General features: G+C 46.6%; 157 protein-coding genes, 2 tRNA genes, 5 pseudogenes and 2 riboswitches. Of the genes and pseudogenes, 67 read left to right on the forward strand and 97 right to left on the reverse strand.

The window, feature by feature from the left end; genetic code table 11:
• The first annotated feature begins 758 nt into the window (after positions 1-758).
• The 5 genes from M2134_RS10270 to glgP all read left to right on the forward strand — a co-directional run bounded on the left by M2134_RS10270 (position 759) and on the right by glgP (position 7289).
• Positions 759-1346: an FKBP-type peptidyl-prolyl cis-trans isomerase gene (locus M2134_RS10270; RefSeq protein ID WP_280750614.1), complete on the forward strand. Its 588-nt coding sequence runs from the start codon at positions 759-761 to the stop codon at positions 1344-1346.
• 23 nt (positions 1347-1369) lie between these two features.
• On the forward strand, positions 1370-2071 hold the full coding sequence (locus M2134_RS10275; RefSeq protein ID WP_280750615.1) for an FKBP-type peptidyl-prolyl cis-trans isomerase: 702 nt from the start codon (positions 1370-1372) through the stop codon (positions 2069-2071).
• A 175-nt stretch (positions 2072-2246) separates the two neighbouring features.
• Positions 2247-2723 carry an Lrp/AsnC ligand binding domain-containing protein gene (locus M2134_RS10280; protein ID WP_280750616.1) on the forward strand — a complete coding sequence of 159 codons (477 nt, stop codon included), beginning with the start codon at positions 2247-2249 and terminating at the stop codon, positions 2721-2723.
• 227 nt (positions 2724-2950) lie between these two features.
• Positions 2951-4606, forward strand: coding sequence for a glycosyltransferase (locus M2134_RS10285; RefSeq protein WP_280750617.1), 1656 nt, complete (start codon positions 2951-2953; stop codon positions 4604-4606).
• A 115-nt stretch (positions 4607-4721) separates the two neighbouring features.
• Complete coding sequence (gene glgP, locus M2134_RS10290) at positions 4722-7289, forward strand: alpha-glucan family phosphorylase (protein ID WP_280750618.1); 2568 nt, start codon at positions 4722-4724, stop codon at positions 7287-7289.
• A gap of 104 nt (positions 7290-7393) precedes the next feature.
• On the opposite strand, the gene M2134_RS10295 is transcribed toward glgP, so the two are convergent.
• On the reverse strand, positions 7394-8722 hold the full coding sequence (locus M2134_RS10295; RefSeq protein WP_280750619.1) for an outer membrane protein transport protein: 1329 nt from the start codon (positions 8720-8722) through the stop codon (positions 7394-7396).
• A gap of 450 nt (positions 8723-9172) precedes the next feature.
• Between M2134_RS10295 and M2134_RS10300 the strand changes: the two genes are divergently transcribed.
• The 5 genes from M2134_RS10300 to M2134_RS10320 all read left to right on the forward strand — a co-directional run bounded on the left by M2134_RS10300 (position 9173) and on the right by M2134_RS10320 (position 14970).
• Positions 9173-9865, forward strand: coding sequence for an ABC transporter ATP-binding protein (locus M2134_RS10300; RefSeq protein WP_280750620.1), 693 nt, complete (start codon positions 9173-9175; stop codon positions 9863-9865).
• Positions 9852-11117 (forward strand): ABC transporter permease, encoded by a 1266-nt coding sequence (locus M2134_RS10305; RefSeq protein WP_280750621.1) that lies wholly within the window; start codon positions 9852-9854, stop codon positions 11115-11117. The genes M2134_RS10300 and M2134_RS10305 overlap by 14 nt, the downstream gene beginning before the upstream one ends.
• 106 nt (positions 11118-11223) lie before the next feature.
• Positions 11224-12483 carry an ABC transporter permease gene (locus M2134_RS10310; RefSeq protein WP_280750622.1) on the forward strand — a complete coding sequence of 420 codons (1260 nt, stop codon included), beginning with the start codon at positions 11224-11226 and terminating at the stop codon, positions 12481-12483.
• Between the two features lie 24 nt (positions 12484-12507).
• Positions 12508-13605: an efflux RND transporter periplasmic adaptor subunit gene (locus M2134_RS10315; protein ID WP_280750623.1), complete on the forward strand. Its 1098-nt coding sequence runs from the start codon at positions 12508-12510 to the stop codon at positions 13603-13605.
• A 12-nt stretch (positions 13606-13617) separates the two neighbouring features.
• Positions 13618-14970 carry a TolC family protein gene (locus tag M2134_RS10320; RefSeq protein WP_280750624.1) on the forward strand — a complete coding sequence of 451 codons (1353 nt, stop codon included), beginning with the start codon at positions 13618-13620 and terminating at the stop codon, positions 14968-14970.
• A gap of 67 nt (positions 14971-15037) precedes the next feature.
• On the opposite strand, the gene M2134_RS10325 is transcribed toward M2134_RS10320, so the two are convergent.
• From M2134_RS10325 to M2134_RS10355, 7 genes and pseudogenes are all read right to left on the reverse strand, one after another.
• Positions 15038-18298: a DUF6250 domain-containing protein gene (locus tag M2134_RS10325; protein ID WP_280758174.1), complete on the reverse strand. Its 3261-nt coding sequence runs from the start codon at positions 18296-18298 to the stop codon at positions 15038-15040.
• A 43-nt stretch (positions 18299-18341) separates the two neighbouring features.
• On the reverse strand, positions 18342-19400 hold the full coding sequence (gene ribD, locus M2134_RS10330; RefSeq protein WP_280758175.1) for a bifunctional diaminohydroxyphosphoribosylaminopyrimidine deaminase/5-amino-6-(5-phosphoribosylamino)uracil reductase RibD: 1059 nt from the start codon (positions 19398-19400) through the stop codon (positions 18342-18344).
• A 25-nt stretch (positions 19401-19425) separates the two neighbouring features.
• Positions 19426-21753 carry a two-component regulator propeller domain-containing protein gene (locus M2134_RS10335; protein ID WP_280758176.1) on the reverse strand — a complete coding sequence of 776 codons (2328 nt, stop codon included), beginning with the start codon at positions 21751-21753 and terminating at the stop codon, positions 19426-19428.
• A 1-nt stretch (position 21754) separates the two neighbouring features.
• Entirely contained in the window at positions 21755-22336 is a 582-nt protein-coding gene (locus tag M2134_RS10340) for a non-canonical purine NTP diphosphatase (protein ID WP_280750628.1), read from the reverse strand.
• Between the two features lie 162 nt (positions 22337-22498).
• The gene (locus M2134_RS10345) at positions 22499-23377 is read right to left on the reverse strand and encodes a YitT family protein (protein ID WP_280750629.1); all 879 of its coding nucleotides are present in this window, start codon (positions 23375-23377) and stop codon (positions 22499-22501) included.
• Between the two features lie 4 nt (positions 23378-23381).
• A complete protein-coding gene (leuS, locus tag M2134_RS10350; RefSeq protein ID WP_280750630.1) occupies positions 23382-26669 on the reverse strand; it encodes a leucine--tRNA ligase in 3288 nt (1095 codons plus the stop codon).
• A 194-nt stretch (positions 26670-26863) separates the two neighbouring features.
• A pseudogene (locus tag M2134_RS10355) lies at positions 26864-27034 on the reverse strand (ORF6N domain-containing protein); the annotation flags it as partial.
• Positions 27035-27831: 797 nt separating this feature from the next.
• Between M2134_RS10355 and M2134_RS10360 the strand changes: the two are divergent.
• Together M2134_RS10360 and rnr are read left to right on the forward strand one after the other, a co-directional pair.
• Positions 27832-28905, forward strand: coding sequence for a DUF1343 domain-containing protein (locus M2134_RS10360; protein WP_280750815.1), 1074 nt, complete (start codon positions 27832-27834; stop codon positions 28903-28905).
• Positions 28906-28926: 21 nt separating this feature from the next.
• On the forward strand, positions 28927-31101 hold the full coding sequence (gene rnr / locus M2134_RS10365) for a ribonuclease R (protein ID WP_280750631.1): 2175 nt from the start codon (positions 28927-28929) through the stop codon (positions 31099-31101).
• On the opposite strand, the gene M2134_RS10370 is transcribed toward rnr, so the two are convergent.
• From M2134_RS10370 to M2134_RS10380, 3 genes are read right to left on the reverse strand one after another with little or no spacing between them, the layout of a single operon-like run.
• Entirely contained in the window at positions 31088-31324 is a 237-nt protein-coding gene (locus M2134_RS10370) for an immunity 17 family protein (RefSeq protein ID WP_280750632.1), read from the reverse strand. The two genes, rnr and M2134_RS10370, sit on opposite strands and share 14 nt — an antisense overlap.
• A gap of 7 nt (positions 31325-31331) precedes the next feature.
• Positions 31332-31751, reverse strand: coding sequence for a tRNA (adenosine(37)-N6)-threonylcarbamoyltransferase complex ATPase subunit type 1 TsaE (tsaE, locus tag M2134_RS10375; protein WP_280750633.1), 420 nt, complete (start codon positions 31749-31751; stop codon positions 31332-31334).
• Between the two features lie 21 nt (positions 31752-31772).
• Positions 31773-33320: a PglZ domain-containing protein gene (locus M2134_RS10380; RefSeq protein WP_280750634.1), complete on the reverse strand. Its 1548-nt coding sequence runs from the start codon at positions 33318-33320 to the stop codon at positions 31773-31775.
• A 206-nt stretch (positions 33321-33526) separates the two neighbouring features.
• On the opposite strand from M2134_RS10380, the gene M2134_RS10385 reads away from it, so the two are divergent.
• The 7 genes from M2134_RS10385 to M2134_RS10415 all read left to right on the forward strand — a co-directional run bounded on the left by M2134_RS10385 (position 33527) and on the right by M2134_RS10415 (position 38538).
• Positions 33527-34075 (forward strand): DUF1599 domain-containing protein, encoded by a 549-nt coding sequence (locus M2134_RS10385; RefSeq protein ID WP_280750635.1) that lies wholly within the window; start codon positions 33527-33529, stop codon positions 34073-34075.
• Between the two features lie 10 nt (positions 34076-34085).
• Positions 34086-35357: a BT_3928 family protein gene (locus tag M2134_RS10390; protein WP_280750636.1), complete on the forward strand. Its 1272-nt coding sequence runs from the start codon at positions 34086-34088 to the stop codon at positions 35355-35357.
• A 34-nt stretch (positions 35358-35391) separates the two neighbouring features.
• On the forward strand, positions 35392-36147 hold the full coding sequence (tpiA, locus tag M2134_RS10395) for a triose-phosphate isomerase (RefSeq protein WP_280750637.1): 756 nt from the start codon (positions 35392-35394) through the stop codon (positions 36145-36147).
• A gap of 13 nt (positions 36148-36160) precedes the next feature.
• Positions 36161-36661: an SPOR domain-containing protein gene (locus M2134_RS10400; RefSeq protein WP_280750638.1), complete on the forward strand. Its 501-nt coding sequence runs from the start codon at positions 36161-36163 to the stop codon at positions 36659-36661.
• Between the two features lie 81 nt (positions 36662-36742).
• A complete protein-coding gene (gene folE, locus M2134_RS10405; RefSeq protein ID WP_280750639.1) occupies positions 36743-37324 on the forward strand; it encodes a GTP cyclohydrolase I FolE in 582 nt (193 codons plus the stop codon).
• Between the two features lie 129 nt (positions 37325-37453).
• Entirely contained in the window at positions 37454-37942 is a 489-nt protein-coding gene (locus M2134_RS10410; protein ID WP_280750640.1) for a sigma-70 family RNA polymerase sigma factor, read from the forward strand.
• A gap of 14 nt (positions 37943-37956) precedes the next feature.
• The gene (locus M2134_RS10415) at positions 37957-38538 is read left to right on the forward strand and encodes a hypothetical protein (protein ID WP_280750641.1); all 582 of its coding nucleotides are present in this window, start codon (positions 37957-37959) and stop codon (positions 38536-38538) included.
• A gap of 75 nt (positions 38539-38613) precedes the next feature.
• Here M2134_RS10415 and M2134_RS10420 read toward each other — a convergent pair whose 3' ends face one another.
• The 11 genes from M2134_RS10420 to M2134_RS10470 all read right to left on the reverse strand — a co-directional run bounded on the left by M2134_RS10420 (position 38614) and on the right by M2134_RS10470 (position 57700).
• Complete coding sequence (locus tag M2134_RS10420; protein ID WP_280750642.1) at positions 38614-39903, reverse strand: S28 family serine protease; 1290 nt, start codon at positions 39901-39903, stop codon at positions 38614-38616.
• A 19-nt stretch (positions 39904-39922) separates the two neighbouring features.
• Positions 39923-40537, reverse strand: coding sequence for a polysaccharide deacetylase family protein (locus M2134_RS10425; RefSeq protein WP_280750643.1), 615 nt, complete (start codon positions 40535-40537; stop codon positions 39923-39925).
• Between the two features lie 3 nt (positions 40538-40540).
• Positions 40541-43804 carry a DUF2723 domain-containing protein gene (locus M2134_RS10430; protein ID WP_280750644.1) on the reverse strand — a complete coding sequence of 1088 codons (3264 nt, stop codon included), beginning with the start codon at positions 43802-43804 and terminating at the stop codon, positions 40541-40543.
• Positions 43805-44026: 222 nt separating this feature from the next.
• Positions 44027-45982, reverse strand: coding sequence for a cytochrome c biogenesis protein CcdA (locus tag M2134_RS10435; RefSeq protein ID WP_280750645.1), 1956 nt, complete (start codon positions 45980-45982; stop codon positions 44027-44029).
• Between the two features lie 34 nt (positions 45983-46016).
• Positions 46017-47195 (reverse strand): TlpA disulfide reductase family protein, encoded by a 1179-nt coding sequence (locus tag M2134_RS10440; protein ID WP_280750646.1) that lies wholly within the window; start codon positions 47193-47195, stop codon positions 46017-46019.
• Positions 47196-47203: 8 nt separating this feature from the next.
• Positions 47204-48790: a PKD-like family lipoprotein gene (locus M2134_RS10445; RefSeq protein ID WP_280750647.1), complete on the reverse strand. Its 1587-nt coding sequence runs from the start codon at positions 48788-48790 to the stop codon at positions 47204-47206.
• Between the two features lie 33 nt (positions 48791-48823).
• Positions 48824-49528 (reverse strand): DUF4843 domain-containing protein, encoded by a 705-nt coding sequence (locus M2134_RS10450; protein WP_280750649.1) that lies wholly within the window; start codon positions 49526-49528, stop codon positions 48824-48826.
• 22 nt (positions 49529-49550) lie between these two features.
• Complete coding sequence (locus tag M2134_RS10455) at positions 49551-50987, reverse strand: RagB/SusD family nutrient uptake outer membrane protein (RefSeq protein WP_280750650.1); 1437 nt, start codon at positions 50985-50987, stop codon at positions 49551-49553.
• Positions 50988-51005: 18 nt separating this feature from the next.
• The gene (locus tag M2134_RS10460; RefSeq protein WP_280750651.1) at positions 51006-54119 is read right to left on the reverse strand and encodes a SusC/RagA family TonB-linked outer membrane protein; all 3114 of its coding nucleotides are present in this window, start codon (positions 54117-54119) and stop codon (positions 51006-51008) included.
• Between the two features lie 139 nt (positions 54120-54258).
• Positions 54259-56013 carry an AraC family transcriptional regulator gene (locus M2134_RS10465; RefSeq protein WP_280750652.1) on the reverse strand — a complete coding sequence of 585 codons (1755 nt, stop codon included), beginning with the start codon at positions 56011-56013 and terminating at the stop codon, positions 54259-54261.
• A gap of 1285 nt (positions 56014-57298) precedes the next feature.
• Positions 57299-57700, reverse strand: a complete 402-nt coding sequence (locus M2134_RS10470; protein ID WP_280750653.1) for a DUF6249 domain-containing protein — start codon at positions 57698-57700, stop codon at positions 57299-57301.
• Between the two features lie 163 nt (positions 57701-57863).
• Between M2134_RS10470 and M2134_RS10475 the strand changes: the two genes are divergently transcribed.
• From M2134_RS10475 to M2134_RS10485, 3 genes are read left to right on the forward strand one after another with little or no spacing between them, the layout of a single operon-like run.
• On the forward strand, positions 57864-58427 hold the full coding sequence (locus tag M2134_RS10475; protein ID WP_280750654.1) for an RNA polymerase sigma factor: 564 nt from the start codon (positions 57864-57866) through the stop codon (positions 58425-58427).
• Positions 58424-58780, forward strand: coding sequence for a hypothetical protein (locus M2134_RS10480; RefSeq protein WP_280750655.1), 357 nt, complete (start codon positions 58424-58426; stop codon positions 58778-58780). Before M2134_RS10475 ends, M2134_RS10480 begins: the two co-directional genes overlap by 4 nt.
• A gap of 21 nt (positions 58781-58801) precedes the next feature.
• The gene (locus tag M2134_RS10485; protein ID WP_280750656.1) at positions 58802-60265 is read left to right on the forward strand and encodes a TlpA disulfide reductase family protein; all 1464 of its coding nucleotides are present in this window, start codon (positions 58802-58804) and stop codon (positions 60263-60265) included.
• 51 nt (positions 60266-60316) lie between these two features.
• On the opposite strand, the gene M2134_RS10490 is transcribed toward M2134_RS10485, so the two are convergent.
• The 6 genes and pseudogenes from M2134_RS10490 to M2134_RS10515 form a co-directional block, all read right to left on the reverse strand.
• Positions 60317-61429 (reverse strand): ABC transporter permease, encoded by a 1113-nt coding sequence (locus tag M2134_RS10490; protein ID WP_280750657.1) that lies wholly within the window; start codon positions 61427-61429, stop codon positions 60317-60319.
• 21 nt (positions 61430-61450) lie between these two features.
• Positions 61451-62554 carry an ABC transporter permease gene (locus M2134_RS10495; RefSeq protein WP_280750658.1) on the reverse strand — a complete coding sequence of 368 codons (1104 nt, stop codon included), beginning with the start codon at positions 62552-62554 and terminating at the stop codon, positions 61451-61453.
• A gap of 2 nt (positions 62555-62556) precedes the next feature.
• A pseudogene (locus tag M2134_RS10500) lies at positions 62557-63300 on the reverse strand (ATP-binding cassette domain-containing protein); the annotation flags it as partial.
• A 264-nt stretch (positions 63301-63564) separates the two neighbouring features.
• Positions 63565-64185, reverse strand: a pseudogene (locus tag M2134_RS10505) (ABC transporter ATP-binding protein); the annotation flags it as partial.
• 58 nt (positions 64186-64243) lie between these two features.
• Positions 64244-65131: an HlyD family efflux transporter periplasmic adaptor subunit gene (locus M2134_RS10510; RefSeq protein WP_280750660.1), complete on the reverse strand. Its 888-nt coding sequence runs from the start codon at positions 65129-65131 to the stop codon at positions 64244-64246.
• A gap of 119 nt (positions 65132-65250) precedes the next feature.
• The gene (locus tag M2134_RS10515) at positions 65251-66528 is read right to left on the reverse strand and encodes a TolC family protein (RefSeq protein ID WP_280750661.1); all 1278 of its coding nucleotides are present in this window, start codon (positions 66526-66528) and stop codon (positions 65251-65253) included.
• Between the two features lie 386 nt (positions 66529-66914).
• Between M2134_RS10515 and M2134_RS10520 the strand changes: the two genes are divergently transcribed.
• Entirely contained in the window at positions 66915-70487 is a 3573-nt protein-coding gene (locus tag M2134_RS10520; protein ID WP_280750662.1) for a family 43 glycosylhydrolase, read from the forward strand.
• Positions 70488-70501: 14 nt separating this feature from the next.
• On the opposite strand, the gene M2134_RS10525 is transcribed toward M2134_RS10520, so the two are convergent.
• Positions 70502-71545, reverse strand: coding sequence for an endonuclease/exonuclease/phosphatase family protein (locus M2134_RS10525; RefSeq protein WP_280750663.1), 1044 nt, complete (start codon positions 71543-71545; stop codon positions 70502-70504).
• A 344-nt stretch (positions 71546-71889) separates the two neighbouring features.
• Between M2134_RS10525 and M2134_RS10530 the strand changes: the two genes are divergently transcribed.
• Positions 71890-72399, forward strand: a complete 510-nt coding sequence (locus M2134_RS10530; RefSeq protein WP_280750664.1) for an RNA polymerase sigma factor — start codon at positions 71890-71892, stop codon at positions 72397-72399.
• A 22-nt stretch (positions 72400-72421) separates the two neighbouring features.
• Here the strand turns inward: M2134_RS10530 and M2134_RS10535 are convergent, their stop codons facing one another.
• The 4 genes from M2134_RS10535 to M2134_RS10550 all read right to left on the reverse strand — a co-directional run bounded on the left by M2134_RS10535 (position 72422) and on the right by M2134_RS10550 (position 77159).
• Positions 72422-73384: a tetratricopeptide repeat protein gene (locus M2134_RS10535; RefSeq protein ID WP_280750665.1), complete on the reverse strand. Its 963-nt coding sequence runs from the start codon at positions 73382-73384 to the stop codon at positions 72422-72424.
• 315 nt (positions 73385-73699) lie between these two features.
• On the reverse strand, positions 73700-74935 hold the full coding sequence (locus tag M2134_RS10540) for a sodium ion-translocating decarboxylase subunit beta (RefSeq protein WP_280750666.1): 1236 nt from the start codon (positions 74933-74935) through the stop codon (positions 73700-73702).
• Positions 74935-76866, reverse strand: a complete 1932-nt coding sequence (locus tag M2134_RS10545) for a biotin/lipoyl-containing protein (protein WP_280750816.1) — start codon at positions 76864-76866, stop codon at positions 74935-74937. The genes M2134_RS10540 and M2134_RS10545 overlap by 1 nt, the downstream gene beginning before the upstream one ends.
• Positions 76867-76886: 20 nt before the next feature.
• The gene (locus tag M2134_RS10550) at positions 76887-77159 is read right to left on the reverse strand and encodes an OadG family protein (RefSeq protein ID WP_280750667.1); all 273 of its coding nucleotides are present in this window, start codon (positions 77157-77159) and stop codon (positions 76887-76889) included.
• Positions 77160-77433: 274 nt separating this feature from the next.
• Here M2134_RS10550 and M2134_RS10555 point away from each other — a divergent pair, with 274 nt between their 5' ends.
• On the forward strand, positions 77434-78144 hold the full coding sequence (locus M2134_RS10555; RefSeq protein ID WP_280750668.1) for an MBL fold metallo-hydrolase: 711 nt from the start codon (positions 77434-77436) through the stop codon (positions 78142-78144).
• Here the strand turns inward: M2134_RS10555 and queF are convergent.
• Positions 78121-78579, reverse strand: coding sequence for a preQ(1) synthase (queF, locus tag M2134_RS10560; RefSeq protein ID WP_280750669.1), 459 nt, complete (start codon positions 78577-78579; stop codon positions 78121-78123). The two genes, M2134_RS10555 and queF, sit on opposite strands and share 24 nt — an antisense overlap.
• 58 nt (positions 78580-78637) lie before the next feature.
• A complete protein-coding gene (gene queC / locus M2134_RS10565) occupies positions 78638-79300 on the reverse strand; it encodes a 7-cyano-7-deazaguanine synthase QueC (RefSeq protein ID WP_280750670.1) in 663 nt (220 codons plus the stop codon).
• A 1072-nt stretch (positions 79301-80372) separates the two neighbouring features.
• On the opposite strand from queC, the gene surE reads away from it, so the two are divergent.
• Positions 80373-81137: a 5'/3'-nucleotidase SurE gene (surE, locus tag M2134_RS10570; protein WP_280750671.1), complete on the forward strand. Its 765-nt coding sequence runs from the start codon at positions 80373-80375 to the stop codon at positions 81135-81137.
• Positions 81138-81168: 31 nt separating this feature from the next.
• Positions 81169-82308, forward strand: coding sequence for a lipid-A-disaccharide synthase (gene lpxB / locus M2134_RS10575; RefSeq protein ID WP_280750672.1), 1140 nt, complete (start codon positions 81169-81171; stop codon positions 82306-82308).
• A gap of 9 nt (positions 82309-82317) precedes the next feature.
• On the opposite strand, the gene M2134_RS10580 is transcribed toward lpxB, so the two are convergent.
• The 3 genes from M2134_RS10580 to M2134_RS10590 are packed head-to-tail and all read right to left on the reverse strand — an operon-like array spanning position 82318 to position 87141.
• A complete protein-coding gene (locus tag M2134_RS10580; RefSeq protein WP_280750673.1) occupies positions 82318-83436 on the reverse strand; it encodes an ABC transporter substrate-binding protein in 1119 nt (372 codons plus the stop codon).
• A gap of 7 nt (positions 83437-83443) precedes the next feature.
• Positions 83444-85105 (reverse strand): DUF5074 domain-containing protein, encoded by a 1662-nt coding sequence (locus M2134_RS10585; protein WP_280750674.1) that lies wholly within the window; start codon positions 85103-85105, stop codon positions 83444-83446.
• Positions 85106-85134: 29 nt separating this feature from the next.
• Positions 85135-87141 (reverse strand): TonB-dependent receptor, encoded by a 2007-nt coding sequence (locus M2134_RS10590; protein ID WP_280750675.1) that lies wholly within the window; start codon positions 87139-87141, stop codon positions 85135-85137.
• 35 nt (positions 87142-87176) lie between these two features.
• Positions 87177-87449: riboswitch (cobalamin riboswitch) on the reverse strand.
• A 104-nt stretch (positions 87450-87553) separates the two neighbouring features.
• Between M2134_RS10590 and cmk the strand changes: the two genes are divergently transcribed.
• The 3 genes from cmk (at position 87554) to pfkA (ending at position 90197) form a co-directional block, all read left to right on the forward strand.
• Positions 87554-88246, forward strand: coding sequence for a (d)CMP kinase (gene cmk, locus M2134_RS10595; protein WP_280750676.1), 693 nt, complete (start codon positions 87554-87556; stop codon positions 88244-88246).
• A 66-nt stretch (positions 88247-88312) separates the two neighbouring features.
• Positions 88313-89185 carry a 4-hydroxy-3-methylbut-2-enyl diphosphate reductase gene (locus M2134_RS10600; protein WP_280750677.1) on the forward strand — a complete coding sequence of 291 codons (873 nt, stop codon included), beginning with the start codon at positions 88313-88315 and terminating at the stop codon, positions 89183-89185.
• A gap of 31 nt (positions 89186-89216) precedes the next feature.
• Positions 89217-90197, forward strand: a complete 981-nt coding sequence (pfkA, locus tag M2134_RS10605; protein ID WP_280750678.1) for a 6-phosphofructokinase — start codon at positions 89217-89219, stop codon at positions 90195-90197.
• A 75-nt stretch (positions 90198-90272) separates the two neighbouring features.
• Here the strand turns inward: pfkA and rsmD are convergent, their stop codons facing one another.
• Genes rsmD through M2134_RS10620 form a run of 3 tightly spaced genes read right to left on the reverse strand, consistent with a single transcriptional unit; the run spans position 90273 to position 92284 of the window.
• Positions 90273-90812, reverse strand: a complete 540-nt coding sequence (gene rsmD, locus M2134_RS10610) for a 16S rRNA (guanine(966)-N(2))-methyltransferase RsmD (protein WP_280750680.1) — start codon at positions 90810-90812, stop codon at positions 90273-90275.
• Positions 90800-91636: a DUF3822 family protein gene (locus tag M2134_RS10615; protein WP_280750681.1), complete on the reverse strand. Its 837-nt coding sequence runs from the start codon at positions 91634-91636 to the stop codon at positions 90800-90802. The genes rsmD and M2134_RS10615 overlap by 13 nt, the downstream gene beginning before the upstream one ends.
• Before the next feature lie 6 nt (positions 91637-91642).
• Positions 91643-92284, reverse strand: a complete 642-nt coding sequence (locus M2134_RS10620; RefSeq protein ID WP_280750682.1) for a hypothetical protein — start codon at positions 92282-92284, stop codon at positions 91643-91645.
• 92 nt (positions 92285-92376) lie between these two features.
• Here M2134_RS10620 and M2134_RS10625 point away from each other — a divergent pair, with 92 nt between their 5' ends.
• Positions 92377-93813 (forward strand): AAA family ATPase, encoded by a 1437-nt coding sequence (locus M2134_RS10625; protein ID WP_280750683.1) that lies wholly within the window; start codon positions 92377-92379, stop codon positions 93811-93813.
• A gap of 10 nt (positions 93814-93823) precedes the next feature.
• On the opposite strand, the gene M2134_RS10630 is transcribed toward M2134_RS10625, so the two are convergent.
• Positions 93824-94561, reverse strand: coding sequence for a lysophospholipid acyltransferase family protein (locus M2134_RS10630; protein ID WP_280750684.1), 738 nt, complete (start codon positions 94559-94561; stop codon positions 93824-93826).
• A 179-nt stretch (positions 94562-94740) separates the two neighbouring features.
• Between M2134_RS10630 and M2134_RS10635 the strand changes: the two genes are divergently transcribed.
• The 4 genes from M2134_RS10635 to M2134_RS10650 all read left to right on the forward strand — a co-directional run bounded on the left by M2134_RS10635 (position 94741) and on the right by M2134_RS10650 (position 98259).
• Positions 94741-94814, forward strand: a tRNA-Ile gene (locus M2134_RS10635).
• 155 nt (positions 94815-94969) lie between these two features.
• Positions 94970-95923 (forward strand): hypothetical protein, encoded by a 954-nt coding sequence (locus M2134_RS10640; protein ID WP_280750685.1) that lies wholly within the window; start codon positions 94970-94972, stop codon positions 95921-95923.
• A 181-nt stretch (positions 95924-96104) separates the two neighbouring features.
• The gene (locus M2134_RS10645; protein ID WP_280750686.1) at positions 96105-97448 is read left to right on the forward strand and encodes a hypothetical protein; all 1344 of its coding nucleotides are present in this window, start codon (positions 96105-96107) and stop codon (positions 97446-97448) included.
• A gap of 61 nt (positions 97449-97509) precedes the next feature.
• Entirely contained in the window at positions 97510-98259 is a 750-nt protein-coding gene (locus M2134_RS10650; protein WP_280750687.1) for a hypothetical protein, read from the forward strand.
• A gap of 127 nt (positions 98260-98386) precedes the next feature.
• On the opposite strand, the gene M2134_RS10655 is transcribed toward M2134_RS10650, so the two are convergent.
• From M2134_RS10655 to M2134_RS10705, 11 genes are all read right to left on the reverse strand, one after another.
• Complete coding sequence (locus tag M2134_RS10655) at positions 98387-98725, reverse strand: hypothetical protein (RefSeq protein ID WP_280750688.1); 339 nt, start codon at positions 98723-98725, stop codon at positions 98387-98389.
• A gap of 92 nt (positions 98726-98817) precedes the next feature.
• Positions 98818-99288, reverse strand: a complete 471-nt coding sequence (locus M2134_RS10660; RefSeq protein ID WP_280750689.1) for a hypothetical protein — start codon at positions 99286-99288, stop codon at positions 98818-98820.
• Positions 99289-99350: 62 nt separating this feature from the next.
• Complete coding sequence (mobV, locus tag M2134_RS10665; protein WP_280750690.1) at positions 99351-100805, reverse strand: MobV family relaxase; 1455 nt, start codon at positions 100803-100805, stop codon at positions 99351-99353.
• Positions 100806-101061: 256 nt separating this feature from the next.
• The gene (locus tag M2134_RS10670; RefSeq protein ID WP_280750691.1) at positions 101062-101943 is read right to left on the reverse strand and encodes a toprim domain-containing protein; all 882 of its coding nucleotides are present in this window, start codon (positions 101941-101943) and stop codon (positions 101062-101064) included.
• A 202-nt stretch (positions 101944-102145) separates the two neighbouring features.
• Positions 102146-103348: a primase-helicase family protein gene (locus M2134_RS10675; protein WP_280750692.1), complete on the reverse strand. Its 1203-nt coding sequence runs from the start codon at positions 103346-103348 to the stop codon at positions 102146-102148.
• Positions 103349-103361: 13 nt separating this feature from the next.
• On the reverse strand, positions 103362-103703 hold the full coding sequence (locus tag M2134_RS10680; protein WP_280750693.1) for a DNA-binding protein: 342 nt from the start codon (positions 103701-103703) through the stop codon (positions 103362-103364).
• 238 nt (positions 103704-103941) lie between these two features.
• A complete protein-coding gene (locus M2134_RS10685) occupies positions 103942-104343 on the reverse strand; it encodes a hypothetical protein (protein WP_280750694.1) in 402 nt (133 codons plus the stop codon).
• Positions 104344-104349: 6 nt separating this feature from the next.
• Complete coding sequence (locus M2134_RS10690; protein WP_280750695.1) at positions 104350-105894, reverse strand: ATP-binding protein; 1545 nt, start codon at positions 105892-105894, stop codon at positions 104350-104352.
• Between the two features lie 10 nt (positions 105895-105904).
• A complete protein-coding gene (locus tag M2134_RS10695; protein WP_280750696.1) occupies positions 105905-107137 on the reverse strand; it encodes a site-specific integrase in 1233 nt (410 codons plus the stop codon).
• 323 nt (positions 107138-107460) lie between these two features.
• A complete protein-coding gene (locus M2134_RS10700; RefSeq protein WP_280750697.1) occupies positions 107461-107826 on the reverse strand; it encodes a helix-turn-helix domain-containing protein in 366 nt (121 codons plus the stop codon).
• A 10-nt stretch (positions 107827-107836) separates the two neighbouring features.
• Entirely contained in the window at positions 107837-108130 is a 294-nt protein-coding gene (locus M2134_RS10705) for a type II toxin-antitoxin system HigB family toxin (RefSeq protein ID WP_280750698.1), read from the reverse strand.
• 273 nt (positions 108131-108403) lie between these two features.
• On the opposite strand from M2134_RS10705, the gene M2134_RS10710 reads away from it, so the two are divergent.
• Positions 108404-110644, forward strand: a complete 2241-nt coding sequence (locus M2134_RS10710; RefSeq protein WP_280750699.1) for an amino acid permease — start codon at positions 108404-108406, stop codon at positions 110642-110644.
• 184 nt (positions 110645-110828) lie between these two features.
• Here M2134_RS10710 and M2134_RS10715 read toward each other — a convergent pair whose 3' ends face one another.
• Both M2134_RS10715 and M2134_RS10720 read right to left on the reverse strand, forming a co-directional pair.
• Complete coding sequence (locus M2134_RS10715) at positions 110829-111809, reverse strand: DUF4249 domain-containing protein (protein ID WP_280750700.1); 981 nt, start codon at positions 111807-111809, stop codon at positions 110829-110831.
• 5 nt (positions 111810-111814) lie between these two features.
• Entirely contained in the window at positions 111815-114214 is a 2400-nt protein-coding gene (locus M2134_RS10720) for a TonB-dependent receptor (RefSeq protein ID WP_280750701.1), read from the reverse strand.
• A gap of 1038 nt (positions 114215-115252) precedes the next feature.
• Here M2134_RS10720 and M2134_RS10725 point away from each other — a divergent pair.
• The 14 genes and pseudogenes from M2134_RS10725 (at position 115253) to M2134_RS10790 (ending at position 129392) form a co-directional block, all read left to right on the forward strand.
• Positions 115253-117694 (forward strand): type I restriction-modification system subunit M, encoded by a 2442-nt coding sequence (locus M2134_RS10725; RefSeq protein ID WP_280750702.1) that lies wholly within the window; start codon positions 115253-115255, stop codon positions 117692-117694.
• Complete coding sequence (locus M2134_RS10730; RefSeq protein ID WP_280750703.1) at positions 117688-118866, forward strand: restriction endonuclease subunit S; 1179 nt, start codon at positions 117688-117690, stop codon at positions 118864-118866. Before M2134_RS10725 ends, M2134_RS10730 begins: the two co-directional genes overlap by 7 nt.
• 60 nt (positions 118867-118926) lie before the next feature.
• Entirely contained in the window at positions 118927-121980 is a 3054-nt protein-coding gene (locus tag M2134_RS10735; protein WP_280750704.1) for an HsdR family type I site-specific deoxyribonuclease, read from the forward strand.
• Position 121981: 1 nt separating this feature from the next.
• Positions 121982-122698: a SprT family zinc-dependent metalloprotease gene (locus tag M2134_RS10740; protein WP_280750705.1), complete on the forward strand. Its 717-nt coding sequence runs from the start codon at positions 121982-121984 to the stop codon at positions 122696-122698.
• A gap of 37 nt (positions 122699-122735) precedes the next feature.
• Positions 122736-122833, forward strand: a riboswitch (SAM-I-IV-variant riboswitch).
• A 58-nt stretch (positions 122834-122891) separates the two neighbouring features.
• Positions 122892-123158 (forward strand): hypothetical protein, encoded by a 267-nt coding sequence (locus tag M2134_RS10745; RefSeq protein ID WP_280750706.1) that lies wholly within the window; start codon positions 122892-122894, stop codon positions 123156-123158.
• 34 nt (positions 123159-123192) lie between these two features.
• Positions 123193-123504, forward strand: a pseudogene (locus M2134_RS10750) (hypothetical protein); the annotation flags it as partial.
• A gap of 406 nt (positions 123505-123910) precedes the next feature.
• Positions 123911-124147: a helix-turn-helix domain-containing protein gene (locus tag M2134_RS10755; RefSeq protein WP_280750707.1), complete on the forward strand. Its 237-nt coding sequence runs from the start codon at positions 123911-123913 to the stop codon at positions 124145-124147.
• A 92-nt stretch (positions 124148-124239) separates the two neighbouring features.
• A complete protein-coding gene (locus tag M2134_RS10760; protein ID WP_280750708.1) occupies positions 124240-124449 on the forward strand; it encodes a hypothetical protein in 210 nt (69 codons plus the stop codon).
• Positions 124446-125498, forward strand: a complete 1053-nt coding sequence (locus M2134_RS10765) for an AAA family ATPase (RefSeq protein WP_280750709.1) — start codon at positions 124446-124448, stop codon at positions 125496-125498. The genes M2134_RS10760 and M2134_RS10765 overlap by 4 nt, the downstream gene beginning before the upstream one ends.
• A 156-nt stretch (positions 125499-125654) precedes the next feature.
• Positions 125655-126569 carry a BT4734/BF3469 family protein gene (locus M2134_RS10770; RefSeq protein WP_280750710.1) on the forward strand — a complete coding sequence of 305 codons (915 nt, stop codon included), beginning with the start codon at positions 125655-125657 and terminating at the stop codon, positions 126567-126569.
• 14 nt (positions 126570-126583) lie between these two features.
• Positions 126584-126871 carry a hypothetical protein gene (locus tag M2134_RS10775; protein WP_280758177.1) on the forward strand — a complete coding sequence of 96 codons (288 nt, stop codon included), beginning with the start codon at positions 126584-126586 and terminating at the stop codon, positions 126869-126871.
• Positions 126872-127002: 131 nt separating this feature from the next.
• Positions 127003-127191 carry a hypothetical protein gene (locus M2134_RS10780; protein ID WP_280750712.1) on the forward strand — a complete coding sequence of 63 codons (189 nt, stop codon included), beginning with the start codon at positions 127003-127005 and terminating at the stop codon, positions 127189-127191.
• A gap of 330 nt (positions 127192-127521) precedes the next feature.
• Positions 127522-129222: a hypothetical protein gene (locus M2134_RS10785; protein WP_280750713.1), complete on the forward strand. Its 1701-nt coding sequence runs from the start codon at positions 127522-127524 to the stop codon at positions 129220-129222.
• A gap of 5 nt (positions 129223-129227) precedes the next feature.
• Complete coding sequence (locus tag M2134_RS10790; RefSeq protein ID WP_280750714.1) at positions 129228-129392, forward strand: hypothetical protein; 165 nt, start codon at positions 129228-129230, stop codon at positions 129390-129392.
• A gap of 95 nt (positions 129393-129487) precedes the next feature.
• On the opposite strand, the gene M2134_RS10795 is transcribed toward M2134_RS10790, so the two are convergent.
• A complete protein-coding gene (locus M2134_RS10795) occupies positions 129488-129736 on the reverse strand; it encodes a helix-turn-helix transcriptional regulator (protein WP_280750715.1) in 249 nt (82 codons plus the stop codon).
• A 163-nt stretch (positions 129737-129899) separates the two neighbouring features.
• Here M2134_RS10795 and M2134_RS10800 point away from each other — a divergent pair, with 163 nt between their 5' ends.
• Together M2134_RS10800 and M2134_RS10805 are read left to right on the forward strand one after the other, a co-directional pair.
• Complete coding sequence (locus tag M2134_RS10800) at positions 129900-130178, forward strand: hypothetical protein (RefSeq protein WP_280750716.1); 279 nt, start codon at positions 129900-129902, stop codon at positions 130176-130178.
• Positions 130179-130224: 46 nt separating this feature from the next.
• Positions 130225-130728 (forward strand): hypothetical protein, encoded by a 504-nt coding sequence (locus M2134_RS10805; protein WP_280750717.1) that lies wholly within the window; start codon positions 130225-130227, stop codon positions 130726-130728.
• A gap of 37 nt (positions 130729-130765) precedes the next feature.
• On the opposite strand, the gene M2134_RS10810 is transcribed toward M2134_RS10805, so the two are convergent.
• The 17 genes from M2134_RS10810 to M2134_RS10890 all read right to left on the reverse strand — a co-directional run bounded on the left by M2134_RS10810 (position 130766) and on the right by M2134_RS10890 (position 145240).
• On the reverse strand, positions 130766-131683 hold the full coding sequence (locus M2134_RS10810; RefSeq protein WP_280750718.1) for a hypothetical protein: 918 nt from the start codon (positions 131681-131683) through the stop codon (positions 130766-130768).
• A gap of 4 nt (positions 131684-131687) precedes the next feature.
• Positions 131688-132200, reverse strand: a complete 513-nt coding sequence (locus M2134_RS10815) for a hypothetical protein (RefSeq protein WP_280750719.1) — start codon at positions 132198-132200, stop codon at positions 131688-131690.
• Positions 132201-132204: 4 nt separating this feature from the next.
• Positions 132205-133353 carry a site-specific integrase gene (locus M2134_RS10820; protein ID WP_280750720.1) on the reverse strand — a complete coding sequence of 383 codons (1149 nt, stop codon included), beginning with the start codon at positions 133351-133353 and terminating at the stop codon, positions 132205-132207.
• Between the two features lie 197 nt (positions 133354-133550).
• A tRNA-Leu gene (locus M2134_RS10825) sits at positions 133551-133634 on the reverse strand.
• Positions 133635-133824: 190 nt separating this feature from the next.
• Positions 133825-135123, reverse strand: a complete 1299-nt coding sequence (tyrS, locus tag M2134_RS10830) for a tyrosine--tRNA ligase (RefSeq protein WP_280750721.1) — start codon at positions 135121-135123, stop codon at positions 133825-133827.
• Between the two features lie 140 nt (positions 135124-135263).
• Positions 135264-136292, reverse strand: coding sequence for a BF3164 family lipoprotein (locus M2134_RS10835; protein WP_280750722.1), 1029 nt, complete (start codon positions 136290-136292; stop codon positions 135264-135266).
• Positions 136293-136565: 273 nt separating this feature from the next.
• On the reverse strand, positions 136566-138017 hold the full coding sequence (locus M2134_RS10840; protein ID WP_280750723.1) for a thioredoxin-like domain-containing protein: 1452 nt from the start codon (positions 138015-138017) through the stop codon (positions 136566-136568).
• Positions 138018-138261: 244 nt separating this feature from the next.
• Positions 138262-138900: a TatD family hydrolase gene (locus M2134_RS10845; RefSeq protein ID WP_280750724.1), complete on the reverse strand. Its 639-nt coding sequence runs from the start codon at positions 138898-138900 to the stop codon at positions 138262-138264.
• A 19-nt stretch (positions 138901-138919) separates the two neighbouring features.
• Entirely contained in the window at positions 138920-139141 is a 222-nt protein-coding gene (gene yidD, locus M2134_RS10850) for a membrane protein insertion efficiency factor YidD (protein WP_280750725.1), read from the reverse strand.
• Positions 139138-139527, reverse strand: coding sequence for a ribonuclease P protein component (gene rnpA, locus M2134_RS10855; protein WP_280750726.1), 390 nt, complete (start codon positions 139525-139527; stop codon positions 139138-139140). Before rnpA ends, yidD begins: the two co-directional genes overlap by 4 nt.
• On the reverse strand, positions 139524-140273 hold the full coding sequence (locus M2134_RS10860; protein ID WP_280750817.1) for a uroporphyrinogen-III synthase: 750 nt from the start codon (positions 140271-140273) through the stop codon (positions 139524-139526). The genes rnpA and M2134_RS10860 overlap by 4 nt, the downstream gene beginning before the upstream one ends.
• On the reverse strand, positions 140270-140998 hold the full coding sequence (locus M2134_RS10865; protein WP_280750727.1) for a DUF4271 domain-containing protein: 729 nt from the start codon (positions 140996-140998) through the stop codon (positions 140270-140272). The genes M2134_RS10860 and M2134_RS10865 overlap by 4 nt, the downstream gene beginning before the upstream one ends.
• Before the next feature lie 14 nt (positions 140999-141012).
• A complete protein-coding gene (locus M2134_RS10870; RefSeq protein WP_280750728.1) occupies positions 141013-141414 on the reverse strand; it encodes a hypothetical protein in 402 nt (133 codons plus the stop codon).
• Complete coding sequence (locus tag M2134_RS10875) at positions 141411-141833, reverse strand: PH domain-containing protein (protein ID WP_280750729.1); 423 nt, start codon at positions 141831-141833, stop codon at positions 141411-141413. The genes M2134_RS10870 and M2134_RS10875 overlap by 4 nt, the downstream gene beginning before the upstream one ends.
• A gap of 74 nt (positions 141834-141907) precedes the next feature.
• Complete coding sequence (locus M2134_RS10880; protein WP_280750730.1) at positions 141908-142750, reverse strand: DUF5119 domain-containing protein; 843 nt, start codon at positions 142748-142750, stop codon at positions 141908-141910.
• Between the two features lie 178 nt (positions 142751-142928).
• A complete protein-coding gene (locus tag M2134_RS10885; RefSeq protein ID WP_280750731.1) occupies positions 142929-143783 on the reverse strand; it encodes an AraC family transcriptional regulator in 855 nt (284 codons plus the stop codon).
• Between the two features lie 11 nt (positions 143784-143794).
• Entirely contained in the window at positions 143795-145240 is a 1446-nt protein-coding gene (locus M2134_RS10890; protein ID WP_280750818.1) for a family 10 glycosylhydrolase, read from the reverse strand.
• A 308-nt stretch (positions 145241-145548) separates the two neighbouring features.
• Between M2134_RS10890 and M2134_RS10895 the strand changes: the two genes are divergently transcribed.
• Positions 145549-146631, forward strand: a complete 1083-nt coding sequence (locus M2134_RS10895) for a mannose-1-phosphate guanylyltransferase (RefSeq protein WP_280750732.1) — start codon at positions 145549-145551, stop codon at positions 146629-146631.
• Positions 146632-146709: 78 nt separating this feature from the next.
• Here the strand turns inward: M2134_RS10895 and M2134_RS10900 are convergent, their stop codons facing one another.
• From M2134_RS10900 to aroQ, 5 genes are all read right to left on the reverse strand, one after another.
• Positions 146710-147921: an FtsX-like permease family protein gene (locus M2134_RS10900; protein WP_280750733.1), complete on the reverse strand. Its 1212-nt coding sequence runs from the start codon at positions 147919-147921 to the stop codon at positions 146710-146712.
• Positions 147922-147927: 6 nt separating this feature from the next.
• Complete coding sequence (gene rbfA / locus M2134_RS10905; RefSeq protein WP_280750734.1) at positions 147928-148263, reverse strand: 30S ribosome-binding factor RbfA; 336 nt, start codon at positions 148261-148263, stop codon at positions 147928-147930.
• Positions 148264-148274: 11 nt separating this feature from the next.
• On the reverse strand, positions 148275-148901 hold the full coding sequence (locus tag M2134_RS10910; RefSeq protein WP_280750735.1) for an O-methyltransferase: 627 nt from the start codon (positions 148899-148901) through the stop codon (positions 148275-148277).
• Positions 148902-150377 (reverse strand): pyruvate kinase, encoded by a 1476-nt coding sequence (gene pyk / locus M2134_RS10915; protein WP_280750819.1) that lies wholly within the window; start codon positions 150375-150377, stop codon positions 148902-148904.
• Positions 150378-150622: 245 nt separating this feature from the next.
• Complete coding sequence (aroQ, locus tag M2134_RS10920) at positions 150623-151045, reverse strand: type II 3-dehydroquinate dehydratase (RefSeq protein ID WP_280750736.1); 423 nt, start codon at positions 151043-151045, stop codon at positions 150623-150625.
• An 87-nt stretch (positions 151046-151132) separates the two neighbouring features.
• On the opposite strand from aroQ, the gene xerD reads away from it, so the two are divergent.
• The 13 genes and pseudogenes from xerD to M2134_RS10985 all read left to right on the forward strand — a co-directional run.
• Entirely contained in the window at positions 151133-152041 is a 909-nt protein-coding gene (gene xerD, locus M2134_RS10925; protein WP_280750737.1) for a site-specific tyrosine recombinase XerD, read from the forward strand.
• A 185-nt stretch (positions 152042-152226) separates the two neighbouring features.
• Positions 152227-153537, forward strand: coding sequence for an acetylxylan esterase (locus M2134_RS10930; protein WP_280750738.1), 1311 nt, complete (start codon positions 152227-152229; stop codon positions 153535-153537).
• A gap of 125 nt (positions 153538-153662) precedes the next feature.
• Positions 153663-153815: a 50S ribosomal protein L34 gene (gene rpmH, locus M2134_RS10935; protein WP_005633099.1), complete on the forward strand. Its 153-nt coding sequence runs from the start codon at positions 153663-153665 to the stop codon at positions 153813-153815.
• 129 nt (positions 153816-153944) lie between these two features.
• A complete protein-coding gene (locus M2134_RS10940) occupies positions 153945-154571 on the forward strand; it encodes a PASTA domain-containing protein (RefSeq protein WP_280750739.1) in 627 nt (208 codons plus the stop codon).
• A gap of 3 nt (positions 154572-154574) precedes the next feature.
• Positions 154575-155663 (forward strand): RluA family pseudouridine synthase, encoded by a 1089-nt coding sequence (locus M2134_RS10945; protein WP_280750740.1) that lies wholly within the window; start codon positions 154575-154577, stop codon positions 155661-155663.
• 15 nt (positions 155664-155678) lie between these two features.
• Positions 155679-156659 (forward strand): D-alanine--D-alanine ligase, encoded by a 981-nt coding sequence (locus M2134_RS10950; RefSeq protein ID WP_280750741.1) that lies wholly within the window; start codon positions 155679-155681, stop codon positions 156657-156659.
• 7 nt (positions 156660-156666) lie between these two features.
• Positions 156667-157836 (forward strand): 1-acyl-sn-glycerol-3-phosphate acyltransferase, encoded by a 1170-nt coding sequence (locus M2134_RS10955; protein WP_280750742.1) that lies wholly within the window; start codon positions 156667-156669, stop codon positions 157834-157836.
• A gap of 650 nt (positions 157837-158486) precedes the next feature.
• A complete protein-coding gene (rocD, locus tag M2134_RS10960; RefSeq protein WP_280750743.1) occupies positions 158487-159695 on the forward strand; it encodes an ornithine--oxo-acid transaminase in 1209 nt (402 codons plus the stop codon).
• A gap of 9 nt (positions 159696-159704) precedes the next feature.
• Entirely contained in the window at positions 159705-160601 is an 897-nt protein-coding gene (rocF, locus tag M2134_RS10965; RefSeq protein ID WP_280750745.1) for an arginase, read from the forward strand.
• Between the two features lie 121 nt (positions 160602-160722).
• Positions 160723-161079: a helix-turn-helix transcriptional regulator gene (locus M2134_RS10970; protein ID WP_280750746.1), complete on the forward strand. Its 357-nt coding sequence runs from the start codon at positions 160723-160725 to the stop codon at positions 161077-161079.
• A gap of 2 nt (positions 161080-161081) precedes the next feature.
• Entirely contained in the window at positions 161082-162383 is a 1302-nt protein-coding gene (locus M2134_RS10975; RefSeq protein WP_280750747.1) for a type II toxin-antitoxin system HipA family toxin, read from the forward strand.
• 93 nt (positions 162384-162476) lie between these two features.
• The gene (locus M2134_RS10980; protein ID WP_280750749.1) at positions 162477-163571 is read left to right on the forward strand and encodes a glycosyltransferase family 4 protein; all 1095 of its coding nucleotides are present in this window, start codon (positions 162477-162479) and stop codon (positions 163569-163571) included.
• 90 nt (positions 163572-163661) lie between these two features.
• Positions 163662-163844: pseudogene (locus M2134_RS10985) on the forward strand (SDR family NAD-dependent epimerase/dehydratase); the annotation flags it as partial.
• Positions 163845-163906: 62 nt separating this feature from the next.
• On the opposite strand, the gene M2134_RS10990 reads toward M2134_RS10985, so the two are convergent.
• Positions 163907-164044, reverse strand: a complete 138-nt coding sequence (locus M2134_RS10990) for a hypothetical protein (RefSeq protein ID WP_280758178.1) — start codon at positions 164042-164044, stop codon at positions 163907-163909.
• Between the two features lie 496 nt (positions 164045-164540).
• Here M2134_RS10990 and M2134_RS10995 point away from each other — a divergent pair, with 496 nt between their 5' ends.
• Entirely contained in the window at positions 164541-164723 is a 183-nt protein-coding gene (locus M2134_RS10995; protein ID WP_280750750.1) for a hypothetical protein, read from the forward strand.
• Positions 164724-164729: 6 nt separating this feature from the next.
• Here M2134_RS10995 and M2134_RS11000 read toward each other — a convergent pair whose 3' ends face one another.
• From M2134_RS11000 to M2134_RS11085, 18 genes are all read right to left on the reverse strand, one after another.
• Positions 164730-165674, reverse strand: a complete 945-nt coding sequence (locus M2134_RS11000; protein WP_280750751.1) for a glycosyltransferase family 10 — start codon at positions 165672-165674, stop codon at positions 164730-164732.
• 22 nt (positions 165675-165696) lie between these two features.
• The gene (locus M2134_RS11005; RefSeq protein ID WP_280750752.1) at positions 165697-166506 is read right to left on the reverse strand and encodes a DUF5672 family protein; all 810 of its coding nucleotides are present in this window, start codon (positions 166504-166506) and stop codon (positions 165697-165699) included.
• Complete coding sequence (locus M2134_RS11010; protein WP_280750753.1) at positions 166499-167494, reverse strand: glycosyltransferase family 2 protein; 996 nt, start codon at positions 167492-167494, stop codon at positions 166499-166501. The genes M2134_RS11005 and M2134_RS11010 overlap by 8 nt, the downstream gene beginning before the upstream one ends.
• A gap of 78 nt (positions 167495-167572) precedes the next feature.
• Positions 167573-169018 (reverse strand): lipopolysaccharide biosynthesis protein, encoded by a 1446-nt coding sequence (locus M2134_RS11015; RefSeq protein ID WP_280750754.1) that lies wholly within the window; start codon positions 169016-169018, stop codon positions 167573-167575.
• Between the two features lie 11 nt (positions 169019-169029).
• Positions 169030-169992 (reverse strand): glycosyltransferase, encoded by a 963-nt coding sequence (locus M2134_RS11020; RefSeq protein WP_280750755.1) that lies wholly within the window; start codon positions 169990-169992, stop codon positions 169030-169032.
• Positions 169993-170704: 712 nt separating this feature from the next.
• A complete protein-coding gene (locus M2134_RS11025) occupies positions 170705-171724 on the reverse strand; it encodes a Gfo/Idh/MocA family oxidoreductase (protein WP_280750756.1) in 1020 nt (339 codons plus the stop codon).
• Positions 171714-172874: a DegT/DnrJ/EryC1/StrS family aminotransferase gene (locus M2134_RS11030; protein ID WP_280750757.1), complete on the reverse strand. Its 1161-nt coding sequence runs from the start codon at positions 172872-172874 to the stop codon at positions 171714-171716. The genes M2134_RS11025 and M2134_RS11030 overlap by 11 nt, the downstream gene beginning before the upstream one ends.
• Before the next feature lie 51 nt (positions 172875-172925).
• Positions 172926-173501 carry a retron system putative HNH endonuclease gene (locus M2134_RS11035; protein ID WP_280750758.1) on the reverse strand — a complete coding sequence of 192 codons (576 nt, stop codon included), beginning with the start codon at positions 173499-173501 and terminating at the stop codon, positions 172926-172928.
• Complete coding sequence (locus M2134_RS11040) at positions 173488-174513, reverse strand: ATP-binding protein (RefSeq protein WP_280750759.1); 1026 nt, start codon at positions 174511-174513, stop codon at positions 173488-173490. Before M2134_RS11040 ends, M2134_RS11035 begins: the two co-directional genes overlap by 14 nt.
• Before the next feature lie 17 nt (positions 174514-174530).
• Positions 174531-176570: a methionine--tRNA ligase gene (metG, locus tag M2134_RS11045; protein WP_280750760.1), complete on the reverse strand. Its 2040-nt coding sequence runs from the start codon at positions 176568-176570 to the stop codon at positions 174531-174533.
• A 247-nt stretch (positions 176571-176817) separates the two neighbouring features.
• Positions 176818-178311, reverse strand: a complete 1494-nt coding sequence (locus tag M2134_RS11050; protein WP_280750761.1) for a beta-glycosidase — start codon at positions 178309-178311, stop codon at positions 176818-176820.
• A gap of 145 nt (positions 178312-178456) precedes the next feature.
• Positions 178457-179122: a DUF3823 domain-containing protein gene (locus M2134_RS11055; protein WP_280750762.1), complete on the reverse strand. Its 666-nt coding sequence runs from the start codon at positions 179120-179122 to the stop codon at positions 178457-178459.
• Between the two features lie 12 nt (positions 179123-179134).
• Entirely contained in the window at positions 179135-180958 is a 1824-nt protein-coding gene (locus tag M2134_RS11060; protein ID WP_280750763.1) for a RagB/SusD family nutrient uptake outer membrane protein, read from the reverse strand.
• An 11-nt stretch (positions 180959-180969) separates the two neighbouring features.
• Entirely contained in the window at positions 180970-184386 is a 3417-nt protein-coding gene (locus M2134_RS11065) for a TonB-dependent receptor (protein WP_280758179.1), read from the reverse strand.
• Between the two features lie 246 nt (positions 184387-184632).
• Positions 184633-185607: a FecR domain-containing protein gene (locus tag M2134_RS11070; RefSeq protein ID WP_280758180.1), complete on the reverse strand. Its 975-nt coding sequence runs from the start codon at positions 185605-185607 to the stop codon at positions 184633-184635.
• Positions 185608-185687: 80 nt separating this feature from the next.
• Positions 185688-186218, reverse strand: a complete 531-nt coding sequence (locus tag M2134_RS11075; protein WP_280758181.1) for an RNA polymerase sigma-70 factor — start codon at positions 186216-186218, stop codon at positions 185688-185690.
• Between the two features lie 294 nt (positions 186219-186512).
• A complete protein-coding gene (locus tag M2134_RS11080) occupies positions 186513-189587 on the reverse strand; it encodes a hypothetical protein (protein WP_280758182.1) in 3075 nt (1024 codons plus the stop codon).
• A gap of 25 nt (positions 189588-189612) precedes the next feature.
• The coding region (locus tag M2134_RS11085; protein ID WP_280758183.1) for a hypothetical protein at positions 189613-190872 on the reverse strand (1260 nt) is incomplete at its 5' end.

Consider the following 190872-nt stretch of genomic DNA (forward strand, 5'->3'; position numbering starts at 1 on the left):
TCAATTTTTGTATACGTTATAATAAATCGTCGCACATTCGGATATTTCCGGATGTGCGATTTGTTTTATGAATACCCCAAAGAAGGTGATAGTTTTACCAAAACAAATGATAGTTTTACCACCTACCCAAAACCCTGTCTACATGAGGGTTCTGGAGAAACAGATGATAGGCGCGCCTATCATTGTGATAGTTTTACCGATCGAATGATAGGATCACAAACCAGGTGATAGCTTTACCGCTTTGCGTGATAGGATTACCGATCGACAGAAACGCCAAAAACGAAGAATACTGATCAATACAGGGTTTTGAATGCATTATGATAGTTTTACCGATGCGGTGATAGTTTTACCAACCCTTAGCTAAAAAAGAAAAGCAACTGCCAGGATCAGGATTAACCGGACAGGCGAGAGGTGCGGGATATATTTAATAGAGAGATAATAGACATCTGCTTAATCTTGCCCATCCTGGCAATCCTGATAATCCTGATTTCGACAAAGGATCTTTTTCGCTTTTCCATCAGCCGACAAAAAAAATCAGGAAAAGCTGATACTCTATCCAATCCAACAAACCCGCTGAGAATCGCGTATTTTTATTTTTCCGGACAATGGTCGGAAATATCCCAAGCATGCGAGCCATATGAACGAAAAGAAAAAGAAAGACATAAAAGAGATAAACAGCCTGTAATCAGAAAGAAAAAAGAAGATACATATCATATATCCAGGAAAAACACTACTTTTGTAGGCTAAATAAAAAGGATATGGACAAAGTAAGTTACGCCTTGGGGCTAAGCATTGGAAACAATTTCCAATCTTCCGGAATTAATCAATTAAACACAGAAGATTTCCTCCAGGGATTAAAAGATGTATTAGAAGAAAAGACACCCGCCATCAGCTACGATGAAGCGAAGCAAGTCATCAACGAATATTTCACGAAACTGCAGGCGGAGAAGTTGGAGAACAACAGAAAAGCCGGCGAAGAGTTTTTGCAGATCAACAGCCACAAAGCAGGTGTAACCGTTCTGCCCAGCGGCTTGCAATATGAAATCATTAAAAAAGGCACAGGCGCTACGCCTACTGCCAGCGACAAGGTGAAATGCCATTACCATGGCACCTTAATAAACGGCGCGGTATTCGACAGCTCCATCGAGCGAGGACAACCGGCTGTCTTTGGTGTGTCGCAAGTGATCCCGGGATGGGTAGAGGCATTGCAACTCATGCCGGCCGGATCTAAATGGCGCTTGTTTATCCCCTCCGACCTGGCCTATGGCGAAAGAGGCGCCGGAGAAGCGATAGAGCCCAACAGCACACTTATTTTTGATGTGGAATTAATAGAGATTGTGAAATAATAGAATTATAAATGTATAGTAAAATGAGAAAAATTAATTTTTTACTGGTTTCAGTATTTGTTGTAGGCAGCATTGCTTTCACTTCTTGCCAGCCAAAAATCGGCAACGCGAAACTTTCTAACGGTGCCGACAGCGCTAGTTATGCGATTGGTATCCTCAATGGGGATGGATTCAGAAAAAGCCTTGAGGGACTGCCAGGTGAGGTAAACGTCGAAGCGCTTATCGCAGGTTTTGTAGAAACGTTGAGAGACGAGAATGCAAAAACTAAGATCTCCATGGAAGAAGCAAACACATTTGTTCAGTCTTACTTCGAACGCGTTGCTAACGAAGAAAAACTGAAAAACAAAGAAGAAGGCGAAAAATTCCTGGAAGAGAACAAAGCTAAATCAGGCGTTATCACAACAGAAAGCGGTCTGCAGTATCAGGTAATCACCGAAGGAACCGGTGAGCGCCCCACAAACACCAGCCGCGTAAAAGTACACTACACCGGTAACCTGCTCGACGGAACAACATTCGACAGCTCTATCGAACGTGGCGAACCGGCTACCTTCCCTGTAAACGGTGTGATCGCCGGATGGACAGAAGGATTGCAAATCATGCCTGTTGGATCAAAATATAAATTCTGGATTCCGTCGGAACTGGCTTATGGCGAAGGCGGAAACTATTCTATTCCGGGCAACAGCGTATTGATCTTCGAAGTAGAATTACTGGAAATTGTAGAATAAGCCCTAAGTGGCATTTTGGCCATACAAAAACGAGTGCAAGTATGCTTTTTAGCATATTGCACTCGTTTTTTGCTTCAAAATATCACTTTTTACTTTCATATTGCTACCTATTTCAAAAATAATACATACTTTTGATACATTAAAACAAGAATATAACAACTAAACCAGAAAAAGGATGGAAAAAATTGACAAACTGGATAGGCAGATACTGCAGATCATATCCAGGAATGCTCGTATCCCGTTCAAGGAGGTAGCAGACGAGTGTAATGTATCCCGAGCAGCTATTCACCAACGGGTACAGCGCATGACAGATACGAACGTAATAACCGGATCAGGCTATCAAATCAATCCCAAAAATTTAGGCTATAACACCTGCACCTATATCGGTGTTGTGTTGGAGCGCGGTTCCATGTACAAAGACGTTGTTCCTGAGTTTGAAAAAATTCCGGAAGTGGTAGAATGCCATTTCACCACCGGTCCCTACACAATGCTCATCAAGCTATATGCAACCGACAACGAGCACCTGATGGAGCTTCTAAACACGAAAATCCAGGAGATCCCGGGCGTTACAGCCACGGAGACACTGATCTCCCTCCGTCAAAGTGTTAAGCGCGAGATTCCCATCTGCAGAGATGATATAGAAGAGGAATAGGCTTTTCTTCACCACAAACCGTAGCTGTTTGCAACTCGTTGCCGTTTAGCCGGTTTGCAAACAATAGATACATCCCGGAATCGTATGTCGATGATTTACCTCATTGGCATAACCGATTCCGGGATTTATATTGTTCTTTTTCTACTGAAAACTGATTTCGTATAAAACTCCCGGCAAAATAATGTATATTTGCAGCCTGAAACCGTTGTTTTAAGAAACTGAACTATATGGATGATATAAAAAAGACGCCCGACTACCTGTTTGAAAGCAGTTGGGAAGTCTGTAACAAAGTGGGGGGAATTTATACTGTACTATCAACAAAAGCGCATACACTGCAGGAAATTTTTCAAGATAAGGTGATCTTTATAGGGCCTGATCTGTGGGGAGAAAAAAAGAATGCGGATTTTATTGAAGACACGAATTTATTCCCTGACTGGCAACTACACGCGAAAGAAATCAATCATTTACAAATCAAAGTGGGTCGATGGAATGTTCCCGGCAAACCGCCTGTTGTATTGGTTGACTTCAAATCGTTCGCCTGCGATCGCGACGAGCTGTTTTATCATATGTGGAGCAACTACCAGGTCGACTCCATGCATGCGTATGGCGACTACGACGAATCCTGCATCTTCGCTTATGCCGTAGGCAAGGTGATCGAAAGCTTTTATCATTTCTATCAACTGAAAACAAAAGAGGTCGTTGCCCTCTTCAACGAGTGGATGCTGGGTATGGGCGCCTTATATATCAAGAACCGCATACCCGAGATCGCTACCATATTCACAACACATGCTACCTCCATCGGGCGCTCGATTGCCGGCAACGACAAAGCGCTTTATGCCTATCTGGACCATTACAATGGCGATCAGATGGCACGCGAACTGAATATGGAAGCAAAACACTCCCTTGAAAAACAAGCGGCTCATCAGGTGGATTGCTTCACCACGGTCAGCGATATCACCGCCCGTGAGTGCTCGCAATTATTAGACAAAACACCCGATATCGTCACCCCGAACGGCTTTGAACGAAATTTTGTTCCCGTAGGAAAAAACTATACAACGAAACGCAAAGAGGCGCGACAAGCCCTGATCAACGTAGCAGAAAAGCTATTGGGATGCGAAATCAGCCCCAATGCGCTCTTGATATCCACCAGCGGACGTTATGAGTACCGCAACAAAGGGATCGATGTGTTTATCGAAGCGATGAACCGCGTCCGCACGTCGGGACAGATCCAGACAGAGGTGGTCGCTTTTATTACCGTGCCGGCCTGGGTACGCGAAGCGAGAGCCGACCTGAAGGAGGTTGTCGACAAAGACATCGCTGTCGAAGGCTGTCTGCAATTCCCGTTTATCACCCATTGGCTGCATCAGATGGAACACGATAAGGTATTGAATTATGTTCAACATGCCGGTTTCACCAACAACTGTCACGAGAAGTTGAAAATAGTGTTTGTCCCTTGTTATTTAGACGGGCAAGACGGGATTTTCAACAAACCCTACTACGACCTATTGATTGGCATGGACGCAACAGTCTACCCCTCTTACTACGAACCCTGGGGATATACCCCGCTGGAGAGCATCGCTTTCGGCATACCGACCATTACAACCAACCTGGCGGGCTTCGGCATGTGGGCAAAGAAAAACGTAACGGGAACAGATATCGACGAAGGCGTGGTGGTGATTGAAAGGACAGACTTCAACTATTTCGAAGTGGCCGAAACCATTGCCCGGCAGGTTATCGCACTCGCTCATAAGTCGACAACAGAAAGAGAAACGATCAAAAAACGTTGCCTGACACTGGCCAGTGAGGCGGAATGGAGCCGATTCATTGCCTACTACGAACAAGCCTTTGCCATAGCCAAAGAAGCTAAAAATCAAAGAATTTGAGGACCAGGTATTCCTGTTTTTCAGATTGTCGCTATCTTTGCACCGGCAAAAAAATAAATAATAAAGACTTACATAAATAAATAATCATTTAGAAACTCATTTAAATATCAATATAATGAAGATCAAAGCTAACAACGTAAACGAACCCGTTTGGAAAGAAGTCTATGCACACGCAAAACTACCAAAACAATTAGAGCCACTGCAAGAGATCGCAGAGAACTTATGGTGGGTGTGGAATCACGAAGGAGCCAAACTTTTTAAGCGTATTGACGAAAAACTTTGGAAATCGACAGAAGGCAATCCAGTTCTTTTGTTGCAACAACTTACATATAATCGGATTGAAGAGCTGGTAAAAGACACTGAATTTATTGCAGAAATGAAAAGCGTCTATGCCAAATTCAAAGCATACATTGATAAGAAACCCGACACCAATAAACCGTCCGTTGCCTATTTCAGCATGGAATACGGTTTAACCAACATCCTGAAGATCTATTCAGGCGGTTTGGGCGTATTGGCCGGCGACTACCTGAAGGAGGCCAGCGATAGCAATATCGACCTCTGCGCCGTTGGATTCCTCTATCGTTATGGCTATTTCACTCAATCACTCTCGATGGATGGCCAACAAATTGCTAATTACGAAGCACAAAACTTCAACGCATTGCCACTGACACAGGTAACCACCTCAAATGGTGAACCTATGGTCTTGGAGGTGCCCTACCCCGGACGCACGGTTTACGCGCATATATGGAAAGTAAGCGTGGGACGTATCCCTCTTTACCTGATGGATACCGATATGCCAGAAAACAGTGAATGGGACCGTTCTATCACCCACCAACTCTATGGTGGCGACTGGGAAAACCGCATGAAACAGGAGTATATGCTGGGGATTGGCGGTATCATGATGCTTAACAAACTGGGCATCAAGAAGCAGGTCTACCATTGTAACGAAGGACATGCCGCATTGATCAATGCTCAGCGCCTTGTCGACTATATCCAGAACGACGGACTCACCTTCAACCAGGCATTGGAAGTGGTGCGTGCCTCTTCTCTTTACACCGTACATACGCCGGTTCCTGCCGGACACGACTACTTCGACGAAGGACTGTTCGGCCGCTACATGGGCGAATTCCCGCAGAAACTGGGCATCAGCTGGCAGGATTTCATCGATATGGGACGTGAGAACCCGGGTACCAACGAGAAATTCTCTATGAGTGTATTCGCCCTGAACACCTGCCAGGAGGCAAACGGTGTAAGCTGGTTGCACGGAAAGGTATCCCAAAAGATGTTTGCTCCGGTATGGAAAGGCTATTTCCCGGATGAGCTTCACGTAAGCTGGGTGACCAATGGCGTGCATATGCCTACCTGGGCTGCTACAGAAATGAAACAGTTCTATACCGAAAAGTTCAAAGAGGGCTTCTTTGAAAACCAATCGGACAAGAAATATTGGGAACAGATCTATAATGTACCCGACGCGGAGCTGTTCAATCTGCGCGAAACATTGAAAAAGAAGCTGATCGACTATATCCGCGAACAATACAGAGGCAACTGGTTGAAGAGCCAGGGCGATCCTTCTAAGGTGGTATCTATCCTTGAAAAGATCAATACAAACGCCCTGTTGATTGGTTTCGGACGTCGTTTTGCTACCTACAAACGCGCGCATTTGTTGTTCACCGACTTAGACCGCTTGGCTAAGATCGTCAACAATGAGAAATACCCTGTTCAGTTCATCTTTACCGGGAAAGCTCACCCCGCCGATGGTGGTGGCCAGGGATTGATCAAACATATTGTAGAGATCTCGCGCCGTCCTGAGTTCTTAGGCAAGATCATCTTCCTCGAAAACTACGATATGCGTCTGGCTCGTCGCCTGATCTCAGGTGTCGACGTATGGCTCAACACCCCTACCCGTCCGCTGGAAGCTTCCGGTACCTCCGGAGAAAAGGCCGAGATGAACGGTGTATTAAACTTCTCCGTACTCGACGGATGGTGGTATGAAGGATATAAAGAGGGAGCCGGTTGGGCATTGACCGACAAGCGTACCTATGAAAACCAGCAATACCAGGATCAACTGGATGCGGCTACGATCTATCATACATTGGAAACAGAGATCATCCCTGCTTTCTTCAACCGCAACGACAAGGGTTATTCTGAGCAATGGGCTGGCTATGTGAAGAATTCCATCGCGCAGATCGCTCCGGATTACACCATGAAGCGTATGCTCGACGACTATATCGAACGCTTCTACAATAAACTGGCTACCCGTTCAGCCCGCTTGAAAGAGCAGCACTTCGCCAAGGCAAAAGAGATTGCCGCCTGGAAAGAAGAGGTTGCCACCAACTGGGACAGCTTCGAAGTGGTATCTATGTCATGCGAACCCGATATTTTCAATGGCAACGGCCCTGTTGTCGGCGACGATTATACGTTTAAGGTAGTGATCGACCGCCACAAGCTGCAAGGCATGTTAGGCGTAGATATGGTGGTTACACGCGACAATTTCGAGACAAAGCAACAAGAGCTGCACGAACTGCATAAGTTCACGCTGAAAAAAGAGGAGGGATCAAAACTCTATTTCGAGTTGGTAGCCAACCCCGATCTGTCAGGCAATCTGAGAATAGCCTTCCGCGTATATCCAGACAACAAAGAACTGCCTCACCGCATGGACTTTGCCTATGTACGTTGGATCTAAGCAAAACAACCGCTAACGGTATATCGAAAAGGGGAATGAACGTCGGTTCATTCCCCTTTTTTCTATGGTCACAATTTGTGACCTTAAAACCATTTTATCCTATTTTAGAAGCTATAGCCTACACCCAGTGACAGCGTAAAAGCGCTTACTTCATAGTGCCCGCTGAAGGTATTATTGGGATCGAGCTTATTAGGCATCGGATAGGAGCCGTCGCGTCCGAAACCGGTCACATAGGCCAAGCCCAGATCGATCGAAAGCGATTGCAACGGACGGAAGCTCATCCCTGCCGTCACCCCTAACTTATCCATACTGGGTGTTTCCGGATTCAGGTAATCATCTTTTACCGGCGACTCATCGTAGTAAGCACCCAAACGAAGATCGAAACGATCGGTAGCCGCATACTGCCCGCCCAGGCGATAAATCCGGGTATTCTGGTAATCCTTCTTCGCATTGATATTATAGCCCTTGATTGCTCCCTGTGTGAATTCCACATTCAATTCGTCATAAGCTTCCCAGCCTACAAACTGCACTTCGCCCGACAGCAACAAACGCGCATTGGGTTTGTAGGTAACACCCACATTCAGATTGGAGGGTAAAGGCAAAGCAGCCTCAAACGTTCCCTGATCCAGGGCAGGAATACCAGCCCCCAGAATCGGTTTCAACTCCGTTTCATTGGCATATTGCACTTGCGCCGTTCCTTCGCCTACCGCCATATCTACTTTCGAGCGATAAGAAACACCGACCGTCCATTGATCCGTAATATCAAACATCGCACCCAGGTTGTATCCTACCTTCACACCCGCGTTGCCACCTAACGTAACAGCTACCGGCGTAATATCTTTGTATTTATCGGCCAGCGGCTGCAATGCCGGATTTTGCATGGCCAGAAGTCCCAGATCACCCGACGTAACCAACGCGCGACTCAATTCGAAATCACCAAACATAATCATCGCACCGGCACCAATGCTCAGGCGATCGGTGATCTTCCACGAAAGGGTCGGCTGGATAGAGTAGGACTTCAGGGCAATATCCTGGATCAGGCCGGCTCCCTGCCAGTTCTTGCCCCAGTTCATCGCGCTTCCGTAAGGAGTGGTCAGGCTAACACCGGCCGACAGGAAGTCATAGATCTTAAAGGCACCATAGAAATAGAGCGGCGTGCTCGGATCATTATCCGCCTCATGCGTATAACTTCCTTGAGTGTATTTCGCACTGGAAAAGACACCGGATACCCCGGCCGAGAGGTCAAGGGTCTTATCCAGGAAACCTAATCCGGCAGGGTTGAAATGCATGCTCTCAGCTCCTAACTTCATAGCGGCTCCCACATGACCCATACCCGATTGTTTCGCGCTAAGCGAATTCACCTGATATCCTTCTGCTGCGGCATACGTAAACGGTAATACACACAGACTTACTAACAGCATAATCTTCTTCATACATCCATTATTAGTTCATTAAATTCTCGTCTACATCACGGTAATATTGGTCTATATCACCACATAAACGGCTGCAAAGGTATATACTTTTGATAGAAACTGCACACTCTACCTATATTTGTGCCAAAAATTAAATAAATTAAACATTTACCAATACAAACAGAACCGGCAAGCAACCATGAAATTGTCACGCCCTTTTGGCAGGGCAAAAAAAATTCTCACCCACGTGAGAAAAAATTCTCATGCGGGTGAGAATAAAAATATAAGCGTTAATTTATCATAATTATTAGTACCTTGCGATACAAGGTATCATACAATAACGATATATTTGTTTCGTAAAAAATCGGATTCCGTGTAACAAATAGGCCTGTCAGGCGTCTAATGGGAAAGAGACCTCGCTTATTTATCGCATAAGAAGAAAAACAAATTGCTACAACAACAAACAACTATATGATCATTCAACTGAAAGACATCAACAAAACGTACTTTAACGGAGCCCCTTTGCATGTATTGAAAGGCATCGACCTGGAAATAGAAAAGGGAGAGATGGTTTCGATCATGGGAGCCTCCGGTTCAGGAAAATCAACCCTGCTCAATATCTTAGGCATATTAGACACCTATGATACGGGCGACTACTACCTGAACAATCAGTTGATTCGCAACCTGTCGGAAACGCGTGCGGCGGAATTGCGCAACCAGATGATCGGCTTCATCTTTCAATCGTTCAACCTGATATCATTCAAAAACGCGATGGAGAATGTAGCCCTGCCGCTTTATTATCAGGGAATGAACCGCCGCAAACGCAATCAGATCGCTTTGGAATACCTGGATATGGTGGGACTGAAAGACTGGGCCGATCACATGCCCAATGAGATGTCGGGCGGACAGAAGCAGCGGGTAGCCATCGCGCGCGCCCTGATTGCCAAGCCTCAGGTGATCCTCGCCGATGAGCCTACCGGAGCCCTGGACTCGGTGACGACGGTCGAAGTCATGGAACTCTTGAAACAGGTAAATCAGGAGGGGATGACAATGATTATTGTGACGCACGAGCAATCGGTGGCAGATGTCACAAAGAAAATCGTCCGCCTCAAAGACGGTCTTATTGAATCCATAGAAGAGGGGGCCGGTCATGTTCGATTTTGATAACTTCCGCGAGATATGGAGCACGATGAAGAAGAACAAACTACGTACCTTCCTCACCGGATTCTCGGTAGCCTGGGGTATCTTCATGCTGATCGTACTCTTAGGAGCCGGCAACGGGATGCGCAACGGGATTGTCTACAACTTCGATAATTTCTCCACAAACATGTTGAATCTCTGGCCCCGGCGAACCTCTATGCCTTACAAAGGGATGCAGAACAACCGGCGGATCGAATTCACCAACAAAGACTATGAAACCCTGGAGAAGCTCAATCCGGAGATCGAATTGAAGTCAGGCATCGTTTATCATAGCGATACCCTGAGCTACGGAGAGGAATACAATACCTACCAACTGCGGGGTGTCCACCCGGATATGGCCCAGATCAATAAGATCAAGATGCCGGTCGGAAGCGGCCGCTTTATCAACGACATTGACATTCGGGAAAACCGCAAGGTCATTGTGATCAGCCCGCGCATGAAAACCGTGCTTTTCCGTTCGGAAGAGGCACTCGGCAAATATATCAAAGCCGGACAAATGGCCTATCAGGTGATCGGAATATATGAAGCGGAAGACAACAACAACGACGCGCCGGCCTATATCCCTTTCAGTACGGCACAAACGCTCTACAAGAAAGGTTACGGAATGGATGAGATCTATCTTACGGTCAATGGCATCCAGACCCAGGCGGAGAACGACGCGTTCGAGCAGAAGCTGCGCGAACAATTTGCCCGCCGCCACCTGTTCGATCCGGCCGATACACGTGCGTTGGGCATATGGAATATGATTGAGGACTTTATGATGTTGAACGGGATGCTGAACGGGATCACCCTCTTTATCTGGATCATCGGGATAGGCACCTTGACCGCCGGGGTGGTCGGGGTGAGCAATATCATGCTTATCACCGTGCGCGAACGTACCAAAGAGTTCGGCATACGCAAAGCCCTGGGAGCAACACCGCTCTCTATCCTGAAACTGGTGATTGTCGAATCGGTATTGATTACGGCAGTGTTCGGCTATATCGGCATGGTATTGGGCATCGGCGTAACAGAGATTATCAATATGATTACGGAAGCGATGCAGGCGGGACAGACCGTATCGCGCGACGATATGACCATCTTCCGCAATCCGACAGTTAATATGAGTATTGCCCTTTTATCCACCGTTTTACTGATGGTCGCCGGTGTGCTTGCCGGCTATTTCCCGGCCCGCAAAGCGGTGAAGATTACGGCAATCGAGGCGATGAGACACGAGTAAATAATTAAAAAATTGATAATTGATAATTGATAATTGATATTCGTCAGTTGTCAATCACGAACCATCCATTATCAATTATCAACTATCAATTATCAATTAGAAAAAAATGTTTGATTTAGACCGCTGGCAAGAGATATGGGTAACCATTACACGGAATAAGGCACGGAGCTTTCTGACGGGGTTCGGGGTGTTCTGGGGAATCCTTATGCTGGTTATATTATTGGGTTCGGGCAATGGTTTCAAGAAGGGAATCTTTAAGAATGTAGAGGGATTCTCGACCAACTCCGCTTTCTTTTTTGCCGAACGCACGGGTGAACCCTACAAAGGATACCGGAAAGGACGCTACTGGCAGATGCGCAACCGGGATATTGAGACTATTCGCAACCGCGTCAAAGGGGTGAAATATCTCTCACCGATGGTGATGTCATGGGGTGGGCAGAACAATGTCGTGAAGGGACAAAAGGCCGGGACATACAATGTGCGCGGTGTCTATTCCGATTATTTTCAGATCGAAACACAACATATCCTGGCCGGACGCCTGCTCAACAACATCGATATGCTTGAACGCCGCAAGGTTTGCCTGATCGGCGATATCGTGCGCGAAGTGCTTTTTGATGAAAAGGAAGACCCGATCGGGCAATACATACGGGTGAACGGCATTTATTACCAGGTCGTAGGGGTGATCAAACCCAAAGCACGCGTCTCGATCGGCGGACGCACGTCGGAAAGTATTATGGTTCCCTATACCACCTTGCAACAGACAGCCAACCTGGGCGATAAGTTCTGGTTCCTCTGCGCCACGGCGGAAGATGGACATTCGGCCGATGAGATGGTGGAGGATATAAAATTTGTCTTGAAATCGCAGAATGAGATCGCACCGACCGACGAACAGGCGATTGCCAGCTTCACGATCGCCAAGCAGTTTGAGACCTTTGATATGCTCTTTCTGGGCATCAATATCCTGGTCTGGCTGGTCGGCATGGGTACCCTGTTGGCCGGGGTGATCGGGGTGAGTAATATTATGATGGTCACCGTGCGCGAACGAACAAACGAGATCGGTGTGCGGCGCGCCTTGGGGGCTAAACCCTTCAATATCATCTCGCAGATCATGAGCGAAAGCCTGCTCTTGACCACCATCGCGGGACTGGCCGGGTTATGCCTGGGTGTCTTCCTATTGGATATGGTCGGACGGCTGATGCCAAGCGGCGATACATCAGGCGACACCTTCTTCGATGTACCGGAAATACATATCGGAACGGCAGTCGTGGCAACGGTGGTCTTGTTGATCAGCGGTTTGTTTGCCGGATTGATACCCGCCTGGCGGGCGATGCAGATCAAGGCAATTGATGCGATAAGGGAAGAGTAACAACAAATTAAATACAAAAAATAGATGAAAAAGATTGGTAAAATTATTCTCTTTGTTCTGATAGGAGCAGCGGTGATAGGAACTTTCTATTTCCTTTGGCAGAAGTCACGTCCGGTGATCACCGAGTATGAGTTGGTATCGCCCGTGGAAGGCTCGGTAGAGACAAAGACAGTGGCTACCGGAAAGGTCGAACCGCGTGATGAGGTGCTTATCAAACCGCAGATGTCAGGCATTATCTCCGAACTCCTGAAAGAGGCCGGGCAGATGATAAAGGAGGGCGAGATCATTGCCCGCATCAAGGTGATTCCGGAAATGGTACAACTCAACAGCGCCGAGTCGCGGGTGCGCGTGGCGGAGATCAACCAGCAACAGGTCACCTCTACCTTTAACCGCGACAAGGAGCTCTTCAACCAGGGGGTGATTGCCCGGGAAGACTATGAATTGTCGGAAGCGAACTATAAGAAAGCCAAAGAAGAGGTAGAGAACGCGCAAGACGCGTTGGAGATTATCCGCGAAGGGATCTCCCGCCGCTCAACGGCAAGCAGTACGACACAGGTACGTTCAACCATCACAGGTATGCTATTGGATATCCCGGTGAAGGTAGGAAATTCGGTGATTCAATCGAACACCTTCAACGACGGAACGACGATTGCTTCTGTTGCTGACATGAATAATATGATCTTCCGGGGGAAAGTCGACGAAACGGAGGTCGGCCGCATCCATGAAGGGATGCCGTTGAAATTGACGGTTGGAGCGATGGAAAGCCGCCAGTTCGATGCGACCCTCGAATATGTTTCTCCCAAAGGGGTAGAGGAAAACGGCGCGGTGATGTTCGAGATCAAAGCGGCGGTCAATATTCCTGAAGATGCCTTTATCCGTGCAGGCTATAGCGCGAATGCGGAGATTGTTCTGAAGCAGGTCGACAATGTATTAACGATACCCGAAAGCACGGTTGAATTTAGTGGCGACTCGGCCTTCGTGCAATTGGTGAAACAGGAAAAACCGGAACAGTTGTTCGAGAGACATGCCGTGAAAGTAGGCCTTTCCGACGGCATCAAGATAGAGGTAGTGGAAGGATTAAGCCAGAACGACAAGATCCGTGGCGCGGTGATCACGAAGTAAAGAAAGGAGGAGATGATGCAACGATTCATAGTATTATTCCTCGCTGGGCTGATCACGGTATCGCTCCAGGCGCAGGACACCCAGAAGTTATGGACATTAGAAGAATGTATCCGGTATGCGGTTGAAAACAATATCGACCTGAAACAGCGGGAACAGACGGAAGAGGCACGTGAGATCGAACTCAATACCAGCAAAAACAGCTGGCTGCCCGACCTGAATGCCGGTATGGGGCAGAACTTCGACTTCGGGCGTTCCCCGTCGAAAACCGGTGTAATTGTCGATCGCAACTCGGCAAACAGCTCAGCTTACCTGCAATTAAATATGCCGCTTTTCACTGGCTTGCGCATTTCGAACGATATAGCATCCAAACGGTTGGAATTATTGGCTGCCACGGAGAACCTGAACAAAGCCAGGGAAGACCTGGCGATCAATGTAGCCTCGTTCTACCTACAGGTGCTTTTCAATAAAGAGATATTGAAAATCGCCCGCATGCAGGTGGAACTGAGCACAGAACAGGTGAAACGGACAACCGCCCTGGTGGAAGCCGGGAAGGTGCCCGAATCACAGCTTTTCGATATGAAAGCACAGGTAGCCCGCGACGAGGTGTCGCTGACCGAAGCGCAGAACAACCTCAACCTGGCGTTGATCGACCTGGCACAAAGCCTCGAACTGGAAAGAAGCGGCGGCGATTTCGACATTGTCAATCCGGTGATTGAAGATGCAATCGGACAATATATGAGCAGCATACGTCACCCGGATCAGATCTTCGACGAAGCGGTGGCCTTCAAGCCGCAGATCAGAGAGCAGAGCTACCTCTTAGAGAGTCAGCGCAAATTGCTCAAGGTGGCTCAGGCGGGTTATTACCCCAAACTGAACCTGAATGCCAGCTACAGCAACGGCTACTACCGCTACTCCGGAGGTGATGGCACGACAGTGAATACCGCCTTTAGCGAGCAATTGAAGCAAAACGAACGGAAAACGATAGGGCTAAGCCTGAGCATTCCGATTTTCAATCGCTTCCAGACGCGCAACAGCGTACGTTCCGCCCGGTTAAACATCCAAAACCGTGAGTTGATGATGGAGAACACGAAGAAGGTATTGTATAAAGAGATCCAGCAAGCCTACTATAATGCCGTAGCCGCCCAGGAATCCTATCTCTCTTCCGGCAAGTCGGTGGATGCCAGCAAAGAGGCTTTCCACTATGCGGAAGAACGCTACAATGCCGGGAAAAGCACTGTTTTTGAATACAGCGAAGCGAAAACCAAATACGCGCAAAGCCTTTCCGAACAGACCCAGGCAAAGTATAATTATATTTTCCGCACCAAGATTCTCGACTTTTACAGCGGGATACCGATCAAACTATAGTGAAACAGCTGATGGGCAGGCGACGTTTATATAGCGCCTGCCCATTTTGCTGAATAAGGGATTGCTTTTATTGGTTTGGAGGGATCACTTCCAGCATATAGATGGCATCCAACGCCCAGGTTGCCGCGTTATTGGTACTCATAAAGCGATTCTCATCTTGTGGGTACAATGTTTCCGGAGGAAGGATTTTCCGGGACTCAAACCGGGGCAGCCGCCCATTCTCTATATCGGGAATGAGCTCTTTCCAGGCACGTTCTTTCAACTTCTTATCCGACCTGATATAGGCCGCGTAAGCCGTGAGTCGCGGAATGTAAAACACGGAGCCTCTAAGCTCTTTGGATTTAGGAGAATAGTATTCGGCATGATCCAACCATACCTTGTTCCAGGCTGGATGATCGATCATCTGCATCATTTCATTGTTGATCTCAAAACCACCCATAATGGTTTTCAGGTGACCGACATTCTGCAGATCCGGATCGCCTTCGTAGGAGATGATGCCGGTGGCCGGATCATAGCCCAAGACATTAGGGCCGGTGAAAATACCGTTGTTCAATTGCGTGATACTGTTCATACCGGCAACGATCTTATCGCGATAGGCGGTATTTTGCGTACGCTCCCACTCGGTCATCCAGTTGCCGGCGTATGCCAACCAGTCGGGACCAATGCGTAGGCGTGCCGGAGCGGTCGATGGATATTGCTCACGCGGTTGTGCCAAACGCATCGGGTCTAAGGCGTAAAGCAGCTGATCGGAGTCGGTTACCTCGCTCATCAAGTCGCCGGTTCGTTCGTCGGTGGTGAGGTAATAATAGAAACGGTTCCAGGCAGCCTGACTGATACGTGCCTCTTTGGCGCCACATCCCCAATGGCTTACATTGTGGCGGGAGCCTAACCCGGCATACTCACCCAAATGATACACATCGACTTCCCCGGTATGGCGTGACATCGCTTCGGCCATGCGCCATATATCTTCTCGTCCACTACGAAGAAAAGAGTACCATAGCCACATATTAGACGCCAGTTCGGTATTGTCCCAAGCAAATCCACCGATGTCATATCGCCAACTATGTCGCTCAGCATCGTATGCATGCATCAAATCGCCATAATTCCATAGGCCATACCACTTGTGCTGTTCGATGGCGTGCTGATAATACTCGATCGTTTCATCGAGTCTGTCTTCTATCTGTGTACGAAACGGAGTAGTCCGATCAGGCAGGCTCCATACACCGAATGCCTGTTGACGGTGCAGATAGGAAGGGGTGCACATCAGTTGTTGTGGAGAGGTCAACTCTTGCGCCAATAGGGAGAGGGCCTTTTTCCCCTGAAAGCCCGATTGAGCGGCAAGGGTAATAACAGAGGTACGGGCAATGCCGTATGGTGTACTTAACCCCTCTTGCACATCTTCATAACTGGCGTTCAAATCATGTGCTACATGGTCGTAATGGCGCAAATCCATCGCTTCTCCTTCAGGGCTCCATAGCCACACCGTCAGTGTGGCATGGGAGGTACGCGCGCCGGTGATTTCTATACTCGAGGGGTAGGACTGCCAGAAATCCTGTAAGCAGACAGCCAATCCACCACTCACATCTCCCGCAAAAGCCAGCCCTTGCGAACGATCACCCGAAAAGGTACCGATCCATGGACGGTCGTCGGCTACGCGTTTGCGTATATTAAAGGCATCAGGGCTCAACTGAGAAAGACGATAGCCATCCCAGGAGGCCCAGTGATGGATCAATGTCTGATTAGCTATGTCAAAGGTGTCATAGTCGGGAATGCGTTCGCCATTGATCTGTTGTTGATAGAGTGTACGATCGCCGTTCAACGTCAAGACACGTCGTCCGGTGAGTGGCTGAACCGGTTCACTCCACACCCCTTCTTCGCTACCGGCAAAGAGTATATGGCGGTTGTAGAGTGCTTCACGCATAGGGATATTGAAAGACAACCCTAACGAATGAATAAAGTCACTATCCTGATCACCATCATACACAAAGGAATGTACCAACCGGACGCGTTCGCTGCCGGCATAAAAATAGAGCCGAAGGGTAAAGGGAAGCCATTCGCGTTGGCCGTCGGAATGCACACCTTCTATCTTAACGGTGGTGCGTATGTCACCGGCACGCTCGATACGCATTTGTTTGATACGACTCTCATAGCGGGTGTGGGTGGTGATGTTGCCCGTTGTTGTTTCTGTTTGGCAAATCAGCTTGGCTTCACCTCCCACTTTGGTTTGATGGTGTACAAGGCTATCTAACACATGCGCACCTTGTCGGGTGAAATAAGCGGATAATACTCCCGTATGAATGACAATCTGTTTGTCCGACTCTTCGATTCTTATCTTGTCATGATCATCTTTGCTCCTCTCCTTTGTGTCGATCTGAAGAAAGAGTGAGTCCGCAGAGGGTGGAATGACGGCTGCAAAGCCTCCCCACTTCACCGAGCCATCAGGCCAGTAGGCCAAGGGCCAGTTATCGGCAGGGATCTCTATTCCGTTGGCTGTGGTGATATTGAATTGCCTACCCGCCTGTATTTTTCCCTTCGGGAATGGAACGCCAAAGGAGACCGGGCTATTGCTTTGCGGTGTTTGCCCAATCCATTGAAGAGGTATCTGATTATCGTCAGGGGTATGGTTTATGTATCGGAAATTGGTCATACGCGCTCGGGCTAACGTGGTTCGGAAACCAAACCAACCGGAACGGTGGGGTTGCGGGTCGCGAAAGTCAACCAATCGTTTCCCATTGATAGAATAGGTCGTTTTGTTGCCGCTCGTTGATATCTGGATACGATACCATTGGTTGGGCTGTAGCAAATGCTCTTGGTCGGTATATTCTTCTATGATTACAGGTCGTTTGTTTTCCTTCTCCACCGCTTCGTAATTACCATCATAACGCCTAAAACGCGTCGTCGTGTTATGGTTTCCTCCATATCCCAAATAGTACATCTGTAAAGAATAATAATGGTTGAAAATGCCTTGCCTCCAGGCTGCGCGTTTCCATAGATCATCCGGAGAAAGCGGATCGGAAGCCATCCAGAAACAGTTTAAGTCACTCAAACGGTCTCCAGGCATTCCTTCGTCCATAATGCAGGCATCATATTCTATGGTGATATCTCCACTCATCTTCTCTTTCCTCCATAGCGTTAGGCCTTGAGGCGCGAGTATCTCTACCGTGTCATTCAGAAAGCGCAGGTTATAATCGGGCGATTCGGATTCTATCTGCCAATATTGATCAAATTCCTGGGCGTTCAGCCCGGAGGGGATGATCGTTTGCGCACCTGCATGGGTAGAAAAAAGTACAATCAAAAGAGTGAGAGAGAGTCTACATAATCTATTCATAACGGAGTATTTATAAGTAAAAGCAGTTTCCCAAAAAATGCGATCAAACTGTCGTGAAACGGCTGATGGTGTTCGTTTCGATCGTCTGCGTCGCTTGTCGGCAATAGGGTAGGGAGGAGGCGCTGATAACCGGTGCTTTCACGCCTTCGCCCAGGCAAAACGGAGCAGTTTCGACGCGTATTTCGTCCCATAATCCGGCTTCGAGGAAAGAGGTCAACAATTGGCTTCCGCCCTCTACCAACAGACTATGCAGGCGACGTTCATACAATGCCTGCAAAAGCTGTGGCAGCACAGGCAAATCGTAGTCAAGAACGATATATTCGGTATTTCGTGTGGCGGCCGCCGTACGAGCTGTAAAGACAAGGGTCGGCACCGAATCATCGAGTAGATGATAGTGGGAAGGGATATTCAAATGACGATCGATCACCACACGCACCGGAGGACGTCCGGTCCAGTGACGCAGCGTGAGCGAAGGGTTATCCAACAGCGCGGTACGCGTCCCAACCAGAATAGCATCGACCTCCGCACGCAGCTGATGCACCAGCCGCCGTGTGGATGGCAGGGAGAATGTAGTAGCCGGCACGCTATAGTCTTCCCGGTTCCGATCCAGAAAACCATCGGCGCTCTCGGCCCATTTCAAGTATATATAGGGGCGTTTCTTTTCCTGAAAAGTGATAAAAGTATGGTTGAGCGCGCGGGATTCGTTCTCCAAAATGCCTGTTTTCACCTCAACGCCGGCCTTCAATAACATACGGACTCCCCTACCCGACACCTCCGGATAAGGATCCAGGCAACCGATCACCACACGGGGTATGCGCTTTTGAATAATCAATTCGGCACAAGGCGGGGTTTTCCCATAATGCGAGCAGGGCTCCAGGTTAACATACAAGGTGGAGTCCTGCAACAATGACTGGTCGCGCACCGAACGGATGGCATTGACCTCCGCATGCGCCTCTCCTACCCGACGATGGTATCCCTCTCCAATAATACGATCCTGATGAACAACAACCGCCCCCACCATCGGATTGGGCGAAGTGAATCCTTTTCCCTTTTGTGCCAGCTCCAGGCAACGCCTCATGTAGAGAGAGTGATTATCTTCCATGTGATTTCTTTACGAAGGAGATTTGTTATTTGACAACCATGATCTTAGTCACCACGCTTTCGCTCCGGTTTGGCTCGGAGGCGATCACCAGATAGATGCCTGTAGAGACGCGTTCGCCGTTGCGTTTGCGGCAGTCCCAGGTAAATTCTCCACCCAGCGACTTGCCCTGCACCAACAGGTTACCGTTTATATCGGTTATCTTCACGTTCGATTCGGCCATAAGTCCGGTAATCGTTACCCGATCCTCATATTCGGGGCGTACCGGATTCGGGTAGGCATAGACGTTGGAATAGTTTTCTCGTCCTTCGGTCGCACCACCCATATAAGAGACAATGCCTTTATCGGTTCCGATAAAGCCTTCGCCCGTGACCGGATTGATCGCAATCGACTCCACCCGGTTCGAAGGCAGCGGTGAGCTCTCAGCCGTGAAATGTTCTACGGTCTCTTTTCCGTCTTCCGACAGAATGAATAATCCATGCCCGTCAGTGCCGATCCATTTGCGGTTTCCTCCGTCGATAACGATGGTCAGTACAGTCACTCCGTCCATATAGAGAGCCGGCATGCCATCGTCGCCTGTGCGTATAAGACGGTTGGCATACAGATTTTCCGGATTGCTCAAGGCGATCTCAGGCAGCGGGATCACGATCGGTCCCAGGTTCGTACCGATCCAGATCTCTCCGTTCTGGTCTTCGGCGATACAATAGTAAGCATTGGCACTAATGACGCCATCATCTGTGTTGCGGGTCTTAAACGTAGGAAAGAAATGATCTGTCTCAGCTACCTCATCAAAGACATACACGCCGACACCCGTTTTCGCCCTTTCCAGGTTCACCCATTTGTGATTATTGGAGCGAACCAATATCTCATCGACGGCGTATCTCTCCGATCCGCTCAGGTCGTTGCCGGAATCGGCATACGAATCCCAAGTCCCGTCCGGCTTTAGTTTATGAATCGGATGCGCCACTTCGCTGTTTGTCATCCAAAGATTATTGTCTTGATCGAACACCAGGCCTTGCACACGAATATAATGGCGGCTTTTGGGATCGACTGATTCCAGGGCACTATTGTCTTTGTCATGCAATTTCACCAACTCCCTGTCCTGAAATTCATACAGCCCTTCGCCCCAGGAAGAGGCAAAAATATGTTCTTTGTCCTGCGGATCGACGGCAACGGAAAGGATATCTTTAAAATCGACGCCCGTCTGCTCCTTGATCTTTTTCCTGTCGAAGGTAAACCAGGCATCTTCCGCAAAATCTTCCTCTGTATCATAGATTGTCAAGGTGCCGTGTGTATTATCCCGGTCAATGCCTCTACCTCCGGCAGCGATATACAAACGTCCTCTGTCGAAGATCATCGAAGCCGCCCGGTTGATCCGCGGTCCTTCGATATAGATGCCGGAAAGGAATTGTTCGAAGTCATTGGCCGTGTCTTTCTGGCGAATACCTTTCAGCATCTCTGTCCCGGCTGCGATCCAATACGTGTTCTCTTTGATGGACGAGATGCCATAGATCGTACCGGTATTAACGGTCTGCGTATTGGTCAGTGAAGAAGAGATATAGGCACGACTGGAAGAATAGGCCAACAGTTTATCGTTCTGGAGCGTCATCCCCTGAATATCTGTGGCATTCAGCAGGGTAGAGACGGTTCCGTCGGCTTTCAGGTAATAGATACCCGCCCCTTTCATCAGAAAGCAGAGCGCATCCTGAAACAAGACAATCTTACGCACGTTTTGTGCATTCCCCTTCGGAAAGCTCACATCGAACGACTCCCATTTAGAGGGGTCGAGCAGGTTCTCATTCATCGAGGCCTGCTTTAATCCGTTAGCCGTAGCCGCGTATATCTTATTATCCCGGATACAGGTAGCATAGACCTGATAGGGCAATTTATAGGTATTGCTGATTTCCCCTTTTCCCATATGGAGCATCATCACCCCGAAAGCCGCCGAGATATAGGCATAGTCGCCCTGGAAATTGATATCAAAGATCTCCTTGTCGGCAATAGAGGTATTGATCATCAAGTGAGGAATATTGGTAAAACCCTTTTCGTCGTATATATCCATATTCCCATTCTGGTAGATCAATAATAGCTTTTTCAGTTCCGGATGATAGGCCATGTGGCGGATATCGATATCGCTCAATTCACTTTTCATCTTCGCATAGGTACGGATACTCTCATCCTCTTTCCCATAGCTATAGAGTGAACCGTCCGCCACGGCAAACACCCGGTTATGTGCTTCGGCCACGATCGTCGTGTTATCGTAAGCCATATACGACTTCCAGGTTCCTATACCCTGCGCCAGGCCGTAGGAATGAACGGATAAGACAAACAGAAAAATAAATAGTATTCGTTTCATATCAGGCGGATAAAGTAGATAAAAAGTCAGCCAGTTTCCGAACAGCCAGCGCCCGGTGGCTTATGGTGTTCTTGGTCTCATTGCCCATTTCGGCAAAGGTCTGATCATAGCCCGAAGGGATAAAGATCGGATCATAGCCAAAGCCGGCGTCTCCTCTTTTCTCATCGATAATAGTCCCATTGATGATCCCTTCAAAACAATACTCTTTGCCATCCAGGAGCAAGGCAATCACCGTACGGAAACGAGCCTGCCGGTTTTCTTTTCCCGCCAGTTCCCGGATCAGCTTTTCCATATTCGCCCGGGCATCGTGCTCGGGACCTGCATAGCGAGCGGAATAGACGCCGGGGGCATTTCCCAAAGCCTCCACTTCCAAGCCTGTATCGTCGGCAAAGCAATCCAGTCCGTAGTGTTCTTTTATATAGTGAGCCTTCTGAAGGGCATTCCCCTCCAGGGTGTCGGCTGTTTCGGGTATATCATCCTGGCAATGGATATCCGCCAGGCTGACCAGTTCGACCGTAGGGGGTAAGATCGCTCTCACCTCTTCCAGCTTATGTTTATTATTGGTTGCAAATACAAGCTTCATATCGTTTTTATCTATTAAAAAAGCATTTTCATACGCTATTTATAACGCAGGAAAATGCTTTTAATTGTATGAATAAGAAGTTAAGAAGTCAAAGAAGTTAAGAAGTTAAAGTAGCCAACTTCTTAACTTCTTTGACTTCTTTGACTTCTTTGACTTCTATTCTTACGTCTTAATCTGATCAAACCCTTCGCCATAGACTCCCCGGACAATGCTCTGGGAGATAAAGGCCTGTGGGTCTATCTCTTTGACAAGGCGGAACACCGTGAGCGATTCCGACTTTTTGGCCAATAACACAATTACCTTGATCGGGCGTTGCGAGTAGCCTCCTTCTCCGTTAAGCAGCGTACATCCCCGCTCCATATCCTGCAGGATACGCTCTACAATCTCGTCATACTTCTGCGAGAATATAAGGAACTGCACCGACTGGCGATTGGAGTTGATGATCCGATCCAATACATAATTGTTTACCCCCATTTCCACAAAGCTGAAAACAATCTTTTCAATATCGTGGAAAATGAAATAAGAGGAACCGATAATCACGAAGTCAAAGAGAAGCAAGCCGGTACCCATCGATACATTTTTGTATTTATTAATGATAGCCGCCAGGATATCCGTACCCCCGGTGCTTCCGTTGGCGGAGAATATCAACCCCAGTCCGGTACCGCAAATGCCCCCTCCGATAAGGATAGACATAAACACCTGATCTTTAATGATAGGCACTCCGCCCAATAGTATCTCGAAAAGCGAGAGACTCAGGGAAAGAGCAAATACACCAAAGATGGTTTTTAAGAGAAATTTGAGACCTAATATCTTGAAGGCAATAGCCAGCAGGATAATATTGATCGCAAAATAGGAGACGGATACCGGTATATTCGTCGCGAAATAGATCAGCGTGGCAACACCGGTAAGTCCTCCTGTTACAATTCCATTGGCCAGGATAAATCCATTAAAGCCAAATCCATAAAGCAGACATCCTATCAGGATGATCACATAGTCTTGGGCGTGGTGGTAGATCCGATGGATCCCTTTTTTTGGTCTCATTTAGTTAGATGACGATGTTTACAATTTTTCCAGGTACGACAATTACCTTTTTAGGCACCTTGCCGTCCATCCACTTAGCGGAATTATCATGGCTAAGCGCTGCCTTTTCAACATCTTCTTTCTTCATATCAGCCGGTAACTCCAGATTAAAACGGGCTTTCCCGTTGAATGAGATGGCGTATGTTACGCTGTTTTCCTTCAGATACTCTTCGTTGTACGCGGGCCATTCGGCATCGCAAATGGTTGTTTCGTGTCCTAAGACATGCCACAACTCTTCCGTGATATGCGGTGCAAAAGGAGCCAACACCACCAACAGCGGTTCGAGGATCGCTTTCTTATTGCATTTCAGGCTGGTCAACTCATTCACACAAATCATAAAGGCACTAATGGATGTGTTGAATGAGAAATGTTCGATATCCCATGCTACCTTCTTGATCAGCTTGTGCAATGCTTTCAGTTCATCAGCCGTAGCAGCCTCGTCGGTCACCAATAAGTTTCCTTCCCGGCTATAGAACAGTCCCCAGGTCTTTTTCAGGAAACGGTGAACACCATCGATACCATTCGTATCCCAAGGCTTGGATTGCTCCAACGGTCCTAAGAACATTTCATACAAACGCAAGGTGTCTGCACCGAACTTATCGACAATCATATCCGGATTCACCACGTTGAACATCGACTTAGACATCTTTTCAATCGCCCATCCACAGATATATTTATCTTCTTCCAGGATAAACTCGGCAGTCTTGTACTCCGGATTCCAGTTACGGAACGCTTCGAGATCCAATATATCATTGCTGACAATATTCACATCAACGTGCAACGGAGTCGTTTCATACTGATCTTTCAGGTTCAGCGATACAAATTTATTGGTTCCATTGATGCGATACACAAAATTGGAACGTCCCTGGATCATACCCTGATTGATCAGTTTCTGGAAAGGTTCTTCGTTCTTGATAATACCCAGGTCGAACAGGAATTTATTCCAGAAGCGGCTATAAATAAGATGGCCTGTCGCATGCTCGGTACCACCCAGATACAGGTCGACATTCTGCCAATAAGCATTCACATCCTTATCAACCAACGCCTTGTCGTTGTGCGGATCTTCATAGCGAATATAATAGGCCGACGATCCGGCAAAGCCCGGCATGGTATTCAATTCCAATGGGAAAATGGTTTTATGATCAATCCGGGCGGTATCCACCACCTCTTCGTTCAGGATATCCCATGCCCAAACCGTTGCATTCCCCAAAGGAGGATCACCGGCCGCTGTAGGCAGGAAACGACTCACTTCCGGCAACTTCAATGGCAACTTATCCAATGGAAGCATCTGTGGCAAACCATCGGCATCGTAATAAACCGGGAACGGTTCGCCCCAATAGCGCTGGCGGCTAAAGATGGCATCGCGCAAACGGAAGTTTACCTTCACCTTACCCAGTCCCTTTTCTTCCACATATTGTTTGGTCTTGGCTATCGCCTCCTGTACCTCCAGGCCATTCAACACCAAACCACCTTCCAGCCCTTTCCCAGGTTGGGGCGAATTGGTCATAATGCCCTCTTTGGCATCAAAACTTTCTTCAGAGATATCACAGCCTTCGATCAATGGAATGATCGGCAGATTGAAATGTTTGGCAAACGCATAGTCGCGGCTGTCGTGTCCCGGCACCGCCATAATGGCGCCCGTTCCGTAGCCGGCCAATACATAGTCGCTGATCCAAACAGGAATATCCTCGCCCGTCAACGGATTGACCGCGTATGATCCGGAGAAAACACCGGTCACCTTCTTTTCAGCGATACGTTCCCGTTCGGTTTTCTTTTTAGTGGCCGCCTTATAGGCCTCAACGGCCTCTTTTTGCTCCGCGGTTGTCAACACATCTACCAATTCACTCTCCGGAGCCAATACCATAAAGGTAACACCAAAGATCGTATCGGCACGGGTGGTGAATACGGTAAAACACCTCTCCCCCGTCCCCTCTCCACAAGAGAGGGGTGTGTTCGGTATACTTTTTTGATCTAAATAGTCTTTTATTTGATTCGCAACGGATTGGGGATTGGCTAGTACTTCGTTGTTTGTGAAACGGATTACTTGGAAGCCTTGATCATTTAGAATCCGAGTACGCAGCTCATCTTTTTCCTTTTGCTCGGAGGTTTGATGTATGCCGCCATCCACTTCAATAATGACAGATTTCTCTAAATTAATAAAGTCTGCAATATATCCATTTACAATATGCTGTCTACGAATTTTATAACCTATTTGCCCTGCCCTCAATGCTTGCCAAAGCGCATCTTCTGCTTCCGTCTGATTAGCCCTGTATTCTTTTGCAATATCAATCAACAAATTCCAATTCCGCGAATCGGTAGTCTCCTTAAAAGACCCTTTAGGGTCTCTTTCTCCCCTCTCTTGTGGAGAGGGGTTGGGGGAGAGGTGAAATACAATCTCCGCCCCTTCGCTTCGTCCGATCCAGTTGCGTTGGGTTTCTTTCAAGGAATCGGTCCAGTCGATGGTGTCCAATCCATCCAACAAACGTTGTGCATAAGCCGACACACGCAAACACCATTGGCGCATTACCTTCTGCTCCACCGGATAGCCACCTCGTTCGGACACCCCGTTGACCACTTCATCATTGGCCAAAACGGTACCCAAGTCGGCACACCAGTTCACCATCGTATCGCCCAGGTAAGCAATCCGGAAATCCAATAATACCTCCTGTTTTTCCTTTTCGCTCATGGCTTTCCACTCGTCGGCGGTGAAGGAATACTTACCTCCGTTGGCCACGTTCAAACCGTCGGTTCCTACCTGTTCGAAAGCGCTGACCAATTCTTCAATCGGACGGGCCTGCTGTTCATCATAGCAATAATAGCTATTGAACATCTTGATAAAAGCCCATTGCGTCCAGTGATAATAATCCGGTTCGGAGGTACGCACCTCACGACTCCAGTCGAAACTAAAACCGATCTTATCCATCTGCTCACGATAGCGCGCGATGTTCTTTTCGGTCGTAATAGCCGGATGTTGCCCGGTTTGTATAGCATATTGTTCCGCCGGCAACCCATAGGCATCGTAACCCATCGGATGCAACACATTGAAACCTTGCAGTCGTTTATATCTGGAATAAATATCAGAAGCAATGTATCCGAGCGGATGGCCTACATGTAGCCCTGCTCCTGATGGGTAAGGAAACATATCCAACACGTAGTATTTGGGTTTACTCGCATCTTCTTTCACTTTGTAAACCGCATGGGCATTCCACCAGGCCTGCCATTTCTTCTCAATTTCTCTGAAATTGTACTCCATTTTACTATTTATTCTATATAAGACAATTAGAGGACACCTCACTCCGCATCCTCTCTCATTTACAGCGCACAAAGTTAGTTAATTATTTCAAAACAGCTTCTTACTTCGCGAAACCTATTTTGGGCATAGGATCATTTCCTTTTTGCTTATTGATTTTTGCCAATTCAGCTAAAGCGATGTATATATCATCGAAATCTGTAACCTCCCCAACTTGAGGTCACAAATTGTGACCTCAAGTTGGTATCTTCCTGATTTGTAAGCTGAAACATAAAATCAGAAGGGAATCTGATTATATTTCGCTTTACCGCCTGATTCAACACTTTCGTCTCAATTCCATACATCTCCGCCAGGTCATAATCCAGCATAACCAAACGAATTTAACAGCCATATGAGGCATCAAAATCAAAAAATCAAAGTGTAAGCAAAAAGGCGATTTTGCTTTACAATATGATACGTTAAAAAGTGTTACTCGCGGGACTAATTTTAAATACCCCTACGTTTTCGGAAAAATACTCGGTCGATTTTGACAAAATGACAAAATACCAAAAGGCGCAAAGCCATTTCAAGGTTCATCTCACGATGGCGTATTTTTTTTACAATATAATAAAATCGGAGGGAATGTGAAGATTTGTGGGAAAGCACGCCGCAGGCGTGAGATTATGCATAACCGTATGCAAGCGTAGCGCAGCTTACGGTAGTAAATCCTCTATATAAAAAGCCCCGCAGGGGGCGGGATTATGGCAGATCTCACACCTGCGGCGCTTGATTGACAGGGAGTCGCTATACCGTAAGCTGCGCTATGCTTGCATACGGTTATGCATAATCTCGCGCTTGCAGCGCAATCCCCACCTTCCCATCTTGGAAGATTTTCTTTATATGCCCTTCAACCATGAATATATATCCCACCTTCATCATTACACTACCTGAATTCAATTACGCATTCACCGGATGAAGCTATTTCAAGATCTTCCGATTCTTCTGCGAAAAAAGGGGGATAGATGAAAAATTGCCTATTTTTTCCGTATGTTTGCATAAGGCTTAGAATAAAGTATTTATGTACGGAATAGATTGTTTAAAGAAAACGACTGTTGTCTTCATTTGTTTGTGTCTGATAAGCTGTCTCAGTGCACAGCAACCCAAATTGCGATTGGGTGCAGAGCGGATGGAGGTGATTCTGCCCCTGTTAGAGGGGAAACGGGTTGGACTGGTGGTGAACCAAACCTCTATTTTAGAGAATGCACAGGTACATGTATTAGACACGCTATTGGCGGAGAAGGTCAACATAATCAAGGTGTTTGCACCCGAACATGGTTTCCGGGGAACGGAAGATGCCGGAGCGGAGATTGTCGACAGCCGTGATCAACGCACGGGCATTCCTATTGTATCGATATACGGACGTAACAGAAAACCAACAGCTGCCCAACTGGCCGATCTGGATGTCGTTGTGTTCGATATTCAAGATGTAGGCACCCGCTTTTATACCTATATCAGCACGATGCACTATGTGATGGAGGCGTGTGCGGAAAACGGAAAAGAGGTGATTGTACTCGACCGCCCGAATCCGAACGACTTCGTGGATGGGCCGATGCGCCGCGACGGGTTCGAGTCGTTTGTCGGTATGCATAAGATTCCATTGTTGCACGGGCTGACAGTGGGCGAACTGGCTCGGATGATTAATGGTGAAAAATGGCTGCAATCGACGCCCGACACCTGCCGGCTCACGGTCGTAGAGATGGAGAACTGGCAGCATGGCGATCCCTATTGGCTGCCGGTGAAGCCCTCTCCTAACCTGCCGAACGACCAGTCGATCCGCCTTTATCCCTCTCTCTGCCTCTTTGAAGGGACAGGAATCAGTGTGGGTCGGGGGACTTATTTCCCGTTCCAGGTGTTGGGGTATCCCGATCCGAGTTATGGCGACTTCCAGTTCACGCCCGTTTCACTCCCGGGATTCGACACCAACCCCATGCATAAAGACAAGGTGTGTTACGGGGTAGACCTGCAGCAAACGCCCTTTGAAGGAGGCTTCACGCTTCGTTTCCTGATCGATTTCCTGGAAAAGGCAGGCGACGACCGGGCGAAGTTCTTCACCCGCCCCGACTGGTTCGACCTATTAGCCGGATCCAAAGAGCTTCGGCAACAACTGACCAATGGCATGACCGAAGAGGAGATACGCGCCTACTGGCAGGCAGACCTGGATGCCTACAAGGAAATGCGACAGATATATTTATTGTATTAAAAAGAAAAAAAACAGCACATTATGACAAGAAATAAAAATAAAAGAAAAGAGAAACCGGAGAAGAAAGAGAAAAAACAGGGCGGTAAACGCCTGAAAAAACAGCAGATGATACCGGCGATTATTGCCGCCTTTCAATCCTCTCCACAGGAACCATTCAATTACAAGCAGATCAGCAAAATGATCGGCGTAGAGAACCAGGTGCAGAAATTGCAGGTGGTAGACATCCTATATGACCTGGCGGCCGATAATTTCATCACGGAGATCGACCGCGGACGGTACAAATTACATAATTTAGGTACACAGGCAGTGGGCACTTTCATGCGCCGCAGCAACGGGAAAAACTCCTTTATGCCGGAAGATGGAAGCGCCGCAGTCTTTGTGGCCGAGCGCAATTCGGCGCATGCCATGGACGGCGATAAGGTGAAGGTACAACTCTTTGCCAAACGCAAAGGAGCCGAACCGGAAGCAGAAGTGCTGGAAGTATTGGAACGCAAAGAGACCACCTACGTCGGGAAACTGCAGGTAGCCAAAGGTTTTGCCTTCTTGGTGACCGAAAACAAGACCCTGGCGAATGATATTTTTATTCCGAAAGAGAAACTGAAGGGCGGGAAAAACGGGGATAAAGCGATTGTGAAAATCGTGGAATGGCCCGACGAACATAAGAATCCGATCGGGCAGGTGATTGATATTCTGGGCGAGGCCGGCGACAACACCACCGAGATGCACGCGATTCTGGCGGAGTTCGGCTTGCCTTATAAATACCCCGAAGCGGTAGAAAAGGCGGCCAACCGCATACCGGAAGAGATTCCACAGGAAGAGATTGCCAAGCGGGAGGATTTCCGTAAGATCACCACCTTCACCATCGACCCGAAGGATGCAAAAGACTTTGACGACGCCCTCTCGATGCGTCGCCTGGAGAATGGCAACTGGGAGATTGGTGTACATATTGCCGATGTAACCTATTATGTCCGACCGGAAAGCATTATTGAAAAAGAAGCGCAGAAGCGTGCCACCTCAGTCTACCTGGTCGATCGCACCATTCCGATGCTGCCCGAACGATTGAGCAACCTGATCTGCTCCCTTCGTCCGGATGAAGAAAAACTTTGCTTCTCGGTTATCTTTGAAATGGATGAGAATGCTGTCGTGAAGAACTCACGGATTGTCCGGACAGTGATCTGCAGCGATCGCCGCTTCACCTACGAAGAGGCGCAGGAGGTGATCGAAACAGGCGAAGGCGACTACAAAGAGGAGATCTTGATGCTCAACCAACTGGCTCAGCGCATACGCGATCGCCGCTTCAAGAATGGCGCGATCAACTTCGACCGTTACGAAGTGAAATTTGAGATCGACGAACAGGGAAAACCGCTTCGTGTCTACTTCAAAGAGGCCAAAGAGGCGAACAAACTGATCGAAGAGTTTATGCTATTGGCCAATCGCACGGTGGCTGAATATGTAGGGTTGCCTCCCAAAGGGAAAACGAAGAAGACATTTGTGTACCGTATCCACAACGCGCCCAATCCCGAGAAAATGGAAAACTTCGCCGCCTTCATCCGACGTTTTGGCTATAAGCTCAAGACCGAAGGCAGCGAAAGCGATATATCCAAAAGCATCAATAAACTACTGGACAGCGCACAAGGGCGTCCGGAAGAGAATCTGATCGAGACTTTGGCCATTCGCGCCATGCAGAAAGCACGTTATTCCACGGAAAACGTGGGGCATTACGGATTGGCTTTCCCGCATTATTCACATTTCACCTCGCCTATCCGCCGCTATCCCGACATGATGGTGCATCGGTTGTTGGAACGCTACCTGGAGGGAGGACGCAGTGTGCCAAAGAATAAGATAGAAGAGCTTTGCGATCATAGCTCCGAAATGGAACAAACCGCTGCCAATGCCGAACGCGCGTCGATCAAATACAAGCAGGTTGAGTTTATGAGCGACAAGCTGGGCATGGTGTTCGATGGTGTGATCTCTGGCGTGACCGAATGGGGACTTTACGTGGAACTCAACGAAAACAAATGCGAAGGGCTGGTACCTATCCGCGATCTCGACGACGACTACTACGAATTCGATGAAAAGAATTACAGCCTGGTCGGACGCCGCCGCGGACGCGAATATCGCTTAGGCGACCCAATCACCATCAAAGTCGTACAAGCCAATCTGGAACGGAAACAATTAGATTTTATGATGGTATAGCGGTGCCTGCCGACCATTGCAAATAGCCCATCACCGAACAGGCGATCAACGCTATACCGAGGCAGAAATAGAAGATACGTGCGCCGGTACGTCCCAGCGTACCGACCACCGTACGGGCTTTCCGGGCTTCAAAAAACCAGTTGAAGTTCAACAGAGAAGCCAGGCAGGTGAAGAGTCCCATCAAGAAAAACAGGGCTAACAGGAGGTATTCGGGGATCGTCATACGCGGTTTATTCAATCGTTACCGTACGGGTGGCGTCCGGATTCTCCGCGATCGTGACATGCACGGTATCGGAAGGCAACAGTTCTTCAATCTTTTCCGGCCATTCGATAAAGCAAAGGGCGCCGCTATAAAAATAGTCTTCCGTACCGATATCCTCCGCTTCGCTCAGTTTGTTGATACGATAAAAATCGAAATGATAGATCAACTCTGCCGTTGTCTCGCTGCGGTATTCGTTGATAATGGCAAAGGTAGGGCTGTTGATCACATCCGTAACGCCCAACTCCTCGCAGATCGCTTTGATCAAGGTAGTCTTTCCGGCGCCCATGGCTCCGTGGAAAGCAAAAACCGTTCGGTCGTCCATTGCCTCGATAAACGCTCGGGCACTCTCGTGAATCGTATCTATATTGGTTATCTGAATTGCATTCATATTTCTTTCGTCTATCTGATTTTATTTGGGTGTCATGGTCACAAAAGGCACCATCATCTCTTCCATCGAGATACCTCCATGCTGGAATGTGTCTTTGTAGTAAGAAACATAGTAATTGTAATTGTTGGGATAAGCAAAAAAGTCATTGTTGAGCGCGAATATATATTTCGTGCTCAGATTGGGCGACGGCAGACCGATCTTTGCCGGATCGCGCACATCGTACACCTCTTTGGGGTTATAGCCAAGGTTTTTCCCCAATTTGTAGCGCAGGTTCGTATTGGTATTCTTATCGCCAATCACCTTGATCGCATTGTCGACCCGGATCGTCCCGTGATCGGTGGTCAGGATCACCTTGTAGCCCTTTTCGCCTATTTTGCGAAACAGCTCCAAGGCGGTGGAATGTTGAAACCAGGATTTGGTCAAGCTGCGGTAGGCCGCCTCGCTTTGTGCCAATTCGCGGATCATCTTACTCTCTGTGCGGGCATGGGAAAGCATATCGACAAAGTTCAACACGATCACATTCAGCGGATGACGCGTCAGGGAAGAGACCTGCTGGATCAGCTTTTCGCCGTAAGCAGAGTCGTATACTTTATGGTAAGAGAAGCTGTAATTCTTACGAAAACGCTCCAGTTGTGTGCGGATCAGAGGCGCTTCGTTCAGGTTTTTTCCCTCTTCGCTCTCCTCATCGATCCATAGTTCAGGAAACATCTTTTCGATCTGTTGCGGCATCAGGCCGGAAAAGATCGCGTTCCGGGCGTATTGCGTAGCCGTCGGCAGGATGCTGTAATAAAGATCTTCTTCAAAAGTATAATAATCAACCAACAGTTCTTTTACTACCCGCCATTGGTCCAACCGGAAATTGTCGATCAGGATAAAAAAGACCTTTTCGTCATTGTCCAGAAGTGGGAACACCTTCTTTTTGAACAAGTCGGGGCTCATCAACGGCCGGCTTTCCGGGCGTTCGATCCATCCTTCGTAGTTTTTCCGGATAAATTTCCCAAACGATTGATTGGCCTCTGTCTTTTGCATGCGCAACAGATCATCCATCTGCGTTTGCCCGCCTTCGAGTTCCAACTCCCAGTAGACAATCTTTTTATAGACCTCGATCCAGTCGTCTGTCGTCAGCGAGTCGTTGATTTGCATGCCGATACGTCCAAACTCCTGTTGGTAGCCGGATGTCTTTGTTTCGCTGATAATATCGTTTTTGTGTACATTCTTTTTGATGGAAAGCAGTAACTGATTCGGATTCACCGGCTTGATCAGGTAATCGGCTATCTTGTTGCCAATAGCCTGGTTCATAATGCTCTCCTCTTCGCTTTTGGTCACCATCACCACAGGGATATTGGGGTTTATCTCTTTGATCACCGCCAGTGTTTCCAATCCGGAGAGCCCGGGCATATTTTCATCCAGAAAGATGATATCGAAACTCTCTTCCCGGATGCAATCGATGGCGTCCTGTCCGCTGATAACCGGCGTGACGTCATACCCTTTATCCTGTAGAAATAAAATATGCGGCTTCAAGAGATCGATCTCATCGTCCGCCCAAAGTATTCTGTCTTTTCTTACCATCCTTTTTGTTATATGTGTGCTACAAAATTACATAAACCCTATTAAACAAACGACAACTCTCGTTTTTTTATATAATCCGCTTGGTTTTTAACATTTGAAAAAAAGCGGCGCGCTTTTCACCGAATCGCCTCATACACAAATTTATCGCGCGGTATGCTCGAAAAGTCCTGCGGGAATGGTATATTTGCATCATAAAGCAAATTATTATGGCTGATACGAATAAGCAATTCGACCAGGTGATCGCCGGATGCCGGGAGTTGTTCGGAAAGAAACTGAAGGACTATGGTCCTTCCTGGCGCATTATGCGTCCACAATCGGTGACCGATCAGATATTTATCAAGGCAAACCGCATACGCAGCCTGGAAATCAAAGGGATAAGCAAAGTAGACGAGGGCATACGCCCGGAGTTTATCGGCATCGTCAACTACGGGGTGATCGGCTTGATCCAGCTCGAACTGGGTTTTGCCGATACGACGGACATCACCGCCGAAGAGGCATTGGCGTTGTATGATAAACATATCACGACCACCAAGGAACTGATGTATGCCAAGAACCATGACTACGACGAGGCATGGCGCAGTATGCGGATCAGCTCCTATACTGACCTCATCCTGATGAAGATCTACCGCACGAAGGAGATCGAAAGTAACCAGGGGCAAACATTGGTGTCGGAAGGGGTCGATGCCAATTATATGGATATGATCAATTACGCCCTTTTCGGGTTGATCAAACTCGATGAAGGCGAAGAACAATAAGAAGCGATAGATGAAATACAAAGAGACAGCTATAAAGGTTTTTGCCGAGTGCAGTCGGCTGCTGCTCGGTGTGGTTTTTATTTTCTCGGGATTTGTCAAGGCAATCGATCCGGTGGGGTTCGCGATTAAGATCGGCGACTACCTCATGGCTTTCGGATTGGAGAAATTGGACTCCTTCTCGATGTTGGTCTCCTTCAACCTGGTGGCTATCGAGTTTATGCTGGGTGTCTGCATGCTGTTGGGTGTCTACCGACGCTACGCTTCGCTATTGACCCTACTTTTCATGGCTTTCATGACTCCGCTGACGCTCTACCTGGCGCTGTTCGATCCGGTATCGGATTGCGGATGCTTTGGTGACGCGTTGATACTGACCAACTGGGAGACGTTCGGAAAGAATGTCGTGCTTCTGGCGGCTGCTATCTTTGCATTTATCTACAACCAGAAGATATTTCAGGTATATACGTTTCGGGTCTATTGGTTTGTGGCGCTTTGGTCGTTCTCGTTCTGTATATTGTTTTCGGTACACAACTACCGCCATCTGCCGATTCTGGATTTCCGCCCCTACAAGGTAGGAGCCAATATTCCGGAACTGATGAGTATACCCGAAGGGGCGGCGGAAGAGGAATACAGCTACTCTTTTGTGTACGAAAAAGAGGGAAAGCAACAAACCTTCTCGCTCGACGATATCCCCGAAGAGGGAAGCGGCTGGACGTTTGTGGAATCGAAAACGACGTTGGTCAAAGAGGGCTATATACCGCCGGTGGAATCCTTTATCCTGTATGATGAGCAGGATGCCGACTGGGCAGATGAGATCCTGTCAGACGAGAGAGGAGTCTTCCTCCTTATCTTCCCGAAGATCGAAAAGGCAAACGACGACTATGTCGATGAGATCAATAGCGTCTACGACTATGCGCTCGACAACGGATTGTCGTTCTATGGCGTGACCGGTTCGGGCGCGGATGCCGTGACCCGCTGGAAAGAGTATATGGGTGCCGACTATTCGTTTTTGTATGCCGACGATATTCTATTGAAAACAATCATCCGTTCCAACCCCGGACTGGTATTGCTCAAAGGGGGCACGGTATTGGGGAAATGGCATTACCGCGATATTCCTGCCGAAGAGGAGGTGAAAGAGGTGATGGATCCCTATTTCGCGCCGGGCAAAATAACACTGAAAGAAGGCAGGTCGTTACCTACCAACCTATTGACTTTTGCCGTACCTTTGTTGCTTGTTTGGGTGTATGATTATTTCCGTAATCGTCGCCGTAAGAAGAAGGACTAATTTTTTTTAATTAAATATTGATATTTATTAGGTTATGAGAAAGAACATTATCGCAGGAAACTGGAAAATGAACACCACCCTGGCTGAAGGGTTGGAACTGGCAAAAGGATTAAACGAAGCCTTGAAAGGCAAAACCTTGAAGTGTGACGTAGTGATTGGTACTCCTTTTACTCACCTGGCAAGCGTAGCGGCCGCGATCGATACCGATAAGATCGGTGTGGCAGCGCAGAACTGTGCCGATCAGGAAAAAGGAGCGTACACCGGAGAGGTATCTGCCGCTATGGTAGCTTCTACCGGAGCTAAATATGTGATCCTGGGACACTCTGAAAGACGTGCTTACTATCACGAAACAGCTGAGATACTGAAAACAAAGGTAAACCTGGCATTGGCGAACGGGCTGACTCCGATCTTCTGCATCGGTGAAGTATTGGAAGAACGCGAAGCCGGAAAACATTTCCAGGTGGTTGACGAACAGGTAGAAGGTTCTTTGTTTGATCTTTCTCCGGAAGATTTCGCTAAGCTCGTGATCGCTTACGAACCGGTTTGGGCTATCGGTACCGGCAAAACAGCTACGGCTGACCAGGCAGAAGAGATCCATGCACACATCCGCGCAACGATCGCGAAGAAATATGGCGAACAGATCGCCGATGATTGTACCATCCTTTACGGAGGAAGCATGAATGGGGCAAACGCAGCCGAACTGGTGGCGAAGCCGAATGTAGATGGTGGCTTGATTGGTGGCGCTTCATTAGGCGTTGACAAATTCATGCCGATTATCGAAGCCTTTTAATTCGACTTATTCTATGAAGCAGTATTCGTTCTTTTGGCTGATCCTTCTGTTTTCCGCTTCTACCTTTGCCTCATTCGCACAGGAAGAAACGGTTGTCAGGGAATCTATCTTCGACTCGCTCGAGAAAGTCGAACCGGGAAAAGGAACCGTGGTGATCCATCAATCGGAGAGTATCCGCCGCTTGGTGGGCGCTCCGCAATATGGTGTGCAGGTGGAGAACAGCCATGGGGAATCGTTCCTGGTGTTCGATGGCTTCCGGGTGCAGGTGTTCTCCGGCAACAACCAGCGGCTCTCGCGGGAAGAGGCTTCTCAAAAGGAAAAAGAGATCAAAGAACTTCTTCCGGAACTCTCTGCCTATATCACGTTCGATGCCCCTTTCTGGAAACTGCGCGTTGGCGACTTCCGCACGCATGAAGAGGCCTACCATTTGTTGAGGGAGCTGACCGCAGCCTTCCCCGCTTATGGGAAAGAGATGTATATTGTGAGTGATAAAGTACGAATACCTATTTATTAAATGGAAAGTTGAAAGTTGAAAGTTGAAAATAAATAGTTCTCAATTTTCAACTTTCAATTTTCAACTTTCAATTAAAAAAAGATGCCAAAAGTAACTGAAAAAGCAATGACAGCCAACGAGGAACTGGTGGCTCACTACAAAGCCGTTATCGGGCTTTTGGGAGAGGATGTCAACCGCGAAGGCTTACTGAAAACGCCCGAACGTGTCGCCAAAGCCATGCAATTCCTGACCAAAGGATATACCGAAGACCCTGAAGCCGTGCTTCGCTCCGCCATGTTCCAGGAGGAGGGCTACAAACAAATGGTGATTGTCAAAGACATCGATTTCTTTTCTATGTGCGAACACCATATGCTCCCTTTCTTTGGGAAGGCACATATCGCCTATATCCCGCGCAATTATATCACCGGCTTGAGCAAGATCCCGCGTATCGTCGATATCTTCGCCCGCCGCTTGCAAATACAGGAACGCCTGACAACACAAATCAAAGACTGTATCCAGAACACCCTCGATCCCCTGGGTGTGATGGTTGTTATCGAAGCCCAGCATATGTGTATGCAGATGCGTGGCGTCGAGAAACAAAACTCCCTCACGACTACTTCCGACTTCACCGGATTCTTCCAGCAAGCTAAGACACGGGAAGAGTTTATCAACCTGATTAGATAATTATGAATTGTGAATTATGAATTATGAGAAGAAATTGTCCCTTTCATAATTCATAATTCACAATTCATAATTTCTTCTTGTAATTTTTTTCTCTCTCCTGCGACTGATTGTGTAGATACGATGAATAAAATGGATGCACAACAACGGGAAAAAGAGTTTATGGCTTTGGTAGAAAGCTATAAGCGGGTAATCTACAAAGTCTGTTATATGTATGCTACCGATGCCGATCATTTGAACGATCTGTATCAGGAGGTAGTGATCAACCTATGGAAAGCCTTTCCTCACTTCCGGGGTGAGAGCAAAGTGTCGACCTGGGTCTACAAAATCGGCTTGAATACCTGTGTCTCTTTTTTCCGCAAATCGAAAGGGCGACCGGAAGTGGTACCGATCACGGTCGACCTGGAGAACCTGGCTTCCGAAGAGAGTAAAACCGCCCAGATCCGGGAATTATACGGGATGACCAACCGATTGAACCCGATGGAACGGGCGCTTATCCTCCTCTGGCTCGAAGAGAAAAGCTATCAGGAGATAGCCGAGATCACCGGTTTCTCCCGGAACAATGTAGCCGTTAAACTCATGCGTATCAAAGAGAAACTAAAAACAATGTCGAATAGTTAATACACTGAGTCGTTATGGATATAGATAAATTAAAAGAAAACTGGGGAAGCCTCAACGAGCGATTGGAACAGAATGAGATCCTGAATAAACGCATCATCCAAGAGATGATAAAGAACCGCGCCAACTCGGCACAAAGCCGGTTGTTTCGCTACGACCTATTGGGCTTGATTGTGATAGGCATTTTCAGCATCCTCCTCCCTTTCATATGGAAGAACACCCTTATGACCTTCCCCTCTTTCCTATTATTGGAAAGCGCTATGGTGCTCTACCTGGGCATGGAGAGTTGGAAGATGTCCTGCCTCTTACGCTTCAATACGGAGACAAAAAACATCTACGAATTAAATCGCCTGATGCTGCGTTACCGATGGATTGTGAAATGGAATTATACCTACGGCATGCTGATTGCCGCCTTAGTGGTCATAGGCTTTTTCCTCTTCCAGGGATCTAACCTATTATTGGACGCCTGGCGCTTATGGACAATGGGAGGTGCTTTCGCGGTAGGGGCTTTATTTGGATTCCTGCAGATTCGTTTCCAAAACAAAACCATCGCCGCCATCGAACAAAGCCTGAAGGAGTTGGAGGAATTTAGGGAATAATTATGAATTGTGAATTATGAATTATGAATTACAGAAAAGCAATCTGTCTCATAATTCATAATTCACAATTCATAATTACTCTTCAATCCATTGAAGAATCTGCGCCTTCACCTGTTCCTGCATATCGGCGGGAAGGGTTTTAATGCGGGCGCGGTGGCTGCCGCGGGGTTCGATGTAGATCTGCAGGTTTTCCTTGCCTTTGAAATCGGGCACGCGGGTAGCACTCCAGGGATCCACCTCGCCATAGATACAGATCATTTTCGGATCGTTCTCTTTCAGGTAGTTGTACACCTTGTCATACATCGCCGCGCGATCGAAGGTGATCGGCTTGGCTGTCTCCGTCAGCATAAGGCGATCCAGGTATCCTTTGCTCGATTTGATAGAGAGCAGTTTCTTAAACGGACGTGTATCGTATCCGTAATAACCCATCTCTTTGGCAGCCTGTACGAAGAACGACGCCATATAGGGATCGGTCGTGAAATAATCCGGTCCGCTAATCTGCAGTAAATGCTTAAAAATCTCTTCCGTAGACACATTGAGCGCGGGAATAACCGCCACCGAAGTGCCCCATTGCCAGAAGGCAAAAGGATATTCCAACACGCAATAATCCAATACCTCATCCAGCCCAACACGGAAGTTCATCTCTTTCTCTTTGACATACGCTTCCAGTAAAGGCATGACTTCCGCGCGACGCTTCAACACCTCTTTTTGGAACCCTTCGATCAGCTTGCGTTCTTTCTTCGTGCCTACCTTGCGCAGGAAAGGCTCATGCCGTCCGTCTTCCACGCCCCAGTTGAGCGGAGCCACGTAAGGCACGGATATATCCACATCGTCCGGGAACCAGGTACGATAGAGCAGGGTGGTTTGTCCGCCCTTGCTGATGCCTGTACTAATCCATTTCTCGGGATAGAGTTGCTTGAATGTCGTGGTCACGTTGTGCAGGTCGTAAGCCGAATTTTCCGTTGTCAGGTAGTCCCAGTTGAGCGGTTCGGGCGTCGATTCCATAAAGTAGCGGTATTCAACATGCACGATATTGGTGTTGAACAGTTCGGACAATTCGTCGCGGTAGCGCGGATTCTGGGCATAAGCACCTCCATATCCTTCGGTTACCAAAACGGTCGGCCGGTCGAAGCCCACATGACATACCACGAGACGTTGCGTAAAGGTGCCTGCTGCCGGATTGTGCGGATCGAGCTGTTGAGTGATACGCACCAGGTATTTCTCCCCGAAATGCTCTGATTCCAGTTGTTCAATACCACTGATCCCCGGCAGGGATTCCAGTTTTTGCTTCAGTTCTGTTTGCGCAGTGGCAAAGAGAGAGATAAAAAGAAGCGAAACGAGTAGTAAATGACGTAAGTGTTGCATAATTGATTTGTGTTTAAGGTTAATCATCAAATAGTTTGAACGTATATCCTTCCTGCCTCAGCCATTCGATGGCGCGAGGCATGGCGTATTTCATATTTTCTTCCGCCTTCAACGAATCGTGGAAGACGATGATGGAGCCGTTGCGGGTATACCGCTTCACCACGTCCAACACCTCTTCCGGCGTCAGGTGGGGGCTGTAGTCACGGGTAACAACATCCCACATAATGATGCGGTATTTATTGCGCAGCGACCATATCTGCGGCATGCGCATATGTCCATGCGGCGGGCGAAACAGGGGGCTGTCGATCAATTCGGCCGCCTTCTCCACATTCGCCAGGTAGTTCTTTGTCCAGAAACGAATGCCCTGGATATGGTTGAAGGTATGATTGCCCACCCGGTGTCCACGCTCAAGCACCATCCGGTAGACATCCGGATATTTGCGCACATTATCACCCACGCAGAAGAAGGTTGCCTTCACATCATACTCGTCCAATACATCCAATACCCAGGGAGTGACCTCGGGGATAGGCCCGTCGTCGAACGTGAGATACACGCATTTTTCGACCGCGGGAAGCCGCCAGACCGTTCCCGGGAACAAAGCCCTGTAAAGCCAAGGGGGTTGTTCTATAAACATCGCTTAGTCGTTCGCTCGTTTACTCGTCGCCCAGGCCATCCGGTAATTATCGAACTCTTCCTGATACTTCTCTACAAACTCAGGGTTAAACTCCTTGCTGACACGCAGTATCTGTTGGATAACCGCCAGGTTATGTTGTATCTCATTCTGCACAGAGGCCAGATGACCCGGTTTCAGGCGATAATACCAGTTCAGGTTGCGGAAGGCATTGTCGATGATACCGTTCATGATCTCTTCCGCCTTTTCCATTTCACCCAGTTCATAGTAGAACTGTCCGAAGTCCAAAGCGGTATAATCCAACGGCACATTTTCGGGAGGCAGCATCTGCATACCCCGATCCAATACGTTCAATGCCTTTTCTTCCTCGCCTTCAGCAAGCAGGGTTGCTGCCAGGTTGGCAAAGATCGACATACGGGCTGTGCGACACATACGCAGGGCGTTCTCATCGAGATACATACCCGGTTTGTCTACCCCACCCCAACGGAATCGGTTCATCACATTATCGTACATCCGTTCCGAATCGGTTTGCATAACCGTACCCTGTGCCGGTATCGGCGTGATCTGGTAGGTAAGCCCCGTCTGACGGAAGTATGGGCGTAGGTTCACCCATTGGTCGGGCGATACGGTGATCGCGTAATACATCGGGCGTTCCCAGTTGTTTGTCTGTAACATATCCAGGATGATCAACTCCTGTTTGCCAAGTATCTCTTTATTGCTTAGGTCGATCACCATCTCGTCGAGAATATAATCCGCCTCTTCCTCCGACACGATGCCATTGCGAAGCACTGCCTCTTTATCAACCGGATAGACCAGTTTCTGCGAAGGGATATAGGTCAGGCTTCTGCCCAGGGCAACCTGCTGTTTGGTTTTCGGATCATCGCTTCGCACAAAGTTCAAAGCTGCTTTCAGGTCGACCGTCTCTATGCCGTTCGTCAGGTAAGCGATATCTCTTGCTCCTCCCTGCACATACTCTTTCGGTTGCCAGGAGATAGGCAGCGGTGCCGATTCATAGGCGCCTTTCTTCATCTGGTTGATATACCAGTCGGTCTGCAGGTAGCTGGTGTTACATACGCGCACATCGGTGCGGATGCCCTCTACCTCCTGCGCATACCAGAGCGGGAAGGTATCGTTGTCACCATTGGTAAACAGAATCGCATTCGGTTCGCAAGACTCCAGGTAATTGCTTCCGAAATCGCGGGCGATCGTACGTGTCGCGCGATTGTGGTCGTCCCAGTTCTGAGAAGCCATCTGAATAGGCACAAACAGCGAAGCCACCGCCGCGATAACCGCTGCTACCATAGGCGAGAGCTTGAGATACTGGCGGAGCAAACGAGCCACAGCTGCCACCCCGAAGCCGATCCAGATAGAGAAGGCATAGAACGAGCCGGCGTAGGCGTAATCGCGTTCGCGCACCTGTAGTGGCGATTGATTGAGGTAGAGCACAATAGCTAACCCCGTCATAAAGAAGAGGAAGAAGGTGATCCAGAAGCCCTGGATGCCTTTCTTGCCGGAATAGGCCTGGAACAACAAGCCCAGGACACCCAACAATAGCGGCAACATATAATATTTATTATGCCCCTTATTATTGACAATATCATAAGGCATATCATCCTGCGGACCAACCAATACCTCATCAATGAATTTGATACCGGTGATCCAGTTTCCGTTCTGTATCTCTCCCTGTCCCTGTATATCGTTCTGGCGGCCGGAGAAGTTCCACATGAAATAGCGCCAGTACATAAAGTTCAACTGATAGGTAAAGAAGAAACGGAGGTTTTCGGCAAAGGTAGGTTTCATCACCGTGCGCGTCTCCCCACACGAATTGATGGTAACCGGCGTGCCTTTGATGTTCGCCCATTCTTTATAGGCTTCGATATGACGCGGATCCTGGCTGTGCATACGCGGGAAAAACATTTTAAACTCGTCCATATATTCATAGACGGTTTCATGGCGAGATACATAGTAGCGATCCTTTTCGTTTTCATTTTCTTTGATCACCTTGCTCCAGGTAGGATTTCCCTCCTTGGAAACGGCTATGCAATTGCGGCCTTCCACCGTGCGCTTCACCTCAGCCACATAGTTGTTTCCGTAGATCAAAGGTGTACTTCCATACTGCTCACGCGCCAGGTAAGAGCGCAGGGTAAAGATATCACTCGGGTTGTTCTGGTTCATCGGGGTATCGGCTGTCGCGCGAATGATGATCAACGCGTATGAAGAATAACCCACAATAATCACCATCAGGCAGACCATAATGGTATTCAACGCCTTCACCGCTACCTTCTTACTCATAAACAGATAAGTCGCGAGGGCAGCAATCAACAGAATACCTAAGATATATCCATCCCCCATAAACGGAATACCCATCAAGGCTATAGAAAGGATAAAAGCGATCTTCATGCGCGTCGCATTGACCGTGGGGCGCATGGTTTCCCAAATAGCCCAGGCGACCACTGCCACCAGGAAGATCAGATAAAAGAAAACACCTGAATTGTAAGGCATACCCAGGGTATTGACAAAGAAAAGTTCGAACCAACCGCATACCTCTACCAGCCCCTGTACGACACCGTACATCATCAGAGCGATGATAGCAAACGAGATACCCAGGGCGATCAGTGTGCCTTTCATCGTCGGGTTTTCATATTTCTTATAATAGTAAACCAGTACGATAGCCGGAATACAGAGCAGGTTCAACAGATGGACACCGATACTCAGCCCCATCAGGTAGGCAATCAATACGATCCAACGATCGGCTTGCGGCTTGTCGGCCACCGCCTCCCATTTCAGGATCAGCCAGAATACCACCGCCGTAAACAGGGAGGAGAAAGCATATACCTCGCCCTCTACCGCACTGAACCAGAAGGTATCACTGAAGGTATACACCAAAGCGCCTACCAGTCCGCTACCCATGATAATGATAAGCTGAGGCAAAGTAGCTTCTTCGCCCTCTTTCAGGACCACCTTACGCGCCAGGTGGGTGATGCTCCAGAAAAGGAACAAGATGGTGAATCCGCTGAAAACGGCCGACATGGAGTTGATCATGACCGGCACCAGTTTCACATCCGACACCAACTGAGTGAAAATATTGGCTGTCAACATAAAGAAAGGAGCACCCGGCGGATGGCCTACCTCCAGTTTATACGCGGAAGATATAAATTCGCCGCAATCCCAGAAGCTGGCCGACGATTCCATGGTCATCAGGTACACAGTGGTAGCGATCAGAAAGGCTACCCATCCCAACACATTGTTGATAAGTTTGTATTTTCTCATATTTGCAAATATAGAATTATCAGAAATAATGTTTGTCTACTCCTCCCGGAGAGATGCCGCAAAGGTAAACATTTACTCTAAATACCTAACGTACGAAGTGATCATAAATTGTACCATTCCTATTTGCAAAAAAAATTCTCACCCGCGTGAGAAAAAATTCTCATGCGGGTGAGAATAAAAAAATCAGGTAGATTTCCTTTCTCCTATTTCCTATCTCCCGATCTATTTCAAACCTTTCGCATAGTTTTGCAGACCGGTTTGCAGGAATTCTACGTAGCGCGATACCTCTTCATCGTAAGCGTATGGGCTGTTCAGCGGCATGCCGTCGTTGTCGATCAACACATAGAAGGGTTGGGCATTGGCGCCGAACTTCGCGCGTTGCAGATAGCTCCATTTATCGCCAATCGTACGCAATGTTCGCTGTTTCCCGTATTCCTCTACCGTGAGAGGCGTCGCAAGGGGCGTTTTGTCGTCGACAAAGAGGGTGATCAACACATAGTCTTCGTTGATCAATCCGCTTACCTGGGTGTCGGTCCATACCGCCAGTTCCATTTTCCGGCAGTTCACACAGCCATAGCCGGTGAAATCTAGCATAACAGGCTTGCCCTGTTTGCGCGCGTATTCCATGCCGGCGTCAAAGTCGTCGAACTGCGCATGCACCTCGCGGGTGTATAGATTGAAATCCTGTGTTTTCATCGGTGGCGAGAAAGCGCTGACCGCCTTCAGCGGTGCTCCCCATAAGCCCGGTATCATATAAACGGCAAAAGCCAGCGAGGCCAGGGCGAGGAAAAAGCGCGGAACGCTCACCTTTGTGTTATCATCGTCGTGCGGAAATTTGATCTTCCCCAACAGATAGGCGCCCAACAAGAAGAAGAGCACGATCCAGAGCGCCAAGAACACCTCCCGGTCGAGGACGCGCCAGCCATAAGCCAGGTCGGCCACCGACAGGAATTTCAAAGCGAATGCCAGTTCCAGAAAGCCCAAGGTGACCTTCACCACATTCATCCATCCGCCCGATTTGGGCATCGATTTGAGCCAGGAGGGGAAGAGGGCGAAAAGGGTGAAAGGAAGCGCCAGGGCAATGGCGAATCCCAACATACCAATGGCGGGTGCGATGATGCTTCCGGTGGAAGAGACCTCTACCAGAAGGAAACCGATGATCGGCCCGGTGCAAGAGAAGGAGACTAATGCGAGCGTGAAAGCCATCAGGAAGATGCTGAGCAGTCCGGTGGTCTGTTCCGCTTTGCTGTCGACAGCCGTTGTCCACTTCGCGGGAAGCGTGATTTCAAAGGCGCCAAAAAAGGAGGCGGCAAACACCAGCAGCATCAGGCAGAAAAGGATATTAAACACCGCATTGGTCGAGAGCGCATTGAGCGCGCTTGCCCCGAATATCAGGGTGATAGCGATACCCAACGTCAGGTAGATCACAACGATAGAGGCGCCATAGGTCCAGGCGTCGCGTATCCCTTTTTTCTTATCCTTCGTGCGTTTGAGGAAGAAGCTGACCGTCATGGGAATGATCGGCCATACGCAGGGGGTGAACAAGGCCAACAGGCCACCGAGTAGTCCGGTCAAAAAGATATAGAGCCAGGAACGATCGGATGCTTCCGCCGTCTGATCGCCGAAACTGTTCAGTTCGGTGATCACCGGTTTCCAGTAGTCGGCATTGCCGAGAGCCGGTGTTTGCCCTCCTTCGGGAGCGATCGCCACAGAAGCGGTGCCGGGCTCTTTGCCAAAGGAAAACTCAACGCTGGTAGGCGGCAGGCAGCGCTCATCGTCGCAGGCGCCATACTCCATATAGCCTCGCAGGTAATAGTCCGCTTCGGTCAGGCGCACCTTTTGCACAAAGGTGGCTTTTTGTTCGAAGTAGCGCAGTTGCATTTCGAAAATCTTGTCATACATTTCCTGCTCGTCGCCGACGGGAGTCAGTTCTCCCACCAGTTCAGCACCTACGATCTGCTCGATATGAAACGTAGCCGAGGTGGGGCCGTCGTCGGGCAGGGCGGTTGAATAGACATGCCAGCCCGGTTCGATCTCTCCGGTGAAAACAATTTCCGCCTCCCCGGGGGCGAGGGTGTTCCACTTGGTGCTGAAAACAACAGGATCCTGTATTTGAGCAAAAGCGGAAACACTCCCCCAGAGGATTAATAAAAAGAGTTGTATTAGTTTTGTGTTCATAGTGAATTCGCGTTGTTAAGAGAGGGAAGGAATTTTAGGGTTGAAACAGGCTCTCCAGTTTGTTAGCCAGCTCTTCGCCCCGAAGGTTCTCGCCGACCATGACCTTTTCGGCATCGATCAGATACATGGTAGGCACGAATTTTATCTTATAGAGCGCGGCGATCTCGCCTTTGTCTAAGAAATTAGGCCATGGGAGCTGTTCCTCTTCGAGCGCTTTTTCCCAGTCTTCTGCTTTTTTGTCGATCGAGATGCTGATAATCTCGAAACCTTTGTCGGCATATTGCGCATACAGGTTCTTCAGGTTCGGAATCTCTTTGCGGCAGGGGTTACACCAGGAGGCCCAAAAGTCCAGGAGGATATACTTCTTACCCTGACAGAGTTCGTCTAAGCTAACCTTTTTACCGGTGGCATCCTCAATCGTGAACGCCTCGACTTCAGACCCTACCTGTCCGGCGGGATAGAGTTCTTCTTTTACCTTTTTTCCGTAATAGCTCTGTTTTACTTCATCAGAGAAGGCCTCATACCAAGACTTTTGTTCTTCACCCAGATACGAGGTGAGGGTGATCATCATCAAAGGACCCCAGAACGTATCTTTATTGTCCATCACAAGCTGCTCATAAGAGGAACTGACGGTCTGGAAGAAGTTTGATTCCGATTCGGCCATCGCCTTGTATTCCTCGGTTTTTGTAAATTCTTCCAACGCAGCCTCGTTTTTCTCCTGACGTAGGGCTGATAGCTTGGCGTGCACCTCCGCATAGGTTTCGTGATGCGCATTGTAAATATCATCCATTTTGCCGCGTATGCTGTATAGCTCCATATACTTCTTGGTGAGAGGAGATCCTGTCACATTCAACCCGGAAAAATCATACTGTGTAGTGCCGTCATAGGCTTTGCTCTCTGTTAGCTTCCCGTTGATAGTGATATCGGCATTCTCCAACATCATCAGTTGGGAGCCGTAGGTATCTTTTACACTCAGTCTTACTGCCCGGGGCTCTTCCATCTGTCCCTTGAGGGTGAATTTACCGTTGACCGCTACTGCTTCGGCTATAGGCATTTCTGAATCATGACTTATGGGAGTGAATTGTATCACAGCCTCCGCTGGCAGTCCTTCGATCTCTCCGTTGATGGTATACGAAGTAGCCTGGCGTGGTGTGCAGCCTGCCACTAATAATAGGCTGCAAAGAGTTGTACTTAGAATTGTTTTCAGATTCATGTTTTTGTTTATTTAGCTGTTATTGACTTTATCTTTCCGAATCCGGTGGTGATCTGCGGGTTGACATGGTCGGGAGCAAACATACCTCCCCACTGCCAACGGGGTGCGCCGCTATAGGGGTCTACCTCGAACTCCACAAGGCTACCCTTCTGGCTGTTTTCGTTCCATACACCGATCCACAACACATTACCTGCCGACGGGAAACCGCCGCCACCCTGTCCGAAAAAGACATGCAGGCAGGTCACTTCATCCGTTCCTTCGCATTCGTAAATGGTGGTAGCCGTGGTCTGTCCGGAGCTGGGCGAGAAGGAATAGACGCCCTTTTCGGTCGCGTAGTAGAAGGCGGAGCCGTGGTAGTTGGCGGTGAAATACTTCGCGTTCCGGATGTCCTGGCAGTCGCTCAGGTCGATGATCGATCCGGCGCCGTTTCCGCTCAGGTCGCCATTGTCGACCACGTTGCTGAACTTAAGGATGTAAAGGTATATCTTCCCTTCCTTTTCGATAAGCGCATAGGTTTTCCCGGCTTCTCCGGCACCGATAAACAGCGGTTCTGCCGGTAGGCGTTTGGCGTCGATAATGGCATCGGCCGAGGTGGTTTTAAACTCGCTGACCTCTGTCGCTGTTGGGAAGTAGGGACGGAAGCCCTGGCTCTTAGTGTCGAATATCACCTGGTCGGCATTGATGGCGCCGGTGACGGCACCCCAGCTCACACGTGTCTCGTCGCTTAGGTAAGTGGCTGCCTGGTAGTTGCCCCCGATGGGTGCGGAGAATTTGCGGTCGTTGGCCTTGCCGGTATAGAGCACATGCAATTTACCGTCGTTGATCAGGAACTCACATTCGTTGATATACTTCATGGTCTGCGGCGCATAGGTCGGCAGGGAGTAGAACATATTGTCGAATGTCTCCATCAATTCCAGGCCGGAAAAGTTGAGGCGATAACCATTCTCTTCGGTGAAGGCGTAGTAGTAGTCTTTTCCGTAGCTGATAAAGGAGGGCTTGCCGGAAAGCGTCTCTCCGCTCAAGCTGCTATAATAGCGGGGAATAAACGAATCGCCTCCGTAGATCAGGCAAAGAGCGCTGGTGTAAAAGTCGATATCGGTCTGCCCGTTATACTCCGAAAGTATGTAGGCACCGCTTTTGGCTCCCGCCTTTAGGATGTTGAAATACATTTCCTGCATCTTCATCGTGCTCCGGAGTCCGCGCACGGTGTCTTCCACCACTAAGTAGGACGCCCACATACCCGGCGCCAGGTTCACCTTCCAATCAATTTCCAACGTGCGACAAAGGGTATCGGGCGCGGGATAGACCATGCTGTTGCCCACCTGCACCTCTTTGTAAGGATAGGGATGTGCGATCCAGGCATAGGTCAGATTCTCCGGATAAGGATAGTTGACGCGTGGACTCATGCGGATGGTGTCACCCGGATAGTAGTTGTAGGTAAAGGCGGTGCGGTTTTCTACGCCCACGGTATCGATCTCTATCACGCCCACCTCGCTTTCGCTGAGGTAGATATAATTGCCGTCGTCCTGATAGCAGCTATAGAGTCCTGCCGTCAGAAGAAGGGCGATAAGTATGTTTTTTATTATTCTCTTCATGATTGATCTGTTTAGAATGATATAATAGATGATTTAGAAGGTCACCAACTGTCCGTTCTCGTCGGTCAGCGGATTGCCCGGATTGGCCTGGTTGTAAGCGGTCAACGCGTTTTTCATGCGGATCTTATAGTTGTTTAGTTCCGCCCAGTTCATGTCTTTGAATTCGCCAATCGCCAGGGTATCGATGATAAAACGATGTTTGGTCTGGCTGTATGCGCCGAAGAACTCTTTCAATTCGGTATCCCAGTTTTGTGGTTTACTCAACACATCGTTCCATTTCAACAGGAAATGATCCTGCTCAATCACGCCGGAGGTGAAGTCGCTTGATGGCTCTATCTCGATATAGAGGCGAACCGTTTCCTGCAATAACTCCTCGGTACGCAACAGGGTAATTGTGAAATTAGCATTATAGGCGTTAGCCGGAATGGTCACTTCGGCGGGCATCTCGTATTGAGAGCTCTTGGCGGTGCTCTTTTCAGAGACAACACGTAGTTTCACTTTCCGCTCAGCAGGCGAGTTGTATCCCATAACAAACAGGCTCATATTCATCTCTTGCCGGGTTATCTCGGAGGGATAAGCGGCAAAGGAGAAGGCCAACGAATCGGTTTCGAGCGCCCATTCCTTCGGGCCTTCCAGACGCACACGCGCTTCGTCCTGATAATAAAAGCCATCGTTCTGGCAGGATGTCCACAACAAGGCGAACAGGGACGATAAGAAGATTATTTTCGTTATTTTCATTGTCTTACATTCTTTTAAATGGTTATTTGCGATTTCCGAATTCGATCTCATTGTCCGGCATCGGCAATACATATACATTGTCACTGGTATTGACCGCAGCTCCTTCGATACGCGGGGCATTCAATCGTTTGTAATAATAGAACATCTGTGCTTCGCCCAGGAATTCTTTCCGGTATTCCTTGCCAATTTCCTCCTGGATCTGCTGGGGTGTCAGATTGCTTTCGAGGGCAAAGTCCTTCAGATTGCGGTAGCTACGCACGATATTCAATAACTCGATAGCACGCGCGGGGTTGCTTTCTTTCAAGGCTTCCGCAGCGATGTAGTAGGATTCCGACTTACGGATCACAGGCATCACATCGTTATACGCGCCGCCTACATACTGGTGGTATTTCCAAAAGTATTTGCCGTCGCCATCGTAAGAGAAACCTTTCAGCATGCGGTAGTCGTTACCATAGCCTTTACTTGTCTTCTCAAAGATCTGATCGGCTTTGTCGTCGGAAGGGGTCAGCGTGTTGTTGCCCGACGATGAGGTGAAATAATATTTCACAATGTTATCCAGATCTTTGATGTTGAGATAGAAAAGCGTTTCGTCTCTGAATATACGGTTGCATTGTTCCTCTTGGGATACTTCAATCGAAGAATAGTGCGTCCAACCGAAATTGCTATTATCCTCTTCGCCCTCTTCAATGATGATATTGGCATATTCCAAGGCTTTGGCCAGATCGCCTTTGTAGAGATAGGCGCGTGCCAGCGTACCGATCACGGCATAATAGTTGAAATAAACCCGGCGGGCATAACGTACCTTGTAGTCTTCATCCAACAGAAAAGGATCTACCTGTAACAAATCGGCCGCTTTCAACAGATCGGCAATGATCAGATCGAGGGTTTCCGTGACGGTTTTCTGCCCGGTAATGCCTTTTCCGTAGCTATCGACGTATGGCACTCCGCTGGCCTGGCCGTTGCTGGCAGGCGAAGGCGAATAGAGACGCAGCATATCGAGGTGCAGGAAGGCGCGCAATCCCAAGGCTTCCCCTTTGTAGAGGTCGTGGTTGTCGTCGCTGAATATATTCGGATCCACTTCGTCGATGTACTGAAGCAGCACATTCAGGTTGGCAATCTGGTTATATGTGCGTGTCCATATCTGGTCGATATAGCCTTTGGTGCTTGTCTCTTCGTAGTTGTATTCGCCGGCATAGCGATACATACTGTTGGGTTTCAGGTCGTAATCCTGTGACAAAACAGAAACCAATCCGAACGACATATCACGTCCGTACATGGTGGTTTGGCTCATGGCGGTATAGACACCGGTGAGCTGGTCTTTGAAACCGTTTTCGCGCTCGAAGTGCAGGTCGGTCGGGATCTCCGATTTAGGACGCACATCCAACCAGTCGTCGCAAGAGGTCAATAGCTGACCGCCGATAAAGAGCGAGATTCCTATAAATAATATATTTCGTTTCATATTGTTTCGTATTAATGGTTAGAATGTAGCCTGTACCGCAAACGAGAAGCTACGGGCAAACGGATAGGTGGTACCACGCTCTGTTTTCACAGAAGAGATGATAAACAAATCGTTCAGATAAGCAGTCACCTTCAGGCGTTCCAGGAAAGAGTTCTTCACAAAGGCGCAGTTCCGGAAGTCATAATAGAGATTGACAGAGGAGAGGTTCAATGTGTTATAGTCTTCCACAAAGCGAGAGGTCGGACGGGTGTACGATTTATCGGTGATCGCTTTATAAAGCGCCACATCGCCCTCTTTCTGCCAGCGGTCGGTGAATACCCGGCGGTCGACATTGTAGTAAGGACTGGCATTCTCCACTTTGTTCACCAAGGTAGAGTTGTAGATCTGTCCGCCTAAGCGATAATTGAAGGTAGCACCGAAACCGAATCCGTTTATTTCGGCATTGAACCCGAAGTTACCGTTGAACTCCGGTTGCGCGTCTCCGCAAACCACCTGGTCGTCCGCATCCCATTCGTAGGTGACGGTTCCGTCCTTTTTCAGGTAGATCTCTTTCCCGTTCTGCGGGTCGATACCCAACGAACGTACAGCCCAGATAGCGCTCAACGATTCACCCTCTTCGTAACGCACGGAGGGAGCGGTGATATTGCTCTTGTTGTCATCGTTTTCTTCTTTGCCTTTATTGGCGTCCTGATCTTCGTTGAATTTACGCAAGCTGTTCGATATCTTGGTGATTTTGTTCCGGTTGCGTGAGATGGAGGAGAACACATTGACATAGCTGCGTGTCTTTTTGTCTTCCCAGAGGCGGGCATTCAGGTAGCCTTCAAAACCTTTGTTTTCCGTTTCGCCCATGTTCTCGCGGTAGGTACTGAATCCGGTCGATTGGGGAACGGTGATGTCTGTCAACATACTCTTGGTCGTAGCCGTGTAGTAGTCGAAGCGTCCGGTGAGTCGTCCTTTCAGGAAGCCGAAGTCGACACCCACACTGTTATCATATTTCTTCTGCCATTGCAGATCAGGGTTTGCCAAGCCTACCAGGTAGGAACCGATCATCCCGTTGTAGGAGTAGTTGCCATAATATTTCACCGTTGCCAACGCCTCGTAGGTACTAAAGCCCTGCGAACCGGTATATCCGGTGGAAAGGCGCAGCTTCAACTGGCTAAGCCATTCACTGTCCTCCAGGAACTTTTCTTTGTGGATGTTCCATCCGGCGCCTAACGACCAGAAAGAACCCCAGCGGTTGTTGGCACCAAACTCGGAAGAACCCGTCAGGCGGTAGTTTCCGTCGAAGAGATAGCGGTCGTCGTAGGAGTAGTTCACCGAAGCAATACCACCCACGCTACGCGAAATACCTTCGTATCCGGTCGGTTTGGTCGTCTCCGTATCGTATTGCACACCGAAGATGATATGGTCCATGTTCTCATTCGGGAAACCTTCCGCCTGCATGGCAGAGGCATTGTAGGTGTAATTGGTGAAATTTACCTGTCCGTTGAAGAACAATAGATGCTTATCCATCTGTATGGAATAGCTGACACCCAGGTCACCATTCATATTGAAATGATCGCCATTCTCCTTGTAGTAGCGCCCTTTTTTGTACATATCTTCCGCGCTGAAGTTGATGAAGTCGGTATGCGAGGCCGGTCTGAAGTTATCCAGCGAGGTGGTTTTCTTCGTCAGTCCCAGGCGTCCCGTCAGCTTCAGATTGGTCAAGATGTTCCATTCTGCGTAGAAATTATTGGTAATATCTGTGTATTTAGAAAGGTTGGTTGTATTGATCGTGGAGTTCCACATCGGATTGGCCGTCTTTGTTCCACCGGGTACATAGCTGTAGCTCTGCATCAACTGGCCTTTTTCGTCGTATAGACGGCTGTAGGGATTCATAGTCGTATAGGTATAGAAGCTGCCCCAGGGCGATTCGTTGGCTTCGTTGTAGGTGATCGAAAGCTTGTTGCGGAACTGGAAGTTCTTCACCCGGTAGGAAAGGGTCACGCCTCCCGCAAAGGTCGAACGGTCTGATCCTTTCATAACCCCCTGTATATTGTTATAAGAGAGGTCGACGCCATAGAGCATATACTGGTCGCCCCCTTCGAGGTAGAGCGCATGCTTCTGTCCTACACCGGTGCGCACCGGTTGCGCTTTCCAGTCGGTATTGACACCGGCCAGTACCTCCCGCAGTTTGGTTTCATATTCTTTCTGATAAGCGATCTGCGTCACTGCGTTGTCGCTGTAATACAATCCCGCCATGCGTTCCAGTTCCAACTTCTCAGCCGCGTTACAGAGATCGTAACTGCTCAGGTCGGGCAGTTCCAGGTTCAGGCTTCCGTTGTAGGTCACCTTCATGCGTCCCGCTTCCGGACGTTTGGTTTCCACTACGATTACCCCGTTGGCTGCCTTCGAACCGTAGATAGCTTTCGCGGTCGCATCCTTGAGCAAAGTGATGCTTTCAACCATATTCATATCGAGGTCCATGATCTTTGTCAGGTTGGTTTCAAAGCCATCCAGGATAAACAGCGGTTGGTTCGGATTAGAAACATATTCCCCTTTCAGGTCATTCAGCCCCGTTTGTCCACGCATCTGGAAGTCAGGCATGGCATTGGGGTTGGATCCGGCACTCAGGTTGTCGATCTGCACAAAGGAAGGATCGAGGTTTGCCAGGCTGGAAAGCAGGTTCTGGTTTCCGATCTTCAACAGTTCTTCGCTTTTGACCGTAGAGACAGCTCCCGTATAGGTGTTAGCTTTACGCGTAAAAGCACCCGTTACGACCACCTCTTCCAACACTTCGGAAGCATCCGACAATTTGATCTGATAGCTCTCTTTGGATGTCAACGTCACCACCTGGGTGGTAAACCCTAAGAAAGAGACTTCGATCTCTTTGGCTGTAGTGGGCAACACTAAATGAAAATGCCCGTTCGCATCTGTCGATACGGCAAACAAACTCTCCGACGCGTTGACTTTTTTCTGCATCACATGCGCACCAGGCAGTGGGTCGCCGCTTTCATCGGTCACAATACCACTGATTGTTCTTGTGTTCTGCGCATAGGTTACGAGGTTACCCAGGGTGAACAGTGCTAAGACAATCAAAAACCAGCGGCATCGTACCTTGTGGCCTGAATAGTAAATAGCATTTCTAATCATATTTCCAAAATTTGTATTGATTTAACGAGTCCAAATAAAAGGAATAAATAACGAAAAGCCGCATGGGAAGGGCTTCCAAAAACGGCAATTGCCTTATATGGAAAATTTTGTAGTCGTCAGTCACTGCGCGACTTGGCAGTTAACGTATCTCCTGAATCTTGTTCTTGTATTGCGCCGGAGTCATACCCACGGTGTTCTGGAAGAGTTTGTAGAAGGTGGTCATGGAGTTGAATCCCAGATCGGCCGAGATGGCTTTGAGTGGCGTGTCGTTGGCCGGATCACTCAACAGGCGCACCGCCTCATTAATACGATAGCGGTTTATATACTGTGTAAAGGTTTGGTTGGTCTGTTCGTTGATCGCCTGCGATAGGTAGGTACGGTTGGTGTCTAATCGCTCGGCGACCTTCTCTTTGGTCAGTAGATTATCGCGGTAGATCTGTTCGGATTGCATCAGTTTCTCTAAGCGCAGAAAGAGGGAATTCTTTTTCTCTTCGGTTAGCGACGATTGCGCATACTTCTCCATTTCACCGTTTTTTTCATTCTCTCCGGCGGCGGCCTGTTGCTCTAATTCCTGTATCTGCGATTCCAGGTTGCGCTCTCGCCGGATAGCCTCTTTGTTTTGTTCCACGATGGCGCGATAGAAACGATTCTTACGATGATAGAGATAGTAGAAAAAGAGTGCCACCGTCAGAATAACAATCAGGATAAAGATCAATAATTGCTCCTGCTTAGCCTGCTGAAGCAATTCCATTTTTTGCTGTTGAACGATATTTTCATGACGCTCCATATCATATTTGACACGCAGGTCGCTGATGATTCGTTCCTTGTCGGCACTGAACAGGCTATCGCTCTCTACATGATACTGCCGCTGACAATCCAATGCTTCGGCATACATCCCCATGGATTCATAACAGACCGACAGCTCTTTCAATAATTCATCACGGTAGATGGGCATATGGCTTGTGCGCGACAAATCGATCGCCTCCTTAAGCAGATCGATCGCTTCGGAGGTTCTGTTCAATAACCTCAACGCCTGTGCATAGCCATTGAGATTGATCACCACCGAAGAGATCTGGTTTTTCTCCCTTTCGAGCAGACCCTTTTCAAAATATTCAAGCGCCTGGGTGGGATCGCCTTGCGCAGTGAGTATCTGTCCGTAGAGCGCGTAGACCTTTGCCTGGTTGTAGAACTCGTTGCGAATCATGATAAACTCCGCCTCTTTGATGTATTGCAGCGCTTTTTCATAGTCTTCCATCAGAAAATACAAATAAGCGGCGTCGATGCTGCTGCAATAGATGGTATATACATCGTTTTTTGCATGCCCCAGTTCGTAGGCCTCCAACGAATATTTCAATCCGGCGGGATCCCTTTTCAGGAAATAGATGCCGGAGAGGTTCACCAACAGGAGCGAATGAAGCTGTTCGTGTCCGCATCGTTTGGCCGCCTCTATGCCTTGGAAGAAATAATGTATGGCAGAATAATAGTCCTTATCGATATTGGAGGCATATAAGCCCAGTCCGTTGTAGATGGAGCAAAGTGCCGAGTCTTTCTTGAAAGATAATCCCAAGGACTGCGCCTGTCCCAGGTGGTTGAAGGCGCTGCGATTGCCCTTCATCAGGTTGGCCTGCCCCAGGCATATATGTGCGTAGAGAATGGCATTTTCATAATCCTGCCGTTCAAAACCGATATCAAACAGCTTCTCTCCATAATGGATAACCTGGTCGTAGTCTGCCTTGTGCAGGTAGAGGAAACAGATCTTTTTCAATAGCTCTACATTATCCGGATCTTTTTCGAGAAGCGCCTTTTGCTGCACGATTTCCTGCATCTCTTTTTGTGCATGCGCCGGGGCGGCACACCATAAGAGCAGTGCAAGAAACAGGTAGTAGTATCGCATAAACAAGCGCCTTTCGAGTGAATAATATGACTATGGCAGGGAATCCCCTTAGACAAAGTTAAGGAATTTAAATGGTTTTTTTCTGTTTCCCACCAAAGAAAGTGGCTGCGGAGAGGAAGATACCTCAAAATACAAAGTGTAAGCAAAAACCGGATTTTGCCTTACAATATGATACGTTAAAAAGTGTTACTCGCAGGACTAATTTTAAATACCCCTACGTTTTCGGAAAAATAGTCGGGCGTTTTTGACAAAATGTAAGTTTGGGGATATTCAAGTTTTGGAAGATTTGAAGGTCAGCCCCTCCAACCTCCCCCAAGGGGAGGCTTAAGGTCGTATCTTCAGATTTTGGAATATTTGATTCCCAAGGAGCGCTACCAGCGCGATTCAACTTAGCCCATGGGTGACCGTTAGGGAACCCTGGGTCGTTTAGGTTACACTAAATGGAACTCTGAAGGAGTGACCATTGAGTATTATATATATAGTCGTTCCTTCAGAACTCCATTATTATTATACTCTGATACCCAGGGTTCCCTACGGTCACCCATGGGCTGGGTTAAATCGCGCTTGCGGCGCTCTGTGGGAATCTTCCAATTTTGGAAAATTTGAAGGTGGGCGAGGCGCACTGAAATAATTTAAATCCCGCAGGGATTTCCTATTCGTAACCCTCGGTTAGAGAGCGAAGCGAACAACCGGGGGTATTCCGCTAATAATAACTAACGAACCCGGAATGGGTTCAACCCACTTCGGGGTTGCTCGGAGAGTAGATCTTGTCTATCTACCACGGGTTTGCTTCGCTACACCCGCGGTTACGAATAGGAAATCCCTGCGGGATTTAGTGAAAGCCTTCCAATTTTGTAAAGTTTGAAGGAACGGAGATAAAATGGCTGAAAGCCACAATGGGCCTGAAGGGCCGAGTCCCGGAGGGACGAAGACTTAGCCCACGGGTAAGCAGACTGAAAGTCTGCGCCACCCTGGGTTTAGAGGGTATATAAATAATGAGTTCTGAAGGAACGAAAGAAGAAATTCACTATTTACAGAACCTTTCACCATATATCCTATCATACTATCTATCGTTCCTTCAGAACTCGATTTCTTGTATCGTTATGACACCCAGGGTGGCGCAGACCTCCGGCCTGCTTACCCATGGGCTAAGTCATCGTCCCTCCGGGACTCGGCCTTCCAGGCCCGCTGTGACTTTCAGCCATATAAAGAGAATCTTCAAATTTTGGAAAATTGAAAGGAACGGAGATCCCATGGCTGAAAGCCATGGGATCTTTGCGTCTATTTATTTCTTATCCTTATTGATCTTTATTTCGATAATAAAAGCAACCAACAGACCGATGCCACCGAATAACAGGACGGAGGCTCCATAGAGCACAGAGGTCACTTCGCGTTGATGCCAGTCGTTGCCTTTGATAAGATCCGCAAATGCTATATTCAAGAAAAAAGCGACCAATAGTCCTAAACCGATTCCGGCCATCAGGAACCCTATCTTTAAGGCACTAAAAGAGAAGCGGTTGAAACTGGGCAGGGTTAGTTTCCCGTCGAAGGCGATTGAACTGATCTTTTCGCTCATTTTCTCGATAATAGCCAAGCGCTCTTTTTTGCGAACAAACAAATCAAAAAGTCCGTAAACACCGGCTACGCATATTCCCACCACCAGGGGAATAGTAATAAACTCCATCATAATCGTATTGTTTTAGAATGAATAATATATTTCGTTTGCCTATTTGACGCACCTCTTTGCGACAGGTTACACTTTACGCGAGAAAATAAAATCATTCTTGTTTTTTTATTTTTACCTTTAGAGGGTGTAACCTATAAGTTCGGTTTGCGTCCATACAATATAAATGGAGTTGTATAGCGACATATATTACGTGCAGCGGATACAGGAGGGTGATATTTCCTGTTTCGCCTGTTTAATCGACCGATATAGTCAGCAGGTACACACATTGATTGCCCGGGTGGTGACCAGCCGGGAAGATGCGGAGGAACTGACGCAAGATGTCTTTATGAAGGTCTACCGTCACCTTTCTTCTTTTCAGGGGAAAAGCAGCTTTTCGACCTGGCTCTACCGCATTGCTTATAATGCAGCCATTTCGGAAGCGCGGAAAAAGAAGCAGGAGTTCCTGGCGATTGATGAGACACAGATCGAGAATGTATCGGAAGAAGAGATCGAATCCCGCTTGGGGCATACGGATCATTCCGAGCAGATTGCGCTGTTGGAAAAGGCGTTGACGCAATTATCGCCCGACGACCGGTTTATCATCCTCCTGTTTTATATGGAAAGTAAATCGATCGAGGAGGTGTCGGCCATTACCGGGCTGACGGAATCAAATGTAAAAACAAAACTGCATCGCATCCGAAAGCGGCTGTATGCATTATTAATGAAAGAAAAGGAGAAACAACTATGAACCGATATGAAGAAAAGGATTTTTTAGGCAATCTCTTCCGGCAACTGCCCGGCGAATCGCTCCCGGAAGATTTCCGCAGGCATATGATGTGGAAGATCGAAGCCGAAGCGGCACGTATCCGCAAGCGCAACGAGCGGTTGGGGCTATTAGCGGTGATCATTGCCTCGCTGGCTATCATCACATTGGCCGTCTTTGCCATTATCTACCTGGAGATACCGAAAATAACAATTTCGGTTTCGGCACTTTCCTCTTTGCCTTTTTATTTCTATATTGGCGGCTTGGTACTGCTTTTGCTTGGCGGCGACTACATCATGCGCAAGCGTTACCGGCAAAAGCATAAAGAGAATTTATAAATGATAAATACATTTCAATTCATGAAACAGATTTCCTTTCTCCTTTTATTCACCGCATGTCTCCTTTTTGCGGGATGCGAACCGAACCAAACAGTCACTATCACCGGCAAAGTAACCGGTGGAAACGATCAGAAGTTATTGATTGTTCCTCCCATAGAGGGATATACCGCCAATTATTTCAGCGAAGAGATCACGCCGGATGCGGAAGGGAATTTTTCCTTTACGTTTACTGCCCAGGAGGCCTCTACCGCTTCGGTCATTCTATATGGGAAGGGATCGAAGATGTTTATCGTAGAACCGGGAGAGACATATCACTGCGACATCGACAGTTCGGATGGATTTATCCTGAATATTCAAGGAAAAAATGAAGAGGGAAACCGCCTCTTCACGGAAAAAAAATACCACGATGCCTATTACGATCCGTTGCGCAAGGCGTTGGTATCGAGAGAGAATCCGCTCGCTGCCGAAGAGATCATCATTCGCGTAAACGAACAGAAAGAAACAGAACTGGCCGCTTTCCGCACGATGCAGCAGGAGGGCAAGACCAGCGCCGCCTTCCAACGGGTGGTTGAACGCGAATTGCAGGGTTATTATGCCTATCTGTCGTGCGACATTTTGCAAAGTTATATATCTCTGAACCAGGGTAAAGAAGAGGCGGCACGCCCTTATAAGGAGGCTCTATTTCTCACGATGGAAGCCAATTCCCCGACCGATAGCGAATTATCCAAGTCTTCCTCCTGGTATAGGTACACCAATATGATCTACGGAATGACTATGCAGGAGGAGTTCAGCCGCGAAGAGCTGATGGAGATCTACAACCAAGGATTAGGTATTACTCACCAAATGGAATGGGCATCGCTTTTCTTCACCGGGAAAACCAAAGAATATTTTCAGGCATATCTGTTGTGTCGTGAAGGCTCCCAGTCGCAATTCAACAAAGAACTGATCCCGCTTTTTGAGCAATTCCAACAGAACTATCCCCAGAGCGCCTTTACCCCTTACATCAAACCGCAGATCGATCCGATCGTCGATTTCTATGAAAAGATAAAAAATCCTTTTAGCCCGGCCATGAAACTGGTGGAGAATATGGATCATATCGCTTCGCTTAAAGAGGCGGTGGCCCCCTACAAAGGGAAGAAGATCTATGTCGATGTGTGGGCTACCTGGTGTGGTCCCTGCAAAGAGCAATTTAAACACAATGGTTCCCTTAAAGAGCTGTTGAAAGAAAAGGGTGTTGAAATGCTTTATATCTCTATCGACCGCCCGGAAGATAAAACCAAGTGGGAGAATATGATCAAGTATTATGGGCTCGAAGGGAATCATATCCTTGGAAGCGAAACGCTCATCAGTGATCTCAGGAAGATATACAATCAAAACGGGATGTTAGCCATTCCCTGGTATATCCTGTTCAACGAAAAGGGAGAGATCATGCAGTTGCATGCCAAACAGCCCTCGCAGTTGGAAGAGTTGAAAACATTCCTCTAAAAGGACTTTAAGGTCTTTAAAGTCCTTAAGGTCCTTAAAGACTTTACTAATCTACTGCGACTTCCGGTAACTGATAACAGCCCAGATATTAAAGAAGAGCGTCATGGCGATAAGCACCAGCATATCGATCCAGAGGTCGGCGATGGTGCTTCCGCGGAGGTAGACCGATTGCAACACATTCACCACATATTTTGTAGGCGTAAAGGCGGCAATTCCTTTTGCCCAGCCGGGCATACTGTCGATGGGGGTCAATAATCCCGACAGCATAATAAAGATAATCACGAAGAAAAACATCACGAAGAGTGCCTGCTGGATCGTGGCGGAGTGATTCGATATCAGGAGTCCGAAGCCGGTCATGGTCAGGATAAAGAGCGCCGCGAAGAAGTATAAGGTCAGGAAATGCCCCAGCGGAACCAAGCCGTATATCAGCCAGGCAAACAAAAATCCAAACGAAACAGCCACCAGGCCAATGATCCAGAACGGGATTAGTTTGGCCAATATAAAGGCGAATTTCCCGATAGGGGTCACATTCAATTGCTCAATCGTGCCCATCTCCTTCTCGACCACGATATTGACCGCCGGAAGAAATCCGCCCAATATGATGAGTGTGATCATAATCAGTCCGGGAATCATGGTGAACCGGTAGTTCAATGTCGGGTTATACATATATTGCGTGATCAGCTCCACCTTGGGAGAGACGATAGATGACGGCCTATTGCCCGTTTCGGCCAATGCACGCGAATACTGCATCAACAACTCATTCATATAGGATTGCCCCATCACCCCCTTCATGCTATTCACGGTGTTGATGGTGATTTGCACCGGTGTCGTTCCGAATTGCACCAGATCATATTCGAATCCGGCAGGTATTTCCAGTATCAGGTCGGCATCCCACCGCTCCAGATCGGCAAACGCCTCTCGATATATACCTGTCTGCGATTGGAGATTGAAGTAGGTAGAATGTTCTATCTGCCGGATTAAATCGCGTGAAAGGGGCGAGTGGTCGTTGTCGACAAGCGCTACCTGAATGTTTTTAATATCCAGATTGGTTGCCCAGGGCATGATCAGAAGCACCGCAAGCGGGAACATAACAGCCACCCCCACCATAAATTTATTGCGAAGCAACTGCTTAAACTCCTTTTCCAACAGATATTTCAGGCCCATATCTCTTTTATTTCTTTGTCGTTATTCCAACCGGTTATTAAACTTACGCAGACTAATTGTGATCAACAAGACAGCCATAACGATCAGAATCACGATCTCTTTCCATATAAAACTAACCGGCAGGCCGGCAATCATCAGCTTGCGAACCGCCATAATATACCATTTCGGTGGCAACAGGTGGGAGAAATACTGCAATATCTCCGGCATACTCTCCACCGGGAAGATCATACCACACAAAAGAATCGTCGGCACCATCAATAACATCGAGGAGAACAACATGGCAATAATCTGCTGATCGACCAGGGTAGACACCAGCAATCCCAACGAAAGCGCAATGATAATATAGATAAGCGACACGACACAAAGAGCCACCATACTCCCAGCCACCGGCACTTTCAGTACAAAAATCGACAACAACAGGATCGTCAACAGATTCACACACGACACCGTAAAGTAGGGAATCATCTTGGCAATGATGATATGGATCGGGCGAAGCGGCGAAACCAGCAGCACCTCCATCGTGCCCGTCTCCTTTTCTTTCACAATAGCGATCGAAGTCATCAACGCGCAGATAAGCATCAGTGTCAGCCCCATAATACCCGGCACGAAGTTGTAAGACGATTTCATCTGCGGGTTATACATCAGGACAACGTTGGGTACGATCCCTTTCCGCCCTGCGCCCGGTTGCATATCCTGCTGATACTGGGCAACAATCGCCGAGGCGTAGGCCGTATAACTCTGCGCCATACTGGCGTTTGTCGCGTCGACCACCAACTGCATGGCGGCTCCTTCGGGATCAAATACCTTTTCTGAGAAGTGATCGCCAAAAGCAATCACCATATCCAATTCCCTCCCCCGGAATTTCCGGTCGATATCGTCGGGAGAGTCCAGGCGCTCTTTCACCGTGAAGTATTCGCTGGCGTCGAGGCGATTCAGGATTTGCTCAACGGCATGGTCGGGTTCCGACGCGAGTACGCCGATATTGACATTGCGCACCTCGGTGGTCAAGGCGAACCCAAAAAGGATAATCATTACGACAGGCATAATCAACAGGATCATCATCGTACGCCGGTCGCGCAGGATATGATAAAATTCTTTTCGTACAAATACCCAAAATTCTCTCATAACTATTCCATCCTTTCTGCTTTTCTGGCCAGTTTGCGGAACACCTCATCCATCGACGAGGCATTGAATTGCTGCTTTAGGTTCGATGGTGAGTCGAGCGCGTCGATACGTCCGTCGACCATCATCGACACCCGGTGGCAATATTCCGCTTCATCCATATAGTGCGTGGTCACGAATATCGTAATGCCCCGGTTGGCCGCTTCGTATATCATCTCCCAGAACTGTCGCCGAGTGGTGGGATCGACCCCGCCTGTGGGCTCGTCCAGGAAGACAATCTTCGGCTCATGGAAGATCGAAACCGAGAATGCCAGTTTCTGTTTCCACCCCAGCGGCAACGAATCGACCAGCGTATCGCGCTCCTTCGTGAAGTCCAATCGCTCGAGCAATTCCTCCGTTTTGCGGGCGATATCGGCATCTTTCATCCCGTAAATCCCGGCATATAGGCGGATATTCTCCCACACCTTCAGGTCGCCATACAACGAAAACTTCTGGCTCATATAGCCGATATTTTGCTTGATCTTCTCCTGTTGGCGCGCAATATCGAAGCCTGCCACCTGCCCCATGCCGGAAGTCGGGCGGCTCAGGCCGCACAACATACGCATGGCGGTGGTCTTTCCCGCTCCGTTTGCCCCGAGAAAACCGAATATCTCCCCCCGCCGCACCTCGAAAGAGATGTGGTCGACGGCGGTGAACGAACCGAATTTCTTGGTCAGATCCTTCGTTTGTATGACGATATCGTTATTCATATTGTATTTTCCCCTTGTCCATTAATCTTTGGCCAGCCGCATATAGCAATCCTCGATATTCGCCTCTACCCGCTCGATCCGAACAGCGCTATGCCCTTTCTGTTGCAGCTGCGCCAACAATGCGCTGCTGTCGAAACCACCGTCTGCCACCGTAAAGTGATGAAACTCGCCCGACACATAACAGTGATCGACGCCTTTGTATTCCCTGACATCGTGCAAAAGACGAAACATATCATCGCCTTTCACGGCATAAAGCGGCAGATCGAACTGGCGAATGATATCCATCGGCCGGTTGATCGACATAAACTGCCCGTTCTTGATCAGGGCAATGCGGTCGCATAGTTTGGCTTCGTCCATGTAGGGCGTGGAGACAATGATCGTGATCCCTTGTTTTTGCAGCCGGTTGAGCATCTCCCAGAACTCTTTGCGCGAGACGGGATCGACGCCGGTGGTCGGTTCGTCCAGGAAAAGCACGCTGGGTTTATGGATCAAAGCGCAGCATAAGGCCAACTTCTGCTTCATACCTCCGGAGAGTTTCCCGGCGCGGCGACGCTTAAAGGGCTCCAGTTGTTTGTAGATATCCTCCACCAGGTGGTAGTTCTCTGCGATGGTGGTGCGAAAGACCGAAGCAAAAAAGCCCAGGTTCTCTTCCACCGTCAGGTCTTGGTAGAGCGAAAAGCGTCCGGGCATATACCCTACCCGTTTGCGGATCTCGCGGTAATCGTCGACCACATCCAAGCCATCGATGCGGCATGTTCCCTCGTTGGCAAGAAGCAGGGTCGCCATAATGCGGAAAAGCGTTGTTTTCCCGGCGCCATCGGGCCCGATAATGCCGAAGAGCTCGCCCCGGTCGGCATCGAAACTGATGCCCGACAAGGCCCGGATGCCTCCTTCGTAGCTTTTATGGATATTATCGACAACGACCGCCTTCACTTTCTTTGGTTTAGAAGTTGACCTCTCCGTACATGCCGAGCTTCAGGTAACCATCGTTCCGAACAGCTATCTTCATGGCATAGACCATATTGGCGCGTTCGTCGGACGTGGTGATATTCTTCGGTGTAAACTCACTTTTTTCGGATATCCAGGTGATGGTTCCTTTGTAATCGCGTGAGTTGCCGCCACCAAAGTCGGCCTTCACATCTACCTCCTGTCCCAGGCGGATATCGATCAACTGATCGGAAGTGACATAGGCTTTCAGATGCACATCGTTCATATCCGCGATCTTCAACAAGGGACGTCCGGCAGAACAGAGTTCGCCCTCCTGTGCGTATTTAGCCAGTACCGTTCCGCTGATCGGCGAAACAATCACACATTTCCGCAATCGGTCTTCCAATTGTTCGATCTGTGCCTTCAAGCCGCCAATTTGCGCCTCTATCGTAGCGACTGATTTGTTTAATGTATTCTTCTGGGCTTCCAGTTGCTTTTCCAATACCTGGATGGCCGAATTGATATCGTCCAACTCTTTGGTTGTGGCGGCATCCGACTTCAACAGATTCTCTACCCGCTGTTTCTCTCTCTGCTGTTTGGCTAATTGTTCCTCGATGGGTGCCAGTTGAATGGAAACGATGGGGCGGCTGGCTTCTAATGCCAGGATATTCTGTTCCAGTTGTTGCTTTTGCAGGAAGAACTGGGTCGAATCGATCAGTCCGATTTGTTGCCCTTTTTCCAAGGCATCGCCCTCGCTCACCTGAAAGGTAAGGAGCATACCGGCTACCTCGCCCGACAAGATCACTTCGGTCGCCTGAAACGTACCGGTGGCATCTTGTTTCCCGCTTTTCCCTGTGCATCCGACCATCAGGGCTATTATAACAATGTAAACTAACTGCTTCATATTTTTTTGCTTTAATTATTTTCAAGCTCTTTAAGGACTTTAATGACCTTAAGGACTCTAAGGACTTTAAGGACTTTAAGGACCTTAATGACTTTAAAGACCTTAAGGACTTTCCCCAACTACTGATTCACCGTAAACTTCAGCTCATACATATTCTTCAACAGTTCGATCTCATGGGTCGCTTTACTCTGCCGTGCCAGGCTCTCCGCATGCATCTCGCGCAAGAGGTCGCTCACCGTGCGCGAGCCATTCTCGACCTGCACCTCTGTGCGTTCCCTGACCGCCTGCCTGAGGCGGATAATCTCATCGTCCTCGCGCATCACCTTCTGCATACGCTCTACCGCCAGGCTCTCCTGTGTCTTTTTCAGGTTCATATTATACAGGAAGGTCTCCCGTTGGCTGGCCAGTTGCATCCGTCCTGTTTCGATCTTCGACAAATCATTCTTCCGGGTATAATATCCGGAGATATTCCACTGGAACTTGATGCCGCCCATCAGATAGGGCGACCATTGATTCTCCATCATATCGGCAAACAGATTCAGTCCCGGATTGGCATAGGCTCCCTGCAGGAACACGCCGATCCGCGGGCGCACCTGGGCGTTGACCCCTTGCTGTTGGCTTAACAGATAACGATCCTGCGCATCGAAATAGCGCAATTCGGGACGTTCGATCGATAATTGCGGATGCAGGGAGGGCATGGCGGGTTTCGCCAGGGTAGTTGCTGCCGTAAACTCTTTATTAATCATAATACCCAACATGGTCCGGTACGCCTTTTGCGAAGCCTCCAGATCCGATCGTTGCTGGCGGGCGCTCAGAATCTCCACCCGGATCAGGTCGAGATCGTTCTGCCCGGCCACGCCATTGGTGACATACGACTGCACTAAGCGCTCATTGCGCTCAAGTTCCCCGATCAGGATATCGACCTCGTCCCGCTTCTCTTGCAAAAGAAGCGTGCCAAAATAGAGCTGGTTCACCCGCTCCTGCAGGGCATACATCTCCACCTCCCAACTCTGCATGGACACCTCTTTCTCGGCTTTTGCCCGGTCGACCTGGGCTTTCACCGCCCCGCCTTCGTAGATCGCCTGCTCGATCTGAACAGAAGCTTTGTACTGATCCTTACGCAATCCATCGAAATCAAGGGGAAACATACTCACTAACTCATCCGGAAAAGCCATGACATCGGTCTGATAGGTCGCCTGAAGCGCCACCGATAGTTGCGGCAGCCAGTTCTTGCGCGCGTTGGCCACCGTATAATCAGCCAGTTTGTCGATGAGTCCGCGTTGCTGAATAACCGGATAGTTATTGCGCGCCAGCTGTTGACATTCTTCCAGGGTGAACGTTTGTGCGGTGAGTAGGAAATTGGAAAACAGAAAAAGAATGAATAAATATCGTTTCATACTATTAGATTATATCCCGTACAACTTTTTCTTTTCACGAAGATAGCGAAGAGCCTCCGCAGAGACGACTTGGTATTGAACTATCTTGTGCAAATATAGAAACCTTTTTGAGATTCAAAATCTTAGCCGCATTTTTTTTGTTTTTTGCCTGCATAAATATATATCTTATTAGAGCCTTTGTGTCGGATAGTAAAAAAGAAAAGCGATGTAACATGATCAATGATTTATGAAACACAATGAAGTGTCGCTTCAGAATCGTTTGTAAAGATGTAACCTAAGTAAAGATACATGTAATATGAATTTTCTATTTCCGGAAGATTTATTGCTTCCTTTGTACAATGCATTTTATCAGCGAAGAAGAATAAAAGTAATAACCACAGAATAGAATGAAACACGTACTAAAATCACTATTTACCGGGCTTCTCCTGGTATGGAGCCTGACTGCTCATGGTTGGCCGGGCATGCCCACCCCACGCCTTCACGTAGAGGGCCGCTACCTGAAAGATCCGCACGGCAATATTGTCAATCTGCACGGCTTTGCCCAAACCTATAGTCCCTACTTTAATGAGACAGGAAAATATTGGAACAACTACGACGTAGAAGGCTGTTTGCGCTACAACAAATCTATGATCGATGGCATCATGGCTGCCGGATGGAAGATGAGTTTCCTGCGGCTGCATATGGATCCCTACTGGAGCAATGAGCCCGGTTGTTCGGGGCGCTATGAAGGCGAAGAGTGCTTTAGCGAAACGCGTTTCCGGAAGTATCTCGATGAGGTATTCATCCCGATGGCCGAGTATGCCATCTCGAAAGGATTATATGTTATCATGCGTCCACCCGGAGTCTGCCCCGAAGAGATGGGCGCCGGCGATGTGTACAATAAGTACCTATTGAAGGTATGGGACATCGTATCCTCACACACAAAGATAAAAAACATGGATGCCGTGATGTTTGAGTTGGCCAATGAGCCTATTCGCATTCGCTTGGCGGATGGATCGGTCGGTGCCAATTCACAGGTACATTTTGATGTGTTGAAAGAGATCTTTCAGCCGATCGTAGACCGCATACGTGCCAATGGGTTCCACCAAGTGCTTTGGGTGCCCGGCTCCGGTTATCAGTCGCAATACAAAGGGTATGCCGTCAATCCCATCGAAGGGGAAAACATCGGCTATGCCGTACACATTTACCCGGGCTGGTTTGGCAGTGCCAATGGATATGATGAGTTTCAAAAAGAATGGGATGCCAACATCAAACCCATAGCCGATTTAGCGCCCATCACCATCACCGAAATGGACTGGGCTGATGAAAAGTACAATGCCTCGTGGGGAAAAGGTCATACCGGCACGGCAGGCGGAGCAGGCTTTGGTGCCAACTTCAAGAAGATAACCGACGACTCGGGCAACGTAAGCTGGCTCATCTTTACCGAAGCGCACCGATTAGTACAGTTCTCGCCCATCCCCCCCGATAAAGGTGCACCATACACCTTCCTCAACGATCCCGAAGCTTGCCCTTGGCCCACCTACCATTGGTATCAGGCCTATGCCACAGAGAATTATCCACGTCCGGAATTTACCAATCAATCGCACAGCGACAATGGCGACGGGACCTACACCAACCCGATTATCCATGCCGACTTTCCCGATCCGGATGTGATCCGCGTGGGTGATGTCTACTATATGGTATCAACCACTATGCATATCTTCCCCGGCGCCACACTGCTGAAATCCTACGACCTGGTGAACTGGGCTTATTGCAGCAATCCGCTGGAGCTGATCGAATCGAGCGATGCCTACAACCTACTAAACGACAAAAGCCGCTATGCGCAAGGACAATGGGCTTCGAGCCTGAGGTATCATAACGGGACATTCTATATCCTTTTCAACACTCTTTCCGAAGGGGGATACCTGCTTACGGCTACCGATCCCGAAGGGCCATGGGATCTGCGCCATCTGTCGAGAGGCTATTACGATCCCGGATTGCATTTCGACGACAACGGGAAGATCTACGTGGTGCACGGCATCAACACGCTGACCATGACCGAACTGAATAAAAAATTTGAAGCCGTCAACGAGCAGAAAGTCATCACCCGCCCCGATACCGGGCTGGAGGGCAGCCATCTCTATAAGATTGGCGACTACTACTATATCTACGCGACCTACGGCGGTTGGCCTGCCTCGCAAACCGTTTTCCGCTCGACCAACATTTTTGGTCCATACGAAGAAAAGAAATTGCTCGATGAAGAGAATATTCACCAGGGTGCACTCGTCGAAACGCAAACCGGGGAGTGGTGGACCCTTTTGTTTTACGACAAAGGCCCTTACGGACGCCTGCCCAACCTGCAGCCAATCACCTGGACTGATCACTGGCCTGTTATTGGCGTGAATGGCGTAGCTGTGAAGAGCCATCGAAAACCAAACGTAGGAAAAGAATACCCCATGACGGTATTGCCTACCAACGATAATTTCCGCCATTGCAAACTGGGAATGCAATGGGGATGGAATCATAATCCCGATAACTCTAAATGGTCATTGTTCGAAAAGCCCGGCTATCTTCGTTTGAAGACCACCCATGTAGTGTCGAACCTGCTTGAAGCACGCAACACCCTTACCCAACGCGTCTTTGGCTACCATTCATCGACGAAAAGCTCTTATGCTACCATTTGCATGGATATAATAAATATGAAAGAGGGCGATGTGGCCGGGTTGACGGTGTTTCAGGATCCATACGCCTATATCGGTATTCAGATAGAGAACGGAAAAAAGCAACTGATATGGAAGAAGTGCGAAATAGAACAGGCCACCACGATTGCCGATCAAACAAAGAGAGAGGTCATCAACTGTGGGTCGGAAATCTATCTGCGGGCGGTTACCGACTACGGCACAGGCAAAGCCCGGTTCTATTACAGCACCGACAATGTGACCTATATCCCCTTTGGCGATGAGTACACCATGCAGTATAAGTTGTCTGTCTTTGTGGGAATCCGGTTCGGCATATTCAATTTCGCCACCCAACAGACAGGCGGATTTGTCGATATTGACTGGTTTAGTACCGAAGAATCGTTCCATGAATCCACCTATTACGACGACAACTTCACAGGTTATACCGAAGAGGAGATCACCGTCGACGCAATTTATACCGATCAAGAGGTGATCGACCTCTTGATTGGCACCAGCCAAACACTTAAGCTCTCGGCTCGTTTCAAAGATGGACATACAGAGAATATCACCACGCGTGCCACCTATTCCCTCTCGTCAGACGATGTGATTCGCCTCGTCAACGGTCAGCTCATTTCAGAAAGCGAAGGAAGCGTCACCGTAACAGCCACCTTCGACGACCAATTGGGCAACCGACAACGTACGACCTTCCGGGTTTCGGTCCATGTATTCCCGTTTATCACCGGACTGTTTAATCCGTCGATATTTGGCAACGGGACGTTCGATGAGACAACACGCACATTGATCACCAGCCAGTATGGTGCCGGTGGTTGGCGATACAGCGATGGGGTGGATTTGTCCGCTTTCAAATACTTGGTGGTAGAGCTGGATGCCGTGCAGAGCTGCGGAGCGGAACTGCGTCTTTTCGATGAAAACTCCTACTGGACCTCCTGTGCCGCTTATGCATTTGGCAACAACCTGCGGGTGGTGGTCGACCTCCACGCCATGAAAAAGAGCGATGATGCCAACAAAGTTTGCGATCCGTCACACCTTTATTACATCTGTTTTTGGTCGCTCGGCAATGGTGCGATCGACTTTAAACGTGCCTATCTAACCAACTCCGACAATTACGAAGACCCCTCCGGAACAGAAAAAGAGCCTATTGTGCAAAACGATGTCCCGGTCGATGTCTATACCATGACCGGGATCAAAATCCGTTCACAGATACTGCGAAGCGAGGCCATAGAAGGGCTCCCGGCAGGCATCTATATTGTGGGGAGAGAGAAAGTGATGATATTGAAATAGTAGATAGAAGTCGCCTACCCTTCTATCTCTTTCTTCATCCGGTCAAGATACTGGTCGCTGAAGTCCACCTTTAGTTCAACCCAGAGGGGTAGATGGTCGGACATCTGGAAGGTACGCCATTTGGACATATAGTAACTCGTGATCTCTTTCTCGGTTTTCCCTTCGGTATTCTTTTTGTCGAAATAGGGACGATAGGTCGCCAAGTCCTGGGGTGTGTAAACCGATTGGGTGAAATTGAAGGCACCTGCCCGCTGATCTTTCTCCGAAAAGACAGTCATCGTTTTATCCAATTTGAGGTTGAAGGCGATCTGATCGTAATGCTTGGTACCGCCCAAATCGGAAGGGTGCTCCTTGATGCAATCGGGGACGCTGAATCCCCCCTTCTCCAAGGCTTCCATCGTGGCGTCTTTGCAATTGGGGATATTGAAATCGCCCAGTAGGATATAGCTGGTGTCCTCTTTCTGTGAGCGCTTGGTCAGGAATTCGGCAATCGAAGCGATCTCAGCTACCCGTCGCGGGTCGACACCACTCGATTTGCCATAATAGATATGTACCGTAACAAGATGAAACTTAAACCATCCCGCCTGAAAAGCTACACAGAAAGGGGTACGGGCAAACTGTTCCTCGCCCTGTATGAGTTTCGTTTTCGGAAGTACTATCTCTCCCGCCAGTTTGCGGAAAAAGATTTTGTTTTTGTCATACAAGAAAGCGGTTCGCTCGCCTCCTCCCGCAGTGCCGTCCGTGCTATCGGTCACGATATAGTCCCAGTTGCGTCCCATCAGCGACATCACCTTTTCCAGTCCTTTCAGATTGGACGATACCTCCTGGATCGCAATCAGGTCGAAGCGGCTCAGGATCTCTGCGATGTAAAAGAAACTCTCCAGTCGACGATTGTCACCAAATTCGCGGATATTCCACGTGGCCAACAACAGGGTTTCCGACGCCGTCTTGGCCGGAATGTCGCGGTCTAACTGTTTGCGCAGCAATCGCAGTTTATCAATCGTACGCAACTGTTCCGCTTTCTCTCTAATGTTCTTGATTGGTTTGTAGTAGGGCATATGTTTTTCATTTTATGCAAATATAATCAAAGCCAAAAGCTATTCAAGCTTACCCGCCGATTAACGGGCTTGATCCGCTATTTTTTTTACGATCGGACACTTATTGAAGAAAGTGATCATTTTGTTGTATTTTTTACTTTTCGCCACTTGAAGAGGTTGTAAATTCTGATCAAAAGTTGTTTAATCTATTAAAATAGTAAAGGATTCTATTGACTCTTCAAAAAACATTTTGAAAATAACCATCTCCTTTTTTTCTCCTTTATACATTTGCATATTCATTTATGCGATAGGGGATATACCACAAGTAAAATAAGTAATAACAGCGTTTTTTTAATCTACTTACAATGACAGCTTTACAATTTCAAACAAAATTGATTGGTTTACAGGACAACCTGTTTAGCTTCGCACTTTCATTAACCGCAAACAAAGAAGATGCAATGGATCTGGTTCAAGACACAACTCTAAAAGTATTAGACAACCAGGATAGATTTGTTGACAACACCAATTTCAAAGGTTGGGTGATGACCGTTATGCGCAATATCTTCATTAATAATTACAATCGAGTAGTTCGCGTAAATACAATCATTGATGCAAGTACCAATCTGTATAATGTAGAAGCGATTACACATTCCGGGTTCGATACACCGGAAGGAACCTGTGATATTAATGAAATCAGCAGAGCCATAAAAGAATTAAACGAAGAAATGAAAACACCCTTCGCTTTATATATAAGTGGTTATAAATATGAGGAGATTGCCGATCTGTTGGATATTCCCGCAGGAACGGTTAAGAGCCGCATTTTTGCTGCCCGTCAGCGTTTACAAAAAGAATTGAGCGACTATTATACCTATTGATAGTCGCCCCGTTTTATGTAGCTTAAAATATTCCGCCTTTATAAAGATCATCGAAGTTGGCCTGTCCCCCCGGAGAGGCTTTTTCTTCGTCCGGTGCCAGATCGAGCGCTGTCTGCCGATCTTTTTCCGCCCCTTCGGTGTCACCCAATAGTTGGCGAATCCGGGCACGTTCGGCATAAGCAGGCGCATATTCCTCATTGTGTTCGACTGCCTCATCGAGGATCTCCAGTGCTTCCTGAGGTTTTCCCTGCGCCACCTTCAGACGTCCCGCCAGTACATACGCCTCTTCACAGAAGGGATTGAGTGCCAATACCTCTTCATATTCCGCCTCGGCAGCCGCCTGATCGCCTAACAATTCATAGATCTGCCCCCGCAATAGATGAGCCGTTTCGTCGCCCTCTTCCACCAGGGAGATCACCTTCTCCACGTCCGCCAGGGCTTTTTCGCCCTCTTTCTTCTCCAATAGGATCCGGGCACGCACCAGGTAGGCATCGGCCATATCCTCATTCAGCGCGATCGCTTGTGTCAGGTCGGCAATCGCTCCCTCCCACTCGTTGATCGTTCGTTTGGCTTTCGCACGCAGAAACCAGGCCAGGTGGTTCTCTTCCTCCAGCGCAATCACACGGTCGCAGTCGGCAATTGCCTCCCCATCACGGTCTAATAGGAAGAGGATATTGACGCGGGTCAATAGGGTATTCACATGTTCGGGCTCCAAGTCGATCATCTCATCCACGACCTCCAAAGCGCTTTCGGCATCGTCTGCCATCGTATAGGCTGAAACCAGGTGACTCATGGTTTCAAAATCTTGCTGGATATGCAGGGCTTCTCTGAAGCATTTGATCGCGTAAGGGATCTGACGAATACGCATAGCACGTATTCCGTCGTACTTCAGGATATCGAAGTTTTTTAATTCGTCTTTCTGCAACCCTTCGGTGGTCGCCTCTTTTTTGCCCGAAGAAAACAAGGAGGAAAAGAAATTTGCCATAACACACTGCGTTTTGTTTAGTAGAAATTAAGAAGTTAAGAAGTTATCAGTCGCTGCGCTCCTTAGTAGTCAGAGAAATTATAGAAGTTAAAGAAGTCAAAGAAGTTATCAGTCGCTGCGCTCCTTAGTAGTCAGAGAAGTTATAGAAGTTAAGAAGTTAAAGAAGTTATCAGTCGCTGCGCTCCTTAGTAGTCAGAGAAGTTAAGAAGGTAAAGAAGTTTGATCGTTCCTTACTTCTTAACTTCTCTGACTTCTTTACCTTCTTTAACTTCTTTAACTTCTTAACTTCTATAATTTCTCTGACTTCTTTACCAATTATCCCAAGAAAGAAATCAACACCCCAGCGGCAACAGCAGAGCCGATCACCCCGGAGATATTACTCGCCATGCAATATTGCAGAACATGATTCTTCGGGTCGTGTTTCAGGGCTATCTCATTCGCCACGCGGGAGGCCATCGGAACAGCACTCAAGCCGGTTGCTCCAATCAGCGGATTGATCTTCTTTTGGGTGAAGAGATTGACCAGCTTCACAAAGAAGATACCGCCTGTGATAGACAGCGCAAATGCCAGGAAGCCACCCACTACGATACCGATTGTCGTCCAGTTCAGGAAGGCTTCGGCCGTCATTGTCGCGCCGACGCAAAGACCCAGGAAGATGGTTGCTGTGTTCATGATGCTGTTTGAAATCGTATCGAACAGGCGGAACACATTCGAACCCACCTCTTTGATCAGGTTACCGAACATCAGCATACCAATCAATGGCACGGCACTCGGTACAAATAGGGCAACAACGATAGTTACCGCTATCGGGAAGATGATCTTCAATACCCGCATATTCTTAATCTCTGTGCCGGAAGGATATTTCTTTTCCTGTTCTTTCATGTTGATTTTTAGCTCCTTCTTGGTGCAGAAAAGGTTTACTACCAGCGGAATAATGACCGGAACAAGCGCCATATAGGAGTAGGCCGCAATAGCAATCGGTCCCAACAAATGAGGAGCCAGCTTGATGGTAGTAAAGATAGCCGTCGGACCGTCAGCCCCTCCGATAATACCTAAGGAGGCAGCCTCTTTAGGTGTGAAGCCCATCAGGATGGCTACCAGCAATACGGTAAAGATACCCAACTGTGCTGCCGCGCCGAAGATAGACAAGCGTAGGTTACGAAGCATCGGTCCAAAATCGGTCAACGCCCCCACACCCATAAAGATAATAGGAGGCAGGAAGCCCGTCTTGATCAACATATAATAGAGGAAATTCATAATGCCCAACTCATGCGCAATGTCATGCAACGGCATCTCCCATATATTCTTCATGACGCCATGCACCATGATCATCCCGTTCTCGTCGGCCTGAGCAATGCCCATCTCGCCGCCCGGGAAGTTCGCCAACAACACGCCGAAGGCAATCGGAATAAGCAGCAATGGCTCGTACTCCTTTTTGATGCCCAGGTAAAGCAGTATGATAGCGATGGCATACATGACAAGGAACTGCGGTTCGGCAATGATATCACCGAACGCAGTCATTTCATATAGATTCTTAATTATATCGCCCATTATTGTATCGTCATTATCAAGTCATCCTCAGAAACGGCGTCGCCCGGATTCAACAGGATAGCCGTCACCGTACCGCTACATTCGGAGCGCACCGCATTGTAGGTCTTCATGGCTTCTACATAGCAAAGGATATCGCCCTCTTTCACTGTATCGCCCACTTTCAAGGGTGTTTCGGAGGTATCTTTGGTTAAGAAGAATTTACCTTCCAATGGTGAAAGCACCTCTTCGCCTGCCCCAGCAGCAGCGGCCGGAGTGGCTGCACCAGGCGTTGCGGCCGGAGTAGCCGGAGCTGTTGGCATGGAAGCAGCCGATGCATTATTTGATGCATTATTTGAATCCCCAAAGGCTACCGTTACCTTATAGGCCTGGCCATTCACATCCACCGTCATCACCTGCGGAGTAGTCGGCAACGTCATAGCCGCAGGAGCGGCAGCGGCTGCCGGAGCCGGCTCAGCTTCTTTGACCTGTTCCGCTTTCCGTTTAGCGACATCGGCCAGGAACTCCACCTTCGCCTTGCCTGAACGGAAGGCTTCGTATTGCGCCGGGTGCATAGCATATTCGAAGAGCTCCTCATCGTCTTCGCCTGTTTCCCAGTGCTTTTCGTTCATCAGCTTGCGGTATTTATCCAGGGCATCGGGATAGTTCTTCTGCGGATCACCGGTAAAGAATTCACGTCCCTCAGCTTTTGCTTTCTCGATGATCTCGGGTGCCAACGGACCCGGCAGGCGACCTGCCTTTCCTAATATCATATCCCAGATATCATCGGCAATCATGCTCCAACGGGCTTTCCCTTTTTCCATCTGCATCACATTCATCATCGCCAGGTTCTTGACATACTGGCTGAAGGGCGTTACCAAAGGAGGATAGCCTACCCGCGGCCATACATACGCCACCTCGTCGAACAGTTTGATCAATAACTGATCCTGTGTCATAAGCGGCAGGTTGTTCTTCAGTTTGGCTTTGTTGATTGATTCCAGGTTTTTATCCAGGTCAGCCATCAGGCTTCCCATCATACCTCCCGGCAATCCCGGTCCGATCAACAGCGAGTTCATCAGGCGGTTCTTCGGGCTGATATACAAGCCCAACCAATCGTCCATAAACTCCTGCACCATGCTGCGCACCTTCATATAAGCCTCCATATTGATCTCCGGCACGATATAACCGGCATCTTTCAACATCGCCTGTACGGTCAACAGATCAGCATGCCCCGTTCCCCAGGAAAGAGGCTCCATACCCACGTCGATATAGTCGCAACCGGCGTTACAAACCTCCAGGATAGAGGCCACACTGAAGCCGGGACCCGCATGGCTATGGTATTGAATGGGTATATGGGGATGTTTATCTTTGATATTCTTTACGATTTGCCCTAAAGAATGGGGGCGCCCGATACCGGCCATATCTTTGATACAGATCTCATCGGCTCCCAGATCGATCAATTCCAAGGCCATCTTGGTGTAATACTCTACCGTATGGATTGGAGAATGGGTAATCGAAAGGGCTGCTTGCGAGATCATGCCAGCCTCTTTCGCATAACGGATAGAGGGGGCGATATTGCGCACATCATTCAGTCCGCAGAAGGTACGGGCAATATCCGTTCCCTGTGCCTGTTTCACCTGATAGAAGAGCTGACGCACATCATCGGGTACCGGACTCATGCGAAGACCGTTCAAGGCGCGGTCGAGCATATGTGTCTGAATACCGGCCTCGTGGAAAGGTTTTGTCCATTCACGTACCGCTTTATTTGGGTTTTCTCCGAAAAGTAAATTGACCTGTTCAAATCCTCCTCCGTTGGTTTCTACTCGGGCGAAACAGCCCATCTCTATAATAGCCGGGGCAACCCGGGTCAACTGGTCGACTGTCGGAACATATTTCCCGGCACTCTGCCACATATCCCGGAAGACCAGACTAAATTTAATCTCTCTCTTCTTCATCATTTCTTCCCTGTTTGTTACTATATTTTTTCGATTTTTGTTACTTTTCCCTGTCCTCCTGTCGCAGCGCTTACGGCCGAAACAATAGCTGCCGTTTCCTGGTTGGATAGCCCGCCCGTCGCTGTAGTCGCCGCGCGCACCGGTGCCTGCTTCTTAATCACCACCTCTTCCGGCGCATATCGGTTCACCAGCACGATAAGTCCCTTCCCAAGGTATATGACAATAAGGAGGATAAGGAATACGGTAGCCGTACCAACTACCATCAACAAAAGTCCTGTCTGCATGTTTTCCATATAATCAGATTTTAATTTAGGAGAGCTAAAAACGTATCTAAGAAATTGCCTTAAAAACCAATTGGAACAATTTTAGCCAAGTTAAAAACAGTTGCAAAAGTACAAAAATAGAGCAACTATCTACCCCGCTATTCATTAAAAAAATAAAAAAAAGAAAGATAGCCCTTGCTTTTGGCTTCTTTTTATAAGAAAAAAAACCTATTTGCTTAACATTTAATAGAATGAAATGGTATTTTTGTACCTCTTTGAATAGGACGACAGAAAAGAAGCGTAGATGAAAAAGTGGGTCACAAAGAAGAGCGGCTATAAGGTGTATCGTGCCTTGTTTCATATGAGCAATGCCTTTCTGATCACCACACCGGAGCAGACAATCCTGGTCGATACCGGTTGGCGTTATGGACGAAACCCCCTCTGCCGGAACCTGAAACGACTGGGCATCTCCCATATCGACTACCTGATACTGACCCATACCCACCACGACCATGTCTCGAATGCCCGCTACCTGCAAGAGACCTACGACGCCAAGGTATGGGTGCATCACGAGGGCGCAGAGATACTAAAAAAGGGCGAATCTGTCGTGCCCCAAGGAACCACCCGGATAAGTCGCCTGATAGCCCGTTTTATTGGAAGGCATATCAATCGTTTTGTGCATTATGATGCCTGCCTGCCCGACACGGCATTGCTCCCACCCTATTCTTTTCAAGCGGAAGGGATGAATATCCTTTTGATTCATACCCCCGGCCATTCGGACGATTCAATCAGCATCCTTGTCGACGACGAGATCGTGATTGCCGGGGATAGCCTCTTCGGCGTTTTCCCTCATTCCCTATTCCCTCCTTTTGCCAACGACACTTCGCGGCTCATCGAGAGCTGGAACAGGCTGTTGGAAACACCGGCACAGCTCTTTCTGCCGGCTCATGGCTTTCCTAAAAAGCGCCGGCACCTGGAGAAAGCAGTGGCCTCACACAAACGGTCGATCAAATAGTCTTTTCTCTGCCAACGCCTCATATTTGCTGCCGGGACGTCCATAGTTGGCGTAGGGATAGATGCTGATACCTCCCCGGGGGGTAAACAGTCCGGTCACTTCAATATATTTCGGATCCATCAGTGCCACCAGATCTTTGAGGATGATATTGATGCAATCCTCATGAAAAGCGCCATGGTTACGAAAGCTAAACAGGTAGAGCTTCAGGCTCTTGCTCTCCACCATACGGACATCAGGAATATAGTCGATGTGTATAGTGGCAAAATCAGGTTGTCCCGTGATAGGGCAAAGGCTGGTAAATTCCGGGCAATTAAAACGTACCCAATAATCGTTTTCCGGATGCCGGTTGGTGAATGCCTCCAATACTTCCGGGGCATAGTCTTGTTTATACACCGTCTTTCCTCCCAAAAGATGCAGTTCGTCTTCTCTTTTCATATAATCATTCATTATCAATTATCCATTACTCATTATCCATTGGAATTATCCATTAGGATTATTTGCCCCTCCTATGCAAATAAGTCTCCAGCCCTTTCCTACGCAATGTGCAGGCCGGACAATGCCCGCACCCGTCGGCAGGGATCCCATTGTAACAGGTAAGCGTTTGTTCGCGTATCAGATCCATCACGCCTAACTCGTCGGATAGCTCCCAGACGGCCGATTTGTCGAGGTGCATAAGCGGCGTATGCAAAACGAAGTGTTCGTCCATAGCCAGGTTGAGCGTCACGTTGAGCGAGCGGATAAACGTATCGCGGCAATCGGGATAACCGCTGTAATCCGCTTCAGACACGCCCGCCACCAGGTTGAAAATGCCTTTTTTTCGCGCCAGGATAGCCGCAAAAGTAAGAAAGAGAAGATTGCGGCCGGGTACAAAAGTGTTTGGATAGCTGTCGGCCGGTTTCTCCTGATCCATCTCCATCGTAGGATCCGTAAGCGAATTAGGGGCTAATTGGCCTATAAGCGAGATGTCGAGCAGTTCGAAAGGTACCCCGGCATCGGCCGCGATGATACGCGCACGCTCTACCTCAAGCGAATGTTTTTGCCCGTATGTGAAGCAGACGGTCTCTACTCTTGTGAAATGTTTCAATGCCCAGAACAGGCATGTAGTGGAATCCTGTCCGCCGGAAAAGCAGACCAGGGCAGCATCGGTATGTTTCATTTTTCTTGTTTTTAATACGTGGTTAAGCAAGCACACGGAAAGGAAACCCCTTTCAAGGCACAAAGATAATGAAAGTCGAATGCAGAGCCAAACCCGTTTGAAGGTTGAGAGTAGGCGTTTCTTTACACCTGTGTGTGTGAGTCAACAAATGACATACAATAGGCAATTATTAGCTACAAACCGGGGGTATACTGCCTAAGGGGTGCCTAGGGGATGCCTACATGGTGTCTACATGGTGTCTACATGCTGTCTACATGGTGTCTACATGGTGTCTACATACTTTTTACGTACTTTTTATATAGTTAGAACGTAGGCAATACGGAGGCAGTACGGAGGCAGTACGGAGGCACCCCCTAGGCACTATTAAAACGTAAGCTATTCACCCTAAATACCACCCAATTTCTTGGTCTACCCCTATCAAAAAGAGTCTTTTTTCGGGAAATTGGTTACTTTTTGATAGCAAAACAGAGGCGTGTTAAACCTATCATTTTATCAATTATTAACATATGGCCTGATTCAAGGTCATTATGTAGCGAACATGTAGGGGATATTATACAGTCCTGCCGGACTTATATAAAAACAAAACAAGTCTAATTCGTTTAATAGTTACAAATGAATAAATCAGTGAAAACATCCCTCGGTTTTAATGTAATTGATTTCTCTGATTGATGGGGATTTTCAGGTAGGAGGGGAAGGTTATGGGGCACAAATGGCATAGATAATACAGTGTTTGACTTTATTTATATGACTGAAGGTCACAGCGGGTCTGGAAGGCCGAGTCCCAGCGGGACGATGACTTAGCCCACGGGTAAGCAGACTGAAAGCCTGCGCCACCCTGGGTATCATGATAATAATACAAGTCGAGTTCTGAAAGAACGATAGATAGGATGATACGGACCTGCAGGTCCAGGGTGGCCTTCAGCCATGAATATATATCCGTTCCTTCCTCCAGCCCCCTGCCAGATTAAGATTTATCCATAATAGCCGAAGTTGCTGAAAACTTTTCGTTACATTTGTGACTGCATTGGAAAAAGGCTGTTTTCCTATTGTTTTTAACCATAAGATTAAAAAAATGAATATGCGACCGCTTATTTTAGTGACGAATGATGATGGCGTTGATGCGAAAGGGATTCATGAATTGGTCGGATGTCTCAAAGATCTGGGAGATATTCTTGTTTTCGCACCGGATAGTCCTCGTTCAGGCATGAGTAGTGCTATCACTTCCAACCTCCCTCTTAAATATAAACTGGTAAAGCGAGAAAACGGACTGACGGTTTACAGTTGTTCCGGCACCCCGGTGGACTGTGTAAAACTGGCTATCAACGAGATATCCGATCGTAAGCCCGACCTATTGGTATCGGGCATCAACCACGGAGGGAATATGGCCATTGCCGTAAACTATTCGGGCACGATGGGGGCTGCCATAGAAGGATGTATCTTTGATGTACCCTCGCTGGGTGTTTCTTTATTGGATCATACCGAAGAGGCTGATTTCACAGAGAGCTGCCGCCTGGCACGCATGGTAGCTCGCCGGATCCTGAAAGAGGGATTGCCGCAAGGCACCTACCTCAACCTGAACGTACCGAAAATGCCTCAGGTAAAAGGGCTGAAGGTGTGTCGTCAGGCCGATGGCAAATGGGGCAAAGAGTTTATGCGAAGCGAAGCGCCGCGTGGCGAGACAGTTTTCTGGCTGACGGGAGACTTCGAGAATCGTAAGCCGATACATCCCGAAAACGACACCTTGGCGTTGGATAGCGGCTATGCCTCTCTCGTCCCATGCAAGATTGATGTGACAGATTACGATTATATGAACCGGTTAAGAGAGCTTTTCGGCTAATTATCGGTCGGTTCTCTTCCAATTATCATTTATGAAATACTATTTAATTGCAGGCGAAGCATCCGGCGATCTACACGCGGCCAACCTGATGGCGGCGCTGAAAGAGACAGATCCCGAAGCCGAATTCCGCTTTTTTGGCGGAGATCGGATGCAGGCTATTGGCGGTACACTGGTGAAACACTACCGGGAGATGGCCTATATGGGTTTTATCCCCGTATTACTGCATGCGCGCACTATATTGAATAATATGCGGATGTGCCGGGAAGATATCGCCGCCTACCGACCCGACGTGGTCATCCTGATCGATTACCCCGGATTCAACCTGAACATAGCCAAACACGTCAAGAAGAAGCTTCATATCCCTGTCTACTATTACATCTCTCCCAAGATATGGGCCTGGAAGAAATACCGGATCAAAGACATCCGTCGTTATGTCGATCGTATGTTTTGCATCCTGCCTTTTGAAACCGGGTTCTATCAATCATTGAACTATGCCATCGATTATGTGGGTAACCCTTCGGTCGACGAGGTGGCGCGTTATATCGAAAATGAATCGATCGGCAAGGAGGAATTTCAACAGGAAGAGCAGCTCTCTGATAAGAAAATCATCGCCCTATTGGCAGGAAGCCGCAAGCAGGAGATCAAAGACAACCTGCCTACCATGCTGCGGGTGACCGCCCACTATCCCGACTACCAGGTGGTGATAGCCGGCGCACCGGGTATCTCGCCCGATTATTACCGCCAATATATGCAGGAGTTTCCGGATGCGCGGATTCTGTTTGGTAAGACCTATGCTTTATTACAACACAGTTGTGCCGCCTTAGTCACCTCCGGAACAGCCACCCTGGAAGCCACTTTGTTCCTATTGCCTCAGGTGGTTTGTTATTATACGCCGGTGGGCAATCTGGTCAGTTTCGTATTCCATCGCTTCTTTGGGGTCGATTATATCTCGCTGGTCAACCTGATCGCCAACAAACCGGTCGTGCAAGAGCTGTTTGGCAAAGATTTCAAATCGGAGCGTATCCACCAGGAGCTCGACCGGTTGATAAACGACACTGACTACCGCAATCAGATGATATTCAACTACGAAGAGGTGGTACGTACATTGGGCGCACCCGGTGCCTCTCAGCGCACTGCCCAGTTGATTTATGAATCACTCAAAGAGAAGTAGGGATCTCCCCTACTCCATTCGAAAATAATAACGTCGTTCGTGTCCCGGAAGCAATTCGGGATGGAAAATACTTACATAGTCAGCTAATAGGTAATCGGGATGTAGAGGGAATTCTTCATAGTAAGGCACTCGCCCTGTATTGCAGCCATACACACTCTTTTTACTGAATGCGTCGAACTGTTCATAGGGCGTATATTCCGAGCGCAGCTCGCTATAGGTCATATCGGTCGATTGGTTGTATTTGAGAAGCCAGAAATCAGCATGCATGCCCTGTTCCAATACCGTTTCGAAGGCCAACGGTCTGCTTCCTGCTCCGGGCAGTTCTTTGAAGAGATAGTCGGCGCCCGCGTCGGCAAAGAGATGGGCTATGTAGCTATCGCCGGCCGGCATGTGCCAGGTTGAGCCGAAGCGTTTTTCGGAAATCACGGTAGGGCGGTGGGTGACGGATGCGGTCAATGCCTTCAGGTCGAGGTAACGTTTTTCGGTGGCCTCGAAAAGTGAATCGGCCAATGCCTCTTTATCACAGAGAAGACCATAGAAACGGATCCACTCCGTCCGTCCGAGGGGGAGCGATTCCATGTAATCGGCGCCTTCAATGATGGGGATTCCCATCTTCTCTACGGCTCCATAGCTGCCGTTTTGGAAAGGAGAGGCAATCACAAACTCCGTTCCTATCTCGATCATTTTCTCCACATTGGGAGCGGACGACTCACCCAGGTCGGCAATCGTTCCCCGGCGCAATCCCTCCTGAATGGCGGGCGTATCCATATAACGAGGCTCGCAAACCCCGACGATACGATGGGTCTCGCCCAGCATATCCATGACAGAAGCATGCACGGAGGTGTAGACCACTACCCGTTGGATTGGAACGCGGACCACTGTCCCGGTGGGCAGATTACCGGGAAGTGGTTTGTCGCATCCTACCAGTATATATCTTTGCAACAAATGTCCCTTCTCCCACGGATCATTCACCTCTACGGTTATGTACTCTTCATAGCGATTGATCTCTATGCCACGGGCATAACGGATCGAATCGGTGGCCAACGCTTCGGGCGAAGCCGATCGCCTGCCGCCAGAGTGACAGGAAACGAATAGAAGTAGAAGAAAGAATGGAAGAAGGTTTTTCATCTTATGATCAATTAAAAATTAAACATTTGGCACCATAACCGCCGGTCTCAATCGCCTGGCCTTGCAGCTTTCCGTCCGCGGAGAAGACATAGAGGGAGCTGGTGCTTCCCCAGCTTGATTCCGCAATATAGAAATCTTCCGTCAACGGATCAACAGCAATGGCATAAGGAGAGGTGATGTTTGTTCCGTCTTTGATGATATTTTCATCGACGAATGTTTCTGTCAATGTATCATACTTTTTATAGGTGATATTCGCATCTCCCCATTGGGCGTAGGCGGTGTACAGGTTATCGTTCACCAACGTCATATAGGTGGCTTTATCAACTACCGTCACTTCGCCGGTTTTGCCATCGATACGCTGCAGGGTATTCTTGATATCCCCATAGTTGCCTAATGAGATCACATACACATCCCCCTGGCTATCGGCAAGGATTTTTCCCGGATTGATCAGTACCTCTATCTCTTTATCTACCTTGAAACTACTTTGGTCGATAACCGATACGGTCTTACCGTAATTGGGATAATCCAATCCGCCGGAGTTTGACACATAGATCTTTCCGTTTGCCACAGCCAGATGTTCCGGATAACGTCCTACGCCCACTTTCTCTGTCACTTCCAACGAAAGCGTATCCAAAGCCGCTACGGCATGTCCATAATAGTAGCTGATGTATACCTTCCCCTTATCGGCTACCATAGCACGCGGGTTCATGGGTGCTCCGTCTTCTTTGGGTTCGATGCTTTTGATCAGTTTCCCATCCAGGTTTAATATGGCAATACGATTGGATCCGGTCACAGTCACATACATCTTACCGCCGTAAATCAATAGCTGTTCTGCGGAATCACCCAGGCCGCTTCCGTTAGCTGTTTTATAAACCTCTTGGGTCAACTTGCCTGTCGCAATGTCATAATAACTAATACAAGCATTATTCTCATTCTGGTTTCCGCCGTTCAAAATAAACAAACCGGTAGAAGGCTTCGCGTAATCTGCTACGGGCAAGGCAGCAAACAAGTCTGACTCAACATTATTCTTTATAACAATGACCTGTATGAAAGGCTTGTAAGGTGTTCCAACAGGCACTTCAAAAGAAGAAATCCCTGCTGCCACTTCACCGATTTTCGTGCCTTTCTGAGCTGCTTCATCAGCGGCATAGATCGCGTATCCTGTTACATACGCCTCCGGATTAGGTAATTTCCATGTCAGCATCCCTCCTATGGTTTTCGATAGCGGATCTGAATCGGTGAAAGCTAATTCAGTCACGATCAAGTCCCCTGTATTATCTGTTATCTCCAATGCAGCCACATTGGCCGACTCACCCATCGTATTTTTAGTCACTACCACCAGATAGGCTTTCAGGTCTGTGCCGTTGGGTATCTTTAATGAAGCCTTTCCTGCTAAAGAACTTGCTCCAAACATTACCTCACCGACCTTCTGGTCTCTGCCGGTAGCTGTTTCGCTCAGGTAGATCACATAGTCAGTGATATTCTCTTCCGAAGCCGGAAGATCCCAGATCAATGTGCCGCCAATTTTATACGGATCCATATCCTCATCTGTAAACGTCAGATTGGAAACCACTTCGGTTGGAATAAAAATCTCATCATCTTCATCACATGATGTAAAAGATACTGCCGCAAACAGGCAGACTGTAAAGACATAAAAAAATCTTTTCATTTCTTTGTTGTTTTAAGTAAATGTATTTGTTAGTAGATATATTTGATACTGGCTCTGAACGAACGCCCCGGCATGGGGTAATAACGGATCACATCGTAGGTGATATCCGTCAGATTGACCACTTCGGCCTGCAACCGCAAAGAGGAGTTGGCAAAGGTGAACGTTCGGTTGAAAGATAGTTGCTGTTCGGTATATTTTTCCATCCGGTTGCTTTCCATATTCTGCGGAAGCGCGTAGCGTTCCCCGACAGCGGTAAGCGTCCAACTCACATTGACCCACTTGTTTTCCAACGAGACAGAAGCCGAACCGGCATGTTTCGGTGTATAAGGCAACTGGCTTTTGTAGGTTTTCGATTCTTTATCGGTCACATCAATGGCATATTGCCAGGAATAGGAGCCGTCGACTTGGAGGAACATCGCAAGCGGCAAGGTGAAACGCGTGGACAGGTTTACATCCAGTCCTTTGATCTCAACCTCTCCCATATTCATCATTTTCCAGATAAACATAGTCGGAATGGCGACGATCTTATCTTTCACCCGGTTGTAATAGCCGTCGGCCGTCAGGCTTATATAGTCCAGTCCGAGTGAGGGAAAACGATGACTCCAGGTCAATCCGACATTGTATTGCTGTGCCTTTTCCGGGTCGAGGTCGCGGTTGCCGATGCGGTCGTAATAGAGATCATTGAAGGTCGGCATCCGGAATATATCTTTATAAGAAAGGCGCAGGCGCAGATTCTGATTGCTGAATAGTCGGTAGGAGAGACTGAAAGCCGGTGAAAGCCGCTTGCGGTCGGCCGCCGGATCGCCTTCGGTGATCTCTTCCGTGATAAAAGTCCCCAGGAGACTCGCCGTAGCGGTCAATCGATTGTCTTTGTATTGTGCCGCCAGGGCCGTCAAGGAGGAGATTCTTTCCGGGAAAACACATTTGGGCGTGGTGGCGTCCAACGTATTAAAGAAGGCATCTTCCGCCAGCGAAAAGGAGATGTTCTCTATCGGCTTGTATAACAGGGCGGCAGATGCGTAATATTCCCGTTGAGTGTACACATCCCTTTGCTCTCCATCGATGTATTTGCTGTGGAAATCCTGGTAACGCGTTCGGGAATAATCGAACTTCGCTTGCGCTTTCAACGAGAGTTTATCGGTAAAGCTGTTTTCGTAGAGTGCCTGGGCAAAGCCATTGCGTTCCTGCAGCCGCTCCTTATGATAGTCATTATAAAGGATGACTGACCCGGGCAAGCCTCTTTGGGAATCGAACCAATAGCCTTTCACTCGCAGATTGCCTTTCGTTTTCCAATCGGCATAGAGGTTTAACTCCGTTCGCCAACTTTTGATATCACTGTTTTTTCGCTTCTCTTCGGTCACGATATCTCCATTGGTAAAGGTGTAGGGATACCGCCCGTCGGCCCGCAGCCAGTCGGCATAGAGCGAAACGGAATAGGCGGACGACAGCTTCTGGTCGTAGCGAACCACCGGATTGAACAAGCCGAACGAGCCTCCTTTGACAATCCCCTCCAGGCGAAAGGGCTTCTTGTCGAAGTTTGGCTTGGCGGTTTGGATATGTAATGCTCCGGCAGAGGCATAGATACGGGCAGTCTGGAAAATATCATCGGTCTGACCGATCGAGATGGAAACAGCATCGACGTTATCTAAGGAATAACGGCCAATATCAACCTGCCCGTTTTGCGCATCCGTGATGGTTATTCCGTCGTAGCTTACCGCCGTATGCTTGGCGCCAAGGCTGCGCACCGAGACGGTCTTCAGGCCGCCGATGCCGCCATAATCGTTGACCGTCACCCCGGAGAAACGCTTCACGGCTTCCGAGAGATCCTGCATGCCCAGCCGCTCGATATCCGTGCGATTCATAATCTGTAAAGGCGCCCCCTGGCGGGTTACCGAAGGACGTATCTTCTCTACCACCTCCACTTCGGAAAGATTACGCATAACCGTCGTATCGGTTTGCTGTGCATACAATCCGTAAACACTCCCCAGACTACAAGCCAACAGGCATGACACACAACGTGTAAATAAATGAAGCATACATTTTCGTGTTACCAACACCTTTACCCGAGGCATTGCATAATTTCGATCATGGCAGGTTTTCTGACTCGTTCTACCTTCACCGGCGCCTTCCCAACCTTTGTTTAATGGAAAATGGAAAATGGAAAATGGAAAATAATTTTCAACTATCAATTTTCAATTTTCAATTAAACAACGGTCAGTGGCAAAAGAATTGCCGGGGTATTTAAGAACTTACAGCTACGGGTACAGTTCCGGATTCGCACCGGATTCCCTTTTACTAACACCTCCCGAACGGAAGGCATTACACCATAATCGGGGGCAAAGATAACGCTTTTATTGAATCGCCAAATAAAAGGAAGTGCTTTTTGGAGAATAGATCGTATCTTTGTAATGTCAATTAAGTGTTATTCTTCCTCAAGGATTCTATAAGATGAAAAAGATTACCATTGCTATCGACGGACATTCCTCAAGCGGCAAAAGCACCATGGCCAAAGAACTGGCTAAAACCATTGGATATACCTACATCGACACCGGCGCTATGTACCGGGCAGTCACCTTATACGCCCTGCAACAGGGAATGTTTTCGGGCAACGACCTGGATGAAGAGAGGCTGCGGAAAGAGATAAAAAACATACAAATCTCCTTTCGCCTAAACACCGATACCGGACGTCCCGATACCCTCTTGAATGGCGTTGATGTGGAAAAAGAGATACGTGGCATGGAGGTGTCCGACCATGTAAGCCCGGTGGCTGCATTGGACTTTGTACGCCATGAACTGGTGGCACAGCAGCAGGAGATGGGACGCGGCAAAGGGGTTGTTATGGATGGACGCGATGTCGGTACGGTGATCTTTCCCGATGCCGAATTGAAGGTGTTTATCACGGCATCGCCCGAGGTACGTGCCCAACGCCGCTTTGATGAGCTGCGGGAGAAAGGGCTCGATGTCTCGTACGAGGAGATTCTCGAGAACGTCAAGAAACGAGACTTCATCGATTCAACCCGTAAGGTAGGCCCCTTGAAACAGGCCGAAGATGCCCTCCTGTTAGACAATTCCAATATGACCCGGGAGGAGCAAAGAACATGGCTGTTGGAGCAATACGAGAAAACAGTAAACAATGGATAATGGATAATGGATAGTGGACAATGGACAGCTATCAATTATCAATTAACAATTAACAATTAAACTACGGTGTTCCAAGTCGAAATAGATAAAAGTTCCGGTTTTTGTTTTGGTGTCGTAACGGCCATCGAAAGTGCCGAGCGCGAACTGAAAAAGGAGGCTGTGCTCTACTGCCTGGGGGATATCGTGCATAACAACCTGGAGGTTGAGCGCCTGAAAGCAGAGGGCTTGCGTACCATCGATCATGCGGCACTTGCCAATCTACAGGGCGAAAAGGTATTGCTTCGAGCTCATGGCGAACCGCCTTCTACCTATGATTTAGCACGGAAAAACAACATTACGATCATCGATGCCACCTGTCCTGTCGTGTTACAGCTGCAACGGAAAATACATAGTTGCTACCTCCGATCGAAAAACAACCACAGCCAGTTGGTGATATACGGCAAAAAGGGACATGCCGAAGTGAACGGACTGGTTGGCCAAACAGAAGGGACGGCTATTGTCGTGGAGAACATAGACGACTTGGACAAGCTGGACTTCACCAAAGACATCATCCTATTCTCGCAGACAACGAAGTCATTGGATGGATTTCGCACTATCATCGAAGAGATCCAAAAACGAATTGACGACAAGATGACATTCGAATACTACGACACCATCTGCCGCCAGGTAGCCAACCGTCTGCCAAATATCAAAAAGTTTGCAGCCAGCCATGACTGGATCTATTTCGTGGCCGGGGTGAAGAGTTCCAATGGACGTGTCTTGTTTGAAGAGTGCCTAAAGGCAAATCCGAACACCCTATTCATCACCGAAGCGCGAGAGATTACCGAAGCCCTGCCGCCGGAGGTCAAGAGCGTAGGCGTATGCGGAGCTACCTCTACGCCCAAATGGCTGATGGAAGAGGTGGCAAACAAGATACATGATATCAATAAAAATTCTTAATTTTGCCGCGAACCAAAAAACAAGATGCGCTATGTCTACAGTAAAGTGTATTGGCATTTTAACCTCCGGAGGTGATGCGCCGGGCATGAACGCCGCCATACGTGCCGTAACCCGTACGGCTATTTATCAGGGTATGAGTGTAAAGGCTATTTATCGTGGCTACAAAGGATTGATCACAAATGAGATTGAGGATTTCAAGACTCAGAATGTAAGTAATATAATTCAACGAGGTGGAACGATATTGAAAACCGCCCGTAGCGAAGAGTTTCGTACGCCCGAAGGGCGCAAACTGGCCTACGAGCGATTGCAAGAGCATGGGATCGATGCCTTAGTGGCTATCGGTGGTGATGGAACGCTGACCGGTGCCCGCATATTCGCACAAGAGTTTAATTATCCGATCGTCGGCCTACCGGGAACCATCGACAATGACCTCTACGGCACCGATGTGACCATTGGCTACGACACAGCCCTCAACACCATTATGGAGTGTGTCGATAAGATCCGCGACACAGCCACTTCGCATGACCGCTTGTTCTTCATCGAGGTGATGGGACGCGAAGCCGGATTCCTGGCGCTCAACGGAGCCATAGCTTCCGGAGCGGAGGCGGCTATCATCCCAGAGATATCCATCGAAAAAGACCAACTGGCGGAAATGATCGACAACGGCTTCCGAAAATCCAAGAACAGCAGCATTGTATTGGTGGCAGAGAGTGAGATCACAGGAGGCGCCATGGGCGTGGCCGAACGTGTGAAGAAAGAATATCCGCAGTTCGACGTACGTGTGTCTATCCTGGGACACTTGCAACGCGGAGGTTCTCCGACAGCGCGCGACCGCATCCTGGCAACCCGTATGGGGGTGGCAGCCGTCGACGCGATTCTCGAAGATCAACGTAACGTGATGATTGGGATACAAAATGAAGCGATCGACTACGTGCCCTTCTCCAAGGCGATCAAGAATGTCAAAGTCATCGACCGTGAGCTATTGAATACATTGCGTATTTCATCTATTTAAAAGGGAAATAGATACTAAAAAAGACCTTAATGGCATATTGTCCATTAAGGTCTTTTTTTATAAGAGCAAAGCTCCCTATTCTTTTATAAAAACACTAAAGTTCACCGACCCATAAACCCTGCGCTGGTTGTAATAAGGCAGCTCCGAGAAGTCATACTCTTTGGGATGTTCCATCACGAAGATCCCTTCGGGGCGAAGCAGATCTCTGTCGAGTACGATCCGGGGGATATCTGCCAATCCCTCCAACTTATAGGGCGGATCGGCAAAGATAAGGTCGTAGCTCTCTGCCTTCGTGCGCTCCAGAAAACGGAAGGCGTCACCACGGATCAGCGAGAGATGCTCCTCTTTTAATTCCCGGGCTACCTTCTGGATGAAGTTGGCATGCGCGTTGTTCAGCTCTACCGCTGTCACCCGACGGCAACCACGCGACAGGAACTCAAACGATATGCTCCCGGTTCCGGCAAAAAGATCAAGGGCATCCAACTCGTCAAAATCGACCAAATTCGACAAGACATTGAATATATTCTCCCGGGCAAAGTCGGTTGTTGGCCGGGCACTGAAACTCGAGGGGACGGAGAAACGCCGTCTGCCATATTTACCACTTATGATTCGCATAGGCTTAAAGCTATAAGATCGATCGGAGTATGGGCAATTTCATCACCCAACAAATAGATATCGGAGGGGATTCCGCCCGCCTCTGCCTGCCTCAGATAGGGAGCAAGCGCTTCCAGCAACTCACTCTTCGCCTGTCCCTCCTCGCCGTCGCCATACAAGAACAGCTGATCCGTATGCTGATCCATACCCGTAGCGCGCCAGATCGACAAGAGATAATAGAGCATATCCTGTACATTACCAACCGATAGGGTATTGGCAAACACCAATTTATCCTGCCGATAGCAACAGACCGTGATCCGACCGGAAGAAACAACCGCGTACATATTGGCCGTAGCGGAGGCCATACTCTGCTTTTTCCAGAAAGGGATCAATAAAGAGAGCGAATGAACAAAGGTGGGAGCAATAAAGGAGCGGGCACAAAACTCATAGGTGTCATTGTCGATCCCGTAAACAAGCCGCATATCCTCTTCGCTTACCTCATCGTGGAGACATCTGCTTTCCGGTCGGGAGAAATGAAAAGAGAGGAACTCCTCCTGTTGTTTCTCATCGAATACCCTGCCGGGCACCATCGTATACTGAGGAAAATCCACCACGATATACACCTTTCGATAGGACCAGGTCAGGAAATCATGCGCGTAAAAAAACTCTTTGAATGCCTCTCCGTAAGACAAGGCATGGTTGAACTCTGCCCGGCGGATAAAGAAACTACCCGGAACAAAGGGGATATAAGCGGAAAAAGAAAGTCCATCCGGTTGGAGCCGGATGGACATTATATACTTATCCGAATGGTTTATTGTCAACGCATCAGGAACGCTGATAAGCATAAGAAATTAGAGATTTTCCCAGTTACCTGCGCTGTTATTAACTTCTTCCAATGATCCTACGCGAAGACCCGGATATTTACCTTGCTTTTCAGCTTTATCGATCAGGTTATAGCGTTGTTGGGCATCCATTTCTGTCAAATAATCTTTGAACAATACGCCACATTCAAACACTTTGATCTCGTAACCTGTCGGAGAGGTCAGCGTAGCTGTGTCCATATTGAACTCAATGCGGTTACCCGGAACAGCCGGTACATAACGCATATTAGCTACGTCATATCCTTTACCTAACAAGGTGTCTTTAGCAAGCACCCACATCGTGTCACGACGGATCAAACCTTCTTTAACAGCTTGTTGCTCTGTCATCCCTTTTTCAAGTTGTTCGTCTGTCAAAACACCTTCTTTCACGATAAAAGGAAGCTGCTCTTCGTTCAGGAATTTCTCCAGATCAGCAAAAGAGCCGGCATGTGTCTTGTGAATATTCTTGTACTCAATCTGAACCTTACGGATATCGACCAAACGTGCGATAACTTCTTTATCACGCGCATCCTTTTCCTTATTAAATTCAATCGGTCCTGTGATACTCTTCACACACATGTAAACAAGCAGGAACACTGCTAAAGTCAGTAAAATCTTTAATGCAACTTTCATGGTTTGTATAGTTTTTTGAATTTATTTCGTCCGGCAAATATAAAAAGAATATTTAATACCTTACCTTTATCCCTCAAATTATTGCTTATAAAATGATAAATAGTTATTTAGGAAAACAAATCTCTGTTAATTTCCCCCACACTCCGACCCCCAACCAGAGCCATGCGATAGAGATCCTTGTCGATTTCCTGCAGTCTACCCAGCCTAACGGACTCCTCTTATTCAAAGGATATGCCGGGACGGGAAAGACTTCACTGATAGGCGCTCTGGTCAAAACACTGACCGAACTGAAGCAAAAAACCGTACTACTGGCACCCACCGGACGGGCGGCAAAAGTGTTCTCTGCCTACGCCAACCACAAGGCGTTGACCATCCATAAAAAGATCTACCGCCAGAAGACATTCTCGCCCGATATGTCCGGCTTTCAACTGGCGCAAAACCTACACCGCGATACCCTTTTTATTGTCGACGAGGCTTCGATGATCACCAACGAAGGGATCGACTCGCACCTCTTCGGCGAAGGGCGTTTACTGGACGACCTGATCCGGTATGTCTATGAAAATGAGAACGGACGGTTGATCCTCCTGGGAGACACCGCCCAGCTCCCGCCGGTCATGCAAACGGAGAGTCCGGCGCTCAACCGCCTGGTGTTGCAGGGATACAACCTGGAGGTGAGCGAGATACAACTCACCCAGGTCGTGCGCCAGGCCGATGACTCGGGCATCCTCTACAACGCCACCCGCCTGCGCGACGCTCTCTCCGCGCATACCGTGGAGATCTTCCCGCGCCTACGCCTGGGATTTGCCGATTTCCGGAAGATAAACGGCATGGATCTGATCGAAGAGATCTCGTCGGCCTACTACCGCGAAGGCAGGGAGGAGACGATTGTCATCACCCGTAGCAACAAGCGGGCGACCATCTACAACAACGGCATTCGCAACCGCATCCTCGACCGCGAAGAGGAGCTCTCGGCGGGCGATTTCCTGATGATTGCCAAAAACAACTACTTCTGGACAGAAAAAGAGAAGATCGAATCGATGGATTTCATTGCTAACGGAGATATCGTGGAGGTGCGCAGGGTGCGCAAGACCTATGAGATGTATGGCTTCCGTTTTGCCGACGTGGAGGTGCGCTTCGCCGACTACGACCTGGAGATGGAGATACGGATCCTGCTCGACGCGCTTCAGTCGGAGGCCCCGGCGCTCACCCGCGAAGAGAACGACCGGTTGCTCCAGGCTATCCTGGAAGATTACGAAGATATCCCTCGTCAAAGCGATAAGATGAAACAGCTCAAGAGCGATGTCTGGTACAACGCCGTACAGGTGAAATATGCCTATGCGATCACCTGCCACAAAGCGCAGGGCGGACAATGGAGTCATGTATTCCTCGACATCGGCTATGTGACCGAAGAGATGTTGGGCGAAAACTTCTACCGCTGGTTATACACCGCCTTCACCCGTGCCACCCATTGCCTTTGCCTGGTGAACCTCCCCAAAGAGTTTGAGGAAGAGATCCCGGCGAAGGGATAGCCTGCTGAAATCAGACGGGGAGGCATCCCTCCACCACCGCCTTTTCCGTTCTTTCGAATGTCTCGGCAAAAGATTGCCCACTGACGGGAAACGCAGGATGGATCGTAAGGATCAATTCATTTCCCAAGCCCACCGGGAAAACACCCCAGCGCGTCATCTTCCAGGAATTATTGATCGTCACAGGAACCATATAGGCCGAAGGAGCATACTTACACAGAATCTTCAGTCCATTCTCGGCAAACCGGCGGGGTTTACCCGTCTTGCTTCTTGTCCCCTCCGGAAAAATAACAGCCGCGCGGTTATTGGCTTCAATATATTTCCCCAACCCGGCAATCGCCGACAAGGCCTGCTTCGGATCTTTTCGGTCGATCACTACCGATCCCCCATGATTCAGATTATAGGAGATGCTGGGGATATATCTGCCCAACTCTATCTTGCTGACAAATTTGGGATGTACCCGGCGCATAAACCAACCGATGGTGGTGATATCGTACATGCTTTGATGATTCGCAGCAATGATAAGAGGCACACCCTGCGGCAGGTTCTCCAGATGTTCAATCCTGTAACGCGTCCCTAACAGATAGGTATTAATGACCAGAAAGAAATTCAACAGATCAACACTCCACTTATGTGCTTTATAACCAAACAGATTGAAACAAACCCATTGAAGGGGATGAAAAACCAGTAAAATACTGAAAAACAACAAATAATAAATAATCGACAACGGAACAGACAATATCTTTTGCATACAGTAGTATTTGTAATGTATAAAATAGAGGTGCAAAGATAGTGAAAACTGAGTGCAATCAAGCTTGCTTGAAGATTACCCGGACGTATCCTATCTTGCCACTTTTTTTCCATCCCTCCTTGCATAAACCGATTTTATGTCGTAATATTGCACCCGATTTCAGAACAACCTTCTGATCCGGTCCTATAGCTCAGTTGGTTAGAGCACCTGACTCATAATCAGGGAGTCCCTGGTTCAAGCCCAGGTGGGACCACTACCTAAAAATGAAGCACTTACAGAAAGATCTGTAGGTGCTTTTTGTTTAGGGTTTGCACACGATTTGCACACAACCATTTTGGGTAGAATAGGGTAAAGGAATAGAAAAATGTATCTTTGCTGAAAAGAAAACTATCACTATACAAAAGTATCATGGCTGTACGCTGCGAGTTTATCGATATCATTATCCCTATTGTAAACATCAATAGAGTTTACGAAGGAGGTTATAAGCAATTCTTAGAAGATAAAGGTGGTCTATCCGGTATTGAATGGGATGATGGCATTTTGTACAGAACAGGGTCGATGGGCAGCGATGTCGACTATCGACTAAAGCCATGGAACAAACTGGGATTAGTTGGTTGGAATGGCGAAAAATATGTGGATTATTGTATTTCCGAGCATATTTTTGGCGGAATAAAGCCAGAAACATGTGATTGGCTCATCACATATGAGACAATAGCTTACTACAAACCTTGTATAAAGCCGGAGAAACCCATAGAATTTCCTGCAATGCAAGGAGGCATTGAATTTACCTCTGAAGAGAATTGGGAACAATTTCAGCAGGCACTGTTTGACAACAAGCCAGACTTTGCCTACAAGGTGTTACAAGCTATGCGCCAAGAAACTGAGTCATATCGCAAAACGAAAGATGAAGATAAAAAATTAAAAAGCATAGAAGCCCCTACCCCTGTTGATGAAACAGCAGCTAATGAGTATATAAATAAAGCGTTACATCATCGACTTCATAAGCGATTTGATTTAGCTCAAGCAAATTATGAAAAAGCATTATCCTTAAAACCTCGCAACTTTAACATTGTTGCTTTCAATGAAGAAGACATATTTGTGTATGGGACGTTTGGCGGTCTTGCACATGGAACATTTGAATATTTCTCCAATGACCGATTACATATAGATATAAGACTCAGCCCCTCAAAAACAGCAAATCCTGACACATTCATACTTATTGAACCCAAGGAGTTACCTTTCTTTTTTAAGAAGCAGAATCTGACCGAACCTTTAGCTAAACGATTCTACAATATAGCAAAATTCTGTTTCCTTTTTGCGACAAAGGTATTAAGGAGAAACCCCAAGACTTTAGGCGTATGATTGATCATACGAGGTAGTGCCACATCGTAGGGAAGATGACTAACAATCTCACATGAGCTTTACATTATCCTAATTTGCCTTAAGTACAATAATATAGAAGAATAAATTCGATATATGTCGCATAATCGGTAAATATATGATATAATGTGTATATTTGTGCTAATACATATCATAATGCCTTATGAACAGCCTCTACAACTTGAACAGAGAAGAGAATGCTCCTAAGATACTGGAACATGACAAAACAGAGTATACATATTCATATCTCCTCACAAACAACGTTTCATCTCTTTATGCATACCCTGTCATTAACCATGGAGATGAATGGTATCGCTCTGCTTCTTGTATACCTTATGACGGTACACCTTTTACAATTGAAAATGATGTAGTAAAAACAAGTTCAAGCGATCCTACAGGAGTTTTATTGCGCTATCTAACAGGAGATCAATTTTGCTCTGTCTATTGTTATAATAAAAACGGATGGGGTTCTTCGCATGATCGTATAGTGTTTTTTAAGGATTTTGCACTAGATTGCATTATAAATCGTTTTCCTGAGGCTATAGGCGCTTTCACTATCATTACTAAAGAAATTGGGGGAGGCAAACGAGAATTCAGTTTTACTTATATTATTACAAATAAGGCAAGTGTATCTCAGTATACTCCAAGCTTCTTCGCGATGGATTCTTATGCTAAATCAAATTCCGAAAATCTGATAAATCTGCGTCGGACAGATATTCTCTTGTTCATGCTGTCAGAGTGTTTTGGGTATTCAATAGAAAAAATGAGCTCTATATCCTTTGAGTGGAATTGTTTTCAGAACCTTGAAAACTTACATCCTAGGCAATATGATACACTAAATTACCTATACCCCAGAAATTATCCATCAAAACGTCCCTTGAAAGAGCTCTTTTATACGGAGTTTATTAGTAATGCTGTATGTGTTGCAAATGTCAAAGTCTATAATTATGGGCTGTATGCTGATTCTGTTGATAAAAATATCAATCGAGTTTTGAACTACATTATTGATTTTCCGGATTTCATAACAGATCTTCCACCAAAACACTATAGTCATGTCTCTCGTGCATTGTATTTTGCAGCTACTCACTTTAATGACAAGAAAATTAACGAATACATTTTCGCTTTTGCATATTACTTGCTATCAAAAGCTGCCGAGCATACGAATTTGCCTTATTTTATATTTCTGAGATGCGATCTAATTAATGAGCGTTTAGAGGCGGCACACTCCGCAGCCAGGAAAATATTTCCCACAGACTCATCTAACTCTATAGAAAACGTCGTTGATTACTGCTTATTAGCCGACTATTTGTTGATTAAATTGCATGATCTGCCATTTTTTAGAAATTCAGATGATATAACTATCCGATGCGAAGCACTTCTTAATCGTAAATTTATGGCTGGGACAGACTACAAATACATCTACGATTTACTCTCAGTAGAACAAAGTTCTTTCATCTCCAAATTGAATCTATCAGTAAATAAAGGAGAATTTGTGGTTCAAAAATAGCTACAAAGAAGGATATAGATATATTATAAAAGATATTTAAAGTCAACTAATACACAGACATATGGATAATTTAACAATCATAAAAAAAGACGAGAAAGATCATATTTTATTTGAATGCGGCTTGGGAAACATCCTTCTTGAAACGGTTGATATGCAAGGTGAAAAGCTCGTGGTCATGGATATTTATTTCCCGCAGCGAAGCAGGCTATATTATGGTGCAATGGATTTTGCTAACGATATTAAACGCCTTGATTTTTACATGATCATAAACCAGAATAACATCGATTTAGCAATAAATGCATATTTCGATAATCACTTTGAAGAATATAAACGATTTGTCGATGTAGACATATATAGAGATGTTGCGCTAATGACTTACTATGTCGATTTATACAGCATTCAAAGGGCTAATGAAGGCTTAGACGATAGTGAAAAAATAAGTTTTTCCACAACTTTGGCAGAAAATTTGAAGTCTTTTTACAAAGACCATTTTTATCTCACAAAATATAAAATGACAGAAGGTATTCCTCAGCCTTATCTTGAAAAATACATCAGTATTAATGCGCCTTTCAAAGGTCATTTATTCACATCATGGATGTATTTTGGCGATGATGCAAAGGCGGCAGGTTATCCAACGTGTTGCGCTTCATATAAAATAGACGAAAACACTGAAATCGTCATAGGAACAGCGTATAGTGAATCTCCAAAAGATTTCATTTCTAAAAACCAACTCAATACCTTTATTATAGATGAGAACATCCCCCCTCTGAAAGATGGGAATAGAATATTTTATTTCGCAAAAAAAATATAGCATCTACCCTCTATATTGACGATAGATACCTATTTTCTATAAATATATCTCTTTGGGAAATTTGAAGTATACAAATAATTAGGTAACAATACCAAAAAATGCTCGTTACATACTCAATTTGATACTGTTAAAACCAATATGGACTAACAGTTTCATAATAATCTTCCAAATTACCCATCTCTATATCAACATCATTTGATGCAGACATGACCTTATTCATCAGATTTACCCATGCTTCATTTGCATTGCTTTGAGCAAATTTGCCTTGAGAATATGCAGCTTGAAATTCTTTTTTCAAAATCGCATAATAGGCTAATTGAATATAAAAAACGCAACTATTGTCATTTGAATTATTGGATTTCGAGTAAATATCGCCTTTTTTTGGTCTAATGAATAATTTCTTAGAAAAAGCCTGAAATAGCATTGCTAATTCTTGACCATTAAAAATCAATTTCTTAACTTTCATAACATATCGCATTAAATTTGTAAAACATATTGTATTTATTGATTTCAGTAATATCCACTTATAAATCGGAAGTTTTTTTACTCGCAATACCCTTACACTAACAATTTAAATCCATTAGGGGCTTTTCGTGAATTTTTCTTATTATAAGGGCAAATATATAATATTGCTATCTGCTTTTCATTCGCAAAAATCTTATATCCATCAATGATTGAGGTAATATTGGGGGAATTCATTGAGCCAATTCGTTTATAGGATACCTTAATTCCTTCTAATGTCCTAAGCCTTCCCAAGTATGAAATGCTCCCATATACAGTGTTAACAGGTATTGGATTAGTAATTTCAAGACCAAAATCCCCATAGCCCTCAGACATAACATCTTCTTCCGTTCCAACCCCTTCTGAATTCATTTTTGACATCAATTCGAATAATTCTTTTTGTTCTTTCATACCTGGAATCTCCATAAGTTCGTCGTAAAGCGTTTTCGGCTTAGTCTTGAGTTTGAAAAAGAAGAGGACTACTGCAATAAAAGCAATGACAGCGAAAATGATAAATACTACATTCATATTCTGTATGAGTTATTATGTTCGTCTGTAAAAATACTAAAACATTTGTAAATCAGATCACTTTACACCCCCAACCCTTTGTTTCTACCTATCTCGGGCTTCTGCTTAGGCTTAATTCCTAACGCTTCCCTAAACTCATCGTACTTCTGCTTGAACCATTGGGCAAGACTGATTCCATTAAGAAGTAACCGAAAGCTGCTCAGTGTTCCTGTACCTTTATCAAACCGTACCTCTGCATTATTGGCAGCGAATCGCTGGCTGTGTTCGGTAGAATACAATTCGCCAGTAAAACGGACGGGTCTCATATTAATCAGGTCTTTGGCCTGAGTGTTTGAAAAACCTATCTTCTGGCAATATTCTCCCCATTTGATAAGCGTAGGTGTATCAGGCAGCCAGTCATGAATTTTGTGTATTTCTGCTTTTAACTGCATTGTTTCTTGTTGTCGTTCGCTTCGCTCCTTACTGATCGTTTGGGTAAGTCCGTCAATATCTTGCTGTAATTCATACTTCTCGTGTTTCAGGCTCTCAATCTCCTGTTGTTGCCGTTTTACTTTGGAAGTACCGACAAGTGAGCCTATGCCTTCAATAATATTAGAGCCAACATTGGCAGCTTTATTCTTAAACTCCTCGGTTTTAAGTTGCCCTTTTACTTGATTGAGGCTCTCTTCTGTCTTTTTCAGTTCGGACTCTTTCTGCTGCTTTTGTTCCTCTGCTTGAATGGATTTCAGTTTGGCTTCCTGTTCCTTTTGTTTGAGTTCCTCAATGCGTTGCCGCTTGGCTTCTTCTACCGCCAAGAGCTGTTCTATATTTATCTGCAAGTTATTACTCTCTATCGTTTGGTTACGATAGTGCTCCGTTAGAGTTATATGTCGGGCATCCGAACCTTTTATACCTCGCTCTAATCCATATTTTGCCATAGCTTCGGCATATGTATCTTGATATTCTATCAACTTTTCCCTTGCCATAACATCGTCAACGCATAAGCGTGGTCTGTTCGGGTCTTTCTTCTTGTATGTGCGTTTGGGCTTTTCATTCGCCTTCTGCGCCAGATTGTCTTCTTCCTGTTTCTTTCCCGGCTTTTTCAGCCTTCGCTCACCCCTTACTATCGGAACAATAGAAGCGTGAATATGCGGAGTAGTTTCATCCATGTGTAAAGTGGCGGCAACAAGATTAGCTTCTCCGAATGTTTTCTTAAGATAATCCATATTATCCCGACACCAGTCATCCAATCTGTCTTCGTTTTCTATCCGTTTCATATCTTCGGGGCTACCGGAGATCATAACGCGGATTACTTTTACCTGATTCTTGCCAATCTGACGTTTCAACCCTGCGGTATCTAATCTGTGCTGAATAGCTTCCGTCCGGTTTTTTATGCCATCAGGAAACTCAACGAGTTCTTTATTCAAATGTATCCGTTCAGGATCAACATTTGGATGTATTACTTTTCGCTCGATATGGTCTGTCATGGCAGACTCATTCCCGGGCGACTTATCTAAATGGAAAACAACATATCCCATGATAATGTCAATTAAATTGTTTGAAATTTAGCTTGTGGGAATCACACCTGCCGATAGAAAATACCGGCAGGGAGATGATTCGCACATTGAATAGTCGCTAAAAGCGACTGCGGTCGAGAGACCGCTAAGGGAGATTCCAAAGGGGGAAAACCTTTGGCTTATTCGGGAATTTTTAGTGATAGTGCAACGATAGCGTAAGAAAATTCCCTAATAAGCTATGGCTTTTTTAAAAAGCCCTTGGGATAGCTGCGGCAGATTACATTCTTAGACCTCTGCCTGGCTTCTTTATTATGGTTTGCCTTGGAACGGAACGATTGCATAAATAGTCGTTCAGGTCTTTATACTTTGCATAGTGTGCAGACTGGTCTATGACCTCTTTGCAGACCGAGCGTAAACTCTGAACAGCTCGTTTCCCGGCTTCATCGTTATCAAGGAATAATGCTACAGATTTGTATCCGGCAAGCCTGTTTTCCACTTTTGGTAGGTTCACCAATGAGTTCAAAACGATGGTATCTACCGGAGAGCGTTGCCAATTCTTTATCGTCAGGAATGAGAGATAATCCATAAATCCCTCGAATAGTTGGCAACTGCTTTGCCCAGAGGTATGTGAAGTAATATCTTTAGAGGTGCACCCCTTGAAATATTTACTCCTTAGTTCATATCCTCCGGCATCGTTCTTAAAGCCGATAGCAAAATAAGGTTTATCGTTTACCGAATAATAAACTTCCTCACAATTTGCCTTTGCGATGTCGGTAGAGATTCTTCTCTCTTTCAAGTATTCCAGTAAAGCTGGATTAGCCAACGGCTGTATCTTACGAATAACTATCTCTGATTCTCGCTTTTCCGGCATAGAAATATCTTTCCTATAAAAAGAAAAAGAACCTTCTTCAAGCCTTTGGGCTGCTTTGGCAAAAGAACAGCCCTCTAAACGTGATACCAGGTTAACTATATTTCCACCAAGACTAAGCCCATGATCAAACCATAGGTTCTTTACATAGTTCACACTTAGGCTTGCCGTTGTCTCTTTTCTAAAAGGAGACAGAAACATCCCTTTCTGATTATTCTCTCTTACGGGGTTGAGTCCCATTCGTATAAGATACTCCCGTATACTTATACCCATTATATCGTTACTTACCATAATTAAAATGTGTTGTTGTTTTGTGGTGAAATAGAAATAAACATCTGTTGTATAGTTAATTACTCGCCCAACAAATTCACAACAAACCAAAATATCGTTGCAGGTTGTTCACAACAATGATTATTTTGTTGTGCGTTTGTTGTGTTGTTGTTGGAATAGTATACTCTTTGATTATCATTGACTTAAATAATAGAGTAACACATTACAACAGAATTTCATCAATAAGCCCTCGTTTTATTTCCAAGTACCTTCCTTTTCTTTTCATAGGAATGAGATTTCCTTCTATTCCTATGTAGTAGAAAGTATAATCACTGTTTTTATCAGAGCGAAGTCCCCAGCCATCCTTGAGAATGTTTCGTATTTGAGTTATATCGGCTTTAAGTCCGGCATCACGAATCGTATCCATAAAGTCTTTAGGGCAGCAAAACATCTTATCCTCTCCGAGCTTATCCATTACATCCGAGCAATAAGCGGCTATCTCAGCTTCAATCTTGTTGGTATTATATTTCTTGATTTTGAGAAGAGCCGGTGTTTCCAATAGAGAAGGATTAAACCACATACGGGATTCATTCTTTGTGGATAGCTCCCTGTTTAGTAAAAAGTGAAGAAAATGAGGAATCTCCTTCATCATAAAGCTTCTTAGGTAGATATTATCCTTTTCTATCGGATTTATCTTGCGTACCCAGAACCTTACCTCTTCCTTTGGAATGATGATCGGATTCCGTTCGTTATTAGAGCAAAGGACAAACTTGGCAAAGAACTCTATCTCTTTCCGGTCTTTTCCTTTGGCTTCGATCTTATAGTCGCCTGCTGTTGATAGGTTTTTTATCTTTTCGGTGTCCTCCATCTTGTTCAATAGAAGCTCATCCACCAACACCAACAATCGATGCGCCCAGTCTGCGTTAAACTGGCTACGAAAATCTTCATTTGAATTGAAGGTGGCGTTCTTCCCGAATATCATCTTTAAGAAACGAAGGAATGTCGTCTTACCGGTATTCCGTTCGTTGGATACCAGTAATAAGATAGGAAGCATTTGAGTAGGTTTCATGTAGAGGATCTGCAGATAATCCAAACCAAGTTCCAGCTGTTCTCCGAATATATGTGTAAGAAATGAGCGTATATACGGAAAGTCCCCTGCTGTTGTGATGTGATTAATGGGTTCATACTGATTAAGATATTTCCCATGTACCTGTTTATAGTCGATATGGTCGGGAATAATACAGAAGCCATCATACTTATCTATCTCCGGTAGGTTGTTCTTACCATAGTCTTGCCGAAGTGTTTCATAACTCCACGGAATCTTCTCCTCGATATAATCGCCACTGATAAGAGGACGATACACAGTTTTATACAGCGTGGTGCCAACCCTTAGAAACTTTTCTGCTGCGCTTTCTTTTTCTTTCATAGTCACACTCCTCCTATCTTTTACGTTTGGCACTCTTGGCAAGTGTAAGATTGACCGATGCAATATGTTCCTGATGGGATTTGGTTTGACTATCTGCCCATAGGATGAGTTCTTTCCTTGAAAAAACGAGCTTGTTACCATACTTACGAAAAGGCATAGAGCCGGTAGATGTAAGTTTGTAGATTTTTGCTTTGGAAGTAGGATATCCATACTCTTCAAGTACTTGGATAGCAGTATCCAATGTTATTGTATCGGGAAGCTCTTTTGGGGTAGATAGCACCGGAAAAGCCTTGGATACCTCTTCGCTGATGATCGCCCGAAGTTCCTCGGACGTAGTTAGAATAATGTTTGTCATAACTATGCTATTTATAAATGAATAATTAGCTGTCGTCACAGCGTTAATTATCAATTGATAGCACAAAGTAAAAACAGATATAAATAGTGATAAAATGAGGAATGGCTTTACACAGGGTAGACAAATACTACAATTTCGATGCAAAATGCTACAACTATAGAAGAGAGATAACATCGCTTTACATCGGTTGTCTGCGGTTGTCTTACCGTTGTAAAGTCAAAAGGAAAAAGGTGATTTTTTATTGTTTTTGTTTGCGAAGCTGTTCAATTACTTCGTCTATATCGAAGCTGGTAACCTTTATACTCGGCATAACATACTGAGAGATAAATCCTTTTTCTAACCATTGATCTACGGTTGGACGTGAAACCTTCATCATCTTTGCTAAAAGGTATTTGGAAATAATCGGCTTACCGTTGAAGTGTTCTATGAATTGCTTGTTAGCTGCATAGTAGTGTTGAAGGTTGGAGATAGCTTTGTCAACATCCAGTATGTAAGGTTGGTATTTCTTGGTTATAGTGATCTCGATAGAGTCCATGTCATAGTCTGCTGCCAGCTCCGGGTTTTTGGACAACTCTACTATAAGTTGCCCAAAGATAGCAGTATCCTTTGCTTTTATGGTTATTTTCTTGCGGCGGGGCATATTCTATTATTTCTTAGCTTCATCTGTTAGATGATAACCACCGGTGCGAGGTCTTCCTCTAAACTCTATAATCCCTTTTTTGCGCAATAATTGAAGATAACGCTCTGTTGTACGCAGACTTTTTTCTATTCGCACAGCTATTTCGCCAGCATTTAAGCCGGAAACATTTAGTAGAATACTTACTATATCTTTAACACCGCCATCAACACCGCCATCAACACCGCCAGTAATTATATTTATTATTTTATCCAACTGTTTATCAGGAGATTCAACACCGTCATCAACACCGTCATTCTTAACAAAAGCTGGGTGCATCGGAAGCGTAGTAATAAAATAGCTGTAATTTTCATCTGTTTCAAAGCGAGGTTCAGGAGAACCGTTCTTCATCATTTCCTTACGGATGATAGGGATACCTGTTCCTCGCCCCTCCGTCATATCCAGTTCTTTTAGGAAGTCACCTATCCTACGATTTCGATACCGACGATTGTGAATAACCCCACTACGAATTTCATCCATCTTTACACTCCGATCGGGACCACCTTGATTGATAATCTCAATGCAATCTGGTAATATCCGTATTTCTACTGGCTCTCTTACCTCCCAATTTCTATGGTAAAGACTATTCACAATGCTCTCTTCTAATGCTCGGAACGGATAGTTCCATACGCGCTGCGATTCAGCTCTATCCGGCAATTTATATATCTGCTCTTTCAACACCACGCTTCGTAATTGAGCAAGGGCTTGTTGTATTTGAACATAAACTGGGCCTGTAATTGCCGGTTTTTCGTAAAATGTAGGGTCGCCCAGTCCGTTTGGAAACTCGACAATCTCAATGCGAGAATAAGGGAAAAACTTTTCGGGATGGTAGTTAAACATCATCAATGCGATATTCTTGGGATACAACAACTCATCGGGACCACTTACCAAGTCCATTGCCCTGTAAATATCAATCAAGGGTGTAGTTTCTATTTGCTCCACCAATGTGCTGCCTACATTCAATAGATATTCTCTAACCAGTAAGGGAGAAATATCATCAACACTCGCTTGTGTATTAATACGGTCGTCAAAGGGTGTCCGGTTACTCAGACTTATCAGTTCTTCCCGTTCTTCTTTATTGGGAATGCAAGTGCTGGCATACCTTCGGATATAATATTGTCGTTTCTTTTCTTTCGCTGTTACATCTTCCGGTACTTCATACGGACGGTTCATGCCTGCCGAAACCCATATCACAAGAATGTTCTTTTCGTCTATCGTTTCGATGCTAATTTTGGGTGCATAATATGGACGTATCAGATTGTTGTAACCAATCATTTCTTTTTGAATAGCATCCAATTGTTCTGTCGGAATACCTGTAACCGGGCGTTTAGCTCTACCTTTCTCTTCTTCGGCACCAACGATAATATACCCACCTCCGATATTCTCAAAATCATTAGCAAAAGCAGATATCGTCCGATATATCGTTGCCGGATTCCAACCCTTCTTATATTCAATCCGTTCGCTCTCTACTATGCGGCCGGAAATCAGTTTTTCTATATTAACAGGTATTGCCATAATCCTTTATTTACTCTCCAAAGTTAGTTAATAATCTTGCATTCTTCTCCCTTTCCTCTTTTTCGAAGGATGCCAGATAGTTTTCTGTTGTTTTCAGGTCGTTATGGCCTAAACTTTCAGATATATAGGCGATATTAGCGCCGGAACGCTTCAGAACAGTCGCATAGGAATGTCGAGCCGAATAGGTGCTTAAGCCGTCTATACCTAATGCTGCGCCTATCTTCTTTAATCTCTTGTTGCATAGTTTAGTAACCGCCTTCACTACATCTTTTTCCTCAAAAGGGGTTTCGTTTCCGGTTAGATACCCAAAGATATAATCATCAGGTTTTCTGGATTTATTACCCCATTTTTTGATAATAGCTTCCATTTCGGGAGTTAGAATGGCGCAAACCTCTTTCTTTACCTTAGATGTTCGGGCGGTTTTTGCGCGTAAAAAGCTAATCTCCCCATTACGAATGTTAGAGTATTTGAGTGTTAGCATATCCGCAAAGTTAATGCCATTACAGAGATAGGAAAAGAACCACATATCTCGATACTTTTCTGTCGCCTCCGTACCATCGGAGTAAGTAATAATTGCTTTTATTTGCTGTAGGGAAAGAGCTAACTTTCGCCCTTGTCCGGTCGGTATCTCATATTTCCCGTATCCGAACGGATACTGACTTTCTTTTATGATTCCGCCTCTCTTTGCTTCATTAATAATACAGCGTATTGCCCGGCAATACATCCCGATGGTTGTATAGGCTCTCCCGGCATTTAGTAGATACTTCTCATATCGCTTCAACCAATCTACTGTAACAGCTGTAAAAGGGATATTCTCACCTGCGAAATATTCCACACTCTTTAGTGCGTCCTGATAGAAAAGGTGAGTTCCTACTTGTTCATTGTCCAATAGCACTTGTATCTTGACTTTGAATCCAGAATTAAGGGTGTCTGATGTTGTTCTACTCAAGCGGCTATTCAATGTATCAAAGGAGAACCCATCTTCATGCAGTAGCCCTTGAACTGTATCCTTAACTATATCAAATGTGTTCTGTATATCCGAGCGTATGGACAGCATTTTCTTACTTTTGGTATCAGGCAATCTCTCCCAGTCTTCAATGGTCATATACTTACCTGTTGAGTAGTATTTACGCACACGCTGATAGGTGACACGTATTTTGATAGGATACAAATTATCCTTAGTTGCTCTCCGATTATCGAAAAAGGAAGAAACCGTCACCCCATTGTTTGAATAGTTGAACATAAGCGCTATATTTGATCTGTTTCTCTCCGTGTGCAAGCTGAGCATTTGCACACAATTTGCACACAAATATAGCAATTATTTCAAAATACAAGTTTTTAGATAAAGTTTATATCTCATTTACTTTGCTATATCACAGCAAATTAGAAAATGAATGAAAATATATAGAAATCAAAGAAAACTATTTTCTTAATACTCATAATCAGGGAGTCCCTGGTTCAAGCCCAGGTGGGACCACCTTAAAAACAGGCAGTTACAAATGATGTAACTGCCTGTTTTATTTTGACGTGACGCAAACGTGACGCAATGCATGTTAAAAAGAAGTCTTACACACCCAGTACAATGTTGGCATCTATATTAAGTTTGCGGCTCATTTCCCGGGCAATCTTTAACGTTGGCTCACTTCTGCCATTCAAATAGTCGTTGATTCTGGATTTACTCACCTCCAATATTTGGGCTAAAGAGGTTTGAGTAAGCCCCATTTCAAACATACGCAATTTAAGCATCTCTACAAGCGTAGGAACTCCGATAGCAAAATGCTCGTCGGAATAATCGGCTACTAAATTTGACAAAAGTTCCAATTCAATACTTGCCGGATCAGTCAATGGAGTATCATCATTTACCAAAGGTATAAGTTCTTCTACCCGCCTTACTGCCCATTCGTATTGTTCTCTATTCTCTATCCTCGTCATAATCTTAATACTAAATCGTTTTACAATCTATCTTGTCATATTCCGCATGAGAACCTATAAATCGGATATAAACAAACTTAATCGTGAACTTAATGACAACAACCAGTCGATAATTGTTCCCTTTGATGTTGAATACATATCTTTGCTCCCCAATACTATCCACACTGTTGAATGTATTCTTTATATCAGCAAAACATTTCCATTCGCTTTGTTTTACTTTCGACACCCACTCTTGCAATGCCGTTTCAGCCTCAGGATGAGATTTTATGTATTCTTGCAAAGTTTGCTCTGTAAATATCCTCATGTCTATATTCTTGTTGCAAATGTATAAATAAATTTTGCTTTACAAAACATTCTCCCATATTTCAACACAACCAGGTCTTGTAACTTGACAATGTTCCCACAAAGTTCCCACATTCTTCTCCCCTTCCAATTTTTTTGCTCACCCGCATGAGAAAAAACACCCAAAAATCAGCCTAATCTCTGTCTGTGCAACCAGCTATATACATATTTTGTTATATCTTTGGAAGGCATGGGTGGCGGCACGCTTTGTGCCGCGACCATTAATGAGGAGATTATGAAGTCAGCTATACAACAACAAAAGGGGGGAGGCTTTGGCGTCGCTCCCGTTTATTTCACTGCTATATCCACCATTTTGGGTGCGATCCTCTTCCTGCGTTTCGGCTATGCTGTCGGGACGTTGGGGTTCTGGGGCGCGATCCTGATTATCCTATTGGGGCATCTGATCACCATTCCCACTGCCTTGGCTATTTCCGAGATAGCCACTAATACCCGGGTAGAGGGTGGCGGGGAATACTTCATTATCTCCCGCTCGTTCGGATTGAAAATCGGATCGACCATCGGGATTACCCTCTATCTCTCTCAAGCCATCAGTGTGGCCTTCTATATCATCGCGTTTACCGAGGCTTTCGCGCCGCTTTTCGATTGGTGGACAAGCCACTTCGGCTTCGATCTTCCCCGACAGGTGATCAGTGTTCCTGCATTGGTCCTATTGGCCTTAAGCATTTTGAAGAAAGGGACGGGTTCGAGCATGAAATTGCTTTATGTGGTTAATATTATTCTTTTCATCGCTTTATTGCTCTTTTTCATGGGGAAGCCCATTGAAACAGAGGGCGAGGTGGCCTTCCTGGCGAAAGAGAATTTCGGTTTCTTCAACACCGACAAGTTCTTTGTTATCTTCGCCATTTGCTTTCCGGCCTTTACCGGCATGACGGCAGGGGTGGGCTTAAGCGGGGACCTGAAAGATCCCGGCAAATCGATTCCTTTGGGCACGATGGGGGGAACCCTTACCGGGCTGATTGTCTATATTTTGATTGTCTGGAAACTGGCTGTCTCCGCTCCGCAAGCTGACCTGTTGGAGGATCAGTTGATCATGTCGCGCATCGCGCTTTATGGGCCGATTGTGATTCCGTTGGGACTGGCGGCCTGCACCTTCTCTTCGGCGCTGGGCGCCATCCTGGTGGCCCCCCGCACCCTGCAGGCACTCGCCTCCGACAAGAGCCTGCCGTTTCAGAAAATCAACAGCTTCCTGGCGCGTGGGAAAGGGAAAAGCAATGAACCGTTTAGCGCCACGATCGTTACCTTTTTTATCGCCCTGGTCTTTGTCTTGATAGGCAATATCGACCGCGTCGCGGGCATCATCTCTATGTTTTTCCTGATCACCTACGGCTGTTTGTGTCTGATCTCATTCCTCAACCATTTTGGTTCGCCCCCCTCCTACCGTCCGCGCTTCCGCTCGAAATGGTATTTCTCTTTAGGGGGCTTCCTGCTGTCGGTTTGGGTGATGTTTATGATCAATCCATTGTACACCATCCTCTCCTACGTGGTGATTATTGTGCTTTATCTCTTTATCGAGCATTACAACAAAGACCAGAAGGGGCTTGGCGACATTTTCGAAGGGGCGTTGTTCCAGCTTAACCGCCGCTTGCGGGTGTTTATGCAGAAACATCAGTCGGTGATGGAGAATGAGGAGTGGCGACCGTCGGCGATATGTATTTCGCCCAACTCTTTTGAGCGCGACAAGGTGTTGGAATTGATGAAATGGATCAGTCACCAGCATGGGTTTGGCACCTATTTCCATTATATCGAAGGCTATTACAGCAAGCAGACACATGCCGAATCACAAGAGATCCTGCGTCAGCTGATCAACAACCAACGCGAGCACGACAGCGCCTTGTATATCGACACGATGATCTCGCCCTCCTACACCTCGGCGATTGCTCAGGTTATTCAGACCCCTTCTATTTCGGGGATGGAGAACAATATGGTGGTCTATGAGTTCGATAAAAACCAGCCCGATGAATTATGCCGGATCCTGGATAATATCAATATGGCCAAGGCGGGTAACTTCGATATCTGCATCTTCGCCGGATCTCATTATCCGCTGCGCACGCGTAATGGCATCCACGTATGGATTCGGGCCACCGACGAGAAGAATACCAACCTGATGATCCTGTTGGGTTATATCATCATGGCCCATCCTGATTGGCATAAGAGCCAGATAAAGATATTCATTACCAGCACCAACCCCGAAATGGAAGTGGTGAAAGAGGATTTGCAGGAACGGATCTCCGAAGGTCGCTTGCCGATCACCCTGGCCAATATCGAAATCGTCTTATTGGATGAAAAACAAACCGTAAGCGATGCCATCCAGACACGCTCCAAACATGCCGGGCTCACCCTGATCGGCTTCCGCGAAGAGATCTTAAAACACGAACCGATGAAGTTCTTTACCGGCTTCCAGGATATTGGCGATATCCTGTTTGTCAATGCTTCGCAATCGAAAGAGATTAATTAAGTCGCTTCGCTCCTTAGTAGTTATCAGTCGCTTCGCTCCTTAGTAGTCAAAGAAGTCAAGAAGTTATCAGTCGCTTCGCTCCTTAGTAGTTAAGTAGAAACAAACTACTTGACTACTTGACTACTATGACTACTCTAACTACTTAACTTCTTTGACTTCTTTAACTTCTTAACTTCTTAACTTCTTAACTACTCCTACCTACCGGAAACCGATAGATCAACGGATGTTGAATGCCCAGGATGCCGTAGCCACCTTTTACATTGGAATAGATGCGCACCGGATGGGAGAAGGTGTCGCTGTTCCATTTCTGTTCGATGGAGCGCATATAGAAGTAGAGCGATTCGGTAATGGCGTAGAGTTCGATCTCCACATCGACCTTTTCTTTCAATACGTTTGATCCATAACTCAACGGGAAATAGACATTGAGGGTGTACTCCCCGCCGTCAAAAAGATCGTCGGAAAAGATGCGGCAGATGTTCCCTTCGTAATCCTCCATACCCTGATCGACCAGGTTGCTCAATGCCGGATCCTGGTTGATGTAATAGTCGGTCATCTCGCTCAGGTATTCCCATTTGGTGCCTTCGTCGAACAATACCTTCCGGCGGATCAGCAGGCGGTAATAATTCCGCTCGTTCGGACGGTCTTTGATGGTGATCAATGAGCGCATAAACAGGCTGTACATCTCGGAATCGAAGAAACGCATGGTGTCAACGGAAAGGATCACCGGCAATTCAGGAACAGTCTCTTCTACATAGACCCTACCCGACAACTCATGGTCGATTTCAACGGCAATCTTATCACCCGCCTTCAACTCTCCCGGCCTATACGCAAGGTAGTTTCCGCCGATAGAATAATACTCCTGCGGCTCTCCGTTGACCGTTATCTCCAGCGGCAGTTCCTGCAAGCCACCCGGTGGCAACCCCCATTCATCTTTCCATTTGGAGGAGGGATCATCCCATCCATTCCAATCTTCCATATCTTCAAACAGAAAATAACTGGCGGAAAAGTCAATTATCTGTTCCTCCTGTTTGGTATCGACGATATGATTCACAACCAGTTTATTCTCTTTATCCTTGCCTTTGAATTCGATAATATTCTCACAAGCGGTCAAGAATAGAAAGCAACAGAGAACCGGAAGGCTATATAGGAAGGCTATTTTCTTCATCTGAGTCAGAATTTATAAGTGTATGAAAGGGAGGGAACAATCGGGAAGAGCGTGATTTTCTTCAATACCCGGTGTTCGGCGCCGTAGGAATCCTCCGCGTAATCGGTAGTGATCAGGAAGGGATTCATCTGATTATAGGCATTATAGATACTCAGGTTCCAGATGCTATAACGCTTTTTCGTGCGGCTGGTATAATAGGAGATGCCAAGATCCAAGCGGTGATACGGATCGAGACGGTAGTTGTTGCGATGATCGAACTGCTCCACCAAGAAATAGGTACCGAAAGGAGCATCGGGTATCTCGGCCGCCTTGATCTCTTTCATCGGCAGGGTGATCACATTGCCTGAGCTGAACACCCAGTTGCCCGACAATTCGAAATATTTGCCCAGTTGCTGTATAAGCGAAACGTTGATGCTGTGGCGGCGATCGTATTTGGCAGGAAACCACTCGTTGAAATTGATCTGCTCGAAGCGTCTTTCCGTCTTGGCCCAGGTATAACCGATCCATCCGGTCGTTTTCCCCGTCATGCGTTGCAGGAACACCTCCAGCCCGTAGCTACGCCCCTGGCCCGCCTCCACCTTATTCTCCCATCCGGCCGATAGGCTAAGCAGGTCGGCGCCATCTTCATACTCCAACACATTCTGCATATCCTTGTAATAGGTCTCGACCGAGAGATCGAAACCATGCGGCAGATTGGCAAACAACCCCACCGAATACTGATGCGAATCCATCGGTTTCACCTTCTTGGTGACAGGCACCCAGAGGTCGGTCTGCAAAAACATGATATTGCTCGACAGCATGTGAATATACTGCTTCATATGGGTGTAGCCCGCCTTAAACGACAGGTTGTTACTCAAGCGATAATTCAACGAAAACCGGGGAGAGGCCGAGGCGTAGGTCTTCCCCTCCACATGAAACAGGGAGAAGCGCAACCCCGGATTGATCTTAAAGCGCGGCGTAATCGCCCAATCGTCTTCGGCATAGAGCGCTGCTTCGTAGGCAAGAATGCGCCTTCCCTGCTGAAACTCATAGCCGAAGAAGTCATCGCGCTCTTCAGACGATTGCTGACTGAGCACCTCGGGTTTGAAATTATGGAAGGTGAACGCCGCCCCCATCCGCACATAATGCTGCGGCGAAGGGATGAAATCGAGGTCGGAGGTCAGGCTGTAATCGATAATGCCCGAATTATATTTCGCGCCGACAAAACTCTTGTTTTGCGTATCATAATCATAATAGGACTCATAGGTCCGGGCAATGTGCATATCATACATATAATTGTTGTACGCCAATTTGGTATTGAGGAAAAGGTTGCCCGAGAAGATATGATTCCATTTCGCCGCAGCAATCGTACTCCCCCATTTCCAGTCCTGCGTGGTGAGGGCACTTAGCTCCCCTGAATAGCCGTCGCGCGTATCATATTGGGTATCGAGCTTATCCCGCCCATTGTAGAACATAAAAAAGAGACTGTTCTTATCGTCCAGTTTATGTTGCAGTTTGGCATTGATATCATAGAAAAAGAAATTGTAATCGTCGCGTTCCGATATCTGGTCGTCCAGCCGGCGAAGCCTGTCGAGTATCTTTCCCATAAACAGATCGACATAGGTGCGTCGGAAAGAGAGGTTGAAGGATGTTTTGTCTTTCACGATCGGCCCTTCGAGCGCCGCCTTCATCGAGATCAGCCCGACAGAGGCCGTCCCATGCAGTTGTTCCATATTGCCATCGTTGGTGCGGATATCGACCACCGACGAGAGGCGCCCCCCGAAACGCGCCGGAAATCCGGCTTTGTAGAGATTCACATTCTTGATCGCGTCCGAGTTGAAGATCGAGAGATACCCAAACACATGGCTGGTATTATACACCGGAATGCCATCCAATAGAATCAGGTTCTGGTCGGGACTGCCTCCACGCACCGAGAAATCGCTCTTTCCCTCGTCGCTTGCCTCCACACCGGGCAGCATCTGCATCGATTTCATAATATCGGTCTCCCCCAACAAAGAGGGGATAGCTGTCAGCTGCGACACCGGCACATTGATCGTGCCCAGTTGAGTACTTTCCAATTTGGAACGGCGACTGCTGACCACCACCTCCTTCAGTTGCGTACTCAGCGGATCGAGCAGAATCTCAAATACCGTATCCCGCTCCAGGCGAAAAGAGATGCGCCGTGTTTCATAGCCTATATAAGAACATTGCAGAACCACCTCCCCTTCGGGCAATGTCAGACTGTAGAATCCATACGAATTGGAGGCCGCCCCCTGATGGCTTCCGAGGTCGATCAAGGCAGCACCCACCAAGCTTTCGCTACTACCCGATTCTCGGATATAGCCGCTTATTTTATGGTTTTGTGCCCGTAAAGTATAAAGTTGTAAGAGTAATAGGAAGGTCAGAAAAAGAAATTTTTTTCGCATAATAATACGCTGATTAGAACAACACACTGATTCATCAGCGCAAAGATAAGAAAAGCCGGATAAAATAGGGTTCGATTTCCGAGAAAGTGAGAATTACAAAGTGTAAGCAAAAAGTGGATTTTGCTTTACAATATGATACGTTAAAAAGTGTTACTCGCCTGACTAATTTTAAATACCCCTACGTTTTTGGAAAAATACTCAGGCGTTTTTGACAAAATGTCAAATTCTTGAACCGGGATTTTGCTGATTTTGGGATTTCCCGGATGTATGCAGACCTTCAAATAGGAGAAAATGGGAAGGGAGAAGGGAGAAAGGAGAAAGGGAGAACATGGGAAGGTTTGTGGGAAAGCACGCCGCAGGCGTGAGATTATGCATAACCGTATGCAAGCGTAGCGCAGCTTACGGTAGTGAATCCTCTATATAAAAAAGCCCCGCATGGGGCGGGATTATGACAGATCTCGCACCTGCGGCGCTTGATTGACAGGCAGTCGCTATACCGTAAGCTGCGCTATGCTTGCATACGGTTATGCATAATCTCGCGCTGGCAGCGCGATCCCCACCTTCCCAATCTTACAAAATCTGAAGACGCCCCCCTTCTCCCTTCTCCTTTCTCCTTTCTCCTTCAAATCATCTCCTTAAAACAGCAAAAGTGTTTATTATTCAAACACAAAAACAACAAAAAATTTGCAGAATAGGAATAAAACCTTACCTTTGCATCGCTTTTTAGCAAAGCAGAGGATTGTCTCATGGTGTAATGGTAGCACTGCAGATTTTGGTTCTGCCTGTCAAGGTTCGAATCCTTGTGAGACAACAAACAACCATCCAACAAGCGCAATACGATTGACTATCAATCCTATTGCGCTTTTCTTTTTGCAGGAGCGGCAAGCTTTCTATTTATGGGCATAAGCTAATTGATAATCCAAAAAAGCCATAACTAAAAGCCCTTAAGCAACCTCTCTATACTGAAAAAATGACTATTTTCGCCTCGTTGAAGTAGTGTGTGCCGAATTCCACTACCCAAAAAGAACAAAATAGATTATGGCCATTAAAAAATCAGAATTATACAGCTCGCTCTGGGCAAGTTGCGATGAGCTTAGAGGGGGGATGGATGCCTCACAATATAAAGACTATGTATTGACACTTTTGTTTGTCAAGTATATATCCGACAAATATAAAGGCAGGACATTTGCCGCCATAAAAGTGCCTGATGGCGCCTCTTTCGAGGATATGGTAGCTTTGGTAGGCACACCCAATATCGGCGATGATATCAACAGATATATTCTAAACCCGATCAAAGAGGCAAATCACCTGAATGACTTTCCGGATTTCAACGATGAAGGGAAGCTCGGCAAAGGGAAAGACCTGATCGATACGGTATCGAATCTTATCCTTATCTTCAACTCGCCGGATTTGGATTTCTCGGGCAATAATGCCGAAGGCGACGACCTATTGGGTGATGCCTACGAATACCTGATGCGTCACTTCGCCACCGAATCGGGCAAGTCGAAGGGGCAGTTCTATACCCCGGCGGAGGTGAGCCGCGTATTGGCGAAGGTGATTGGAATCAACAAAGACAATTCAACCGGACAGACGACTGCCTATGACCCCACCTGTGGATCGGGTTCGCTCCTGTTGAAGGTGGCAGATGAGGCCGAGAAAAACATCACCCTCTACGGGCAGGAAAAAGATAATGCCACGGCCAACTTAGCCAAAATGAATATGATTCTGCATGGCAATCCAACTGCGGAGATTGTGGCAGACAACACACTGACCCGCCCCTTTTGGACCAATAAAATATACGGTGGACTGAAAACCTTCGATTACGTAGTGGCTAATCCTCCGTTTTCACTGAAAAACTGGAGTAATGGTGTTTCTACGGACGCCGATGAGTTTGGCCGTTTTGAATTAGGCGTGCCACCTGAAAAGAATGGCGACTACGCTTTTCTGTTGCATATTCTCAAATCATTGAAGACCACCGGCAAAGGGGCGGTGGTATTGCCTCACGGGGTCTTATTCCGCGGAAATGCCGAAGCGGCTATTCGTAAGAACATTATTGACAAGGGTTATATCAAGGGAATTATCGGATTGCCGGCCAACCTGTTCTATGGAACCGGTATCCCCGCTTGCATTCTGGTATTGGACAAAGAGCAGGCGGAACACCGCAAAGCGATCTTTATGATCGATGCCAGCAAAGGGTTTGTGAAAGATGGCAACAAAAACCGGTTGCAGGAGAAAGATATTCGCAAGATTGTGGATGTGTTTAATCACGCCATAGAACTGCCGAAATACAGCCGCATGGTGCCCGTCAGCGAAATTGCCAACGAGAAAAACGATTATAACCTGAATATCCCCCGCTACATCGACACGCAGGAAGAGGAGGATAAGCAGGATCTCTTCGCGCACCTGAACGGAGGCATTCCCCGGCGAGATGTAGAATTATTGAATCGCTATTGGGCGATCTATCCCGAGCTGAAAAATCTGTTGTTTGCCTTGCAGGACAATGGCTACTACCGGTTGCAAGTCCCGAACGAAGAGATCAAACAAACGATCTTCACACACCCGCAATTCCTGGCCTTCTCCAAGACACTGCAAGCCCTATTCGATAGTTGGAAAACGGAACGCGAAGCGCATTTCCGGCAGTTGACGTCCGGCTTCTCTATCAAACCGGAGATTGCAACAACCGGAGAGCGTCTGCTCAACGCCTTTGCCGACAATCCACTGATCGATGCATACGATATGTACCAACACCTGATGAGTTATTGGAACGATATCATGCAGGACGATCTCTACGCCATTGCGATGGAAGGCTGGCAGGCAGGTAACCTCTGGGAACGGCAAGTGATCAAAGGCAAAAGAGGAAAGGATGGCAAAACCGGTAAAGACAAGACGGTGGAGGGGCTCGAAGGCGTAATCGGGAAATTGATCCCACCGCGTTTGTTGATCGACGAATACCTCTCGGAGGAATGGGAGACCATTACCCAATTCGAAAACAAGGTAGAGAGTATCAAAGCCCAGTTGGAAGAACTCGACCAAGAGAACGAATTGGAGACCACCCTCTTTGCCGAGTTGGATAAGGTGACTGTCGCTTCGGTGAAAGCCCTGTTGAAAGAGAAAAAGAAATCCTTCACTGCCAAAGAAGAGATTGCCGTGATGGAAAACTATATCCAGCTGAATGAAGCCATAACGGCTACCAATAAAAAGATCAAAGAGGCGAAAGCTAATATCGAACAGGCAGTGATCGATCTCTATCCGCAACTTACCGAAGAGGAGATCAAAGAGGTGGTAATCAACAAAAAGTGGATGCGCCACCTGCAACACTGCCTCGAAAGCGAACAGGAACGTATCAGCCAGAACCTCAGCCAGCGCGTAAATGAATTGGCAGCGCGTTATGCCGAAACACTGCCACAGCTGGAAACAGCCGTTGCCGACTATGAAAGCAAAGTAAAAACTCACCTCCATAAAATGGGACTGCAATGGTAGAAACGAAATTCAAACAGACGGAGATTGGGGTAATTCCGGAGGACTGGGAGGTGAAGAAGCTGGGTGAGGTTGGAGAAGTGAAAATGTGCCGAAGAATCTTCAGCTCGCAAACAAGTATCATTGGAGACATCCCTTTTTTCAAAATAGGGACTTTTGGAGATAAAGCCGATGCTTACATCTCTAATGCTCTATATGAGAATTATAAATCGAAATTTTCGTTCCCTAAGAAAGGGGATATTCTCATTTCAGCAGCCGGGACCATTGGTAGAACGATAATTTATGACGGAAAAGATGCTTATTTCCAAGATTCTAACATCGTTTGGATAGACAATAATGAGATCATTTTATCTAACAAATATTTGTATTATGTACTTCAGATCGTAAAATACAATACAGAGGGAGGAACGATTCAGCGATTATATAATAGCATTCTAAATAACACAAAATTCCCCCTCCCTCCTCTCCCCGAGCAACGTGCCATCGCCGAAGTCTTAAGCGATACCGATGCGTGGATTGAAAGTTTAGAAAAACTGATTGCCAAGAAACGCCTGATAAAACAAGGCGCCATGCAGGAATTGCTGACACCGAAAGAGGGGTGGGAGGTGAAGAAGTTGGGGGAGGTTGTTTTGTCAATTTTAGGAGGAGGAACTCCTTCTAGAGCTATTGGGGAATATTGGGGAGGGAATATTCCTTGGATGACAGTTAAGGACTTTGCGACATACAATAGAGATAAGACTCAAGAATATATAACGCAAAGTGGTCTCAATAATAGTGCATCAAGAATCGTCAAGAAGGGAGACCTAATTATTGCAACTCGCATAGCTTTAGGGCAAATTGTAAAATACAATGTTGATGTAGCAATTAACCAGGATTTGAAAGCAATTAGATTAAGCGACTTAGTCCATACAGACTTTTTCATTTACTTCTATAGAAGCATATCAACAAAAATAATTGAAAAAGGAAGCGGGAGCACAGTATTGGGATTATCAATAGATGACTTAAAATCTATCCCAACTCCCCTCCCCCCCTTCCCCGAACAACTCCGCATCGCCACTATCCTCTCCGATATGGATGCGGAGATCGAAGCATTGGAGAACAAACTGGCAAAGGCTCGTCAGATCAAGCAGGGCATGATGCAGGAGTTATTGACAGGGCGAATACGATTCGTATAAGAGAGAAGTAACAGTGTGTGTTTTTAGATTTTATATAACTTAGTAAACAAGGAGAAAGCCATGAACAATATCAACCCCATAGAGCGCAAGACACAAGACAGAGTGATTCAACTGTTTAAAGAGATGGATTATGCCTATTATGGTAATTGGGAAGAGCACGATCACAACAGCAATGTGGAGGAAGCCTACCTGCGTGCTTTTCTGCAAAAACAAGGCTATGCGGAACCGCTGATCAACAAAGCGGTGCAAGAGGTATTGACGCTGGCGCGTGCCAATGAGGGAAGCCTGTATGAACGGAATAAGAAGTTCTATTCCCTACTTCGTTATGGCGTCAAAGCCCGGGAGGATGTGGGCGAGCAACACCAAACGGTGATGCTGGTAGATTGGACACATCCCGAAAAAAACCTCTTCGCCATTGCCGAAGAGGTGACGCTGAAAGGCAACAAAACGCGCCGCCCGGATATTGTCTTGTATGTGAATGGCATCGCTTTGGGGGTGTTGGAGCTTAAGCGGGGCACGGTGGATATATCGGAGAGCATTCGCCAGAATATCTCCAACCAACAGGAGGCGTTTAACGAGAACTTCTTTATCACCACGCAGATTATCCTGGCAGGCAATAATACGCAAGGCCTGCGCTATGGCACCATTGGCACGGAAGAGAAGTATTACCTCGCCTGGAAAGAGGATGAAGAGGAGAACGAAGGCTATAAACTGGATAAATACCTGCGCAAGGTGTGCGCGAAAGAACGGCTGTTGGATATCATCTACAACGGCATTGTGTTTGATGGCGGGAAGAAGAAACTACCCCGTCCGCACCAATACTTCGCATTGAAAGAGGCACAAGAGTATGCCCGGCGCTTCGAGGGCGGGATTATCTGGCATACGCAGGGATCGGGCAAGAGTATCCTGATGATTCTATTAGGCAAATGGATCCTGGAGAATATAAAGAATGCCCGGGTGGTGATTCTCACCGACCGAACGGAGCTCGACAAACAGATTGCCGATACCTTCGAAAGCGCCGGTGAAACGGGTATTGCCCGCACAAGCTCCGGCAAAGAATTGATGAACTATCTCACACAACCCAAGCCACGACTGATTGCTTCGCTGATCCATAAATTCGGGAACAAAGGGGAGGCAGACTACAAAACCTTTATCGAGGAGCTTCGGAATAACCCCATCGAAACACAAGGCAATATCTTTGTCTTCGTAGACGAATGTCATCGCACGCAAAGTGGAAAGCTGAACGAAACGATGAAGCTGGTGTTGAAGAACGCGGTCTTTATCGGTTTTACCGGGACGCCCCTGTTGCGCGATGACAAACAGACCACTTTTGAAGTGTTCGGCAGTTATATTCACACCTATAAATTCAACGAGGCGGTGGCCGATGAGGTGGTGAAGGATCTGGTGTATGAAGGACGTGATATTGAACAACGCCTCTCGTCACAAGCCAAGGTGGATGCTTGGTTTGAGGCAAAGACAAAAGGGCTGAATGATTTCCAGAAATCGGAACTGAAGAAGCGATGGGGAACAATGCAAAATGTATTGAGCTCCAAGTCGCGGATGGAGAAAATAGTTTCCGACATCCTCTTCGACTTCAGTGTCAAGCCACGTCTCTCTTCCGAAAGGGGAAATGCTATTTTGGTGGCTTCCAGCATTTATGAGGCTTGCAGGTATTTTGAGTTGTTTAGAGGCACACCGCTCAAAAACAAATGTGCCATTATCACCTCCTACAATCCGCAAACCAAAGATATTACCACCGAAGATACCGGCGAAGATTCTGAAACCGACAAAGAATATGTGTACAATACCTATGAGGCATTATTGAAGGATATAACCCCCAAAGGCGGGAAAAGTAAAACGGAGACCTACGAAGATGATAACAAACGGAAGTTTGTGAAAGAACCGGCTCAAATGAAATTGCTGATTGTCGTGTCCAAGCTACTGACCGGCTTCGACGCACCGGCTTGTTCCTATATCTATATCGATAAGAAGATGCAGGACCATACCTTGTTTCAAGCCATTTGCCGGGTGAACCGACTGGATACCGACGATAAGGATTTTGGGTATATCGTGGATTATATGGGGCTTTTCGGGAATGTAACCGATGCGATTAAGGTCTATACCTCTCCCTTAGACACCGAACACTTCACGAAAGAGGAGGTGGAGATTGTTCTGAAAGATCGCCTACAGATGGCGCGCGAACGCGTTGAAAACGCATTGGAAGAGTTAGAACAGCTGTGCGAATCGGTTGACTATCCCAAAAACGACCTGAACTATATCCGTTACTTCTGCGGAAATACGGAGATCGCAAGCGACCTGAAAGCCAACGAATACAAACGGGTGGCTTTATACAAAGCGATCGTGGCGTATATCCGCGCGTTTGCCAATGTACAAGCCGAAATGGAAACGGCGGGATTCAACAAAGAGGAGATCGCTCGTTTTGAAGAGCGATTGGCGTTCTACCTGAAGCTGCGCGAAACGATACGCATTGCCAGCGGGGAAGTATTGGACTTGAAGGCGTATGAAGCGGATATGCGTCATCTGATTGACCATTATATCCAGGCTGATGAATCGACAGTGATTACGCCTTTTGAAGATATCTCTTTATTGGCACTGATTGAATCCAATATGGACAAAGCCATTGAGTCACTCCCTGAAAGCATTAAAGGCAACAAAGAGACCGTTGCAGAGACCATCGAGAACAGTGTGCGTTCCAAGATTGTCACCCAGCATTTATTCGACCCGGTCTATTTTGAGAAAATGTCTGAATTGCTTCAACAGCTGATTGATGAACGCAAAAAAGCGGTTATTGACTACCAGGAATACCTCAAAAGAATGGCTGAGCTGGTGAAAAAAGTCAACGCGGGGAAAGAAAATGATTTGCCTCAAAGCATAGATACCTCAGGCAAAAAAGCCCTTTATCACTATTTGAATGAGGATGAAGCGTTGGTTAGGGCTTGCGATGACGCCATACAGGCTGCCAAAAAAGATGGATTCAGGGAGAATCCGGCAAAACAAAATGAAATAAAAGAGGCGATCTACAAGGTGGTCAACGACGAAAACAAAACATTGGAGATCTACAAAATCATTGAAAGCAATAAGCAGGATTATTGATATGAGTGAGATTTTACGGTTCAATGACCTGGAAGTGTTGCTGACACTCAAACCGATAAAGAATATTCATTTGAGTGTGCATCCGCCAATAGGCGATGTGACATTATCGGCTCCGGAGGATATGGATGTGGAGAAGCTGCGCGTATATGTGTCTACCAAATTGGGCTGGATTCGTAAAGAACAAAAGAAAATACGCGCACAAAAACATGAACCGGAGCACCTCTTCATTACCCAGGAGAGCCATTGGTTTTTTGGCAAACGCTATTTGTTGAAAATTACGGAGTCGAACAAACGGCCACAGGTGGTTTTGCACCATCACAAAATAGAGCTAATCGTTCCCGCGGGAAGTTCAAGAGAATACAAGCAGGAAAAGCTCTATCAATGGTATCGCCAGGAATTGAGCCTTGTTTTGCATGAGATGATAGAGAGGTATATAAACAGTATGAATGTCTCTTTAGCACATTGGGGTATCCGCAAAGTCAGAACCAAATGGGGAAGCTGCAACGACAAAACGAAATCAATCTGGTTTAACATTGAATTGGCCAAGAAACCGAAGGAATGTATTGAATATATTGTCGTGCATGAGTTGATCCATCTGAAAGAAAGACATCATAACGACAACTTTCTTATGATGATGAACCGGTATCTGCCCAATTGGGAGTTAAGACGTAAACAATTAAACGAATGGCATAAGAGCCCAACCTCTCCAAAGAATTGAGCTAAATGCTTGGATTATAAAAATAATTCCTATATTCGCACCGTATTTCGAATTACCCATGATGGGTAATACCAACCGAGTGTAGTCACCACGGTGGTCAAATAATACGGGAGCCATCCAAAATAAACGTGCATCATCCCCTATCTTTTTTGCTCGAAATACAATATTATTAACTAATTAATATTGTGTTATTATGAGAAATGTAAATCAGTCGCAAGACTACTTTTCAGAGTTCCTAAGTCGTTTTAGAGGTTACTCCACAGAGGAGTTAGTTGAATGTTTCAATCGTGAAGTGGGCAACTTAGGCTGGGGCAATGCCCGTGCGGCCTACCTGGCCGCCCTCCGCACTGCCTTCTACGAAAGAGACCTCACATTAGACCCAACAGTCTTTATGCCCGGCGCCACCTCCTACAAACGGAAAATCAAACTAGTATGCAAAGTGGTTGCCGTAGATGAATAAGAGATCTGCTGTTGATCCACAATGAATCCTCAATAACCGTTCTAAAGTCGAACCAAAATTGGGGTACTCTATTAACCTGATAAACAATATAGATAGCTATATAAGGGATGCACCTGTTTCTGTAAAAATTAAGCTGATTGGTTCGATGTTTCCTGAAAAAATCGAATTTGACGGAGAGTCATATCGAACCAATTCTTACAACAAAGTTTTGGACTTAATCTATCAGCAAACCAACGAGTTATGTAGCAAAGAAAAAGCGGACAAATTAGATTTGTCCGCTTCAGTACCCAGAGCCGGGACTAAATACATATGTTATTCGATTGATATACAGCGAGTAACAAAATAGCGAGTAACAAAATAGTAACAAAAAGCGACAAGTAACAACAAATTAGCTAAAAAAATAGAGCTATCACCCCCGTAGTCGTCAAACATAAAAGATACACGTAAAGTGTAGCCAAGGGGTAATAGCTCCGCAGCAAATATAAGTATAAATGCAGTAAGGCCAAACGACCAGCTAAAAAAGAATAGCGAAAAGAAAACATATCCCGTCAAAAAGTAGTCATTAATAGCCTGAATATATATGGCTATTAATGACTACCTGTATTATTTGCCCACACTTCCACCGCCGTATACATTTGCGCCGTAACCCGATGCACTCGGAATGCAGGCCAAGTGTAGCCGGGTTACCGGGTGTCGCTGTGGAGCCCTGCATCTACCGCAGCAGCCCAGCAAAGCATACACAGAATATTAATATGAATAACTATTTAACTAGTGGAGAAGCGGCAGGATATCTGCATATCAGTATGAGCACGCTGTACAAGCTAACCATGCGGCGGGAGATCCCGCACTACAAGCCCACGGGCAAGCTGTGCTACTTCAACCGGCAGGAGCTCGACGAGTGGATCAGCCGGAACCGGATAGCCACAACAGAGGAGATTAATAACACGGCAAGCGAGTATTGCCTAAAGAATGGAGGGCGTCGGGCATGAAAAGAAAAAAAAGCCCCGCCAAGGGGCTGGGGCAACAGGTACACAAAGATAATCATTCTGGCCGAATATACAGCACTGTACGGGCTTTATTTTTGCAAGGGTATAAATTGACAGCCAAGCAAATAAATGCGATCACGGGCAGCAACGATGCACGTAAGATCATCTCTGACCTTCGCCGGGAAGGGTGGAATATAGTAGACCTTCGCATGCCTAACGGCTGCAAGCTCTATTGGCTGGCCGAGGACGTGCGGCAAGGTGAGTTATTCGCCGAGGTAGTCGAATCTAATAGCATGGCCGTATGAGGATTGATTTAACGAAGTTCAGCCAACGAGAGCCGGATCAAGTGGATACCGCTGCCGATATATTGGCCGGGTGCGTTATCGACATCACGAAGGACTACCCGCCGGTGCAATTCCTTCTCCGGGATCGCTACGGTAACGGGCTTATATCACGTGGCGACCTCATCGGCATGAAGGGCAAGGCCAAGGCGGGTAAGACGTTCGCTTGCGCTGCCCTGGAGACCGCCATACTTAGCGGCAGTTACATGGGCTTCACGGCGGAGAAGGAGGGTATGAAGGTTCTACACGTGGACACGGAGCAGAATATTTATAATGTAGCGGAGAAGGCACGCATGGTTCACTCTCTCTGCGGCTGGCCTACCTCATCGAGTAACGAGCGGTATATTGTGTTATCCCTGCGTGAGTTCCGCCCCTCGGAGCGACTGGAGCGAGTACGGGCTGCTATCGACCGATACCGTCCGGACTGCGTGTATATCGACGGGATCCGGGATTTATGCAAAGACTTCAACGACATTGGCGAGAGTGGTGTACTGATCGGCGAGTTAATGCGCTTGAGTAGCCGTTATGAGTGCGCTATCCTGTGCGTCCTCCATGAGAATAAAGGCGACGGCAATATGCGGGGTCACTTGGGTACGGAACTCCTAAATAAATGCAGCGAGACCTACCAGGTCAGCCGGGAGAGCAATAGCGGAATGATAACGGTAGAACAAACCGAGTGTCGTAACGCTCCCGTAGGTAAATGGGCATTCTCCATTGATGAAGAGGGGCGACTGCGCCCGGAAACTGTAATTAGCAAAGAGGACGAAAAGAAAGAAGATCTACGGCAGGCGTTTGAATCTATATTCAGCCAGCGGGCGAGATACAGGCACACAGACCTTACCCAAGCCTATATGGCACGCAGCGGCGTTAAAGACAGAACTGCAAGAAACCGGATACAAGATGCCGTCAATACCGGAATAATCAGCAAGCAGGATGACGGTGTATATACTCTCGGCGATTTCTCCGACGACCTCAACGGATCAGCACCATTTTATGAGGATATATACAGATGAGAAGAGGTAATATTAAAGTATGGCAAGGGGTACGGCAAATGGCACCCCTATATATAGGGGGTTGCCGTTTTGCCGTTACCTTTCCCCGAATTACGGCAAATACCGTTTTGCCGTTCATTTGCCGTTTTGCCATAAAATCATTTTAACAACTAAATTATGACAAAAATTCTATCAAAAAACGTGAGTTTCTACAAGAAAATCACAGAACCGCCGGTCAAAGAAGTAGATTTATATACACTTCTTACCTCGGACAGATTCAAAGACTCGGTAGAGAAGGTTCGACAGACTAAAGCCGTTAAAGGTAAAGAAGCGTATGACCAGATAAAGAAGTCTTTGCCCAGCTTCACCGTAAGCGGAACATTCAGCGGGGCAAGCGACAGCAGCCTGTTGCAGCACTCCGGCCTTATCTGCATCGACATTGACCGCAAGGATAACCTCGACATGGATAACTTCGACCAATTAAAGGAGATCATCTACCAGGTGCCACACGTCGCTTATTGCGGTCACTCGCTTAGCGGTGAGAGTTATTTCTGTGTTATTCCTATATCACACGCCGAGAAGCACCGGGACCACTTCCGCAGCCTTCAGAAGGATTTTGCCCGGTGCGGCCTAACTATAGACACTAATTGTATCAACGTAGGGCGCAAGCGCTTTGTATCTTATGACCCCGAGCCCTACATTAACCTGAAAGCAGAGGTGTATTCCTGGATCGCTCCGGCATCGGAATCACGACCACGGCCAGCACAGGAGAAGCGACAGGAAGAGGTCGACCCCGATACCCTGGCGAGAGTTGAGGCCATTGCCGACTATTGCGAGAGAGAATTGATTGACATCACGGAGGGGTATGACAACTGGCTGCGTATCGGTGCGGCTTTGGCTTCTCTCGGAGAAGCTGGCCGGGACATATTCCACCGCCTCAGCGCTATGAATAGCGGATACGATTACGGGCAGGCAGATAAGCAATTCACAGCCTGTCTGCGGATGGATAAGGTACACGTCGGCACCTTATTCCACATAGCAAGAGAACACGGTGTAACGGCAGCTATTGACTTCAAAGACATAACAGCATGAAAAGAATAAACGACATGAAAAGAATAAACGACGACGGCTCGACGGACGAGATAATAGGACGTACAAGATTCTACACCATAGGGCGAAGCACGATTAACGGCCACGTATTTAAGACTCGATGGTGGGAATGGGGGGCTGTTGAATTTGAGCTGTGCAACGGGTTTGCCAAGTGGCAGGGGTACAAGGGCAAAAAGGACTACATCGATAGCCACCCGTCATTGGCACACTATATCAAAGAAAAGGGATCCTGTCCTAAGTGGATAGCATTCTGGCAGGATCAGTTTTTTATTATGAGTCGCTAATGGCACGCAATACCTACAAACCTAAGACCTACTACCCCGGTGTCGCTAAGGCGATCGCCCGGGAGTACATCGCCCTTCATCGTAAGTATTGCTACGGCTGTGCGAGGATCGGCAGCTACTGCGGTCGGAGCATGGAGGACGTCTTTGCCGATACAGTATTCTACGTCATGCATGATGAGGTGGCCAAGTCTTTACCGACCGATCAGCTACTACAACACTTCGACTACCGCTACAATATGCTACTGTACCGGGCACGCATGGATGCCAGGCGGGAGAGTCACCCCGATAGCATAGAGCCTAAGCCGATCGACGACGGGTGAGAAGAACGACGAAGGGGTATGGGTGTAAATTTCTGAGAATCAAGTCACTGAAACCCCCACACCCCCGAGTTTACACACACGGGCAAATTTTGAAATTTGAAAATGTTAATAAAATGTTAAAAATCAATCAAATAAAACAAAAAAGCTATGCCAGCACAACTTAAGACAGAGATCATTCTCAACGATACAAAATTCAACAACACGCTGCAGAAAAGTAAGCAGCAAGTGTCAGATTTCAGCGGACAAATGAAAGCCGTCTCAGCCGGCGTAAAAGTCTTTGCAGGGACTTTAGGCCTTGGGGTAGCTGCAGGGGAAGCCTTCAGGGCAACAATGCGGAGCAATCAGGCGACCTCGGATGCTTTCGATAATCGTATCAATGCTGCAAAGGATTCCGTAAGCGCTTTTTATCGTTCGCTTGCAACAGGCGATTGGGCACCGTTCAAAGACGGGGTCGCCAGTACATTGACAGAGCTTTACGAGCTGTCGGCCGTCATGGATGACCTGGCGGATAAGAAACTCTCGCTCGGCTTCATTAAGACCCAAGACATGGCAGCCATTACAGAGATGGAAGCAAAGACCAAAGACCTGACGCTGTCCTTCGAGGAGCGCAAAAAAGCCGCCGAAGAAATGAAAGCGAAGATTGAAAGCCTCAGCACTAATACGATCGACTACATAGAGGATCTGCAAGGTGCTTTAGCCAAGTCGTATAAAGCAAATTACGGGATCGAGCTGGACACTTCCGATCTTGAGCACTTCTTCCGGTACACCAACTTCGGGAATAAGGAAGCGCTAAAAGGAGTTGAGGAGTATCGCAAAGGTTTGAGAGCCTTGGAGAACCAACACACGAAAACGAGTGTGTCACGTTCTACAGGTGCAACGAGAACCTATGTAACGACAGCAGGCCAACGGGAGATAGAGGCGTATAAGGAACAGAACCGATTCCTTAGGGTTCAATCCACTCTCCTCAACGAGAATGACGAAAACCGAAAGGCAACGCTCGATCTCCTGTCGGAACAATTCGACCTGCAGAGATCGATCAACGAACTGCAGAAACGGGCTTTAATGGTTGCCAACAGGATAAAGCCAAAGAAAGGAGGAGGCGAGGACTATGAGGCTGGATCTTTAGGCGACATTGAAGCCGAGATAGCATCTTTGCGCAAGGTATGGAGAACATCCTCCGACGAAGGTATAAGAGAAGGAGCTTTGGCCGCTATAAAAGACCTCGAAGCAAAAAAACGAAAGATCGAGTTTGTTCCCGGTTCATTAGCTGATGTCAAAGCCGAGATAACATCTTTGCAAAAGGTATGGGAGAACTCAACGGATGAGGCTGTAAAGGCTGGAGCGCTGGCGGCAATAAAAGATCTTGAGAAGCAAAAAAAATGGATCCAGCTCGAAGCAACATTAAGGATCAACAACTTGGCGGGTAAAGCGTCGAAGGGTTTCGACCTTCCCGATATAGGGGAGAAACTCAAGAACGTAAAGATTGGCCGTATCGAGCCCGTGGAGTTCGTGAACAACGATAAGCTGGCAACGTCGATCGAGTTGATGCAGACCCTCTCAACATTGACGAATAACTTCGGCGGGGTGACGGAGAATGCGACAGCGGGTTGGTTTTCGTATGCTTCGAATGTTATAACCGCTATCAGTACGATGATTCCTGTTGTAGCTACCCTCTTCGGCCTTGAGGCGGCGTTAGGGGTGGCGGAACAATCGAAGAAACCTTTTCCTATGAATGTCCTTGCGATGGCCGGAACAGTAGTAGGATTAGCTGCGGCGTTAATGGCTATTCCAAAGTTTGCGACAGGTGGTATCGTTGGTGGTAGCAGCTACTCAGGCGATAAGGTGTTGGCAGGGTTGAACAGTGGGGAGATGGTACTTAATGCCGGACAGCAGGGCAACCTGTTTAAGATGATTAACAGCGGCGGTCAACCAGGGGCTGCAGGTGTCGGAGAAGTGACGACAGTCAAGCTCAAAGGGTCAGACCTATATGCTGCTATAAGTAATTACAAAACAAAAAATTCTAAATTCTAAAACGTATGTACGAAGAAAATGAAGTTTCACCAGCGGAGAAAACGCTTAGCGAAGTATATGATCTAACAGAAGAAGCGCTAAGATATCAAGACGATGAGGATCACTACCAAGTTATGCAGTTGCTCCGGGAGATGCAAGACGTAATGGGGCGGCATTGGCGCTGGTATTGATATCACCTCAACAACAAAACCTCTATGTCGGCCGAAAAAAAACGGTTTACGCATAGAGGTTTTTCGTTCGATTTAAGCGACTTTTTGATGAGGGGTTACTCTTTTACGATTTTGATTTTTCCGCCGCAATGTGGGCAGCTAATAACGTCCTGCGCCGTTTGCTCGAATAGTTCGGCTATTGGTACATTTAAGGCCGTTGCGATATTCTCCAACGTGTCAAGTGAGGGCTTGCTTTTGCCTGATACAATGTTGCTCATATTGGGCTGCGTGATCCCTATTTCACCAGCAAGCCAAACGGCGGTTGCACCCTTCTTCTTCAGAATTTCTTTTATCCGTAGTTCCATTTTGATGTATTTATAATGTTATTCGATATGCAAATATACCGCAATATATCGTACTAAAATATAAAATAACGTTAAATATGCTCTTTTTCGATATAAATTATTTTGTGGATATACTTTTATACAGTATATTTGTGGTATAATAATACTGATAAACGATATAATCATGACAACAATATCAAAAATAAGCAAGAGAGCCGTAATGATCCGGGCATGGAAGATCTACCGTCGTGGAAATTATTCTAAGAACTTCGGCGAGTGTCTGTCAAGAGCTTGGTGGGTTGAGAAGGAGACCCAAAAAGCCCTGTTAGAAGAATATTACTGGGAACACCCCGAAGCACGCCCCGAGACATTAGGCGATCGGATCCGTAGAGAAAACCGTGAGAAGGGGATACCTGAACCCGTTTTCACCCGTGACCTGAGAGGTAAATTTTCGTTCATATAATAAACGCAACGCCCGAAGCGGTAAGAGGGCAATAAACAACAATAATATGGAAACTGAAAAAAAAGAGTACACGTTTGAAGATCTGCAAAAATTCAACATTGAAAAGAGAGTATCGGCCAGCGAATGGATAAAAGGTAACTACGGGCGTGATTGTGATACACCTGAGTTGAATCTCCTGAACGATCCGAACCCCTACAACGTATTACATGATGTTATCGAGCAGTTTTACAAGGTGGCCAGGTCTCACTATTCCCAGGCCGTACGTGTCGAAGGGATGCAAAAAGAGCTGCAAATACTGAGAACTGAATTAGGCAGACTTCATACAGTGCAACCGAAGGAGGAGAGAAAAGAGATCCGCACACTGCCTCAGCCCTTGCAGGAGCTATTCACGCAATGCAGCGCAGAGGAGTGGGCGGAGATCATGGGACACGTCTTGGATCTCCTTATATTGTCTCTGTCATGGGATGAGATCGACGAGGAATCAGTAAAGGGTCAGCTTTATTATATCAGAGTGCTCCAAAAATTCTTTTTAGCTATGCAGAAAAAGTGAAGCTACAGAAGTTTGACAGGATGCCCCCGGATCGTTTTTAGGTTCGGGGGTGATTTGTTTTAAATGGCCTAAGTAAACCCCTTACCGTATCCCTTTCAACCTTCGTAAATGAGTCGGGAGCACCTAAATAGCTATTGTACCCGGATTTGTTGCCGATATCGCCGAACTCATCACGTACAGCGGTGTAAGTCGGCCGGGTTATAAGCCCCTCAGCTATACAGGCTTGAATCACTAACGCTACATCTTTTCCCTTCTTACCTTTCAGTAGCCTATGCAGCTCCGTTATAAGTGGTTCGTTATCATCGTAAACGCACTCTCTAAAGGGTACTACAGGCCTTCCTTTCTCTGACGTAGTGGGTGCAACCTTTCTTCTTTTTTTCGGCGTAGCAGGTTCGGCCTTGTCTGTCTTTGGTATCATCTCCATCAAGGGCACGAGTTTTACTATTCCTCTTTTCTTCCAGTCAGCGTAACATTCTGCAGACAGGGGTATATTCTGTCGCTCCATAAGAAGAATGACCGGGAGTAACGCCTCACCTATAACAAGGTTGAATAAGCGTCGTTTTTCATTCTCTGTTATACCCACCTTTTTCACGTGAGCGTGTAGGTCAAGCGCTAAAGAGATAAGATCCTCCAGCACCGCCTCGCAGTACCGCTGTCGTTTATCATCGTCCATAAGTAGCAGGTGGTTCTCCAAGTACTGCGCTTCCGTCTTCGCCAGCTCCGACAACCTACTGAATGACTCCGCAGTGCATAGCCCGTCGGGAAATATAATTTTTGTTACCGGCAGGGGCAGGCGTGACCGATCCTTTGGGAGATCGTTACCCTGTGCGTCAGATTCAGCCTTTTGTCGAAGTTTCTCCACCGTCTTATGATAGTTCTCGTCGAACTCATCAAACCGCTGGGGTTTTACCTGCTCGACAAACGCTTGGAATGCTTTTTTATTGGTGTCGATCATATGGCTATAGCTTTAATTCGGGCAAACTGTTTATATTTGCTGCAAATCCCCAAACTTCTAATATTTCATTCGTTATGTATGCAACATCGTCATCCTCTGCAATAAGATAATTGTATGTTTTGTTAGTCATCGCTTCCAAAAGTGATTTGTAAGGTTCAAGCAATTCAAATGCTATTCCTCTTATGTTAGCTCTTTCTTTGGCGTTTCTTGTAAGTGATAGTATTTTTTGTCTGTCGGTTCCTCCTATTCTTTTTCCCCTCAATCCCATTACCTCACAAGCAACACAACCGCCATAGAGCATCAAAACTTCTTCTTTTTTTGATAGCTTTATTTGCTTTACCTCCATACAGTTTATATCTACCTTAATTGTGTTCATTACGTTAGTGCCATAAAAACCGCTTAAATCACTCCAAAACTCAATCCTTTCAACTATTTCACGCTTACCAATTAAGCAAGCAACCAAATAATGTCCATATTCATGGCAAATAATGTTCTTCTCTTTTTTTAGTACTATCATAGCATCACAATTTCAATTCGGGTAAACTGTTTATAGCGGCTTCTTTTAGGCTGTCTACAGCTCGGGTATACTTCTCTGTATGCTTTAGCCCGGAATGACCCAAAAGACTCGCTACGGTCTTTATATTGGCTCCATTGTTGAGAATATTGACGGCGAACGAATGCCGGGCGCAATGCCAGGTTATATGCTTATCTATCCCCGCTCTTGCTGTCCAGCGCCTAAGAGCTTTTAGGCACATCGTGTGGCTGGGCAGGTCGAATATTAACGCATCTTTTATCGCTTCGCCTTTAGCCGTGACCGGTGGTTGCCCGATCAATGATATAAGCCCGTCATTTAAGGGGATCACTACCCAGCTGCTTGCGCTGTGCCCTTTGGTTTTGTCCTGTTCAAACCTCAACAGCCGATTGGAATAGTCTACATCTCCGTAGGTAAGCCCTGCCACGTCACAGTGACGTATGCCGGTGTACAGGCAGAATATAAACGCCCGGCGTATCTCTTGGTTCTGTCCTTGGTAGGTGGTTGCAATTAGGGTTTTCATCTCCTCGATGCTTAGCACGTCTTTTCGCAGCACGTTGGTATCAGCTTTACAGACAACGCCGGCGCAGGGGTTTTTTTGTAGTATGTCGTTATCGACGGCGTGTTTCACTACCTTTTTGAAACGCTGGTAGTAGTTGCTTGCGCCTTCTCCTTTGCTACGGCTTTGCAGATACTCGACAAAGGCGAGCATCATATCTTTGTTCAGTTGATGCGCTTTTATACCTTTGTCGTAAGTATTCCCGTATTCCTCAGCGAGGAAGTCTTTGAACCGTTGCAAGGCACCGGTCATCATCCGAATATCTTTTTTAGTGTATTTAGAGTTATACACCTCGAAATATGTAATAAAGTCCGTGTTTCGTTTCGCTTCCGTGTTGAGGTCGAAGGCACTCGAGTTTAACTCGGTTTCTCTTTTCGTTCGGATCTCCTCAGCAAGTAGCCGGGTTTTGTGGTTTTGTTCTCGCTCTAAGGGTGTCCGGGCTTTTTTGTTGAGGTAAAGTTTCAGAAACTCATATTTTCGCTGCCCGTCCCTATATATATCAAGATATAGGCTAATGTTACCGTTAGATAGAATTTTCTCCCGGAGCGTTACATTATTCTTCTTCGTTGATTTTCTCATGCCGTGTATATTTATGTTTGACTTACGGCAAATATAATTTGTTTGCGAGTAACAAACAAGTAACGAGTAACAAAATAGTAACAAAATAGAGCAAAAAAAGAGAAAAGACAAGAAAACAAAAGAAAGTGATTTTAGCGTAAATCGTTGATTTTTAACCGCTTTTCTTTCTTTTGTTTTCCTGTCTTTTCATACCCAAGTACCCAGAGCCGGGATCGAACCGGCATGGGAATTACCCCACTGGTGTTTGAGACCAGCGCGTCTACCAATTCCGCCATCTGGGCATGTTTCCAACATGTTTGCTTAGAGAATTTCTTCCAAAAGCGTTGCAAAGGTATGCATATTTTTTTATCTGCCAAACTTTAGGCGTTTTTTTATCAGGGATAACGCATATAATTGGGATGCAAAAACGCCGTGAATTACTTGTAAAGCAAATTCACGGCGTTTTAGATGTCGTGTATAGATGTGTTTATCTTATTTGGCAATCAACAGGAAGTAATTCTTTTTGCCTCGTTGCACCAACAGGTATTTGCCATTCAACAAGGAAGAGGCGTTGATCACCACATCGGTTTCCGCCAGCTTTTCTTTGTTCAGGCTTACACCGCCGCTTTGCACCAACTTACGCATCTCCCCTTTAGAGGGGAACACAGCCGCCTTCTCTGTAAGAAGATCTACGGCTTTGATGCCTGCGTTTACTTCGTCGAGCGATACTTCGAACTGAGGCACCCCTTCGAAAACAGCCAACAGGGTGTCTTCATCCAATTTTTTCAATGTCTCTGATGTGGAGTTGCCAAACAGGATATTGGAGGCTTCTACCGCCATTTCGTAATCCTCTTCGGAGTGAACCATCACAGTTATCTCCTTGGCCAAACGCTTTTGCAAAGCACGCATGTGAGGCGCTTCTGCCTGTTCGGCTTCAAGCGCTTCAATCTCTTCGCGCGAAAGAGCCGTGAAGATACGGATGTATTTAGCCGCGTCCGCATCGCTTACATTCAGCCAGAACTGATAGAATTTATAAGGAGAGGTGTAACGGCGATCGAGCCAGACATTGCCTGTTTCCGTTTTTCCGAATTTACCTCCGTCGGCTTTGGTAATCAACGGACAAACCAAGGCGAAAGCCTCCGCTTCGGAGCCAAGCTTACGGCGGATCAGTTCCGTTCCGGTCGTGATGTTACCCCATTGGTCGGAACCTCCCATTTGCAGGCGCACGCCTTCATTCTGATAGAGGAAAAGATAATCGTATCCTTGCAGAAGTTGATAAGAGAATTCGGTAAAAGACAACCCGGTGTTTGACTCGCCGCTCAGGCGTTTCTTCACAGAATCTTTGGCCATCATGTAATTCACGGTCAAGTGCTTACCGATATCACGAATAAAGCCAAGGAAAGAATAATCTTTCATCCAGTCGTAGTTGTTTACCAACTTGGCCGCGTTAGGCGCGTCCGAATCGAAGTCAAGAAACTTCGCCAACTGTTTCCGGATACTCTCCTGATTGTGACGGAGTGTTGCTTCGTCTAACAGGTTACGTTCCGCCGACTTCATCGAAGGGTCGCCAATCATACCGGTAGCCCCACCGATCAAAGCGATCGGACGATGGCCAGCCCGCTGAAAATGCCGAAGCATCATCACGCTCACCAAGTGGCCGATATGCAACGAATCGGCTGTCGGGTCGATACCGACATAAGCTGAAGTCATCTCTTTCTGTAACTGTTCTTCCGTTCCGGGCATCATATCATGGATCATGCCCCTCCATCTAAGTTCTTCTACAAAATTCATCGAATTAAATATTATTTTTTACTAAAAGAATGGCGTCAAAGGTACGACTTAAAACTAACAACGCAAAGTAGTTTGTTAGAAAGGGAGTTAGAGAGTGAGCGTTACTCATTTTTTTAGTGTTGCAATCGCTTCTACATTTGCTAATCGAGATTACATTTCAAAATCTGAAACTCGCCGTTTTCATCTGCTGTAATACCGAAAAGGGATGAATCATCTTCGCTTATGACAAATGTGTTTATCAACTTGTCTAATGTGTATGATTTGACAAAGTTACCCTCCCAATCAAAAACAAAAATATCTTCATTATAATAATTGGGATACCCCTTGTAATCATTCTTATCGATAAAATCCTTATTTCTCAGGGGGTAAGGCATGAGATAGATGTACTTATTCGTTGTGTAGGCTTTTAATCCTCTTAAATTTTCAATACTTCCTTTTGGATTCATTCCATCGTCAGAGGTTGTATAGATTGTAAAGTCATTTACTACCGATGTTCGAGATACTTCATGTACGTTTTTGAAGGAAAATATTTCAGCATAATTGCCCGACCAACCGTAGTATAGATATTGATTTCCTATCCCCCTATTCCTTATCCCACCATTATTGTATATTACTCTTTTAGTAATAATCTCCGCATAACAGTTATCTTCTGGAAAAGAAGCGTTTGTGTCTATAATTATATCTTTTTCCTTATGCACTACGGAAAGCATATTGGTTTTATCTAAAGGGCCTCCCACTATAACATAAGCGCTATCACCCATCGTTGCAAAACCTCCATTGGTTCCTAAGAAATAATCATTAAAAGAAGAGCTTTTAAACTTTGTCCAGTTTTCTTTTTGATACAGGTTACTTGATTCTGCGTTTATTTTATAATAATCCACACTGTTGTCTTTAGCGTCATAAAAATAAATATCCAGTGTGGCTTTATCCACAAAACAGGAAGGATAGACCATTTCATAAGGACCATTTCCTATCCGTATCAAGTCGTTCTCTTTAACCAGCTTATTGCCATTCGTAGCAAAAATTGTAAAAGCGTGATCCGTTTTAAAGTTTTGAACGATCAGTTTGTCGTTTATCATCTCAACCAAATAGTCACTCAAGATCATAGAATCACACTCCAGAATAGAAGAGCTGATCTTGGTGTTATTCAACTTCTTTAATTTTTCCAAAGAAGAACCCTGTTCGCTATACGAACAAGATATGCACACAAAAAAGAAAAGGATGTATGAGTATTTCATATGCTTATCATTACAATTATAAGAGGGTTTTGCTCCCTCCCACAAAACTATAATAATAAAAAAGAAGTGACGATTATTTGATCAAAATTAGTGTATTTTAGTATTCTTTTTATCTGGCATACCTATCAAGGGCTCCATATCGTTGAAAGAGGCACCATCAAGCATTTTTATGACAACAACCGACTCAAATTTTAAGTTACAGAATTACAAATAAGATTCTATCTCTTTTTCGAACTCAGCCTTCCAACTGGGTCGTGGCGCATTATTTGTTTTTAACTTTCCATCTTTCCCTATTATCATATATCGGGGATATGAAGCAATCTGATAATTCACAGTAAAAAGTTTTGAGGCATCTTCATCAAGAAAATAATGTTCACCTTCTAACTGTAACATTTCGATATCTTTCAGCCATTGTTCCATTTTTGAAGTAACGCATAGGTATACAAATACGACATCCTTATCCCGCATTTCCTCTTTACGAAGTTTCGCTGCAGGGAATAACACTTTGCATGCACCGCACCATGTACCCCAAACATCTATATATATGACTTTGTCTCTGTATCTGGCAGAAATAGTTTCAATAAAGTTAGCAGGTACAGGTTCCACTATATGGTTCGAATTTAAATAAGATATACCCGGAATATCAATATTATCAAATTCCGGTCTTGTTTGACTCTGCAACCTGGCAATATAATCTTTCACAAATGATGAGTTAATTAAATCCCATGCCTGGGGAAGCGAGTCTATCGGCTCATCGAAATAATCTTTTATTACCATTGTTGTTATATAATCCCTGTTAATTCCGGCAGGCATTTTTTTCAGTACACTCCGAACTTTCTCCCATCCTTTCATCCATTCATCATTATTATAGTCCTCGGCAACATATCCGTGGTAAAGTGCATTTGCATAATTAAACGCATGATTATGCCACCCCTTATATGTAAAACTTGTCGGATTAAACATTTCCAACTTTTTGTTTTCAAGAAGTTCCTGCTTTAGTACAGATGCTTCAGGTGTATAGTCGGAATTTTTATAGTTCTGCAACCAATAAGTAGAAATATCATAATTTATTATCCCTTTAAGTATGATCTCTACTTCATGTGGAAAATTATTTTTCCGTGTAAAGTTGGATATGGAATCATGGAGAGTTGTGAGTTTTTGTTCCAGAACCTGGTTGTATTCTGTAACTGAGAGGCTATCGGAAGGCTGTTGGTCATAATACAATGGTGAAAGTGAATAACCTATATATTCTATACCCTTCCATAAAGAATTGTTTATGTTGGCTTTGTCACCCGAAAATACCACAGCACTGGTATAATTCTCTCCTTTAATCTTTTTTGCATCAATCGTCACAAATATTGAGTCTCCCGGTTCGGCATAAAGGGGCACGTATTTGCTGTATTCTAACTGGAATTGAGCGGGATAAGGTGAGGGGTAAGTTATCCTGAAGGAACTATGGGCATCAAGAATCTGAACTCTGGATGGAGAAACATTAAACACGTCAGTAAAATCAACACGTACCACTTTGGGTGAATCCTCCTCGGGATTAATAATCTTACCGGCCACAATGATTTCCTTCGGCGAAAAATCGGAAACAATACTTGTACATGATAATATAAGCGGTGCAAATAATAAGATTGCTATTTTTGTTTTCATATTAGATTATTTATGTGATTATTTTTATCATATTTAACTACTACTAACCGACTAAACTCTTGAGTAAAGGGGCTATCTCCTTTCGGATTCACCCCCAATGTCGTAGATTTGTTGTACCACCAAAAATAAACGACATGTGTAAAGATAGTGGAAAAAATTAGTCGGTCAGCTGATTTTCAAACAAATGATAGATTTGCTGCCTAAAGAGAAAGAAGTATGTGCCCAATTTTTTACGCAATGCTATCTATTTATCTAATAAGAATAGAGTGCGGCTATTTTTGGCTAAGGTGTCGGAAACCTGCTCGAGCGGGAGGGATAATGCCTGGGCGATGCGATCGTATGTTTGGCAGATGCCGATGGGGCTTTCGTCGGTTTCGGCTAAGGCGTGTGAAGGCCAGGCGACGCGTAGTGCTTCCGCTTGGAAAGCTTTGCCGAACGAGAGGTAGAAGCCATGGGCGATGAGTTGTTCGGCCAGTTTTTTTTTCCCACGGAAACCATGGATGATCCAGGGCATATGGGGGGAGAATTCTTTTTGGGCAGCCAGCAGTTCCGGCCATGCCTTCACGCAATGGATGATCAGGGGTTTCTGAAAGGCCTCGCTTAATTCGATTTGCTGATAGAACACCTCTTGTTGAAGCTGCCTGCCGGTCGCCGCCAATTTATCGAGTCCCGCTTCGCCCAAGGCCACAGTTTCGGGTTGCGAGAGGCGCTGTCGCAGCTCTTCCAATTGTTTGTCTTTATCTTCTATATACCAAGGGTGGATGCCATACGAGCGAAAAGGAGCATCGGTTGACGGCTCTCCTTCACGGATGATCCTATTGAGGATAACAATCTCATCGGGTGAAGAGGCCACATGGTGGGTATGGATATTGTAATAAAGCATCTGGTGTGGCATATGAAGGTTAGGGAACGGGATCATATCCACTGCCTCCCCAGGGGTGACAGCTGGCGATGCGTTTTGCGGCCAGCCAGAGGCCTTTTATGGGACCATGTTTTTTGAGCGCTTGCACGGCATATTCCGAACAGGTAGGTGTGTACCTGCAGGAGGCCGGTGTCAGGGGAGAGATGCAATACTTATAGAAATAGACCGGCAGGAGCAGTAGGGTGGTAAAAAACTTTCTCATCCGATTTTCTCCCGCAAGATACGGATTGCTTTCGACATAGCCTTGTCGATCGATTGAAATGTCGGTTCTTCCTGATCGATAAAAAGGAAAGCCACCAATAGCGATTTCTCTTTCGCCTCCAACGAAGCGATCAACGGCTCTTTCTGCAAGCGGTAGTTCTCGCGCACAAGCCGCTTGACACGGTTGCGCTTAACGGCACGTTTGAACCTTTTCTTGGAAACACTAATCAGGATAGAAGAGGGAACCGGCATTGGCTCCTCGGGGAATAAAAAAATAACCCGTAGTGGAAATGCCACAAACGAACTACCTTCTGCAAAGAGAAGGTCGATGTGACGTTTCCACGACAGGCGTTCTTGTTTGGTGAAGGTATACCTTTTAGTTGTCATTTCTTGCCATTAGCCTTCTTCAGATATTGTTCCAAAGCGGCTGTCATGGAAGGGGCTTCAGGCGTGGGGGCTTCCACATCCAGGCGAAGCCCGGCATCTTTCACTGCTTTAGCCGTTGTCGGGCCAAAACAGCCTATCTTAATGTCTTCCTGCTTGAAGTCAGGGAAATTCTTCAACAAAGAAGAGATCCCGGAGGGGCTAAAGAACACCAACATATCGTAATCGAATGTCTCGTCCTTAGAGAATTCATTACTTACCGTACGGTACATCACCGCCTTAGTATAATCGATCTTCTTTGCATCCAGCATATCGAACAAATCGTTCTTATGCACATCGGAAACAGGAACTAAATACTTCTCTTTTGCGTGCTTGGCAACGATGGTCACCAATTCTTCCGGCTTACCGGCTCCATAGAAAATCTTTCTCTTTCTGTAAACGATATACTTTTGCAAATAAACAGCAATCTGCTCTGTTGTGCAGAAATACTTCATAGTCTCCGGCACTGTCACCCGCAGCTCCTCGCACAAGTTAAAGAAATGGTCAATGGCTGTACGAGCCGTAAAAATAATCGCTGAAAAGTCCAGAATCGATATCTTTTGTTGTCTGAATTCTTTCGCACTTAAAGGTTCTACCTTAATAAAAGGGCGGAAGTCGATATCAATCCCATATTTTTGAGCAATATCAAAATAAGGAGATTTTTCGGATGCAGGCTTCGGTTGTGAGACCAGCATTTTTTTAATAGTCAACGCCATAGAGTACTCAACGCGATAAAGTTATACAATAATACCGCCCCGTTTATGAATAGGAACAAGGGCGCTATTTCTTGGGCGCAAAGGTACAAAAACAAAAACAGATAATCACCCTTTTTAATTTGAAATATTCGGATCGTTTTATAAATAATAACACAACGACTCAGTAGATAGAATGCGGAAAAGAGGCCAAACGGATAGATTGGGTCGGTGTCGATGAACAGTATCCATAATAGAGGTATATAGAAAAGCACCCCCAACAAATCGAGCGACGCCTGATAGCCTACCTGCCAGAGCCGGTACGATTCTTTCTCAAAGAAAGTCCATCCGAGCAAGGCATAGATCCCTCTTTTGAAATAATAATACAGGAGCAACAACAGGAATAAAGACCCTGCATAAAGAGCTGTTTTTACACTGTCAAACTCCGTGGCTCCCTCCGCTTTTTTGTACCATATAAAGAGAAAAAGCGTGGAGAGAAGCAGGGTCTGGAAGGTCATAAACGCATGAAACACCCGCTCATCACCCTTCGACCCCTGCCCTACTTCGAACAGGCTTTGCCGGTGCTTCACCTGCACGATGTCTTTGAGCGTACGCAGGAATACGGGTGAGTAATAATAGAAAATAAAAGAAAAGGATATAAACAACAGAAAAACAATCCCCCATATCAGATCGTTCATCCATTGCTCCTGCCCTACAGGAATGCCTGTGTATCCTTCAAACATGAATCAAAAACTTCTTAGCGAATCGTTATTTCGGAATTTATTTGCTGCAGATCAAGTAATAAAGAGGCGATATCCTCTTCCCGCATATTCACCTTGGGACTTTTGCGGGGCTGTCCACTAAATGTATAATGCGCTCGCATAGCCTGCTGACCCACCTTTTCGAGGTTGACAATCTCTTTGATGGGTATCGGAAAAGAGCCGATGATCAATTTGTCACTATCGGTCACGATCACCGCCTTGCGCTGTCGCTGATAGAACAGATACGACAAAGCCACCAGATTGATCAGCTGGAAACTTGCGCCCACCCAGTTCTTATCATACAACAGGGAGCCCACCAGGATGAGCCATGTCGCTACGACCACCCCGATTAGGATCTTACTTCCTTTAGACTCTACCACACCATAAGCTGCTTTCATATAAACGAACTCTCTTTTTTGATTTCTATCTCAGCATTGAAACTCTTCAACACGCTGATAAACTCTTTTTTGTTGCGGGGAGAAAGCATCATCCAGGGGCCGGTCTCCGTGCCGATCAACAAGCGGTCGAACGAAAGGGCATAGCTCCAGGCCGGCATAATCGTAGGTTCGATCGTCCGGATATCCGCGATGGAGATCTTCTTCTCCGGGAAAAAGCTACAATGAGCAATCAACATTCCGTCAGCCGTTATGACATACCAGGTATTCAGAAACACATGGATGGTGACAAGCGTAACCAATATCATGCCGATCATCCACCAAATGTTCGATTGCAGAAACACAGCCACACAGGCTATACAGACAAGAACCAGAAAAAGATGATATATACCACCGACCTTGGAGCGGAATTCTCTATCCATTATACCTTCTATTATTTGAGGGCGCAAGTTAGTGAAAATAGTTGAAAAGGACGGAGGGTTGAATGATACAATTATTAGTCACATGTCGTATCAGGCATGATCGAATCACATCGTAGGAGCACTTGCGCTTCAGCGCTTTCAGCATCGATAGAAGCCGTTGCTTTCAGGCGGATATTCTGCTGTGTAATATTGAAAAAGGCAGAGCCGATATCCAGGCGGGAAGTAAGCGTTTGCCCGTCGGAAAGAGTAAACGAGAGGATCAATTCATGGGAGACCTTCCGGTTTGCATCTTCGCTACCATCCCAAAGGAAAAGCTGCCCCTCGAATTTTCCGGCTTTTTTTTGCAAGTAAAGAGGCACCTCTACGGTATTCTCCCGGTTTACCGCCCGGTCGGACACATGCAAAACCGGCGCAACCCCGGACAACAGACCTTTACATTCCTTGATTTTGTCCCTATCCTTCTCATCCACCTCTATTTCAAACAAGACACGTTTCGTGAAATAGGTAGGTGTTAAAGTGATCGTTTTATGTTGGTCGGCAACAATAACCAGGTCATGATAAGTCGCTCCATAAAGAGAAGACAGCGGCGCATCATCCTCTTCTTTATCAGCAAAATAAGCCTCCGCACGATCAAGCTGATTGCGGTGCCTTAATTTGATGGATCTGTTATTGTCATTGTATACTAAAAGCCCAAATTTCCCGGGAGGCAAGGCTATTTTCAATGTCCCAGTGTTACTCTCCGTTTGTATCATTGGCCCGTTATTCAACGGATAAAAACAGTAACAAAGCGTATGCTGCTCTATCGATTCAACTCCTATATGTTTCCAGTCGATGATAAAAGTAGCTGTACCATACTGACGGGAAGAAGATGTCTCGGCTTTCTTCTTACAACTAAAAAAGAACAGACTTATTAACAAACAACACACAATAACACACCCAGTATATGCACGTTTATGGCACATTCCCAAGCTGTTTTACTAAATTAGTTCACTCGAAGCAAAGGTATTCAGAAGTTGCCCCTCGCTTATTGAGGATTCTGTTCAATAAGTTGTAAAAAATAAAACAGGGCTTCAGAATTTACAATTTGGAGTCTGTTCACTCACTCTCTTCCCGTTCCGCACGAATAGCACGGGGAGACTGCCCAAAGTTCGAGCGGCAGAAGTGAGAGAAGTTCGATAGGGATTCGAAACCGTATTTGTAGCAGATATCCGAAATAGAAAGATCGGTCGTGAGCAGGTCGACGTGAATGTCCTGGCATTTGCGTTTCAGCATCCACTGATAGGCTGGTTCGCCGAAAGTATCTTTGAACAGGCGGCGGAAGGTAGGCACGCTATAACCACCCAATTGGGCAAAGGCCTCCACATCTTTGACGTTTTGGTAGTTCTGCAAGATGAAATACTGGAAGCTCTTGCTATAGCGATAGATGGTCGAATAGAAAGCAGCCAGGTCCTTAATGGGATAATAGCAGTTGAGCAAAAACAGCAGCTCCGTTTGTTTCGCCTGCAAGAAAACAGAGCAACGCAGGTCACTATCCAGGAAGCTTTTCATTCCATAGAGGAAATTATGCAAAGGCTGGCAAGTATCCATCACTACCGCCCCGATATGTCCGGTCGACGCCATAGAGATACTTTTGTTATATCGCTCGTTACATACGTTCTGGGGGCGCTCAAACAGATAGAGAATCGCTTCGGTAGATTCCAATATCTGAAACTCGACGCGTGAGCCAACCGGTTGCAAAACGAACTGTCCCTCGCGGAAAATCGTATCAGGATGCTCTTCGCTATTTACCCGCACCTCTCCCTTAAGCAGGAAATACATCGTGTTTTGCAACACACGCTCCTGAGGGATAAGCACGCCTTTGGGGTAAGAGCGATACTTAAAGATGTGCTTCTGGTAGAACGTACAAGAGGCACAGTCAGTATATTTCGTACATCTAATCTGATCAAGCATTCCGGATCGACTTATAATTTCACTTTTTTTCTTTTTCCTTTCACACTCTCGTTGTGAAAGCGATCAACAGCTGTTACAACATATATATAGGTATCTGTTCCCTTATGATAAGGTAGTTGATAACGTTTTTCTCTTGTGATGGTCACCATATGCGAAGGATCATCCAGGTTGATAGTCTCCCCTTTCTTAAAGCGGTAAACCACAAAATAGGAGGCGGCTTCCGGATTGGCTGCATGCTGGGGCGCATCCCAATGCAGTATATATCCTTCGGGTGTCCATTCGGCTTTCAGCTTTTTCACCTCCTGAGGCGCACGGTCATGCAAATGACTATAAGGAGGTATCAATGCCGGGTACGTATGGTAATGAGTCCGCAGACTATCGGCCACTCCGCCGTTGTTCCACAATAATTCATTGGCCGGCCAGAAACAATGCCCTTTCACATGCGACAGCGATTTCTCTTCCACCATTTTCTGAGTCAGTTGCTCGGCTTTCATCGTGCGCGCCACATCTTGCCCGATATAGAGATGGCGATCACCAGCCTGTTTATCCCACCAACGTACTAACGTCGTATAGTCGGCTGCCGTATGCCCTATCTCCCAATACACCTGGGGCATATTATAATCAATCCAGCCTTGCCGCACCCAATGCAACACATCCGCATACAGATCATCATAGTTTTGCAGTCCATTTGTTTCGCTACCCGAGCCATCTTGTGTACTCTTTTGGTTGCGGTATATGCCGAAAGGACTGATACCAAATCTTACCCAAGGTTTTGCCAATAAGATTGTTCGTTTCAATTCGCTGATCAATAAGTTTACATTCTCACGCCGCCAGTCTCCACGTTCTTCTTCCTGATAGCCTTTCGTCAATCCGTAGCGCTGGAAACTCCTGTCGTCAGGAAAAGGAAGCCCCGCCACCGGATAGGGATAGAAATAATCATCCATATGGATGGCATCTACATCATAACGAGAGACAATATCTCGAACCACGCGACAGATATATTGCCGGTTGGCCGGAATACCCGGATCGAAAAGGATTTGCTTGTCGTAGACAACGAAGCGCTCCGGCTCACGATGATACAAATGGTTTTCGGCCAACGTAACGGTCGTGTGATTAGTGCATGCCCGGTAGGGATTTAGCCAGGCATGGAACTCCATGTTACGGCGGTGACACTCCGGAATAAGAAACTCCATCACGTCAAAATCACCTTCAGGCGCACGTCCCTGCTCTCCAGTGTAAAAACGGCTCCACGGCTCCAACTCGGAACGATAGAAGGCGTCGGCTTCAGGTCTCACCTGAAAAATAATCGCGTTTATCCCGCACGCCTGCAGGATATCCAATTTACGTATAAAATCTTTTTTAAGCTCATCCACCGTCATGGAGGCATATTCGCTTTGGTGTGCCGTCTGTATCCATGCGCCACGGAATTCCCGCTTCGCCGGCTCATCGCCCGGCATATCCGGCAAAACGACGCGCTGTGTCGAACAGGATATCCATGTCAGAAAAAGCAAGAAAAGCCCCAGGCGCACCGGGGAAAATCGTGGGTATATCCTATGCACTTTTTCCATGAAAAATTCAAAAAACACCAACAAAAGTAACAGGTTTTGAGCAGATAACAAAGGATTTACACTAAAAACAGGGATTTAGTAGGAAGTAAAAGGAATAAAAATAAAAAGTTTTCGTTATGTTTGTAAATAGTGTGCTTCTATCCCCTCTTGCAAAAGGGAGGAAAATCAACCGAAATACAAAAATAAAATAACAACATATGAAAGATAATTATTGTGTGATCATGGGCGGAGGTATCGGAAGCCGTTTCTGGCCCTTCAGCCGTGAGAGCTACCCCAAACAGTTTCTTGATTTCTTCGGTACCGGACGCTCTTTGTTACAAATGACTTTCGATCGTTTTAACAAAATCATCCCGACAGAGAATATTTATATCGTCACAAATGAAAAATACGGCGATCTGATCAAAAAGCAGTTGCCCGAACTGGCCGACAAGCAGATCCTGTTGGAGCCCAACCGTCGGAACACGGCTCCTTGTATTGCTTACGCGGCTTACCATATCCGTGCCTGCAACCCGAACGCCAATATCGTCGTGGCACCTTCCGACCACCTCATACAGAAAGAGGACATCTTCCTGCGCGATGTGCAAAAGGGGCTTGATTTTGTGCGCGACCATCAGGCACTCGTCACGATGGGTATCAAGCCGACTCGTCCGGAGACGGGATATGGTTACATACAAAGCGAGGATAAGAAATTAGGCGACTTCTCGAAAGTAAAGACCTTCACGGAGAAACCCAACCTGGAGCTTGCCAAGATATTCTACGAAAGCGGCGAGTTTTTCTGGAACTCGGGCTTGTTTATGTGGAATGTGAATACCATCTTGGAGGCTTTCAAAGAATTCCTTCCCGACCTAACGGCGCGTTTCGACCTGGGACTCGCTGCGTTCAACACACCGGAAGAGCGTGCCTTCATCCAGGAGCATTATCCCTATAGCCCAAATATCTCGATCGACTACGGCATTATGGAGAAGGCCAACAATGTGTATATGCTTTGTGTGGACTTCGGCTGGGCTGACTTGGGTACCTGGGGGTCGCTCTACGAACTGGGCGATAAAGACGAACACGAGAATGTGATCCTGAAAAACGGAAAGGCTTTGATGTACGACAGTACAAACAACCTGGTATCGCTTGAGAACCAAGATCGCCTGGTGATCGTACAAGGACTCGACGATCACATTATTGCCGAATCAGGCAACGTCTTATTGATCTGCCGAAAAGAAGACGAACAACGCATCAAACAATATGTAGCCGATGCACGGCTGAAGTTTGGGGACAAATACAATTAATGAAGAATGAGGAATGAGGAATGAAGAATGAAGAATTGGAGACTGCTTAGTTTCAATTCTTCATTCTTCATTCCTCATTTAATTATTCTTCATTTTCCTCACCGGATACCAAGAGGCCAGGAAGCCAATGGTGATAACGGTAACGAAGACCAATAACACATCGCTGAAAAGCACCTGTATGGGGTAGGCGTCGATAATAAAGGCACCGCTCACCCCTAACGAAATCAATCCATAACGAATCTGCAGCCAGCAGAGAATCAGACCAATCACAAGACCCGCTACGGCTCCGATGCCGGAGATCAGCCAACCTTCGAAAAGGAAAATACGCCTGATCAGCGCGTTGTCGGCTCCCATATTGCGCAGGGTTTTGATATCATCTTTCTTCTCATTGATCAGCATCGAAATAGAACCGACCAGGTTGAAAAGCGCAATCACCAGAATAAAACAAAGAATCAGATAGGTCACCATCTTCTCGACCTGCATCATGCGGAAGGCATCCGCATGCTGTTCGTGGCGATCCTGTACGAGGTAGTTGTCGCCTAAGATGCGGCATAATTGTTTTTTGACCGCCTGCACGTTGGCTTCCGGCGACAGCTTCAATTCGATCGACGAAACCTCCTTCTCATAGCGGTAGAGAGTACGCGCCAGTTCGATCGGCACAATCATATAGGAATCGTCGTAGACCGCCTGGTTGATACGGAAGATCGCACCCGTATAGGCATACTCCACATCAAATGAGTTTTGAGGCATCAAGGTGTTTATCCGCTCGTTTCGCTTCGGGGCATAAATTTCCAACGGAGTAACGAAACCGACCCGCGTGCCCAGGGTATACGCCAGTCCCATGCCCAAGGTGGCATAGTTGACAATATCTTCCCGCAGGCGAAACTCGCCATCTACCAACGCCGGAGCCATATCGGTCAGCCGGCCGTAGTGACTGTCGACTCCTTTCACAATGCCTATCACCTGGCGGTCGCCGCATTTGATCAAGGCATTTTCCTGTAAGACCTCACTGAAGATTTCTATTTCGGGCAGTTGCCTGACAGCCTCTATCTCAGAGGCCTGCGGATCGAACACCTTGCCGGTACGGGGCATGATTTTTAGTTCCGGATCGAGGCTGCTGAACATCATCGCCACCAGGCTGTTGAAACCGTTGAACACCGAGAGGGCACAAATCAAGGCCACCGTGGAGATCAACACACCGCAAACCGATACCATCGAGATGATATTGATGGCATTATGCGACTTCTTCGAGAAGAGGTAGCGGCGGGCGATATAGAAAGAGAGGTTCAAGCCGGTTTACTCTTTCAAGAGTTTGTCGATGTTTTCGATGTAGTCTAAGGAATCATCGATAAAGAAACTGAGTTCGGGGATGATACGCAGTTGCTTACCCACCCGTTTGCCCAGTTCGAAGCGGAGCGCTTTTGTATTGGTGCGGATCGCCTGGATCAGCTCCTCGCCCTTGTCCGACGGGAAAATGCTGAGATAAACCTTGGCAATGCCCAAGTCGGGACTGACGCGCACGGCGCTCACCGATACCAACGTACCGGGTACTCCCTGGGTTTGTTTCTGAAACATATCGCCCAATTCCTTCTGGAGCAGGCGTCCTATTTTGTTTAATCGTACACTTTCCATCCTATTCTATTTTATTTTTTCCAAATGATTGTCAGTCCGTCGCGCAGCGGAAGAATCACCTTCTCCACCCGTTCGTCGTTTTTTATCTTCTCGTTGAAGGCCAGTATGCCCAGCGTCTGCTTGTCGGAGGCCACGGTTTCTTCGACCACTTTGCCGTCCCAGAGCGTATTGTCAGCCAGGATAATGCCACCCGGACGTATCAACGGGAATACAAGATCGTAATAATTTGTATATAATCGCTTATCCGCGTCGATAAAAACCAAATCGTATGTTTCCTGTAGCTGCGGAATAATCTCCAGGGCATCGCCGATATGCAGGCGTATCTTCTCGCTGAGAGGCGATTGATCGAGGTATTTGCGAATGAAGTCTTCCATCTCATCGTTGATCTCGATCGTATCGACCCGCCCGTCGTCCGCCAACCCTTCGGCCAGGCAAAGGGTGGCATATCCGGTGTAGGTGCCGATCTCCAATACGCGTTTGGGAGAGAGCATGCGGCAGAACATTTTCAATATCCGCCCCTGCAAATGCCCCGACAGCATGCGCGGACGAAGTAGGTTCACGCAGGCATCACGACTAAGCGTGGCAAGCAGTTCACCCTCCGGGTCGCTATGCGATAAGATATACTCCTCGATGGTCATTTAGGGCTTCTCCGGCTTTTGCTCGTTTTCCTGAAAGGTCGGCAGCATATAGGCGCCTCCGGCATCCAATACCTTGCCCACGTTGTTGATCTCCAAGAAAGAGGTGCCCCCCCCTTCGCCGAAGCTGCCGCTGAGGTAGGCCACCATATTGTTGCGTGTGATCCGTCCACTCTTGATCAACTGCTCCAGGGCATCGAAGAAATACCCGCGTCGGCTGTCGTTCCAGGGCTGATGAACCGCCCATACCCCGTAAGAGAGGGAGAGGAAACGCATCACCTGCGGGTTGTAACAGATAGCGAAAACCGTAGAGGTGCCACGGAAGGCTGCCAGATAGCGTGCCGTACGACCGGAATGGCTGTCGGTGATAATCGCTTTCACATGTAGTTTGTTGGATGACTTCACCGCCTGCTTAGCCAGGAAAGAGGTCACATCCAGGTCGCTGGATATAGGCACGCGGATATCATTGCTTGCCATCTTGGTCTTCTCTGCCTCACGCGCCACCTTGGTCATGGTCTGCACCGCTTCCAGCGGATACTTACCATAGGCCGTTTCGCCACTGAGCATCAGGGCATCGGTACGATAGTAGATAGCGTTGGCGATGTCGGTCACCTCCGCGCGGGTGGGGCGTGGGTTGTTGATCATCGTATGGAGCATCTGTGTGGCTACGATCACCGGTTTTTTGGCTTCCACACACTTCTTGATCAATACGCGCTGGATGCCCGGAATCTTTTCGGCAGCCACCTCGATACCCAGGTCACCCCGGGCGATCATAATACCATATGCCACCTCCAGGATCTCGTCGATATTGTCGACACCCTCCTGATTCTCTATCTTAGCAATGATCTTGATCGGACTGTTGTATTCGTCTAAGATATGTTGTATCTCCAACACATCATGGCGTGAACGAACGAATGAGTGGGCAATGAAGTCCAATTCGTTCTCGATCGCCCAGCGGATATTCAACCGGTCTCTTTCCGTCAACGAAGGGAGATTAATACGTACGCCCGGCACATTGACGCTTTTACGGCTGTTCAGCGCGGCATCATTCAATACCTCGCACACCAGGTAGTTCTCTTTTTTGTCGATCACCTTCAGTTCCAGGTCGCCATCGTCGATCAGGATATCATCCCCTACATGTATGTCATTGACAAAATTCCGGTAGGTCACGCAAATACATTCGCGGGTCGTTTCGCCTTCCGGGTCGCCGGTGATATGAATGGTTTCCCCTGTCTTCAATGGGATCGGTTCTTTCAGGAAGGTAGTTCTCACTTCCGGTCCTTTGGTATCCATCAGGATACCGATGCGATCCGACACTTTGCGCGTATTGGTCACCACTTTCGTCAACCCTTCGGCCTGCATGTGCGCCGTATTCAAACGCACCACATTCATACCGGCTTTATAAAGCGAATCTATAAAATCAACATCACAACGTTGATCTGAAATGGTAGCTACAATCTTTGTATGCTTCAACATAATTATTCAAATTGATAATGGACAATTGATAATGGATATCAGCAATTGTCAATAAATAAATATAAACCTATTTTAAACCTCTTTTTATCATATAAAGAAAGCTATCAAAGCCTTCAAGTATCCATTAGAGAAAAGCCCGAAAGGGCTGTTACATGGATAACCCCGGGTGTCAACCCGGGGTGGTTGTCTACCCCACCCAAAGCAACCCCGAAGCGGGTTGAACCTACTCTTAGGCTTTTAATACACCTTCATTTTACATTCAGCGCTTCCAGCGCCAATCGATACGAATCCATGCCGAATCCCAGGATCACCCCCCGGCAGGCAGCAGCCAACATCGACACATGGCGATAAGCCTCCCGCGCATGTACATTAGATATATGTACTTCAATGACCGGAGCCGGCACCGATTTGATCGCGTCATGCAGCGCAATGGAGGTATGCGTATAAGCGCCGGCATTCAGGATGATACCGTCGAAATCAAAACCTACCTCTTGTATTTTATCGATTAATTCGCCCTCTATATTGCTTTGGTAACTATGGATTTCGCATTGAGGATACGCATTGCGCAATATTGCCAGATAATCATCGAAAGACTGGTTTCCGTAGACATCGGGTTCGCGTTTGCCCAACAGATTAAGATTCGGGCCATTGATAATCTGAAACCTCTTCATATTCTTATTTTTTTGTATCTTTACACAAGATAAGACGCCGTGAAATGTGCGGCAAAGGTACATATTTTATTTCACATCGTAAACAAGGTGAAGACATTACCGCAAGAGGATCAGATAATTCAAAAATACAACACCTACCTCAGGCTCGAGAAATCGCTCTCTCCCAACTCTGTCGACGCGTATATGACCGATTTGGAGAAGCTATTGGGTTTTGCCCGGGAGGAAAAAGTGAAGCTGTTGGAGATCAAATACAACGATCTGCAACAGTTTGTCGCGCGCCTGCATGATATAGGTATTCACCCCCGTTCGCAAGCGCGTATCCTTTCCGGCGTACGTTCTTTTTATCATTTCCTATTGCTCGAAGAATACCTGGAGAACGATCCGACGGAACTATTGGAATCGCCCAAGGTGGGCATGAAAATCCCGGAGGTATTGACGGAAAATGAGATCAACAGCCTGTTGGACACCATCGACCTCTCCTTGCCTGAAGGACAACGCAACCGGGCGATGCTGGAGGTGCTTTACAGTTGCGGACTGCGTGTTTCGGAACTGACCGGCCTGCGCTATGCCGATGTCTATTTCGAGGAGGGATTCATCAAAGTGGAAGGAAAGGGTAATAAACAACGGCTGGTACCCATTTCGGAGACCGCGTTGAAAGAGATCCGCAACTACCTGATCGATCGCCACGGCATCACCCCCAAGAAGGGACACGAAGACATTCTCTTCCTGAGCCGCCGGGGAACAGCCCTGTCGCGCATCATGATTTTCCACATCATCAAGCAGCAGGCAGAGATGGCTGGCATCCGTAAAAATGTAAGCCCACACACCTTCCGCCACTCCTTCGCCACCCACCTACTGGAGGGAGGAGCCAACCTACGCGCCATCCAGGAGATGCTTGGCCATGAGAAAATAGAAACCACTGAAATCTACACCCATATCGACCGCGAATTCCTCCGCCGTGAGATCCTCGAACACCACCCCCGCAGCCGAAGATGATAATTGACAAATTGTCAAAATCGCCCGGCTATTTTTCCGAAAACGTAGGGGTATTTAAAATTAGTCCCGCGAGTAACACTTTTTAACGTATCATATTGTAAAGCAAAATGCTGTTTTTGCTTACACTTTGTATTTTTAAAATAATACCTTTGCATTTTAGTCATTTCTAACTAATTTATCTATTCATGAGATCTCTATTTATTTCTATTCTTTCTTGTCTGTTTTCGCTATCTGTCATAGCACAAAACTATCCTCATCAAAGTAATCTGCTTTGGGTAACCACGCCCGACCATGCCGACTGGCTTTACAAAACGGGAGAAAAACCTGTTATAACCGTCGCTATTTACGAATATGGCATTTTACAGGATAACCTGGAAATTCGTTACGAGATTGGCCAGGACTGCCTTGATCCCGACAGCAAAGGAAGTGTGAAACTAAAAGGAGGCAAGGCCAATATTCCTTTAGGGACCATGAAAAAGCCCGGGTTTCGTGATTGTAACCTGAGCGTTACATTACAAGGAAAAACCTATAAGCATCATATTAAGGTAGGCTTTTCTCCTGAGAAAATTACGCCTTACACCCAAATGCCTGCCGATTTCGATGCCTTCTGGAAAAAAGCATTGGAAGAGCAGGCCAACTGCCCGATGACACCGGAGGTCTCTTTTGTGGAAGCCTATTCGTCGGATAAGGTCGATTGCTACCTGGTGAAATTGCCCTGCTATAAGCCGGGACACTTTGTGTATGGCTACCTGACTAAGCCCAAGAAGGCGGGAAAATACCCGGTTGTCGTGTCGCCTCCGGGAGCAGGTGTCAAACCGATGGACCCCATGAAAACGATCTTCTACGCCGAATCGGGCTGTATCCGTTTCGATATGGAAATCCATGGTATCAACCCGTCGCTCGACGCGGAGACCTATAAAGATATATCCCGCGCTTTTGGCGATCATCACGCCAATGGCTACCTGGCCAATGGCATCACCCACCGGGATACCTATTATATGCAAAAGGTCTATTTAGCATGTGTGCGGGCGGTCGACTATCTCTCCACCCTGCCCGAATGGGATGGCAAGAACATGGTGACGCAAGGCGCAAGCCAGGGAGGCGCCTTAGCCTTGATTCTCACAGGGCTTGATTCGCGTATTACCGCATGTGTCGCCAATCACCCGGCCCTTTCCGACATGGCAGCCTATGCCGAGCCGGGACGCACCGGAGGATATCCCCACTTTGGTCGGAAATACAAAGGCGTGGAATTGACTCCTCAGGTGATCGAGACACTCGCCTATTACGATGTGGTTAATTTCGCCCGCGGCATCCGCGTGCCCGTGTATATGACGTGGGGATACAACGACAATGTCTGCCCGCCAACCACCAGCTATGCCGTTTATAATCTGATTACCGCCCCCAAAGAGGCGTTGATCACACCGGTCAATGAACACTGGGTCTCGCTGGAGACACGTTATGAGCAGTTGAGATGGATTCAGGCGCATTTGAAGTAAGCTTTTTGGTCTATAACTGAAAGAAAACCAAAATAATCCTGCCTCAGGCGTTTGTATATTCAAAAAAAGCATTTATCTTTGCACCCCAAATCAGTTAAGATTATAATAATAAATCATATAGGAAAATGAAAAGAACATTTCAGCCTTCGAACCGGAAAAGAAAAAACAAGCACGGCTTCCGTTCAAGAATGGCAACAGCAAATGGACGCCGCGTATTGGCTTCCCGTCGTGCAAAAGGAAGAGCTAAATTGACAGTATCTGACGAATACAACGGATAATCGGTTCGATTTAAACGTATATAAAGAAAGTAAAGGTTTTGCTAAAAAGCCTTTACTTTCTTTGTTTATGCGGCTTTTTTTCTACTTTTGAAGTCTCTATCTAATTAAACTGGCTAATACCGGACAAACATGAAGGACTTTCTGATAAAAATACTGAAGAATCCGTATGTAATAAACCTATTGTTGATGGTGGCGGTTTCCGGAGCCATCCTCTACGGTGTTCTCAAATGGCTTGATAATTACACGCACCATAATAAAGCGGTGGTTGTGCCCGATGTGAAAGGGCTTTCCATGGACGAGGCCGCGATCTTTATCCACAATAGTGGCCTGCGCTATAATGTGATCGACTCTGTTTTTTCAAAAGAGGTGTCTCCCGGTGCTATCGTGGAGATCAAACCGGCTACCGGATCGAAGGTGAAGGAGGGACGTATTCTTTTTATCACGATCAACGCCACAACGGCGCAGATGGCCGAGGTGCCGGAGGTGGAAGATCTCTCTTTCCGCCAGGCATACGCGATTTTGAAATCACGCGGATTTACAAATGTTGAAACAACCTATATTCCCGGTCCCTACAAAGATCTTGCTTTGGGTGTGGAGTCGCGCGGAAGGGTATTGCAGGCCGGCGAAAAGATACCATTGACAACTCCCCTTGTATTAAAGGTGAGCAGTGGTGAAATGGAGGCTGACTCTTTGGCTGTCGAACAGCGAGAACCGGCCGTTGTCCCCCTCGATAGTGATGTTGAAAGTTGGTTTTAGCCTATGGACGACTATAATCTATATGATATAGAAGACGAACCGGACGACTTGCTTCTGCCGGAAGAAGAACTTGAAACGCCTGAGATGTTTGAACACTTCCGCTTCACAGCGGACAGGGGGCAAGCACTGTTGCGTGTCGATAAATTCCTGGTCGACCGTATGATGGGGGCTACACGCAACCGGATTCAGTTGGCGGCCGATGCCGGTTGTATCCATGTGAATGGGAAGCCGGTGAAGAGCAACTACCGCGTGAAACCACTCGATGTGGTCACACTCGTACTCGATCGTCCCCGCCGGGAGCTGGAGATTATTCCTGAAAATATACCGCTTGATATTGTTTACGAAGACGAAGTCCTGATGGTGGTCAATAAGCCGGCAGGGCTTGTGGTGCATCCGGGGCATGGCAATTATACCGGTACGCTGGTGAATGCGCTGGCGTGGTACTTGAAAGATGATCCGCTGTATAATCCGGCCGATCCGGGTGTGGGACTGGTGCATCGCATCGACAAGGATACCTCGGGGCTTTTGCTTATTGCCAAACGGCCGGAAGCGAAAAGTCATCTGAGCCTTCAGTTCTTCAACAAAACCACCCAGCGGAAATACCTGGCGTTGGCCTGGGGAAACATACGGGAAGAGGAAGGACGCATCGAAGGAAATATCGGACGCGATCCGCGCGACCGCATGCAGATGACCGTATTCCCCGAAGGCGATCATGGGAAAACTGCCGTGACACACTACCGGGTGGTAGAGCGTCTGGGCTACACCACATTGGTGGAATGTCGCCTGGAGACAGGACGTACGCATCAGATCCGCGTGCACATGAAATATATCGGACATACGCTCTTCAACGACGAACGTTACGGAGGGCATGAGATACTGAAAGGAACCACTTTCAATAAATACCGTCAGTTTGTACAGAATTGTTTTGCGACCTGCCCCCGGCAAGCCTTGCATGCGAAGACGTTGGGATTCGTGCATCCGGTGACCGGCGAAGAGATGTTTTTCGATTCGCCCCTGGCGGAAGATATGCAGCAACTGATCGACAAATGGCGGCGATATGCCCAGTCGAAAGAAGTGGATGAATTTGAATAATGTGAAAACAAAGTGATGAAAAAGAATATAGCGATCATAGCAGGGGGAGATTCATCGGAAATCGTTGTTTCGCTGAAAAGCGCCGATGGGATTTACTCTTTTCTTGATAAAGAAAAATATAATGTATATATTGCCATCATTAAGAAGGAGGGGTGGCAGGTGAAGCTGGCCAATGGCGAGATGACAACGCTCGACCGGAACGGTTTTTGTTTTGAAGAAAATGGAACCATCGTACACATTGACTTTGCTTACATCACGATTCATGGGACTCCCGGCGAGAATGGACTGTTACAGGGCTACCTGGAGATGATGCGTATCCCCTACTCCTGTTGCGGCGTGTTGGCGAGCGCGTTGACATTTAATAAATATATGTGCAACCAATACTTGCATAACTTTGGCGTACGAATCGCTCCTGCTATCCGCCTGATGAAAGGTGAAACGATCTCGGACGAGGCAGTATTGTCGGCCCTTGGCTTGCCGCTGTTTGTGAAACCAAACGACGGAGGCAGCAGCTTCGGGGTGACGAAGGTGAAAACCGAAGGAGAGATCCAAAAGGCGATCCAAAAGGCCTTTGCAGAAGGCAATGAAGTGATTATGGAAAGCTATGTGGAGGGCACGGAGGTGACCTGCGGTTGCTACAAAACAAAAGGGAAAGAGGTTGTTTTCCCCCTGACGGAGGTGGTGACCGATAATGAATTTTTCGATTTCGATGCCAAATACAACGGGCAGGTAGATGAAATAACGCCGGCCCGCATTTCAGAGGAGCTGACACGTAAGATACAACAACAAACACTGAAGATCTATGATCTGTTGGGCGCCAAAGGGCTGATACGTGTCGATTATATCATTCCCCGGGAAGGGGAACCGGTGGTATTGGAAGTCAATACGACTCCCGGTATGACGCTGACCAGTTTTATCCCTCAGCAGGTGAAAGCCGCGGGACTGGACATACAAGATGTGTTAACGGAAATAATAGAAAACGAATTCAATAAGTGATGATATCATGGATAAAAAAGAAGTAGATATTCATAAATTCGATGATATTCGACCTTTTATCGACAGCGAGGTGAAAGATGCCATCGAGTCGTTGGTCAACAATGAAGACCTGATAGACGCTTTACGGTATATCGAGCCGAATCTAAACAAGGAAGAATTGGTGAAGATGATGCGTTCCTGCCGTACGAAAGAGGAGTTCAAAACAACGCTTGCGTACGATGCAGTGATGACCATCGCCAAAAAGACAACCTTTTCACTTACCATCTCGGGAAGAAGCCGTTTGCCGGAAGGGAAACCTGCCTGTACGTTTATCTCTAATCACCGTGATATCGTACTCGATGCAGCGTTTCTGAATGTGATGCTCTACGAAGTAGGCTACGGGCTGACCCAGGTGGCTATTGGCGATAACCTGTTGATCAAACCCTGGATCGATACGGTTGTCCGTTTGAATAATGCCTTTATCGTGAAGCGCGGTGTTTCAGGCCGTCAGCAGCTCGAGGCAAGCATTCTTCTCTCCCAGTATATCCATCAAACTATCCAGGAGACTCATGAGTCGATCTGGATCGCACAGCGCGAAGGACGGGCAAAAGACTCCAACGATAAGACGCAGGCGAGTATCCTGAAGATGCTCAATATGGGTGGCGATACGAAGGATATCCTGACCAATCTGAAGAGCTTGAATATCGTGCCGGTAGCTATTTCCTACGAATTCGATCCCTGTGATTTCCTCAAAGCGCAGGAGTTTCAGCAGAAACGTGATAATCCGGAGTTTACAAAAAGTAAACGCGACGACCTGTTAGCCATGGAAACAGGCATATTGAATAATAAGGGACGGGTGCATTTCACCATTTGTACCCCCATCAACCAGGCGTTGGAAAAGCTCGATCCGGAAATGGAAAAGACGGAATTATACACGACAGTAGCCAGCATTATCGACCGGGAAATCTACAAGCACTACCGCTTCTATCCATGCAATTATGTGGCCTATGATATGTTGAAGGGAACAAAACGTTTCAGTGAGATGTACGGCCTCAAAGACAAAAAACAATTCCAGGCCTACCTGCAAGGCCAGATCGAGAAGATCGTTATCCCCAATAAAGACGAAGACTTCCTAAAAACAAAGATACTCGAGATGTACAGCAATCCGCTGATCAATCATCTCTCTGTACAAGACTGAGAAGACCTTTCCCCTTCCCCCTTCCCCCTCTCCACAAGAGAGGGGAATAGTTTGTATTCTTCAAATTGGAGAAAATGTGAAGGAGAAAGGAGAAGATGTGAAGATTGCGGGGAAGCACGCTGCAGGCGTGAGATTATGCATAACCGTATGCAAGCGTAGCGCAGCTTACGGTAGTGAATCCTCTATATAAAAAGCCCCGCATGGGGCGGGATTATGGCAGATCTCGCACCTGCGGCGCTTGATTGACAGGTAGTCGCTATACCGTAAGCTGCGCTACGCTTGCATACGGTTATGCATAATCTCACGCTTGCAGCGCGATCCCCACCTTCAATTCTTACAAAATTGGAAGATAAAGACATACTAAACATAGTGACAAAATTTCTCCTCCTTTGCTAAGGAGGAGAAATTTTGATACTATTTTTATGATACAATAACCTTCAATTCTTACAATATCTGAAAGCGCCCCTTTCTCCCTTCTCCTTTCTCCCTTCTCCTTCCAATATTACCATATTTGAATACGCCTCCCCCACCCACCAACTTCTGCTTCTTAACATATACCCTAAATTAGCAAAATGTCAATAGGTTTTGTAGATTTGCCGTGTAGCCAGCTGTATATGCTGACAATATGCTAAAAACTAAATGTCTGTTGTATGGAACCGAAAGATTACATTGCCCGCGAAGAGCAGTTTGGGGCGCATAATTATCATCCGCTGCCCGTAGTATTGAATCAAGGAAAAGGTATTTTTGTCTGGGATGTCGAAGGGAAACGCTATTTCGATTTCCTTTCCGGTTATTCCGCCCTGAGTCAGGGGCATTGTCATCCGAAGATTATCGAGGCATTAAAAGAACAGGCCGAAAAACTAACGCTTGTGTCCCGCGCCTTCTACAGCGATGTGTTAGGAGAATTCATGGAGTTCGCCTGTCGTTTCTTCGGTTATGACAAGCTGTTGCCGATGAATACCGGTGCAGAGGCGGTTGAAACAGCCTTGAAACTTTGTCGCCGGTGGGGATATCGCTGCAAGGGTATTGCGCCGGAGAAGGCGAAGATTGTTGTCTGCGGGGAGAATTTCCATGGGCGCACGGTAACGATTATCTCCATGAGTACCGACCCGAGCTCCTACAAGGACTTCGGCCCCTACACCCCGGGCTTTGTGAAAATACCCTATAATAATGTAGAGGCGCTGAAAGAGGCGTTGCTGGATCCCGACGTGGTTGGCTTCTTACTCGAACCTATCCAGGGCGAAGCCGGTGTGGTGGTGCCCAACGAGGGCTATTTGCGCGACTGTTACGCCCTATGCAAGGCGCATAATGTGCTCTTTATGGCCGATGAGATACAGACGGGTATCGGGCGAACGGGACGTTTATTGGCTTGTGATTGGGAAGGTGTGCGTCCGGATGTGCTCATTCTGGGTAAAGCTTTGTCGGGAGGTGTTACGCCTGTCTCCGCCGTATTGGCCGATGATGCCGTGATGCTGACAATCAAACCGGGCGAACATGGATCGACCTATGGGGGAAATCCGCTGGCCGCACAGGTAGGGATTGCCGCTTTAACGGTAGTTCGCGAGGAACAGCTCTCGGAAAATGCCGATGAAATGGGTCGCCTCTTCCGCGAGGAGATGGAAAAAATGGATCACCCGATGATCCGCCTGGTAAGAGGAAAGGGGCTATTGAATGCCGTTGTCACGGAACCCAAGGAGGGGAAAACCGCTTGGGATGTCTGCATCGCTTTGATGGAAAACGGCTTGATTGCCAAACCGACACATGATCATATCATCCGCTTCACGCCGCCTCTGGTGATCACCCGGGAAGAGATGTTGGAAGCGATAGCGATTATCAAAAAAACATTTTCACAATTTTAATCTCCTTCTATGAAAGTCAACGTTATTGGTGTACCCCTCAACCTCGGTTGCGACCGGGAAGGTGTAGAAAAAGCACCTAACCATCTTCGCGCGAGAGGGCTGATGGATATTATTCGTAAAAACGGGCATCGCGCTTTCGACCTGGGCAATCTCTATGTCCCTCCGGTAAGCCAGGAGGATAAGTTTGCCCGCAGCAAGAGCATGAAATACCTGGACGCTATCATTGAGGTCAATAACAACCTGGCCGAGCTGGTCTACGACACACTGCGGGGAGGCGCCTTCCCGCTGGTGGTCGGCGGCGACCACTCGTTGGGCTTGGGTAGCGCTTCGGGTGTGGGAAAAAGCTTCGACGACTTTGGTATTATCTGGCTCGATGCTCATGGCGATATCAACACCAGTGAGACATCACCCAGCGGTAATATTCATGGGATGCCGCTTAGCGCGCTTATGGGCATGGGTAGCGAGGAGTTGGTCAATATCTACGCCCCCGGCAATAAGGTGCATCCGGAAAATGTCTTCTTGGTAGGCACCCGAAGCCTGGACCAAGGGGAATTGGATCTGATCCGTCGTGAGAAGCTCAGCGTCTACCCCATGACCATTATTCGTGAGAAAGGCATAGCTTTTGTGGCGGACGATATACGCCGCAAGCTCCGGGAACGCAAGATACGGAATGTGCATTTCAGCATCGATGTCGACAGCATCGACCCGCAGTATGCACCCGGCACAGGCACCCGTGTAGCGGAGGGGTTGACGCCGGAGGAGTTTAACGCGTTTGTGGATACGGTGCTCAGCACGAATCTCATTAAATCCATGGATTTGGTCGAACTCAACCCTGAGCTCGACGTAGAAGAGCAGACTACCCGCTTATGCCTGGATATCATTGATTATATCACGGCGCGTATTTGACCTCTTCTCTGCAAGAGACTCCGACTACCATGATGCATTTATTCTTTATTTGTAAGAGATATTCATTACAAATTAATATATTTGTATCGTATCTCATACATTAAAGACAAAACAATGCGTTATGAATGATTTATCAGACAATGACTGGCATGCAATGAGCGATGATGATATTGCCCGGCAAATAGGGGGATTCATAAAGTTTCATCGCATGCAGCAAAATAAAACGCAGGAGATGCTTGCTAAAGAGTCCGGCATAAGTCGTTCTACCCTTAGTTTACTGGAGCGGGGCGAAACAGTCACAGTTGCCACTCTCATTCAGGTATTGCGTGTATTGGATCTTCTACAGGTCTTTGATAAATTCACCGTTACCCGACAGCCAAGCCCTTTGGCTCTTGCCAAAGCGGAGCAAAAAAAGAGGCAACGAGTAGCATCGCCGCGAAAGAAAAATGCTATAAACCCAGATGATACGGACTGGTAGTTATGAATACAGCCATTGTAAAAATATGGGGGAAAGAGGTAGGCGCTGTCGCGTGGGACGAAACAACCCGGCTGGCCTCTTTTGAATATAGCCCGGCCTTCAAGAAGGAGGGTTGGGAGCTGGCTCCTTTGAAAATGCCACTCACGCGTGAACAGCAGGTCTACTCGTTTCCGGAACTGCGTAAAGAGAGAAACTCTGTGTATGACACATTCAAGGGTTTGCCGGGATTGCTTGCCGATATGCTGCCCGACCGCTATGGGAATGACCTGATCAATTTATGGCTGGCTCAACAAGGCCGTCCGGAAAACAGTATGAACCCGGTGGAAATGCTATGTTTCATTGGACGTAGAGGAATGGGCGCCTTAGAATTTGAACCGACGATTCAGAAACAGCATGTAAATACCTTCTCGGTGGAAGTGGAGAGTCTGGTAGAAGTGGCCGGAAAGATGCTGTCGAAAAAGGAGGCTTTTGTCACCAACTTAAAATCCGATGAAGAGAAATCGGTTCGGGATATATTGAAGATCGGTACATCTGCAGGTGGAGCCCGCCCCAAAGCGGTCATTGCTTATAACGAACGAACAGGCGAGGTTCGTTCCGGACAGACCCGGGCACCGGAAGGATTTGAACATTGGTTATTAAAGCTCGACGGGGTGAGCGACATACAATTGGGTGCGTCCCTGGGGTATGGACGTGTCGAATATGCCTACTATCTGATGGCCATCGATTGTGGTTTGGGAATGATGCCCTGTCGTTTACTGGAAGAGAACGGGCGTGCCCATTTCATGACACGGCGTTTCGACAGGGAGGGCCCTTATATAAAGCACCATACACAGACCTTTTGCGCGATGAAACATTATGACTATAACCGGATAACCAGTTATAGTTATGAGCAATTATTCCAAACGATGAGAGAGTTGAAGCTGAGCTATGCCGAAGCCGAACAGATGTTTCGGCGGATGGTGTTTAATGTAATCGCGCGCAATTGCGACGACCATACTAAGAACTTCTCATTTCTCCTCAAACAGGGAGGCCGTTGGACGTTAGCTCCGGCGTATGACATTTGCCATGCCTACCGTCCCGGAAGCGAATGGGTCAGCCAACATGCCCTGAGTATCAATGGGAAGCGATCGAGCATTACACGGGAAGATCTATTAACAATCGGGCACTCTATCCGAAACAAAAAATCAAAAGAAATTATTGACGAGATAAACGAGAAAGTTCAAAATTGGTCTTATTACGCAAGTAATGCCGGTGTGGATAATGAAAAAAGATTGGCAATCGGCAAGACCCTTCTTGTTTTGTAGCTGCCAATAGTATGCCTGTCTGCGAGAAAGAGAGTAGGTTAACAAACAAAAAGACAATTCGTTTGTTGTGAATAATACGCTATATTTGCGCTCATGAATCGATTACTTTTCATACGTTACAGAAAGTCCGGAGCGATCGATGCCGGAGGGGAACAGGGGACAAATGCCAATTACCATGTTCTCACCGAGTTATTGGGCGAAGAAAATGTAACTACCTACTATATCCATGAGTCGCAAAGTAAGACGCAGCTGTTATTTCGTATCTTCCCGATACTGATACACTTCCTGAAAGGCTATTATTACGGGCTCTCTCCTCAAAAGGTAGCGCAAATAGTCCAGCTGGCGGAGGAGTACGACTACGTGTTTATCGACCGAAGCATTTTCGGGGTGATCGCGAAAGAGTTAAAGAAAAAGTCATATAAAGGCAAGATCATCACCTTCTTCCACAATGTGGAGTCGGTCTATTTCGCGGCCAAGATAGGGCGATGGAAGCCCTGGCGTTCGATAGTCGTTCGTTGCGTAACCCAAAACGATCAACAGGCATGCGACTATTCGGATGTGATCATCGCGCTCAATAAAAGGGATCAGGAAGAGATCGAAAAGCGCCATCACCGTACGCCCGATATCTTATCGCCAGTCGTATTCAAAGATGTGTATAAACGGGATACCTATCCGGAGGGCATGACAAATAAGACGCCCCTTTGCCTGTTTTTAGGCACCTACTTCCCGATGAATGTGCGGGGCATTCTCTGGTTTGTTCATCAGGTATTACCGCATGTAAATATCCGTTTGCAGATTGTCGGCAAAGGCATGAGTGCCATCATCCCGAAAGTAAAAGCCTATCCGAATATCGAAGTCCTGAGCGATGTGCCCGACTTAAGACCATATATCGAACAGGCCGATTTTATGCTCCTCCCGATCTTCGAAGGAAGCGGCATGAAAGTAAAGACCTGTGAAGCCCTAATGTATGGCAAAAACATCATCGGCACCGCCGAAGCCTTCGAAGGCTACGATGTAGACGTCAAACAGGTCGGCGCCCTCTGCCATACAAAAGAAGAATTTATCAAAGCACTACAAATATTTTCTCAGCAACCGATCCCCCGCTTTAACCCCTACTCCCGCCAGATGTTTGTCGAAAACTACTCGGAAGAAGAGCGGAAGAGGAGATTTGGGGAGGTGGTGAAATAATTATTTACCTTTTTTCTTTGGGAGCAAATAATCCCAATATTGATAAAATAAAATAGGAAAAAGAGCTGCTCTTCCTATTGCCAATAGGCGATTGAATTGACCAACTCTTCTTCAAAGATTGTATTCCAACCTCTTCCTTCGGATGATCCATTGCGACGCAAACCGGATATCCAGTTGGCCAAAGAGCGATTAAATGGCTGGGAGCCTCAGGTAGCATTGGAAGATGGACTGAAAAAAACGATTGCCTATTTTGAGGAGGTCGTTGGGTTTTAGAAATGGAATTGCAAATCGCTTAGCGCAGCGTAAAGCAAAATGGAGGGAAAGGGGAAGTGTTTTCAGATATTGGAAAGTTTGAAGGTTTTCCAAAGCGAGCGCAGCGAGTGGCCGCAGGCCTCTCTTTTGCCGTTCGATTTATCGAACGGTTTTAAGATGTAGGCAAAGCCTTTACCTCTGTGGGTTTCAACCCCTACCATACTGCTTTTAAGCGGGTTAAAACCTTCCCCTTTTCTCCGATTTTTCAAGGACTATTTTTACACACTTTACAAACAAGCACCCTCTATTCCCCCTACCTCTTCGTGCGCCTTTGTGATACTTCGTGGTTAAGTCTTTCTACATAATATATGCCACTGGTCCTTTCCGGTTTTTATCCACAAATACACTATGTTTTCTTACCACGAAGGGACACGAAGGCGCACAAAGGGGTGAAAATTGAAACCTCCCCTTGCCCTCCCATTTGAAGCTCCCCCCAAATGCAAATGTTAAAATACAAAATGTAAGCATAATGGCCATTTTGCCGTACAATATGATACGTTAAAAAGTGTTACTCGCGGGACTAATTTTAAATACCCCTACGTTTTTGGGAAAATAGTCGGGCGAAAATATCAAAATGATAGTTGAAGCTTTTGGGGGAATAGGGGCGATTTAACGTTTGTTGGCAATTAAACAAGCGCCTATTGAAGGAGTTCAGCCATGGCAAGGTGGAAGAGATTACCCAAGGATACGAAGTGCCTCTTTAATCCTTTCAGCGAACGTATGATGTTTTATCGTTTTCTCTACACCATCCTCCGCTTTAACCCCTATTCCCGCCAGATGTTTGTCGGGAATTATTCGGAAAAAGAGCGGAAGAGAAGGTTTAGGGATGTGATAAGATAATAAAGCCTATTTATTTAATAAATTTCTTATGACAGGAAGGGTAGAGTATTTTGCCAGTCGACTTTCTCTGTATTTTCGTATTAAGGCATAACCATACATTGTCGTTCGTCTCGCCTGATTGAGTGATTGTTCCACAATTGAAACAAGAAAATCAGATAATTCTGAGTCCCAATCTTTTTCTGCTTGTAGTTTAGTGAGCCATGGTTCTGACAGCCTTTTCATATATGCTTCTTCATCATTATCTAATCGGATAATTTCTTCAATAGCTTCTTCTATGGAGGCATAGTCTTGCAAGCAAATGAAAGAACTCGAATTAAAATCTCTATTTACCGATGGGTTTCCCCAGTAAATTGGCAGAGAATTCACTCGCATAGGCTCCATTAGCTTTTCCGTGGTATAGCCAGATAAGGAACTGTTCTCAAAAGCAATAGTGAATTTGTAATCCTTAATGAATGCGATCTTATCAGCAACCGGACCACCAATGTTATTCATAAATCGACCTCCGGAATCAATTTTTTTATATTTTGATAGTTGATGATAAAATTGTTCACGCAAAGGGATAGCATATATTGAGTTTGAATAAACAAAATTACAAAATTTTCTTTTCGACAAACCCTCCTCTAAAGTTTTACATTTCAATCGTTGAAATCCAGGATATAACGTATATAATGGAAGACGCAAATATCTGTCTTCAAACTGCATATGCTGAAAACCTATTGCATAATCACAAAAGTTAAAGTCCGGAATGTCATTTTCTCCTGTATAATAAATTTTGATCGCCTCCGTATATTTCAGATGAGAATATCCAAATAGGGAGTAGAAGAGATAATCCGGATTAGGATCTATGACCGGGTTGTAATGAAGAGAAAGGCTGTCCAGTAAGAAATTATTATGAGGATCAAATCCTTTCCAAAAATCCACAAAGTTAATTTTGATGGTCTTTTTAGTCATGTCAGCAGTTTTTTAGTAAAATTCATAAATCTTCAGGGATATAATCTCTCCAAAAAGTAAGATTATCCCCTTTCTCCCATCCATGACATCCGAATGGCAGTTGATTGTTGTTTTCCTTTAACCAATAGCCAGGGTATAGTTCGATTGAAAAAAATTTTGCAACGTCTGAACCGGGAATCTTAAAAGGAGATACTTTTTTGTATGATAGCCGTGCAAAAAACAGGTCTTCTGCCCATTTCAAGTGAGTAAAATAGGTGATGGAATTGTATTTTGTGAATAATAGCCCTAACAAAATGTAGATCCACTTATAGAGAAAGCCAAAATCCGTATAATAAGAACACAGCCCTTTATAAGACAATAATTTACCTTGTGACGAAAAAAGTGAGATAAATGATTGTGTCTTTCGCAAAGAGAACCCTCCATTCCCAGATACATCCTTTATCACTTCCCCATTTCTTTTCTTCCAGGGAGCTCCTATGTAGTCATATCCTTTGGAGGCCCATTCATTAAGTTTATCGCTAAAGACATATGCATCCAATTGATAGATGAGCATATACTCCCATGCTTCAAAGCGCTTATAGAAATCTTTACTCAGCATCAACTTGTTGTATCCCGCTATTCCTTTGAAGAAAACAGGAGGAAATAGTTCTAATAGGAAAGGGATATTCTCTTTATCAAAAACAGATTTGTAATAAGAGATGTCTAATCCCTCCGGGGCAATAAGACATATAGAATGATTAGATAGTACTTTCAAGCACCTCCTCAAAGAGATCTTTTCTGTTTCCTTAGGCATTCCCTCATACACAGGAATTACTACGACTGTTCTAATCATTTTTTTTCTGAATTAGTAATATCAATTTAATATACATTATCCCTAACGAATGGGGTAGTTTATAAGGAAGTACTTTAAGAAAATAACTAAAAGAGTGAGCGAATAGGCTAAATTTCTTATCTGAGAAAGCAGCATCAATCTTCTTCACGCTTTGTCTTATGTAGCCTTTCTCTATATGGCAACGGATGAGTTCCTTATAGAAATAAATCCTTTGATCTGCAAGGAACTCACATAATGCAGTATCATCTTTGTGTTGGTGCTTTAAAAAAGCCGTTGACCCCATTTCCTTTAATACAAGAAGCATACTGTCAAAATTGCGGGTAGATACTTTTTGAGTAACAGACCCTTCCCTAATACGATAAAAATAAGTATTTTCTTTACTTACACACATAGTGGAAGCATATTGTGCGATAAATAAAGACCAAAGGATATCTTCCATTTGAATAATCCCTTCATAAAACATACATTCTTTGTGCAAAAAGAGTGTTCGCTTAACAAGCTTGTTCCATGCAGCCCCATGCCATTTTTTGCGATAAAAAGCATCCGCTATCTCTTCGCCATATATTGTAGAGGCGGAAAGTGTTATATATGGATACTTCTTTCGATCATTACTACCAATTAATGTATACTCTGATATAACAAGATCCGGGTTCTCCTTTATCGCCAGAGACGCCAAAACTTCAATGCTGTTCTTATATAAAACATCATCGCTGTCTAAAAAGAAAAGATAATCCCCTGTTGCTTCCCTGATTCCACTATTTCGGGCTGCAGAGATCCCTTTGTTCACCTGATGAGAGATTATTTTTATATCATTCTTGCGCGAATGATTGTGGATAAGTGCTTCTATCTTCTCCATGCTATCATCTGGCGAAGCGTCATTGACTATCAGATATTCAATATCCTGATAGGTTTGCTCTAAAGCAGACTGCAAGCACTCCTCTATATACATAGAAACGTTGTAAACAGGAATAATTATTGAGACTTTCACCGGTTGCACGTTTTTGCTTACAAAGTTAAGATTTTCAGCCGATTTTGAAAAGGCTTTTGAAGGAATGGGAATGGGTGGTTAGCCTTTTATCTGTCTCTTCAAAATCAAATCAACACTCTCCTTGAATATTACAGAATTACTTCTCCACATAATAAGAACATACAATACAACGGAAAGAGCTATCTTTAGAATAAATCGCCATGCCACACTTTCGATGCCCACCGTAAGGAAATGGACACCCACAAAGATAGTAATCGTAATCAGTAGATAGGGCATCGTATCTTTCAAAATATGCTTAAGGCGCACTGGAATAAGTGTGGAGGCATAAAAATGGGCAACTCCCAGGGAGATAAAATTGATAACCATGGCAGCAAATGCCATCCAGTAGAGACCAAAAGAAAGCATCAGGAAGGCGAAAGCAATTTGGAATATACCAAACACAAGTGATGTAACAAAAAAGAAAGAGGACTTGCCACGGCTCATAATCAGTTGATTATATAACGAACCAAACACACCAAAAATACCACCTACACAACAGATTTGCATAATAGGAACGCAGGGAAGCCATTTTTCATTGATAACGGAAATGAATTCCTGCCCAATAAAAGCGATACCCAACATGACAGGAAAAGCCGTAAAAGCGACAAAGCGCATCATCTTACGCAAGACTTGGAGCTGACGTATTTTATCGTGCTGGATTGTGGCAAACATAGGTTGCCCTACGCTACTAACCATACGAAGCAAAATATTTGAGCCCATGCCGGCCCATTTTACTCCCTGCGAATAGACTCCTACTTCCGTTTTGGTGTAAAACCTACCTAATAAGACAGAGAATATATTTCCTTGTATCTGGTTGATAATACTTGAGAAGATCAGCTTGACACTAAAGGAGAACATCTCTTTGATCGGAGAAAAATCGAAAGATAAGGAGGGACGGAAAGGAGAAAAGAACCAAAACAAAATGCTTCTCATTAATGCATAAACAACCATCTGAGCAACCAACGCCCAATAGGCATAGCCTTGGATAGCCATAACGACCCCGGTGCTTCCACTAATAAGGATGGATACAATATCTACAATAGCCCCCTCTTTTACCATAAGCCGACGCGCCATGATAGTGGAGGGAGCAAAGGTGATCGCATTGAGCGGAAGGGTAAGAAATAATACACGGGCAATCAAGATCAGATCCGGTTGGTTATAGAATGCGGCAATAGCCGGAGCGCAGAAGAATAAAAGAAGGTAGAATAAAAGACTTAGGAAGAGGCTAAACCAGAAAAAGGCATTATAGTCTTTTCTATCTTCTTTTTCACGATTAATTAATGCGGCAGAGAACCCTCCCTCCTGAAGCGTATAAGCTATACCCGTAAAGATCCCCAAGAGGCCTATAACCCCATAGTCTTCCGCAGAGAGATACATCAAAAAACACACCCCCATAAAAGCCGAGATCAACTGCTGAGTACCACTACTCAATCCTCCCCAAAAGAGGCCTTTGGCTGTTTTTGTTTTTAGAGGGATTTCTTCCATTTGACTATAAATTAACGAAACCTATTTTTCAAAGGGATAACAAGGGCACATTCAAGGCGTAAATAAAGAGGTAAAGCCCAAACAGCATTTTTTAGTAAAATGCCCTTTATTTTTTGTCCTGGCTTACTATTCTTACGTAATATCTGGGTGATTTCCTTATTCCCTTTAACTGCCTTAAAAAATCTCATTTGCTCTTTTAAGGGCAAAGCAAGACATCTATGCATACCCGTTGATACTATATCTACAATAGATCTTTGAAAGAATAGATCCCATTTGTCTCCGGGAGTAGTATATTTTTTTATATTTTTCAATATTTCACATGCAATGAGATAATGGTGATAGTATTTTGAGAACTCAGGTGCACGGCAAATAGAGTCAGGATTGCTTCGGTAATAGTAAACAGTTTGTTTCAAACGTCTGAAACTCTTAGCAAAACGAAAGCAACGAGGCGTAAACTCTGTATCCTCAAAAAATAGTCCTTCTATGAATTTCAGGTTATTATCGACAAGAAAAGTTCTTTTAAACAGATAAACACAGGGTGAAATACATATAAAATTTATATGAGGTTTCTCAAGAGAAACTTCTTTGAATATCTCTTTAGAAATATTATTTCCAATGGCTCCATAGAGTCCATCAAACATCACCATATCTTCGGAAAAACCAAGTGTGCTACTTAAGCAATTTCTTTCAATCCAATCATCCGAATCGATAAACCAGATATATTCGCCTTTGGCAACTTCAATACCTCGGTTTCGGGTGGCACTTAAGCCTTTGTTCTCTTGTGATAGGACTGTAATATTCGGATATTTATCTGCATATCGCTCTAAGATAGCTAAACTTCCGTCAGGAGATCCATCATTAATCGCGATTATTTCATAGTCAGCATGCGGAATATCCTGCTCCAGGCAGCTATTGAGACACTCTTCCAAATAGGCCTCTACGTTATAAACAGGGATGATAATTGATAATTGCATAATGCGTTAAGCGTTATTTATAAATATTCTGTATAGCGAACCCCTTAAACGCCATCGTATACAAGTAAATAGGCTACACCTCACAAAGATAACGCCAACAAACGAATATTATTCCCTCTTCCGGCAAATTTTAAGAGATGGGACTGACTCAAAAGTAGCGGACAACTATCTAAAGTTCCTCTCCTGGTCAGGAGAGGGGGACCGCTGCTCGCAGCGGTGGAGAGGTTGATATTGTTTGTAAATAATAGTATATCAAAGTAATACAAGTAAAGACAACCACTCCACCCCCGCAAGCGGCGGTCCCCCTCGCCTGACCAGGCGAGGAGCCAAGATACTGAATTCGCTACTTTTGGGTTAGCCCCAGGGGTTGACTAAAAGACACGTTACCTTGAACAGATGAACCGCCATCACTTCCCCCTATACACCCTCTCGATGATATCCACTACCTTCATGCCATCGTGCATGCCGGTGGTTATGGGCGGAGCCTTATTATATCCATACTGTCAATATAGTCGTAAAGTGCTTAGACTTATGTTATTTTACCTTGAGACATCCCCTTTTTTACTATTTTCCGTTGCTTTTTGTTACTTTTTTACTATATTTGCGTAGTGTTAGTAATAACACAAACCCCTCTTGGATGAGAAATGCCAAGATCCCAACCACCTTCGGGTGGTTTTTTTATTTAATGCAATGGAAAACGGAAAAGGCACAATCACTTCCCCCTATACACCCTCTCAATGATATCCACCACCTTCATGCCATCGTGCATGCCGGTGGTTATGGGGTGGGTATCTGGGGCGGTAAGGACTTCGACTACGTTGCGGATCACGAAGTTATGGTTCTGGGCGGAGCCTTTGTAGGGGCCGTAGTCGTTGCCGGGGTTGGTGGGAGCCAAGATGGGCATGTCGTAGTCCTCGATATGGCAGTATTCTACTTCGTTCATGTATTGCCCGCCTACTTTGATACTTCCTTTTTCGGCGACGATTGTGAGGCTGCTCTCCAGGTTGCGGTTCCATACCGCTGTGGAGTAGTTGAGGCTGCCCATGCCTCCGTTTACGAAGTCGAAACTGATGATACCGGAGTCTTCAAAGTCGGTCAGTCCGGCGTGATTGAAATCGGCGAAGCGCGCTTGCAGGTTGGTGATATCGCCAAAGAGCCAGTACATGATATCAATGAAGTGGGAAAATTGCGTAAACAAAGTGCCTCCATCCAACCGGGCATCACCATGCCAGCCGCCCGGTTTGTAATAGCGTTCGTCGCGGTTCCAGTAACAGTTGAGCTGTACCAGATAGATATCGCCCAACCGTCCGGAGTCGACCATCTCCTTCAACCAGACGGAAGGGGGAGAATAGCGGTTTTGCATCACGCAAAAGACCTTTTTATCCAGTTTTTCCGAGGTGGAAATGATCTTTTCGGCATCAGCTTTAGTAAGCGCCATCGGTTTCTCAATGACTACATGATGTCCGGTTTCCATTCCCCGGACAGCCATTTCCGCATGCAGACCGTTCGGGGTGCATACATTCAATACGTCGAAAGAGATATCGCTATCCAACAGCTCTTCCAACGAAGAATAGAAAGATACATCATAGGCTTCAATGCCCAACTCTTCCTTGGGACGGATATCGCATAAGGCCACCAGCTCGGCACCGGCATCCCGCGTAATCATTTCGGCATGTCGCTTGCCAATATGTCCGCATCCCACGACCGCGAAGCGGATTGTATTACATTCCATAAAACGCTTTGATTGCTTCAATAATATAGGTTTGCTCATCTTCCTTCATTTCCGTATGGATAGGGATGGATAATACATCTTTGGCTAAATAGCCTGATTCATCTCGTCTTTTCTCATCTGCAAAACACACCAGTTCCTTATAGGCATGCTGCTTATATACCGGAAGCGGATAATAAACCATAGAAGGGATATGACGTTCGGCAAGATGTTTTTTCAATTTATCACGGGCATCACTTCCTAATACCTGAAGAGTGTACTGATGATACACATGGGTGGTATAGTCGGAAACAATAGGCAATAGGAGCCTATCCGTTTCTTCTTCTACAACACTTAACTCTTCATCATAACGTTTGGCAATCTGTTGACGGTGGGCATTGAACTCATCCAGGTGTCTTAGTTTCACCTGCAGAATAGCTGCCTGCAAGGTATCCAGCCGGGAATTACATCCGACTATCTCATGATTATATTTCCCCGCCTGTCCATGATTAGCTATTTTTTGTAACCGACCGGCCAACTCCGGATCGGAAGTGATCATTGCTCCCCCGTCGCCATAACAGGCTAATGGCTTGGAAGGAAAGAAAGAGGTGGTGCCAATATGCCCCATCGTGCCGGCATAATGCTTTGTTCCGTCGGTAAAGGTACAGATGGCTCCCATCGACTGAGCATTGTCTTCAATAACATAAAGCTGATGATCGGAAGCAATTTGCAGAATAGTTTCCATATCACAGCACTGCCCAAACAGATGAACGGCGATAATAGCTTTTGTTTTGGGGTTGATAACCTTTTCAATCAACGTTTCATCTATATTGAACGTGAGCGAATCGACATCGACCAATACCGGTGTAAGCCCTAACATAACCACCACCTCGACCGCCGCTATATAGGTAAACGAAGGTACAATCACCTCATCGCCGGGCTTCAATCCGAGCGCCATCAGGGCAATTTGCAACGCATCTGTCCCGTTTCCGCACGGGATCACATGGGGTACCTGCAGATAACTCGCCAATTGGCCGACGAATTCCTTCACCTGCGGCCCGTTGATAAACGCCGAGGAATCGATCACCGATTGCATAGCCTCATCGATCTCCGGCTTTAGTCGAAGATATTGGCCATGCAGATCGACCATTTGAATAGTATGGGGATATGTCATATTTTTAGAACGGAAAGGGGGGTAAGATATTGTTAAAAGAGATAGGGATAATTAGGCCATCTCACGATAGAGTTGGCGAATCATTGTTTCAAATTCACCTATCGATTGCACGATATCATCTTCGGTAAATTCATCCTTTATATAATAAGAAAGGCAGAACGCTTTGTCTTTTCTCCTTTCTGTCAGGGATTTTGCATTGAGATTGAAGGTTGTTATTGTTTTCTCTCCTTTAGCCGTTAAAGGATTAACCTTTCCTGTAGAGGTAAACTCGATATGCCCTGCTGCGGATTCCTCCACAGGATTTATCAGATCTCCATACTCTCCGCTCGTTATTACCTTGTCTTTATGTTTTGCTCCATACTCTTCTGAGTTGCAGGAAACAAGTAAATTAGCATAATCAAAAGTCAATTTAGGGAAATGATCTCTTTTTCGGAAATGGTCGATATGACAGTTTTTGTTGAAGTCAGGCAATCGGATCTCCGTATACGCGCAAACACCTTCCTGCTCGTTTAGTATATGCGCGCGCAAATCAGCCCGGATGGGAGTAATATCTTCCCATCGTTCCGGTTTATTCTCTCTGATATAAGCAGAAAAGAAGGAAGGAGCCTCTTTATCAATTCGCTTCATTTTTTTTCTTTTTGCGGAGTATTTCCAAGCGTATCAAAACAAGATTCTTATCTGAATAACCCAAAGTTGCTTCCATTTCCTGCATAAGGCTTTGGAAAGAGTCTGTTTCATATTCTTCCTTTTCTACCATTTCTTCTAACTGCTGAAGTTTCTTTTCCACTTCAGGCACACGCAAACTGTGTACGCCTTGAATCTCCAGCAATACTTTTTCCACCGTCCAGCCATAAGGACCTTCGCTGCATTCCATTGCTTTTATTGTTCCCTCTTCGGTACGAACAAGCAGGCGCAACTCCTCTGTATGTACAGAAGAGATAATCTGCGGTGAATGGGTTGCAATGATAAATTGGCAGTCATTTTCTTTCGCGCAGCGGCGAAGAACGGGGATTAGATTGGATTGCCAAGAAGGATGCAATGACTCTTCCGGTTCATCCATCAGGATCACTTTCCCTTTCATCTCATCGGTAAACAAGGGGAATACCTTACCTAATATCTGTTTTTCACCATCGGAAAGGCCGTTTATATCAAATTTCTGACCTTGCGCATTTGTAAATATAAGCTGTCGGTCACGATTCATTCCCCAAAAGCGAGTGCCCAACTGAAAGTCAGATAGAATATCGTCAATCATTTGTTGGATATCAGCATAAGCCTCAAAACTTGTTTTGCCATCTTCAAGAACGAGCTTATCCACATAGCGGGAGATAAAGTCTATTAACTTATCTATTTGTATGGTAGATGCTGGTAAAAACGAAATTTCAGCATGATTATAATCGGCAAATACAGGAATTTGTAGTTTTGCCTCTTCTCCTGAATGCACATAGGTAACAACCCCTCCGTTATCTTTACCTAAATGCATTTCCGCCGGACTCAACACCTCCTTTAGCAACGTCGTCTTCCCCGTTCCATTCACTCCTGTTATCACAATAATATCCGCAGGCACGTTGTTCACACAAAAGTCGATATCAAAATCCTGAAAGATTTTATACGAATCAATATGGAGATGTTTGAGTTTCATAATATGATAGTATTAACTTATTTCACCTCACTACCCGGCTTCACCTCTTTTTGAGGCATAATAACAGCCAGGCTGCCGTCGGCATTCTCTGCCGAGAGAATCATGCCTTCCGAAACAATGCCACGCAGTTTGCGGGGCGCCAGGTTGGCAATGAAGCATACCTGTTTGCCTACGAGCTCTTCCGGTTTGTAATGCTGGGCGATGCCGGAAATGATCGTTCGCTTTTCCAAGCCATCATCGATCAGGAACTGCAACAATTTATCGGCTTTCGGTACCTTGGCACATTCCAAGACGGTTCCCACGCGGATATCCAATTTCGTGAAGTCGTCGTATTCGATGTTCTCACGCACCGGATTGGCGCGGTAGCTTGCCTCTTCGTTTGACTTCTTGGTATCGAGCAGTTTCTGTATCTGTGCCTCGATCACGCTGTCTTCGATCTTCTCAAACAGCAGCTCGGGTGTGGCCAACTGATGACCAGCTGCCAAGAGGTTAGTCTGACCCAAACGATCCCATCCCAATGGCTCTACACACAGCATCTCGTTCAGTTTCTGCATGCTGAAAGGCAGGAACGGCTCGAAGGCAATCGCCAGGTTAGCCGTGATCTGCAGGGAGATATTCAGGATAGTCGCCACGCGCTCCATATCGGTCTTCGCCAGCTTCCAGGGTTCGGTGTCGGCAAGGTATTTATTGCCGATACGCGCCAGGTTCATCGCCTCTTTTTGCGCGTCGCGGAAATGGAATGTATCGAGTAAACGTTCCACATCGGCTTTGACATCAGCAAATTCTATCAGTGTCTCTTTATCATACTCGGTCAGTTCGCCCGCGGCAGGTACTTTCCCATCAAAATATTTCGACGTCAATACCAATGCCCGGTTGACAAAGTTACCCAGGATCGCTACCAACTCATTGTTATTGCGTGCCTGGAAATCCCGCCAGGTGAAATCATTATCTTTCGTTTCAGGCGCATTGGCTGTCAATACATAGCGCAACACATCCTGCTTGCCCGGGAACTCTTCCAGGTATTCATGCAACCACACCGCCCAATTGCGCGAGGTGGAGATCTTATCGCCTTCCAGGTTCAGAAATTCATTAGCTGGCACATTCTCCGGCAGGTTGAACGTGCCTTCCGCCTTCAACATGGTCGGGAACACAATGCAGTGGAACACGATATTATCTTTCCCAATGAAATGCAACAATTTAGTTTCGGGATCTTTCCACCAGGTTTCCCAGGTGTCGGGCAACAATTCCTTGGTGTTGGATATATAACCGATCGGCGCATCGAACCATACATACAACACTTTGCCTTCGGCCCCTTCCACCGGCACAGGAATACCCCAGTCGAGGTCACGGCTGACGGCACGCGGCTGCAAGCCCATATCCATCCAGCTTTTGCATTGTCCATACACATTCGATTTCCACTCCTTATGCCCCTCCAGGATCCACTGGCGCAGGAACGGTTCGTATTTGTCTAATGGCAGATACCAGTGTTTGGTCTCTTTCATCACGGGAACACTCCCGCTGATAGCCGATTTCGGATTGATCAGGTCGGTCGCGTTGAGCGAAGTACCGCATGCCTCGCACTGGTCGCCATAAGCCCCTTCGTTATGGCAATGCGGACAGGTACCGGTGATATAGCGGTCGGCCAGGAATTGCTTGGCCTCCTCGTCGTAATATTGTTCGGAGGTCTGTTCAATAAACTCCCCCTTATCGTACAGTTTGCGGAAGAAGTCGGAAGCCACCTGACGATGAGTCTCCGAAGTCGTGCGGGAATAGACATCAAACGTAATACCGAAATCGGCAAACGACTGCTTAATGATCGCATGAAAACGGTCGACAATATCCTGCGGTGTCACCCCCTCTTTCTTGGCGCGGATCGTAATAGGCACCCCATGTTCGTCGGAGCCTCCGATCAGTAAAACCTCTTCCCCTTTGAGACGTAGATAACGCGCGTAGATATCTGCCGGCACATACACACCAGCCAGGTGACCAATATGAACCGGTCCGTTGGCATACGGAAGCGCTGTCGTTATCAGCGTTCTCTTGAATTGCTTTCCCATACTTTGTATTTTCTATCTTTTTTTGAACCACAAAAATACGAAAACAATATTAAGAAGCTGTTTTGAATTTTATAAAATAGTTTATTATTGCTTCTGTCGAGCTTATTTATCCCTATTATATTGCATAAGTATTGTTTTTGTGTAAAAACACACGTTTTTGATATGAATAATGTGCGCCTTTGCCAAAAAGAAACAGATATGGATATAAAGAAAGAAAGGGGGAGCTCTTATTCCGAAAAGAGAGTGCCTAATAGAAGGTATTAAACGAATGGGGTGCCAACTGCATATTCAGGTAACGTTTACCCAGTCGGATGGTCATCTCTTTTGTCGCTTCGCTGAAGTTGCCTGCCACGACCACATACTTATCTGCCGGGGTTCTGTAAACCACCACCGGCGTTTTGTTTTCACCGGAAGGCTGATAGGCGACCATTTGGGAACCCGGACTTATGTAGTGTGTGAAATGCTTCACCGCATAATATTCGGCCGTATATCGGAACGTACGGGTTTTCGAATCTACCTGGATTAGGGCGTTCTGGTTCCATCCCCAAGGACTGGTACCGGTGTCGGGCAATAGGAAATTCCAGTTAAACCACTCGTCGCATCCGTTCCCCATATTATCACTGATCAGGAAAAAGGTGTGTTCGCCCGCTTTCCAGTCCATCGAGCCGTTGCCACACTCACTCTCCGAACAGATGTAATGCAGAGCGGGATATTGCCGACGGATCTCAGGCAGGATCTCACGACCTTCCCATTGAAAAGCCACGCCGTCGATACTGTTGCGCAGTCCCTCATCGGCCAGGATTTTCTCCACATGATCCTGCCGGTTGCTATTAAATGTGCCAAGATAAAGCTTCACCTCGGGATATTTCTCTTTGAGTGTTGGAGCCAGGTAGTCGCGGTTGAAGCGGATCGTCCCTTCTGCGGTCCAGGCACAACCGGGGTACGGGGTGTAGCTATAAGCCTCGTTCTGGTAGATGATCATATCGATCGGCACGCCCTGTTCTCGGTAGGCATCAATGAATTTGCAGAAATAATTGGCATAGGCCTGCAGGTAGCGCGGATCCTGAATGAAATAATCCTGCGTAGCCAGCTTACGTGGGAATTGTCCCTGACGCTCACCTAAGAATTTCATCTCGTCTTCATCGATCCCCTCGACAGATCCGAAAAGCAGGTAATCGATCCGGCTATCCGCCTGATTGTGGCGACTGCTCACCACCGGATAGTCGTTGTTGATTTTCATCCAGCTTGGCGGGCTCCAGGGAGAAGCCCAAAAAGTCAATTCGGGATTGTATTTCTGTGCCGCCCGGATCAGCGGAATAATGCTTCGTTTGTCGCGATCGATATTGAAATAGCGTAATTCCAAATCGCCCTGTACTTCGTCGCAGCTATACCAAGAACGACCGTAGTCGTTGCAATTCATGGAGATACGTCCGCGAGTAAACTTCAGGTCGCCTTCCGGAGCAAACAGGTTATGCATGATCTCCTCCTGTTCATCGCGGGTAAGCATCAATAGCGTCTCCCAGTCGAGCTCATTGAAGGTGGTTCCCCATGCCTTGAGAACAGTCCCCTCTTCCGTTCCATCGACCTCCAACAGCGGTGTTTGTCCGGCTGTCGATTGCAATTTAACCTTTGCCTCTTGCCAGGGATTGTTTTCCGTACTGCTAACCCGGTTGAATGACTGGGCATAGCCTGAAACGAACAATATCGCGGCGCTGCTCCATAAAATCGTTCTTCTTAACATGTATTTCATCGTATAGAATAATTGAATGAATAAAAAGGAGGCCGACTAAAAAGTGTCCTATAGCGCCTTGCCGGCGAGCGATCAGATAACCTTGATAGGACTTCTTAGTCAGCCTCTTGGAGTAATAGTTTTAGAGTAATAGTTTTTATTGTAATTTCTGAACCTGTGTGTAATAGAATTCATTCGATTTGTCGGAACGAACACCCAACTTCACAAATACATCCCGTGACGCCAAAGAGGCGGGAACCTGAGCCGTGAAAGTGGTTCCGCTCCCTAACACAATCGAGGAGATATCGATACTGACAGCACCATCGTTGTTATTGTTGTCCAACAACATATTCTTGCTGAAATAGAGCTTTACCTCCTCCAGCTTGGCAGCGTCAACGACTCTGTCGACCGTAAAACTCGCCTCTACGTTGCTGCCGCTTTTGCGGAATGATTCGTTATTGATGACCATAAACGGTTTTACTTCAATGTCGCGCACGGTCTGCCCTTTCACATCGATCACCGTTGTGTCGCTCGATTGAGCCTCCCAGGGCGCTCCGGCCACGCGTACGAGCTTATACTGTCCATTGAACAAGGCGGCAGAGTAGTGTCCATCCTGTCCGATATACACATCAATCTTCTTTTTGTCGGCATATCCGTCCTGCCACAATTCCAGGCGGGCACCATCAATACGCACACCCACCGGATTGCCGTTGTACACGACCCGTCCGCTTAATGTCGCGTTGGGTTCGTCATAGTTATCATATTCGCAACCTGTAAACAATAGCCCGATAGCAGCTATCAGTGTTATATATTTCATTTTCATAACTTTCTTCTTTTATTGGAATGGGTTTTTAACAATTTTCGGATTGTTATTCAACACATCATCCGCGATGGATGAATAATAGTTTTCCACTCTGAAAAAGCGGGGATGCTTAAAGCGGGTAGGAACGACTCTGTCAAAGATATATTTGCCATCATCCGCATGCCCGGGACGTATCACCCGGTAGGGATACAGTCCGTGGATCATGGCGTTCGGATCGTTGCGTTGTCCGTTCCATACCTGGTCGCCTATTCTCCAACGTTTCAGGTCGAAATAGCGATGGTCTTCGAATGCCAGTTCAATGCGGCGTTCGTTGCGTATGATATCGATCGTGATCGTTGCCAGGCTATTGGCGGGGAATCCACCGTGTGCCTCCCTTAGGCGGTTGATGTAGTTTTTCGCCTCATCTGTTTGCCCCAGTTCGAAAGCTGCTTCGGCAGCATTCAGATAGATCTCACCCAGGCGGAACCAAGGCCACCAGTTCTCTGCCAATGTGGGGTGTACTGATGCCTCCGGTTCTTCACAGACCATCTTACGCAGGTAAAAGCCGGAGTTGCTGACATACATCTCTCCGTTGTTAGGTCCATCGAGTCCGGTCAGCTTCTCGCCATCGGTATAGGTGCTTCCCAAGGCGCCTGTCCTGAATTCATACTCGCTGCCGTTCCATACGGCAACACCCGCTTGAATGTCTGTCGGCGAAGAACGGAAGGTACTACCCGGATAAACCACAGTCCCCCAAAGGCGCGCGTCCTTATTGGCAAAGATATCCTCCAGGTTTTCATAGGCGATATAGTTACCGTTCGCATCTTTGTCTTTCAAAGTTCCTTTACTTCCGTCCAGGTAGTCGAAACATTCCACAAAGCTTAGGGAGGGTGATATGGTGGATGATCCGGTAGAGCTTGAGCTCAAGCTCTTCACAATATTATCAAAACTGTAAGCATGCCATTTCTCAGCCGAACGCAGGTAATCCTTGGCAAAGATCATTTCCGTCTGGCTCTTATCGACAAACAGTTTATAGAAATCGTTTGATAATTCATATTTGCCGCTGGCGATCAGTTCTTTCGAGGCAGCGAGTGACTTCTGGTAATATTCGTTTGCCTTGGCGGCAGGAATACCCACTTCGCCGCCGGGCAGGGTGATAGGGGAAGACATCAAATTATTGTATTTCGCCAACGAAGCGGCATACAGCATAGCCCGGCTCTGCAAGGCCAGAGCCACGTATTTGTTACCCCGCGTCCGACTATTCTCCGTCTCTTTCAGGTAGCCTTTGACCTCTTCCAATTCGTTGTAGATAAACTCGTAAGCCTCCGCCTCGGTAGCACGTGCTATTTGCAACGGAGTAGGATCACCGCTACCGTCGTAAAGAAGCAGACCGGTCACCAGTGGAACACCACCCATTCGCTTGATCATATTGAAATAATGGAATGCCCGGATAAAACGAAACTCAGCATTGTAGTGTTTCTTCTGCTCTTCGGGAAGGCTCGATACGGCTTCCAATTTTTCGAGCGATAGGTTGATGTCACGAATAAATCCGTATTCCCATGTCCGTCCGTAGTTGAGGGCATAGTCGACACGATCGTTCCGACCGCCGTCGCCATCGCCATGACCCGACCACATGGCGTCGTCGCCTTCGCAGGCGGCACCGGTGTCAAAGACCGGACCGGGCAGCCTGTTGTAGAAGTTAGACAACAGACTCTTTATCATCGCCGGACTGTCCCATACCTGATCGTCCGTCACACTGTTCTTAGGTGTTCTTTCCAGCCAAGCGTCGTTATCACAACTGGTAACGATCGTAAAGGCTGTCAATACTATTGATAAAAGGAATATCTTGTTCTTCATAAACTGTATCATTAAAACGTTAAATTAAATCCGACCATCACTGTCCGCTGCTGCGGATAAACAGCACCGCCACTCGCCTGAATCTCCGGGTCGACCTCAAACTCGCCCACATTGTCGATAGAAAACAGGTTAGACGCGCTCACATATACTCGTGCTTTGGTCAGGTATATCTTATTAATCAGGTGTTTAGGCAGGCTATAACCGAATTCAGCATTCTTCAACCGCAGATAGCGCACGTCGTGAAGCCAGAAATCGGATGTTCGCCCGTTGTTGTCGCTGGTGTTATAGCGTACGGCCGGGTATTTACCGGGAATCCATTCGCTGTTGGGGTCATAGATATCCGCCCGATGCCACCGGTCTTCCAACAGGTAGGCGGGTGAGTTACCGTTTGCATGGAACGGATTCCTCAATTCATAATGTTGATTCCATGATTGCATAGCGCCTCCCGAGAAGTCCAGATTCAAATCGAAATCTCTCCATTGCAGGCCGATATTACCACCGAAAGAAAGCATAGGGGTCCATCCGTCAGGATAACCGATAGGTCTTTCGTCCATGCCATTGATGACACCATCGCCATTTACATCCTTATAGATCAGGTCACCGGGGAGTTGTGTCCGGTTATTTTTTCCATCATTGTCGATGGTATAGTTACGAATTTCATCTTCCGACTGGAATCTTCCGATCACCTGGTATCCCCACCAAATGCCACCCCAACGGTCGAGCGGTGCCGAGCGATATTCGTCCCATGAGTTTCCATAGCGGGGTTTATATCTCTCCATATCGCGGTAGCGCGAGTAGGTTATATTGGCGCTCACACTATAGTTGAGTTCACCGATTTGATCCATATAGGTGATCATCCCTTCCGCACCTCGGTATTCGTCTTTCGTCAGGTTATCGTTCGGCAGACTATAGCCCACTTCGCTCGGCAGACGCACGTCATAGCGTCCGGCGGGACGTCCCGAGATCACCTTCCGGAACACATCGGCAGTAACCGAAAGCCGGTTATCGAAAAATTTGGCATCCACCCCAAGGTCATACGTGGTATGTGTTACCCACGACAGGTTGGTGACCGGAAGTCCTTTCGGTTGCATACCGGTGATGTATTCGCCATCGAGCACGGCTCCTCCCACCAGGGCATTGTTGGTGAAACGACCGTAGTCGTATCCCATCAGGTAGCCAAACGCGTTAACACCCTCTTCCTGTCCGGCTTCTCCTACAGATGCCCTTATTTTCAGGTCGCTCACTACTGTTTTCAGCTTCTCAAAGAATTTCTCGTCCGACATACGCCATCCCAAAGAGACACCCGGGAAGAATCCCCAGCGTTTGCCGGGCGCATACAGGTAAGAGGCATCGTAGCGAGCCAGTAATTCAACCAGGTATTTATCCTTATAGCTGTAGTTAAGTCTTCCGATATAACCGGCTCTTGCCTGATAGGTCCATTCGTCACCATAGCCGGTCAATACCTCTGTTCCGGTAATCAACGGCACATAATTGTTGCTGGGAGCACCCTGTAACCAGGTCAGGTCTCTGTCCCAATCGCTTCGCTCATAGCCTGCCACCGCCGAAATGGAATGATCTTCCCAGAAGGTGTTCGCGTAGCTCAACTGGAAGTTATGATAGCGGGAGGTCGATTTTAGCTTGTTCTGGAATCGCCAGGGTGCCGCTAAACCACCGGTCTTATTATACGCGTCGTTGTTCTGATCATACGAATAAAGATCATAAGAGTAGCGGAAGCCGTCATAGAACACATCCGTATAGTTATGCGAATAGGTATATTTGGCCGATAAACCGAAATCAAATTTATACTCGGCAAACAGGTTGACGTTTGCTGCCTTGGTATAGGTATCTTTATAACCCATGGTCTCCCGGTTAAAGAGAGCCGGATTGAGGTCTGGTCGATTAGGGGTGTTATTGATATAGTTGGTATTACCATTGGCGTATGGGCCTGCCGTGGGGCGGTTGGCCATAACAGCCAGCATAGCGCCAAAATAGCTGTCGGCATCGCTCAAACCTACATCACGTATCTCATCCATTTTCAGGGAGGTCTGCGTACCGATGGTCAGTCCTTTGAAAACATTGGTAGACAGATTGACCTGGAAATTGGTACGAGAATAGTTGAAATCCTTCATCTGAGCCTCCTGATCCGTACGGGATAGCGACATATAGTAGTTCGTACGCGCTGAACCGCCGGTCACATTGGCATTCAAATGGTATTGCGGTACATTCTTACGCATGATCAGATCATAATAGTCGTAGCTTTGGTAGCCGGGCTCGGTACCAGCCTGCCATTTGGCATATTCTTCTCTGGGATAATCTACGCTGGGATCGCCTCCGGCATTCTGTATGGCTTCCATACGACCACGTACATACTGGGCAGCATTCGCCATTTTCGGGAACCGCGTCAGGTTTTGCCAACCGTAGTAGCCATTCACATTGATGGATACTTTATCGTCTTTACGCCCTTTTTTGGTGGTGACCAACACGACCCCGTTAGCCGCGCGCAGTCCGTAGATGGAGGCAGAGGCATCTTTCAGGATGGTGATACTTTCGATATCTTCCAGGCTTAAGGCATTGAAGGCATCATTCCCGGAGATACGCGTTACGCCCAACCAGTCGCGACTGTCGTCTCCCCCAAAAGGAATACCATCGATCACATACAAAGGTTTGCCCATATTACGCACCTCAACGGTGATGCCCCGTCCCGGACGTGAGTCATAGGCACGGGTAGAGACCCCCGCCATTTTACCCGACAGCGCACCGGCGGTCGTGGTGGAAGAGGAGCGCAAGAGGTCTTCTGAGTCGACACTGCTTATGGCGGTGGTCACCTTCCGCTTCGACTGCGATCCATAGCCTACTACGATCACTTCGTCCAGCGTCTGCATGTCTTCTCTAAGCATAATGTCAAACGATGTTTTGTCGCCCACCGCTATCTCCTGAGTGATATACCCAATATAAGAGACCTGCAACAGGGCATTTTCCGACACTGAAATGGTGAAGTTGCCATCGATATCCGTTACGACACCATTGGTCGTTCCCTTCTCGACCACATTGGCACCGATCACCGCTTCGCCGTTTGTGTCGGTCACCCGGCCGATCAGTTGCCGAAGCGCCTGCTGCGGAAGAAGGCGGCTTTTCTTCAGAATATTTACATTCCGATCGTTGATGATATAGGTCAGATCAGTCCCTTTCAGCGCCTTTTCTAACACCGCTTCGATCTTTCCCTCTTTTACGTTTATGTTTGCTTGAATGTTTTTTACATCCGCATCCAAGTAAAAGAAGAGAAACTCACTTTGCTTTTCAATCTGCGTGAACAGGTCTGTCAGCGTTATTCCGTTTTCTTTGACAGAAAGCGTCGTCGTCTGCGAATAGGAAGACATGGCGACCAACTGGAAGGCAGAGACAAACAAGATAAATACGGTGATTCTCATAACAGCCAATACTTTTTTTATGCCTTTTCGTGGAAAAGGCAGATAATCAGAAACATTTTGCATATTTTTGTATCAGATAATGAAGTTAATAATGCACTTATATTCGAAGTTTGGTCACCGATGATATAAGTGTTGAATTAATTGATTTTCTCAAGTAGCCGGCAAATAGGGGATTCCTCTACTTGTCGGTTTTGCTTTACAAGGTGTTTTCTTTCATGGGCATTCGATTTTAAGGATGAATAATAATTATTTGATATAATAGATGTTTTCTTTCTTTTCCCAGGTAAACGGATAGGAGATGGATATCACCTTCAGGATATCTTCCAGCGACTGATCTTCCGCGAAAGTGCCTGTCATCGACAGGGAAGAGTTCTTCAGTTTTTCATTATGGATCACGATCTTTACCCCAAAGCGCTTTTCCAATCCGCTGATAATGTCAGAGAAGAGTCGGTTCTTGTGACGGATAAGCCCTTCCATCCAGGCCAGCTCGGTATCGATATCGGCCGAGAAGACAGCGATCTGATGGGAACCGTTGGTATAGACCAACTGCTGATTGGGCGACAGAATAATCTGTTGTGAGGGTGCCTCGAAACGAATAGATCCTTCTGTCAGGGTGGCATAAATATTATCCAGGTCTCTTTTCACATTAAACGAGGTGCCCAATACCTGTATCCGGGCATCGCCCATCTCCACCACAAAGGGTTTCTCCTGGTTGTGCTCCACCTCAAAGTAGGCTTCTCCCTCCAGACGTACCGCGCGTTCTTCTTCATCATACCTGTTCGTAAAAACGAGCTTACTGTTTTTATTCAGGAAGATCTTCGTACCGTCGGAAAGCGTGAAGTTGGTTTTATTATCTTCGGTGAGATAGGTGAAATATTCCACCGGCGCCAGCTCTTTTATCCGCTGTTCATGCAGGAAAAACGATCCGATACCCAATAGGATCACGATGGAAGCAGCCACCGAATAGCGATAGAACAGCCTGGCTTTTCGACCCTGTTTGCGCTGTTCGTCCTGTATTTTTCGTTCCGTACGCTGCAAAGAAAGCTCCGGCTGAAGGGTATGTTTGAATGATATTTCGGCATCCCAATAACTCTTTAGCTTGCGAAACTCCTTTTTGTTCTCCTCCTTCTCGGATAGCCATTGACTGAAACGGATAATCTCCTCCGAAGAGGCCTCCCGGTTCAATACTTTTACTATTAATTGGTCGATATGTTGTTCCATGTTGTTATTGTCTCTATTTCTTTAATCGCATAAAAAGAGAAATACCCTTAGTCGGGGAGAGAGATTTTTTAGGGAGAGGCCTATTTGCCTGCCAATACTTCGCGAATCTTACGGGTAGCGGTGGCCAGATGAGCCTCCAAGGTCTTCACAGATATTTCAAGAATGGCCGCTACCTCTTTGTATTTCATTTTGTCTTCGCGCACCATCTTAAAAGCGATTTTACATTTGTGCGGCAGGGAATTGATGGCGTCGTTCAATCGGGAGATCTCCTCTTGGGTGATCAGATCATCTTCAGGAGTCGTTTCGGTAGCCGCGAAAAAATCGATCTGCAACTCATCCAGGCTGACATGCTGCTGTGTTTGCTTACGGAGATGGCTGATGATTTTATAGCGTAGAATCGAATAGAGATAGGTATCGAAATGGGTGATCTCAGGCAGGGAAGCCCTATTATTCCATATCGCCAGGAAGGTATCGGAGACAATCTCTTCCGCTTCCGAATAGGAGATCACATGCAGAGAGGCAAATCGCAATAATCTGTCGAAATAATGCAGATAGAGCGACCTGAACGCAGCCTGTGAATCGGACACCGCCATTTCACAAACCCATTGCATGACATATGGTGAATTCTTCCCCAATAGTGTTTTTCGTGTTAAAAGAAATCGATGTAAGCCATTCTCACTATCTAAGTCGCAAAAATAGAAGAAAACCCTTAGTCCCTTCCGTTAGTCCCTTCCATTTTTTTAGTTTATTCCCTTTTCTAAAAAAATTCTTACCCGCGTGGCTTTTTGAGTCACAACAATATTAAGTATCCGCTTTCTGCCTGTAAGCGTTTTTGAAAAGAGGGAAAAACACAATGTTTTTCCCTCTTTTTCGTTACCTCTACAGTAGAGTATTTCTTCTTTGGTTTATTCGAAGTTATGTCTTAACTGCGGACGGCCATTTCGCATTTCCCATGTGTTGCTAAAATTCCAATCCGTGAAGTTGCTGGCAACTCCAAATTCGCTTTGGGTTAGGTTTTTGGCTTTCTTCTTATTTGTGAATCCGGTATCTGTTCCTTCTAATACATAATTATACTCAAAGCGACTGTCTTGTCCTTTATCCACAATACCATAACATTTGCTACCCAAAGCCGCGCCAAAATAGTAGCAGTGTGTAACAATATTGCCATTATCAATTTCGCCCGCAATACCGCCGACGTTATCGCCGCCGGTTACCTTCTTCGTATTATAGCAACGATGAATGCCATAGCTTTTTTTGTGAACATTCTCCATTTTTCCGACGATACCACCGACGGTTTTTCCGCCTGCAATGGTAGCTATATTGAAGCAGTTATTGATGTAATTGCTACTCGTACCGCTGCCCTGTTTACCCATCCGGCCGATAATACCGCCGGCAAATAGAGATTTGGAGGCCTTTATCTCCCCCCGGTTACTACAATATTGGATGGTGGTGGTTCGGGCAAGGCTTCTGCCAATGATCCCTCCAGCTGTTTTTGAATCGTCGGAAGGGGTTCCTGCTGCGAAAGAGACGACCCCGTGATTATGTAACTGGTCAAATATCAAGTTGTTACTCTCCTGTTCTTTGTCAATATATCCGATGATTCCGCCCAAGTCGGCTATGGCAGAAACTGTTCCCCAATTCTCACAATAATTTACCGTGAAGGTATTCGAGGTAGAGGCATGGTCTATTCGGCCGATGATTCCGCCGGCGACTCTTCCTATGGCTGTCACATCTCCTTTATTGTAACACGAGTTGGCAATGGTCTCTGTACCGGTATCTGTCGTCAGATAGGCCACGATACCTCCCGCTCTATTATCTGAGGCGGTAACAGGCGCATTATTGGTACAATATCCAAAAGTTAGGTAATCTGAGAATATCTGTCCACCCAGGCCGCCGACATTTCTAACGCCATGCACACCGTTTGTGCTTTCAACCAGGCAATTACCGACATGCGTTTTTCTGCCTTTTTCAATCTGCCCGATCAAGCCACCAACATTCTCGCCTCCATTAATTTTTCCACGCATCTCCAGGTTGTTAAGTTCCACAGTACTTGCTATCCCATACCCTAAGACTCCTCCGCAATTAGGAGCCGACAAATTGGATTCCGCATTAACAAATCCCTCAAATACGACTAGTTGCTTCTGGTTTTCCATCGTAAGTGTGCCACTGCTAATATATCCGACAAGCCCTCCGACGTTTTCTGTCCCCATGACGGTTGCCACACCACTCATTCTTGTATCCTTAAGGGTAATATTTTTCCCTGATCCGATTAGTCCGCCAACAAATTTATTCCCGGTTACCGCGCCTTTTGACATGACATTCTGAAGAGTAACAGTCCTGGTTGCACATCCGATAAGACCACCCACGTAGTCTCCGTTTACGATTAGGCTGGTATTGTTCACACTTTTATCAGCAGAAGCTGTTATGGTGACATCTCCATCGGCATGTCCAATGAGGCCTCCCGCGTAATTTCCTCCGAGCTCTATCAGTCCTTCGATACCACAAAGCGGATTCGTCATTTTCAGAGATCCGCCTAACGAGCCGAGAAGCCCTCCCACATATCCCCCTGTTGCCTTTATGGAAGCTGAGCTCTCGCAGTTTGATATAGTAGACAACCCGTCCATACTATTGAGGGATCCAATTAACCCGCCCATGTGAGCATTGGCATTCAATGACTTTTTATCGGTCTGATTCGAACCTACGTTAAGCTCATTGCTGCAGTCTTTCATCGTCAAACGACCGGTCACATAACCGATCAAACCACCTGCAAAATCGCCGCTCGCTTCTATTTTATAAGCTGCATTTTTCGCATTGCTTATCGTCATGTTCACACCATTCGCGCAACCGATAATCCCACCCAGCTTATTGGATCCGGTCAGTCTTGACATACCTTCATTATATGAATCTGTAATGGTAGGGTACATACGAATGCTAGCATATCCCGCCGCGTTTATCGCCCCTATAAGGAGACCAAGACCGGAGCCACCTTCGATCTCTGCTCTTTCGGTAACACATTTTTTGATAGAGCTACCGTTGAATTCACCCACTAATCCACCTAAATAATCCTTCCCTTTTATTATGGAGTTTATGATTTTAATATTCTCCAATACAACCCCCGTATCAGCCCTACCGGCTAAGGTGCCTATATACGAACAGTTCGGGCAGTCGATGGTATAATTCTCAATAGTCAAATTCTTGACACTCGATTCAGGAAGCAGGATACTGAAAATACCTAAATAATTAATCCCCTGGTTATTGGGATCGATATTGTTGGTGTAGAAGTTTTTCAGGGAATGTCCACCTCCATCGTAATGTCCATTGAATCCCATACGTTTTGCCTTGAGATGACCAATCGGCGTCCAGCCTACCTCCCCTGTACTCATATTTCTCATGTCGATAGGAATGTCACCGTCTTGCAGGAAATAGCGCCCTTTTCCGGCCTCGTCGTCATCTTCTATACAGGCTCTGAAATCCTTTAATTCTTGGAAATCACCGATCAGGAAAGGATTAGAGATGGAGCCCGGAGCAGGCTTGTTTTCATCATAACGCAGCATATCTTCGTAACCAAACGCTATGGAAGACATTTGACAACTGCTGACAACATTATTCGTTACTGCCATTTCGATCGGGAAGGTAAACACCCAATCTCCCTGACGGGCATTTCGGGATCGGTAGATACCATCCTCCAGGTTAAGACTCTCCGGGATCTTAATAATCAGTGTTTTCAGTCGTTCCGGATCGCGCATTATCCGAATGCCTGTCGTATCCTCTTTCTCCTGCTTCCAGATCATTACATCTGCCGGGTCAAAGCTCTTCAGGTATTTCACAAAAGAATCACCCACCTCCAGGCGGAAAATCCGATAAACAACTCCTTCTTCCGTAACGGTTTCTATTCCTGGCTCTACCAGTGGTTCGTCATTGTCGCAACTGATTAAATGGAGACTTGCCAGGATGGCTATCATATAAATTATTCGTTTCATATTTTTTTCTTTTTTCTATTGATTATTATTCATACATGGATTTGGGTTGATGGGTAGGGAAAGATGCTTGTTCCTTGTCCAACGTCCAGTAGGCTGCGTCTAAGAAGCCGATAAAGGTGTCCGCCTTTTTCAACTCCTCTGCTGTAAATCTGCCCTCTTCATCTTTATCCTCATCATTCTCATTCGCTAAATAATAGACCTTGCAATGATTTTTGGAGTAAACCGGATCGGCAGCCCCAAGGGTGGTTCCGTATTTCGGATTTTCCCATAAGGCGTAATTGACGGTGCTCTCGATATTAATTTTATCACCCATATATCCTACAATACCTCCTTTGCGGTGGTTGTCATTGGTGGTTAATTCGCCCATATTATAACTATTACTGATTTCAGACTTGTCGTTGAAGCGGCCAACCAGGCCTCCAGCGTAAACATCCTTGTTTGTTATTTCCAAATGCCCCTGGTTGAAGCACTGTTCGATGACAGAGACATTCTCTTCGAAATCGCGCGCTTTCTGAACCAGCGTGTTGGTTCCGCTTCCTATAGTGAGCGCAATAGAGGCGGCAGTAGTAACCGCCGATGCTCCGAGTGTTCCAACCGCTAAGAGAACACTCAAAGTAATGCTTGCCACCGACAATACTCCTTTGACAACCGTATAGATTATCTTGTCTGTCATTTGGCTCTTAAGTTCTTTCAACCGCTTTTCTTCTTTGAAATCATGCAGTTTCTCGTTTACCCGCATAAAGTATTCATTGTCCGCGTTTAAGCGTGAACAGAACTGCAGATTATTCGTCCCCACGGTTTCGTATAATTGCGCGTACGCGTTGTTCTGGCTGCTGTGTATCTGCATCGCTTTACGGAATACATCCGCCTGCTGTAGTTGGAAGGTGTTGATTTTTTCTTGATACTCCGCGGCTAATATTTCCGCGTCAAGCGTAGGGTTATATGAATCCTTCGGAATAAATTTATGTGCAATATTATGCACTTTGAGCGACCATCCGATACCTTTGTTTACCCATTTAGTACTTTTAAACACCTTACTCGTAATCTTCAGTTTATTTGATACTTCATCGCCCTGGGCTTTGACATAAGGATTCAGTATTCCATTGATAGGCGCAAGAGCCATACTGACAGAAGAGACCACCATACCGGTTATTTCTACCGCACTAAACTCCTTATCATCGCCTAATCTGCCGACAAGACCGCCTGCAGAACCTTTTGATCCCGTGTGTCTCACGATCCCGAAGTTCCCACTGTAATGGATGGAACTGTTAGTACCCGCGTTTCC

This window comes from Parabacteroides sp. PM6-13 (assembly GCF_029892605.1).
GTDB lineage: Bacteria > Bacteroidota > Bacteroidia > Bacteroidales > Tannerellaceae > QVMG01.

What these genes read in the sequence shown, in the direction of transcription:
- lpxB (WP_280750672.1), top strand. Translation starts at nt 81,169, where the DNA reads ATGAAATACTATTTAATTGCAGGCGAAGCATCCGGCGATCTACACGCG.
- M2134_RS10430 (WP_280750644.1), bottom strand. Translation starts at nt 43,804, where the DNA reads ATGAGAAAATACAAACTTATCAACAATGTGTTGGGATGGGTAGCCTTT.
- M2134_RS10465 (WP_280750652.1), bottom strand. Translation starts at nt 56,013, where the DNA reads ATGCGATACTACTACCTGTTTCTTGCACTGCTCTTATGGTGTGCCGCC.
- M2134_RS10790 (WP_280750714.1), top strand. Translation starts at nt 129,228, where the DNA reads ATGTACGAAGAAAATGAAGTTTCACCAGCGGAGAAAACGCTTAGCGAA.
- M2134_RS10715 (WP_280750700.1), bottom strand. Translation starts at nt 111,809, where the DNA reads ATGAAGAAAATAGCCTTCCTATATAGCCTTCCGGTTCTCTGTTGCTTT.
- aroQ (WP_280750736.1), bottom strand. Translation starts at nt 151,045, where the DNA reads ATGAAGAGGTTTCAGATTATCAATGGCCCGAATCTTAATCTGTTGGGC.
- M2134_RS10660 (WP_280750689.1), bottom strand. Translation starts at nt 99,288, where the DNA reads ATGAATGTAGTATTTATCATTTTCGCTGTCATTGCTTTTATTGCAGTA.
- M2134_RS10910 (WP_280750735.1), bottom strand. Translation starts at nt 148,901, where the DNA reads ATGACCATCGAGGAGTATATCTTATCGCATAGCGACCCGGAGGGTGAA.
- M2134_RS11080 (WP_280758182.1), bottom strand. Translation starts at nt 189,587, where the DNA reads ATGAAACGAATAATTTATATGATAGCCATCCTGGCAAGTCTCCATTTA.
- M2134_RS10870 (WP_280750728.1), bottom strand. Translation starts at nt 141,414, where the DNA reads ATGAAAGCAGCTTATGGTGTGGTAGAGTCTAAAGGAAGTAAGATCCTA.
- M2134_RS10695 (WP_280750696.1), bottom strand. Translation starts at nt 107,137, where the DNA reads ATGTTCAACTATTCAAACAATGGGGTGACGGTTTCTTCCTTTTTCGAT.
- M2134_RS10295 (WP_280750619.1), bottom strand. Translation starts at nt 8,722, where the DNA reads ATGAAGAAGATTATGCTGTTAGTAAGTCTGTGTGTATTACCGTTTACG.
- M2134_RS10400 (WP_280750638.1), top strand. Translation starts at nt 36,161, where the DNA reads ATGAAGCAGTATTCGTTCTTTTGGCTGATCCTTCTGTTTTCCGCTTCT.
- M2134_RS10630 (WP_280750684.1), bottom strand. Translation starts at nt 94,561, where the DNA reads ATGCAAAAGATATTGTCTGTTCCGTTGTCGATTATTTATTATTTGTTG.
- M2134_RS10745 (WP_280750706.1), top strand. Translation starts at nt 122,892, where the DNA reads ATGAGAAATGTAAATCAGTCGCAAGACTACTTTTCAGAGTTCCTAAGT.
- M2134_RS10480 (WP_280750655.1), top strand. Translation starts at nt 58,424, where the DNA reads ATGAACCGATATGAAGAAAAGGATTTTTTAGGCAATCTCTTCCGGCAA.
- M2134_RS10730 (WP_280750703.1), top strand. Translation starts at nt 117,688, where the DNA reads ATGGTAGAAACGAAATTCAAACAGACGGAGATTGGGGTAATTCCGGAG.
- pfkA (WP_280750678.1), top strand. Translation starts at nt 89,217, where the DNA reads ATGTCTACAGTAAAGTGTATTGGCATTTTAACCTCCGGAGGTGATGCG.
- M2134_RS10530 (WP_280750664.1), top strand. Translation starts at nt 71,890, where the DNA reads ATGACAGCTTTACAATTTCAAACAAAATTGATTGGTTTACAGGACAAC.
- rbfA (WP_280750734.1), bottom strand. Translation starts at nt 148,263, where the DNA reads ATGGAAAGTGTACGATTAAACAAAATAGGACGCCTGCTCCAGAAGGAA.
- M2134_RS10520 (WP_280750662.1), top strand. Translation starts at nt 66,915, where the DNA reads ATGAAACACGTACTAAAATCACTATTTACCGGGCTTCTCCTGGTATGG.
- M2134_RS11000 (WP_280750751.1), bottom strand. Translation starts at nt 165,674, where the DNA reads ATGACTAAAAAGACCATCAAAATTAACTTTGTGGATTTTTGGAAAGGA.
- M2134_RS10670 (WP_280750691.1), bottom strand. Translation starts at nt 101,943, where the DNA reads ATGGTAAGTAACGATATAATGGGTATAAGTATACGGGAGTATCTTATA.
- M2134_RS10700 (WP_280750697.1), bottom strand. Translation starts at nt 107,826, where the DNA reads ATGACGAGGATAGAGAATAGAGAACAATACGAATGGGCAGTAAGGCGG.
- M2134_RS11005 (WP_280750752.1), bottom strand. Translation starts at nt 166,506, where the DNA reads ATGATTAGAACAGTCGTAGTAATTCCTGTGTATGAGGGAATGCCTAAG.
- M2134_RS11030 (WP_280750757.1), bottom strand. Translation starts at nt 172,874, where the DNA reads ATGACATATCCCCATACTATTCAAATGGTCGATCTGCATGGCCAATAT.
- rocD (WP_280750743.1), top strand. Translation starts at nt 158,487, where the DNA reads ATGGAACCGAAAGATTACATTGCCCGCGAAGAGCAGTTTGGGGCGCAT.
- M2134_RS10810 (WP_280750718.1), bottom strand. Translation starts at nt 131,683, where the DNA reads ATGATCGACACCAATAAAAAAGCATTCCAAGCGTTTGTCGAGCAGGTA.
- M2134_RS10820 (WP_280750720.1), bottom strand. Translation starts at nt 133,353, where the DNA reads ATGAGAAAATCAACGAAGAAGAATAATGTAACGCTCCGGGAGAAAATT.
- M2134_RS10625 (WP_280750683.1), top strand. Translation starts at nt 92,377, where the DNA reads ATGATAAATAGTTATTTAGGAAAACAAATCTCTGTTAATTTCCCCCAC.
- rnr (WP_280750631.1), top strand. Translation starts at nt 28,927, where the DNA reads ATGACAAGAAATAAAAATAAAAGAAAAGAGAAACCGGAGAAGAAAGAG.
- folE (WP_280750639.1), top strand. Translation starts at nt 36,743, where the DNA reads ATGCCAAAAGTAACTGAAAAAGCAATGACAGCCAACGAGGAACTGGTG.
- M2134_RS10555 (WP_280750668.1), top strand. Translation starts at nt 77,434, where the DNA reads ATGAAAAAGTGGGTCACAAAGAAGAGCGGCTATAAGGTGTATCGTGCC.
- M2134_RS10305 (WP_280750621.1), top strand. Translation starts at nt 9,852, where the DNA reads ATGTTCGATTTTGATAACTTCCGCGAGATATGGAGCACGATGAAGAAG.
- M2134_RS10740 (WP_280750705.1), top strand. Translation starts at nt 121,982, where the DNA reads ATGAGTGAGATTTTACGGTTCAATGACCTGGAAGTGTTGCTGACACTC.
- M2134_RS10580 (WP_280750673.1), bottom strand. Translation starts at nt 83,436, where the DNA reads ATGAAAAACCTTCTTCCATTCTTTCTTCTACTTCTATTCGTTTCCTGT.
- M2134_RS10975 (WP_280750747.1), top strand. Translation starts at nt 161,082, where the DNA reads ATGAATACAGCCATTGTAAAAATATGGGGGAAAGAGGTAGGCGCTGTC.
- M2134_RS10785 (WP_280750713.1), top strand. Translation starts at nt 127,522, where the DNA reads ATGCGGAGCAATCAGGCGACCTCGGATGCTTTCGATAATCGTATCAAT.
- rnpA (WP_280750726.1), bottom strand. Translation starts at nt 139,527, where the DNA reads ATGACAACTAAAAGGTATACCTTCACCAAACAAGAACGCCTGTCGTGG.
- M2134_RS10720 (WP_280750701.1), bottom strand. Translation starts at nt 114,214, where the DNA reads ATGCGAAAAAAATTTCTTTTTCTGACCTTCCTATTACTCTTACAACTT.
- surE (WP_280750671.1), top strand. Translation starts at nt 80,373, where the DNA reads ATGAATATGCGACCGCTTATTTTAGTGACGAATGATGATGGCGTTGAT.
- M2134_RS10285 (WP_280750617.1), top strand. Translation starts at nt 2,951, where the DNA reads ATGGATGATATAAAAAAGACGCCCGACTACCTGTTTGAAAGCAGTTGG.
- M2134_RS10275 (WP_280750615.1), top strand. Translation starts at nt 1,370, where the DNA reads ATGAGAAAAATTAATTTTTTACTGGTTTCAGTATTTGTTGTAGGCAGC.
- M2134_RS10690 (WP_280750695.1), bottom strand. Translation starts at nt 105,894, where the DNA reads ATGGCAATACCTGTTAATATAGAAAAACTGATTTCCGGCCGCATAGTA.
- M2134_RS10765 (WP_280750709.1), top strand. Translation starts at nt 124,446, where the DNA reads ATGAGGATTGATTTAACGAAGTTCAGCCAACGAGAGCCGGATCAAGTG.
- M2134_RS11015 (WP_280750754.1), bottom strand. Translation starts at nt 169,018, where the DNA reads ATGGAAGAAATCCCTCTAAAAACAAAAACAGCCAAAGGCCTCTTTTGG.
- M2134_RS10950 (WP_280750741.1), top strand. Translation starts at nt 155,679, where the DNA reads ATGAAAAAGAATATAGCGATCATAGCAGGGGGAGATTCATCGGAAATC.
- M2134_RS10270 (WP_280750614.1), top strand. Translation starts at nt 759, where the DNA reads ATGGACAAAGTAAGTTACGCCTTGGGGCTAAGCATTGGAAACAATTTC.
- M2134_RS10490 (WP_280750657.1), bottom strand. Translation starts at nt 61,429, where the DNA reads ATGGGCCTGAAATATCTGTTGGAAAAGGAGTTTAAGCAGTTGCTTCGC.
- leuS (WP_280750630.1), bottom strand. Translation starts at nt 26,669, where the DNA reads ATGGAGTACAATTTCAGAGAAATTGAGAAGAAATGGCAGGCCTGGTGG.
- M2134_RS10475 (WP_280750654.1), top strand. Translation starts at nt 57,864, where the DNA reads ATGGAGTTGTATAGCGACATATATTACGTGCAGCGGATACAGGAGGGT.
- glgP (WP_280750618.1), top strand. Translation starts at nt 4,722, where the DNA reads ATGAAGATCAAAGCTAACAACGTAAACGAACCCGTTTGGAAAGAAGTC.
- mobV (WP_280750690.1), bottom strand. Translation starts at nt 100,805, where the DNA reads ATGGGATATGTTGTTTTCCATTTAGATAAGTCGCCCGGGAATGAGTCT.
- rpmH (WP_005633099.1), top strand. Translation starts at nt 153,663, where the DNA reads ATGAAAAGAACATTTCAGCCTTCGAACCGGAAAAGAAAAAACAAGCAC.
- M2134_RS10775 (WP_280758177.1), top strand. Translation starts at nt 126,584, where the DNA reads ATGAAAAGAATAAACGACGACGGCTCGACGGACGAGATAATAGGACGT.
- M2134_RS10650 (WP_280750687.1), top strand. Translation starts at nt 97,510, where the DNA reads ATGGATAATTTAACAATCATAAAAAAAGACGAGAAAGATCATATTTTA.
- M2134_RS10385 (WP_280750635.1), top strand. Translation starts at nt 33,527, where the DNA reads ATGGCTGATACGAATAAGCAATTCGACCAGGTGATCGCCGGATGCCGG.
- M2134_RS10495 (WP_280750658.1), bottom strand. Translation starts at nt 62,554, where the DNA reads ATGAGAGAATTTTGGGTATTTGTACGAAAAGAATTTTATCATATCCTG.
- M2134_RS10620 (WP_280750682.1), bottom strand. Translation starts at nt 92,284, where the DNA reads ATGAAAGTTGCATTAAAGATTTTACTGACTTTAGCAGTGTTCCTGCTT.
- M2134_RS10940 (WP_280750739.1), top strand. Translation starts at nt 153,945, where the DNA reads ATGAAGGACTTTCTGATAAAAATACTGAAGAATCCGTATGTAATAAAC.
- M2134_RS10390 (WP_280750636.1), top strand. Translation starts at nt 34,086, where the DNA reads ATGAAATACAAAGAGACAGCTATAAAGGTTTTTGCCGAGTGCAGTCGG.
- M2134_RS10515 (WP_280750661.1), bottom strand. Translation starts at nt 66,528, where the DNA reads ATGAAACGATATTTATTCATTCTTTTTCTGTTTTCCAATTTCCTACTC.
- tpiA (WP_280750637.1), top strand. Translation starts at nt 35,392, where the DNA reads ATGAGAAAGAACATTATCGCAGGAAACTGGAAAATGAACACCACCCTG.
- M2134_RS11075 (WP_280758181.1), bottom strand. Translation starts at nt 186,218, where the DNA reads ATGCAATGGGTTTGTGAAATGGCGGTGTCCGATTCACAGGCTGCGTTC.
- M2134_RS10585 (WP_280750674.1), bottom strand. Translation starts at nt 85,105, where the DNA reads ATGAAAAGATTTTTTTATGTCTTTACAGTCTGCCTGTTTGCGGCAGTA.
- M2134_RS10320 (WP_280750624.1), top strand. Translation starts at nt 13,618, where the DNA reads ATGATGCAACGATTCATAGTATTATTCCTCGCTGGGCTGATCACGGTA.
- M2134_RS10885 (WP_280750731.1), bottom strand. Translation starts at nt 143,783, where the DNA reads ATGCTTGATCAGATTAGATGTACGAAATATACTGACTGTGCCTCTTGT.
- M2134_RS10710 (WP_280750699.1), top strand. Translation starts at nt 108,404, where the DNA reads ATGAAGTCAGCTATACAACAACAAAAGGGGGGAGGCTTTGGCGTCGCT.
- M2134_RS10865 (WP_280750727.1), bottom strand. Translation starts at nt 140,998, where the DNA reads ATGTTTGAAGGATACACAGGCATTCCTGTAGGGCAGGAGCAATGGATG.
- M2134_RS10840 (WP_280750723.1), bottom strand. Translation starts at nt 138,017, where the DNA reads ATGAAAACAAAAATAGCAATCTTATTATTTGCACCGCTTATATTATCA.
- M2134_RS10930 (WP_280750738.1), top strand. Translation starts at nt 152,227, where the DNA reads ATGAGATCTCTATTTATTTCTATTCTTTCTTGTCTGTTTTCGCTATCT.
- M2134_RS10345 (WP_280750629.1), bottom strand. Translation starts at nt 23,377, where the DNA reads ATGAGACCAAAAAAAGGGATCCATCGGATCTACCACCACGCCCAAGAC.
- M2134_RS10525 (WP_280750663.1), bottom strand. Translation starts at nt 71,545, where the DNA reads ATGCCCTACTACAAACCAATCAAGAACATTAGAGAGAAAGCGGAACAG.
- M2134_RS10450 (WP_280750649.1), bottom strand. Translation starts at nt 49,528, where the DNA reads ATGAAAATAACGAAAATAATCTTCTTATCGTCCCTGTTCGCCTTGTTG.
- ribD (WP_280758175.1), bottom strand. Translation starts at nt 19,400, where the DNA reads ATGGAAGATAATCACTCTCTCTACATGAGGCGTTGCCTGGAGCTGGCA.
- M2134_RS10455 (WP_280750650.1), bottom strand. Translation starts at nt 50,987, where the DNA reads ATGAAACGAAATATATTATTTATAGGAATCTCGCTCTTTATCGGCGGT.
- rsmD (WP_280750680.1), bottom strand. Translation starts at nt 90,812, where the DNA reads ATGCGAATCATAAGTGGTAAATATGGCAGACGGCGTTTCTCCGTCCCC.
- M2134_RS10815 (WP_280750719.1), bottom strand. Translation starts at nt 132,200, where the DNA reads ATGATAGTACTAAAAAAAGAGAAGAACATTATTTGCCATGAATATGGA.
- M2134_RS10875 (WP_280750729.1), bottom strand. Translation starts at nt 141,833, where the DNA reads ATGGATAGAGAATTCCGCTCCAAGGTCGGTGGTATATATCATCTTTTT.
- M2134_RS10550 (WP_280750667.1), bottom strand. Translation starts at nt 77,159, where the DNA reads ATGGAAAACATGCAGACAGGACTTTTGTTGATGGTAGTTGGTACGGCT.
- M2134_RS10805 (WP_280750717.1), top strand. Translation starts at nt 130,225, where the DNA reads ATGGAAACTGAAAAAAAAGAGTACACGTTTGAAGATCTGCAAAAATTC.
- cmk (WP_280750676.1), top strand. Translation starts at nt 87,554, where the DNA reads ATGAAAAAGATTACCATTGCTATCGACGGACATTCCTCAAGCGGCAAA.
- M2134_RS10800 (WP_280750716.1), top strand. Translation starts at nt 129,900, where the DNA reads ATGACAACAATATCAAAAATAAGCAAGAGAGCCGTAATGATCCGGGCA.
- M2134_RS10435 (WP_280750645.1), bottom strand. Translation starts at nt 45,982, where the DNA reads ATGAACACAAAACTAATACAACTCTTTTTATTAATCCTCTGGGGGAGT.
- M2134_RS10675 (WP_280750692.1), bottom strand. Translation starts at nt 103,348, where the DNA reads ATGAAAGAAAAAGAAAGCGCAGCAGAAAAGTTTCTAAGGGTTGGCACC.
- M2134_RS10640 (WP_280750685.1), top strand. Translation starts at nt 94,970, where the DNA reads ATGGCTGTACGCTGCGAGTTTATCGATATCATTATCCCTATTGTAAAC.
- queF (WP_280750669.1), bottom strand. Translation starts at nt 78,579, where the DNA reads ATGAAAAGAGAAGACGAACTGCATCTTTTGGGAGGAAAGACGGTGTAT.
- M2134_RS10845 (WP_280750724.1), bottom strand. Translation starts at nt 138,900, where the DNA reads ATGCTTTATTACAATATCCATACCCACCATGTGGCCTCTTCACCCGAT.
- M2134_RS11025 (WP_280750756.1), bottom strand. Translation starts at nt 171,724, where the DNA reads ATGGAATGTAATACAATCCGCTTCGCGGTCGTGGGATGCGGACATATT.
- M2134_RS10780 (WP_280750712.1), top strand. Translation starts at nt 127,003, where the DNA reads ATGGAGGACGTCTTTGCCGATACAGTATTCTACGTCATGCATGATGAG.
- tsaE (WP_280750633.1), bottom strand. Translation starts at nt 31,751, where the DNA reads ATGAATGCAATTCAGATAACCAATATAGATACGATTCACGAGAGTGCC.
- M2134_RS11040 (WP_280750759.1), bottom strand. Translation starts at nt 174,513, where the DNA reads ATGAAACTCAAACATCTCCATATTGATTCGTATAAAATCTTTCAGGAT.
- M2134_RS10470 (WP_280750653.1), bottom strand. Translation starts at nt 57,700, where the DNA reads ATGATGGAGTTTATTACTATTCCCCTGGTGGTGGGAATATGCGTAGCC.
- M2134_RS10360 (WP_280750815.1), top strand. Translation starts at nt 27,832, where the DNA reads ATGGAGGTGATTCTGCCCCTGTTAGAGGGGAAACGGGTTGGACTGGTG.
- M2134_RS10945 (WP_280750740.1), top strand. Translation starts at nt 154,575, where the DNA reads ATGGACGACTATAATCTATATGATATAGAAGACGAACCGGACGACTTG.
- M2134_RS10615 (WP_280750681.1), bottom strand. Translation starts at nt 91,636, where the DNA reads ATGCTTATCAGCGTTCCTGATGCGTTGACAATAAACCATTCGGATAAG.
- M2134_RS10895 (WP_280750732.1), top strand. Translation starts at nt 145,549, where the DNA reads ATGAAAGATAATTATTGTGTGATCATGGGCGGAGGTATCGGAAGCCGT.
- M2134_RS10645 (WP_280750686.1), top strand. Translation starts at nt 96,105, where the DNA reads ATGAACAGCCTCTACAACTTGAACAGAGAAGAGAATGCTCCTAAGATA.
- M2134_RS11065 (WP_280758179.1), bottom strand. Translation starts at nt 184,386, where the DNA reads ATGAGAATCACCGTATTTATCTTGTTTGTCTCTGCCTTCCAGTTGGTC.
- queC (WP_280750670.1), bottom strand. Translation starts at nt 79,300, where the DNA reads ATGAAACATACCGATGCTGCCCTGGTCTGCTTTTCCGGCGGACAGGAT.
- M2134_RS10770 (WP_280750710.1), top strand. Translation starts at nt 125,655, where the DNA reads ATGACAAAAATTCTATCAAAAAACGTGAGTTTCTACAAGAAAATCACA.
- M2134_RS10510 (WP_280750660.1), bottom strand. Translation starts at nt 65,131, where the DNA reads ATGAAGCAGTTAGTTTACATTGTTATAATAGCCCTGATGGTCGGATGC.
- M2134_RS10440 (WP_280750646.1), bottom strand. Translation starts at nt 47,195, where the DNA reads ATGAATCTGAAAACAATTCTAAGTACAACTCTTTGCAGCCTATTATTA.
- M2134_RS10380 (WP_280750634.1), bottom strand. Translation starts at nt 33,320, where the DNA reads ATGGTAAGAAAAGACAGAATACTTTGGGCGGACGATGAGATCGATCTC.
- M2134_RS10685 (WP_280750694.1), bottom strand. Translation starts at nt 104,343, where the DNA reads ATGCCCCGCCGCAAGAAAATAACCATAAAAGCAAAGGATACTGCTATC.
- M2134_RS10315 (WP_280750623.1), top strand. Translation starts at nt 12,508, where the DNA reads ATGAAAAAGATTGGTAAAATTATTCTCTTTGTTCTGATAGGAGCAGCG.
- M2134_RS10535 (WP_280750665.1), bottom strand. Translation starts at nt 73,384, where the DNA reads ATGGCAAATTTCTTTTCCTCCTTGTTTTCTTCGGGCAAAAAAGAGGCG.
- M2134_RS10335 (WP_280758176.1), bottom strand. Translation starts at nt 21,753, where the DNA reads ATGAAACGAATACTATTTATTTTTCTGTTTGTCTTATCCGTTCATTCC.
- M2134_RS10545 (WP_280750816.1), bottom strand. Translation starts at nt 76,866, where the DNA reads ATGAAGAAGAGAGAGATTAAATTTAGTCTGGTCTTCCGGGATATGTGG.
- M2134_RS10995 (WP_280750750.1), top strand. Translation starts at nt 164,541, where the DNA reads ATGGCAAGGTGGAAGAGATTACCCAAGGATACGAAGTGCCTCTTTAAT.
- M2134_RS10590 (WP_280750675.1), bottom strand. Translation starts at nt 87,141, where the DNA reads ATGCTTCATTTATTTACACGTTGTGTGTCATGCCTGTTGGCTTGTAGT.
- M2134_RS10795 (WP_280750715.1), bottom strand. Translation starts at nt 129,736, where the DNA reads ATGGAACTACGGATAAAAGAAATTCTGAAGAAGAAGGGTGCAACCGCC.
- M2134_RS10540 (WP_280750666.1), bottom strand. Translation starts at nt 74,935, where the DNA reads ATGGGCGATATAATTAAGAATCTATATGAAATGACTGCGTTCGGTGAT.
- M2134_RS10485 (WP_280750656.1), top strand. Translation starts at nt 58,802, where the DNA reads ATGAAACAGATTTCCTTTCTCCTTTTATTCACCGCATGTCTCCTTTTT.
- M2134_RS10325 (WP_280758174.1), bottom strand. Translation starts at nt 18,298, where the DNA reads ATGAATAGATTATGTAGACTCTCTCTCACTCTTTTGATTGTACTTTTT.
- M2134_RS10460 (WP_280750651.1), bottom strand. Translation starts at nt 54,119, where the DNA reads ATGATTAGAAATGCTATTTACTATTCAGGCCACAAGGTACGATGCCGC.
- M2134_RS11020 (WP_280750755.1), bottom strand. Translation starts at nt 169,992, where the DNA reads ATGCAATTATCAATTATCATCCCTGTTTATAACGTAGAGGCCTATTTG.
- M2134_RS10755 (WP_280750707.1), top strand. Translation starts at nt 123,911, where the DNA reads ATGAATAACTATTTAACTAGTGGAGAAGCGGCAGGATATCTGCATATC.
- M2134_RS10655 (WP_280750688.1), bottom strand. Translation starts at nt 98,725, where the DNA reads ATGAAAGTTAAGAAATTGATTTTTAATGGTCAAGAATTAGCAATGCTA.
- M2134_RS10705 (WP_280750698.1), bottom strand. Translation starts at nt 108,130, where the DNA reads ATGAGGATATTTACAGAGCAAACTTTGCAAGAATACATAAAATCTCAT.
- rocF (WP_280750745.1), top strand. Translation starts at nt 159,705, where the DNA reads ATGAAAGTCAACGTTATTGGTGTACCCCTCAACCTCGGTTGCGACCGG.
- M2134_RS10990 (WP_280758178.1), bottom strand. Translation starts at nt 164,044, where the DNA reads ATGGTAGGGGTTGAAACCCACAGAGGTAAAGGCTTTGCCTACATCTTA.
- M2134_RS10410 (WP_280750640.1), top strand. Translation starts at nt 37,454, where the DNA reads ATGGATGCACAACAACGGGAAAAAGAGTTTATGGCTTTGGTAGAAAGC.
- M2134_RS10725 (WP_280750702.1), top strand. Translation starts at nt 115,253, where the DNA reads ATGGCCATTAAAAAATCAGAATTATACAGCTCGCTCTGGGCAAGTTGC.
- yidD (WP_280750725.1), bottom strand. Translation starts at nt 139,141, where the DNA reads ATGAGAAAGTTTTTTACCACCCTACTGCTCCTGCCGGTCTATTTCTAT.
- M2134_RS10680 (WP_280750693.1), bottom strand. Translation starts at nt 103,703, where the DNA reads ATGACAAACATTATTCTAACTACGTCCGAGGAACTTCGGGCGATCATC.
- M2134_RS10425 (WP_280750643.1), bottom strand. Translation starts at nt 40,537, where the DNA reads ATGTTTATAGAACAACCCCCTTGGCTTTACAGGGCTTTGTTCCCGGGA.
- metG (WP_280750760.1), bottom strand. Translation starts at nt 176,570, where the DNA reads ATGGGAAAGCAATTCAAGAGAACGCTGATAACGACAGCGCTTCCGTAT.
- tyrS (WP_280750721.1), bottom strand. Translation starts at nt 135,123, where the DNA reads ATGAATTTTGTAGAAGAACTTAGATGGAGGGGCATGATCCATGATATG.
- M2134_RS10955 (WP_280750742.1), top strand. Translation starts at nt 156,667, where the DNA reads ATGGATAAAAAAGAAGTAGATATTCATAAATTCGATGATATTCGACCT.
- M2134_RS10370 (WP_280750632.1), bottom strand. Translation starts at nt 31,324, where the DNA reads ATGACGATCCCCGAATACCTCCTGTTAGCCCTGTTTTTCTTGATGGGA.
- M2134_RS10735 (WP_280750704.1), top strand. Translation starts at nt 118,927, where the DNA reads ATGAACAATATCAACCCCATAGAGCGCAAGACACAAGACAGAGTGATT.
- M2134_RS10890 (WP_280750818.1), bottom strand. Translation starts at nt 145,240, where the DNA reads ATGCCGGGCGATGAGCCGGCGAAGCGGGAATTCCGTGGCGCATGGATA.
- M2134_RS10970 (WP_280750746.1), top strand. Translation starts at nt 160,723, where the DNA reads ATGAATGATTTATCAGACAATGACTGGCATGCAATGAGCGATGATGAT.
- M2134_RS11050 (WP_280750761.1), bottom strand. Translation starts at nt 178,311, where the DNA reads ATGTTAAGAAGAACGATTTTATGGAGCAGCGCCGCGATATTGTTCGTT.
- M2134_RS10445 (WP_280750647.1), bottom strand. Translation starts at nt 48,790, where the DNA reads ATGAAGAGAATAATAAAAAACATACTTATCGCCCTTCTTCTGACGGCA.
- M2134_RS11035 (WP_280750758.1), bottom strand. Translation starts at nt 173,501, where the DNA reads ATGAAGCGAATTGATAAAGAGGCTCCTTCCTTCTTTTCTGCTTATATC.
- M2134_RS10415 (WP_280750641.1), top strand. Translation starts at nt 37,957, where the DNA reads ATGGATATAGATAAATTAAAAGAAAACTGGGGAAGCCTCAACGAGCGA.
- M2134_RS10300 (WP_280750620.1), top strand. Translation starts at nt 9,173, where the DNA reads ATGATCATTCAACTGAAAGACATCAACAAAACGTACTTTAACGGAGCC.
- M2134_RS10280 (WP_280750616.1), top strand. Translation starts at nt 2,247, where the DNA reads ATGGAAAAAATTGACAAACTGGATAGGCAGATACTGCAGATCATATCC.
- M2134_RS10310 (WP_280750622.1), top strand. Translation starts at nt 11,224, where the DNA reads ATGTTTGATTTAGACCGCTGGCAAGAGATATGGGTAACCATTACACGG.
- M2134_RS11070 (WP_280758180.1), bottom strand. Translation starts at nt 185,607, where the DNA reads ATGGAACAACATATCGACCAATTAATAGTAAAAGTATTGAACCGGGAG.
- M2134_RS10980 (WP_280750749.1), top strand. Translation starts at nt 162,477, where the DNA reads ATGAATCGATTACTTTTCATACGTTACAGAAAGTCCGGAGCGATCGAT.
- M2134_RS10420 (WP_280750642.1), bottom strand. Translation starts at nt 39,903, where the DNA reads ATGCAACACTTACGTCATTTACTACTCGTTTCGCTTCTTTTTATCTCT.
- M2134_RS10340 (WP_280750628.1), bottom strand. Translation starts at nt 22,336, where the DNA reads ATGAAGCTTGTATTTGCAACCAATAATAAACATAAGCTGGAAGAGGTG.
- M2134_RS11060 (WP_280750763.1), bottom strand. Translation starts at nt 180,958, where the DNA reads ATGAAGAACAAGATATTCCTTTTATCAATAGTATTGACAGCCTTTACG.
- M2134_RS11055 (WP_280750762.1), bottom strand. Translation starts at nt 179,122, where the DNA reads ATGAAAATGAAATATATAACACTGATAGCTGCTATCGGGCTATTGTTT.